Genomic DNA, 228916 nt, shown 5'->3' on the forward strand with positions numbered 1-228916 from the left:
ACGCCGTACTTGGCGTAGAAGCCGGCGATCTGCGCATCGGTCGGCAGCGGCTGCACCGGCAGCGTGTGGTCGACGTGGATGGCGTTGAACATCGCCTCGTGGGTCTTGGCGAGCACGCCCATCGCCTGCGCGGTGTAGTACGCCTTGGCGTACGGCATCCAGTAACCGCCGAACGGCGCGGCCAGCGGGACGAACTTCACGTCGGCCGGCTGCTTGGCCTTCCAGGCCTCGACCAGCGGTTCGAAGTGCGCGCAATGCGGGCAGGTGTAGCCGAACACTTCCACCACTTCGATCTTGCCGTTGGTGGGCTCATACGGCTGGCCGCCGGCGATCTCGATGTAGTCCGTGCCGGCGACCGGCGCCGGGCCCTGCGGCGCGGTTGCCGCGACCGGGGTTGCGGTTGCCGCTGCTGCCGGGGTCTCGGCCGGGGTGGACCCGTCCGGTGCGGTCGAGGCGGGCGCTGCCGGGGGTGCCGGCTCGGCCGGGGCCGCCGGAACCGTTTCGGCCGGTGCGGTGGCGGTCGCCGGTGCGGCGGTGTCGGCCGGGGCCGGTGCCTGCTTGGAGCAGGCGGACAGCGCAAGCAGGCCGGTCAGAACCAGGGCGAGGTGGGGCAGGCGCGAGGTCATGGATCGAGTTCTCCGCAGATGGCGATGGCTGGTAGCCGGTGTGGGCAATCGGCGCCCCTGCGCGCTGGGTTCGCGGCAAAGGCAGAAGGCTGAGGCAGAAGGCCGGAGTAGAAGGTTGATACTGCAAGAATACCGGCCGCCAGGGGTGGCCGGTATGACGCAACCGCAATTCAGCGAGCCGCGCTCTCGCGGGCGACCAGCTGGTCGGCGATGCGCAGCGTGTCGTCGAAGCTGCGGCCCTTCACGCGGTATTTGCCGTTGACCACCAGCATCGGCGTGCCTTCGACGCCGCTGCGCTTGATGAACTGGTCGGCACGCTCGACGCGCGCCTGCACCTGCGCGCTGTCGTAGGTGCTGGCGAAACGCTGCGGCTCGACGCCGTAGCGGGCGTAGAACGCGGCGATCTCGTCGACCGACGGGTCGTGCAGCGGCAACGTGCCGTCGGTATGCAGCGCCAGGAACATCGCGTCATGGCTCCTGTCGGCCACGCCCAGCTCCTGCGCGGCGTAGTAGGCCTTGGCGTAGGGCATCCAGAAGCCACCAAACGGCGCCGCCAGCGGCACGAAGTTGACCTGCTTGGCGTGGCTAGCCCGCCATTTGGCGACCAGCGGCTGGAAGTGCGCGCAATGCGGGCAGGTGTAGCCGAACACCTCGACCACCTCGACCTTGCCCTTGATCGGGGCGAACGGCTGGCCGCCTTCGATCACGTCGTAGTCCGTGCCCTCGACCAGGGCCGGCGCGGCTTCGGCCGCGATCGCGGTCGAGACCAGTGCCGCGGCGGGCAACAAGGCGACAAGGAGCAGGGATTGCAGGAAGGGACGACGACTCATCGATGGGTTCTCGTCAGGGCTGGCGAAAGGTGGGGGCCGGAAAACAAAACGCCGGTCGTGTGGCCACGACCGGCGCAAGCAGACAACAGGAGGAGATATTCGCTGTGACCGTGGTCACCGGCGAAAGTTCAGCCTTTATGAACCGGTGGCGGGAGCGGCCGGTTCCTGGGTCGGGGCCGGCGCCGGAGCGGGCGTCGCGGCCGGAGCCGGGGCTGCCGGTGCAGCGGCTGCCGGAGCCGACGCTGCCGGAGCAGGAGCCGACGCGGCCGGGGCATTGGCCGCGGCAACGTCGTCGTGGCTCGGGTGCAGGCCCTGCAGGTAGCTCGACACCGAGCCGATTTCCTCGTCGCTCAGCTGCTTGGCGATGGTCGCCATCACATTGAACAGGTGCGGATCGCGCTGGGTCGTGGTGCCCGTGCGGTATTCCTCGAGGCGGCGCTGGGTGTAGGCCGACTGCTGGCCGGCGATGTGCGGGTAGGCCGGGCCGGGGTTGCCGGCGCCGTCGGGGCCGTGGCAGGCCATGCACGCCGGGATGCCGCGGGCCTTGTCGCCGCTGCGGAACAGCTGCTGGCCGATTTCGAAGAACTTCTTGCCCGAGTTCGGACCGGTCGCGATGACCGTGTCGTCGGCGACGCCGGCGCCGGCCTTCTGGGTGGCGAAGTAGGCGCCGATGTCGCGCGCGTCCTGGCCACTGAGGGCGTCGGCGAACGGCTTCATCACCGCGGCCATGCCGGTATTGCGCTCGCCGCTCTTGAACAGGGCGATCTGGTGGGCGATGTAGCGCTCACTCTGACCGGCCAGGCGCGGGTACTGCGGATCGGTCGGGTTGCCGTCGAGGCCATGGCACGCGGCGCAGGTGCCGGCCTTGGTCGCGCCAGCCTTGGCGTCGCCCCAGACGACCTTTTCCGGCGCGGTGTTCAGCGCAGCGGCCTGGACCGGCGCGTTGTCCGGGACCGGGGTGACGGTGGTCTGGGCGTAGGCGACGGCAGCGGCCGCCATTGCGGCGAGGCCGATCATGCCGAGGACGCGGGCTTGGCTCATGTAGCTGGGCTCCGAAACACTTTAAGAGGCGGCCTGGATTGCGGACGCCGGAACCGCGGAATTATCGTCGCCGCTCACGGTTGGGTCAACGCGGATTCAGCGCATGAGCTGCCCGAGTCAGGCGTTTTGCGCAGTTTTCGACCCCGGGAGCGGGCCGCGGCCGCCGTTTCCGGCGGCTGGGGGCGCGGCCATGCGATCCTATGGCATGGCCAATCCCTTCGTCCGCGCCCGCTACCTGCTGGCGGCGCACAACCACAAGCAGCTGCCGCCCGAGGGCGGAACCGAGGTCGCCTTCGCCGGCCGCTCCAACGCCGGCAAGTCCAGCGCCCTGAACGCGATGTGCCAGCAGAACGCGATGGCGCGGGTCTCCAAGACCCCGGGCCGGACCCAGCAGCTGGTCTATTTCGACATCACCCCGCCCAGCGAGGAGCCGGTCCCCGGCAACTACCTGGTCGACCTGCCCGGCTATGGCTACGCCAAGGTGCCGCAGGACCTGCAGGCGCACTGGCAGGCCTTCATCCACCAGTACTTCCAGACCCGCGAGTCGCTCAAGGGGCTGGTGGTGGTGATGGACATCCGCCACCCGCTGCGCGAGTACGACCGGCAGATGCTGGGCTATGCGGTCAACCGCGGGCTGCCGGCGCATGCGTTGCTGACCAAGGCCGACAAGCTGGGGCGCGGGCAGCAGACACAGACACTGCATGCGGTGCGGCGCGATCTGTTCAGCGCCTTCGGCGACACGGTCAGCGTGCAGACGTTCTCGGGCGAGTCGAAGCAGGGCGTGGACGAGGCGCGCGCCGTCGTCGCCGGCTGGCTGGGCCTGTAGCAGCGAGGCAAGCAGGCAACGCCCATAAAAAAACCCCCACCGGATCGCGCCGGCAGGGGTTGGTTCTGCAGCCCGTGGAGGCGGATCAGAACTTGTATTGCGCGCCGACCAGGTAAGTGCGGCCCCACTCGATGTACTCGAGCGGACGGTCCTTGCTGCTGGCGTAGGTCTGGTAAGCCGAGTTGGTCAGGTTGCTGCCCTGCAGGTACAGGCTCAGGCCTTCCATCGAACCTTCGCCGAACGCATAGCTGATCTGCGCATCCAACTGGTCGTCGCCCACCACGTAACGCAGCGTGCGGTTGCCGTTGAAGTTGCCGATCTCGCCGACGAAGTCCGAACGCCAGCGCTCGCTGATGCGTGCCTCGAAACCGCCACGCTCGAAGTACGCCGTCAGGTTGTAGACCTCATCCGACAGACCCGGCAGCGGGATCTCGCCCGAACCCACGCTGCTCGCGCTGTCGGGATCGACGATCTTGATGTTGCTGTCGTTGAAGCTCGCGCTGGCGATGATGCCGAAGCCCTGAAGGGGCTCCCACAGCATGTCCAGCGGCAACGACGCACTCAGCTCCAGGCCCTGCAGCGTGCCACCCTGGCCGTTGTACGGCGCAGTGAAGTTGCCCGTGGTCTGGGCCGGCACGCCACCCGGCGGCGGTACGTAGTCGGCGACGAAGCTGCTGAAGTCGTAACCGTCCTGCGTCTGCTTGTAGATGTAGCTGCGCAGGTCCTTGTAGAAGTACGCCGCCGCCACGTAGGCCTTGGAGCCGAAGTACTTCTCGTACGACAGGTCGAGCGCATTGGCGCGCCACGGATCCAGACGCGGGTTGCCACCGCTGGCGCCGGGCTTGCCGGTCGAGGTGTCGACGCCGAACTCGAGCGACGCGCGCATGTCGTCGACGCGTGCACGTGCCACCTGGCGGGCCAGGGCGAAACGCAGCGTCTGGTCATGCGCGAACGAGAACGCCAGGTTCAGGCTCGGCAGCACGTCGGTGTAGGTCGTGCCGTCTTCGAACGGCTTGACGTTGCTGCCCGCCGGAGCGGTGCCGTCCCAGTAGTTCGCCTTCGACGACTGGTCGGTGTGCTGGATCTGCACGCCAACGTTGCCGCGGACACCCACCGAACCCCATTCGCTGTCGATGTCGGCCTGGACGTAGCCGGTCGAGATCTTCTCGTTGACCGTCCACGCCTTCGACACCAGGTACGACAGGTCGGAGACCGGATTGAAGCTCATGTAACGACCAACCGCGGCCGGGACATTCCACGACGGGATGTAGCCGACGCCGGCGAAGCCGAGGTTGACCAGGTCGTACTGCAGGTCCGACGCGATCGTCGTGTCGCCCTGCGCACCGAGGTTGATGTTGCCCTCGGGCTGGGTCTTCTGCTTCTCACGGTCGGCGTAGTTGAAGCCGATGTCGACGTTGGCCAGCCAGCCCCACGAGGCCGGACCCGGCAACGACACCACCACGCGCGCGCCCTTGAGCTCGTCATCGACGCTGGGCACCTTGCCGTAACCGGAACCGTAGATCGTGTTGGTCAGGTACAGCGAGTTCGGGTCGGAGTAGTCCAGGCCAGGCGCGAGCTGCGAGAAGCCGCTGTTGGAATAGCCCAGGTTGACCGTGTCCAGCTGCGGCGCCGGCAGGCGCTGGGTGTTGTTCTCCAAGCTGAGCTCGTCGCGGCTGGCCTTGGAGTAGCTGATGTCGGCGTTGACGCGGGCGTTGCCGACGGCGAAGTCGTTGTTCCAGCCAAACGCGTTGATCTCGTCTTCGCGCTTGTTGTACATGCCGCGCACCAGCGGATACACGCCGCTGGCGCTGCCGCCGACGAAGGTGTTGTTGCCGTTGATCTGCGCGCCGGTGATGTTCAGGCCCGGGCTGTAGCCGCCGTTGTAACCGCTGAGGTTGACCTCGAACTGGTTGGCGGTGTCGACCTGCTCGGCCTGCGTGTGGAACATGTCCAGCGTGCTGGTCCAGTCGTTCGACGGACGGTACTGCACGGTGGCCATGATGCCGTCGCGCTCGGCGTAGCCGGTGCGGCGCAGGGCCTTGATGCCGTCGGAGTAGTACGTGCCGCCGGCCACGCCCGGACGCCAGCCGTCCTGGACCGCCTGCCACGGCTCATACAGGCCGACCTGCTCTTCCTGGATCGGCGTCTCCAGATGCGAGTAGCCGATCGAGATGCCCAGGGTGTGGTCGAGGAACTGGCCGATGTAGCTGGCGTTGACGCGGTTGCCGTCGCCATCGCTGTCGGCGGCCGAACCCAGCGAGTTCTTCTGGTAGCGGGCGCCGAACACGGCCACCGGCTCGCTGAAGCTCAGCGGGCGCACGGTCTGCATGTCGATGGTGGCCGACAGGCCCTGGCCGACCAGCGATGCGTCGGGGGTCTTGTAGACGGTCACGCCGTTGAACAGCTCCGACGGGTACTGGTCGAATTCGACGCTGCGGTTGTCGCCGGTGCTCACCACTTCGCGGCCGTTGAGCAGCGTGGTGGCGAAGTCGGGCGACAAACCGCGCACGCTGATGACCTGGGCGCGGCCAGCGACACGCTGCGCAGCCAGGCCCGGCAGGCGGGCGATGGATTCTGCGATGCTGATGTCGGGCAGCTTGCCGATGTCTTCGGCCGAGACGGCTTCGACGATCGAGGTCGATTCCTTCTTGGTCGAGATGGAGCTTTCGATACCGGCGCGGATGCCGGTGACCACCACCGAGTCCAGCGTCGTCGCGTCCTGGGCCGGTGTACCCGGCTGGCCGGTTTCCTGCGCCTGGGCGCCTGCGGCGATCAGCATCGTCGCCGATGCCAGTGCCACGCTCAGCAGATTGCGCTTGAGTTGCATCTCCCCTCCCACTGCATGTTGTTTTTTATAGTCGGCTTGCGTACGTCGCGGCGGTTGCGCCGCCGATCGTCGAAGCCCGCGCGCCAGGATTGGCAATATGAAAGGCCGTTCCAGAACGTAGCGCGATGGTAGACGCAGGCATTGCTGCACAAATTCCATTGCATACGTATTCATCGCCACGGCGCGCACGCAGATGGGGGGTGCAATCGTTTTCCGGGCGCATGCAGGCGCGCCGCCGGCCAGTGGCGGGCGGGTTGAGGGCCAGGCTGCCGATGGCGCGTCCCGCTACGTCGCAGGCGTCGCCGATGCAGTCGCCGCTGGCGCGGGCATGAAGTCGCCACAGCGCGGCATCGCGCTGGCCTCGGGCGTGGCATACGCCCAATGCAGGAACACCGGCAGCATCCGCGCCCAGGAGGCCTGGTTGTGGCGGCCGTCGGAAAGCAGCAGGAAATCGATGTCGGCCTGCGGCCGGCATGGCGCATACGCCAGCGACACCGAATAGCCCAGGCCGCCGAGGCCGTGCAGTTCGCGCGTGCCCTCGTGGCCGCCGCGGATCAGCGTGAGGGCGTCGTCGAGTGCATCGAAGACGCCGTTGCGGTCGCGATCGTCGGTTTCCTCGGCGCTGCCGATGGCGATGAACATGCGCAGGCCGTCGCGTTTCGGGCCGCGTTCGACCTGCGCCTGCGCCAAGCGTTCGCCACCCTGCGCCGGCACCGCCGGCAGCCAGAACGATGGCGAGAACGCACCCACGCGCGCGAACAGTTCGGGGTACTGCCAGCCCATGTCGAACGCCTGCAGTGCCCCCAGCGACCAGCCGAGCATGGTCCGCGCGGACGCCTGCGGCTGCGTGCGGTAATGGCCATCGACATACGGCACCAGCGTTTGCGCCAGCCATTGCGCGTAGTCGTGCGCGCGCGTGCCGATCGGCCCGAAGCGCGAGGTGCCGGGCGCGCTGGCGCCGGCGGCGCGGTCGGACAGGCCGTAGGTGCCCATGCGGTCGTGGAGCATGTCGATAGCCACCACGATCACCGGCTCGATCGCGTGGTCGGCGTAGAGCCGCGCCAACGTCGACTCGAGCCCGACCGCCTGCATGTCCTGGCCGTCATTGATATAGAGCACCGGAAAGCGCCGGTCGCCGGCGTCGTCGTAGCCAGGCGGAAGGTAGACGGCGACCTTGACCTGTTCGGGCGCGAACGCGGGCGCCGGCAGCTCCAGGCGCACCGGTCCGGCATGCGCCGGCATGGCCAGCGAGACGATCAGCGAGACGATCAGCGCGACAGCAGCAACGGCGGTTCGCGCCAGCATCGACATCGATCAGCCGATGCGCGCGTAGAACACGCCGTGCGCCGGCAATTGCAGCACTTCGCCGTCGATGCGCCCGGCCAGCAACGGGTGGTCGTCGATGGCCTCAAGCGTTCCCAGCTGCCCCGGCAGCGTCCATTGCTGCGGTGATGGCGACAGGTTGAACACCACCAGCAGCGATTCGTCGCCGCCGCTGCGGGTGAACGCCAGCACCGGCTCGGGTGCATCGAGGAAGGCAATGGCGCCCGCGACCAGCGCCGGGTGCGCCTTGCGCCAGCGCATGAGATGACGCACGCCGTTGAGCACCGAGTCGGCCTGGGCGTCCTGCGCGGCAACGCTGCGCGCGCTGTGCGGAGCGGCGACCGGGAGCCATGGCTTGCCCTGGCTGAAGCCGGCATGCGCGCCGCCATTCCACGGCATCGGCGTGCGGCAGCCGTCGCGGCCCTTGAAGTTCGGCCAGAAGGCGATGCCGTAGGGATCCTGCAGCGATTCGAACGGAACGTCCGCCTCGGTCAAGCCCAGTTCCTCGCCCTGGTAGAGGCAGACCGAACCGCGCAGCGAGCACACCAGCGCCACCAGTTGCTTGGCCAGGGCATCGGGCGCGTCGTCGCCGCCCCAGCGCGTCACCGCGCGGCGCACGTCGTGGTTGGAGATCGCCCAGCAGGGCCAGCCGCGGGTCATCTTCGCTTCCAGGTCCTCGACCGTGGCGCGGATGTAGGCGGCGCTGAAATCGTCGGTGAGCAGCTCGAAGCTGTAGCCCATGTGCAGGCGTTGCTCGTTGACGTACTCGCCCATCGTCGCCAGCGAGTCCTCCGAGGAGATCTCGCCGAGCGTGGTCGCGCCGGGGTAGCGGTCGAGCAGCGCGCGCAGGTCCTCGAGGAAGTCGAGGTTCTGCGGCTGGGTGTTGTTGTAGTGGTGGTACTGGAACGCGTACGGGTTGTCCGGGCTGAAGCCGCGGCCCGTGCGCAGTTCCACGGGCTTGGGCGGGTTGTCGCGCAGCTGCTGGTCGTGGAAGCAGAAGTTGATCGCGTCCAGGCGCAGGCCATCGACGCCGCGGTCGAGCCAGAACTTCACGTTGTCCAGCGTCGCCTCGCGCACGGCCGGGTTGTGGAAATTCAGGTCCGGCTGCGACGACAGGAAGTTGTGCAGGAAGTACTGGCCGCGGCGCGGTTCCCAGCGCCAGGCGACGCCGCCGAACAGCGACAGCCAGTTGTTGGGCGGGGTGCCGTCGGGCTTGGCGTCGGCCCACACGTACCAGTCGGCGCGCGCGTTGTCGCGGCTCTCGCGGCTTTCCCGGAACCAGGCGTGCTCGTGAGAGGTGTGGCTGAGCACCTGGTCGATCATCACGCGGATGCCGAGCGAATGCGCCTTGGCCAGCAGCCGGTCGAAATCGTCGAGGGTGCCGAACAGCGGGTCGACGTCGCGGTAGTCGGCGATGTCGTAGCCGAAGTCGGCCATCGGCGACTTGAAGAACGGTGAGATCCAGATCGCGTCCACGCCGAGGCTGGCGACATAGTCCAGCCGCTCGATGATGCCGGGCAGGTCGCCGACGCCGTCGCCGTTGGTGTCGAGGAAGCTGCGCGGGTAGATCTGGTAGATCACCGCGCCGCGCCACCATGCTGCGTCCTGCTGCATCGCCATCTGCCTGTCCGTTGTGACTGCCGCCATCGTCATCCGCGCGCCGCTATGTGTCGTTGGGCGCGCCGGGGGCACGCTGTGGTGCGCACTATTCCACGCCCGGTAGCCGCCGGGATTGCCCGGTCGGCCTGCTTGGCGATGAATACGTATGCAGCACAGCGATGTGCATCCGCGCCGCGAACTACCATGGCCGCTGTTCGCACAGGGGCGATGCATGAGTGGAGCCGCAACGGCACGCGGTGCGGCCAGGGTTCTGGGCCGTGCTGCGGGCCTGCTCGCCATGGCCTGTTCGGCTGCGCTGGCGCAGCCGCCGGCTGCGCCGGTCGATGCTGCATGGCAACACGGATTGTCCTGGCATGGGCAGAACGTGGAGATGGTCGAGCGCGGCCAGGGATTCGTGTTGTCCGGCGCGACATTGCCGCGCACGATCGCCGCGCAGCCACTGCGCAGCCAGACCGCCAGCCCGTTGTTCGATGGCCTGTTCGCGCTGGCCCAGGCTGAGCTGGAACAGGCACAGGTCGAGTCGATCACCGATGGCGCCTTCGACAACGGCCAGCCGATCGCCTGCCCGTGCTTCGAGACCGGCGAGAAATGGCGCTACGTCTGGACCCGCGATGTCTCCTACGCGGCCGACCTGGCGCTGGCGCGGGTGTCGCCCGGGCGCACGCGTGCTTCGTTGCGCTTCAAGCTCTCCGGTGTGCGCGCTCCGGCCGTCGCCGATGGCTTCTTCGTCGCCCAGGACACCGGCTCCGGCGGCAGCTGGCCGATCAGCAGCGACCGCGTGGTCTGGTTCCTGGCGGCACGCCATCTCATCAATGGCGCCGATGCCGACGCCATACGCTTCGCTGACGAGACCTGGCGCGCGCTGACCGGCACGCTGGCGCAGGACCGCCAGTTCGTCTTCGACGCGTCCGTGGGCCTGTACCGTGGCGAGACCTCCTTCCTCGACTGGCGCGAACAGTCCTACCCGCGCTGGACCGCGGACGATGTCGGCTTCATCGCGCAATCGTTCGCGCTGTCGACCAACGTGCTGCAGTACCAGGCGCTGCGACTGGGCGAGCAGATGGCCAGGCAGCGCGGCGATGCGCGCGCGGCCACATACGCCACCCAGGCCCAGGCGCTCGCCGGGGCCATCGATCGCGCGTTCTGGCGCGAGGATCGCGGCCTGTACATGAGCTACATCGGCACCGCCGAGCATCGCGTGCCGTTCGAGGCCTATGACCTGCTCGGCCTGGCGCTGGTAATCGAAAGCGGCATCGCGCCGCCAGAACGCGCACGCCGCGCGCTGTCGCGTTACCCTGCGCTGGAGACCGGCAGCCCGGTCATCTGGCCGCAACAGCCCGACACCGCGATCTACCACAACCGCGCGATCTGGCCGTTCGTGAGCGCCTACGCGCTGCGCGCCGCGCGCACGGTGGGGCATGCGCCGCGCATCGCCCACGAGATCCGCTCGCTCATGCGCGGCGCCGCGCTGGCCGGTTCCAACATGGAGAACTACGAACTGGTCACGCAGGCCGTGCACGTCGACGACGGCGCGCTCAGCGGGCCGGTGGTCAATTCGCCGCGGCAGCTATGGTCGGTCGCGGCGTACCTGGACATGGTGATCGAAGGCGTGTTCGGGGTCGGCGAGGACGGCAGCGTCAAGCCGATGCTGCCGGTCGAACTGGTGCCGATGCTGTTCGGTGGACAGGACCGGATCTCGCTGCAGTTGCCCGGGCGGAAGGTGACCTTGCGGCGCCCGCACGCGATCGATGGCGACCTGCTGGTCGCGGGTGCATCGCATGCGGACGGCGCGGACACCGTGGTCGACCTCATCGCCACCCGCAGCGCACCGGCAACGCTGGCAACGGACGCGGCGGTCACGGCGCCGGCGTCGCCCGGGGCTCCCGAACTGCGCGAAGTCGGCAGGCAATGGCAGGTGGCGCTGGCCGCCGGCACCCGGCTGTACGTCGATGGCAAGCGCAGCGCCGATGCAGGCGCGGCGGCGACCACCGTCACCCTGGCCGCGCGACCCTTCCAGCAGTGCCTGAGCCTGGCCCGTGTCGGCGCGGACGGGCTGGAGTCGCTGCAAGGCCCGACCCGCTGCGTCGGGGCGGAGACGGAAGTCGCGGGCGACTGGCCGCGGCGCTGGACCGCGCCGGCCGATGGCCGCTTCTCGGTCCGCCTGGACTTCCTCAACAACCACGGCCCGATCAATACCGGTATTACCGCCGCGGTGAAGACGCTGGTGGTGGATTGCACCGGGCAGGCGCCGCAGACCGGCACGCTGGTCATGCCGCATGGCCAGGCACGGCAGCGCTCGAGCGCGGTGGTGTTCAGTGCGAAAGCCGGGGCGGCGTGCCGCTTCGAACTGCGCGATGGCTTCAACATGAGCTATCTGAGCCATTTCGCCCATTACACCGGGGGAACTGGCGGGGCAGGCGGTGCGTTGAACTCGGCCGAGGTGGGCGCTTTGCACCTGGTCCCACTTCCGGTCATCCCCGCCAAAGCGGGGACCCAGTGACTTCCGCGGCTGGCGAAGTCAAAGTCGAAGTCCCTGGGGTCTCGCTTCGCGGGAATGACGGGCTCCAATCACATCGGGATCGGGACGCAATGACCACCAAACCGCAGCTGTCGTTCTGGCAGATCTGGAACATGTGCTTCGGGTTCCTCGGCATCCAGTTCGGATTCGCCCTGCAGAACGCCAATGTCAGCCGCATCTTCCAGACCCTCGGCGCGAGCGTCGACGAAATTCCGGCGCTGTGGATCGCCGCGCCGCTGACCGGGCTGATCGTGCAGCCGATCGTCGGTTACCTCAGCGACCGCACCTGGACCGGGCTGGGGCGGCGCCGGCCGTACTTCCTCGTTGGCGCGGTGCTGGCCACGCTGGCGCTGTGCGCGATGCCGAACTCGCCGACGCTGTGGATCGCCGCCGGCCTGCTGTGGGTGCTCGACGCCTCGATCAACGTTTCGATGGAGCCCTTCCGCGCCTTCGTTGGCGACCAGCTGCCGACCTCGCAGCGCGCCAGCGGCTTCGCCATGCAGAGTTTTTTCATCGGCATCGGCTCGGTGATCGCCAGCCTGCTGCCGTGGTTCCTTGCCCAGGTCGGCGTCGGCAACACCGCAGGGCCCGGTGAGGTGCCCGACACCGTGCGCTACGCGTTCTACTTCGGCGGTGCGGTGCTGATGCTCTCGGTCGGCTGGACCATCCTGCGCACCCGCGAGTACCCGCCGGAGGTGCTGCGCGCGCACGACACGCTGCAGCGCGCGCCGCGGCGCACGCTCGACCACGCCCGCGCACGTCGCAATGGCCTGCTCTGGCTGGTGCTCGGTGCGGCCGGCGCCTACGTGGTGCTGCACTACGCGCTCGACCGCCAGCTGTATGTACTGGCCGGACTCGCTGCCGGCTACGGACTGGCGCTGCTGGTGGTGACGCTGATGCGGCGCGACAGCGCCTTCGCCCACATCATCGGCGACATGCACGACATGCCGGCGGAAATGCGCCGGCTCGCGGTCGTCCAGTTCTTCTCCTGGTTCGCGCTGTTCGGCATGTGGATCTACACCACCGGCGCGGTGACCGGCGTCCATTACGGCACCAGCGACACCGGCTCGGCGCTGTACAACGAAGGCGCCAACTGGGTCGGCGTGCTGTTCGCGGCCTACAACGGCTTCGCCGCACTGGCGGCGATCGTGATCCCGTGGATGGTGCGCCGCATCGGCCTGCGCATGAGCCATCTGATCAACGTATGGCTCGGTGGCCTGGGCCTGATCTCGTTCCTGTTCATCCGCGACCCGCACTGGCTGCTGCTGTCGATGGTCGGTGTCGGCTTCGCCTGGGCCTCGATCCTGTCGCTGCCGTACGCACTGCTGGCCGACAGCGTGCCGGCGGAGAAGATGGGCGTGTTCATGGGCATCTTCAACTTCTTCATCGTGATCCCGCAGCTGGTCGCGGCGAGCCTGCTCGGCTTCCTGCTCAAGACCTTTTTCGGCGGCCAGCCGATCCAGGCGCTGACCATAGGCGCGGTCAGCCTGTTCGTCGCCGGATTGTGCGTGCTGCGCGTGCAGGATCCCCGCACGGCCACGCTTGCCGCCAGCCATTGAGACGATTGCCCATGCCGAATCCGAAGTTCCGACCGCTTGCCGCCGTTCTGTTGGCCGCCCTCTCCGCGCAGGCCGCTGCGGCCGATGCGGCACCGGACTACTACGGCACGCTTGAACCGTTCGCCAGCGAGTCGGTGTACTTCGTCGTCACCGACCGCTTCGTCAATGGCGACACCGGCAACGACCACCGTGACCAGGGCGGGCCGGATCCGGCGACGCGCAGCTTCGACCGGCCGATCCCCGGCCCGGACGGCGAGAGCGACAACATCGGCTACCTCGGCGGCGACTTCAAAGGCGTGCTGGACAACGTCGGCTACATCCGCGACATGGGCTTCACCGCGGTATGGATCACGCCCATCGTCGACCAGCCCGATGCGGCGTTCACCGGCGGCAAGCCGGTCAGCTGGGGCAGCTTCTGGACCGACCAGGGCAAGACCGGCTACCACGGCTACTGGGGCGTCAACTTCTACAAGCTCGACGAACACCTGCCCAGCCCGGGCCTGGATTTCGCCGGCTTCACCCAGGCGATGCACGGCCAGAAGATGAAGGTGGTGCTCGACATCGTCGGCAACCACGCCTCGCCGGCGTTCTCGATGCCGAAGAGCCAGCCGGAGTTCGGCAAGGTCTACGATCGCGACGGCAAGCTGCTCGCCGATCACCAGAACCTGCCGCCTGACCAGCTCGATCCCGCGCACAACCCGCTGCACGCGTTCTTCCGCGCACCTGCGGAGATCGCCGAGCTGGCCAGCTTCAACGACGGCAACCCGGCCGTGCTCGACTACCTGTCCGGCGCCTACCTGCAGTGGCTGGGACAGGGCGCCGACGCGCTGCGCATCGACACCATCGGCTGGATGCCGCACACCTTCTGGAAACAGTTCGCCGATCGCATGCGCGCGCAGCGGCCGGGGCTTTTCATGTTCGGCGAGAACTTCGAGTACGACCCGGCCAAGATCGCACCGCACACCTGGGCGAAGAACGGCTCGATCAGCGTGCTCGATTTCCCGCTCAAGGAGCGCATGGCGCAGGTGTTCGGCCGCGGCGACAAACCGCACGGCTTCGAGAACCTGCAGCCGCGCCTGTACCTGCAAGGCGGCCCATACGCGAACCCGTACGAGCTGATGACGTTCTACGACAACCACGACATGCCGCGCCTGGACGCCAGCGACAACGGCTTCATCGATGCGCACAACTGGTTGTTCACCGCGCGAGGCATCCCGGTGGTCTATTACGGCTCGGAAGTGGGCTTCATGCGTGGCCGCGCCGAGCATGCCGGCAATCGCAACTATTTCGGCCAGGAGCGGGTCGACGCCGCGGTTGGCAACCCGATCCGCGAGAACCTCAAGCGCATCGCCAGGGTACGCGCCGCTTCACCGGCGTTGCAGCGTGGCGTGCAGCTGGACGTGCTGCTCCAGGGCGACCGCGCGGCGTTCTATCGCGTCTACCAGCACGAGGGCGTTGCGCAGATCGCGCTGGTGCTGCTCAACAAGGGCGATGCGCCGGCGCAGTTCGAAGTGAAGCGCTGGTTGCAGCCGGGGCAGTGGAAAGCGGCCATCGGCGGTGGCCAGGTCGGCGTTGCCGAAGGCAAGTCGCTCGCGGCAACGGTGCCGGCGCATGGGGTCGAGGTGTACCTGCTGGATGCGCCGGTGGTTCGCGCAGACCTGGCGCGCGCGCTGGATGCGGCAATGCGGACGAAGCGCCCGCAGTGAACCACCACCCGTACACCGCCACCCGTTCGCCGGCACCGTTCGCCGCCACCCGTTCGCCGGCACCCGTTCGCCGGCACCCGTTCACCGGCACCCGTTCGCCGGCACCCGTTCGCCCTGAGCGTAGGTGCGAAGCACCGAAGTCGAAGGGTGTAGGCCGCCGGCAAGCCCATCCTTCGACTTCGGCCTTCCAGGCCTACGCTCAGGACGAACGGGGCGATGAGTTCGTCGGACGAACGGGGCGATGAGTTCGTCGGAAGAACGGTGGCCCCAGTTCGAGCGGGCTACGCCCCGCTCGACTTGCGCACCACCAGCGACGCCGGCAGGGTGATGCTCTGCGTCGCCTCGCCGTGGACCTGGCGCATCAGCGTTTCCACCAGCAGTTCGCCGGCGCGCTTGGTGTCCTGGAACACGGTGGTCAGCGGCGGCGTGGCGAAGCGCGCCATCGGGATGTCGTCGAAACCGACCACGGCGACGTCCTCGGGCACGCGCAGGCCGGCATCGGCCAGCGCGCGCATGGCGCCGATGGCGATCAGGTCGCTGGCGGCGAACACCGCATCGAACGCGCCGCCGCGCTCGATCAGTTCGGCGGCGGCGTTGTAGCCGTCCTCTTCGGAGCTTTCCGCATCGACCTGGAGGATCGCCTCCATCGCCGCGCCGACTTCGCGCAGGGCGGCGTCGCAGCCGCGGAAGCGGTCGAAGAACTCGGGGCAATGACTGGACGCGCCGCCGAGGAAGGCGATGCGCCGCCGGCCCAGGCCGACCAGATGCTCACCCGCCAGGCGGCCACCGTTGAAGTTGTCGCAGCCGATCGACTGGCCCGGCTGGTCCGGCAGCACCGCGCCCCAGCGCACGAAGCGCGTGCCCTGCTCGACCAGCTTCTCGAGCTTGCCCTGGTAGGCCAGGTAATCGCCGTAGCCGAGCAGGATCAGGCCGTCGGCCTTCATGCTGTCCTCGTAGTCGGCGTGCCAGTCGTCCGACAGCTGCTGGAACGAGATCAGCAGGTCCTGGCCCTCGCGCGCGCAGGCGCGGGTGATCGAGCCGACCATCGACAGGAAGAACGGGTTGATGTGCGACTCGTCCGGGGTCGGGTCCTCGAACAGCAGCAGGGCCAGCGTGCCCGAGCGCTGCGTGCGCAGGCTGGAGGCGTGGCGGTCGACCTTGTAGTTGAGTTCGCGGACCGCATCCTCGACCCGGCGCCGGGTCTCGGCATTGACCAGCGGGCTGCCCCGCAACACCCGCGACACCGTTGCCTGCGAGACGCCGGCGCGGTGGGCGATGTCCAGCGAGGTGGTTTTGGTCTTCTTGCTGCGACCGATGAACTGCAATTGCGACATCCAGGCAGTGTAGGGAGCGTTGTCCCACAAGGCATGCCGCAGCGCAGCGGAACGGTGCGCCGGCCCCGGTTGCCGGGGCCCGCGCCCCGGCCCGGTATCACCTTCGGATCACCGTCGTCACGACAACCTCAAAACAGGACCTACAGCGTTTCAGGGCTGCCATTGTTCCAAACGCGCCCCCCGCTACACTGCCCGAGGCTTGCTATCAGCGGGTACGTCCCCAACATGCTGGTCAGGTTGGTGCCTCCTGGTCGCTCATTGCGACGCTGCATCGCCGTTCCGCGCTTTGGCCACATCGCGCGAGCAGGGCATCGGGCCCTGCAGATGGAGTTTCCCCCGCGAGGTGCACGTGTCCGGTCCCAGTCTTGTCAAGGAAGTAGCCATTGAGAGCCGGGCCGACCTGGTCGAGTTCCTCAGCTCCGGCGCGCGCCCGCGCGCGGACTGGAAGATCGGCACCGAGCACGAGAAGTTCGGTTTCCGCAACGACGACCTGCGCCCGCCCACCTTCGACGGCGATCGCGGCATCGAGGCGCTGCTCAAGGGCCTGACCCGATTCGGCTGGCAGCCGGTCGAGGAGCATCTGCTCGACCAGCCCGGCCGCGTCATCGCGCTCACCCGCGACCAGGCCTCGGTGTCGCTGGAGCCGGCCGGCCAGCTCGAGCTGTCCGGCGCGCCGCTGGAGAACCTGCACCAGACCTGCAGCGAGACCTCCAGCCACCTCAAGGAAGTGCGCGCGGTCGCCGAGCCGATGGGCCTGGGCTTCCTCGGCATGGGCTTCCAGCCCAAGTGGCGCCGCGACGAGATGCCGTGGATGCCCAAGGGCCGCTACAAGATCATGCGCGAGTACATGCCCAAGGTCGGCTCGCTCGGCCTGGACATGATGACGCGCACCTCCACGGTGCAGGTCAACCTCGACGTCGGCTCGGAAGCCGACATGGTGAAGAAGTTCCGCGTGTCGCTGGCGCTGCAGTCGATCGCGACCGCGCTGTTCGCCGACTCGCCGTTCACCGAGGGCAAGCCCAACGGCTACCTCAGCTACCGCTCGCACATCTGGACCGACACCGACGCCGGTCGCACCGGCCTGCTCGATTTCGTCTTCGAGGACGGCTTCGGCTACGAGCGCTACACCGATTACCTGCTCGACGTGCCCATGTACTTCGTCTACCGCGACGGTCAGTACATCGACGCGTCGGGCCAGTCGTTCCGCGATTTCCTCGACGGCAAGCTGCCGGCCTACCCGGGGCATCGACCGTTGCTGCGCGACTGGGCCGACCACAGCACCACCGCCTTCCCGGAGGTGCGCCTGAAGAAGTACCTGGAGATGCGCGGCGCCGACTCCGGTCCGTGGAACCGCATCTGCGCGCTGCCGGCGTTCTGGGTCGGCCTGCTCTATGACGATGTCGCGCTCGACGCCGCCTGGGACCTGGTCAAGGATTTCAGCCTGGACGAGCGCCACGCCCTGCGCGACGGCGTGCCGCGGCAGGCGCTGAAGCTGCCGTTCCGCGGCGGCACCGTGCTCGATCTGGCCCGCAAGGCGCTGGAGATTTCCGCCCACGGCCTGGCCCGCCGCGCGCGCCACAACCACAACGGCGCGGACGAGTCGATCTACCTGGCGCCGATGATGGAGTTCGCCGAGGCCGGCATCACCCCGGCCGAGCGCAAGCTCGAGCTGTTCCATGGCTCATGGGGCGGCAGCGTCGACCCGGTGTTCACCGAGTTTGCCTACTGATCAGAAGCGCGACGCCACCAGCTTCACGTCCGCCCACTCCCATGCCGCCGCCTGGCGCCGCTCGGTCTCGCTCGCGTCCTGCTTGAGCTTCTTCTGCGCCTGCGCCAGGCCGTAGAGCGACCAGCCGTTCTCGGGGAATTTCTTCAGGTCTTCCTGGTACACCGCCACCGCATCCTTGGCGCGGCCGGCATCGATCAGCGCCGCGCCCAGGTACGGACGCACCGGCAGCGGCCAGTCCGGCGGTTCGTTGTAGTTGAGCTTGTCCTCGGCGGCGACGGCTTCGCCCAGGGCGGCCAGGCCCGGCTTGCGCTCGCGCTGTGCCAGCGCGATCTCGCCGCGCAGCATCGGCTCGGCGACAGCGAGCACCTTGTCGGCGCTGTTCATGCCGAACAGCCCGACCTTCGCCAACCCGGGATCGGCGGCGATCGCCTGCAGCGCGCGAAGTTCCCTGCGCGCGGCGGCCGGCTTGTCGGTGCGAACCAGCGCCATGCCGCGGGCGAAATGCCAGACTCCGCGCGGGAACGGCAGGGCGGCCGGCGCTTCCTTCGTCGCCAGGATCGCCTCCCATTCGCCAAAGCGCACCTGCGCGAACAACGGCGTGACCAGGAACTGCTGCATGAAGCTCATCGCTTCCATCTGCTGCGGATCGACCCGCTGCGCCGTCTGTTCGGCCGCCTGCAAGGTCAGCGTGCGCGAACCCTGGAGGGCGGCCGACATCGCCGCGAAGTGCCAGTTGTGCGGGACGTAGCCGAGCGGATAGGCGCCGTTGCTGCCACGGCACACCGCAAGGAATTCCTTGTCGGCGGTGCTCGCGGCGAAGTTGCTCAGGGTGGCGTCGTGGTAACGGCCGACGCGGATGTAGATGTGCGCCGGCATGTGCACCAGGTGGCCGGAGCCCGGCGCCAGTGACGCGAGCTTGTCGGCATAGGGTTCGGCCCGGCTGGGATCGTTCGAAGCCTCGACCGCATGGATGTAGTAGTGCGCCGCGCCGATGTGGTTCGGGTTGCGCTTGAGCACCTTCTCCAGCATCGCCACCATCGTTCCTGTCTGCAGGCCTGGCTGGCCATCGGCGTTCCAGTACGCCCACGGTGAGAGGTCCATCAGCGATTCGGCATACAGCGTGGCGATGTCGTCGTCGTCGGGGAACTGCTTGGCCGCCTCGCCCATCGCCTTTGCGTAGGCTTCGTCCAGGGCCTTGCGGTCATCGGGCGCGGGCGAGGTGTAGCGCTGGGTCAGGGCCGCGATCAGTGCGCGGTCGGCGGGTCTGGCGCCCTTGGCGAGATCCTGGGCGCGGGTGGCGAGCAGCGTCGCGTCGGCCGCCAGTTCCGGCGGCATCGGCAGGTTGATGTTGGGACCAAGCACCAGCGCCTGGCCCCACACGCACATCGCGCACTTGGGGTCGAGGCGTTCGGCCTGCGCGAACGATCGGCCGGCGGCTTCGTGGTTGAAGCCGTAAGCCAGCCGCAGGCCCTGGTCGAAGTAGCGCTGCGCTTCGGGCACGCGGGTGCCGATGTCGCGGTGCAGTTCGCCGAACGTTTCGAACAACGGCGGCGCCGCCGCGGCCTTCTCGTCGCGGGTGGTCGGAACTTCGCAGGAGATCAGGGCGAAGCAGCTCAGCAACAGGACGAGCGGTCGAGTCATGGCGGTCGCGCGGGAAAGGGGCCAAAGGCATTGAACGTCATCCACCACCGGGGGAGGTCGCCGGGCCCGTGAACAGGCCGGGGGCGGCCACCTGCATCTGTTGCGGCTGAAACCGTCGCCGTTAATTGTTGCAGTGCGGTAGGCTCGGCGGATGACCATGAGCCGCGCCACCGTGTCCGCCTCCGAGTCCGCTGCGGAGCCCGCCGAAGAACCCCTGCGCGTCGTCGAGTTCGCGCCCAACGATGCCCTGCTGCGCGAGGACGTCAAGACCGTCGGCGCCCTGGTCGGCGAAATCCTCGCCGAGCAGCGCGGCCCGCAGTTTCTGGCCGAGGTCGAGCGGTTGCGTCGCGCCGCGATCCGCCGCCGCGAAAGCCAGGCGCCGGTAGCCGAACTGGCGCAGGCGCTGGCCGGCACCGAGCTCGAACACGCCGGCGACCTGGTCCGCGCCTTCGCCACCTACTTCCAGGCCGTCAACGTCGCCGAGCGCGTGCACCGCATCCGTCGCCGTCGCGACTACGAGCGCCGCGGCGCCAGCGCCCAGCCGGGCAGCCTGCGCGAGGTCCTGGCCTCGCTTGCCGCGCAGGGCGTGAGCCTGGACGAAGTGGTCGCGCTGCTGTCGCGCCTGCGCATCGAGCCGGTGTTCACCGCGCACCCGACCGAAGCGGTGCGGCGCGCGCTGCTGGAGAAGGAACGGCAGATCGTCACCTGCCTGATTGACGACATCGACCGCAGCCGCACGCCCTACGAACACCGCTCCGACCTGGAGCGCATGCGCCTGGCGCTGACAGCCGGCTGGCAGACCGCCGAAGCCTCGCCGGTGAAGCCGAGCGTGGCCGACGAATTCGAGCACGTCGGTTTCTACTTGTCGGAAGTGCTGTACCGCGTGCTGCCGGTGTTCTACGAAGTGTTCGAGGACGCACTGCGCGAGGCCTACGGCGAAGCGACGCCGGCACCGGACGTGATCGGCTTCGGCACCTGGGTCGGTGGCGACATGGATGGCAACCCGAACGTGGGCGCCGACACCATCGCCGCCAGCCTGGCCGGGCAGCGCAAGCTCGTGCTGGGCGCGTACCGCCAGGAAGTGGCCGCGCTCGGCGAGCTGCTGAGCCAGTCGCTGGGCCGCGTCAGCGTCGCCGACGAGGTGATGGCGCGCATCGAGGAATACCGCTACCTGCTGCCCAAGGCCGCTGCAGCCTTGCGTCCGCGCCATGCCGACATGCCTTATCGCAATCTGCTGGCGCTGATCGGCGCGCGCCTGCGCGCCACCGCCGAGGACCACGTCCACGGTTACCCGGACGCGGCTGCATTCCTCGCCGACATCGTGACGATCGAGCGCAGCCTGGCCGCGCACCAGGGCGAGCATGCCGGCGGCTTCGCCGTGCGCCGCCTGCGCCGCCGCGTGGAGTGCTTCGGTTTCCATCTGGCCAGCCTCGACCTGCGCCAGGACTCGGCCACGCATGACGCCGCGCTGGCCGAATTGCTCGGCGATTCGTCCTGGGAATCGCGCAGCCGCGAGCAGCGCGCGCAGCGCCTGCATGCACTGCTCGACGGCACTGCGCCGGCGCCGACGCTCGGCAATGGCCACGCGAGGTCGACACTGGATGTGTTCCGCGCGGTGGCGCGGCTGCGCCCGCGCTACGGCCCGCGCGCGTTTGGTCCGTACATCGTCAGCATGAGCCGCAGCGCCGCCGATGCGCTGGCGGTGCTGGCGCTGGCGCGGATCGCCGGCTGTGTCGATGGCGATGGCCGCGTGCCGCTCGATGTCGCGCCGCTGTTCGAAACCGTCGACGATCTCGATGCCGCCGCCGACACCCTGCGCGCGTTGTTTGCCGACCCGGTCTATCGCCGCCACCTGGCCGCGCGCGGCGATCGCCAGGTGGTGATGCTGGGCTACTCCGACAGCGCCAAGGACGGCGGCATGCTGGCCTCGCGCTGGGCGCTGCAGCGCACCCAGATCGCGTTGACCGCGCTGGCGCAGGAAAGTGGCGTGCGCATCGCCTTCTTCCATGGCCGCGGCGGTTCGATCAGCCGCGGTGGCGGCAAGACCGAGCGCGCGGTCATCGCCGCGCCGCGCGGCTCGGTCGACGGCTACCTGCGCCTGACCGAGCAGGGCGAAGTGATCCACCGCAAGTACGGCATCCGCGCGATCGCCCTGCGCAATCTCGAACAGGCCGCTGGCGCCGTGCTGCGCGCGACCCTGCGCCCGCGCCCGCCGGAACCACGCGAAGCGACCTGGCGCGCGATCACCAACGAGTTGTCGGCCAACGCACGCAGCCATTACCGCGCGCTGGTGCACGAGCATCCGGACTTCCCGGCCTACTTCCGCGCCGCAACGCCCATCGACGTGATCGAACGCCTGCGCATCGGCTCGCGGCCGGCCAAGCGCGCCGGCGACGGCGACGTGTCGTCGTTGCGGGCGATCCCGTGGGTGTTCGCGTGGTCGCAGAACCGCGCCGGCCTGACCGCCTGGTATGGCGTGGGCAGCGCGTTGACGCATGCGCTGGAGACACACGGCCGCGAGACGCTGGCGGAGATGGCGCGCGACTGGCCGTTCTTCGGCACCCTGATCGACGACCTGGAGATGATGCTGGCCAAGTCGGACCCTGCGATCTTCGAGCAGTACTCGCTGCTCGCCGGCGAATTGCACGAACGCTTCCACCCCGGCATCGCCGCCGAGTTCGAACGCACCCGCGCCGCGGTGCTGGCGATCAAGGGCAGCGACGAACTGCTCGCCGGCGACTATCGCCTGCGCCAGTCGATCCGCCTGCGCAACCCGTACGTGGACCCGATCAGCCTGCTGCAGGTCGACCTGCTGACCCGCTGGCGCGCCGCCGGCCGGCCGGACGACGAACTGCTGCAGGCGCTGGTGGCGACGGTCAACGGCATCTCGGCCGGCATCCAGAACACCGGGTGAGCGCCGGCAAGAGGCAATCGCCAGCCAGGGAAACACCAGCTTTACGCGCGAGGCCTAGAATCATCGGTTGCTCCCGCACCGGATCCGCCTCCCATGAAAAGCCGTGCCGCCGTCGCCTTCGCCCCGGGCCAGCCGTTGCAGATCGTCGAGATCGACGTCGCCCCGCCCAGGGCCGGCGAAGTGCTGGTGAAGATCACCCACACCGGTGTCTGCCACACCGATGCGTTCACCCTCAGCGGCGACGACCCGGAAGGCATCTTCCCAAGCGTGCTCGGCCACGAGGGCGGGGGCATCGTCGTCGAGGTCGGTGAAGGCGTCACCAGCGTCAAGCCTGGCGATCACGTCATCCCGCTGTACACGGCCGAATGCCGCAAGTGCAAGTTCTGCCTCTCAGGCAAGACCAACCTGTGCCAGGCCGTGCGCGCCACCCAGGGCAAGGGCCTGATGCCGGACGGCACCACGCGCTTCTCCTACAACGGCCAACCGATTTACCACTACATGGGCACCAGCACCTTCAGCGAGTACACGGTCGTGGCCGAAGTCTCGCTGGCCGTGGTCAACCCGCAGGCGCCGCTGGAGAAGGTCTGCCTGCTCGGCTGCGGCGTCACCACCGGCATTGGCGCCGTGCACAACACCGCCAAGGTCAAGGAAGGCGACAGCGTCGCCGTGTTCGGCCTGGGCGGCATCGGCCTGGCGGTGATCCAGGGCGCGAAGCAGGCCAGGGCCGGCCGCATCGTCGCGGTGGACACCAACCCCGGCAAGTTCGAGCTGGCGCGCAGCATGGGCGCGACCGACTGCATCAACCCGAAGGACCACGACAAGCCGATCCAGGACGTCATCGTCGAACTCACCGACGGCGGCGTCGACTTCAGCTTCGAATGCATCGGCAACGTCGATGTCATGCGCGCGGCGCTGGAGTGCTGCCACAAGGGTTGGGGCGAGAGCGTCATCATCGGCGTCGCCGGCGCTGGCCAGGAAATCCGCACGCGCCCGTTCCAGCTGGTCACCGGCCGCGTCTGGCGCGGCACCGCCTTCGGTGGCGTCAAGGGCCGCACGCAGCTGCCGGGCATGGTCGAGCAGGCGATGAAGGGCGAGATCGACCTCGATCCTTTCATCACCCACACCATGCCGCTGGAGCAGATCAACGAGGCCTTCGACCTGATGCACGAAGGCAAGTCGATCCGGACGGTGATCCACTTCTGAAGGAGCCACCAGGGGAACGCACACGCGTCGATGCGAACCTGCGGCGCAATGATCGGAGGTGAACGATGAACAGTGCAGTCTCCATCCATCCTGCCGTCGACCAGGGCGTGCGCCCGGGTGGCGCGGCCGACTTTGCCGGCGGCACGCTGCAATGCAGGTGCGCCGACAAACCCGTCAAGGTCCGTGTCGGCGCACAGACCGCGCACAACCATGTCTGATGGATGCGATGTCCGCGCACGCGGCGAAGAAATCCGGCGTGCTCAAGGCCTGAACCCGAAAGGAGAATGATGGAACGGATCGAACGGCATGCCTGCTTCGGCGGGCAGCAGGAAGTGTGGAAGCACTCATCGAACACGCTGGGCTGCGAGATGCGGTTTGGCGTCTACCTGCCGCCACAGGCCACGCAGCGCCGGTTGCCGGTGCTGTACTGGCTCAGTGGCCTGACCTGCAGCGAACAGAACTTCATCACCAAGGCCGGCGCGCAGCGGTACGCGGCCGAGCATGGGGTGATCCTGGTCGCACCCGACACCAGCCCGCGCGGCCCCGGCATCGCCGACGCCGACGGTTATGACCTCGGCCAGGGCGCCGGCTTCTATGTCGACGCGACGCAGGCTCCGTGGGCCTCGCACTACCGGATGCACGCGTACGTCAGCAACGAACTCCCGGCGTTGGTGGAGGCGAATTTCCGCGCCAGCGATGCGCGCGCGATCAGCGGCCATTCGATGGGCGGTCACGGTGCGATCGTGACCGCGTTGCGCAATCCGGGGCGCTACCGCAGCGTTTCGGCCTTCTCGCCGATCGTCGCGCCGAGCCAGGTGCCGTGGGGCCAGAAGGCATTCTCGGCGTACCTGGGCGACGACCGCGAGGCATGGAAGGCCTGGGATGCAAGCGAACTGGTGGCGACCGCGGTCGAGCGCCTGCCGCTGCTGATCGACCAGGGCGAAGCCGACGAGTTCCTGGTGACGCAACTGCGGCCCCTGCTGCTGCAGGACGCGTGCGAAGCAGTGGGGCATCCGCTGGAAATGCGCCTGCGCCCGGGCTACGACCACAGCTACTACTACATCGCCACGTTCATCGGCGAGCACATCGCCCATCACGCGCGCGCGCTGGGCGGCTAGCGCGTCGCAGTCATCAACAAGCCGGCGCATGGGTAGCGTGGGTAGCGATGGTGGGTTCCAAGCCCGCTGTGACTTCGTCAGGCCAGCAGGAAATCCGCATACGCGAAGCGCTCATCGCGCAGCACCTTTTCGCCGGGCTGCAGCGCGACGGGCCGGCGCAGCATCGGACCGGCGTGCACCAGCGTGTGGAACTCGCCGTTCTCGCCGCACGGATCGCACGATGGCGGCAGCGCGGCGAGCAGGGCGTGGTCGAATGCACGCCCGCTGAACTCGCCCGCCAGCTGCTGCGTGTCGACGCAGCACAGCCGCGCCTGCAGGCCGGCGTCGATCATCTCGCGCGCCAGCGCCGTGGGATCGGCGCCAAAAAGCGGCGTGTCGATGCGCCAGCCAAGGCGCGCGCAGGAGGCTTCGCGCCAGGCGCGGACGTCGGCCAGGTAGAGGTCGCCGAAGGCGATGCAGTCCAGGTCCGGCCAGCGCTCGCGCGCTTGCTCCAGCGCCAGCGCGAAGGCGGCCTCGTAGCTGTCGTTGTCGCATTGCGGCGGGATCACCGCTTCGATCAGCGGCAGTCCCACCGACTCGGCCTGCGCATGCAGGATGTCGCGACGGATGCCGTGCATGGCGACGCGTTCGTAGCCGCTGGTGACGGTGGTCAGCAGCGCAACCACGTCGACATCGTCGCGCTGGCGCAGGGTATGCAGCGTCCAGGCCGCGTCCTTGCCGCCGCTCCACGACAGCAACCGCTGGCTCATGCCGAGGTCACGTCCCGCAGCTCCCAGCCACCGCCGGCGAGCAGGCGCAGGCGGTGTTTGAGCACCGTGCCGGAAATGGTCGAGGTAACGACCAGGTCGATGTGCAGGTCATCCTGCTCGCCATGCACGGAGGCGGACGGGTCGGTCGCGCCAAGCGACGGATCGACCGCATCGGGATCTTCCTGGCGCGCCTTCCAGCGTTCGAACAGCGCGTTGTCGCGCAATGCGGCCTGCAGTTGCTCGGCGAAACCCTCGGCACTTACCGCGCTGAAGGAAAACGCGGCATCGTTGCCGCGCGCGCGGGTCGCATCGGGAAGGCGGATGTAGAAACGGGTAGCCATGCACGATTCCGGTGTGGGGTCGCCACTACATTACTCCGCCACCGTGACGGCGATGATTAGCCGTGGAACTTCTGCCCCTCGGCGGCGAAGCCGACCACCACCGCGCCCTTGCCCACGTTGACCATGCCGGTCAGGCTCATCACCGATTCGAACAGCTCGATGTTGTTGCTCTCGCAGGCGTTGCGCAGGCGCTCGTATCCGGGCAGCTTGCGCATCTCGTCCAGCTCTCCGCCGTAGCTCAGGCACATCGTCGGGGTCAGCAGCTCGCCGGCGTCGACGCGTTGCGCGGCGTGATCGAACAGCTTCTCCACCGCCGGCTCGAAACCCTTGATCTTGGCCACCGGCGCAGTCTCGCCGCGGTTGCAGTGCAGTACCGGCTTGATGTCGAGCGCACTGCCGAGCGCGGCGCTGATGAAGCTGACGCTGCGGTCGCCCTTGCTGCGTGCGCGGTTGCGCAGGTAGTACAGGTCAGGCGGCACCATGTAGCCCTGGGTATGCAGGGCAAGGTGCTCCAGGCGCGCGCGGATCTTCGGCGCACCTTCACCGGCTTCGCGCAGGCGCACCGCCTCGACCGCGCCGATGCCCTGGGCGGCGAACAGGTTCTGGCTGTCGACCACGCGCAGCGCGAACGGCGTGTTGTTGCCGGCGGCCGCGCGCGCGGCCTTGTAGTCGCTGAGGATCGCGAAGCTGGCCTGCTGGGCGTTGTCGAAGATCGGGCTGCGCGTCTTGGTGATCGTCATGCAGAAGACGTAGTCGTAATCGATCACCAGGCGGCTCAGGAACAGGTCCTGGATCTGCTGCACCGTGTACGGCGTGGTCTGTGCTTCGTGGCCGCGCTCGGCGACGTGGGCATGCAGGAACTCGAGTGTCGCCTGTTCGTTGCGTCGGTCGGCGAGCACGGCCTCACCGATGCGCACGGTGATCGGCAGCACGTCTACGTTGTGTTGTTCCAGATACCCCAAAGGCAGATCGCAGGCCGAATCGACCACGAGTCCAATGCGCATGTTCCCCCTCCGACTAGCAGCGCTGACGTCAAATTGTGACGGGCAGCATACCTGCTTCGGCGATTTCGTCTCGCTGCGGGTGCAGCAAAGACTTGCGCGGGGAAATGTGAACGGGCAGGGCGTGTCTTGGTGGCCATGCCGGCCTTTCAGCGCCGGCGCTGCAGCCCCACCGGCAATTGCGACACCCGCCGCATCTCGGCGTCGTCCAGCACCGCCGGTTCGCGCAGTGCGGCCAGGGCGAACTCGTGGGCATCGTTGCCCCAGAACAACTCGCCGTGCACGGCCAGGGTCGGCACACCGTAGACGCCGGCGGCGATCGCCGCGTCGGTGTTGGCGCGCAGCGCGGCCTTGGTCGGCGCCTCATCCAGCGCTTCGGCGGGGACGTTGAGCACGGCCATCAGCGGCACCAGGGCCTCGAGGTTGTCGGCGGCGCGGCCCTGCGCCCACAGCCAGTCGTAGATCGAATCGACCGCTTCGGGCCGGTTGCCCGCGGCGATGCTCAGGCGCAGCGTCGGCAGCGGGTTGAACGGATGCGTCGGCGGAAACCGCAGCGGCACGCCCTGCTGGCGCGCCAGCCACAGCACGTGGCGGTAAGTGAATTCACGCTTGCCCGGGATCTCGGCCGGACCCTTCTGGCCGCAGGCATCGAGCACCGCGGCGAACACGATCGGCACCAGCTGCACCGGCGTGCCCGCTATTTCGAACTCGCGCAGCAGCGGCTTGAGCTTCTGCCACTGCAGGTACGAGAACGGCGAGATGAAGTCGAAGTACCAGACCAGCGGAGCCTTATCCATGGCGGGAGTTCTCTCAGTGCCAGGCGCCGAGTATCAGCCCGTATAGGCTGAACTGCGCGATGTGGTAGCCGGCGTCGATCATCCACATCTTCGCGCTGCGCTGGGCGAAGGCGTAGTTGATGCCGAAGCTCATTGCGACGAAGAACAGGCCGACCACGAAGCCGGCGCCGAAGCCGGAGCCGGCGTTGGCGTCCGGGCCGAGGAAGATGGCGAACATCAGCGAAGCCAGCAGGCTGCAGCCGAAGGCGGTGGCGAAGGTCAGCTTGGGGTGCAGCGGGGCGCTGTCGGGGTCGATGCCGGCCTCGCGGCACCAGGCGCGCTTGAACAGCGGGCCGTACCAGATCCCGCCCAGGACGAACGCCGAGACGGCGGCGGCAACCACCGCGAGCAAGTTGAAATCGATGTGCGGCAGGGTCATGGACAGGGCTTCGCGATTACGGACAGGGCCAGCATAAACCGTCCTCCCGCCCGCGGCAGCCCGCTCGCCGGCGAGCGGGGTGCCGGATCCCCGGCAAAAAACCGCCGCGGCGGATGGGCGATCAGCGCCCGTCCGCCTGCGGGTACGCCCGCGGCATCCCGCCGTTCTGCGCCGGCGTGGCCGGACGCAGGTAGCGGTCGCGCAAATCGGTCTGGCGGCTGCGCATCTCGATCGCGCGGCCGTCCATCCAGACCTGCAGCGCCACCGTGCTCACTTCGAGCGGATCGCCGCTCCACAGCACCAGGTCGGCGCGCTTGCCCGGCGCGATGCTGCCCATGCGGTCGGCGACGCCGAACGCTTCGGCAGGCACCTGCGTCAACCCGGCCAGGCCGTCGTCCCAGGCCAGGCCGTTGGCCACTGCATTGCCGGCCAGCTGGCGGATCTTGCGCGCGTTGTGCGAACCGTCGTCGGACTGCGAGAAGCCAACCTTGACGCCGGCCGCGCGCAACCGCGCGGCGTTCTCCATCGTCGCGCCGATCTGGTCGAAGTCGTAGGGCAGGTTGCCGAGCGGGTTGACGAACACCGGCACCTTGGCCGCTGCCAGCTGCGGCGCCATGCGCCAGGCTTCGGCGCCACCGGCGATGGCGATGCGTACGTCGTGGCGGGCGGCCCAGCGCAGCAGCTGGCGGATGTCGGCGGCGCGATCCACCGCGACCACGACACGACCGCCGCCACCGATGTAGCGGGCCAGCGTCGCGCGACCGGCCGGGGTCAGCAGCGCGGCATTGGAGTCGGCCGGGATGCGCCCGCGCACTTCGTCGATCAGCTGGTCGAGGATCATCCACTGCGCCGCGCGCGAATTGCCGCTCAGGCCGATGGCGTCACCGCCGATGCGCACGAACAGTTCGCGCGGACCGACCGGGTCGGCGCTGCCGTCCAGGCGGATCACGCCGCCCTGGCCGGCGACGATCGAACCGCCACTGCCGGTGCCGGCGCCGAGCAGCGTCCAGCCGATGCCTTCGATCCGCGTCACCGGCACCAGCACCGAGTCGGGGTTGTAGGCCAGAGTCACGTCGAACTCGGGCCGCACCGTCATCTGCCTGGTTTCGGCGCCGAGGGTCAGGGTCTCGTCGTTGGTGGCCTTTTCGCCAGACACCTCTTCCAGCCCGATCTCGGTGATGCCGCCGAACAGCGTCGGCGTCAGCGGCCGTCCCTGCGCATCGATGACCTGCGCGCCCGCTGGCGCGGCCAGGCCATTTCCGACCGCGCGGATGGTGCCGCCGCTGACCAGTACGTCGGCGTTGTGCAGCGTGCCCTGCGCGGTGGCGGTGTGGACGGTTGCGTTGCGGATCAGCAGCTCCTGGGCGGAGGCGTTGAGCGATGCGACACCCAGGCCGATCGTCAGCAACGTTTTCCCCGTGATCCCCGCAAGGTAATGGCCCCTCACAGCGCACCTCCCTGCGCCGCGGCGCCCTGTCCAAGCATGAAATCCGACACCGGCTGGCGCTTGCGGTCGTTGCGGTCGAACACGCGCGCACCGTCGATGTAGACCTGCTCGGCATGCGCATACACGCTGAAAGGATTGCCGTTCCAGACGACCACGTCGGCCATCTTGCCCGGCTCCAGCGTGCCGGTCCGTTCGGAGATGCCCAGCGCCTTGGCCGGGTTCTGCGTCAGCCAGCGGATCGCCCGCTCGGGCGCGATGTCGATGCCGGCGAGCTTTGCATGCGCCATCGCTTTGGCCGCTTCCTGGTTGAGTCGCTGGATGCCTTCGTCGGAATCGGAATGGACGATGGCGCAGCTGTTGGCCGGGCGGTCGACGATGGCCAGGTTTTCCTGGATGCCGTCGAAGGCTTCCATCTTGAAGCCCCACCAGTCGGCCCACAGCGCACCGCAGACGCCTTCGGCCGCGAGGCGGTCGGCAAGCTTGTACGCTTCCACGCCGTGGTGGAACGCGGCGACCTTGAAGCCGAATTCCTTGGCCAGGTCGAGCATGATCGCCATCTCGTCGGCGCGGTAGCAGTGGATGTGCACGCGGATGTCGCCGTTGATGGCGCCGGCCAGCGTGTCCAGCTTGAGGTCGCGCTTGCCGCCGGTGTCCTTCTCGCTGTCGGCGTCTCCGCCGTTGCTCGATTGCCACCAGTGCTTCTTCTTCGCCGCCTCGTCGTTCTTCCTGCCGCCGCCGTTCTTGCGGAGGTATTCGCTGGCGTCGATGAAGGCGGCGCGGTAACCGGCGACATTGCCCATGCGCGTGGCCGGCCCGCTCTTCTGGCCGTAGACGCGCTTGGGATTCTCGCCGCAGGCCATCTTCAGGCCCCAGGGCGCGCCCGGGAACTTCATGGCCTGGTAGGTGGTGGCGGGCACGTTCTTCAGCGTCACGCCGCGGCCGCCCACCAGGTTGGCCGAGCCCGGCAGTACCTGCAGCGAAGTGATGCCGCCGGCCAGGGCGGTGTTGAACCCCGGATCCTGCGGCCAGATCGAATGTTCGGCCCAGACATTGGCGGTGACCGCGCCGGTCATTTCATTGCCATCGGCGTGGGCGCTGACGCCGGGGGTGGGATACACGCCCAGGTGCGAATGCACGTCGATGATGCCCGGGGTGACCCACTTGCCGGTGCCATCGACACGGGTCGCGTCGGCCGGCGCCTGCAGCGCGCTGCCGATCGCCACCACCTTGCCGTCCTGCAACAGGACGTCGGCATCGTCGAGGCGCTGTCCGGTACCGGTGAGGACAGTGGCGCGCTCGATCAGGACCGGACCCGCGGCGATCGCGTGGTAGGTGCTGGGGTAGGGGTCGTCGACGAAGCGGGATTTCGAGGTTTTCGGTGCGTCAGGCGCGTCAGGCGAGGCCGCCTGGGCGACGCCTACGGTAAGCACCGCGACGAGCGCGGCGACCAGTGGTCGGAACATGATTTTCCCCGGAGGTGGCACGGACAACGAATCCGCACCCTAGCCGCGGTGGCCGGCGTGTGCAAACCCGACGAAGGTCATGGCGGGGCGTGAGAGAATGCCGATCCAGGCAACCCCGCCCTGGTAGGCGTCAGCAGGCTGGCGACCGGGCGTTGGAGCTTGTCATTCGTGCCAGCACGCTGGCTCCGGCAAGAGACAACGCGAGGAAGACGCAAGTGAAAGACAAGGAACAGATCGTAGACAACTGGTTGCCGCGCTACACCGGCGTGCCTCTGGACCAGTTCGGCGAACACATCCTGCTGACCAACTTCGGTGGCTACCTGCACACGTTCGCGCGCCTGACTGGCGCCGAGGTGATCGGGATGGACCGGCCGATGCCAAGCGCCACCGCCGACGGCATCACCATGATCAACTTCGGCATGGGCAGTCCGAACGCGGCGACGATGATGGATCTGCTCAGCGCGATCATGCCCAAGGCGGTGTTGTTCCTGGGCAAGTGCGGTGGTCTGAAGAAGAAGAACCAGCTCGGCGACCTGGTGCTGCCGATCGCGGCGATCCGCGGTGAGGGCACCAGTGACGACTATCTGCCGGCGCAGGTGCCGGCGCTGCCGGCCTTCGCGCTGCAGCGTGCGGTTTCGACGATGATCCGCGACCTGGGCCACGATTACTGGACCGGCACGGTCTACACGACCAATCGCCGGGTCTGGGAACACGACGATGCGTTCAAGGAGCGTCTGCGCGCGATGCGCTGCATGGCCATCGACATGGAGACGGCCACGATCTTCGCCGCCGGTTTCGCCAACCGCATTCCCTGCGGCGCGCTGTTGCTGGTCTCGGACCAGCCGATGATCCCGGAAGGCGTAAAGACCGAGGCGTCCGATGCGCGCGTCAGTTCGGACTATGTCGACAACCACATCAACGTCGGCATCGAGGCGCTTCGCCTGATCCGCCGCAACGGCAAGTCTGTTCGCCATCTGCGCTTCGACGAGTAACGCCTGGGGGGATCAATCCCCGGCCCGTCGAACGACGCTCCAGTAATTCATTGCCCGGTCTTCGGTGGCCGTGTCCTCGCAGCCCGAGTCCCATCCTTGCAGCCACGCCACGCAGACAGGGCGAGAGCGCCAACACGCGAGGTCAATAAAACTGCCGCAGCTTCGTGAAGGAGGGGGTGGGGTGTAGTTCGTGAACGATTAACGCAGCGAAGCGGAGGTTCACGAAGTGCACCCCACCTCCTCCCCCACCGACCACGCACCAGTCCCGCAAAAAAAAAGGCCGGCAAAAAGCCGGCCCCTTCCGCAACAGCGAACCGCAGCGCCATCAATCGCAGTCCATTTCCCATTCGTAGGTCTGCGTTTCCTCGTTGAACACCGGCTGCGCCGTGCACGCGCTCGGCGCTGCTGTTGACTGCGATGGCGGCGCCAGCAGCGGTTCGGTTGCCGGCGCCGGCGCCGAGCCGTTGAGGTTCTGCGGGCAGATCCGGTTGAACGGCGGAATCGTACCGGCGGGGTAGCAGAACATCCGCGGCGGATTGCAGATCAGCGTGCACTGGATGCTCTGCGCGAACCCTGCGTGCGGAGAGAGCAGGCCTGCAAGCAACAGGGCTGCGACAACAGACTGCTTCATGGTGGATCCCTCTGGAGATGGGTGTCGGGGGTGAAAAATGGCGGGGGCAGGGTGACGGACGCCTGAGCGGCCGCTCCTCTCGTTCAGTCTTGTGGAGGCGCGGTGAAGGGCGCGTGGTGGGGAACCGGCACGTCAGTCTTGCCGCACGCCATCGCAGACCCTGCGACGCCTCCCGGGCACACTATCCACCGTGACGGGGAGAGGCAGGAGAGGGGAGGGATATGGAGAAGTTCATGTATCTGCTGGTCGGCGCGGCGCTGACCTGGGTGTTCTATTTCGTCCAGCGCCGGGTGGAGCGACGCGGCGCGGTCGAAGCCATCGAACGCAACCAGAAGCTGCTCGAACTCAAGCAGGGCCTCGACAGTACCAACACCAACCTCGACGACCTGCGCCAGTTCGAACAACGCCTGATCGGCAAAGCCGAAACGGCCGCGCGCATCGCCGACAACTATTTCACCAAGGCCGAGGAAGTGGCCCGTCAGAGTGACGACGTCGCCGTGACCCAGGCCGACATGAACGAACAGGCCGCCGCGGAATTCCGCCGCGCCGAAGCGCGGCTGGCCACGGTCGTAGCGCACCTGCGCCGCCAGCTCGACGGCGAATCGCTGGCGGTCTTCGACGAAGCCCACCGCAGCTGGCTGGCTTTCCGCGAACGCTATGCGCGGTTCGTCTCGCAGTCGTACTCGCGCGGTTCGATCCGGCCGCTGATCCATGCGGTGACGCTCGAGAGCGTCACCGACCTGTGGATCAACGAGCTGGAGACGCAGCTGGCAGACGAGTCGGTGTGAGCCCGCGACAATGCAACAGCGCCACACCGTCACACCGAAACACGCCACACCGTTCGCCCTGAGCGTAGCGCAGCGAAGTCGAAGGGTCCGATGCGCCCAGACCCTTCGACTCCGGCGCGTTGCGCCTACGCTCAGGGCGAACGGTGATCCCGGCGTTCGCCGGGATGACGATCAAGGTTGATACCCATCCCTCCGGATCGAGTCCCCCATGCACATCACGCCCCACGACATCCTCAATTTCTGGCAGGAGTCCGGCTACGAGCGCTGGTTCAACCGCGACGAGGCCTTCGACGCACGTTGCCGCGAGGACTGGTTGCCGGCGCACCATCGCGCAGCCCGCCGTGAACTCGAAGACTGGATGGACGCCGCCGATGGCGCGCTGGCGCTGGCCATCCTGCTCGACCAGATTCCGCGCAACGTGTTCCGCGGCAGCGGCCATGCCTATGCAACCGATCCGCTGGCGCGGCACTACGCCGCACGCGCAATCGAGCACGGCTTCGACCAGCAGGTCGATCCGGCGCTGCGTGTCTTCTTCTACATGCCGTTCGAGCACTCCGAGGCGCTCGCCGACCAGGAGCGGTCGGTCGCGTTGGCCGGTTCGATTGGCGGCGAGGCCGGCCAGAACTACCTCGACTACGCGCGCCGCCATCGCGATGTGATCGCGCGCTTCGGCCGGTTCCCGCATCGCAACCGCGAACTGGGGCGGACCATTACGCCGGAAGAACAGGCCTACCTCGACGCCGGCGGCGGCTTCGGCTGAGGCGACGCACAGGAGCCAGCATCCTGGCTCCTGGAAACGCGTCTGGCGATCAGTACTTGGCGACGCTCGCGTCGATGTCGGCCCAGGCGTCAATGCCGCCGACGATGTTGTAGACCTCGCGGAAGCCCAGGCCGCGGAAGTGTTCGGCCGCCTGCTGGCTGCGACCGCCGTGATGGCACAGGAAGGCCAGCGCGGTGTCCTTGGGCAGGCCTTCGAGCGCATCGAGGCCGTTGTCGAACGTGTCGAACGCGACCGCCACGCTGGCCAGCTGGCGTTCCGGCGCCGGACGCACATCGACCAGGCGCAGGCTGCCGGCGGCAACGCGCGCGGCGACATCGACCGGGCCGATCGACTGCACCGCCGGCGGCGCATGCGGGTTGTGCACCACCAGGCCGCGGCCACGCGCGTCGTCGACCCAGTCGATGGTGATGCCGTCGGCGCGACGCGCCTGCAGCCAGTCGGTCTGCACGCGCACGCCGTCAACTTCGACCGCGACCGCATTGGCGTCCACCGGCGCCAGCTGCAGGCGGGCGTTGTGGCGTGCATCGATGTCGAGCTGCACCGCGTAGCCGTCGCCGGCATTGGCGATGGCGCCGCGCAGCATCTCGACCGCGGCCGGCGTGATGGTCAGTTGCGGCGGGCTGCGGTCCGGCACTGGCAGGCCTAGCACGCCGTGCAGCTCGCCGCTGCCGGCCAGCTGCTCGACGATGTCGCTGCCGCCGACCAGTTCGCCGTCGATGTACAGCTGCGGGATCGTCGGCCAGTTGCCGTACTGCTTGATGCCCTCGCGGATCTCCGCGTCCGACAGCACGTCGACGTGGGCATAGCCCTGTGGCAGCAGGGCATTGAGCACGCCGACCGCCTTGGCCGAGAAACCGCACTGCGGCGCCTCCGGCGCGCCCTTCATGAACAGGACGACGCGGTTGGACTGCAGGAGGGTTTCGATGCGCGCGCGCAGGGCGGGGTCGAGGGACATGGCAGGGTCTGGCTGGATGGGGATGTGGTGCATGTGGGGGCGAAGTGGCGCGTAGGCAAGCGCCTGCTCTCCCTCGGCGCTTACCATGCAGGCATGCCGCCATCCTTCCATCGCCCGCCCCGCCATCCCCACGCCTGGGCCTGGCTGTTCGCCGCTTCGCAGCTGGCGGTGCTGCTGTTGTGGTGGCGCTGGGGCTGGCAGGTCGGCCTGGCGGCGTTGCTGGTGACCCACTTGACCCTGGTCTGGGCGACGTTGCGGCCGCAGTCGCGCCTGCTCAGCCCGGTGCTGACGCGGTTGCCGACGGCCGAGCCGGTGGTCTGGCTGACCATCGACGACGGCCCCTCCGACGACACCCGGGCGATGCTCGACCTGCTCGATGCCCGCAATGCCCGGGCGACCTTCTTCCTGGTGGGCGATCGTGCGCAGGCGCGCCCGGAGCTGGTCGGCGAGATCGCGCGCCGCGGCCACGGCATCGGCCAGCACAGCCATACCCATCCGCAGGCGCGCTTCTGGGCGCTGCCGCCCATGGCGATGCGGGCGCAGATCGACGACGCCCAGGCCGCGCTGACCAGCCTGGCGGGCGAACCGCCGCGCTGGTTCCGTGCCGTGGTCGGCATGGCCAATCCATTTGTCGCCGCCGCGCTCAGGCGCCATGGGCTGGCGCGGGTGGCGTGGTCAGCGCGTGGCTACGACGCCGTGCTTAAGGAGCCGGCCGGCGTGGTCGCGCGGATCGAACGCGACCTCACACCCGGCGCAATCGTGCTGCTGCACGAAGGTGCGCGCCATGGCCGCAATGTCGAGACATTGGCGGCGGTGCTCGACCGGCTCGATCAGCGCGGATACCGCACCGTGCTGCCCGAGCAGCTGGAGCCGGCGCGGTAGCCCGATCAACTCGCGAGGATCAGCGCGCCACGATCAGCGCGCCACGATCAGCCAGTTGTTGAACGGCGTGCGGCCGCGCAGCGAGGTGAAGGTGGCCTGCAAGCCGGCGTCACGCAGGCGCGCACGCACGGCATCGGCATCGGGGTAGATCAGCGGCGCGGCATTCATCCAGCCGACGACCTTGGCGAAGATGTCGACGAAGCGGGTGACGTGGGCGCGGTTGCTGCCGTCGGCCAGGCCAGTGCGGATCACCAGCCGGGCGCCCGGCGTGAGCATCGCGATCGCATCGTCGATCGCGCGCATCTGCGCCGTCTGCGGGATGAACTGCAGGACATCGAGGATGGTGACGCTGCCGCGGTGCGCGGGCGCACCCAGCGCGAGGTCGGCGGTCTCGAACTGGACATCGCCCAGGTCGCAGCGCGCGGCCGCCTTGCGGGCGCGCAGGATCTTGCCGACGTCGTTGTCGTAGCCGCGATAGGGCATCGGCTGGCCATCGGCGCGCAGTGCATGCGCCAGCAGGCCCAGGCCGCAGCCCAGGTCGAGCAGCGGCGCCTGGCTGCCGCGCAAGGCCTCGCACACGCCCGGATACAGCGGGTCGGTGCGGAACTTGCTCCACGCGTAGTAGTAGTCGCGTCGGCCGTACCAGTGTTCGCGCGGCAGGAAAGCCGAGGCCAGCGCGCGCGCCTGCTTGCCCGGCAAGGGTGCGGTTGCCGCCGCCGCGACGCCGGAATCGCCCGCGCTCATCGCGACAGCAGCTCGCGTGCCACCGGCAACGCCAGCGTGGTCCATTGCGTGTACATCGCCGCCGACGGATGCAGGCCGTCGTCGGCGAGCATGATCGTTTCGCCACCGCGTTCGCGCGACACCGGCGTGATGTCGACGAAAGCCACGCCGTGCGCTTCGCACACCACCTGGGCGGCGGCGTTGTAGGCGTCCAGTTCGGCCGAGATGGTGGCCGGCGTGGCCCTTGTGGTCTTCACGAACGGGGTCGCACCCCAGTCCGGGATCGACAGCACCAGCACGCGATCGGCGCGGCCGCGGGCGAAGGCAATGGAACGCCGGAGCAACGTCTCGAACTCGCTGCGGTACTCGACCGCGCTGCGGCCGCGGTACTGGTTGTTGACGCCGATCAGCAGGCTGACGAAATCCCATTCGCCCAGGGGCTCGGCGCCGTCGATGCCCCAGGTCAGCTCGTCGGTGGTCCAGCCGGTGGTGGCGATGATGCGCGGGTCGGCCAGGGCGATGCCGCCCTCGCGCAATGCGTGCGCGAGCTGGCGCGGCCAGCGTCCGTCCTCGGCCACGCCCTCGCCGATGGTGTAGCTGTCACCCAGCGCGAGATAGGACACAGCGGTGGCGGGGACGCTGGTCACTGGCTTCAGGCCACGGCCGCCTGGGCCTGGCCGGCCTGGCTGTCGGCGTAGCGATCGAGCAGGGACTCGACGCGGCGGAACACTTCGCGCAGCTCTTCCGGCTGCGGCAGCAGGGTCACGCGGAAATGGTTGCGGTACGGCACGTTGAAGCTCGAACCCGGCACCACCAGCACGTCCTCGGTCTCGAGCAGCTCGAGCGCGAAACGGTGGTCGTCGAAGCCCTGTGCCGCCGCGCCGGTCACGGCCGGGAACGCGTACAGCGCGCCCGCCGGTTCGACCAGCTGCAGGTGGCGGCTGGCGGCGACGCTTTCGATCACCGCACGGCGCGCCTCGAACAGGCGCCCACCCGGCGCGCACAGCGGCGCGATGGTGTCTTCGCCATGCAGCGCCGCCTCGATCGCGAACTGGCCCGGCACGTTCGCGCACAGGCGCAGCGCACCGAGCAGGTCCATGGCGTGGTGAAGGTTGCCGCTGGCCACCGGATCGCCGGACAGGACCGCCCAGCCCACGCGCCAGCCGCAGGCGCGGTGGACCTTGCTCAGGCCGCCGAACGACAGGCACGGCAGGTCGCCGGCGATCGGTGCGATCGGGGTGAACTGGTTGCCGTCGTAGAGGATGGAGTCGTAGATCTCGTCGCACATCAGCAGCAGCTTGTGGCGCGCGGCAATGGCGACGATCTTCTCGATCAGCTCGCGCGGATACGCGGCGCCGGTCGGGTTGTTGGGGTTGATCAGCACGATCGCGCGCGTGCGGCTGGAGACCAGCGAGGCGATCTCGTCCGGGTCCGGCAGGAAGCCGTTCTCCGGCAGGCAGCGGTAATAGACCGGGCGGCCGTCATTGAGGATGGTCGCCGCCGACCACAGCGGGTAGTCGGGCGAAGGCAGCAGCACTTCGTCGCCCGGGTTCAGCAGCGCCCGCAGCGACAGGTCGATCAGCTCGCTGACGCCATTGCCGACGAACACCCGCTCCGGGCTCGCGTTCGGCGTGCCGCGCAGCTTGTGGAAGCTGGCGATGGCTTCGCGCGCGGCCGGCAGGCCCTGCTGGTGGGTGTAGGGGTCGGTGTCGCTGATGTGGTCGGCGATCGCGCGCTGCAGATGCTCGGGCGCGCGGAAGCCGAACGCGCCCGGGTTGCCGATGTTCAACTTGATCAGCTTGCGTCCCTGGCCCTCCAGCTCACGCGCTCGCCGGGCCAGTTCACCGCGGATCTCGTAGCGGACTTCGGACAGGCGTTCGCGGGTCTTCACGGGGGACTGGGACATTGCTGCGGATAAATTGAGGGTCGGAGAGCCAGACTAGCCGAAACTGGCGCGAACGGCAGCGTAAAGGGCGCGCAAAGGGGGCATTCGCGCGCAATTGCGCACGTGTGAGCGGTAGCCCGACAGAGGTTTGCCGAAGGCCGGGACGGGCCGGGTTCGACACGGCCCACCGCGCCGGACGCTGGTTGGCAGTTAGAATCCGGGCATGCCCTCAGCCATCGACCTGTCTTGATCCCCGGATTCGACGCCCTGCAGGCCATCGGTTGGCCGCTCAAGGCCAGTACGCCGTTTCCGGTCGGGGTCTCGCCGCTGGACCCGCCGCCCGACCAGGTCTGGCTCGACCTCATGGCCGAGCACCCCAATGCACGACCGGCCCGGGTGAGCGAGCAGCACCGCAGCGGCTACATCGTCTCCGATGGCCCGGACCACGCCTTCCCGGTCGAATCCCTGCCCGAATGGCAGCGCCCGCCCGGCTACCGCAAGGGCACGGTCACCATCGACCAGCGCCCCGGCGTCGGCGACTGGCTGCTGGTCGAAGGCCGCAAGGCGGTCGCGCTGCTGCCGCGTCGCAGCGCCATCAAGCGCGGCGCCGCCGGCGAGCATTACCAGCAGCAGCTGATCGCGGCCAATGTCGACACCGTGTTCGTCGTCTGCGGCCTGGATGCCGACTTCAACCCGCGCCGCATCGAGCGCTATCTGCTGCTCGTGCGCGGCGGCGGTGTCGAACCCGTGGTCGTGCTGACCAAGGCCGACCAGGCCGAGGCTGCCGACGCCGAGGTGTTGCCCGGGGCCATGGCGGCGCTGGTCGAGCTGGCCGCGCAGGGCGTGGCGGTTCGCGCGGTCAATGCCCGCGACGCCGAAAGCGTGGCCGCGCTGAATCCGTGGTTGCAGCCTGGCAGAACCGCGGTGCTGGTGGGCAGCTCCGGCGCCGGCAAGTCGACCCTGACCAACACCCTGCTCGGCATCGAACGGATGAAGACCGGCGAAGTGCGCGAGAGCGATTCGCGCGGCCGCCACACCACCACCCATCGCGCGCTGATCCCGCTGCCGGCCGGCGCCTGCCTGATCGATACCCCCGGCATGCGCGAACTCAAACCGACCGGCGAGGAGGACGTCGCCGAGAACTTCAGCGATGTCGAGGCGCTGGCCGAGCAATGCCGCTTCCGCGACTGCAAGCACGCGCGCGAACCCGGTTGCGCGGTGCGCGCCGCGATCGAGGCCGGCAAGCTCGACCCGCAACGCTTCGCCAACTACCTCAAGCTCAGCGACGAAGTCGCCGGCGCCGCCAACCGGTTGGCCACCCGGCGTGCGCAGAAGGCCGACGAGAAAGTGGCGGTCAAGTCGCTCAACAAGCGGCTCGACGACAAGTATGGGAAGCACTGAAAACTACAGGCACCACTCCACGGCCCTCCCGTTCGCCGCGCGAAAGGGAGGGGGAAGCGTCATTGCATGACTGACCTCGCGCCCGACATTGCCCATCACGCCGCGCTCGATGCGCGCATGGTCGCGGCGGCGAAGGATGTCAGGCTGCTGGCCCTGGTCAGCTGGCCGGCCGGCCACGAGGCGGCATTCCTGGCCGATTACGCGCGCGGCGTGGTGAAGCTGCCGCAGATCCAGTATCCGAGCCTCGACTTCAGCGCGACCCGCGCCGAGATGGAAGCGATCGCCAGCGCCGCCGATCCGGACCATCCGCTCGGCCAGTACCTGATGGAATCGGCGCGCAGCTGGTCGCAGGCGGCGGAACTGTGCGAGTCGTTGGGCACGCCGGCGGTCTGCGAGCATTCGATCCGGTTGTTCGGCCGCCCCGACGAAGCCCTGCCCGGCGACGGCCCGACCACGCGTGAAGCCGCGCAGCATTTCATCTCGATCGCCGACGAGCTCGACCGCGAACTGATGTCGCCGGCCGAGCACGTCACCATCTCCGCCACCGCGCTGCAATTGCAGCTGCAGCGCGAACTCGACGACTACTTCGACGGCCGCATCATCACCGTCGAACTCGACCCGGACCTGATCGCCAAGGCCGCCGCCGGCGCCACCCGCATCCGCCTGCGCCACGGCGCCGCCTTCAGCGACTACGACCGCCACCAGCTGCTGCAGCACGAAGCGTTCGTGCATTCGCTGACCGCGCTCAACGGCCGCGAGCAACCGGTGCTGCCAAGCCTGGCGCTGTCGTCGCCACGCGTCACCGCGACCCAGGAAGGCCTGGCGACGTTTGCCGAGCAGATCACCGGCAGCATCGACATCGGCCGGATGAAGCGCATCAGCCTGCGCATCGAAGCGGTGGCGATGGCGCTGGCCGGCGCCGACTTCATCGAAGTGTTCCGCTACTTCCTCGGTGCCGGGCAGTCGCCGGAGGACAGCTTCGCCTCGGCCCAGCGCGTGTTCCGCGGCGTGCCGACCAGCGGCGGCCACGCCTTCACCAAGGACACCGTGTACCTGCGCGGACTGGTCGGGGTGCACACCTTCTTCCGCTGGGCGTTGCGCGACGGCAAGCTGCAGCTGTGCCGCTGGCTGTTCGCCGGAAAGATGACGCTGGCCGACGTGCAACGGTTCGAACCGCTGTTTGCCAGTGGCGTGATCAAGCCGGCGCGGTGGTTGCCGCAGTGGGTGGCGCGCGCCAACGGCCTGGCCGGGATGCTGGCGTTCTCGCTGTTCGCCAATCGCATCCGGCTCGACAAGATCGTCGTGGATGGGCGCGCGCCGGATCTCTGACGGCCTCAGCGCTTCCGCCAGGCCCGCCAAAGCGGCAACGCCAGCATCGCCGCGACCAGGCCCCACGTCGCCATTGTGATCGGGCTCGACCACAGGATCGCCAGTTCGCCGTCGGAGATCGACAGCGCCCGCCGCAGGTTCTGCTCCATCAGCCCGCCCAGGATGAACCCCAGCAGCAGCGGCGACAGCGGGAAGTCGAGCTTGCGCAGGACGTAACCCAGCACGCCGATGGCGACCATCAGCACCAGGTCGAACGTGGTCGCGTGCACTGCATACACGCCGATCGCGGTGATGATCGCGATGGCCGGCACCAGCGCCCAGTTCGGCACCGCCAGGATCCGGGTGAACACGCGCACCATCGGCACGTTGAGGATGAGCAGCATCACGTTGGCGACGAACAGCGAGGCGATCAGGCCCCACACCACCTGCGGCTGTTCCTGGAACAGCAGCGGGCCCGGCGTGATGTTGTAGAGGCTCAGCGCGCCGATCATCACCGCGGTGGTGCCCGAGCCGGGCACGCCGAGCGTCAGCATCGGCACCATTGCGCCACAGGCGGCGCCGCCGATTGCCGTTTCCGGCGCGGCCAGTCCACGCAGGTCGCCCTGGCCGAACGTGCCGCTGTCGCCGGCCAGGCGCTTCTCGGACATGTACGCCACCGCGCTGGCCAGGGTCGCGCCGGCGCCGGGCAAGACGCCCATGAAGAAACCGAGCACGCCACAGCGCAGGTTGACCCCGAACACCGCCGCCGCCTCGCGCGCGCTGAACAGCATGCGCCCGGTGGCTTCGACCATGCGGTGGCCGCCGTGCGTCTTCTCCAGCATCAGCAGGATCTCGCTGACCGAGAACAGCCCCAGCACCAGCACCACGAACTGGATGCCGTCGGCGACGTGCAGGCTGTCGAACGTGAATCGGTAGACGCCGCTGTTGGCGTCGATGCCGACGCTGGACAGGAACAGGCCCAGCAGCGCCGCCAGCAAGGTCTTCAGCGGTCGCTCGTTGGCCAGGCCGCTGAGGGCGACGATCGCCAGCACCATCAGCACGAAATACTCGGCCGGCCCGAACGCGATCGCCCACCGTGCCAGCAATGGCGCGAACAACACCATGCCGCAGGTGGCGATGAAGGCGCCGATGAACGAGCTCCACGCCGACAGCGACAACGCCACGCCGGCCATGCCCTTGCGCGCCATCGGATAGCCATCGAGCGTGGTCATCACCGTAGAGGCTTCGCCGGGGATGTTGAGCAGGATCGAGGAAATGCGCCCACCGTACTCGCAGCCCAGATAGACCGCGGCGAGCAGGATCAGTGCTGACTCCGGCGGCATGCCCAGCGCGTAGGCAACGGGGATCAGCAGGGCGACACCGTTGATCGGGCCGATACCGGGCAGCAGCCCGACCACGGTGCCGATCAGCGTGCCGAGCAGGGCGGTGACCAGGTTGTACGGGCTCAGCGCGACGCCGAACCCCTGGCCGAGGTAGGTGAGTGTTTCCATGGGGGGCTCGTCAGAAAGGAAAGCGCTCGAGCACGCCGAGGGGCAGCGGCACTTCAAGCAGGCGGTCGAACAGCAGGTAAAGGCCAATGCTGAGCAACGAACAGGTGAACACGCTGGCGCGCGGACGGCCGCCGTAGAGCAGGGCGATGGCGCTACCGGCGAATGCGCTGGAGACAACGAACCCCAAGGGTTCGAACACGGCGGCGTAGCCCAGCAGCAGGGCGATGCACGCACCGGCCTTGCACAACAACGCGCCGTCCATCGGCGCCTCGTCGGCGCCGTGCGCCAGCCGTGGCGGCCTGGCGATCAGCCAGGCCAGGCCCACCACCATCAGGCCCAGGCACAGCAACGGATAGGCGCGTGGTCCGACCGGCTCATACGAGAACTCGGCGTGGTAGCCCCAGCCGATCAGGGCGAGGGCGATGCAGGCCAGCAGCCAGGCAGCGGCGAACAACCGCTGCAACAGCGCGGCGTGACGAATGATCATGGCGAAGTAATCCCGGTGCGGCGTCAGCGCTTGGCCAGGCCGAACTCGTGCGCGAGCTGGCGGTAGCGCGCGACTTCCTTCTTCACGTAGGCGTCCAGCTGCGGCCCGGTCAGCGCCAGCGGGAACAGCTCACGCTGCTCGCGCAGTCGTGCGAAGTCCTTCGAGGCCAGCAGCTTGTCGAACGCCGCCTTCCAGTACGCGTATTCCTGGTCGCTGACCTTCGGGCCGACGTAGAAGCCGCGCGCCACCTGCCAGACGACGTCATAGCCCTGTTCCTTCGCCGTCGGGATCGAGGCCATCCCGGGACGCGTCAGGCGCTTGTCCGACAGCACCGCCAGGATGCGCATCTTGCCGGCCTTCACCTGCGGCATGGAGTCGGAGATGTCGGTGCTGCCGACCTGGATGTGGCCGCCCAGCAGCGCGGTGGTGATCTCGCCGCCACCTTCCAGCGCCACGTAGCGCAGCTGTTTCGGGCTGATGCCGGCGGCCTTGGCCAGCATCGCCGTCTGCATCCAGTCCTGGCTGCCGACGGTGCCGCCGGAACCGATCACTACCTTGCCGGGTTCCTTCTTCAGTGCCGCCATCAGGTCGCCCAGGGTCTTGTACGGCGAGTCGCTGCGCACGGCGATGGCGCCGTAGCTGGTGCCGACTGCCGCCAGCCAGCGCACGGCGTTCTCGTCGTAGCGGCCGAACTTGCCCTGGGCGATGTTGAGCAGCGAACCGCTGGAGAACGCGGTGATCACATTGCCGTCGGCCGGCCGCTGCGCGACGACGGTGTTGTAGGCAACCGCGCCGACGCCGCCGGGCATGTAGGTCACGCGCATCGGCCGCGACAACGCCTTGGCTTCGACCAGCCCGCTCTGCGCCAGCTTGCAGGTCAGGTCGAAGCCGCCGCCGGGCGAGGCCGGTGCGATGCATTCCGGACGCGACGGCTCGGCCGCGGCACGGCCGGCGAACAGCAGCGACAGCGCGGCGACGGCCGGGAGAAACGAACGCAACAGGGACATGCAGGAACCTCGTTGTTTGACTGCGATGACGGCCAGCGGCGCGTATCGGCAGGGGAGGGAAGTGGAAGCGTCAGAAGTCGTACTGGAAGCGGCCGGTGACGGCGCGTGTGCGGTCCAGCGTTCGTGCGCGCAGATGGTCGTAGTTGCGGCTGCTGGTCCAGTCGAGCAGGAAGCGCAGGTTCGAGCGCAGGTGCCAGTTCACCGCGGCCGTGGTCGCATCGATCGACAGGTCGCTGAAGTCGCGCACGCCATGCAGGTTCTGGCGGCCGCGGATCGTGTCGTAGCGCAGCGCCAGCTGCCAGGCGCCGCTGCCGTGCCGCGGCTTGACCCGGCCGAAGCGGCCGCCGCCGTTGTCGTAGGGCAGCGACTCGCCGGTGATGAACCAGCCCACCGCGCCGTACGCCGAATCGACGCGGGCACCCTGCACGCCATCGTCGAAGCGGGCATCGCCGATCTCCGACTGGAAGTGCACCGGGCCGCGCACCGCAGCGAACTCGAGCGAGGTCTTGTCGACGTCGGTATCGAGGCCGCGGTTGAAGTTGACCAGCGTCAGCCGGCTCTCGTCGGAGAGGTGCCCGGCCGGCCGCGGCCGGACACGCAATGCCGATGCGCCGTCGCGGCCGGGGTGGTCGTAATACTCGCGAGCGGCCGACAGACCGAGATGAACCACGCGCCCTTCGTCGTGCATGGGCGCCCAGGTGCCGCGGCTGCCGATTGCGTGGCCCTTGGTCTGCCATGCGTCGATGCTTTCGAGGCTGTAGACGTTGCCGGCGATGGTGTGGTTGTCACTCGCGGTGAGCCAGCCGGCGCCGAGCCGGAACGAAGGCGCCAGCGCCTGCGCGAACAGCGAGCGCTCCAGGAACACGCCGTAGTTGGAGCTGATGCGGTCGTCGAGGGTGAAGTACTGCTTGAACTGGCCCACGGTCAGCTTGCCGGCGCTGAACTTCCGGCTGAGGTACACGTCCCACGCTTCGACGGCCTCGAAACTGAAGTCGTCCTGCAGGTCGGCGAAATTGCCCTCGACCTTGTAGTCCAGGCCGAACAGCTTGCCGGCCACGTCCAGCGTCAGCCGTCGCACCTCGGTGCCGTCGGCGTTGGGCGTGCCGCGCTGGTCATTGTCGAATGCGGCGAAATCCCAGTGAAGTCGACCGCCGAGCTCGCCGGTGATGTTGCCCTCATCTGCATTGGCAACGGGTGCGGCCAAAGCCAGCAACAGCAGCGTGGAGAGACTGCCCCGGAACGGGCGACGGCGATCCTTGCGCATGGGGCGTGTTTCTCCTGGTCGGCTGCAATTCCGCACTCCGGAATCGTTGGCGTCGCTCAGGCTAGGCATGCGAACCTGTCGTTGACCTGTCATCGCGATCGCCGCACCGGTGACGCACGGACATGCAGGGGCGCGTGCAGGGAAGCCACACCGATGCGAATTCTCCTGGTCGATGACAACGCCGACCTCGCCAACATGATCGTCGGCAGATTGCGTCGCGAAGGCCATGCACTGGACTGGCAGAGCGACGGCCTATCGGCCGCGCGCGTGCTGCGCTACCAGCGCTTCGACCTGGTCGTGCTCGATGTCGGGCTGCCGCGCCTGAGCGGCCTGGAGTTGCTGGGCCGATTGCGCGAACGCGGCGACGGCACGCCTGTGCTGGTGCTCACCGCCAGCGCGGCCATCGAGGCGCGCGTCAACGCCCTGGACCTGGGCGCCGACGATTTCCTCTGCAAGCCGTTCGACCTGCGCGAGTTCGACGCACGTTGTCGCGCGCTGTTGCGGCGCAGCCGTGGCCGAGCATCGGAAGTGCTGCGCATCGGCGGGCTGGACATCGACAATGCCGCGCGGCGGGTCACGATCGACGGCCAGGACATCAAGCTGCCCAACCGCGAGTACCGGCTGCTGGAGATCCTGCTTGGCCGGGTTGGCCGCGTGGTCAGCAAGGGCGAGATCGGCAACGGGCTGTTCGGCTTCGACGACGAGGCCGGGCCGAATGCGATCGAGCTCTATGTTGGACGCCTGCGTCGCAAGCTGGCGGCGGCGCCGCTGCGCATCGTCACCGTGCGCGGCGTGGGCTACCGCGCCGAGCCTGGCGGCTGAGTGTTGCGGCCGGGGTCCGCGACCCGGCTCAGCGGACTGGCGCCAGCGCGCCGTCCCTGCCGATCACGAAATCGGCCGGCGCACCGCGCGCCACCAGCACCACGCGGTCGCCGATCGGCACGCCGTCATAGCTCGGAATCTCGTGACTGAGGCGCAGGTATATCCAGTGCTGGCCCGGGTCCGTTGCACGGATGCGCACGGGGGCATTGCCGGACGCCGCCACCGCGCGTGCCAGCGACGGCGAGAACACTGACTGCAATTCGCCGATCTGGTGCATGCGGCGCATCACGTTGACCCCGTGCCAGGCGCTCAGCAGCGCCGCCAGCACCAGCACGACGTGGCCACCGCGGCCGACCCTTGACCAGGCCGCGGCGCCAAGGCCGGCGACCGCCGCCGCGTATCCGTAGCCGTACTGGTTGGCCGACTCGGCCAGGATCAGCACCGGCCCCAGCGCCGCCGCGCCGAGCAGCACGAAGGCCAGCAGCCAGCGTGCGCCGGCGCGCCAGAACGTCCAGGCCAGCGCCAGCCAGACGATGGCGGCCAGCCAAAGCCGGGCGTCGCCGGCAGCCTTCGGCAGCAGCCCCGTGATACCCAACCGGGTCGCGATCGGCGGGAACAGCTGATACTCGAGCCATCGCACGGGGATGAAGTCCAGGCTCCAGCCGTAGTTGGCCGCTTCGCGCGGCGCGAACAGGATCACGCCCAGGCGCAGCGCCAGGTACACCGCGACCGGCACCAGTCCGCCGATGGCGGCATACAGCCAGCTGCGCGGACGTCCCAGCAGCAGCCAGGCGACCGTGGCCAGCGCCGGGATGACGATGACCGACTCCTTCGATAGCAGACCAATCGCGGTGAGCAGGGCCGCTCCGGCCGCGGTGACCAGCGGTGCGCGCAGTCGCTGCGCCAGCAGGCCGGTGGCGAGCGCGCAGCCGACCCAGATCAGGTCGGCGATCGTGCCGACCCAACCGTGGGCCTGGACCGCGAACGGTGTCAGCGCGAACACCAGCGCGCCGGCAAACGCCGCCATCGGCGCAACCCCGAACCGGCGCAGCAGCACGGCCAGCATCACGCAGTTGAGGCCGCCCCAGGCCACCAGCAGGCCATGGAACAGATAGGGCTGGTCGAACAGGTGCTGCGACAGCAACAGCCACAGGCTGAAGGTCAGTGGCCGGTACTGGAAGGTGTCGAGGCCGGACCACAGGTGGCCGCGGTCGAGCAGGCGGGCGTCGTGGCCTGCGAATGCAGCCCACTGCAGCTCGTCATGGCTGAAGTAGCCCGGGTTGAGGATCAACGGCGCCTGCACCAGCAGCACCGCTGCCAGGACCGCAAGCCACAGCCGCCATTGCGGCCCATTGCCGGTGCTGATGGTGGTCATGGCGCCCCCCCGTAGGCCCGCATTGTGCGTAACGGCCGGCAACCGCGCCATACCGTGCCGTCCTCGGCCCCCGCCGTAAGCGGATAGAATCGACAGCCCGCCCGTGGTTCCCATCTGATGTCCGACAACTGCCCCGCCAACGACCTCAAGCAAGCCGCGCTCGACTACCACCGCCTGAGCCCGCCCGGCAAGATCAAGGTCAGTGCGACCAAGCCGATGGTGACCCAGCGCGACCTGGCCCTGGCGTACTCGCCGGGCGTGGCGTTCGCCTGCGAGGCAATCGTCGAAGACCCCAACACCGCCAGCGAGCTCACGGCCCGTGGCAACCTGGTCGCCGTCATCAGCAACGGCACCGCCGTGCTCGGCCTGGGCGACATCGGCCCGCTGGCGGGCAAGCCGGTGATGGAAGGCAAGGGCGTGCTGTTCCAGAAGTTCGCCGGTATCGACGTGTTCGACATCGAGATCGACGAACGCGATCCGGACAAGCTGGTCGACATCATCGCCAGCCTGGAGCCGACCTTCGGCGGCATCAACCTCGAAGACATCAAGGCCCCGGAGTGCTTCATCGTCGAGCGCAAGCTGCGCGAGCGGATGAAGATCCCGGTCTTCCACGACGACCAGCACGGCACCGCGATCATCGTCGGCGCCGCGGTGATCAATGCACTGGAAGTGGTCGGCAAGGACATCGGCAGCATCAGGATCGCCACCACCGGCGCCGGCGCCGCCGGCATCGCCTGCCTCGACATGCTGGTCGCACTGGGCGTCAAGAAGGAAAACATCACCGCCTTCGACCGCGAGGGCGTGATCTACACCGGCCGCGACCACCTCGACCCGGACAAGGCCCGCTACGCGCGCGACACCGCGCAGCGCACCCTGGCCGAAATCGTCGAAGGCGCTGACATCTTCCTGGGCCTGTCCGCCGGCGGCATCCTCAAGCCGGAGATGGTCGCCACGATGGCGCCCAAGCCGATCATCCTGGCGCTGGCCAATCCCTACCCGGAGATCCTGCCGGAGGACGCCAAGAAGGTCCGCCCGGACTGCATCATCGCTACCGGCCGTTCGGACTACCCGAACCAGGTCAACAACGCGCTGTGCTTCCCCTACATCTTCCGTGGCGCGCTCGATGTCGGCGCGACCGGCATCAATGAGGCGATGAAGCTCGCCTGCGTGCGCGCGATCGCCAAGCTGGCGCGGATGGAATCGTCGGACCTGGGCAGCGCCTACGGCGGCGAAGTGCCGACCTTCGGCGCCGAGTACCTGATCCCGCGCCCGTTCGACCCGCGCCTGCTGGTGGTGCTGGCCCCGGCCGTTGCCAGGGCGGCGATGGAATCGGGCATCGCCAATCGTCCGATCGAGGACATGCGCGCCTACGAGGAAAAGCTCGGCACCTTCATCTACCGCACCGGCCTGGTGATGAAGCCGGTCTACGACCGCGCCCGCAGCGACCGCAAGCGCGTGGTCTATGCCGAAGGCGAGGAAGAGACCGTGCTGCGCGCCGTGCAGACGGTGATCGACGACGGCCTGGCGTACCCGATCCTGATCGGCCGCCCGGACGTGATCGACACGCGCATCCAGCGCCTGGGCCTGCGCATGCGCGCCGGTGTCGATTTCGAACTGACCAACATCAACGACGACCCGCGCTTCAACGACTACTGGCAGACCTACCACGCCCTGACCGAGCGCCGCGGCGTGACCCCGGCGGCGGCGAAGAACCTGCTGCGCTCACGCCCGACCCTGATCGCGGCGCTGATGGTCGAACGCGGCGAAGCCGACGCGATGATCTGCGGCCTGGTCGGACGTTTCCACAAGAAGCTGGGCTACATGCGCAGCATCTTCGACTTCGATCCGGGCGTGACCGGCACGGCGGCGATGACCGGCGTGATCAACGACCTGGGCGTGTGGTTCTTCCTCGACACGCACGTGCAGTGCGACCCGACCGCCGAGCAGATCGCCGAAGCGACCTTGCAGGCGAGCTTCCGCCTGAAGCTGTTCGGCATCGAGCCGAAGGTGGCGCTGCTGTCGCACTCCAACTTCGGCAGCCACGACAACGCCTCGGCGGCGAAGATGCGCAAGGTCTACCAGCTGATCAAGGACCGCGTGCCGAAGCTGGAGATGGACGGCGAGATGCAGGCCGACACCGCATGGGACGAGGAGCTGCGCCACCGCATCTTCCCGAACACGCGCCTGAAGGGCCGCGCCAACCTGTTCGTGATGCCCAACCTCGACGCCGCCAACATCACCTACAACATGGTGCGGGTGATGACCGAGGGCGTGGCGATCGGCCCGATCCTGATGGGCCTGGACAAGCCGGCGCACATCCTGACGCCGGCGTCGACGCCGCGGCGGGTGGTCAACATGACGGCGATTGCGGCGGTGGATGCGCAGATTCGCGCGTCGCTGGGGCAGGGCGGTTAAGAGCCGCCCTTCCTCCCCAGGAAACCGTCATTCCCGCGAAGGCGGGAATCCAGGGACGCCAGCCTTGAGGTGCGAAGCAACGTCCATGGATCCCCGCCTTCGCGGGGATGACGTTGACCCATGACGGATGCCTAGACTGACTCGTCCTCATCCTCATCCCCCCGCAACACCTTCCTCTGCATCGCATCCAGATACGCATCGGCTTCCGCCGCCGACGAGAAGATCTCGTTGAGCGGCACCGCCTTCACCACGTCGAACACCTTCTGGATCTGCGGCTGCGGGTTGAGCACCAGCACCTTGCCGGCATGCCCGGCCAGCGCCTTGCGCGCGCGGAAGATCGAACGGATGCCGGCCGAGCTGATGTACACCAGCTCGCTCAGGTCGAGCAGCAGCGACTGCGTTGCCGCGAGCAGCGGTTCTAGCTGGCGGTCGAGTTCGGCGTAGCTGTCGGTGTCGAGACGACCGCCCAGGGCGACGCGCTGTGAGCCATTGCTGGGAGGATCGATGTGGATCTGCAGTTCCATGAGCGGCCTCGTCGGGGGACTAGCGGGTACGTAGCACCACATGCAACACGTTGTACGGTTCCTCGCGGACGTAGCGCACGCTGTGCGCCAGCTCGCGCACCAGGTGAACGCCGAGTCCGCCGATCGGTCGATCGATGATGTCGGCCTCCAGGTCCGGCGGTTCCTGGTCGAGCGGATCGAACGGCCGGCCGTTGTCGCGGAACTCGACGTGCAGGCCGTCGTCGTCGCGGGCGATGTCCACCGCGATGCGTCGTTGCACCGTCTCGTCCTCGCCATGCTCGATCGCGTTGCAGACCACCTCCTCGGCGATCAGGCGCATGTCGTCGCGCAGTTCCTTGTGGATGCCGTGCTCCAGCAGGGCCTGCTCGATCGAATCGAGCAGCAGGCCCAGCTGGGTGCGTTCGCACGGGATCTGCAGGCGCAGTCGCATCAGGCATTCCCCCCTGTCGGTGAATGGTGCGTACCGAAGCTTAGCGCCAGCACGGTGATGTCGTCGGACTGCTCGGCCCCGGCAGCGAAGCCATGCGCCGCCGCGACGAGGGCCTCGCACAGACCACCCGCATCGGCGCCGGTGGGCAGCGCCGCCAGCAGGCGTTCGCTGCCGAACGCATGCTGCCCGCCGTCGAGCGCCTCGCTGATGCCGTCGGTGTAGGCCACCAGCGCATCGCCCGGTTGCAGCGTGCCGCGCCAGAGCGGGTAGTGGTCGGCGATGTCGACCCCCAGCGGCGGGCCGGTCTGGACCTGGAGGTACTCGCGGCGCCCGTCGGCGTGCAGCAGCACCGGCGCCTCGTGGCCGGCACTGGCCAGCACCATCTCGCCGTTGCCCACATCGACGGCGCCGCACAGCACGGTGGCGAACATGCAGGTGTCGTTGCCCTCGACCAGGCGCGCGGCGGCCACGCGCAGGGCCTTGTCCGGCGTGCCACCCAGGCCGGTGGCGACTTCCAGCACCGTCATCGCCCGCGCCATGAACAACGCCGCCGGCACGCCCTTGTCGGAAACATCGCCGATCACGAACCACAGCACGCGTTCGTCGCGCACGAAGAATGTGTAGAAGTCGCCGCCGACCGCCTTGGCGGGCTGCAGCAGTGCATGTGCCTGCAGGCGGTGGCCGTGGGCGTGCAACGTCGGCGCGGCCGGCAACATCGCCAGCTGGATGTCGCGCGCGATCGACAGCTCGCTCTCGAGCTTCTGCCGGCTGCGCGCCAGGCGTTCGATCTCCGCCAGCTGCGACTTGATCGAGCTGCGTGCGCGATCGAAGGCGCGCGCAAGCAGGCCGACTTCGTCGCGACGGGTGGTATGTGGCAGCGGCCAGTCGAACTCGCCGGCGGCGAAGTGGCCGGCAGACGAGGCCAGCGCCAACAGCGGCTGCGTGACCGGTCGTGCGATCAGCCACAGCACCGCCACCAGCACCAGCACGGCGAGCAGTCCGCCGGCGATCACCGCACGCGTGGTTCGATGCAGTTGCTCCTGTGCGTACTGCTCCGATACCGACACCGCAACCGTCCAGGCACTGCCGGGCACCGGTTCCACCAGGCCGATGCGGCGGATGCGGGTAACCGGGTCGAGGTAGGTGACGTCGGCGCTGCGGCGTTCGCGCACGGCATCCAGGAGCGGCTGCAGCACGTGGCCGTCCAGCTGGCGCGCGCGATCATCCAGGCGCACTTTCAATTCCAGCTCCGGCGACGGATGCACCACGTACAGATGCTCGGGGCTCAGCACGATCCGCAGCACCGGCGAGTCGATCGACTGCTGGCCGATCAACGTGCGCAGGCGGTTCACCGGCACGTCGAGGCTGACCATGCCGACCGGCGTCGACGCCAGGTCATCCGGATCGCGGCGGATCGGCCGGTTGTAGGTGACGAACATCTGCCCGCCGGTGGCGGCATTGCGGTAAGGCTCCGACCACCAGCCCTTGCCTTCGCCGACGGTGCGCTTCCACCACGGCTGGTCGTGGTAGTCGTAGCCGCGCGAACGCATCGGCTGGGTATAGAAGCCCTTGCCGTCGCGACGCACGTACCAGCTGTAGGCGGCATCGCCGCGGTCGAGCGCGGCCGGTTCCAGGATCAGCATCGCCCCTTCGATGTCGTCGTCGCCGGCGACAGTGGCGCGAAGCAGGGCATCGAGCGTGTGCGGGTCGCGGCCGACACCGCGCACGCCTTCGCTCAGCGTGGCCGCACCAACTTCGACCGACTCGAGCGTTGCGTGCAGGCCGAGCGCGGTCTGTTCGGCGAGGGTGCGGATCTCGCGTTCGCTCTGCGCGGTGAGCAACTGCGCCGACCGCGCCTGCACGATGAGCGTGGCCGCCAGCAGCACCGCCACGCAGCCCAGGCAGATCCACAGCACCAGGCGCGTACGCAGGCTCCGGTACCAGGGCACCGCGCGGCCGGACGCAGGCAACTCGGCGATGAGCTGGGTCATGTCTGCACCGGTAGGCCCCTTCGGCGCAGCATAGCCGCGGCCCGTGATGCCGGCGCTAAGACGGTCAGCCGCCGTCGCCCCAGCCAAACCCAACGGTCAACCCACGCCCCGCCCCCGGCTCGAAGTACCGCGCATTGCCCTCGTTGACGATCACCGACCCGGCGAACTCGCGGTCGAGCAGATTGTCCACGCGGACAAACCCGCGCCACCCCGACGCCGCCGCCTGCCACTGCAACCGCAGCGCGAACTGCGCATAGCCCGGGGCGTGGTCGCTGTTGCGGTCGTCGGTGGCAACGCGGTCACTGGCGCGGGCCTCCAGCGCGGCCACGATCCGTCCGCTCGCATCGTTCCACGCCAGCTCGGCGTAGCCGTCGGCGCGCGGAATGCCCGGGATGCGATTGCCGGCCTCAACCACCTGCAGCTGCTCGACGCCGCCACTGGTCACCAGATAGCTATATGGCTTGGTGAAGCGCGCCCGCAGCCAGTTGGCGGTCAGCGCATACGACCAGCGCGGATGCAGCCGCGCCTGGATGCCGGCTTCCACGCCTTCGCGCCGGGTCAGTCCGGCGTTGGCGAAGCTGGCGCGACCGCCGCGGTTGTCGGCCGGAACGATCTCGTCCTCGCCATCGATGCGGTAGGCGGAGAGGCTGGCGTCACCCGAGCCGAAGCGCCATCGCGCACCGACGTCGCCGCTGTCGAAGTGCGCCGGTTGCAGGCCGAAGTTGAAGCCGGCGCCGCCATCGGGTCGGTACGCCAACTCGGTCACCGTTGGCGTCTCGAAGCCGCGGCCGACGCTGGCGAACACCTCGCCGTGGGCGAACGCGCGCGCCACGCCCAGCGACGTCGCAGTCTGGCTGTAATCGAGGCTGCCGCTGTCGTCGCCATTGCCCGGCGCGATGTAATGGTCGTCGGACGAGAAGTGCACGCGCGCATGCCGCACCGCGCCCAGCACCGTCCAGTGCTCGGCCGGCCGCACGTCGCCGAGCACGTAGGCCTCGTTGCTGCGGATGCGGTTGTCCTCGTCGCGACGGATGCGGCCACGCACGCCAAGCTGCGTGCCGATGAAGTTCTCGTAGCCGCGACGCTGCTCATGCAGCCAACCTGCCTCGGCGCCCACGGTCAGCGCACCGTGCGCACCCTCCCAGCGGTGCCCGGCTTCGACGCCGGACGACTGCCGGCCCAGGTCGACCACACCGCCGGCGCTGGTCGGCGCGCGCTGCGCCGCGATCGGGATCGCGAGGAACTGCACAACGTCGCGCGCCACGCCATAACCGCTGATCCAGTACTCGCGCCCGTCGGCATACGCGTCCTGCCAACGCGCGCCGGCCTGGGCGTTGTCGATGCGCTTGCGCGTGTCGAACAGTTCCGCGACCGGGTCGGTCCCATGCGGATCGCGCTGCCACTGCGCCCGGGTGAGGCCGAGCGGATCGTCGGTGTACGGCTGATGCAGCCCGCCGGCGACCAGGCGCAGGCGCTGGCCTTCCGCCGGCACCCACTGCGCCACCGCATCGAACTGCGCGCGTTCGGCCGCGCTGTGCGGTCGATCGCCGTCGGTCGTGAAGTAGCTGCCAAGCGCGTGCCAGCGCCAGGCATCATCGTCGCTTGCACCCTGGATGCCGGTGGCCATCCGGCCGCTGCTGTTGGAGCCGGCCCAGGTATCGATGTCGATACCGCGCCCGCCATCGAGCGCAGTCTCGCCGACGATCGCGCCGCCGGCGGCGTTGCCGTACTGCAGCGCCAGCGGCCCACGCAACACCTGGATGCGATCGAGCGCGCTCAACGGAAAGCTCGCCGCCTGGCCCTGGCCATCGAGCGCCGACGAGGGGATGCCATCGACGATCAGCTTGATCCCGCGGATGCCAAAGGTGGACCGCGCACCGAAGCCGCGCGACTGCACCTGCAGGTCCTGCGCGTAGTTCTGCCGATCGAGCACGGTGATGCCCGGCGCCCGCACCAGCGCCTCCGACAGCGAGACCTGGCGCTGGCCGGCGCGCAGGGTGTCGCCATCGATGACGGTGACCGAGCCGGGGAAGCCGGAGAGCGCCTGGCGCGCGCCGAGAACCTCGACGGTGTCGAGGGTGGTGGCGGACTGGGGCGACTGCTGCGCCCATGCGGGGGACAGGGACAGGGCCAGGGACAGGGCGAGAGACAGTGCCGCCGCCGGCCGCACGCCACAGCGTGACAAGGCGCATACAGGTGCCCCGATACCGTGTGCCGAGCTGCCGTCCCAGGGGAATCGCATCATGAAAGCCGCGGTCCGAATTTTGCTGATCCTGACCATTGTCGCCGTCCCGGCCTGGCTCTGGGCGCAGTCGAGCCCACAGCCGACGCCGGCGCCTGTGCCGGCCCCCGCCGCACCCCCGGTGGCCGTCGCCGCCCCGCCGCCGCCGAACGACCCGATGCCGATGGACCTCGACGGCGACGGCGTGGTCACCGCCATGGAGCACGCGGCCGGCGCCCGCTCCCTGTTCGAGCACATGGACGCCAACCACGACGAGCGCGTGACCCGGGAAGAGATGCTGAATTTCCAGCGCGAGGTCCTGGGCGTGCCGATCGCGCCGCCGCGCAGGTAGTCCTGCCCGCCGGCCCCCGGATTTGCCATCCGGCCCCGTAGGGCCGGGCGACTTTCAATCCCCCTTTCGTCGCAACGCTCCGGCCCATGCCTGCAGGGTTGGCCACCGGTGTCGCCCTGTTAGAATCCGGACTCTAAACCCCCGCCCCACACGAGGCGCGGCCAATAGGGGCCGCGATACGCATGACGTCTCTCCACGCTGCCATCACCGACATCCTCCAGAACGACCCGGACCCGACCGAGACCCGCGAGTGGATCGAGTCTGTCCAGGCCGTCATCGAGCGCGAAGGCGCCGAGCGCGCCCACCAGCTGCTCGAAGGCATGGTCGAAGTCACCCGTCGCGCCGGCGCGCACCTGCCGTTCTCGCCGACCACCGAATACATCAACACCATCCCCGCGCACCTGGAGGCCAAGAGCCCCGGTGACCACGCGATGGAATGGCGCATCCGTTCGATCATCCGCTGGAACGCGCTGGCGATGGTCGTGCGCGCGAACCGCAAGCCGGGCGACCTGGGCGGCCACATCGCCAGCTTCGCCTCCGCTGCCACGCTGTATGACGTTGGCTTCAACCATTTCTGGCGCGCACCCAGCGCCGACCACCCGGGCGACGTGATCGGCGTCCAGGGCCACAGCTCGCCGGGCATCTACGCCCGTTCGTTCCTCGAAGGCCGCATCAGCGAATCGCAGCTCGACCACTTCCGCATGGAAGTCGACGGCCGCGGCATCAGCTCGTACCCGCATCCGTGGCTGATGCCGGACTACTGGCAGGTGCCGACCGTGTCGATGGGCCTGGGCCCGCTGGCCGCCATCTACCAGGCGCGCAACTGGAAGTACCTGGAAGGCCGCGGCCTGATGCCGAAGTCCGACCGCAAGGTCTGGGCGTTCCTCGGCGACGGCGAGACGGACGAACCCGAATCGCTCGGCGCCATCTCGGTGGCCGGCCGCGAAGGCCTCGACAACCTGGTCTTCGTCATCAACTGCAACCTGCAGCGCCTCGACGGCCCGGTGCGCGGCAACGGCAAGATCATCCAGGAGCTGGAAGGCCAGTTCCGCGGCGCCGGCTGGAACGTCATCAAGACCGTGTGGGGCAGCTACTGGGATCCGCTCCTGGCGCGCGACACCACCGGCAAGCTACGTCAGCTGATGATGGAAACCGTCGACGGCGAATACCAGAACTGCAAGGCGTTCGGCGGCAAGTACACGCGCGACAACTTCTTCAACAAGTACCCCGAGACCGCCCAGCTCGTCGCCAACCTCAGCGACGACGACATCTGGCGCCTCAACCGCGGTGGCCACGATCCGCACAAGGTGTACGCGGCGTACCACGAAGCGGTGAACACCAAGGGCATGCCCACCGTCATCCTGGCCAAGACGGTCAAGGGCTACGGCATGGGCGCGGCCGGCGAGTCGCTCAACCCGACCCACCAGACCAAGAAGCTCGATGACGACGCGGTGCGCGTGTTCCGCGACCGCTTCAACATCCCGGTGACCGACGCACAGCTGGCCGACGGCAAGGTGCCGTTCTTCCACCCGGGCGAGAACTCGCCGGAAGTGGAATACATGATGGAGCGCCGCAAGTCGCTCGGCGGCTTCCTGCCGCAGCGCCGGCAGAAGTCGACGCAGTCGCTGGAAGCACCGAAGCTCGAAGGTTTCGACCGCCTACTCAAGAGCACCGGCGAGCGCGAGATCAGCACCACGATGGCGTTCGTGCAGGCGCTCAACATCATCCTGCGCGACAAGCAGGTCGGCCCGCGCGTGGTGCCCATCGTCGCCGACGAAGCACGCACCTTCGGCATGGAAGGCCTGTTCCGCCAGATCGGCATCTACGCCCCGCACGGCCAGAAGTACAAGCCGGTCGACCGCGACCAGCTGATGTACTACCGCGAAGACGCGGCCGGCCAGGTGCTGGAAGAAGGCATCACCGAAGCCGGCGCGTTTGCCAGCTGGATGGCCGCGGCCACCAGCTACAGCACCAACGACCTGCCGATGCTGCCGTTCTACATCTACTACTCGATGTTCGGCTTCCAGCGCATCGGCGACGCCGCCTGGCAGGCGGCCGACATGCGCGCGCGTGGCTTCCTGCTCGGCGCCACCGCCGGCCGCACCACGCTCAACGGCGAAGGCCTGCAGCACGAAGACGGCCACAGCCACCTGCTTGCCGGCGCGATCCCGAACTGCCGCGCGTACGACCCGACCTTCGGCTTCGAAGTGGCGGTGATCGTCCAGCACGGCATGCAGCGCATGCTGACCGAGCAGCAGGACGAGTACTACTACATCACCCTGATGAACGAGAACTACGGCCATCCGGACATGCCGGAAGGCGCGGCCGACGGCATCATCAAGGGCATGTACCTGCTGACGGATGCAGGCAAGCCGAAGAAGGGCGAGCTGCGTGTGCAGCTGATGGGCTCAGGCACGATCCTGCGTGAAGCGATTGCCGCGGCGGAGCTGCTGGACAAGGACTTTGGCGTGACTGCAGACATCTGGTCGTGCCCGAGCTTCAACGAGCTGCGTCGCGATGGGTTTGATGCGGAGCGTTGGAATCGTCTGAATCCGGAAGCGAAGACGCCGCGCAAGCCGTATGTGACCGAGTTGCTGGAAGGACGCCAGGGTCCGGCGATTGTCGCGACTGACTATGTGCGTGCGTATGCCGATCACATTCGTGCGTTCGTGCCGATGCACTACACGGTGCTGGGCACGGATGGCTTCGGCCGCAGCGATACGCGTGCGAACCTGCGTCGCCACTTCGAGGTTGACCGGTATTACATCGCGCATGCCGCGATTGCAGCGCTGGCGGCGGAAGGGAAGATGACGGCTAAGGATGTGGCGAGGGCCATCAAGACTTATAAGATTGATGGGGAGAAGCCGAATCCGGTTGGGGTTTGAGTTTTCCCTCACGGCTGACCGGAGTGCCAAGGGCCTGCAGAGATGCGGGCCCTACTTCATTTGGCAGTCTCCTTCGGCCTGACCAGAGCTTTGGGGGGGCGAAAGAGACTAATCCCGGAGATGCCAGCGCAGATTCCCACTCTTTGCTAGCGCCGCTCTCCCGGGCTGCTAACATTCGCCGACCGACCTACGGACGAGCCAAATGAGCGCTCCGCCATTCATCACTCGTGTAGCTCTGCGCAACTATCGGAGCATTGGACAGTGCGATGTTGCTCTGGGGCCATTGACCTATCTAGTTGGCGCCAACGGTGCCGGTAAGAGCAACTTTATCGATGCGCTTCACTTGGTAACAGATGCACTAACCACTTCGCTGGACCAAGCACTCAATCTACGGGGCGGACTAGGCGAGGTTCGGCGGCGTTCTGCGGGTCACCCCACTCACTTCAGTATTCGATTGGACTTCAACATAGAAGGCCAAGCAGGTCATTACGCATTCAACGTCGGTGCCCTAAAGAATAGAGGTTTTGAAGTTCAGACAGAGGAGCTAAGCCTCGGCGGCCAGGGCAAGGGCCCCTTCTATCGGGTTGAGAGAGGCGAAGTAAAGGCTAGTAGCGAGGGGACTGCGCCTTCGCTAACAAACGACCGCTTAGCGCTCGTGGCGATGTCCGGCCTAAGCTCCTTTAGGCCCGTGTTTGACGCGATTACCGCAATGGGCTTCTATAACTTGAACCCAAAATTGATGCGCGACCTGCAGAAGCCACAAGAAGGTCGCCTTCTCAAGCCGGTAGGCGAGAACATTGCCAGCGTCATTGGCCATCTCGAGCGCGTCAATCCTGAGGCGGTGAGTGCGATCGAAGAGTATCTGCGCACGGTTGTGCCAACGGTGCACGAAATTGGTCGCCTTCAGATCGGTCCAATGGAAACTCTGCAATTTAGGCAGGACGTGCCGGGCGTGAAGGACCCATGGCGCTTTACCGCACAGAACATGTCGGACGGAACATTGCGTGCCCTTGGTGTGTTGACGGCACTCTTCCAAAGTAATCGCGACTTCGCGCCAACATTGATTGGCATCGAGGAGCCTGAAACCGCACTTCACCCAGGGGCAAGCGCAGCACTTCGCGAAGCCTTGCAGCGCGCGTCGACTCAGACACAAGTGATCGTGACGAGCCACAGTCCGGATCTGCTGGATGACTCCTCTGTCAAAGATACACAGATCCTTGCAGTAATCTCTGAGGCCGGGGAAACGAAGCTCGGGCCCGTGGACGGTGCCTCACGCGATGCCATCCGAAATGGTCTGTTCTCCGCGGGCGAGCTACTGAAACTTGGCCAACTCCAGCCGGATGAGGATTCACTCATTCATCAATCGCGCCAGATCAGGCTATTTGACGGGGTCCTGTCTTGACTCGTGTGTCTTGTATCGTCGAGGGACATGGCGAAGTTTTGGCGCTACCAATCTTGCTGCGACGCATCTCGGTCTGGCGAAACGAAGACTCCTATGTCGATATCCCTCAGCCGATCAGGGTCAGTCGTGACCGTTTCTTGAATCGTCGAGACGAGTTTGAACGCCATCTGCGGCTGGCGGGCAGCAAGTGTGGTGTGGACGGGTGGGTGCTCGTACTACTGGATGCTGACGATGCATGCCCGGCCATGCTCGGTCCAGAGATACTTGCACGCGCACGTGTCGTGCTTCCTCACCACGCGGTCTCGGTAGTCCTGGTGAACCGAGAATTCGAAGCCTGGTACATAGGGGCGGCGCAGTCCTTGAACGGAACGCGAGGGCTATTTGTCGGCGCGGGCGACTTGACGCTCGACCCTGAAGTTCCTAGGGATGCGAAAGGCTGGCTAAGCAGCCGAATGAGTGGGCGTAGCTACGGAGAAACAACTGATCAGCCGGCTTTCGCAGCAAAAATGGACCTTCAGCAGGCCCTAGACCGTTGCAGGTCCTTTCAAAAACTGTGCAAGGAATGGGATCAACAAAACGGTATCGTCCGGGCGAAGTGAAGGAAGAAGATACCTGATCGAAAACCGGATCAGCGTGGTGATCCGAAATGGCTTGGTGCGTGCTATTTGTCCAGTTGGTGGCGAACCTGGCCGTGTACAGAACGTCTGTTAGGGTAGTGTCCAGGGGCGGAAAGCCCTTGAAATATCGGCATCTCAGTCGCTACCGGCCTTCGCATTCTCTCAACATCGACAACGCTGCGCGGACATTGTTGTCCGCCACCGCATCGCGCTTGACCACATCCGTCGGGTAGAAATTGTAGGCCCAGCTATTGGTCACCGAGCAGCCACCTCGCTCCGCTGTCGAGTACGACTCGATCGACGTCGCAAACGTCTTCCCATCCTTGTAGAGCCAGTCGCTGGCGTCCCCATAGCTCGGATACCCCGACATCCCGCACCCATCGAGGTTGCCCGTAATCGGGAAGTCGTCCTGCAGGTCCTTGTAGCCGGTGGCAGTCGCCATGCCCTTGGTCAGGCCGTCGAAGATGGCCACATGACCGGGGTCCACGCCGGTGTTCGGCGCGACAGGCGTGTGCGAGATTGGGTGCATGACCACGCCGGTGTAGCTGTGCCAGGAAAGCCCGCAAATCAGGCCATCGACTTCGGTCTTGCGCTTGGTGGCGAACTGGCTGTGCGCCAGCCCGCGCACGGCTTGCGTCTCGACCTCCGAGAACGGTTGCTCGCCGGGGTAAGTATCCCAATCGATCATCAGGTTGCCGGTGGCGGGGTCGACGCCGGTGTTCTGGACGCCCGGCAGCGCGGCGCGCTGTGCCGGTGGGAAGCCGGTCACATGTTCGAAGGCATAGTTGCGATTGAGGTCGGTGCCGCAGCGCTGCTGTCCCTTTGTCCCGCGCGTGTTCTTGCGCCAGTCGACCTGATTACCGATCGCAAGCTCGTAGCCGTTCGGGTTGACCACGGGGATCACCCAGACTTCGCGCTGTTCGAGGATGCCCTTGATATCCCCGCCGCTCGAATAGCCATCAGTCAGCGTATGCAACAGGCGCATGGTGTTCGCGCCGGAGATCAGCTCGCGAGCATGGTGCAGGCCGAAAAAGGCGACCTCCGGTTCCTTCTCGTTGTCGCCGGGGCGCGCCGAGACCTTGACCGCATAGATCCTGCGGCCCGGCTGCGGCTTGCGGCCATTGCAGCTCTCCACGGTGCTCTGGCTCCAAACGTACAGCCGCACCAGGTCCGGCTTGGGGCTGCCGTCGTACGCCTGGGCAAGGGCGAACAGATCCTGCTCGATCTGCGCATAGGTTGGGTAGATGCCCGGTGAGTTGTGCGGGTTGTAGAGCGCGCGCTGCATCAGCGCGGCAGACGGACGCAAACCGGAAGCGGGTAGCGACGCGGTGATCGTCGGGTAGGGCAGTTCGCCGCTCAGCGTGGGCGGAAAGACCTGGCTCTTGCGGATTTGCTCCAGTGCATCGCCCATCGCCGGGCTGTAGGTCACGCCCATCATGTCCCCCAGCGCACCCTTCAGCGGTGGACCGTTGGGTGGCTGGTCGTTCGAGTACGCCATGAAGTCGCTGATGCCGTCACCGTTGCTGTCGACCTTGTCCGGCGATGAACCGAGCTTCCTCTCCAGTGCGTCGGTCAGGCCGTCGAAGTCGGTGTCTGGGTTGGCGACTTTCGGATCGAAGCCGAAGTACACGTTGAGCGCTTCGTCGAAATCGCTCCAACCATCGCCGTCGGTGTCGGGCGCGTCGGCGCGGGTCTTCAACTCGGCCTCGCGTGCATCGGTGAGGCCGTCGCGATCGCGATCGGCGTCCACGCGCACCAGGTCGAATCCGAACTCCGCGGTTCGGTCCTCGAAGCCGTCGTCGAAGCCGTCGCCGTCGGTGTCGCGGTTGTCTGGCTTGCTGTGCAGTTCCAGTTCGCGATCGTCGGTGACGCCGTCGCCATCTCGATCTGCGCCTGGTGTGAACGCGCGGCTGTCGTCCGTTGCGATCAGTCCCCACGCTCCAGCCTGTGCCTTCGGGATCCGTTTGCAGCCCATTGGCGCTACTGCGAAAGCAAGCAGCAGGCATGCAAACGTGCAAGAGCGAATCATCGATAGTTGCGGACGCGGATTCCCGGATGCGCTCATGGGGTGCCCTCCTGTGGCTGGTCAGCTACAGGGGCAACGGGCGCCGATCTACTGGGCGGCCAGGTCATCCTCTTCACACGACCGGCGGGTGTGAAGTACCCCGAGACACAGCGGATCTTGGCCGGGCCGCAACCAAGTCGGCGTTAGAACGGGAGCTAGGACGGGCAACCTCAGCATTGGCACGAGCTTTCAGCCCGCTATTCGGGAATCCCGATGGCCTTCGTGGTTGGAAATGCATACTCGCGGCGGGACATATTTGTGGAGCTCGGGCTCCCGCCGGATCTCAAGGGAGGCCCATGGTTCACCGGCTACCTCGAGCACCAAGGGGAGTACTTCATCTTCTGTGGTGTTCAAGCGACTGGCCGAACTGGACACGACTACAACAACCGCTTCATTGGTGATGATCTGCTCTGGCACGGAAGGACAAATTCGACGATCTACCAGCCGTCGATAGTTGCCATGGTCCAGCCGGGGGCGATTGTCCGAGTGTTCTATCGGCACGACGACCGTGAGCGATTCTCCTATGCCGGGCAGGCAAAGGCAGTCCAAACGTTCGATGAAAGTCCAGTTGGCGTGCTTTGGTCATTCGCAGATGACCCCGTGCCACACGTTGAGTTCCTGCCGGAAGAAGTGGCGCCCAGCGAAGCCGTGACGGAGGGGGCGAGGAAGACAATCACAGTGAACATCTACGAGCGCGACCCAACTGCCAGGAAGCGCTGTCTAGATCGGTGGGGTTGCGCTTGCACCGTATGTGGATTCCAGTTCGCACAGAAGTACGGAAACCTCGTCAGGGGTTCATCCACGTTCACCACCTCAAGCCGCTCGGCGAAATTGGGGCCGCTTACGAACTCGACCCTGAGGTTGATCTCCGGCCGGTTTGCCCAAACTGCCACGCAATGCTGCACCGACGTCGTCCGGCGCTATCGATCGAGGATTTGAAGTCGCTTTTGACCGAAGCGAAGTAGGTCACTTCCTCGCCCCCAAGGCGCCTGGTCAGGAAGGGGAACTCACCTCTCCGGGGTGCTAAGGCCGTTGCTTGCACTCATTGGAACCGAGACGACTACCGTGGACATGGAACAGACCGCGGAGCTCATTTCGGCCGTTGCCTCCCTGGCCTGGCCAGTCCTGATCGCAGTGCTGGTGTACAGCCTGTTCGAGCCGATCAAGGGGCTGGTTGAATCGGCCAGGTCGAGGGGATTCACGGTCCGCGTTGCCGGCAACGAACTGACCATGAAAGAGGTGTCCGAGCAGCAGCGGGCGATCCTCAGCGACCTGCAGGCGAAGACCGCCGAGCTGCAGAAGCAGATGGGCGCCGGTGCCATGGCGATGGACGTTCCCGCGGTGCAGGCGGACCGTCCCAACCCACGCATCCTGTGGGTGGACGATCAACCCAGGAACAACAGCTTCCTGATCGCAACCCTCGAGGACGCAGGCGCCAAGGTCGACACCGCGCTCAGCACCGACGAGGCACTGCAGCGCGTCGGCAAGGCCTCCTACGACGCGATCATCTCGGACATGAGCCGCCCCGAGGGCGAGCGGGCGGGAATCGAACTCGCGCGCAAATTGAAAGCGATGGGAGTGTCATCGCCGCTCTACATCCTTTCTGGCAAATGGGTCGCCGTCGCCTTGCGTCAGGAGGCGCTGCAGGCGGGCGTATCGGATATCACCGATTCGGCCACGACCCTCCTGAGCCTATTGCCGCTGACGACCAGCGGCTGAACCAAGCCCGGGCAGGCGCCTGCAGGGGGCGACGGACGCGCTGTCAAGGTCGTCCCGTCCGCGGGATGTTCATTCCCTGATTCCCCGCCTTATCTCCGCTCGTGGTGTCTCCAACTCGTTGGGGAGCGTTGGCCGTGTGCCTCCGCCTTTCTCCCACTCCCCGGAAATCCAACATGAGCAAGCTTGCAGGCAAGGTCGCCGTCGTCACCGGCGCGTCAAAGGGCATCGGCGCCGCCATCGCCACCGCACTGGCCGCCGAAGGCGCGTCGGTCGTCGTCAATTACGCGTCCAGCCAGGAGGCCGCCGATGCGGTCGTGGCGAAGATCACCGCCGCTGGCGGCAAGGCCGTCGCTGTGCGCGGCGACGTATCCAGCAAGACCGATGCCGAGGCCATCATCGATGCGGCCGTCGCCAAATTCGGCCGGCTCGACATCCTGGTCAACAACTCGGGCGTCTACAACTTCGCGCCGCTCGAAGACATCACCGAAGCCGACTTCCACCGCCACTTCAACATCAACGTCCTCGGCCTGCTGCTGGCCACGCAAGCTGCTGCGAAGCACCTGGGTGAGGGCGGCAGCGTCATCAACATCGGTTCGCTCGTGACGCGCATCGCGCCTGCGGGCAGCGCGGTCTACACCGGCACCAAGGGCGCGGTGGATGCGATCACCGGTGTGCTGTCGCAGGAACTGGGCCCGCGCAAGATTCGCGTCAACTCGATCAACCCGGGCATGATCGAAACCGAGGGCTCGATTGCAGCGGGCTTCATCGGCTCGGACTTCAACAACCATGCCGTCGCCCAGACCCCGCTGGGTCGAATCGGCCTGCCGAACGACATCGCCTCGATCGCGGTGTTCCTGGCTTCGGACGACTCCGGCTGGCTCAATGGTGAGTTGCTGAACGCGGCCGGCGGCATGCGCTGACCGTTCGGCGGGGAGGAGGCACCGCGCCTCCGCCCCGTCTGATGGCGGGCGCCGGGTCATGCGATCATCGCCCGGCTGACGCGAAGCCTGGGGAGGCCCGCGCGGCTGCAGGGGCCATTGCGCCCCGGGGGGATCTCTTGAGAGCACGCAACGCCGTCGCGTGGATCGCGGTCGCCATTGCCCTTCCGCTGGCCGGGAGCTGCCTTGCCGCGGACCCGATACTGCAGCAGTCGCCCGTGCCGTCTCCGACGGCGCTGCTTCCGCCGCCCCCACCCGCTTCCGATTCAACGCAGTCCTTGCGACTGCCTTCGTACGTCCCGCCGTTCAAGCTGACGAACCAACCGCCGACCTTTCCGGAAGAAGCCCTGTGCCGGCAGCTGACGGGTCAGACCAAGCTCGTGCTCACGATCTCGCCGACAGGATCGGTAGTGGACGCAGTCGTCGAGAAATCCAGCGGGCATCCGTCCCTCGATAGCGCCGCGCACGACGCGGGCATGGACTGGAAGTTCAGGCCGGCATTCGCGTACGGCGTGCCGGTGGGATCGCGGACGCGCGTCCCGGTCGACTTCATCGCCCCAGCCGAATGGCCGCACTGCAGCCAGGGCGTACGCGTCCTGTCGACCTACACGGTGCTTGGGGCAGAAGGCACCGACACGGGCGCGGCCATGCTCACGCCGATGTTCGCGCCGAGCGACAAGGTGAGTGCGGTCGTCGAATACGTGGTGACTTCCCCCGACGCAGTCGGCGAGTCATTGAGCGTCCGCTGGATCTACCTGGACGATGCAGGTCATCCGGTGGTCCGCCACGAGCAGACGTCGCCGTTGCAGGAAGGCGGCCGCAAGCGTTTCGTCCTTGCCTGCGCGCTGCCCGCCGGCTGGAAGCCGGGCCGCTACCAGATTGAAGTGCGCCTCAAGGACGACATCCTGGGGCAAGGGGAGTTTGCCGTCCGCTGACGGTGCCGGGGCCTAGCGTGCCAGTATCAGTCAGTTGACCCTGAGGTTTGGCGTCGGTCGCCGGTAACCTTTCCGTTCAAGGAATAGAGAGGTTCTATTAGCCATTCGTAGAGCTTACGGCGCTCGCTCAGAATGTCAGCTTCCACGACCATGCCGGGCCTTAGTGGCTCCGGTTTGCCATAGGCAGTGACGGTCTGTGCTTCCAGTTCAACGACAACCCGGTAATGCGGTTCGAGGACGTTGCCGTTGGACGCCAGCGCCGCAGAGTGTCCAGGGTTGACCGGGCTCCGCGAGACCCGAATTACCTTGCCTACGTGGTGCCCGAACTTCTGATAGGGGTATGCGTCGTAACGAAGTAGCACGCTATCCCCCGATTCTACGAAGCCTATCGCCCTGCTTGGTACCAGCAACTGAGCCTCCAACGTCGAGCCTTTGGGAAGCACGCTAAGCAAGGGCTGGCCGGCCTGTACTGCCTGGCCGGCATCGATCAGCAGGCTGGCGATCAGACCGGGGACCGGTGCCTGAACCAGCAATTCCCCACTGGTTTCGTGCTGCACTCGTTCTTGGCCAATCGCGGCCCGATCACGCTGGGCAATCGCTACGTTCGCAGCCCGCTGTGCGGGCAACTCCCGGAGGGCCTGTTGCAACTGAGCGATGCCGCGACGCAGCGTCGTTGCCTGCCGCTCCAGGCCCTGTTGCTGAGTCACAAGTTCCAGCATTGACTGCTCCTGCTGGTCGACCTGAACCGCGCTGACGAACCGCTCTGCGGCAATCTGACGGTATCGTTCGACGGTAGACCTTCCCAACTGGACTTGCTCACGCCGGGTAGCGATGGCCAACTCAACTTGGCGCAGCTCAAGTTTCGCGACTTCGAGTTGACGCCGTGTTCCGCTGATCTGAGCGTCTACTTGTGCAACCTGTGACCGACCAAAGGTTGCCACGCTGGAATCCCGTACCTCCAGCCCTCGCAGAACTGCTGCAATGGCGTCTTTGCCATCCGTCGTGGCGCGCGGAACATTGATCTGAGCCAGGGAAGCGCCTGCTTGAACGGAGTCACCTTCCTCTGAGAATAGGCGGACAACGACGCCACCAGTCGGGGCCACAACTGTCGATAGGCCAAGGCTGGGGACCAGTTGCCCCGTCACGCGTGAACGGCGGCTGTAAGAACCGAGAAGCAGAAATGCCACGACCGTGGCAGCGGCCAGAATGGCAAAACCGACTAGCAGCCTCAATTGCAGTGGTTGGGCTAATGACACGTCACCTTGATGTCGCCTCTGCGTGGCTTCCAACACCTCACGCCGGAACAGCTCGCGGCTCACGCGATCTCAGCCTTACTCAGTTCCAGCGCAACTTGTGGACGAACTTCCTGCGTGATTCGACCGCCATGCAGTACAAGCACGCGATCAACACTGGCAATTGTCTCCGGGCGATGGGCAACAATGATGCGTGTCACCTTCATTGCACGCACTGCACCGTTAACCATTTGCTCTCGCTCTATATCCAGGTGACTAGTAGCCTCATCAAGGAAAAGAAAACGAGGGTTTCTGTAAAGTGCACGTGCAAGGACTACCCGCTGCTTCTGCCCTCCAGAAAGCGCCGCGCCCATGTCACCAATTAAAGTCCGATAAGCCATCGGCATGGCGACAATATCGTCGTGGATCGCTGCTAAACGGGCGGCGTCCTCGACGCGAGCCGGATCGTATCCGTCATCTCCCAAAGCGATGTTGTCAGCGATGCTTCCCGCGAACAATTGGTCGTCCTGCATAACAGCGCCGACCGCCTTGCGAAAATTTCGGTACCCAAGCCGATCTAGCTCTACCCCGCCAAGAGAGATCGTTCCATGGGTCGGCTTAAGCAGGCCTAGAAGTAGCTTGATCAACGTGGTCTTGCCACTCCCGGACGCGCCTACAATGGCGACGGACTCACCGTCGCCGACTGTAAAACTGCAGTCCTCAAGAACCCACGGTTCACGACCAGCGTAGCGAAAGCTAAGCCCACGCACATCCAGCCGTGCGTTCGTAAGAGGCCTGGATGGACAGGTGTCTTCCACCTCTTGCTCCGGTTCCGCGAGCACGATGTCAGCAAGCCGCTCTCCATGGAGCCGTAGCATCTGAAGCTCCACCAGCTTGTCGATCAATCCACTCATTCGGCTGGCGAACTGATCCTTGTAAGTCAAGTACGCCACTAGCATTCCAACCGAGAACACACTCTTCAGGGCCAAGGTGGCGCCAATCCAGATAACGGCGATCCGTTCCATGCCGAAGATCAGCTGGCTGGCAATCCCGAATCCCAAGTTGATCTTCGCGAGCGACACATCCTTGTTGACTGCATCGTTCATGAGGTTGAGGTAGGTGGAGCAGCGATTGCCTTCGCATCCTGCGACTTTGACGGATTGGACGCCGCGGATGGACTCAAAGAGATATGTCTCCAGTTTCGCGGACCTGACCAGCTGTTGATCGGTGCCTTCGCGAAGTGGGCGGTAGGCCAACCAGCGCAGCCCCAGATACATCGCGACCGCTAGTGCGGTCACCATCGCGAGCTTCCAGCTATACAGGAGCATCAGCCCCATGGTGAAGGCCGCCATCAACCCGTCGATGACTGCCTCCACGAAGCTAGTCGTGAGCGTTTGTTGAACCGCTCGCACAGATCCGATCCTGGAAACGATGTCACCTAGGTGTCGCTTCTCGAAGAAGTCGATAGGTAGCTTCAACAGGTGGGTGAATACGTTGGCCATCCATTGCATACCGATTCGCGCTGAGATGTGCACAACGGCTACGCCGCGCAACAAGCTGATCGATACCTGGAGCAGCATTGCCACGCCGAATGCGACTCCGAGCACCGCAAGTAGATCCCGGTCAGCCGAGACGAGCACTTGGTCAACAACAAACTGCATCAAGAATGGTCCTACGAGCAGGAACACCTGAAGCGAGACGGTTAGAGCTAATATCACGGCGATCGAAGTCCACAGCCCCCTGGTCTCGCCGGTTAGCTGGCGAACAGAAATCGTCGGCACTGACGTCTTTTGCTCAAACGCACTACTGGGAGAAAGTTCCATGGCGATGCCCGTGAAGTGCGAAGAGAGCTCCGCAATCCGAAGTGTGCGTTTGCCATTTGCGGGGTCGTGGATGGTGGCCACGGTTCCATGAACCCGCGAGAGCACAACGAAGTGATTAAGATCCCAGTGCAGAATGCATGGCGTCACCAGCCGCGATAAGTCTGCAAGGTCCAAGCGCAGTGGCCTGGCCTGAAGATCGAGTTGCTCGGAGGTGTCTATTAACCCTGCAAGATTGGAGCCTTTCAAGGATGTCGGGAATCTCGTGCGAAGTTCACGCAAGCTGAATCTCTTTCCATAATGGGAGGAGATCATCGCCAGGCAGGCAAGCCCGCATTCCGACGCTTCTGATTGCAAGATTGAGTCCATCAGTTTGAGCGAACCAAGTTTGGCCGCCGCGATCCGATGCGCACTAGCGGGGCGGCGTCGCACCGGCGCTTTGATTGGAGCGGATGAGTCCCGAGCCGAGGCTCATGCCGCTTCGTAGAAGGAGCCAGCTGGGGCTGGCTCCGCACCTCGACGCGAATAGCTCCGATGAGAGGAATGGGGCTACGGGCCCGGAACCTTGATTCGACTAGTCGTGTCTCTTCATGAGGGTTGCAACACCGACGGTCGCTAGGACAATGCCAGCCGCCAGTCTGACTGCGTAGTCACTCCCTTGACGAATCGCGTTAAACGCGATGGCGACGTTCAAGGCGGCCGCGAGTAAGAACACGGTCGCGCAGACCGCCCACATGCTCTTCGTCATATTCGTCACCACGGTACCCGCGCGCTCAAACTTCTTGCGTTGCGCCATAGTTCATCGATCTAGGGCCACAGTCACGCCACCATCCTGACCAACCTAGTGCGGAGCCAGCAAGGGCGCCGATGCCGACACCAAAGCTGCTGATCGTGACTGCGATCGCGGCACCCGTGACGACATAGTTCGGGCCCGCTTCGGCGATGCACTGCCCACTCATTGCTCCGCCGACACGAGTAGCTTCTTCAACAGTTAGTTCGCGCATGAACTGTCTCCCGTTGATTGGTAATGGCGCCATGTGACGCCTACTATTTGCTGGCGGCTTCGGTCATACGTAGCGAATGGCATGGGTCGAGTGGTGAGTTCTCGCGGTTGAGCGAGTCGACGCCAGCCAGCTGAAAAGAACATATCGCGTGCAAGCGGTTACATGAGAATCGTCTGAGATTCTATAGAGCGCGACGCGGACTCGCCCGGTTCCAAGCGATCGGACGCACTACGCAGTTTGCGTATCCAATCAATAGGACATCCAGCTGCGTCGCCGGTTTAGCACGCAAGCTCCGCCGCCAGCGCCCGCAGCAACGCCGCCCCGTCTCCCCGCCACGCGCTGCCATGCATGCAGGCCAAGGTGTGCGGATTCGCCTGCGCCAGCTTCTCCAGGATCGCGCCGCTGTGGTTCGAGTGCGCGTAGTAGTCCATCTGGTGACGGAACGCTTCGCTGGGGCCGAGCACGTCAGTCTCGGTCAACGACAGATGGCCGCCGCCGGGCTGCGTGAACAGGTCGCCGCAGAACATCGTCGATGTGTGCTCCTCCATCAGGTATCCGCATTCCCAGCCGTGCGGCAGGTGCGGTGCGTCGAACCAGCGCACGCGATGGCGGCCCAGCGAAATGACCTCGCCATCGGCGAGCGCACGCGGCGGCCGGTCGGCGAGGTCGGCCATCGATACCATCGCCGCAATCGTCCCGCACAAAGGCGCGGCCTGCGGCGCGACCGCCAGCCATTGATTCATGGATCCGCACTCGTCGGCCTCGACATGCGAGAACGCGACGTGGCGCAGCCGTTCCAGCGGCATCACGCTGGCCACGGCCTCCGAGACCACCGGGAACAACCCGCGCAACCCGGTGTGGAACAGCAGCGGCTCCTCATCCACGACCAGGTACTGGTTGAACGAGAACGGCGTGTTGCCCGGCAGCGACACCGGCGTGTTGATCCGGTAGATGTGCTCGGCGATCTCGTGGACGTTGGTGCCGGTCTGGGTGTTGGTGACGGTCATGGCGGTTCCCGAGCGGCCGCGGTGGGGATTCGGGCCGACATCCCGGGTCAACGTAGTGGCCGCGGCGAGGGGGTCAGGCTCAAGGCAGATGTGGGCGGCCACGCTTGCCGGCGCCCGCCGTAGCCTGTCAGGCTTCCGGCCTGCCTTCCATCACGGAGACGATCATGAAGGTGATGTGCTGGACGACGACCTCCATCCTCCTGCTCGCGTTCGCGACGCCCGCCGCCGCCGGCATGCCGCAACAGACGCCGGACACCTACGCCCGGGCCGGCGAGCTCGTCAGCATCGCCCCCGGCCGCGCAATCAACCTGCGCTGCAGCGGCAAGGGGCCGCAGACGGTGGTGCTGGAAGCCGGCGGCAATGCCGACTCGAGCACGTGGTTCCGCGTGCAGTCGCTGTTGTCGGGCATCGTGCGCGTGTGTTCCTACGACCGCGCGGGCTACGGCTTCAGCGACCCGGGCCCGATGCCGCGCAGCCTGCAGGCCGATGTCGACGACCTGCATGCATTGCTGGAAGCCGCGAAGCTGAAAGGGCCCGTGGTGCTGGTCGGGCATTCGCTCGGAAGCAACATCGTGCGCCGCTATGCGCAGCAGTATCCGTCGACGGTAGCGGGGCTGGTGCTGGTCGATCCGCCAGAGCAGGGCGCCGACGCAGCGCTGCCGGCGCAATGGCGGCAGGACGACGAAGACGGGCGCAAGCAGCGCAACGCGTTCCTCGATGCCTGTGCGCAAGCGGCGGCCGGCGGGACGCTCGCCGCGGCAGACGGGCCGTTGAAGGCCTGCCTGCGCGAGCCGCCCGCGTGGCAGAGCCCCGCAGTCGCCGCCGCGACGCGCGCCTACAAGCTCAAGCCTGGCTACTGGTCAACGCTGCGCTCGGAACTGGACGAGAACGTCTCCATCTTTGCCGCGCCGGTTCCGCCCGATGCCAGCTTCGGCGCGATGCCCGTGGTCGTGCTGTCCGCCGACAACGACTTCGCGGAAGCGCCAGCGGATGCGCGCGACGTCCTGGTGGCCGCACGCAACCAGACCAATGAGCGCCTCGTAGCCGCCTCCACCCGCGGTCGCCGCGTCGCCGTGCCAGGCGCCTCGCACGATATCCAGCTGGATCAGCCGCAGGCCGTGGTGGATGCGGTGACGAGCGTGATTCCGGTTCGACCATGACGCGCGATCCATGAACGTCTGGAGCATCGTCTTCCTCATCGGCGCCGCGCAGGCCGCGCTGTTGGCGCTGGCGTTGTGGCGGCGGCCAGTCAACGCGCCGGCCAACCGCGTGCTGGCCGTCTGGATCGCGGTGATCGGCTTCGACCTGGCGGTCAAGGCACTCTACTTCCGCGACTCCTCGATCGACCTGATCAAGCTGTTCCGCTTCGTCGGGATGTTTCCGTTCCTCTACGGCAGCGCGTTCTACCTGTACGTCCGCACGTTGACCCGAGGCCGCGCGCCGGGACTGCGCGATGGCGTGCACCTGGTCGGCTTCATCGCCGCGCTGGTGGTCAACGCGCCGTGGTTCATGATGGACCGCACGCAGACGCAGGCCTTTCTTGCGGACCTGGCCGCAGGCGGTTACTGGCCGGGGACACCGTGGCTGGACATCTTCCTGTTCTCCTACAGCCTCTCGTACGTGGTCGCCGGACTGGTCCGTGTGCGTCGTTACCGGCGCGAACTGCTGCAACGCCGTTCCGATGCCGATCGCATGTCGTTGCACTGGATCGATGCGATGGCGCTGTCGCAGATCGTGATCTGGTGCATCGCGGTGGCGCAGTGGCAGTTCCGCATTCCGTGGATCGACTACCCGCTGATCTACGGCGCGGTGGTGGCGTGGGTGTTCGTGGTCGGCTATCTCAGCCTGAGCCAGGTGGCGGTCGCGGCGCAGCCGCCCCAGGTCGAAGACAACGCACCGGCAGAGGCGACGCCCGCTGCCGATGACCCTCGCTTCGCCGCGGTCGAGGCACGGTTGACCGGGCTGATGGAGCGCGAACGCCTGTACAGCGAACCGGCGCTCACGATCGGCCAGTTGGCCAAGCGGAGCGGCTATCCCGAGTACCTGGTGTCGGCGGTGATCAACCGCCGCTTCGCCGGCAACTTCTGGGACTACATCAACCGGCAGCGCATCGAAGCCGCGCGCGCCTGCCTGGCCGACGGCGGCGACACCCGCACCATTCTCGACATCGCTTACGCCTGCGGGTTCACCTCCAAGTCGACCTTCAACGCCGCCTTCAAGCGGCAACTTGCGGTGACGCCGAGCGCCTACCGGCAAGCGCGGTCGCAGGCGTCATCCATGGCCGACACCGGCGCGTGACAGCGATCCGTCCGGCGCCAGCCGGGCCCGGATCGCCGGCCAGTGCAGCCACAGCTCGCACAGCGCCAGGTTGATCGTCCAGCAGCTCCACGCCGCGAATATGTAGACCGGCACGAACGGCAGGTGCAACACGGCCTGGCCGATCACCAGCGTGAGGCGCAGGGTGATGGCCGAGGCGGTGAGGGCGATGCTGCGCGCCATCCAGCGCCGGTGCAGGGCGATGTCGCCGGCAATCGCATGGCGAATGCCGATGCCGGTGATCGTCAGCCAGGTGACGGCGAGCAGGGCAAATCCAATGCCGGCCGCGGCCCCTCCGGTGGCGTGCGTGGACAGCGACAGGCCGCCCAGGCCGCCGATCAGTACCCCGCCGGTATAAAGGCCGCCGCTGAGCCGGTGCAGGCGCGGCACCCGCCGCCGGATCGCGGCGCTCATCTGCACCGGCGCCAGCAACAGCGCCAGCCCGGCGCCGACGAAGTGCGCCGGCACGTCGAAGCCGGAGAGGGCGAACTTGATCGCCATGCTGTCGGCCGGCCCGTGCGGGCGGTAGACATAGGTGAATGCATACGCCGCCACCGCCACGCAGAGCAGGGTGAAGACCAGCGCCGACGTCCAGCGCAGCGCCGGGGATCCGAAACGTTGCCAACCGCGATTCATTGCCTGCCTCCTGGGTGGGGAGGGGTCAGGCTGGGCCCGCGGTCGGGTCCGGTCGTCCGGATCGGGGGAGTCGTACGTGCAACGCAACACAAGCTGCAACGCTGTGGCCCGCCGGCACGGCCCCGTCACATGGTGCGATGCACCATAATGCCGGCATGCCTGCCAACCCTCCTCCCGCTGCGCCCGCCGTGGCGACTGCTCCGGTGCCCTCGTCGCCCACGCTGTCCCCGCGCCAGGTCACCCTGATCCTGTTCGCCCTGGCCATGGGCGGCTTCGCCATCGGCACCAGCGAGTTCGTGGTGATGGGCCTGATCAACGAGATCGCCCGCAGCATGGGCGTGACCGAGCCCCAGGTCGGCCACGTGATCAGCGCCTACGCCCTGGGCGTGGTGATTGGCGCGCCGCTGCTGGCGATCCTCGGGGCGAAGCTGGCGCGACGCACCCTGCTGCTGGCGCTGATGGGCTTCTACGCAATCGGCAACCTCGCCAGCGCCATGGCGCCGGACTACCACACGCTGATGCTGGCCCGTTTCGTCGCCGGCCTCCCGCACGGCGCCTACTTCGGCATCGCCGCGCTGGTCGCCGCACGCATCAGCCGCCCGGAACAACGTGGCGCCGCGGTTGGCCGGGTGATGCTGGGCCTGTCGATCGCACTGCTGGTCGGCAACCCGCTGGCGACCTGGCTGGGCCAGGCCTTCGGCTGGCGCTGGGCGTTCGCGCTGGTGTCGGTGATCGCGCTGGCGACGGTGGCGATGACCATGCGCGTGCTGCCGCGCGGCATGAATGCACCGCGCCCCGACGCGCTGCGCGAACTGCGCGACTTCAACCGCAAGCCGGTGTGGCTGGCGCTGGGCATTGGCGCAATTGGCTTCGCCGGCATGTTCTGCGTCTTCAGCTACCTGGCGCCGACCCTGGTCAACGTGACCGGTGTTTCCGAGAGCTTCATCCCGTTCGGGCTGGTCGCGTTCGGCATCGGCGGCATCCTCGGCACGCTGGGCGGCGGCTGGCTGTTCGACCGCCTGCAGTTCCGCGCCGTGCCGGCGATCCTGGTGTGGTCGGTGGTGGTGCTGCTGTTGTTCCCGCTGGCCGCGCGCTCGGTGTGGACGGTGCTGCCGGTGGTGGTCGCCGTCGGCACGATGGGCGCGCTGGCGACGGTGCTGCAGGCGCACTTGATGGATGTCGCTGCCGAGGCGCAGACGCTGGCCGCGGCCTCCAACCACTCGGCCTTCAACATGGCCAATGCATTGGGCCCGTGGCTCGGCGGCATGGCCATCACCGCCGGCTACGGTTGGACATCGACGGGCGTGGTCGGCGCGATCACGGCCGTGGGTGGCCTGCTGATCTACGCATGGGCGCGGCATGATGCGGCGCAGGGCGCAGTCGCTCTGGCAGCGACCGAGGCGGAATAGCGACCGTCATCCCGGCGAACGCCGGGACCCATCCTGATCTCAGTGCACCTGCGCACTCACCTCGCGCAGATACCCATACCACTCCTGCTGCACCCGCTCGATCGGTCCGACGGCCGTCGCGATCCCGCTATCCTTCACCGATGGCCACTTACATCGCACTGCTTCGCGCCGTGAACGTCGGCGGCACCGGCAAGCTGCCCATGGAAACGCTGCGCGCGATGTGCGGCGCGGCCGGGTTCAAGAACGTGCGCACCTACATCGCCAGCGGCAACGTCGTGTTCGATACCGCAGGCACCGCCGCCAAGGCGAAGGCGGCGCTGGAGTCCGCGCTGGAGCGCCATGCCGGCAAACCGGTGGGCGTGGTGATCCGCACGGGTGCGGAGATGGCGCAGGTGCTGGCGGACAATCCGTTTCCGGAGGCCGCACCGAACCGCGCCGTGGCGATCTTCCTCGATGCCGCACCACCGGCCGATACCCTGGCCGCGGTGCGTCATCGAACCGAAGAAGAGCTTGCCCTGGGCACGCGCGAGATCTATGTGCACTACGGCGAGGGCATGGCCAGTTCGAAGCTGGTGATCCCGGCAGCCAAAGCCGGCACCGCGCGCAATCTCAATACCGTGGCGAAGCTTGCGGCGATGGCCGCCGGTTGATGCCGTGGCTGCCCGGCGGCTGGCTCAGCCGGCGCCGGGTCGAACGTGGAATCCCAATGCGCCGGCGACGGCGCGCAGTGCCTCGTCGTCGCGCTGCAGGGTCATGAAGCCGGCATGCGTGTCATGCCCGGTCTCCCAGGTCCACAGCGTGTAGTGATGCTCGCGCAGGCGGTCGTAGGCCGTGCCGATCAGCGAGGGCACTTCGGCATCGGACAGGAAGTCCTCGTCGGTCGGGTCTTCCACGCCCCAGTCGATGTGCAGGTTGAAACGCGATGCGAGTTCGTTGAGCACTTCGATCAACCCGGCCGGGTCGGTGTCCTCGACGTGGAAGCCGGACTTCCAGTCGATCACGTCGCGGATCAGTTCAACCGGTTCCTCGCCCTCGTCGAGTGCGTCGCGGCAGGCCTGGAACTGCTGCATGGCCGCGTCTTCATCGCCGGGATTGATCAGCAGCAGGAGCTGCCAGGCCACCGCTTCCAGCGCCGCTTCCTCGTCGATGTCGGCGTCCGCGGTGAATGAACGGGCGAAGTTGTCGTCGGGGTCGTATTCGGTGTGGGTGTTCATGCGCGGTCTCCGCCCAGTGGCAGGGCCACAGGATACGGCGATCATCCGGCCGGCGCTGCCTTTATTCGCGACCGTGCCTCACGTCGAGTTGCGCGGCAACGGACTATCTTCAGCATCTACAGCGGCACGATGCTTGCCGCTGCGCAGCATCCGGCGCGAGGAGGACACATGGCTTCGATCCGCAGGGAAATACGGGTGACGGTACCGCCAGCGCAGGCCTGGGACGCGCTGCGCGATGTCGGCCGCATTCATGAGCGCCTCGTGCGCGGCTTCGTCACCGATTGCAGCCTCGACGGCGACGTCCGCACGATCACCTTCGCAAATGGCATGTCGGCGCGCGAACGCATCATCGATGTCGACGATGGCGAGCGCCGGGTGGTCTGGTCGGTGCAGGGCGATCCGTTCGCCCACCACAACGCGTCGGTGCAGGCGTTCGAGTCCGGCGACGGCGGCACACGCCTGGTCTGGATAGCCGACCTGCTGCCCGATGCCCTCGAAGCGCCCATTGCCGGGATGATCGAGCAGGGCCTGGAGGCGATGAAGCAGACGCTCGAAGGCACTGGCTGACCAGGACACGCTGACGAAGCACCGGCCGACAGCCGGCCCCCCTTGAACCTTATATGATAGGCATCATATAAGGTTCCATGCGCTACGACCCAGACCACAAACTCCAGACCCGACAGCGCGTGCTGCGGGTCGCCGCCCATGCCATCCGCAGCGACGGCCCGACCCGTGTCGGCGTCGCCGGCGTCATGCGCGAGGCCGGACTTACCCATGGCGGCTTCTACGCCCACTTCCAGTCGAAGGACGACCTGGTCGCGGCCGCCATCACCCAGATGTTCGCCGACTCGCTGGCGCACTGGCGCAACGCCCAACAGCACGCGGGCGATGGAGGCGACGAGGCCGGGATGGTGGCCTATCTGCGCCAGTACCTGTCTGCGGCGCATCGCGATGCCCCCGGCCTGGGCTGCCCGATCGCAGCGCTGGCGTCGGAGGTGCCGCGGCTCGACGAGGCCGCGCGCGATGCATTCGCCGCGGGTTCGCAACAGCTCACGCAGGTGCTGGCGGATGCACTGGAACGGCTTGGACACGATGACGCAGCGGCGCTGGCCGTGTCGGTGCTCTCCGAGCTCGTCGGCACGCTGGCCATGGCCCGTTGCGAACCCGATCGCGCCCGCTCCGAGGCCGTGCTCGCAGGGTCGCGCCGGCAACTGGGCCGCCGCCTCCACCTGGAGATCGATGCATGAGCCTGGTCGATGAGATGGCCGCGGGCCTCGATGGCCTGTCGCTCAAGGTCGCGTATCACAAGCTCGGGCGTACTGCGCGCGGAGGGCCAGGTCGTTTCGATCGGCCGCCGCGCCGCCTTCGCCGAAGCGCGCCTGACCGGCGCCGACGGCAGGCTCTACGCCACGGCCACGTCGACGCTGCTGGTGTTCGATCGCCCAACCGCTCCCACACTTCTCCCCCACGAGTTGCACATGTCCTCTTCCCACGACCCCATCGTCATCGTCTCCGCCGTGCGCACGCCGCTGGGACGTTTCCTCGGCGACCTCTCGCCGCTGACCGCGCCGCAGCTGGGCGCCCATGCCATCACCGCGGCGCTGGCGCGCGCCGGCCTCGCGCCCGAACGCATCGACGAAGTCCTGATGGGTTGCGTATTGCCGGCGGGCCAGGGCCAGGCGCCGGCGCGCCAGGCATCGCGCGCGGCCGGACTGCCCGATGCCGTCGGCGCAACCACCATCAACAAGGTCTGCGGCTCCGGCATGAAGGCGACCATGATCGCCCACGACCTGCTGCTCGCCGGTTCGGCCGACCTGGTCGTCGCCGGCGGCATGGAGTCGATGTCAAACGCGCCGTACCTGCTGTCGAAAGCACGCAGCGGCTATCGCGTTGGCCACGACCGCATCTTCGACCACATGATGCTCGACGGCCTGGAAGACGCCTATGAACCCGGCCGCGCGATGGGCGAGTTCGGCGAGGCCGCCGTCGCCAGGTACGGCTTCAGCCGCGCCGACCAGGACGCGTACGCGGTACAGACACTGACCCGCGCCCGCGAGGCCATCGCGAGCGGTGCCTTCGCCGACGAGATCGTCGCCGTGCCGGTGCCGGTGAAGGGCGGCGAACGTCTCGTCGACACCGACGAGCACCCGTTGAAGGTATCGCCGGAAAAGATCCCGACACTGAAGCCCGCTTTCGCCAGCGACGGCACGATCACCGCGGCCAGCGCTTCGGCCAATGCCGACGGCGCCGCCGCGCTGGTGCTAACGCGCCGCTCGCTGGCCGAACGCGAAGGGCTGCCGATCCTGGCCGAGATCCGCGCCCACGCCACCCACAGCCAGGCGCCGGCCTGGTACACCACCGCGCCGATTCCGGCGATCGAAAAGCTGCTGGGCAAGGTGGGCTGGAGCGTGGACGACGTTGACCTGTTCGAGATCAACGAAGCCTTCGCGGTGGTGGCGATGGCCGCCGCGCAGGACCTGGGCATCGCCCGCGACCGCCTCAACGTCAACGGCGGCGCGTGCGCACTCGGCCACCCGATCGGCGCCACTGGCGCGCGCCTGATCGTGACCCTGCTGCATGCGATGCAGCGCCGCGGCCTCACCCGTGGCGTGGCGGCGCTGTGCATCGGCGGCGGCGAAGCCACGGCCATCGCCATCGAACGCACGCCCTGAATCTCATACCCCCGTAACGCTCCCCCACAGAGGTGCAAGATGGACATCAAGAACGCCGTGGTACTCGTCACCGGCAGCAACCGCGGCCTCGGTCGCGCGCTGGTCGAAGCGCTCAAGCAGGCCGGCGCGGCGAAGGTCTACGCGGCCGCGCGCAATCCGGCTTCGATCAACTACGAAGGCGTCACTCCCGTCGCGCTGGACGTCACCTCGCCCGACAGCATCGCCGCGGCCGCCAAGGCCTGCCCCGACGTCAATGTGGTGATCAACAACGCCGGCATCGCCCGCGGCGGCGTGTTGCTGTCCGCCACCGGCGAGCAGACCGCGCGCGAAGAAATGGACACCAACTTCTTCGGCCCCTGGCGGGTCACCCAGGCGTTCGCCCCGACGCTGGCGCGCAACGGTGGCGGTGCGCTGGTGAATGTCCTGTCGGTGCTGAGCTGGATCAGCCTGCCGGGCACCGCAACCTACTGCGTCTCCAAGGCCGCGGCGTGGTCGCTTACCAATGGACTGCGCAATGAGCTTCGCGGCCAGGGCACCCAAGTGGTTGGCGTCCACCTCGGCCTGATGGACACCGACATGACTGCCGGCTTCGACGCGCCGAAGATCGCGCCCAAGGATGTCGCCGAGCAGATCGTGCGCGCGCTGCAGGACGGCAGCGACGAAGTCCTCGCCGATGACACCAGCCGCCAGGTCAAGGGCAGCCTCTCTTCGCCGCAGGCGGCGTACCTGTCGGCCGGCAGCGAGTAACGTCTGCAGACAGCGGCAATGCAGGGGCCCGCGCGGCCCCTGCAACGCATTCGGTCGTCGCCGTATCTCCAGACCTCGTGGCGCAACCGCGCTCCCCCACGAGGTCGACGATGCTCTCCCTGCTATTCGCCGCCGCGCTTGCGGCCACGCCCGCTGCACAACCCCCGGCGCAGCCCAGCCAGTGTCCGGCCGGCGCCTACCGTTTCGCCGATGGCAGCACGATAGACGTAGGCGCCGAGAAGGACGGGCTGCGCTGGCGCCGCATCGATGGCGCCACGGGGCTGCTCACGCAGGACGACAAGGGCAACTGGACCAGCACCCTGGGCTGGACCGGGCGACCGGACGGCAAGCGCATCGGATTCTCCGATTGCGCGCATGGCCGCATCGACTTCGACGGCAAGCCCGGCAAGCGCATCGCGCTGGTCGTGCGCGATACCACGTTCGAGGGCGAGGGCGGAATCAAGCTGGCGGGGCGCCTGCTGATGCCGGAAGGCAATGCCACCGCGCCGATCGTGGTGCTGGTGCACGGCGCCGAGAGCACGTCGGCCCGCATCGAGGACGACATGCAGCGCCAGCTGCCGGCCGAGGGCGTGGCCGCCTTCGTCTATGACAAGCGTGGCACCGGTGGCTCGCAGGGCAAGTACACGCAGGACTTCAGCGTGCTCGCCAACGATGCCGTCGCCGCCGTGCGCGAAGCACGACGCCTGGCCGGCACGCGCGCCGGGCGCGTGGGTTTTCGTGGCGGCAGCCAGGGCGGCTGGGTGGCCCCGCTGGCGGCCACGCGTACGCCGGTCGACTTCGTCATGGTCGGCTACGGCTTGGCGGTGTCGGTGCTCGATGAGGATCGCGAAGCGGTGATCCTGCAGTTGGGCCTGAAGGGCTACGACCAGTCGGTCATCGACCAGGCGTTGCAGATTTCCGACGCGGCTGCGGTGGTGATCAGCAGCGGCTTCAGCCAGGGCATCGATGCCTTCGATGCGGTCCGCATCAAGTACCGCGACCAGCCCTGGTACAAGGACGTCTACGGCAACTTCACCCACGTGATGCTGCCGTACTACGGCGAGGAACTGCGCCAGAAGGGCCAGGCCTACATCTTCGGCACGCCCTGGCACTACGACCCGCGGCCGGTGCTGGGCGAACTGAAGACGCCGCAGCTGTGGATGCTGGCCGAGGCCGACATCGATGCGCCGATGGCGGAAACCCTGCGCCGGCTGCAGGCGATCGCCGCGCAGGGATCGCCGATCACCACGGCCGTGTTCCCCGGCGCCGAGCACGGGATGACGCTGTTCGAGTCCGGCGCCGATGGCGAGCGGCTGTCGACGCGCTACCCCGAGGGATACATGCGCATGACGCTGGACTTCGCCCGCGGCGGCCTGCACGGCACGTATGGCGATGCAGTGGTGCAGGCGCCGCCCGGCAACTGAGCGCGACCGTGCAGGAGCCGGCAATCCGGCTCCCGCACGTCGCAGTCATCACGGCAGCGGCGTGCCCTGGTCGGCGACCGCCAGCCAGCGATGGCCGTCATGGCTGTAGGTGACGCCGGTCAGCGCATGCTGGCGGAAGCCGATGCGCGGGATCTCGTACACGGTTTCGTACAGGATGTAGGCCGCGTTGCAGCCATCGACCACGCGGTACTTCTCGGTCCAGGTCCACACCGCCTCGCGGTTGGCGAAATGGCTGGCCAGCGCGGTCATGATCGCGTCGACGCCGTAGCGCACCGCGCCGCTGCCGAACACGGTGACGGCGCGTTCGTCGTGCACGGCGCGGAAGGTTTCCTCGTCGTAGTCGCGGAACGACTCCATGTCCGTGCGCTGGGCGACCTCGAACTGGCGCTCGCAGCCGCGCGCGCGACCGCGGTCATGGCCGTCGTCGTGGCCGTCGTCGTGGCCATGGCCGCCGCCGGCGAGGGCGATCGGGGCCAATGACAGGGCGGCCAGGGCCAGGGTGGTGGCGGCCAGGGGACGCAGAACGCTCCGGCGCGGGGCGGGGCGGCTTTGGGCTGGGCGGTGGTGGGTGTTCATCGTCGACCTCTCCATGGGTTGGGGGGAAGCGCGGTCGACGATAGGTGCGCGAGCGGCTCCATTCGAGGTCCAATATCGACCCACCCAGCGGGGCCAATATGCCGAACCTGGCACCTCGCCCTCAACCGTTCTGGAGTCCCGACTCGGCTGCGGACGCCATACTCTGGGCCAGGGCATCTGCCACAGGAGCGCACGCATGACGATTCTCGTGACCGGTAGCGCCGGCCACCTCGGCGAGGCGCTGATGCGCAAACTGCGCGCAGCGGGCCGCCCGGCCGTCGGCATCGACATCAAGCCGTCGCCGTTCACCGACCACGTCGGTTCGATCAACGATCGCGACTTCGTCCGTCGCCGCATGCGGCACGTGCAGGCGGTGATCCACACCGCGACCCTGCACAAGCCGCACGTGGCCACGCACCCGGCGCAGGATTTCGTCGACACCAACATCAGCGGCACGCTGGTGCTGCTGGAAGAGGCGGTGGCCGCCGGCGTGGCGTCGTTCGTATTCACCAGCACCACCAGTACCTTCGGCGCGGCGCTTACGCCGGGGCCGGGCCTGCCCGCGGCATGGATCACCGAGGACGTGGCGCCGATTCCGAAGAACATCTACGGCGTGACCAAGCTGTCGGCCGAACACCTGTGCCAGCTGTTTTTCCGCAAGCGCAGGCTGCCGGTGGTGGTTCTGCGAACCTCGCGCTTCTTCCCCGAGCCGGACGACAGCATCGACATGCGCAGCGGCTATGTCACCGCCAATGCGCAGGCGAACGAGCTGCTGTACCGGCGTCTGGACATCGAGGATGCGGTCGATGCGCACCTGCTCGCGGTCGAGCGCGCGCCACAGATCGGCTTTGGCCGCTACATCCTTTCGGCAACGACGCCATTCACCCAGGACGATCTGGCGGAACTGCGCCGTGATGCACCCGGGGTGGTGCAGCGGCTGTTTCCGGAGGCCGCGGCGTTGTACTCGGCGCGCGGCTGGCGGATGTTCCCGCAGCTCGATCGCGTCTACGTCAATTCGCTGGCGCGTTCGGAGCTGGGATGGGCGCCGCGTTATGACTTCCGTGGCGTGCTCGATGCGATGGGCAGCGGCGGCGAGTTCCGCAGCGCCCTGGCCGAAGCGGTCGGCAGCAAGGGCTACCACGACACGGTGTTCGAAGACGGCCCGTATCCGGTGAGCGGCTGAAACATCCGACCCCTCTCCCGTGCGGGAGAGGGGTCGATGGCATTACAGCGGCTTGTTACCGCAGGCGCTCGATATTGAAGGCGCCGATATCGACGCCAAGGTTGATGCCCTCGCCGCCGCCGGCCAGCGCCAGCGACACCGGGCCCTTGGTCAGCACCTGCGCTTCGCCCGATTTCACCACGCCGGCATTGGCGCTGGCCTGCACGTAGCGTCCGAGGACATCGTTGATGGTGTGGACGTCGGTGAAACGGCCCTTGCCGTTGTCGATCTGCCATTTACCCGCGGTCAGGCCTACCGCCTTGGCGCTGACATGCACCGGTATCGACTGGCCATTGCTGCAGGTCACGGTGCCGTTGCCCGAGGTCTGCTTGTAGATGAAAGACCAGCCGTCGAGTTTGTAGGCGAGCTTGCAGTCGATGTCCGCGGCGCGGACGGGTGACGACAACATGGCCATGGCCATCGCACAGGCGACGCCCAGGACTGCTACTGGCTTGATGCTCATGCACAACCTCCATGGGGACGATGCCCGCTGTGTGTGTCCACAGCGAGTGTCCACTTCCGGCCTGAACGGGGAAGAACCCGGGCTGGAATGCTTCAGCGCGCGGTCGAGGAGGTGCGACTGGCGTGAACGTCACCCGAGACGAGCCCCTCTCCCGATTGCGGGAGAGGGGTCGGGGTGAGGGTATTGCCTACTTCCGGTTGATCGACACCGCAGCGGCCTCGGTGAAGGCGATGCGCAGCATGTCGCCGACCTTGAGGTCCTTCAGGCGCGCCTGGTGCTCGGGCTTCTTGACGTCGAGGGTGACCACGTTTCCGCGCGGGCCCTTGACGGTGATCGTGTTGTGGACCGTATCGATCGCCTGGATCGGGGCCAGCACGGTCACCACCTGCGACTCGCCGTAATGCGGCTTGTCGCCGGTCTTGGCGACGTCCTTGTCTTCCTTGATGTAGGCGCCAGGTTCGGCGCTGCCGGCCGGCTGGATATCGACGGTGATCGCGTTGACGTAGTCGATCTGGACGGTGTCGCCCACGTGCACCTGGTCGAAGTTGCGCACCGTCTGATCGGCATGCACTTCGACCTGTTCGCCGGCCTGGTTCTCGATGGTGATCAGCCGCGACGGCGTGTCGATGTTCACGATCTTGCCGGTGGCCTGCACGTTCATTGCGACCGTCTCCCGTGGGCCGGTGTCGGCGGGAGTGTTGGTCGAGCAGGCCGTGGCCAACGCTACGGTCAAGGCCAGGGGAAGGACGCGCGACAGGGAGGATGTCTTCACTACGGTCTCCATTGATTGCTTGGTAGGTGCGATCCGCAGCCCGCACGAAGGCCTGCGACCGGGAATGCAGCAGGTGTGCCCCGATTCAGTCTGCGCAAAGGTAAGTGAAGGCCGGGTATGCCCCTTTGCCCGGAGGGGCCGGGTGTCGGTGCCCGGGACGGAAAACAAGAAGCCCCGCCGGGGCGGGGCTTCTTGCGTTCGACGCGGCGTGGCAGAGACGTGCCGCGCGGCGTGACGTCAGTGATGCAGCAGCACGTCGGCGATGATGCCGGTGGCGACCGCGATCAGGATGTACTTGCCGTCGTCGCTGCGCACCCAGCGGTGGCCGCGCGGCGGCTCGTGCAGGTGGTAGCGGGTGTAGTCGTCGACGTAGACGCGACGCTCGACGTAGACCACGCCGCGGCGGTAGTCCTGCTTGTGGTGCCCGCGGTGGTTGCCGCGGTCGTGGTCGTGATGGTGGTCGTGGTGATCGTCGTCGCGATCGTCATGGTGGTGACGGTCGTCGCCATGGCGACCCTTGCCGTGGGCGGTGGCCGCCACTGGCGCAAGGAATACGAAACCAATCATCAGGACGGACAGCAGGCGCTTCATGGATTTCCCCTGTGGATTGCAGATGCGCTGCGATCCTACGTCGGCGGCGGATTCGGCAAGTCCCGCCCTTCACGATCCATGACGGCCGTCGCCTTTCGCCGGCCAATCCCTTCATTCGCCCTTTAGGTAAGCGATTCCAGTGGCCCCATGCGGCGGACCTGGGTCATTGAAGAAAAGCCGGGGCGGCGCGCGGGGCCCAGTCCGCGCGCCGCTCCGCTGTCTCCCTGACGAGGAGGCGGCCAGTGTCGGCGCGGGCCGTCGCACCGGACGAGACACCCCGCCAGCACCGACTTCCGGCCCGCGCCGGGCACGACCGACCTGACCTACACTCGGGCCGGGGAATCCGCATCGCCGCGACATCGTCGCCACTTCATCGAACTGCATCGAAAAGGGGAAACAAATGAAGCTGCAACTCGCCATGGCCGTCACCGGCCTGACGCTCGCACTGTCCGCGGCACTGAGCGGACACGCCCAGGAACCTGCGAAGCCTGCCGTCGCCGTCGCGCAACCCGTCGTCCTCAAGGCTGCCCATCTGTTCGATGGCCGCAGCGGACGCATGACGTCGCCGGGCCTGGTCGTCGTGCAGGGCGAGCGCATCGTCGCCATCGGCGCGTCGTCGCCGTTGCCGGCCAATGCCCGCGTGATCGACCTGGGCGAGGCGACGCTGCTGCCCGGCTTCATCGACGCCCATACCCATATCGCCTCCGACCACGATGACAACTGGGCGCAGGGTTTCTACGACAACATGCTGCGCTTCCCGGTCGAGCAGTCGTTCCATGCCGCGCGCAACGCCAAGGTGACGCTGGACGCCGGTTTCACCACGGTGCGCGAGGTCGGTGCGCCGGACTTCGTCGACGTCGCCCTGCGCAACGCCATCAACGGCGGCCTGGTCGAGGGCCCGCGCATGCTGGTCGCCGGCCATGCCATCGGTTCCACCGGCGGCCATTGCGATTCGTCGCCGTTTCCGCCGGAACGGGTCAAGCCCGCCGGGCCGCTCGAGGGCGTGTGCAACGGCGCCGAGCAGTGCCGCCTGGCCACCCGCGAGCAGATGAAGTTCGGCGCCGACGTGATCAAGATCTGCGCCTCCGGCGGCGTACTGTCGGAAGCCGATCCGGTCGACGTGCCGCAGCTCACCCCGGCCGAGCTGGAAGCGATCATCACCGAAGCACACACCTGGGGCCGCAAGGTCGCAGCGCACAGCCACGGCGACCTGGCGGCGAAGCTGGCGGTCGAGGCCGGCGTCGACTCGATCGAACACGGCAGCTTCCTCACCACCCCGACCCTGCAGCTGATGAAGCAGAAGGGAACCTACCTGGTGCCCACGCGCATGACCCAGGTCTGGGTGCTCGACAAGGCCGACACCTACCCGCCGAAGATCGGCGCGAAGGCGCGCGCGGCCGGTGCGGCGCACCAGAAGATGTTCAAGGAAGCGCTCCGGGTCGGCGTGCTGATTGCGCTTGGCACCGATGCGGCGGTCTATCCGCACGGCCTCAATGCGCGCGAGTTCGGCGACATGGTCGACCTGGGCATGAGCCCGGCCGCCTCGCTGATGACCAGCAGCCAGGGCTCGGCGAAGCTGCTCGGCGTGGATGCGGAAACCGGAACGCTGGAAGTGGGCAAGCTCGCCGACGTCGTTGCCGTGCCTGGCAACGTGCTCGAGAACATCCGCGCGACCGAGCGGCCGTCGCTGGTGATGAAGCAGGGCAAGGTCATTCGCGGCGGGGAGTGAGCGCTTCCCCCTCCTGGCACCGCTGGCGCCCGTCCCTCCCCCGCAAAGGGGGAGGGATGCCGGACTCAGGCGCCTACGCGTACGCGCACAGCTTCCATGTCGCGCACCGGTCGCACTTCGATCGAGCCGACGCGGATCCACGGGAACGAATGCGCGATCTCCAGCGCCTCCTCGATATCCCGGGCTTCGATCAGGTTGAACCCGGCGAACACTTCCTTGGCCTCGGCGAACGGGCCATCGAAGATCGTCGTGCTGCCGTTGCGTGCGCGCAGCGACTTGGCGGTCACCGGTGCTTCCAGCTGCTGTGCGTCGAGCAGTACGCCGTTGGCGCGCAGTTCGTCGGCCTTGTGCAGGCAGCCGCGCATCATCCGGTCGAACTCGCCCTCGGGCAGTTCGTCCATCAGCTTGGGGTCGGTGTACACCATGAGCATGAACTTCACTGGGGCCTCCTGGCAGTGGGGATCAACATCGGGACCCTCATTGTGGCCGATCAGGCGCCGCACTCATGTGCCAAAGGCGATAGACGCGTGGCGATAGACGCGCGATTCGCCCGCTGACGGGATGATTTCTCCCCCGATCAGTGACTTATCGCTGCCGCAATGTCTGCCTACTCTGTCCCTACCCCCGACGGAGCCGTACCCCCATGACGACGACCGCCAGAACTTCCCTCCTTTCCCGCTTCCTGTCCGCGATCCTGTCGCGCCTGTCCCGCCTCACGCGCGCGCTGGCATCACCCTCGGTCCGCAGCTTCGGAGCGATGGGCTGAGGGCCTGAATACGGACGAACACACCAGAGGCGGCCCTTCGGCCGCCGACGTTCCCGGTTACGATGCGGCGCTGACATCCGTGCAAAAGGATTCACGCGTGCCGCCGGTCATCGATGTCCGCAACCTCACCAAGACCTACGGTTCAGGGTTCCAGGCGCTCAAGGGCATCGACCTGCAGATCCGGCGTGGCGAGATATTCGCCCTGCTTGGCCCCAATGGCGCCGGCAAGACCACGCTGATCAGCATCATCTGCGGCATCGTCAACGCCAGCACCGGCACGGTCCTGGCCGACGGTCACGACATTGTCCGCGAGTACCGCGCCGCGCGCAGCAAGATCGGCCTGGTGCCGCAGGAACTGTCGACCGATGCCTTCGAAAGCGTCTGGGCGACGGTCAAGTTCAGTCGCGGCCTGTTCGGCAAGGCACCCGACCCGGCGTATCTGGAGCGCGTGCTGCGCGACCTGTCGCTGTGGGACAAGAAGGACAGCAAGATCATGGCGCTGTCGGGCGGCATGAAGCGGCGCGTGCTGATCGCCAAGGCGCTGGCGCACGAGCCGCAGATCCTGTTCCTCGATGAACCCACCGCCGGCGTCGACGTCGAGCTGCGCCACGACATGTGGCAGATGGTGCGGCGCCTGCGCGAGAACGGCACCACCATCATCCTCACCACGCACTACATCGAAGAGGCCGAGGACATGGCCGACCGCATCGGCGTGATCAACCACGGCGAGCTGATCCTGGTCGAGGACAAGGCGACGCTGATGCGCAAGCTGGGCAAGAAGCAGCTGACGCTGCAGTTGCAGTCGCACCTGGAGTCGATCCCGCACGGCCTCTCGGAGTATCCGCTGGAGCTGTCCGAGGACGGCGCCACGCTGGTCTACACCTTCGACGTGCAGGCGCAGGAAACCGGCATCGCCGCCTTGCTGCGGCGCCTGCATGAGCACGGCATCGACTTCCGCGACCTGCATTCGAGCGAGAGCTCGCTGGAGGACATCTTCGTGACCCTGGTGCGCCAGGGCAGGGAGGCGCGCGCATGAACCTGCACGCCGTCCGCGCCATCTACCGTTTCGAGATGGCCCGCACCTTCCGCACGCTGATGGAGAGCATCGTCTCGCCGGTGCTGTCGACCTCGCTGTATTTCGTGGTGTTCGGCGCGGCCATCGGCGCGCGCATGGGCGAGGTCGACGGGGTCAGCTACGGCGCCTTCATCATCCCGGGCCTGATCATGCTGTCGCTGCTGAGCGAGAGCATCTCCAATGCCTCCTTCGGCATCTACATGCCCAAGTGGGCCGGCACCATCTACGAGCTGCTGTCGGCGCCGGTGTCGTCGTTCGAGATCGTGCTGGGCTATGTCGGCGCGGCCGCGACCAAGTCGCTGATGCTGGGCACGCTGATCCTGGTGACCGCGCGCTTCTTCGTGCCGTACGAGATTGCCCACCCGTTCTGGATGGTGTGCTTCCTGCTGCTGACCGCGGTGACCTTCAGCCTGTTCGGCTTCATCATCGGCCTGTGGGCCGACAGCTTCCAGCGGCTGCAGATCGTGCCGCTGATGATCATCACCCCGCTGACGTTCCTGGGCGGCGCGTTCTATTCGATCAACATGCTGCCGCCGGTGTGGCAGAAGATCGCGCTGTTCAACCCGGTCGTGTACCTGATCAGCGGCTTCCGCTGGAGCTTCTACGACATCTCCGACGTCAACGTCGTGGTCAGTGCGGGCGCGATCCTGGGCTTCCTGACGCTATGCCTGGCGATCGTGTGGTGGATCTTCCGCACAGGCTGGAAGCTCAAGAACTGAGCCTCACAGCCTCATGCCTCAGCCTCAGGTTTCGGGCGAACCGATCTCGCGCTGCAGCCAGCGGTCGATCATGCTCTTCTCGAAACGCAGGTAGTCGTTCGCCTGCACCGGGCTGGCGCCCATCATGAAACCGCTGTCGCTGAGCTTGCGTTCGCCCTCTGCCAGCACCTGGCCATCGGCGCCGGTGCGGCGGAAGGTCAGCGTCATCCGCGGCGGATAGATGTCGCGGATGATGCGCGTGTCATCGAGGTCGGGACCGTGCCAGCCCTCGTACATGCCGGCGCGGCGGATGTCGACGATGTCGACGTCCAGGCGCTCGCCCGGCGGCAGGCGCTTCTCGGCGCTCTCGCGCAGGTGCTCGGCGAGCTGTTCGACCCAGTTGCCGCGCTTGGCCTCGTAGCGGTTGCCGCTGTAGCGGATGTCGCTGAAGGTGGACGGGTCTTCCCAGCGCACGTTGACCGGGCCCTGCACGGGCAGGGCGCGGGGCGCGTTGGGATCGGTGACGTTGCGCGTGCGCGCATCGGCCGCGCCGAACACCGCCAAAGACGCGGCAATCAGGGCCGAAGCGATAAAGACGGGCCGCAGGTTCATGGCGGGCTCCGGTAGCCGTACCGGCTGGTACACCACGATTGTCTGCCTGCATCCGTGCGGCCGCCATGGGCGGGGCGACGGTCGTACAGCGGCGGTTGGCCTGGTGTGTCGGCGTCAGGTCAGGAACCAGGCCTCGATCGTGCCCTTCATCTTCACCGTCATCGGGTTGCCGCGACGATCCAGCGCCTTGCCGATCGGCAGCCGCACCCAGCCTTCGCTGATGCAGTACTCCTCGACATTGGTGCGCTCCACGCCGTTGACGCGGATGCCGATGCCACGCTCGAGCAGGGCTTCGTTGTAGTGGGGGCTGCGCGGGTCGTTGGAGAGGCGGTCGGGCGGGGCGGTGTCGGTCATGGTGTCGTGGTCCGTTCTGGCTGCTGCCGCGCGGCACGGGCCGCGCGGGGCCACAAGGATACTTGGTTGCGCCCGGCGCCCTGCCGTCAGCGTGGAGCGGGTTACTTCAGGACGTACCCGGCCAGGCGCCAGGTTCCGTCTTCGTCCTGGCGGAACGAGATCAGCTCGTGGCCGGCGCGGTTGCCCGCGAACAGGGTGTCGAATTCGACATTGGCGTAGGTGCCGGCCGGAAGCTGCTCGGTGCCGGGCGTCGAGTGGCGGCTGACCACGGTCCAGCGTCGGGCCATCGTCGCCCCCAGCGGCTTGCGCTGGGCGGTGACGGAGTCGGTGAACTTCTTGCGGTCGACGCTGCGCTTGGCCACGGCCGAGGCGCCGTCCCAGACCTCGGCGGCGCGGCCGGAGTCGATCAGCTGCGCCGCCTGCAGGCCGGCGGTGGCCAGGCTGTTGGGGTCGATGTCGCGCGCCGGCGCCGCCTTCTGGGCAAGGGCCGGGGCGAACGCGGCCGTCAGGGCCAGGCACAGCAGGGCGGTGGGCATCCTCGGGGCATTCATCGGCGCGGGCTCCAGGCGGGGCGTGCAGGGGTGGCCTGAGTATGCGCAGGCCATGCCGAGGCGCTGTGAAGCGGGGCGGACGCGCGTCAGGGGTGCTCGCCGCGGCCCTGCAGCTTGGCCACGTGGATGACCGCGCGGACCTTTTCGCGGTCGGTATGGCGGGAAATCGCGACCGCGCCGAGTGCGATGGCGCGCTCGCGCAGTTCGGCCGGGACGTCGTAGTGGGCGCCGGAGGTCTTGTCCTGGAAGGCCCGGCGCGGGATCTCGAGCCGGGCGGCCATGGCGTGCAGCTCGTCCAGAGTGTCGGCCATCAGATGGGCCCAGCGCCGGCCGCGCCAGAGATGAACAGCGTCGTCGACGTAGACCGTCATGGCAGGGGCTCAAGGGTCATCGGGGGGCCTCCGGAGGGGTGATCTGGCCGGTCTGTGAACACAATTGCATCTCCGGCATTGCTTTGCGACGCAATAGCGTCTAACGTTTGCCGCGCTGAGTTAGCCAAGGGTCACCGTGAATGTGGCCCGATGTAGATCAAGATTCACTCCATCGTTGCACCTCGTTTTCTCCTTGCAACCAGCCTCACGTCGCGAAAGCGGCAAATTCACCATGTTCCAAGGAGTTAACAAAATGTCGAACCGTGAAACCGGTACCGTCAAGTGGTTCAACGATGCCAAGGGCTTCGGCTTCATCAGCCGCGAGAATGGCGAGGACGTTTTCGTCCATTTCCGTTCGATCCAGGGCTCGGGCTTCAAGTCCCTGCAGGAAGGCCAGAAGGTCACCTTCACCGTCGTCCAGGGCCAGAAGGGCCTGCAGGCCGACGCAGTGCAGGCGGTCTGAAGACTGACATCGTCGCGGCGCTCACGCGCTGACGAGAGAAAAACCCGGCCTCGGCCGGGTTTTTTTTTGCCCTGCATCTTCTTCGGGTGTGTCGGGCTGCGGCAACGCCGTCCGCGGGGTCGGGGATTCAAATGCCCGGTCGTCGTCTCAAAGCCGTCATTCCCGCGAAGGCGGGAACCCAGGGACGTTGCACGCGATCAGGGCAGGTGACGCGGGACCCTGGCCTTGAGCAGGCGGATCAGGTCGGGGTCCATGAACTCGTAGTCGTCGGGGATCTCGAGGCAGATCACGCGCTTGTTCGCCAGGTGCCGTCGGAATTGCGTGGCGAGCTTGCTGCGATGAGCGCGCTCCATCACGAAGATGAGGTCGGCCCACTCCACGAGTTCGGGCGTGAGCGGGTTGTCCGCGCCGATGTTGAGCCCGGCCGACGCGCTCTCGATACCGGGCCAGTCAGCGAAGACCTGTTCCGCGGTCGGGCTGCGCAGCCGGTTCTGGCTGCACAGGAACAGGACCTTGCAGGTGCTCAACCCTTCGCCACCCGCACCATCTTGGCCATCAGATGATCGATCGCCGAGCCGACCGAGGTGCAGCGGCCCATGTGCACCGGCGAGGTCTGGATGATCGAGCTGCGCCTGGCGGTCAGCCAGTGGAAGCGCGCGCGCTGTGGCAACTGGCCAATCGGACCGCTGCCGGGACCGCCGGCGCAGATCACTTCAATGGCGGCGAGGTGCCGGCGCACGGTTTCAAGATCGACCAGCGGGTCGACCGCGAGCAGCCGCGCCTCGTCCAGCTCGATCCGCGCCTCCAGGAACTTCGCGCCGGCACACGACACGATGATGCCGACGTTGACGAACTCCTCGCGCTCAACGCGCGGGACCACGCGGATGACCGAGTAGTCGTAGGTATCGGGGCGTTGCGGGTCAGGCGCGTGCATTGACGGCCTCCTCGACGAAGCGCTGGCGCTGCGCCAGCCGCTGCATGAAATGCTCGACGTAGGCGGCGCGATGTTCAGCCGGATCGGCGGGCGTGTCGGCGCCGGCCAGCCAGGCATCGGGCACCATCGCCATGATCGACGCGAAGCCCTCGCGCGTCAGCTTCGGCGCAAGTCGCGCATCGGCGCCGGCGATGTCGTCGGCGCGGGCCAGCAACACGTGTTCGCGGATCATCGGGAAGGCGCTGCCGGCGTGGCTCGGCGAACCGTCCCAGCCGTGATGGAAGTACAGCGCGGCACCGTGGTCGATCAGCCACGGCTTGCGATGCCAGACCAGCAGGTTCGGGTTGCGGAAGCTGCGGTCGACATTGCTGACGAAGGCGTCGAACCAGACCACGTCGGAGGCGAACGCGCCATCGACCTGCTCGGCGACCGGATCGAAGTTGACCGAGCCGGGCAGGTAGTCGAGGGCGAGGTTGAGGCCGGCGCTGGCGCGGATCAGCTCCTGGATCTCGGGGTCGGGTTCGGTGCGCGCCAGTTCCGGGTCGAGATCGACGAACACCAGCTCCGGAATCGGCAGGTCCAGTGAGCGGGCGATCTCGCCTGCCACCAGTTCGGCGACCAGCGCCTTGGGGCCTTGCCCGGCGCCGCGGAACTTCAGCACGTACAGGCCGTCGTCGTCGCCTTCGATCACCGCAGGCAGCGAGCCGCCCTCGCGCAGCGGCGTGACATAGCGGGCGGCATGGATGGATCGCAGGGGCATGGAGCACAGCCGATGAAAAGCTGCGACAGGTTACCCGCAACCCGCTGCAATGGCGCGGCGGGTCAACAGCCGCGCATCACCAGGTGTCTTCGAGCATACGCGGCTGGCACGCCAGCCAACCGCCGACCAGCAGCACCGCCAGGCACACGCCGAGGAAGGCGAACGGCCAGCCCCAGCCGTGGGTCATTTCATGCAGCAGTCCGAACAGCAGCGGCCCCAGGCAACTGAGGCTGTAGCCAACGCCCTGCATGAAGCCCGACAGCTTCGCCGAGCCCACCTGCGAACGCGTGCGCAGATTGATCAGCGTCAACGACAGCGGGAACGTGCTCGGCCCCAGGCCAAGCAGGGCGACCCACAGGAACGGTGCCGCCATCGGCGCCAGCAGCAGGCCGGCGAATGCGGTGACATACGCGACCGCGCAGGCCACCACGATGGGATAAGGATTGGCCACGCGCACCGCCACCGCCGGCAGCACCAGCGCGCTGATCAGCCCGAGCGTGGAGAACAGCGCGACCATGCTGCCGCCCAGCGCCGGACTGCCGCCGGCCTCGACCAGCAGCTTGGGCAACCAGGTGAACATCGAGTAGGTGATCAGCGAGGTCATGCCGAACATCAGCGCCAGTCCCCACGCCACCGGCGAGCGCGAGACGCGACCGGTGACGACAGGGGCGGCCAGTTCCGGCGCCGCATCGCCTGCGGTCACTGCGCAGTCGTGCGCGTAGGCCAGCGCATGGGCCTGGCGCGAACGGCCAAAACGCTCCATCCACAGCACCGCGATCCACGGCAGCGCCGCCGCCGCCGCGATCAGCGACCAGCCACCCAGCGACGCGCGCCAGCCCACGCTCTGCGCGAGCGGTACCGCCAGCAGCGCCGGCAGGATCGTGCCCAGCTGCAGCACGGTGATGTAGAAGGTGCTGACCGTGCCAACGCGATCGGCGAAGTAGCGCTTCACCAGTGGCGGCAGCACCACGTTGCCCATGCCCATGCCCGACAGCGCCACGGCCGAGGTCAGCAGCAGCATCCAGGTGTCGCCGACGAAGGCGCGCGCGAACAGGCCCAGCGTCGCCAGCACCATCGCCAGCAGCGCGGTGCGTTCCAGGCCAAGGCGATGGGCGATGCCGGGCGTGGCGACGCCGAACACGGCGAACGCGGCGGTCGGCACCATGCCCAGCACGCCGGTCATGGTCGAACCGAAACCGAGCGTCTCGCCAAGGCTGTCGAGCAGCGGCGTCAGCGAGGTCACCGCGGTGCGCAGGTTGAAGGCCGACAGCACGATGCCGGCAAGCACCAGCGTGCGGTCGCGCAAGAACGGGCGCGCGATCGGCAATGCAGTGGGGGTAGCAGTCACGGGCGGCACCTGTTCGAGCCTGCAACGACAGGCGGGGGGATGGCTGGCACGTCCTCGGGCAGCGGTTCCGTGCAGCGACGGAAGGCGAAGACAGTGCGGCAGGAAAGTCTGCGCGCTGCCTGCGGGTGAAACCAGCCGCGATCCGGCAACGCTGGGTTCCATGGTACTGGCGAGCGCCGATCGAGGCGAAGGCATTGGCGCATGACGACACATCCAGCAACGTCGCGAGCACGCCCGCTCCGGCGGCCGCGGGCCGGCCTCACCCGCCGGGGCGCAGCACCTGGGCCGCCCCGGCGCCCGGGCCGTTGGTCATGGTGGCCCTTGGCGCCCGGGCTGCCTAAGATCGGCGGACTCCATCTGGTAGAGCGTCCATGAAGTTTCCTGCCGTTTCCCTGCTGGCGCTGTCGATCGCGCTGGCGGTCAACCCTGCGTCGGCGGCCAAGCCGTCCGCACCGACCTTCGATCCCAAGCGCCTGTCCAACGACGTGAAGGTGCTGTCTTCCGACGAGTTCCAAGGCCGTGGCCCGGCCACCGAAGGCGAGGTCAAGACCGTCGACTACGTGGTTGCCCAGATGAAGGCCGCCGGCCTCAAGCCCGGTGGCGACCTCAAGGACGGCCAGCGTGAATGGACCCAGGCCGTGCCGCTGGCCCGCGCCGAGATCACCGGTGCGCCGCAGTTGTCGGTGGAGGTCGCCGGCAAGTCGCAGGCGCTGACGCAGGGCGACCAGATCGCAGTGCGCGCCGCGCAGGACGGCTCGAGCGCGGTCGACATCGCCAATGCGCCGCTGGTGTTCGTCGGCTACGGCGTCAAGGCGCCGGAGCGCAACTGGGACGACTTCAAGGGCGTCGACCTGAAGGGCAAGATCGCCGTGGTCCTGATCAACGATCCGGACTTCGAGAGCGGCCAGGGCGACTTCGGCGGCAAGGCCATGACCTACTACGGCCGCTGGACCTACAAGTACGAAGAAGCCGCGCGCCAGGGCGCACTCGGCCTGCTGATCGTCCACGAAACCGCGCCGGCCTCGTACGGCTGGGCGACGGTGAAGAACTCCAACACCAACACCATGTTCGATGTGGTCCGGGACCAGCCGGCGTCGGTGCACCCGACCATGGAAGGCTGGATCCAGCGCGACTTCGCCGCCGCATTGTTCAAGAGCGCCGGCCAGGACTTCGACGCGCTGAAGAAGCAGGCCGCCACGCGCGAGTTCAAGCCGGTCGTGCTCAAGGGCGCGACGCTGTCGGCCAAGTACGACGTCAAGCGCGAAGTGATCACCTCGCACAACATCGCCGGCCGCATCGACGGCACCAAGCGTCCGGACGAGACCGTGATCTACAGCGGCCATTGGGACCACCTCGGCGTCGGCCAGCCCGATGCCAAGGGCGACACCATCTACAACGGCGCGGTCGACAACGCCACCGGCATCGCCGCGCTGCTCGAACTCGCCCGCGGCTTCGCCAAGGCGCCGGCGCCGGACCGTTCGGTTGTGTTCCTGGCCGTGACCGCCGAAGAGAAGGGCCTGCTCGGTTCGGAGTACTACGCCTCCAAGCCGCTGTACCCGCTGGGCAAGACCGTGGCCGTGATCAACATGGACGCGCTCGACCCGCACGGCCTGGCGCGCAACTTCACCACCTCCGGCAGCGCCAAGCAGGAGTTGCTGGACCAACTGGTCACCACCGCCAAGCAGTGGAACCTGGACTACGTCACCGATCCCAAGCCGGAAGCCGGCCACTTCTTCCGCTCCGATCACTTCCCGTTCGCCAAGCGCGGCGTGCCGGCGATCTCGTTCGGTTCGGGCAACGACCTGGTCGACGGTGGCCTGGAAGCGGGCAAGAAGATGGAAGACGAGTACGTCGCCGACCGCTACCACCAGCCGGCCGACCAGTGGGAAGCCAGCTGGACCTTCGCCGGCATGGCCCGCGACCTGCAGTTGCTGTACACGGTTGGCCACGACCTGGCCGATTCCGACCGCTGGCCGAACTGGGATGCCGCCTCGGAATTCCGCGCGGCACGCGACGCGACGGCGGGCGACCGCAAGTAACGCCTGGCTCCCTCACCCGCAACGCGGAAGAGGGCCAGCGTGACGGCAAGGGCGAAGCGAAAGCTTCGCCCTTTGCCTTTCAGGGGCCCGCTCGGCTTCCAGGATCAGCCCAGCTTGCGCGCCGCCGCGTACGACAGCAGGTTGCCCAGGCCGGTCATGCCCAGCAGCACGGCAACCACACCGGGGGTGATCTCGGTCCAGCCGAAGGCTTCGATCAGGGCGAAGCCCACGCCCAGCGCGACAAACAGGATGCCCCAGCGCAGCGAGGTGTGGCGGCGCTGCAGCGCCTCGGCCTGGACCAGCGTGCGGATCAACTCTTCCGAGCCGTTGCCGGCGATGAGTTTGGCGCGGGTGCGCGCATCCACCACGATCTTGATGGCGTAGGTGATGCAGATGAACAGGGTGATCGGGATCAGCAGCTCGAAGTTCATGGCGGCTCTCTTGGTCTGGTGGTGTCTGGTGGTCGGGAAATGTTTCGGGTTCAGGCCATCAGATACGGCCAGGCCGGGGCCGGTTGCAGCCGGTCACGCCGATCCGCCGGGACCGGTCGTTTGCAACCATCCGGGCCCCGGGCGTATCCACATACCCATGACGGGTGGATTTCAGTGACTGAAGACGACCGCAAGCTGGTCGAGGACGTGCTGGGCAATGTGCCCGGCGCGTTCGAACGCCTTGTGCGCGAGTACCAGGGCCTGTGCTGGCACATCATCCAGCGCATGGTTCGCCAGCCCGAGGACACCCGCGAGCTGTGCCAGGAGGCGTTCCTGCGCGTCCACCAGTGCCTGCACCAGTACCGCGGCGAGAGCGCACTGAAGTCCTGGATCGGCCAGGTCGCCTATTCGGTGGCCAAGCGCCACCTCGAGAAGCGCCGCATCGCCATTGCCGACAGCGGCGATGACGACGACGGCCTGTCGCTGCTGGACCAGGTCAGCGACGGCTTCGATCTGGAGGGCGCCTGTGCCGACGCCGAGATCGCCGCCGGCCTGCACGAGGAAATCGAGGCGCTGCCGCCCTTGCAGCGCACCCTGCTGACGCTGTATCACCTGGATGAAGTGCCCATCGTCGAGATCGCCCGGATCACCGGGCTCGCCGAGGGCACGATCAAGAGCCATCTGTTCCGGACCCGGGCACGCCTGCGCGAACGCCTGCAAACCCGGATGGGAGCTATCGCATGAACACCCCCGACGACCGCGCGCCTGACCACCGCAACCCCCTCGGCAGCCGTCGCCTGCCTGCCGACGCCCAGCGCATGGAGCGCGAATGGCAGGCGCAGGAACGCGCCCTGGACCAGGAGCGCCGAGGGGTGCCGCTAGACGCCGCCGACCCGCGCGTCGGCGAGTACCGCCTGATCGCCCGCGCCCTGCGCGCCCCGGCCATGGAGCCGGTGCCGCACGACCTGGCCGCGCAGATCGTGCGCCGGGTCGAAGCCGCACAGTCCCTGGGCGAGCGGGTTGAAGGCTGGCTGCTGAGGATCCTGGTCGCGGTGCTGGCGCTGGTCGCCCTGGGCGCGATGGCCATCTGGGGGTCGGACTGGGCCTCGGCCTTTGTCGGCCTGTGGCCGCAGCCATCGCCGCAATCGGCGGCCTGGGGCGGGCTGCTGCTGGCCTGCCTGGCCGCGTCGCTGCTGGCGCAGTGGGGCGGGCGCTGGCTGGGTCAGCAGGAGCATGGTCACCCTGCCTGATGGGCATTGCGGCCGGCAGGCCGCCGACCTAGTGTGACCGCTCACCCTGGCGGTTGGCGTTGGCTCTCCCAGCCCGACCACCGCCCGGGCATGCGAGGCCTGCCATGAACCGTTTCCTCGTCAGGGCCGCGCTCGCGGTTGCCGTCTGCGCCGCGCTCGCGTCATGCCAGAAGCAGGCCGATCAGGCCGCCAGCGCGCCCGCGGCCGCGCCTGCCAGCAGTGCCCCCGCACCCGCCCCGATCCCCAGGCCTTCGGCCACCGAACTCGAGCAGTTGGCCGAGCGCCTGGTCACCCAGTCGGCTGCGGTCAAGGACGGCGAGATCGTCCTCGTCAGCGGCCGCAGCCAGGACGCCGAACTGGTCGAGAACATCGCGGTGCAGGTGCGCAAGCAGGGCGCCTTCCCGCTGGTGACCTACAGCAGCGATCGCATGTCGCGGCGCTTGTTCTTCGATGTCCCCGACAAATTCGACGCGCAGCAGGACAAGCTGGCGATGAAGATCGCCGACATCGCCGATGTCGTGATCGGACTCAACAACGGCACCAACGAAAACCTGTTCGAAGGCGCCGACCCCAAGCGAATGGCGGCACGCGCCAAGGCCGACGAGGCCGTGAACCAGGCCTTCCTCGACAAAGGCGTGCGCATCGTCGAGGTGGGCAACAACCTGTACCCGACGCCATGGCGCGCCGAACGCTACGGCCTGACCGAAGCGCAGCTGGCGGATGTGTTCTGGAAAGGCCTCAACATCGATTACCCGCAGTTGCAGAAGCGCGGCGAGCAGATCAAGGCGACGCTCGAGGCCGGCAACGAACTGCACGTCACCAACCCCAATGGCACCGACCTCACGCTACAGGTGAAAGGTCGCCGGATACTGGTCAGCGACGGCATCATCTCGGCCGAAGACGAAAAGGCCGGTGGCCCCTCACTGGCGGCCTACCTGCCCGCCGGCGAGGTCTACATGACACCGGTACCGGGCAGCGCTCAGGGCAAGGTCGTGCACACGCGCAGCTACTTCCGCGGAAAACCCATCGACAACCTCACCCTGACCGTCGACGGCGGCAAGATCACCGGCATGACCGGCGATGGTCCGGGCTATCCCGACTTCAAGGCCGAATACGACGCCGTCGCCGATGCGCGCAAGGACCAGTTCGCCTTCATCGACTTCGGCATCAACCCGAACGTCGCCTTGCCGGCCAACAGCACCGTGGGCACGTGGGTGCCAGCGGGTGCGGTCACTGTCGGCACGGGCAGCAACTCCTGGGCCGGCGGCGACAACTCGGTGCCGTACGGCATCGTCGCATTCCTGCCGGGCAGCACCGTCACCCTCGATGGCAAGCCCATAGTAGAGAAGGGCGTGCTGAAGCTCTGACGGCACCGCCAAAAGAAAATCCCTCTCCCTGGTGGGAGAGGGACGGCCGCGAACGCGGCCAGCGAGAGGGGAAGCCCCTCACCCCTTGATGCACACCACCTGCCGCAACGTGTGCACCACTTCCACCAGCGCGCCCTGCGCCGCCATCACCGCCTCGATGTCCTTGTAGGCGGCCGGCGACTCGTCGATCACGCCCGCGTCCTTGCGGCACTCCACGTGCGCAGTTGCCTCGCGGTGCTCTTTCAGGGTGATCCGCGCACGCGCGGCGGTACGGCTCATCACGCGGCCGGCGCCATGGCTGCAGCTGTGGAAACTGTCGGCATTGCCCTTGCCGCGGACGATGAAGCTGCGTGCGCCCATGCTGCCGGGAATGATCCCCAGTTCGCCTTCGCGCGCGCTGACCGCACCCTTTCGCGTGACCAGCAACGACTCGCCATGGTGCTGCTCGCGCTGCACGTAGTTGTGGTGGCAATTGACCGCCTGCGCATCGAGCTGGAACTTCGGCAGGCGATGGCGCATCTCGCGCAGCACCTGCGCCATCATCGCCTCGCGGTTGGCGCGGGCATAATCCTGCGCCCACGACACGGCCTCGACGTAGTCGTCGAACAACGGCTCGCCCTCGAGGAAGAACGCCAGGTCGCGGTCGGGCAGGTCGAAGCCGAGCACGCGCTTCTCCAGCTCGCGGCGTGCCAGCTCGATGAAGTACGTGCCGACCAGGTTGCCGGTGCCGCGCGATCCCGAGTGCAGCATCACCCATACGCGGTCGGCCTCGTCGAGGCAGATCTCGATGAAGTGGTTGCCGCCGCCCAGTGTGCCGGTCTGGCGCTCGACCTTGTCGGGACGGACCTTCGGATGACGCTCGCGGATCCGCTCCAGCCGCGCCATCAGGTGCGACTGCGCCAGCTTCGTTTCGATGCTGTCGGGGAGACGGCGATGCTCGCCACCGGGGCCGTTGCCGACCGGCACGCCGCGCTCGATCGAGCTGCGCAGCTGCGCCAGGTCATCGGGCAGGTCCTCGGCGCGCAGCGTGGTGCGCACCGCGGCCATGCCGCAGCCGATGTCGACGCCGACCGCGGCCGGGATGATCGCGCCGCGCGTGGGCACGACCGAGCCGACGGTGGCGCCGATGCCGAGGTGGACGTCGGGCATCACCGCGACCCACGGGCCCACGAAGGGCAGGGTGGCGATGTTGCGCAGCTGCTGGCGGGCCTGGTCCTCGACCGGCACGCCGCGCACCCAGCCCTTGATCGGCGTGGCCGAACCGGGTGCGTGCAGCAGTTCGTAATCGTGTTGCATGTTCATGGTTCCTTCCTGTGTCTTTCCGTGTTTCGTGAAATCCACGCGGCCGGTTCCTTCCGCCCGCATGGAGCTTACTGCTTGATGCTCACCAACTGCTTCAGCACGCCATCTAGGCCACCGAACACCGTCAGCTTGTCGACCTTCTCGGTCACCTTCTCCAGCGCCTCCAGCTCCTTCAGGCGCATCAGCACCGGGCTCTCCTCGATCAGGCGCGCGGTGTTGAGCAGGGAACGCGTGGCGTTCGCCTCCTCGCGACGGCGGATCACGTTGGCCTGGGCCGACATCGAAGCCTGCACGACCGAGTTGAGGATGTCCTTCATCTCGCCCGGCAGGATCACGTCCTTGACGCCGACGCCGAGCACCTCGACACCGAGCTCGCCCACCTGGCCGCGCACGTAGCCGAAGATGTCGGCGTCGAGCGAGGCCTTGTCGCCGAGCAGTTCATCCAGCGTCTTGGCGGAGATCGCCTTGCGCAGGCCGTACTGCAGCTCGCGGTACACGTAGTCGCCGTACTTGGCGACCCTGGTGCGCGCGGCCACCGGGTCGGTAACGCGGATACTGGCGGCAAGGTTCACGCGCAGGCTGACCTTGTCGCGGGTCAACAGCTCCTGTCCGGAAACCTCCACCGACTGCACGCGCAGCTCGATGGTCTCGACGCCGACGTTCTTCTGGAAGTTCCAGAAGGCGTACGCGCCGGCAGCCAGTGTGCGCTGCAGGCGGCCGTCGACGAAGACCAGGCCGGCCGACGCTTCCGGCACGACCAGCGAGACCGCGACGCGCTCGAGCGAGCCGAGCTGACGCAGGCGCCTGGCGACGGCGGCATCGACCTGCAGGCTCTCGTCGACCGACACCGCCTGAACCTCGATCGCGATGAGGCCCTTCCAGTACAGCTTGCGGCTGCCCGGCGCGAGAACATCCTCGAGCTTGCCGTTCTTCAGCACGAGGCCGACCTCGTTCATGCCGAGGTTGGCCAGGACGAAGTGCGCGGACAGGTTGTCGGCCAGCGCCGCAACCAGCACGTCGGTGTCGTTGCCTGCGTAATCGCTGCGGGCAATGTTGTGCACGTTGACCTCGACCCGTGCGAACGGGTCGAACCAGCGGTACACGCCCGGCGCAAGCACGCCTTCAAACTGACGGTTGCGATACACCAGGCCGCGCTCGCCGTCACCGATCACGACCCTCTTGGTCCAGAACATGGGTGTTCTGGCGAAACAGCGCATGGGGCGTTTCCTGTTTGGGCTTGCGCCCGATGTAAACGACGTAACAGGTCGTTGTTTGGAGCGGGACTCGAACCCGCGACAATCAGCATCCGAAGCTGACGCTCTACCCATCTGAGCTATCCAGTGGTGGACGAACCGGAATCGAACCGGTCACCAACGGCTCCCGCCGCTGCTCTTCCCTCTGAGCTACCGTCCGCTCGTGAAGCAACGCCTCATGGGGTCGGGCATACGCCACGGCACAGCCGCGCGCACCGGACGGGTGCAGCCTTCAAGCCGCGAACCCGTACCGCTGGACATCCATTCGATCGTTGCTTCGCATTGGTGCCTGTCGCCAGGCACCAATTCATTGGCAATGCATCCCCCACCGCCCGTGCCGAAGCATCCCGGCACAGCGCTACGCGCCTCAGCAGTGTTCCCTTCCTCGGACCAGCATGTCCGGATGCTTCGGGACGCGATGCACCGCGCTATCCGTGTCTCCTTCGCTTTTGCGAACGACAAAAACAAAACGCCCCCGGGTCGTGGAACCCGAGGGCGTTCGCTTGCCTCGGGAGATCGGGGTCGCCGATCTCCCATGTGTCAGGAGATCAGTCGATGTGGCCAGCTTCGTCGCGATATCGCGGCGCCGGCGCGAGCGCGCCCAGACCGTGGCCGGATGGCCGCAGTGCGTGATGGCTGGCGATGACGAAATTGGATTTCATGACGAGATGATGTTCGAAAGAACGCTCGCAGGGAGCGAAGGCCGCGCACGTTACGCTTGCGAATGAATCAAAGCAATACCGTTCATCGGGAAAGACGAACGGCATGCATCGCGGCATGTATCGCGTTGCCAGCCAGAACTACTTCAGCAACGGACCCAGTGCCGTCCACACGTGATCGCGCAGCTTCGGTTGCGCGCTCGCGATTGGATGCAGGTTGTCGGCCTGGAAGGCATTGCGGTCCAGTGCGATCGGCTCGAGCAGGAACGGCAGCAGCGACACGCCGTACTGCCTGGCCAGCGAACTGAAGTTGTCGGCGAACCCCTGCGTGTACTCACGACCAAAGTTGGGCGGCATGCGCATGCCGATCAGCAACACCTTCGCGCCTGCATCCTTCGATGCGCGGATCATGCGTTCAAGGTTCGCGCGCGACTGCGCCAGCGGCAGTCCGCGCAGGCCGTCGTTGGCGCCCAGTTCGATCACCACCACGGCCGGCTTGCTGCGCCTGATCTCGCCGGCAATGCGGGACGCACCGCCCGCGGTGGTCTCGCCGCTGATGCTGGCATTGACGACGCGCCAACCCGGGCGATCCCTGGCGATGCGGTCGGCGGTCAGCGCCACCCAGCCCTGCGATGCGGCCAGGCCGTAGCCGGCCGAGAGTGAGTCGCCCATTACCAGTACCGTGCGCGCGGGCGCTGCGGCGGGCGTGGCCCTTGCCGCCGACTGTGCCAATGCTGGCGTGGCGAGGGCGAGCGACAGCGCCATCGAGGCGACCCATCCGATGGCACATTGAATGCGCCGGCGCGATGCCGCATATCCTTCCTTCATGGCGGGCGATGACTTGGTGAACATGGTGAACATCGAGATTCGGGCTCCGGATTCCACTACCAGCATAGAGACGATCATGGCCGATTCACGTGAACTGCGCGCCACGGCTTCGGCCACGCTTCAGGTCGAAGGACTGGGCAAGCGGGTGATGCTGCCCTCGGGCGAGCTGGTCATCCTCGACGACGTCGGCTTCGATATCGCCCGCGGCGACACGGTTGCGATAGTCGGTGCGTCCGGCTCGGGCAAGAGCACCCTGCTGTCGCTGCTCGCCGGTCTCGACACTCCCAGCAGCGGCCGCGTCACGCTCGACGGTGAGGTGCTGTCGACGCTGGACGAGGATGGCCGTGCGCGCGTGCGCGGCGAGAAGGTCGGCTTCGTCTTCCAGAACTTCCAACTGTTGCCGTCGTTGACCGCCATCGAGAACGTCATGCTGCCGCTGGAGCTGCGCGGCGATCGCGAAGTGGAGTCGGCTGCGCGCACCATCCTGGAAAAGGTCGGCCTGGCGCAGCGCCTGGGGCACTATCCGCGCCAACTCTCCGGTGGCGAGCAGCAGCGCGTCGCGCTGGCCCGCGCCTTCGTCACCCGCCCGGCGCTGCTGTTCGCCGACGAACCCACCGGCAACCTCGACACCCACACGGGCCAGGCAATCATCGAGCTGCTGTTCGAACTCAACGCCGACGCCGGCACGACCCTGGTGCTGGTCACCCACGATGAGCACCTGGCCTCGCGCTGCAGCCGCATGTTGCGCCTCGACAGCGGCCGGCTGGTGGCGTCATGAGGATGATTGGCCTGGCCTGGCGGCAACTGCGTCGCGATCTCGCCGCCGGTGACGTCCGCATCCTGATCGCGGCACTGGTGCTGGCGGTGCTGGCGGTGACCGCAGTGGGTTTCGTCACCGACCGCGCCGAGCGCGCGCTGGCGATCGAAGCCAACCGCCTGCTCGGTGGCGACGCGGTGGTGCGCGCCGATACGCCGATTGCCGGCGTCGTCCTCGACGCGGCCAACGATCCGCAACTGCAGCGTACGCAGACGCAGGAACTGCAGACCATGATCCGCGTCGGCGAGCGCCTGCAACTCGGCGATCTGCGTGGCCTGGGCGAGGGCTTTCCCCTGCGCGGAACCTTCCGCATCGCCGATGCCAGCGGCGTCGAGCGCGATGCCGGCGCCGTGCCGGCGAAGGGCACGGTCTGGATGAGCCGCGCCGGCGCCGACACACTCGGCGCGCGCCTGGGCGACGAGATCACCCTCGGCGATGCGCGCTTCCGCCTGGCCGCGCTGGTGATGCAGGAGCCCGACGCGGCGCTGGATTACTTCAACGTCGCGCCCAAGGTCTTCCTCAACCTCGGCGACGTGGCTTCGACCGGGCTGGTGCAGGAAGGCAGCCGCATCCGCTATCGCCTCGTCATCGCCGGCCCCGCGGCCGCGGTCGAACGTTTCGTCGCACGCGTACGTCCGGCGCTCGGCCGCGGCCAGCGACTGGAGACGATTGCCGATGCGCGGCCGGAGATCCGTTCCGCGCTCGATCGCGCCGGCCGCTTCCTCGGCCTGGCCGCGCTGGTGTCGGTGGTGCTGGCGGCAGTGGCCGTGGCGATGGCGGCGCGCCGGCACAGCGAACGCCATCTGTCCGGAACCGCAGTCATGCGCTGCCTCGGCGCCAGCCAGCGCACGCTGGTCACGATCCAGGTCGGCGAGCTGGTGATGCTTGGCCTGATCGCCAGCACGATAGGCGTCGTGCTCGCATTCGGGCTGCAATGGTTGATCGGCGGCTGGCTCGAGCAGGCGCTGAAACTGTCGATACCGCCGGCCGGCCTGTTGCCGGCATTGCAGGGCTATGGCGTCGGCCTGGTCGTGCTGCTGGCCTTCGGCGCGCCGCCGGTGCTGGCGCTGCGACGCGTGCCGGCGTTGCGCGTGCTGCGTCGCGACCTCGATCCGACCGAGCCCAGCGCATGGCTGGTGACGATTGCCGGTTTCGCCGGTCTCGCCGCGCTGCTGTGGTGGAAGGCCGGTTCGGCCACGCTGGGTCTGTCGATGCTGGTCGGCATCGCGGCGACGCTGGTCGTGCTGGCGCTGCTGGCGTGGCTGCTGATCCTGGTGGTCCGGCGTGTGCGCTCGCGCCTGCGCGGCAGCCTGCGCTACGGCCTGGCCAACGTCAGCCGCCGGGCAGGCGCCAGCATCGCCCAGGTGTCTGCGCTGGGCCTGGGCCTGATGGCGTTGCTGCTGCTGACATTCGTGCGCACCGACCTGCTCGATCGCTGGCAGGTGGCGTTGTCGGCCGACGCGCCGAACCGCTTCATCATCAACGTCCAGGATGACCAGGTCGCCGACGTGCGCGCTTTCATCGCCAAGCAGGGCGTTGCAGCGCCGACGCTCTACCCGATGATCCGCGGCCGCCTCGTCTCGCATAACGGCAAGGCCGTCACCGGCGCCGACTACGAGGCGCAGGGCGAACGCGCGCAGCGCCTGGCCGAGCGCGAGTTCAACCTGTCGGTCGGCGACCAGCTGCGCGATGACAACCGCATCACCACCGGAACCTTCTGGGGCAAGCGCAAGCCGGCGCAGCCGGAGGTGTCGGTCGAGGAGGACTTCGCCGAGCGCCTGGGCTGGAAGATCGGCGACCGCATCGCTTTCGACATCGCCGGGCAGCCGTTCACCGCGAAGATCACCAGCCTGCGCAGCGTCGACTGGGAAAGCTTCCGCCCGAATTTCTTCGTCGTCGCATCGCCCGGCTCGCTCGACGGGTTCCCGGCCAGCCACATCACCGCGGTCAGCGTGCCGCCGGCGCGCACGCGCTTCACCGCCGACCTGGTCGAACGCTTCCCGAACCTGTCGGTAATCGACATCGATGCAGTGCTCAAGCAGGTTCGCAGTACCGCCGACCAGGTCTCGACCGTGGTGGAGGTGGTGTTCGTGTTTTCGCTGGTGGCGGGCCTGCTGGTGTTGATGGCGGCCGTCAGCGCCAGCCAGGACGAGCGCCTGCTGGAAGGCGGGGTGATGCGCGCGATCGGCGCCAGCCGCCGTCAGTTGCGGCTGGCGCAGGCGTCGGAATTCGCGGCGATCGGCCTGCTGTCGGGCCTGACAGCGGCGATCGCCGCATCGGTGCTGGCCGGCGTGATCGCCACCCGCGTGTTCGACCTGCCGTGGAAGACCGACTGGCGCCTGGCCGCCGCCGGCGCCGCCATTGGCGTGCTGGCGGCGCTGCTGGCCGGCATGTTCGCAACCCGGCGCGTGCTGGATGCACCGCCATCGGTGACGCTGCGGGAGTTGCAGGATTGAAACGGCGCAGCGTTACTGGGGCATGCCGCTCTACTGGAACACGATCTGCGGCTTTGCGCTGAACCGGCGCGGGTAGCCGCGCTCGGTGGCGACGCGGTCGACTTCGTCGGTGGGCAGGTCGGGGGCGCCGTATACCGCGTAGGCGATTTCGCCGTCACGCATGCCGATCTGGTGCAGCCGATAGCGTGATTGCCCCGCACCGGTGTTCTCCGGGTAATGCAGGGGCGGCTCGCTGCCGTCCAGGTCGAGCTCGCTGTTGTCGACCATTCCGCCTACGAAAAGCGCGCGCATCGCCATTCTCCTTGCCTGAATCTGCCTCCATGGTGCCGGGCAAGGCGTTGAATCGGCATGAAGCTTCGGTGCAGCGGCCGTACCGGCCCCGTGGCCGCGTAGAATTGTGCGATGACTACGGCAAAATTCCCCGCAACAACGCTCACGAACGGTGCACGGCATGCGCGCTGAAGACGACGCGGCCCTGCAAGCCCTGCTGCTTCCTTTCGTCGATGGCGTGCTGACGTGGCCGGAGAACGGCGGCGTACTGTTCCTGCGTGCGCGCGATGGCTGGCCACTGCACCAGCGCGAGCTGCCCGGCCTGGTCTGCGAGCAGAGCTTCAAGCCCGAGGCCGAGGCGCTCAAGCACTCCGGGCTGACCCTGGTCGATGCCAGCGAGGACAGCCGCCACGCGCTGGTGCTGGTGCTGCCGCCGCGCCAGCGCGACGAGGCCCGGGCGCTGTTCGCACGCGCCCTGACGCGATGCGCTCCGGGCGGTCGCGTCGTGGCCTGCCTGTCCAACAATGAAGGCTCCAAGGCGGGTGAAGCCGACCTGGCCCGCATTGCCGGCCCGGTCGGCAACCTGTCCAAGCACAAGTGCCGCGTGTTCTGGACCGCGCCGTTGGACGGCCCGGCCGATCCCGGACTGGCCGCGCAGTGGCTGCAGGCGGACGCGCCGCGCGCGATCGCCGAAGGCCGCTTCCTGAGCCGTCCCGGCCTGTTCGCGTGGGACCGCATCGATCCGGCCTCGCGCCTGCTGGTCGAGCAATTGCCGGCGACGCTGGCCGGGCGCGCTGCCGATCTCGGCGCCGGCTACGGCTACATCGCCAGCGAGCTGCTGGCGCGTTGCCCGGGCATCACAGCGGTCGACCTGTACGAGGCCGAGGGACGGGCGCTCGAGCTGGCGCGCAGCAACCTCGCGCCGTTGGCCTCGCGTGCCCAGCTCGGCTTTCATTGGCATGACGTCACGCGTGGTCTCGAAGGCCAGCAGTACGACGTGATCGTCAGCAATCCGCCGTTCCACGCGCAGGGCCGGGCAGACCGCCCTGACATCGGCCGTGCCTTCATCTCCGCCGCTGCACAGGCGATGCGCCCGGGCGGCCAGCTGTGGCTCGTGGCCAATCGCCACCTGCCTTACGAAGAGATGCTCGCGGTGCACTTCGGCGACGTGCGCACGGTGGCGCAGCGCGACGGCTTCAAGGTCATTGCCGCTGTCGCCACGCCGCGCGCGGCCGCCGTCGCGCCCGCTGGCGCTATCGACAGGCGAAGGAACAAGGGCAAGGCCAGGAACAGGGACTGGAAATGAAGCTGGTCAAGCTGATCGCAAACCTTGGCTATGGCAGTCGCAAGGATGTCGCGACGATGTTCCGCGAAGGCCGCATCACCGATGCGGCCGGCGAAGTGCTCTACGCAGACGACAAGGTCGGCCACGATGCCATCCGCATCGACGGCGAGCCGCTGGATCCTCCGGGCGGCCTGACCCTGATGCTGCACAAGCCGATCGGGTACACCTGTTCGACCAAGGATCCCGGTCGCGTCATCTACGACCTGCTGCCGCCGCGCTTTCGTTTGCGCTCGCCGATCCTGTCGAGCGTCGGCCGGCTCGATCGCGACACCTCCGGCATGCTTCTGATGACCGACGACGGCGCGTTGCTGCACCGGATCGTTTCGCCGAAGGCAAAGCTCGCCAAGGTCTACGAGACCACGCTGGCGCAGGACCTGCGCGGCGACGAAGGCGCGCTGTTCGCCAGCGGCACGCTGGTGCTCGAATCGGAGGACACGCCACTGGCGCCTGCGCAATTGCACGTCAACGACCCGCGCCACGCCGCGCTGACGCTGACCGAAGGCCGTTACCACCAGGTTCGCCGCATGTTCGCCGCGATCGGCAACCACGTTGATGCGCTGCACCGCAGCCGCATCGGTGGGCTTGGGCTCGACGCGCTGCCGGCCGGGCAGTGGCGCCTGCTCGACGCCGATGACATCACCCGCCTGTTCGGGGCTGGTGCATGAGCCTGCTGGCGCCGGTGCAGTTCACCCCGGTCGCGGTCCTGTTCGACATGGACGGGCTGATGATCGAGAGCGAGCGCGCGCTGCTGCAGTGCTGGCGCGAGACCGCCGACGAACTGGGGCTGGCGTTCGAGGATTCGTTATGGCTGTCGTTCGTCGGCCTGTCCGACCGCGCCTGCCATGAGCTGCTGCGCCAATACGTGGACGAGGCGCAGCTGCAGGCGCTGCTGCAGGGATGCAAGGCGCGCTACGACGCCCACGTCGAGGCCGGGTTGCCGTTGAAGCCGGGCCTGATCGAATTGCTGCAGCTGCTCGCGCAGCGCGGCGTGCCACGCGCCGTGGTGACCTCGACCCGGCGCGAGCGCGCGATGCAGAAGCTGGAACTGTGCGGGCTGCTGCCGCACTTCGTCACGGTCGTAACCGGCAGCGACGTGGTTCATTCAAAGCCGGCGCCGGACATCTACCTGCTGGCGGCGCAGCGCCTGGGCGTGACGCCGGAGCATTGCGTGGTGCTGGAAGATTCGGTGCCGGGCGTGCGCGCCGCGCTGGCCGCGGGCATGACCCCGATCCAGGTGCCGGACCTGGTGATGCCCGATGCGGCAGCCAGGGCGCTGGGGCATCGCGTGGTCGACTCGCTGGTGCAGGCCAGGGCGCTGATCGAGCCGGTGTTGCCTTGGCAAGGCAACGTCCATGGTTCCCCGCCTGCGCGGGGTTGACGAGCGGGCCTTACGTCTCCAGCAACCGCCGCCAGCCTTCGATCCCCAGCCTCTCCAGCGTCGCGATGTTCCGCTCGACGATCACATCCGGGTCCGGAAACGCCGCCACCGCGCGCTCGACGCTGGCCTCGCGCAGCAGGTGCAGCATCGGGTAGGGCGAGCGATTGCTGCAGTTGCCGACGTCGTCGATCGCGGTACCGGCAAACTGGTAGTCGGGGTGGAAGCTCGCGATCTGGATGTCGCCTTCCAGCCCCAGCGCCGCCACCACCGCGTCGGCCTGGTCGAGGAAATCGTTGTAGTCGAGGAATTCGCCGAGCACCTGCGGATGGATCAACAGGGTCGTGTCCGTCTGCTCGGGGTCGGTCGCGGCGAGCAGGGCCAGCTCGGCGGCGAGCTCTTCGCGCAGCGCATCCGTGCTGGTCGCCGCGCTCAGGACGAAGCGCACCTGCTGCTTGACATACACCGCCTTGGCGAACGGGCACAGGTTCAGCCCGATCACCGCGCGCTCCAGCCAGCGCCGGGTCGCGGCGATGGGGTCTTCGCCGCTCATCGTGGCTCAGTCGCGGAAATTGTCGAACTGCAGCGGACGCTCGTACTCGGCGCCCTTGAGCAGCGCAATGGCCGCCTGCAGGTCGTCGCGCTTCTTGCCGATCACGCGCAGCTTGTCGCCGTTGATCTGGCTGTCGACCTTGAGCTTGGCGTCCTTGAGCGAGGCCTGGATCTTCTTCGCCAGTTCGCGCTCGATGCCCTGCTTGACGGTGATCTTCTGGCGCGCGCCGGCCAGGTTGGTCTCGACGTCGCCGAACTCCAGGCAACGCGCATCGATGCCGCGGGCAATCAGCCGTGCACGCAGGATGTCGTTCATCTGCTTGAGCTGGAATTCGCTCGGCGCCGACTGGCTGATGACCTGGTCGTCGAGCTCGAACTTCGCTTCGACGCCCTTGAAGTCGAAGCGCGTGCCGAGCTCGCGATTTGCCTGGTCGACGGCGTTGGTCAGCTCGTGGCTGTCGACTTCGGAAATGACGTCAAAGGAAGGCATGGCCGGCGCGGCTCCATTGGGCGAATTCGGGCGCGAATTCGGGGGCGCAAAGGGTAGCGCAGGCAACGACGGAGTGCAGCCACGGTACGCTGCGTTCCGCCGCATGGCCCCTCGCCTGCGCCCAGCGCGACACCCGTCGAGGCTAGACTGGCTGCCTCCCGATGCCTCCACCCCCCTCAATCCGCCTGGAAGCGCCATGCTGAAGACGCCCGCCTACGCCGTGCAGGACGCCCGTTCGCCGCTCGCCCCCTTCACCATCGACCGCCGCGAGCCGGGCCCGGAGGAGGTGCTGATCGACATCCTCTACTGCGGCGTGTGCCATTCCGACATCCACCAGGCGCGCGACGAGTGGGGCGGTTCGAACTTCCCGATGGTGCCCGGCCACGAGATCGTCGGTCGGGTGGCCAAAGCCGGTGCCGGGGTCAGCAGGTTCAAGGTCGGCGACAACGTCGGTGTCGGCGTCTTTGTCGACTCCTGCCGCAGCTGCGCGAACTGCAGGTCCGGCGAGGAGCAATTCTGCGAGTTCGGCATGAGCGGCACCTACAACAGCTTCGAGCGCAATCCGGACGACCACCGCTTCGACAGGTCGCGGCCGACCCATGGCGGCTATTCCACGCGGATCACCGTCGACCAGGCCTACGTGCTGCGCATCCCCGAGGCCATCCCGCTCGACCGCGCCGCGCCGCTGCTGTGCGCCGGCATCACCACCTGGTCGCCGCTGAAGCACTTCGGCGTGAAGGCCGGCGACAAGGTTGCCGTGGTCGGCCTGGGCGGGCTGGGGCACATGGGCGTCAAGCTGGCGGTCGCACTCGGAGCGGACGTGACCGTGCTGAGCACCTCGGAATCCAAGCGCGCTGATGCACTGGCGCTGGGCGCCAGGGGATTTGCCGCGACGCGCGACGGCACCGCCTTCAAGGAACTCGCGCAGCAGTTCGACTACATCCTCGACACCGTCTCGGCCGAACACGACTACAACGCCTACCTCGACCTGCTCAAGCTCGACGGCACGATGGTGCTGCTCGGCATTCCCGAGGCTCCGCAGGCGGTATCGGCCGGCACGCTGATCCGTCGGCGCAGGCGCCTGGCCGGATCGATGATCGGCGGCATCGCCGAGACCCAGGCGATGCTGGATTTCTGTGCCGAGCATGGCGTCGCCTCCGACATCGAACTGATCGGCATCGAGCAGGTCAACGAAGCCTACGAGCGGATGTTGAAGGCGGACGTGCGCTACCGCTTCGTGATCGATGTCGGCCGCTGGGCCTCACAGGCCGGTTGACCGTGCCCACCGGCCACAACCCCCGCCAGATCCGCGCGATGCTGACCATGCTGGTCGCGGTGGCGCTGTTCGCGATGATGGACGCCGGGCTCAAGCAGCTGTCGGCGCACTATCCGCCGCTCCAGGTCGCGGCGCTGCGTGGAGCGGCCTCGTTGCCGCTGGTGCTGGTGTGGGCACTGGCCACCGTCGGCGTGCGGCCGCTGCTGAAGGTGCGCTGGTCGTTGCACCTGCTGCGTGGCGTGCTCGGCGTGGCGATGATGGCAGCCTTCGTCTATGCGGTCAGCCGCATGCCGCTGTCGACCACGTACTCGATTTTCTTCGTGGCGCCGCTGCTGATCACCGCGATGTCGGTGCCGTTCCTCGGCGAGAAGGTCGGGCCGAGGCGCTGGACGGCCATCGCGGTCGGACTGATCGGCGTGCTGGTGCTGCTGCGCCCCACCGGCGAGGGCCTGGTCAGCCTGGCCGCGCTGGCGGTGCTGGTGGCCGCGGTGATGTATTCGATCAGCGCGATCACGGTGCGCATCCTGGCCCGCACCGACAGCACCCAGTCGATGATGGTCTGGCTGATGGTGATGATCGCCGTAGGCGGCGGCGCGCTGGCCTGGCCGCAGTGGGTGCCGATCCGCAGCGAACACCTTTGGCTGATCGGCGGGGTCGGTGTGGCCGGCGCGCTGGGGCAGTACGCAATCACCGAGGCGTTCCGCATGGGCGAAGCGTCGCTGATCGCGCCGCTGGAATACACCGCACTGATCTGGGGCGTGCTGCTGGACCTGAGCCTGTGGGGCGTGCTGCCCGATGCGATCACATGGCTGGGCGCGGGGATCATCATCGCCAGCGGCCTGTACCTGCTGCGACGTGAGCGCGTGCACGCGGAAGCCGAACATCCGTGAGGCGCGGCAATGCCCGAGGTGCGTCCGTGGGGGAGGTCGTTGGCGCGGCCAGGCGAGCCGCGCCTTCGATCCGGTCAGGGTGTGCGCGCCGCGATCTCGCGGTCGACTAGTTTTCGGTGCTGGCGTTCAGCGCTGCCGACAGCGCCGTATTGCCGCCGACGAGGTCGGCCCAGCGGACTTCATGGCCATTGCGCCGACCTTTCTCCACCAGCTTGAGGCCATCGGCATCGATGGTCAGGGTGTAGGGACGGTCTTCGATCTGGATCTCGCGACGCAGCGGTTTATCGAGCTTGGTCGTCATGCGTAACTCCTGCCTTTAGGAAACACCCGCGACCCTAACTGCGGGCGGTGATCGCAGCGTGAACGCCGCAGGGCCGCGTAGAGGCGCCCAGCCCGCGCGTCATCGGCGCGTGAAGGACAACGGGCCCGGTGGGCCCGTTGTCCTGCGACCGGAGAGGATCGCGATCAGAGCACCTGGATCAGATCAGATCAGAACCGGGCGCCGACACCGACGCCGAGCACGACCGGATTCAGCTCGGCCTTGCCGACCTTCGCGCCATCGACCCGCACGTCCGGCTGGCCGGTGGTGTCGTGCATGTAGCGCACGTCGGCGCGCGCGAACCAGGTCGGGGTGATGTTGACGTCGACGCCGGCGGTGGCGATGGCGCCCTTGGCGGTTTCCACGCCGATGCGCTGGCCGGCCAGTGCGCCCGACGGTTCGGCCTTCTCGCCGTCGACGTTGGCTTCGAAGTAGCCCAGGCCGACGAACGGACGGATCAGGTTGGCCGAGCTGCCGAAATGGTACTGGCCGCTCAGCGCATACGGCTGGCTGTCGATGCTGGCGATCTTGCCGTTGGGCGTGCTGACGCGATTGCCGAACTTGTCGGCGGCGCCCCAGGCTTCGACAGCGATGTTGTCGGTGACGTACCAGCTCGCGCTCAGGGTCGCGGCGCCATCACCGTCGACGTTGGTGCGGGCGCCGGCGATCTGCGGGTTGCTGGTCGGCTCGGCCAGCGCGTAACCGCCAACCACCGCGAAGCGCTTGCCGCCGGTGTCGGTGCCCGCGTCCTGCGCGAATGCGGCCGGGGCGATGGCCAGGGTGGCCACGACGGCCAGGGTCAAATGACGAAAATGCATCATGGAGAAATCTCCTCGTTATTGAAAACGATCTTGTTGACGCCTTGGGGGAGGCTGCCTCGGAAAAGGCGCGACCACCCTAGCCATCGATCCATGAACCGTGGTTGCCCCTGCGACCGCGGCGGCCGGAACTTTTTCGCGATCGTCGTGTTCACTGACGTGCGCGCGTAAACATGTCGGCGATGAACTCGCGATGACGGCGCAGTCCCCCGCAGCCGCAAAACCAGGACATGCGACAGGGGACATCGCCGCGCGAAAACGGCAAGATGGGCGCAAACATCCACAGGGGTCAGGTCATGCGCAGCTTGTCTTTGCCCAGCGTGCTCATCGCACTTGCATTGCCGGTTGCATGTGCACAGGCCGCTGAAGTCGACGTGGATGTCTCATGCAACATGGACAGTGACTACGACCTGAGCATCGACGAGCGCAGCGTCATCCTGACCCGCGCCGACGGCGTGCCCAAGGCGATCGTGATGCGCCAGGGCAAGCTGTTCGTCGACGACCGCTGGGTCGCGCTCGGCAGCGCCGACACGCAACGCATCGCCGATTTCGAGAAGGGCGCGCGGGCGGCGATGCCGGAAGCGCAGGCGATCGGGCGCGAAGCGGCCGACATCGCCTTCGCCGTGCTGGGCGAAGTCGCCGCCGGATTCAGCAGCGACCCGAAGGCGGCGCAGGCCAATGTCGCCCAGGCGCGGGCGAAGATCGACACGCGCCTGGCGCGGTCGGTGACGGCGACACGCTTCAATGGCCGCGACCTGGGCGAAGGCATCGGCGATGCGGTCGCAGAGGTCATCCCGAGCATGATCGGCGACATCGTCAGCGGCGCCCTCGGCGCGGCCTTCAGCGGCGATGCCAGCCGCCTCAAGCGGCTGGAGAACCTGGACGCCCAGATCGAGGCGCGGGTCGAACCACGCGCCAAGGTGCTCGAGCAGCGCGCCGACAGCCTGTGCCGGCGCATGGTCGAGCTCGACCGGATCGACGACTCGCTGGAATACCGGGCGCCCAACGGGCAGCCGCTCAACATGCTGGAGGCACGCCGGGACAAACCGGCCGACAAGGAAGATGCCAACCCGTCCCAGGACGCCGCGGCGGAGGCGGCTCGGGCGTCGGCGCAGGGCTGACAAACCGGCGTCACCGGTCGATACCGTGACGTATGTCGCCCGCGGTTGGCGCAGTCGCCGGCAACCCGCACAATAGGGTTTTCGCGTACCGCGGGACCCCCACATCATGGCTGAGCTCAAAGAAGCACGCGTTCCCGACATCGGGGACTACGAAGGCGTGCCGGTGATCGAATTGCTGGTCGCAGTCGGCGACACGGTCAAGCTGGACCAGGGCCTGGTCACGCTCGAATCCGACAAGGCGACCCTGGAAGTGCCGGCGCCGTTCGCCGGCGTCGTGCGCGAGATCAAGGTCAAGATCGGCGACGAGCTCTCCGAGGGCAGCGTCGTGGCGATGATCGAGCCGGCCGAGGCGGGCGCCGCAGCGGCCGCGCCGGCCAAGGCTGCCGAAGCGCCCAAGGCCGCCGAACCGCAAAAGGCCGCCGAGCCGCAAAAGGCCGCCGAGCCGCCGCGCGCCGAACCGGCCGCGCCGTCGCAGCAGGTCAAGGCCGCCGAGACCGGGACCCGGGTCGAACCGGTGGTCGTGGCGGCGCAGGCCGACCGCATCGCCCAGGCGTCGATCGATGCCCAGCGTCCCGGCACCGATCCGGAGGCCATGCCGCCGACGTCGCCGCCGGTGACCTTCGGTGCCGACGAACTGATGCCCGACAAGGTGCCGTACGCCAGCCCCGCCGTGCGCCTGTACGCACGCGAGCTCGGCGTGGACCTGTTCCAGATCGGCGGCAGCGAGCGCGGCGGCCGCATCAGCAAGGACGACGTGTCGAAGTTCGTGAAGGGCGTGATGCAGGGCGGAGCGGCACCGGCAGCCGCCGGCGCACCGGTTGCGCTGGGCGGCGGCCTCAACCTGCTGCCATGGCCGAAGATCGACTTCAGCAAGTTCGGCGAGACCGAGACCAAGCCGCTGTCGCGCATCCAGAAGCTGTCGGGTGCGAACCTGGCGCGTAACTGGGCGATGATCCCGCACGTCACCCAGCACGACGATGCCGACATCACCGACCTGGAAGAGCTGCGCGTGGCGCTCAACAAGGAGAACGAGAAGGCCGGCATCAAGCTGACCATGCTCGCCTTCCTGATGAAGGCGTCGGTGTCGGCGATGCAGAAGTACCCGGCGTTCAACGCCTCGCTCGATGCGACCGCCGAGAACCTGGTGCTGAAGAAGTACTTCCACATCGGCTTCGCCGCCGACACGCCCAACGGCCTGGTCGTCCCGGTCGTGCGCGACGTCGACAAGAAGGGCGTGATCCAGATCGCCCAGGAAACCTCGGAGCTGGCCAAGAAGGCCCGCGACGGCAAGCTCGGCCCGGCCGACATGAGCGGCGGTTGTTTCTCGATCAGCTCGCTCGGCGGCATCGGCGGCACCAAGTTCACGCCGATCGTCAACGCGCCGGAAGTGGCGATCCTCGGTGTCTCCAAGTCGGCGATCCGGCCGGTGTGGGACGGCAAGCAGTTCGCGCCGCGCCTGATCCTGCCGCTGTCGCTGAGCTACGACCACCGCGTCATCGACGGCGCCCTGGCCGCGCGCTTCACCGCGCACCTGGCGCAGTTGCTGGCCGACATGCGGCGCGTACTGCTGTGAGCCTGCGCGCGCTGTGCCTCGCGGCGAGCCTGCTGGCCGTGCAGGCCGCAGCAACCGCCCGCGCCGACGACGAGGTCTGCAACCTCGACCTCGGCCGCGGCTGGCCGCCGGCGACCGAGAACTACGGTTCGGCGGTTGAAGGCCTGTTCGCAGCAGGCGCCAAGCCGACGCTGAGCATGACCCGCCTGCCGGCGCGCAGCGTCGAGAGCGCCGTGCAGTTGTTTGCCGGCGACGGCGATGGCGACTGGACCCTGCGTTTCAGCCAGGCCGACGAACGCGTCGAAGTGTGGAGCGGCGGCAAGCGCGAACTGCGCGTGGGCCAGCAACCCGACGTGCAGCAGGTGCCGATGCCGGCCGCGCTGGCGCGACGCATGGTCGCCGACTGGCAGCGCGCGCTCAGCACGCAGGTGCCGCAGGACCGCGGCGCGCAGTTCCATGAGGGTGAAGTGCTGTTGTTCGTGGTCGACGACCTGCGCATCAGCGGCCTGCAGCCCGCCTGCGGTCCGACGAGCCAGCTCATGGACCAGGTCGGCCTGCTGATCGAGGCCACCGACGACAGCGACGAGAAGCGCATCAAGCGCTGGCGCAAGCTCGAAGAGAAGCTTGACGAACTGGAACAATCGCTCACCGGCGCCACCGGTTGAGCGCAGGAGACATTCATGGCGACCATTGAAGTCAAAGTGCCGGACATCGGCGATTACGACGGCGTTCCGGTGATCGAGCTGCTGGTCGCGGTCGGCGACACGGTCAAGAAGGACCAGGGCCTGGTCACGCTGGAATCGGACAAGGCAACGATGGAAGTGCCGTCGTCCGCCGACGGTGTGGTCAAGGAACTGAAGGTCAAGGTGGGCGACAAGGTCGCCGAGGGCGCGGTGATCGCGATCCTCGAGGGCGCTGGCGCCGAAGCAGAGAAAGCACCTCTCCCGCCTGCCGGAGAGGTTGCCGCGCCGCGCGCGGCGGGTGAGGGCAAGGCGGCCAGTGCGTCCGCCACGCCCGCACCTTCACCCTCTCCCGCGAGCGGGAGCCAGGCACCGCAAGCGGCGAGCGCAACGGGCCGCAAGGCCGACATCGAATGCCGCATCGTCGTGCTCGGCTCCGGCCCCGGCGGCTACACGGCGGCATTCCGTGCTGCCGATCTCGGCCTCGACACGGTGCTGGTCGAGCGTTACGCATCGCTTGGCGGCGTCTGCCTCAATGTCGGCTGCATCCCGTCCAAGGCGCTGCTGCATGCCGCCGCGCTGATCGAGGAAGCCGCGCATTCGGCCGACATCGGCATCGACTTCGGCAAGCCGAAGATCGACATCGACAAGCTGCGCGACTTCAAGCAGAACAAAGTCGTCACCCAGTTCACCAAGGGCCTGGCCGGCATGGCCAAGCAGCGCAAGGTGCGCACGGTGCAGGGTGTGGGCAGGTTTGTTTCGCCCAACGAGCTTGAGATTGCCGGCGACGACGGCAAGACCCAGCTGCTGCGCTTCGAGCAGTGCATCATCGCCGCCGGTTCGCAGGCGGTGAAGCTGCCCAACTTCCCGTGGGACGACCCGCGCGTGATGGACTCCACCGACGCGCTCGACCTGGTCGACGTGCCGAAGAAGTTGCTGGTCGTCGGCGGCGGCATCATTGGCCTGGAAATGGCCACGGTGTACAAGGCGCTCGGCAGCGAAGTGACGGTGGTCGAGTTCATGGAGCAGCTGATGCCGGGCACCGACAAGGACCTGGTAAAGCCGCTCGCCGATCGCCTCAAGAAGCAGGGCGTGGCCATCCACCTCAAGGCCAAGGCGACCACGGTGGAAGCCTCCAAGCAGGGCATCACCGTGTCCTTCGAAGGCGACGCCGCACCGGCGGCAATGACGTTCGATCGCGTCCTCGTGGCCGTCGGCCGCTCGCCCAACGGCGGCAAGATCGATGCCGACAAGGCCGGCGTGCAGGTGACCGATCGCGGATTCATCCCGGTCGACCGGCAGATGCGCACCAACGTCCCGCACATCTTCGCCATCGGCGATCTCGTCGGCCAGCCGATGCTGGCGCACAAGGCCACGCACGAAGGCAAGCTCGCAGCCGAAGTCGCCGCGGGCGAGAAGCGCGAGTGGGTGGCGCGGGTGGTTCCGTCGGTGGCCTACACCGATCCGGAAATCGCCTGGGTCGGCGTGACTGAAACCGAAGCCAGGGCCAAGGGCCTGGAGATCGGCATCGGCAAGTTCCCGTGGGCCGCTTCGGCGCGCGCGGTGGGCATCGGCCGCGGCGAAGGGTTCACCAAGCTGATCTTCGACGAGAAGACCCACCGCATCATCGGCGGCGGCATCGTCGGCGTGCATGCGGGCGATCTGATCACCGAAGTGGCGCTGGCGATCGAGATGGGCGCCGAAGCATCCGACATCGGCCACACGATCCATCCGCACCCGACCTTGAGCGAGTCGGTCGGCATGGCGGCGGAAGTGTACGAAGGCACGATCACCGACCTGTACATCCCGAAGAAGAAGTAGCCCGTCATCCCCGCGAAGGCGGGGAGACTGGCCCGTCATCCCCGCGTGCGCCGGGATGACGGTGCCCGCTGCGCCGTCAGAACGTCAGCGACACGCCCGCAATCGGCCCCTTGAAGCGCTGGTCCAGTCCGAGCGAGCCATCGCGGCCACCGCGCGTGGCGTCGAGCTTGAACCAGTCGTAGCCGGCGAACACGCCGAACACCGGCGTGAAGCGGTACTCCACCACCGCGTTGGCGCGGGTGATGCTGCCGTCGTAGTTGTCGAAGTTGCCCCAGTCGGCATCCAGGTACTGGCCCTGGAGATTGATCAGCCAGTGCTCCGAAGGCGTGACGGTAAAGCGTGCACCGACCACCGGCGCATAGCCGTCCTCGCTGGAGCTGTCGCGAAACCGGTCCGGGCCCGCTTCCGCGAGCAGCGTCCCTTCGAGCTTGGCCCATTCGGCGCCGATCTGCAGGCCCAGCTCGAACGTGTCGGTGTCGACCACGGCGTAGTCGTACATCAGGCTGGCCAGGGTGAACTCGACCTCGGCGCGAGCGAAGCTGCCGGCAGGCAGTGTCACGTTGTCAAACGAGAGGTCGTTGTTGAGCGTGGCGGTCTTTTCCTTGTCGTACTGGAAGTAGTCGAAGACCAGCCGTTGGCGGTCGCTGAAACGGAACGTGCCATCCAGGCGCGGCACGATTTCATCGCTGCCGAAATCGAAGTCCTGGCTGTAGCGCAGGTCCTGGCCCATGAACTGCGTGCGCGCGCTCAGCTCGCTGGATGCGTCCGCGTCCATCGCGCCCAGGCGCAAAGTGAAACGATCGTTCTGCTGCGCATGCGCCGCATGGGTGTACATCGCTGCCGTCAGCGCGAGTGCAAGCAATGAAGGCAACGAAGGCGCGCGCAGCGAAGAAGTGGATCGTGGCATCAGTGATCTCCGGACAATCGAAGGAGTCATACCGATGCCGCACACGTCATACAGCGTGAGTGAAATCCATTACGTCGATCCGTAAAAAAGCGGTGCGCGTCACACTTGCATGCCGCACAAGGCGAAGCCCCGGTAGGGAGACCGGGGCTTCGGAGGGCCCACCGCAGCTTGCTTTGACGAGGAGTAGAGACTGGGCGGGCGATCCCTAGGTCGGACCGGCGGAATGGGGAAAGGTTCCGTCGCCCTTGTGCCGGCTTGGCCGGCTGGTTGCCTGACTGCGCGCTATCAGGCCGTCACTGCGGCGGCGTCGCCTTGCCGGTCCGCACTCCGGCGCTGTTCGATCCGCTTCCAGATCTTCTCGTGGAAGTGGAAGGCGACCGTGTTGCAGGCCGGTTCGACCAGGGCGAGCGCGCCGCCGACCCAGACGCTGCCCGTCATCAGGTAGCCAACCATGAATGCGACCGTGAAGTGGACCGCGGCGAAGCTGAGGGTCTTGGACATGACGTGCCTGCCAGATGAGAATGAGTCTCGATTCTGCACCCAGCAGGGGCGGAGTCAAATTCAATGTTGCAGTCAGTCCGATAGTGGCGGGCTATGGCGAGCCGGGGAGCCGCGCCAGGGTTACCTCGCAGGCGAATCTCCGCTCGTGCCGATGCCGCCACCCGGGCCGGGAGGGACGTCAGGCAACCCGTCTCCGCCAACCTGAACAGGCCGCCGCCCCCGGGCAAACGTGACTGGCGGCGGTTGCCGGGAACGCCGCCGACCTCTATACTTTTGCGGCTCTACCGGGCGCTTTGCGCCTGCCCCAGACCGACGAGTCCAGCGTGCACGATCCATTGTCCGCAGGTCGCCGGCTGGCGTCGCGCGCGACTGCCTGGCAGGCCGGCGCGGCAGCGCTGGTCGCGCTGGCCTTCCTCCCCTTCGGGGCGCCTTCGGCGCTGGCGGCGGCGGTCGGCGGTGGCGCGATCGTCGCGGGCAGTGTCGTAGCGGCCCTGATGGCCCTCGGAGGCGGTATCCAGCCGGCCGGGATGGCGGTGGGGCGGCTTCTGGCCGGGGTGATGTTGAAGTGGGTAGTGGTGTTTGCAGTTTTAACGCTCGGCCTCGCCGGGTTCAAGCTGCCGCCGTTGCCAATGCTGGTGGGAGTGCTTGCGGGAACGCTGGCATTCGTCCTGGCCAACCTTTTGAAACGATAGGTGTCTTTTCGTGAGTGAACAGACCGGTTCGGGCGGCCTGAACGAATACATCCAGCACCACCTCCAGCAGAACTCGGTCGAGTTCTTCGGCGGTGCGTTCCATATCGACACCTGGGCGGTGTCGCTGGTGCTGGGCCTGATCTTCATTACCTGGTTTGGTTACTTCGCGCGCAAGGCCACCTCGGGCGTGCCGGGCAAGGGCCAGGCCTTCGTCGAGCTGATCCTGGAGTTCATCGACGGCCAGGTGAAGGACAGCTTCCACGGCGACCGCCGCTCGCTGACCCCGCTGGCGCTGACCATCTTCATGTGGGTCGTGATGATGAACTGCATGGACCTGCTGCCGCTCGACGCGCCGTACACGGCGATCAAGCTGGCCGCCGGCGCCGATGTCGCGCACCACACCTATTTCCGTTGGGTCCCCACGGCGGACCTCAACACGACGCTGGCCATGTCGGTCGTCGTGTTCTTCCTGATCCTGTGGCACTCGGTCAAGGCCAAGGGCGGCTTCGGCTTCGGCAAGGAGCTGCTGACCGCGCCGTTCCACGCGCACGGCACCGGCACCAAGATCGCGCTGGCGCCGGCCAACCTCGGCCTCAACGTCATCGAGTACCTGGTCAAGCCGGTCAGCCTGGCAATGCGACTGTTCGGCAACATGTACGGCGGCGAGCTGGTGTTCATGCTCATCGCCGGCCTGCTCGGCGGCAGCCTGATCATGTTCGTGCCGGGCGTGCTGTTCAACGCTGCATGGGCGCTGTTCCACATCCTGATCGTGCTGCTGCAGGCCTTCATCTTCATGATCCTCACCGTCGTCTATATCGCCGGCGCGTACGAGAGTCACTGAGTCCGCTTTTGTTTTCGCTTCACCCTTCCGCGCTTTATCTATCCGTTAGTCCAACCAAAACGTTTCAGTAGGAGAAAACCATGGAATTCATCGCCAGTGTGCAGGGCCTGACCGCTATCGCGATCGGCATGATGGTCGGCCTCGGCGCTATCGGCGCTTGCCTCGGCATCGCGCTGATGGGCTCGAAGTTCCTTGAGTCGGCTGCCCGTCAGCCGGAGCTGGTGCCGATGCTGCAGGGCCGTATGTTCCTGCTGGCCGGCCTCATCGACGCGGCGTTCATCATCGCGCTGGCCGTCGGCCTGCTGTTCGCCTTCGGCAACCCGCTGCTGGGCGAAGTCAAGAATGCTGCTGCCGCCACCGCCGGCGCCGCGCATTAATCAGTTCGACGTTGTAGAAGCACCGGAGCCGTCCGCCATGCGGACGGCTCTCCCGGGCATCACCGCCCGCAGCGCCCTATCGGAGCTGTCATGAATCTCAACATGACCTTCTTCGGCCAGATGATCACTTTCGCGATCCTGATCTGGTTCACGATGAAGTTCATTTGGCCGCCCCTCAACAAGGCGATCGAAGAACGACAACACAAGATTGCCGAGGGTCTGGCCGCTGCAGAGCAGAGCCAGAAGAACCTCGCGCAGGCACAGCAGAGCGTCGACGCCGAGCTGCGCACCGCCCGTACCAAGGCCAACGAGATCATCGAGCAGGCGCATCAGCGCGCCAATCAGATCATCGACCAGGCCAAGAACGACGCGATCGCAGAAGCCACCCGCCAGAAGGCGGTTGCCGATGCCGAGATCGCAGCCAGCGCCAATCGCGCCCGTGAGGAGCTGCGCAAGCAGGTCTCCACGCTGGCAGTGACCGGTGCCGAGAAGCTGCTCAAGCGCGAAATCGATGCCAACGCCCACAAGGCGCTGCTCGACGAGCTGGCCGCAGAAATCTGAGCTGAGCGATGACCCAGGCACTGACCCTCGCCCGTCCGTACGCCCGTGCCGCCTTCGCGCTGTCGCGTGAAAGCGGCCGCACCGCCGCATGGTCGCAGGCGCTCGCGTTCGCCGCCCGTGTGGCTGCCGATCCGCAGGCGCAGGCGCTGCTCGGCCATCCGCTGATCAATCCGGTCGACGCTGTCGGCCTGTTGGCGATGGACGGTGCCGAGGACAGCTTCACCCGCTTCCTCGGCCTGCTCGCCGACAACCGCCGCCTCGCCCTGCTGCCGGAAATCACCGGCCTGTTCGAGGAGCTGCGCGCCGATGCCGAGCGCGTGGTCAAGGCCAAGGTCACTGCTGCCAGCGAACTGCCGGCTGCCGAACTCGATGCCATCAAGGCCGCGCTGGTCAAGCGCTTCGGCCGCGATGTCGAGATCGAGACGGCGGTCGATGCCTCGCTGATCGGCGGCGCCGTGATCGACGCCGGCGAAGTGGTCATCGACGGCTCGCTCAAGGGCAAGCTCGCGCGCCTGCAGTCCACGCTCGCGCAATAACCGAATTCATCTGCCGGCTTTCAATTTGTATTTCCGGGTAATACCGGATCAAGGGACCTAAACCCATGGCTACCACCCAGCTCAACCCGTCCGAAATCAGTGAACTGATCAAGACCCGCATCGAGAAGGTCAAGCTGACCGCCGAAGCGCGCAACGAAGGCACCGTCACCTCGGTCGCCGACGGCATCGTGCGCATCTACGGTCTGGCCGACGTGATGCAGGGCGAAATGATCGAGTTGCCGAACGAGACCTTCGCACTCGCGCTGAATCTGGAGCGCGACTCGGTCGGCGCCGTGGTCCTGGGCGACTACGAACACCTGCGCGAGGGCGACGTGGCCAAGACCACCGGCCGCATCCTCGAAGTGCCGGTCGGTCCGGAACTGCTCGGCCGCGTCGTCAACGCGCTGGGCGAGCCGATCGACGGCAAGGGCCCGATCACCGCTTCGCTGACCGCTCCGGTGGAGCGCGTTGCCCCGGGCGTGATCTGGCGCAAGTCGGTCGACCAGCCGGTGCAGACCGGTTACAAGACCGTCGACTCGATGATCCCGATCGGCCGTGGCCAGCGCGAGCTGATCATCGGCGACCGCCAGACCGGCAAGACCGCCCTGGCCATCGACGCGATCATCAACCAGAAGGGCACCGGCATTAAGTGCGTGTACGTGGCGATCGGCCAGAAGGCCTCGTCCGTCGCCAACGTCGTGCGCAAGCTGGAAGAGAACGGCGCCATGGCGCACACGATCGTCGTTGCGGCGACGGCTTCCGAGTCGGCCGCGATGCAGTACATCAGCGCCTACTCCGGCTGCACCATGGGCGAGTACTTCCTCGACCGCGGCGAAGACGCCCTGATCGTGTACGACGACCTGTCCAAGCAGGCCGTGGCCTACCGCCAGATCTCGCTGCTGCTCAAGCGTCCGCCGGGCCGCGAAGCCTACCCGGGCGACGTGTTCTACCTGCACAGCCGCCTGCTCGAGCGCGCAGCCCGCGTGTCCGAGGAGTACGTCGAGAAGTTCACCGAAGGCAAGGTCACCGGCAAGACCGGTTCGCTGACGGCGCTGCCGATCATCGAAACGCAGGCCGGCGACGTCTCGGCGTTCGTCCCGACCAACGTGATCTCGATCACCGACGGCCAGATCTTCCTCGAGACCGACCTGTTCAACGCCGGCATCCGCCCGGCCGTGAACGCCGGCATCTCGGTGTCGCGCGTCGGTGGCGCGGCCCAGACCAAGATCATCAAGAAGCTGTCGGGCGGCATCCGTATCGCCCTCGCCCAGTACCGTGAGCTGGCTGCGTTCGCGCAGTTCGCCTCCGACCTGGACGAAGCCACCCGCAAGCAGCTCGAGCACGGCCAGCGCGTCACCGAGCTGATGAAGCAGAAGCAGTACGCGCCGATGTCGATCGCGCTGCAGGCGCTGTCGATCTACGCCGTCAACGAGGGCTACCTCAACGACGTGCCGGTCAGCAAGCTGCTGGCGTTCGAAGCCGGCCTGCACGCCCACTTCGCCAACACCCAGGGCGAGCTGATCAGCAAGATCAACGCCTCGGGCGCCTGGAACGACGAGATCGAGGCGGCCTTCAAGCAGGGCATCGCCGAGTTCAAGCAGACCGGAACCTGGTAAGCGTGAACTGGTAAAGGGTTGCGACGGGCTCCGGCCCGTCTGCAGCAATGGCGGGCTCCGGCCCGCCCGATGACGAACCGAAAGCGAGCGATACATGGCAGGCGGCCGCGAAATCAAAACCAAGATCAAGAGCGTGCAGAACACCCGCAAGGTGACGCGCGCGCTCGAAATGGTCTCGGCATCCAAGATCCGCAAGGCGCAGGACCGGATGAAAGTCTCGCGCCCGTATGCGCGCGTGATGAAGCAGGTGATCGGTCACCTGGCCCAGGCCAATTCCGACTACCAGCATCCGTACCTGGTCGAGCGCCCGGACGTGAAGCGCGTCGGCTACATCATCGTGTCCTCCGACCGTGGCCTGGCCGGCGGCCTCAACAACAACCTGTTCCGCAAGCTGCTCGGCGAGTTCCGCAAGTGGCAGGAGCAGGGCGTCGAGATCGACGTGGTCACCATCGGCCAGAAGGCCTCGGTGTTCTTCCGTCGCATCAACGTCAACATGGTCGGTTCGGTCACCCACCTGGGCGACCACCCCAAGCTCGAGCAGCTGGTGGGCGTGATCAAGGTCATGCTCGACGGCTACAGCAGCGGCAACGTCGACCGCGTCTTCATCTGCTACAACGACTTCGTCAACACGATGACCCAGCGCGCGGCGTTCGACCAGCTGCTGCCGCTGCCGGAATCGGACACGAAGGTCGCGCACCACGACTGGGACTACATCTACGAGCCCGACGCGGCGACCGTGCTTGAGCACGTGCTGACCCGTTACGTCGAGTCGCTGGTGTACCAGGCGGTGCTGGAAAACGTCGCCTCCGAGCATGCCGCGCGCATGGTCGCGATGAAGGCTGCTTCGGACAACGCCACCAAGCTGATCGGCACGCTGAACCTGGTCTACAACAAGGCCCGCCAGGCTGCGATCACCCAGGAAATCTCGGAAATCGTCAGCGGTGCCGCCGCGGTCTGACCGCGCCGGCACAGCCATCACCAATCCCGCGGGCGCGATAGTCGCGACTGCACACCAGCTTTAAAGTTACGAGGAAACCACCATGAGTCAGGGCAAGATCGTTCAGATCATCGGCGCGGTCGTCGACGTCGAGTTCCCGCGCGAGTCCGTGCCGCGGGTGTACGACGCGCTGAAGGTCGACAACACCGAGATCACGCTCGAAGTGCAGCAGCAGCTTGGCGACGGCGTCGTGCGCACCATCGCGCTCGGCTCGACCGACGGCCTCAAGCGCAACCTGGTGGCCAACAACACCGGCAAGGGCATCTCGGTGCCGGTCGGCGCCGGCACCCTGGGCCGCATCATGGACGTGCTGGGTCGCCCGATCGACGAGGCTGGCGAAGTCGCCGCTTCGGCGCATTGGGAGATCCACCGTTCCGCTCCGTCGTACGAGGACCAGTCCTCGGGTAACGACCTGCTCGAAACCGGCATCAAGGTCATCGACCTGATGTGCCCGTTCGCAAAGGGCGGCAAGGTCGGCCTGTTCGGCGGCGCCGGCGTCGGCAAGACCGTCAACATGATGGAACTGATCAACAACATCGCAAAGGCGCACTCGGGTCTGTCCGTGTTCGCCGGCGTGGGTGAGCGTACCCGTGAGGGCAACGACTTCTACCACGAGATGAAGGACTCCAACGTCCTCGACAAGGTGGCGATGGTGTACGGCCAGATGAACGAGCCGCCGGGCAACCGCCTGCGCGTCGCGCTGACCGGCCTGACCATGGCCGAGTACTTCCGCGACGAGAAGGACGCCTCGGGCAAGGGCCGCGACGTGCTGTTGTTCGTCGACAACATCTACCGCTACACGCTGGCAGGTACCGAAGTGTCGGCACTGCTGGGCCGCATGCCGTCGGCCGTGGGCTACCAGCCGACGCTGGCCGAGGAAATGGGCGTCCTGCAGGAGCGCATCACCTCGACCAAGTCCGGTTCGATCACCTCGATCCAGGCCGTGTACGTGCCCGCGGACGACCTGACCGACCCGTCGCCGGCGACCACCTTCGCCCACCTCGACGCCACTGTCGTGCTGTCGCGAAACATCGCCTCGCTGGGCATCTACCCGGCCGTCGATCCGCTCGACTCGACCTCGCGCCAGCTCGATCCGAACGTGATCGGCCTGGAGCATTACGAAGTCGCGCGCAAGGTCCAGTCGACCCTGCAGAAGTACAAGGAACTGAAGGACATCATCGCGATCCTCGGCATGGACGAGCTGTCGGAAGAAGACAAGCAGGCCGTGTCGCGCGCGCGCAAGATCGAGCGCTTCTTCAGCCAGCCGTTCCACGTCGCCGAAGTCTTCACCGGTTCGCCGGGCAAGTACGTCGCGCTGAAGGACACGATCCGCGGCTTCAAGGGCATCGTCGAAGGCGAGTACGACCACCTGCCGGAGCAGGCGTTCTACATGGTCGGCAGCATCGAGGAAGCGGTCGAGAAGGCCAAGAAGATCGCAGGCTGACCGGAGATTCCCATGGCATCCACCATTCGTTGCGACATCGTCAGTGCCGAACAGGAAATCTTCCACGGCGAAGCCGAGCTGGTGGTCGCCACCGGTGAAATGGGCGAGCTGGGCATCGCGCCCAAGCATGCGCCGCTGATCACCCGCCTCAAGCCGGGCAAGGTCGTGGTGACCCTGCCGGGCGGCGAGCACCTGGACTTCGCCATCTCCGGCGGCATCCTCGAGGTGCAGCCGACCGTGGTGACGGTGCTGGCCGACACCGCCGTGCGCGCCCAGGACATCGACGAAGCCGCTGTCCGCGCCGCCAAGGAAGAAGCCGAGCGGATCCTGTCGAAGAAGGATCCGAAGATGAGCATGGAAGAAGCCCAGAACCAGTTGGCCATGAGCATCGCCCAGCTCAGCGCGCTCGAGCGCCTGCGCAAGAACATGAAGCACTGAGTGTCGAACGCCGGTCCGCGCTGCGGATCGCCAATCGCACCGAAGACGCCGGCCTCGTGCCGGCGTTTTTCGTTTGTGCAGGCGTGCCTGGCCTAGCGCCGGTAGACCCAGTAGCGCGACAGCGTGAACTGCACCGCCGCCAACCCCAGGTCGATGACAGGCTTGGCCAGCCACGCCCACTGCAGGCCGACGGCCTGTTCCACGTGCACAACGCCCCACGTGCTGAGGAACGTCGTCACCAGCCACATCGCAAGGAAGCGGGCGAACTGGCGCCGTCCTACCGCGGTGTCGGCGCTGGCGAAGGTGAAGCGCCCGTTGAGCCAGAAGCCGAGCAGGGCGCCCGCGACGCGACCGCAGATGTTGGCCGGCACCACGGCCAGCCCGAGCGCACTGAGCGCGACGAACATCGCCCAGTCCAGCAGCAACTGCACCAGGCCGATGACAACGTAGCTGCCGCCCTGGCGGACGAGGGTCGATTCCCGGAGAAATTTGCGCATGGCGCGATTCTAGACAATGTGGCGCCCGGCCCGAGGCCGGCGGTGTGCCGGCGTCTTCGCGCGGGCATGACTTGCCGCCCCGCCGCGATTGCTAAGATTGCCGCTCGCGCCCCGGCCGGCGCAGCAATCCAACGGGAAACCGCATGAGCCAGTTGCACGTCGTCATCCTCGCCGCCGGCGAGGGCAAGCGGATGAAGTCCACCACGGCCAAGGTGCTGCAGAAGATCGCAGGCCGTCCGATGCTGGCCCACGTCATCGAGACCGCCAGGGGGCTGGGTGCTGATGGTATCCATGTCGTCTACGGCCACGGCGGCGAGCAGGTGCGTGCCGCATTCGCCGACCAGACCGACCTGCACTGGACCGAACAGGAACAGCGCCTGGGCACCGGGCATGCGCTGCAGCAGGCCATGCCGGCCGTGCCGCAGGACGCCCGCGTGCTGGTGCTGTACGGCGATGTGCCGCTGATCGCGCGCGACACGCTGCAGCACCTGCTGGCGGCTCCGGGACGGATCGCGGTGCTGGTCGCCGACCTCGAAGACCCCAGCGGCTATGGCCGCATCGTTCGTGATCCGCAGGGTCGCGTTGGGCGCATCGTCGAGCACAAGGATGCCGACGACGAGCAACGGCAGATCCGCACCGTCAACACCGGCATCCTCGTCGCCGATGGCGCCGCACTGCGCAACTGGTTGCAGCACCTGGGCAACGACAACGCCCAGGGCGAGTACTACCTCACCGACGTGTTCGCCTCCGCCGCGTCCGAGTTCAACGCCGCCGAGATGGTGCACGTGCGCGACCCGATCGAGGTCGAGGGCGCCAACGACCCCTGGCAGCTGGCGCAGCTCGAGCGCGCGTTCCAGCGCCGCGCCGCGCGCGCGTTGTGCATACAAGGCGCACGGCTGACCGATCCGGCACGGTACGACCAGCGCGGCCAGGTGACCGTGGGCCACGATGTCGAGATCGACGTCGACGTGATCCTGGAAGGCCGCGTCGAGCTGGGTGACGGCGTGCGCATCGGCCCGTTCTGCCGCCTCAAGGACGTGCGCCTGGGCGCCGGCACCGAGATCCGCGCGCACTGCGATCTCGACGGCGTGGTGGTGGAAGGCGCGGCGCAGATTGGTCCGTACTCGCGCCTGCGGCCGGGCACCGTGCTCGCCGACGGCGTGCACATCGGCAACTTCGTCGAGACCAAGAACGCCCGCATCGGCGTGACCAGCAAGGCCAACCACCTGAGCTACATCGGCGATGCGGTGATCGGCAGCGGCGTCAACGTTGGCGCCGGCACGATCACCTGCAACTACGACGGCGTGAACAAGTCGACCACGATCATCGAGGACGGCGCTTTCATCGGTTCGAACTCGTCGCTGGTGGCACCGGTGACGATCGGCAAGGACGCGACCATCGCGGCCGGTTCGGTGATCACGAAGAATGCGCCGGACGGACAACTGAGCGTGGCGCGTGCGCGGCAGATGTCGGTCGAGGGCTGGGTGCGGCCGAAGAAGCAGCCGAAGCACTAAACGGCAGGGGACTCGCGTCGGCGAAGTTGGCGCTGTCCCCGAAATGGGCGGTTCGATCAGCGCGAGTGGCATTGCCACAGGGTGGCGCGGCGTCGGCCAGGCCCAAGCGAATCCGAATTGACGGAACGCGCTGACCGGTATTTCAGACCGTTCTTATAGTCCTGACACACAGCACGCTGGCACTGTTCGCGCTCGTGGTGGCACCGCGTCAAAAGGCGCCTTGCCGGAGTTCGGATTTGGGGGTCGGTCGTGACGCGTGTGACAAGGAAGCCGCTGCGTCGGCAGTATTTGCAGTGTCTGCTCTTCGGGCTGCTCGTGCCGGTGGCCGTGGTCCACGCGCAGGTTCCCCCGTCCCAGCAGGAATTGCTGCGGCAGCAGGAACGGGAGCGAGTGCTGCGCGAGGAGCACGAGCCCTCGCCAGACGTGCGTTCGCCGTCTCGTCCCGAGCGCAGCGCGTTCGAACCGCTGCCCAGTAGCGAGCACCCGTGCTTCCCGATCCACCAGATCGCACTGGTGGGTGAAGGGGCAAAAGTCTTCGCTTGGGCATTGCGCGCCGCTGATCCTGCACAGGACCCTTCCGTGGGCAGCTGCTTGGGCACGCAAGGCGTGGGCGTAGTGATCAAGCGCGTGCAGAACGCGATAATCTCGCGCGGCTTCGTGACGACACGCGTCCTGGCTGCGCCGCAGAACCTGGCCGACGGCGAACTGGAGTTGACGGTGGTGCCAGGGCGCATTCGTGCCGTCCGCTTTGCCAACGGCACCGACTCGCGCGCAACCTGGTGGAATGCAGTGCCGGCCGAGCCAGGCGACATGCTGAATCTGCGCGACATCGAGCAGGCGCTGGAAAACTTCAAGCGCATCCCGACGGTGGAAGCCGATATCCAGATCGTCCCGACCGACGGCGTCGATCCGCAGCCGGGCGAGAGCGATCTGGTGATCGCCTGGAAACAGCTGTCCCCGTTCCGCTTCGGCCTCACGCTGGACGACTCCGGCGGCAAAGCGACAGGCAAGCTACAGGGCGCAGCCACGCTGTCGCTCGACGACTGGTGGCTGCTCAACGACCTCTTCTACGTCAACGTCGGACACGACGTGGCAAACGGCGCGGGCAAGGGCACGCGAAGCTGGACGGCGCATTACGACGTGCCGGTCGGGTACTGGTTGCTCGGCGCCACCGCCAACAGTTACGACTACCGGCAGGACGTGGTCGGACCCTTTGAGACCTACACCTACGCCGGCAGCAGCGACAACGCCGAGCTGCGTGCGGCGAGAATGCTGTTCCGCAACGCCCGTATCAAGCTGGGTGCCTATGGCCTTGGCTGGGTGCGCGAGGCGAAGAACTTCGTTGACGACACCGAGATTGACGTGCAGCGCCGACGCATGGCGGGTTGGGCAGTGGGTCTCACCTACAAGCAGTTCATGGGCGCCTCGACGCTGGACGCGAGTGCCGGGTACAAGCAGGGAACGGGAGCCTTCGGCGCACTGCAATCGCCCGAAGAACGCTTCCATGCAATCGACCCGGGCTCGCCGCTGGAAGGCACCTCGCGTCCGCGGATCATCACCGCCGATGTCACGCTCAACGTTCCGTTCGAACTCGGCGCGCAGCGGCTGCGCTACACCGGTAGCTGGCGCGCGCAGTGGAATCGCACGCCCCTGGTGCCGCAGGACCGTTTCGCGATCGGCGGGCGCTACACCGTTCGCGGTTTCGACGGCGAACTGTCGCTGACGGGCGAGCGCGGCTGGGCCGTGCGCAACGACTTCGCCCTGTCGCTCGGCGGTGGCCAGGAACTGTACCTGGGGCTGGACTACGGCCACATCGGCGGCCCGGCCACGCAGTGGCAATTGGGTGACCACCTGGCCGGCAGCGTGATCGGTCTGCGCGGCCGCCTGGGCCGTGGCTACTGGGACGTGTTCGTCGGTGCGCCGATCGGCAAACCCGCTGGTTTCCAGACCACCGTCACCGCGCTCGGCTTCAGCCTGGGCTGGCAGTACTAAGGCGTCGAAGCAGCGTTGGCGCCACGTTAGCGCCGTGTGGTGCCGCGGACGCGAGCATCGAAGAACAAGCAGCAGGGAAGCAGCGCAATGAACCGCATCTACCGTCTCGTCTTCAATCACGCCCTGGGTCTGTGGCAGGTGGCCTCGGAGCTGGTGCAGTCGCCTCGTGGAGGGGCCACCCCTGGCCGTGGAGCGGTGGTGGGAACCGTTCCGAGGTTGCGCTTCGCGCTGTGGTGCGCGTTGGGTCTGGTGGGTCTGGCGGCAACGCTGGATGTGCCGTCGGTGCATGCGCAGGATGCCAGCAGGATTCGGGTCGACCGCGGCGCACCGGGCAACCAGCGCCCCAGCGTGGTGGAAGCGCCCAGCGGCGCGCCACTGATCAACATCACCACGCCCAGCGCGGCGGGCGTGTCGCGAAACACGTACTCGCAGTTCGATGTCGGCACGCGGGGTGCGATCCTCAACAACTCGCGAAGCGGGGCGCAGACACAGCTGGGCGGCCAAGTGCCGGGCAATCCGTGGCTGGCCACGGGCACGGCCAGGGTGATCCTCAACGAGGTCAACGGTCCGGCCAGCCGCCTGAACGGATATATCGAAGTGGCTGGCGATCGGGCAGCGGTGGTGATCGCCAACCCCGCCGGCATCCAGGTCAACGGCGGCGGCTTCATCAATGCGGACCGCGCGACGCTCACCACCGGCAAGCCGATCGTCACCGGTGGCGCGCTGGAAGGCTTTCGCGTGGAAGGCGGTGCGATCCGGTTGGACGGCGCCGGCCTGGATGCGTCGCGCCAGAACTACACCGACGTCATCGCGCGTTCGGTCGAAGCCAATGCGGGCCTGTGGGCCAACCAGCTACAGGTCACCACGGGTGCCAACACAGTCAGCGCCGACCACACACAGGTCCGCGCGATGGCGACTGGTGCCGCCGCGCCCAACTACGCGCTCGACGTCAGCGCGCTGGGCGGCATGTACGCCAACAAGATCCAGCTGCTCGGAACCGAGCACGGCCTGGGCGTGCGCAACGCCGGTACGATCGGCGCGCTGGCGGGTCAACTGACGATCTCGGCCGACGGTCATCTGCAGAACACTGGCAAGCTGCAGGCGCAGACCAATACGCGAGTCGACGCGACAGGCGGCGTGACCAACGCCGGGCTGATCAGCGCCGGACGCGAGGCGGCGATCCGCACCACGCTGGCGCTGGACAACAGCGGCGGAACGCTCAACGCACAGCGCATCCAGATCGACACGGCCGCGCTGAAGAACCGCGACGGTGCGATCGAGCAGACGGGCCTGCAGGGCCTGGATTTGAGCGCAACCAACGTGAGCAACCGCGATGGCGGCCGCATCGGACTGGTGGAGGCGTCAGGCGGTGGGAGCGGGGGTTCCAGCGGCGGCGAAGGCGGCGGCGACAGCACTGGCAGCACCGGCGGTTCAACCGGCGGCGGCCAGACCGGCGGCAGCGTGGTGCTGCCATTGCCCGAGCCCATGGCCATCGGCGCGCTGAACATCGCAGGTACGCTCGACAACGATGGTGGCCGCATCAACGCCGGCGGCGGCGTGCAGCTGACCACCGTTACGGGCATCGCCAACGACGGCGGTCACTTGGGCCTGCGTGAACTGAACATCACTCAGGGCGAGCTGAGCAACAACGGCGGCGAGCTGACGGTTACCGACGGCGCCCACGTGCATGCCCAGCGCATCGCCAACGACGGCGGCCGCTTCGAGGTCGGCGGCGCTCTGGACCTGCAGGCGGCGACCATCAGCAATCGCGCCGGTACGATCAGCCACAGCGGCACGGGCGATGCCCGTGTCCAGGTAGGGACGTTCGACAACAGCGACGGCAAGCTGATGACCAATGCCGCGCGTGTGGATGTATCTGGCGATGTGATCGTCAACGAGCGCGGCCGCATCGAACATGCCGGCAACGCCGGGTTCACCCTGACCGCGGGCACGTTGCGCGGCAGCCAGGGCGTCGTCATCACCAACGGCGCGGCCACGCTCAAGGCAGACACCGCCGACCACCGCGGCGGCACCCTCAGCGCGGCGCAGCTCCGCCTGGACGCCAACGACTTCGACAACCGCGGCGGCACCCTGGTCGCGACGGGCGCGGACGGCAACACGCTGGCCGCGACCGGCACGCTGGACAACGGCGACGGCGGCACCATCGCCAGCAATGGCAACCTGACGATCAGCGCCGGCACGCTCGGCAACGCCGGCGGTACGGTCCAGCAGGCCGGCACCGACAACACGCTGGCGATCAACGCCGCCACGCTCCAGGGCGCAGGCGGCACGCTAACCAGCAACGGTGCGCTGACGTTGACCGGCACGACGACGAACCTGCGCGATGGCAGCACCAGCGCGCGACGCATCGACATCGACACCGGGCGACTGGTTACCGCTGGCGGCAAGTTGACGGCCACTGGCGCGGCTGCGCTGTCGATCAGCGCCCGCGACGGCATGGACAACAGCGCGGGCTCGATCATCGCCGCCGGCGCCGATGCCTCCGGTATTCGCGTCGAGAACCGGCTCGACAACACCGCCGGCACGTTGGCCAGCGGCGGCGCATTGCGCGTACAGGCGGACACGCTGATCAACCGCGACACGCGTTCGGCCGAAGGCGAAACGGCATCGACCGGTATCCAAGCCGCCACGCTCGATGTGCAGGCCGCGCAGATCGACAACCACCACGGCCAGATCAGCGCCGCAGACACCGCGTCGGTGAAGGCCACCACGCTCGACAACACCAGCGGTTCGGTGACCGCCGCCAACACCTTGACGATCGATGCCACCACGATCGTCGGCAGCGACGGCACGCTTGGCAGCAACGGCGCGCTTGACCTTACCAGCCAGACCATCGACCTGCGAGGCGGCACGACGTTCGCCAAGTCCGTGCACATCGACACGGACACGCTGATCACCGCTGGCGGCACGCTCAGCGCCACCGGCACCGATACGTTGGGCATCGCCGCGCGCGATGTGCTGGACAACACCGCCGGCACGATCGCCAGCAACGGCGCGATCGCCCTGGATGTCGGCACGACGGACAGCGGCACCTGCAGCGACGGCAGAGTTCACGTCCGAGGCGACGGCTGCGGCGTGCTGAGCAACGCCAACGGTGTCATCAGCGCGGCCGGCAGTGATGCCTCGCGGATCACCGCAACCGGCCGCCTCGACAACACCGCAGGCCTGATGGCCGCGAGCGGTGCACTTGAACTCACCGCCGGGGCGCTGATCAACCGCGACACTCAGGCCGCGGAGAGCGACGACGGCCAAAGCGCACCGCCGGCCCCGGGCAAAGGCATCCAGGCACGGTCCCTTGCCGTCACGTCGCACATTGTCGACAACCGCAACGGCCAGATGAGCGCTACCGATACGGTGTCGCTGAAGGCCGCCACGCTGGACAACACCAATGGTTCGGTAACGGCCGCCGGCGCCGTGGCGATCGATGCAACCACGCTTTCCGGCAGCGGCGGCACGATCGGCAGCTACGGCACCCTCAGCCTGACCGGCCAGATCACTGATCTAAGCGGCGCGACCACGTTCGCCAGGACCGTGCGCATCGACACCGGCACGCTGGTCAATGCCGGCGGCAAACTCAGTGCCATGGGCACCGATGCCCTGCGCATCAACGCACGTGACCTGCTGGACAACACCCGCGGCACCCTCGCCGGCAACGGTGAGATCGATCTGACCGTCGGCACCACCAGCAGCGACGCCTGCGGCGATGCAACGGTGCACATGCAGGGCGACGGCTGCGGCATGTTGACCAATTCAGGCGGCGTCATCAGTGCGGCCGGCGCGGATGTTTCGCGGATCACCGCCACCGGTGGGCTCGACAACGGCGCCGGCCTGGTGGCCGCCAGCGGCGCGCTCGCGCTGAACACAGCCGCGCTCATCAATCGCGACACTCGAGCTACCGTCCTAACGGCGGCCGCTACCGGCGTGTGGGCCGAAGATCTCACCATCACTGCCCGGACCATCGACAACAACCGCGGCCAACTGGGTGCCAACGATGCGCTGTCGGTACGCGCCGGAACCGTCGACAACACCGACGGCGGCATCACTGCCGGCAATACACTCACCGTCAATGCCGATTCCATAGCCGGGCCTCGCGGCAGGTTGGGTACGAACGGTGCGCTCACGCTCATCGGCAACACGATCGATCTGCGCGCTGGCGCGACCACGGCCAGAACGATCACTGTGGACGCGCGCGAGCTCACCACCGCCGAGGGCACGCTGACGGCCAGCGGCACCGGCGCACTACGACTGAACGTGCGCGGCCGCATCGACAACCGCGCCGGCACCATCGCCACCAACGGCGCCCTGCGAGTCGACGCCGCCGCGCTGCACAACGTCGATGGCACAATCCGCGCGGCCGGCGCGGACGCCAACGACCTGCGCATCGCTGGCCGCTTCGACAACACCCGCGGCAAGCTGGCCACCGCTGGCGCCACCACCGTGACGATGGGCGATCTGCTCAACGCAGGCGGCCTGGTGCAGGCAGCCAGCGATGCCACGCTGGTGCTCGATGCCTCCGGCCACCTGGACAACAGCGCCGGCCGGGTGGTCGCCAATGGCGCCATAGACATGATGGCGCAGTCGCTCACCAATGCTGGCGGCACGGTGCAGACTCAGCAGGCCATCGCCGCCCGCGTGGACGGCACGTTGAACAACGACGGCGGACTCATCGTCGCCGGTGGCGACCTCACCGCCAGCGCCAGCACGCTGCTCAACCGCGACACCCGCGCGCCCAATGCGGCTGATCCCGGGACTGGCGCCCCGCCCACGCCGAACGGCCTGATGGGTCAGCGCGTGACGCTCAATGCAGACAGCATCGACAACGCCCGCGGCCAGGTCGTCGCCAACGATGCACTCACCCTGGCTGGCGCCACCCAAACCGGGACCACGCTGAACAACACCGGAGGTCTGCTCGACGGCGTCGGCACGACCATCATCTCGGCCACCGCGTTGGACAACACCGGTGGTCAGCTGGCGCAGCGTGGCGCGCAAGGCGCGCTCGCGCTGGATGTCACTGGCGTGCTCACCAACGCCAATGGCCTAATCGCCGCCGAAGGCACGGGCAATGTTCGTGCCGGCACCGTCGACAACCGCGCCGGCACCGTACTCGGCTCGCATGGGCTGACGCTCACCGGCAATGGCGACCTGCGCAACAACGGCGGAACCATTCGCGCCGGCCAAGGTGACGACGAAACGACCGGCGCCGATGAAACCGTCATCGGTGCACTCACCCTGCGCGCTGGTGGCGCCCTCGACAACAGCGACGGCCTGATCGACGCCACCGGCGTGGCCGGCCTGACCGCCACCCGCATCGACAACGCGCGCGGCCAAGTGCTGACCGGACAGGCCGCCAGCGACACGCTTGGCGTCAGCACCGTCGCGCTCAACAACCAGGCTGGCGTCATCGGCACGCGCGGCGGCGATCTGACGCTCCACGTCGCCGATGTCGACAACCGCGCCGACGGACGTCTTGTGGCTGGCCGCGACCTGACGTTCCGCGCCAACCGCGTCGACAACAGCGGCGGCACCGTGTTCGCTGGTGGCAACCTGGGATACGACAACGCCAGCGGCACGTTGGTGAATACCGGCGGTCGGTTCGGTGCAGGCGGCACCGCGTCCCTCACGTTGGCCAATGTCAGCACCACCGCAGGCGGTCGCATCCAGGCCGGCACCGTCCGCTTGAACACGCCCATGTTGGATGTCAGCGGCGGCGAAGTGGTCGGCAATACGGTGTACGCACAACTGGCCACACTCACCGGCGCCGGCCGCCTGTACGGCGCGCAGCTGCTGGACGCGGCCTTCAGCGGCGACTACACCTACGGCACCGGATCGACGCTTGCGAGCGATGTCCGGCTGGACCTGGCGGTGGCCGGCGCGTTCACCAACCTGGGCACGCTGCAGACCCCCGGCGGATTGGCGCTCAGTGCAACCAGTGTGACCAACCAAGGCATCATAAACGCCAGCAACGCCGACGGTGGCGGTTACGCCCACATCACCGCGGGCAGCATCGACAACCGCCGTGGCGCCAGCCTCGAAGGCGATGAGCTGAAGTTGAATGCCAGTGTCATCAGCAACACTGGAGACATCGTCGGCGACAACGTGTCTCTCACGGCCGACACGCTGACCAACGGCCAGGACCTGGGCAACACGCTGGCGGCAGTGAACTACGGCGAGGGCTACATCGGCGCGTCGCAGAGCCTCGACATTCGCGCCAATCGTCTGGCCAACCGCGATGGCGACATCTTCAGTGCAGGCGATCTGTCCATCGGCGGTCGCGACGCGGCACGTGCGGTGGAAGTGGCGAACATTTCCGGCCGTATCCAAGCCGAGGGCAACGCTTCGATTGCCGCCGACGCCATCGTCAACGACCGGCGCATGCTGGCGGCGGAGACTTACACGCTGTCAGCGGAAGAGGCGTCTGCGCTGGGCAGCCAGCGCCGGTTCGACGAAGCCTATGCGGGCCTAGGAGCGGCCGGCCAAGCCGAGCTGGACCGTTTGACCCGCATGAGCCCGAATGCGATGACGCCCGTCCAACGCACGCGTCTGGGCGAACTGCTTGGGCAGATTGGCTGGGCCCAGGTTGACCATGTCAGCGATGCGATCCTGGCCGCGCTCAACAGGGAAATCCAACGCATCGCGCGCGTCGAGTACGGTGCCCGCGATGCGTACATCGTCGACAACGCCGGCACGGCTGCGGACAACCCGGCCGCACGGATCCGCCAGACCGACACCTACCGGACCGGTCAACGGGTGATCGACGCCCAGACCAGCGCAGCCAGCCAAATCGTGAGCGGTGGCGCCCTGACTCTCGACGTCGGTGAGCGGTTGCGCAACTACGCGTCGCAGATCGCTGCGGGCGGCACCCTGACCATTGCCGGGCAGTCCCATGACCCGGCCACCCCCGACGCGCGCATCGAGAACCTCGCTATTGCCGGCACCTACACCGGCGAGCGCGAGACTGCCGCTTGGGTCCGCGACCCGACCGTGCCGATCAGATTCCTCAACGGCAATGGTTGGCACGACGATACTGCACACTTCATCGCCACCACGACCGAAGCGATGACCTTCGCCGGGCCCTCGCTCGCCGACGCCACGATCACGGCTGGTGGCGGCATCAGCATCGAGGCAGGCGATGTCAGCAACACGGCGGTGACCGCCAGCAGCGGGCCGGGCGCGTTCGCCGGTGGCAACCTCAACGGTGCGGGCAGCATGGCGCTGGGCGCGGCCAATGGCGCCCAGGCTGGCCGCGCCGATGCGGTGGACGTTGCCGCATCGGACCAGATCGACGGCAATGCGGGGCCCGGCTCCGCGCAAGGCGGCACTCTCGCCGGTGCCAACGGCCCGGGCGGTGCCGCCGGCGGCACGGTCACCGGCGGCGTGCGTCCTGCGACGCAGGCCCCGCAGTTCATCGGCACCGCCGAGCGCCCGCTGCCGGGCCTGGTCCCGGCCGACAACGGCATGTTCGACCTCAACGCCGACTCGAACGCAAAGTTCCTGATCACCACCGCGCCACGCTTCGCCCAAGGCGGCCCGTGGGACGGCTCGAACTACCTGCTCGCCGCACTGCGCACCGATCCGAACAACATCCACAAGCGCCTGGGCGACGGCTACTACGAGCAGCGCCTGATCAATGATCAGATCCTGCAGCTGACCGGCCGCCGCACATTGAACGGCGGCGGCGATGCCAACGCGCAGTACCGCGCATTGATGGACAACGCCGCCGCCACGGCCGGCCATCTGGGCCTGCAAATGGGCGCGCCGCTGACCACCGAGCAGATCGCCGCCCTGGACAGCGACATCGTCTGGCTGGTCGAGCAGGAAGTGAACAGCCAGACCGTGCTGGTGCCGGTGGTGTACCTGTCCAAGGCCACCGCCGAGCGGCTGGCCGCGCAGGGCGCGCTGATCGACGGCGACACGCTGGACATCAACGCGACCGGCACGGTGCGCAACGACGGCACGCTGGCGGCCAGCAAGGGCGCCTGGCTGAGCGCGGACAAGCTGATCAACGACGGCAGGATCGACGGCGGCGCGTACACCGGCATCGCCACGCGGGGCGACACGGTGAACCGTGGCCGCATCGAAGGCAATGCGGTGGCCATCGATGCTGGCGGCAGCGTGATCAACGCGGTGCGCTTTGACGGAATCAACGCCACCGCAGGCGTGATCCAGGCCGGCGCGGGCGGGCTGCAGATCGACGCCAAGCGTGATGTGATCAACCAGGGGCAGATCGCGAGCGCCGGTCACGGCGTGATCTCTGCCGGCCGCGACTTCGTGCAGAACGCGGCCACCACCAGCACGTCTGCCGTGACCGGCGTGCGCGCCGTTGCCGGCAGCCTGACCACCGGCGGCAGCGCCGTGGTCAGCGCCGGCCGCGACGTGGTGCTGGACCAGAGCGGGATCAAGGCCGGCCAACACGCCGTGATCGATGCCGGTCGCGATGCGAAGTTCACTTCCAGCACCGTGAAGGCCGGCGGTGCCATCGCCGTGACAGCAGGCCGCGACATCGTGGCCGATACGGTCACAGATACCGCTAGCCACACCGTCCGCGAGACGGTCAAGGAAGGCAAGAAGAAGACCACTACGACCACGACGACCACCGATGAGACGGTGCGTGGCAGCACGTTCCAGGCCAGCGGCAATATCGCGATGGTGGCCGAAACCGGCAGCATCGATCTCACAGCGGCCACGGTGCGCAGCGACGACGGTGCGGTAATGCTGCGTGTCGACAAGGGCGGTGTGAACCTGCGCGCCGGGCACGAGACCGACTCCGTCACCCAGGACGTGGCTTCCAAGAAGAAGAACACGCTGTCTAAGACCACGACCAGCAGCCACAGCGAAGTCAGAGACACCTATGCGGTCGGAACAACGATCAGCGGCAAGACCGTGAGTGTCGCAGGCGATAGCATCCTGGTGAGCGGAAGCAACGTCGCTTCAGACCATGGCACTACGCTGGTGGCCAGGAACAACGTCACCATAGAGAATGACTACGACACACACGAAGAGAGCCATTCCAACAGCAGGACAAAGAGCGGCGTATTCGGCAATGGTGGCGCAAGTGTTACCGCGGGCAAGCAGAAGCAGACGTTCGAGTCCCAGGAGACCAGCACGTACGCGGTTGGCTCCACGGTAGGCAGCCTGAAAGGAAACACCACGGTGATCGCCAACGACGGCGGCGTCCACGTGCAGGGCTCGACCGTCGCCTCGCCGGAGGGGAGCGTCACCCTGCTCGGAAAGTCGGTGAACGTCGAAGAGGCCTACAACACCACCACCTATCGGGAAAAGACCGGATTCAAGCAGAGCGGAGTGACATTGAGCGCGTCCGCGCCGGTGGTGGATGCCGCCTTGGCGGCGGGTAGCTCGGCGCGGACGGTGGGGCAGAGCAAAGATGATCGCGTCAACGCCATGGCAGCCGCGAACACTGCCTACGATGCCTATCAGGCCGGATCCGCGGTGGCCGGTGCGATGCAGAGCGGCGGACAATCGGCCAGCATCTCGCTGACCTACGGTCAGCAGAAGTCCGAGACCGAGCTGAATGCCACGAGTCGTGAGGCAGTCGGCAGCGCGATCAAGGGCAAGAACGTCGCCATCGTCGCTACCGGAGCGGGCGACGCCTCGACCATCCGCCTCTCCGGGTCGGACGCTTACGGCCAGGACAGCACAACGTTGTACGCGGACGGCAATATCGATGTACTGGCCGCCCAGAGCACCCACGAGCAGACCAGCAGTAACAGCTCCAGCGGTTGGAACGTGGGTGTCGCAGCATCGTACGGTTCCGGCGGCGGGGCTATCGGTGTCACCGCAGGCGGCAATGCGGGCAAGGGCAACAGCGATGGCAAGACCGTCACCCATACCAATTCGCATGTTGGCAGTGGCGGCACCACGAATGTGACCAGCGGCGGTACGTTGACAGTGAAGGGAGGCCAGATCGGCGGCGAACAGGTCGCGGTGGATGTGAAGAATCTGACCATCGAAAGCCTGCAGGACACCCAGACCTACGACAGCAAGCAACAAAATGCCGAGGCTCAGGTCACGGCAGGCTATGGCGTATCGGTGAGCGGAAGCTACAACCAGTCCAAGATCAACAGCAACTACGCCAGCGTCAACCAGCAGAGCGGCATCATCGCCGGGGACGGAGGCTACAGCATCAAGGTCGAGGACCGGACCAACCTGAAGGGCGGCATTGTCACGAGCACGGCTGCGGCCGAAGCGGCAGGGAGAAACCTCCTCAGGACCGGCACGCTGACCATCAGCGACATTGAGAACCATGCTGACTACGAGGGGTCTTCGTTCGGAATCAGCGGCCGGGCCAGCGTCAACGGTCAGGGCGAGAAGGGCGAGCACCAGCTGGCGCAAGGCTCGTCGGATGGCAAAGCCGGCGGAACGGCGGTCAACAAATCGGTGGGATTCGGCCGCGACGACGACCACCAAAAGAGTACGACCCACAGCGGGATCAATACCGGAAACATCTTGATCACGGATGCGGCCGGCCAAGCTGCCACCGGAAAATCCATCGATCACATCAAGGATGCGGTGGCAACGGCTACGACTTTGGATACTTTGGCGGCGAAGAGCAGTGCCTTGGTTAACAAGTTCGATGCGGCGAAAGTGCAGAGCGAGTTGGATTTACAGACGCAGGTCACGCAGTCGTTCGATCAGAACCGCCAAGACGCAAAGGCGGAGATCTACGCCCACGCCGATGCCAAACGGGACGAGGCGCGAGAGATTCGCATGGCCAATGGCGGACGCGACACTGACGAATCCACACAACTCGACCAGGAAGCAGGAAGCCTGCAAGACAAGGCCAAGTGGTTGGACATCGTCGCCATGGCCGCCTACGCGGGGCCTGACGTGAGCAATCTGGTGGTGGGCGAAACCATTACCCAGGCCGATCTGGCCCGCCGTGCTGCGACTGCGCCATCAAAGTTGGTGGTGCAAAGGTGCGATGCGGGCGGACAGAACTGTGTCGCGCGAGAAGTGGATCTCAAGGATGTCGAAATTGTGGACGGAAGGATCTATGTCTTCAACAACGGCATCTTCAACGAAGAAGACAAGGCGCTGGCCAACGGCGCGAAGCAGAACAGCGACCCGGCGAATGATCAGGGCGTGTACCACATCCTGAACCCAAGAACTGGCAGTCCGGTGGCCGAGATGCTGTATGCCGGTTATGACAAGCTCAATGACTTGATGGGAAGCGCCTTGCCGCTGACGAGTGCCGAGGCGATGAATCAGAAGATATGGGGAGTTGCCGGGAGTAAGGGTGGCATCGTGGAAGCCACCAACCACAGTCGCGGCGGTATGACATACAACAATGCGATGGCTGACTACGAGCGCCTTGGTAAACAGAATGTACCTATCGGCAACACCTATTTCTTCGGCGCGGCCGCCAATGCGCAGGAAGCGGCGGACACCGCTCATGTCATCAGCGGAGGTCGATCAGATATCTATCAGGCAACCCATCCAACGGATCTCGTGGGCAAGCTACCTTGGTGGATATTGGGTGGAAATCCGCCAACGGGTGAGAACAATGACGGAAGCTTCCCGTCCTCGCATAGTTCCTATACCCGAAGTGTTCCTCCGGCGGGAACGTTCATAGGTGGAGTGAATATGCGCGAGCTAACCGACAGGACCTGGGGGCCGGGCAATTACAGCGCTCCGGTCGAAGTGCCGCCCTCAGAAAAGGCCAAGGACAAGCTGCAGAATCTGGCAGGTGACAAATGAAGATTCATTTGAAGGCAATTCTGGTTGCGGTAACCGTGGTCGTCGTGCTGGCGGGGTGCGCCACCGGGGAATACACCGCCTCTAGCCCGATGGTGCATGTGGGGCCCTCCAAAGGATGGAGGAAGTCAGGGGTCGACGGGAAGGATGCTTACTTGGCCTGGCAGCAGTGCATTCAGGATGCTCAGAAGCAGCCCGAATATCAGGCGCTCAAGCGTGATGCTGACGCCGTGCAAATAAGGCGTTACATGTCGAAAGCAGAGATGGAGCGTATGTCTGCAGACAATGCGTTCATAGGGAAGTACAGCGACGACTGCATGAAGCGCCAAGACTTCACTTATGGCAAGTACACGTCACTGGATCAGTCGTATGTTCCGCCGCGCCCACCAGAACAGGGATGGCAAAAGCCAGGGGTGAGCTATCAGGATGCATTGTCCGCAAAGAGCAAATGTCTCGATCAGGAATACAACCAAGCCTATCTGAACAAGTGCATGGCGGCGCAAGGATTTGTCTACGGCGTGCTGAAGGGTGAGCAATGAGCAGGAACTTATGTTAGGTGGCACACTTGAACACATCTCGGCGCAGGCTGACGGTGCTGTTCGCCTCACTGCTTTGCATCGCTGGCCTGTTCACGCATGCGAGCGTGTTCGCCGCTTCCGCTACGACGTCCTCTGAGAGAGCCAGATTGGCACTGGAAGCATATGCGGGAAAGGACGCGATCTATATCGACATTCCTGAGGCGGGGAATCCAGTGGCCAACTGGATGCTGGGCGCCGTAGTGGGAAAGGCGGCATGGATGGATCAGCTGAAGGCAGCCATGGCTTTGGGGGCGGCAGCACCGACCAACTTGGTTGTGGGCGGCGAGAACGAAGGCGTGACGCGCAAAGCGGTCCAGTCGGCAATCAGGTCCTTTCGCGGAAGGCAGTTGCCGCAGCTGAGTTTGGCAGTGGTCGGCACTCCTTCGAAGGCCGAAGAACTGCGTGAGCAGGCAGAGTCGCTGGGCATCACGTCTATCGTGGTTCAGTCGCCAGCTCCGTAATTCGTCAGGTCAGTGCTGATACAACGCTTCGTTGATAAAAGGGGTGGTAATCCCCCCGTCAATTAGCTGACGTCAGAAGTGGAGTTTTCTCGTACTCTGAACCGAGGAGGGCCACCGCCGAGCGGCTGGCCGCGCAGGGCGCGCTGATCGACGGCGACACGCTGGACATCAACTCCACCGGCACCGTGCGCAACGACGGCACGCTGTCGGTCAGCAAGGACGCCTGCTGAGCGCGGACACGCTGATCAACGACGGCAAGATCAACGGCGGCACGTTCACCGGCATCACGACCCGTGGCGACACAGTTAACCGCGGGCGCATCGAAGTCAACGCGGTGGCCATCGACCGCCGGCGGCAGCGCCGTGGTCACCGCCGGGCGCGACGCAGTGTTGGACCAGGGCACGATCACCGCCGGTCAGCATGCCGTGATCGACGCCGGTCGCGATGCGAAGTTCACCGCCGGCAAGGTCGAGGCGGGCGGCAGCATCGCCGTGACGGCGTGTCTTAATCAAAGAAGCACGCAGCGCAGGCGTCAGGCGCTAGCGGCCTGGCCATCCCGAGTTGGACAGGCCGCCGTCAATGCCAACTTCCCATCCGCATTGGTGTGGTCACGCCCGCGCCGAGCTGCTCACGGCAGCGGAAGCGGTTTGGGTGGGCCAGCAACAACTTCGGCCGCCGTCCGCAAGACTATTCACTCAGCCTGTCAAATGAATTTGCGCGAACTACTGACAGACTGGCTACGATCGTCAGGGACGTCTCAGATGGATAGCGGGAAAGCAGGAGACATCGTTGCGGCAATGATTGAGCGCGCCCCACACGGGGAGTCGATTGCCGATCGCAATCGTCGCCGTGAACTGCAGGCGCGCGAGTCAAAGTTGTTGGGCTACATTGGTGGCGTATACGCCTATAGCGGATTCGTAACCATCGTCATGGCGGTGTCCGCTGTCTCGGCGGGGCTCTACGCCGAAGCAATTACCTTCGCGGTCACCCTGGGTGTCATCGCAAGCGTGGGCATTCACATGTGGCGACGGAAGCAGCTTCCGCTATGGATTCTGCTGATGCCCTGTGTTGGCTATGTCGGAGCGTGCCTGTCGGAAAGCCGCGTGAACATCGCACTGTTGCTGAACCTCCCAGTTCCGATCGCGTCCATTCTCGTGTCGAGGGTCTGGAAGCGGCTCTATCCTGTGACGGTTGCGTCGGCTGACAGCATGCGTGCCGCTAATTCCGACCAGGTGATTGGATCTGGAGATGGAAAGTAGTTCGGATCTCTCCCAGATGGAATTTCGCCCAAGGTCTGGGGCAAACTATTCCGGCGTGTCCACAACCTTGCGGCATGGCAATCCAAATGCCCCTGAGGGGCGGAGCCGTCAATGAATGAAGACGTGTACAAGAACTATCTAACAGACCTTGGGCGGCTCGTCGCGGATTTGGCAGTAGGCGCGAAGCAACAATCTACGCAGGTCAATAGTGATTTTGCTGTGGGCTATCTGGCGGGATTCCATAGAATCGTTTCATTGATGCAGCAGCAGGCAGAATCCTTTTGCATCCCGCTAGAAGCAATAGGGCTTGCCAAAATAGACGCAGACGAGGATCTGGTGTGATTCTGCAAATCTCGCTGGGCCATTCAAGCCCGGAGTCGAACGGTACACCAGACCGATCAGGGAGCTCTTTATGTACGCATGGACACGGGCTGTCGCTGTACTCTGCCTTCTCACCTCATACGCCAATGCCAAGCCTCCCGCTGCTCAGGCAAGCACAGGCGATAGCCGCATCCGGGTATTCGGCCAGAACGGCGCAAATGCCGATTTGCATCCCGCAAGCGCCTGCCTGAAACGGGACGGACGCGTGCGCGTGTCAGGCACGCTGGGCAGCGCATTCGGGTCCCTGATCGGGACGGTGTCCAATGTATCACTGGGTATTCCGGAGACGGTGAACACCCGTAATCTCTCCCAGATGAATGGCATTGCTTCGAAGGCCTACTTTCGCGAGTACGCGATTCCTTCCGGTGTGGCGACGAGTCTGCGCCTGGGCTTCCAGGACGTGTCGAACTTCTACACGGCCGGTGGAGTGACCTATACCCAGGTGAGTCCTTCATGCAGTGGATCGATCTCGTTCACTCCGCAGTCCGGTCAGGACTATGAGGTCGGTTTTTCCTGGCAGGGAAGGACATGTCAGCTGTCTGTCAATCACGTGATTGACGAAGGCGGGGAGGTTCGCCTAGAGCCTGTGACGGTCGTTCCGGCACCAAAGTGCTGACGCGCCGATTGCGCAGGGTGCGCCCTCACGCCAACTCTCCCGAACGCGGTGGAGGAAATTATGTAGTTCGACCTCCCGCCGGCGGGGAAGCGATTCGACTGACGGAAGCGCAGCTCCTCGTTATGTTCGTGTGTATACGCGAGACGTTTGCAGCACTGGATAGGAAGTCATTCGATGCAAGTATCGGGGCGTCGGCTGATGATGTTGCCGGAATATCGAAGCACCTTCTCGCGCTGATGGAAGCTGAAGGAATTGAGCAATAGGCTTACCTACGGACGTCCTGACCTGTCGGTGGCGAGCGACCGCGGCACCTGCTTAGCGTCGATGCGCTTATCGACGAGGGTGCGATCAGCAGTGGCGACCACGTGGAAATCGCCACGCGCATGGACGCCACCAGCCGCGGCGTGAGGACGACGATATGACCAAAGACTACTATCGGGAGGCGCGGGCTATTGCACGAATGATGCATTCTGAAGGGCATTTTGATTGGGCCAATCGCTTAGAAGCTTCAATCGAGGAGGGTGCAACAGTAACTGAAATTCTAATGATGCTGCGGTGGAACCTTAGCGAGTTTTGGGCTCTTGGGTTGGGCTCATCAGAACTCAATGGGCTGACGCACGATCTAGACTGCGCGATCGATGCGGCACTTCAATGACGAGGTAAGAAGCGCTGCGGCAGCATCGCCGTCACCTCCCGCGACGACCAGCGATCGCGGCAACATGATCCGGAGCATCGGAAATGTCAGCTAATTTTCACCAAAGCTGACGTGTGTGTGATCGGCAGACAGATCGAAGGCGACACGATCGGTTTGGCCGCTACGGGGGATATCCAACTCAAGAGCCGGGCCGAGAGACACCGCAGTGAAAGCCGCAATAAGAACGGCAGCGTCGAGGTTGGCTTCAGAGTCGGTTGGACACAGCTCCTCTTCGCAGGGGTTGCGCAAAATCAGACAAATCGGATTGGCTTCTCTCCGCGCAGTGGTGACATGCCGCTGTCTCCGGAAGGACCGACTATCTTGGCTATGTCCCATGCGGATGATGTCGGCGCCGAAGTGCGAGGTGCTGATCGCGCTAGTTCGCCGCATGCGAAACAGGACCTCGCATTCAGCAGCTACTCCGCCGGCAGGGTCAGACTCACCGTCAGGCCGCCACCCTCACGGTTTGCCAGCGCGATGCGGCCGCCATGCGCTTCCGCAATCTCGCGTGCCAGCGCCAGCCCCAACCCGCTGCCAGTGCGCTTGGTCGAATAGAACGGCACCAGCGCATTGGCCAGCACGGTTTCCGACATGCCCGGGCCGCGGTCGCCGACCTCCATGCGCACCATCCGGCCAATCTGGCGCACGGCCAGGCTGACCTGGTCCGGTGAAGATCCCGATTCGTGCGCATTCTTGAGCACGTTGATCAGCGCCTGTTCGATCTGCGCGGCATCGAAACGGACGTCGTCCTCGGGCGGCGTTCCGTCCAGATGGAACGCGTAGTGCTGCTGCAGGCGCATGAGGAACGGCGTCCACTTGACTGTCTCAAGTTCCGGCACCGGCAGCTTGGCGACGCTGGAATAGGCACGCAGGAAGCCGTGCAGATGGCGCGCGCGCTCCTCGATGGTGTCGAAGATGCGGTCGAGCTTGCTGTAATCGTGGCGGCGCAGGAGTTCTGCGCCGGAGTGCGCAAGCGACGTGATCGGGGCCAGCGAGTTGTTGAGCTCGTGGCTGATCACCCGGATGACCTTCTTCCACGTCGCGACTTCCTGGCGATTGAGTTCGGCCGTCAGGCGCTTGAAGAGGTAGAGGATGTGGACGCGGCCATTGAGGTGGAACTCGCGACGGGCGAGGTGGTAGGTCTCTTCCTGGCTGGCGTATTCGAAGGTGAAGAGGCGGTCGCGGCCCTCGCCCAGCGCCTCGCGCAACGGCGCCGGCGTACGCTCCACCAGCTGGGCGAAGCGCAGGCCTTCGATCTTGCGCCCGTCGTTGAACAGCTGCCGCGAAGCAAGGTTGCCGTAGACGATCGCGCCGCCGGGCTCGGTGAGGACCAGCGCGGTCGGCGTGTTCTGGACCACGGTATCGAGCAGCAGTTCGCGCTGGAACAGCGATTGCCGCTCCTGGCGCAACACATTCCCGAGTTCGTTGTGGGCTTCGACCAGGTCGTCGAGCTCGTCGTTGGACTGCCGCGCCAGGCTGAAGCTGAAATCGCCATCACGGAAGCTGGCGACCGAGCCGGAGAGGGCGCGGAACAGGCTCAGTTGCCGCGCCAGGTAACGATGCGCCAGCCAGGGCGCCAGGACCGCACACAGCAGCGCGGCAAGGCAGGCGGCGAGCAGCAGATTGTCCAGCAGGTGATCGAACAGCGCAGCGGCGCCGATGGCTATCAGCGCAAACAGGAACAGCAGCAAGGCGAGCTTGCCGGTCAACGAGAAACGGTGCGAAACCGGGCGCATGGCGTCAGCGCGGAATGCCCAGCTTGTCCAGGCGCCGGTAAAGCGCCTGGCGGCTGAGTCCCAATTCGGCGGCGGCCTGGCTCAGCACGCCGCCAGCGCGCCGCATCGCCGCCTCGATCGCCTCGCGGCCGATCTCGTCGTCACCGTGTAGCCGGGGCATCTGAGCCGTTTCTGGCAGGCCAAGTTCGTCCGGTTCGATGCGTTCGGACTGCCCCAGCAGCAATGCGCGCTGGATGGCGTTCTTCATCTCGCGCACGTTGCCCGGCCAGGCGTGGCGCAGCAGCGCCGACCGCGCCGCCTCGCCGAGCTGGCGACGGCCCTCGAGGAAATGCTCGGCCAGCGGGAGGATGTCACCGCGCCGTTCCGACAGTGGCGGCACGCGCAGTTCGATCACGTTGAGCCGGTAGTACAGGTCTTCGCGGAAGGTGCCGGCGCGGATCATCGCCGGCAGGTCGGCGTTGGTGGCGGCGATCACGCGCACGTCCACCTGGCGCTCGCGGTTGGAGCCGAGTCGCTGGAAACGCCCGGTTTCCAGTACACGCAGCAGCTTCATCTGCCCGGCAGGCGGCAGGTTGCCGATCTCGTCGAGCAGCAGCGTGCCACCGTCGGCGGCTTCGAACTTGCCCTCGCGCGATTTGTTGGCGCCGGTGTAGGCGCCCGCGTCGGCACCGAACAGCTCGGCTTCGATCAGCTCCGAGGGCAGCGCGCCGCAGTTGAGCGTCACGAACGGACCAGTGCGCACCGACGAGTTGGCCTGGATGATCTCGGCAATGCGCTCCTTGCCTGCGCCATTGGGACCGCTGATCAGCACGGGCACGTTGGCGCGGGCGACGTTGCAGGCCAGGCTGATCAGGCGCTCGCTGGCCGGATCGTCGAAGATCACGCCGCGCAGGTCGTAGTCGCGTTCGAGTTCCTTGCGGCGGCGGCGCTCGTCGGCGCGACGTTCGGCCAGGGCGCGATTGGCTTCGCCGAGTTCGAGCAGGTTGGTCACCGCGGTCATCAGCTTGTGGTCGTCCCACGGCTTGCCGAGGTAGTCGGCAGCGCCGGCCTTGACCAGCGACACGGCCGACTCGAGCCGCGTCCACGCGGTCAGCAGGATGATCGGCAGGTCTGGGAATCGGTCGCGGATGGTGCGAAACAACGCGATGCCTTCTTCGCCCGAGGTGGTGTCGGCGGTGAAGTTCATGTCCTGTATGACGAGGTCGATGCTCTCGTTCTCGAGCATCTGCACGCCTTCCTCCGGCGACTCGGCGCTCAGCACGCGCAGGTCGGCCAGCGAGAAGAGCACGTCGAGGGCGACGTGCACGGCGTGGTTGTCGTCGATGACCAGGATCGTGCGCATCGGCCTAGCCTAGCAGTGGGCCACGGGGCCGGAAATGTGTCTGACGGCGCGTGCCGGACGGCGGGCGCCGTCCGGCACGTCGTATAGCGGGTCTAAACCGTGCGGGTGGCGACCGCCGGTGACACGCGGGTGGCGCGCGTGGCCGGCCCGAACACGGCCAACTGGCCCAGCAGCAGCACCGTCAGCGCGCCCATCGGCGCGTAGTACCAGGCCAGGCGCGGCAGCTCGTAGTGCTTCATCAGCCACATGTTGAAGCCGTACGTCAGCACCAGCCCGACCGCGACGCCGATGCCGACCACGATCAGGTTCTCGATCATGAAGTAGCGGCGGATGTCGAACCGGCGAGCGCCCAGGGCGCGGCGCGTGCCGATCTGCTTGATCCGGCGCGTGACCCAGAAGCTGACCATGCCGACGATGCCCAGGCCGGTGACGGCCAGCAGCGAGAAGATCACGGTGGTCAGCACCATGGTCATCGCGCGGTCCTGGCGGTAGCTGTCGCCGCGCACTTCCTCGATCGAACGCAGGCCGCGGACGATGCGGCCGCTGTTGATCTCGCCGAGCTTGCGTTCGGCTTCCTTCATGATCTCGTCGCGGCGACCGGGTTCGGCGCGGATGAGGTATCGCGAGCTGTTGGCATCGAACTCACCGAGGCTGTACTGCGGCACCAGGGTCGCGTTCTCGACCTTGTCCCAGCCGACCCACGGCGCCTGCAGGCGCTCGACCACGCCGACCACCGTCACCGGCCCGTTCTTGCCGGGCAGGCTGCTGTAGAGCGTCTTGCCGACCGCGCCACCGGGGAACAGCTTGTCGGCCAGCGCCTGGGTGATGATCACCGAGTGCAGCGTGCCCTTGTCGTCCTTGGTGCGCGGGCTGACATCGCCGGCATTGAAGTCGCGACCGGCGACGAGCTTGACGCCGAGGGTGTCGAGGCCGTGCTCGTCGACCATGTAGACGGCCGAGCTTTCACGGATCCGCTTGTCCTGCGGCACGGCTTCGGACTGGTCCGACAGGCCCTCGCTCCAGCCACCCTGCGACAGCGGCACCGAGTTGATGGTGGTCGCATTGATCACGCCGGGGATCGAGCGCAGTGCGACGAGGTCCTGGCGCAGGCTGCCTTCCAGGTCGAAGTCCGGCGCAAAGCCGAGGCTGTTGACGGTGAACAGCCCCGCTTCCTGCATGCCGCTGGGGCGGTTCACCTTCTCGATGCGCTGCAGGATGATGAAGACGCTGTTGCACACGATCGCCAGGGTGATGGCGACCTGCAGCACGATCAGCAGCAGGCCGGTCTTGTTGCGCATCAGCGCGTTGAGTACTGGACGGAATTCCATCGACTGGCTCCCTTACTGCGTCTTCAATTGCGTGGCGGGCTGCACCTGGCAGGCGCGCCACGTCGGGTACAGGCCGGCGATCAGGCTGGCGACCAGCGCGATCAGCAGCGACAGCCCCACCATGGTCCAGTCCAGCTGCGCCAGCTTCTCGATCGAGGTGCCGGCGTAGAGCTTGCGCAGGGCGAGCAGGCCCAGGCCGGTGAAGGCCAGGCCGATCACGCCGCCGGCAAGGCCGACCAGGCCCGACTCGGTCAGGTACTGGGCGAACACCGCCGGCTTGCTGGCGCCGACGGCGCGGCGCAGGCCAATCTCGGGCGCCTTGCCCATGAACTTGGCCAGCAGCAGGCCCACCGTGTTGATCAGGCACACGGCGAAGAAGGCGAACGCCAGCCACACCTGCGTGCGCGCATCGCGGCTGACCACGCGCTCGGCGACCAGCCACTCCGACACGCTGCGCAGCTTGTTGTTCGTCGGGCGCGGGAAGCGGCCGTTCTTCTTCTGCTCGGTGACGTAGTTGTTGAGGAAGCTCAGGTAGCGCTGCGCGTCGGCGTCGTCCTTGACCTGCACCCACAGGTCGATCCAGATGCACTCCGAACCCAGCAGGCCCTGGTAACCCGGATCGGAACGGTCTTCATAGCAGCTGTTGTTGGAACCGCTGACCAGCTGCTTCTCGATGCCGATGCTCATCGGCACGAAGATCGCCTGCGGGTCGTTGAAGGCGCCGGCGGCGATGTGGTAGACCAGCGGCGTCGGGTGCCATTTGTCGAGCACGCCGACCACGGTGTAGTCCTCGCCACTGAGGCGCAGCTTGCGGCCGACGCTGTTCTCGCCGCCGAAGACCTTCTCGTTGGTCTCCTGGTCGATGACGGCCACGCGCGCGGCGTTGTCGTCCTCGGCCTGGCTCCAGCCGCCGCCGAACTTGAACGGCGGCTCGAAGATCGGGAAGAATCCGTGGGTGGTGAACAGCGCCTCGACCATGTACGGCTTGATCTCGCGCTGCGGCGGTTCCAGCGACAGCACGTTGGGGAAGAAGCCGGCTTCCTGCTCGGCCTTGTGCGCGGCGACCAGGTTGCGCACGTCCTGATAGGTCATCAGGTCCGGCGGCTCGGCCGGGTTGTCCTCGTCCCATGGCTCGTTGGCGTCCCAGTTGTCGACCTGCACGCGACGGACCTGTTCGTCCTTATGCGACAGCGGGTTGGCCGACATCATGTGCAGCACGGTCATCGAGGTCATCGACATGCCGATGCCAAGCGCGATCGCGGCGACCATCAGCGCGGTCAGGATGCGATTGCGCCTGAGCGAGATGATGGCCAATCGGAGGTAGTAGCCCATCATGGCGTGATCCTCAGTTGGCCGGCACGGTGGCGGCGGCTGCGGCGGGCATGACATCGCTGCCCAGGCGCGGTGCATCGTCGAGGTCGGTGACCTGGCCGTCGATGATGTGGACGTTGCGCTGCGCGCGCGCGGCCAGTTCCGGGTCGTGGGTGACCATGACTATGGTCGTGCCCTGCGCGTGGATCTCCTCGAGCAGCTCCATCACCCCGCGCGCCATCAGCGAGTCGAGGTTGCCGGTCGGTTCGTCGGCGAGCAGCAGGCGCGGCGAGCCGGCCAGGGCGCGGGCGATGGCGACGCGCTGCTGCTGGCCGCCGGAGAGTTCGGACGGGTAGTGCTTCATGCGCGACATCAGGCCGACGCGGCCAAGCGCGTGCTCGATGCGCTGCTTGCGCTCGGCCGCGTTCATGCCGCGGTAGCGCAGCGGCACGTCGACGTTGTCGAACAGGTTCAGGTCGGGGATCAGGTTGAAGCCCTGGAAGATGAAACCGATCTTCTCGTTACGCAGGCGCGAGCGGGCGTTGTCGTCCAGCCCCTTCACCGATACGCCATCGAGCAGGTAGTCACCGTCGCTGAAATCCTCCAGCAGGCCGGCAATGTTGAGGAAGGTGGTCTTGCCCGAGCCCGACGGGCCGGTGACGGCGACGAACTCGCCCTCGCGCACGTGGATGTCGAAGCCGCGCAAGGCGTGCGTCTCGATCATGTGGGTGCGGTAGACCTTGCTCAGGTTGCTCATCTTCAGCATGTCGTTACTCCAGTGCTCGTATCAGTTGTTGACCAGCACCTGATCGGCGCCGTTGAAGGGGGTGATGTCGGAAATGACGACCTGCTCGCCCGGCTGCAGGCCGGAGAGGATTTCCACGTCGGACAGGCTGCTGGAACCCACCGTGATCGGCCGCTTGACCGCGGTGTCGCCGTCCATGACGTAAGCGATGCGGCCGCCGCCGGTGTCGAGGAACGGGCCGCGCTGCACCATCAGCACATTGGGCTTCTCCTCGATGAGCACGCGGGTGCTGACGCGCTGGTTCTGGCGCAGGCCGGACGGACGGCCTTCGGCGGCCTTGTCGTCGGCGAAGCGCACGCGCGCCATGACCTGGCCGTTGACCACTTCCGGCGAGACCGAGCGCAGCTTGCCGGCGTACTTGTGGCCGCCGTAGCTGATCTCGGCAGCCATGCCCAGGCGCAGGTCGTCGGCGAAGCTTTCCGGCACCGGCAGTTCGACTTCCAGTTCGCGCAGGTCGACCACGACCAGCAGCGCCTGGTTGATCGGCACCACCGTGCGGTCGGTGACGGCGACGGTGCCGACCACGCCCTCGACGGGCGAGCGGATGTTGAGTTCATCGACCTGGCGCTGCAGCTCGCCGACGACGGCCTGCTGGCGCTGCGCGAGCAGGTGCTTGTTGCGGGTATCGAGACCGACGCCCTGGTCCTGCAGCTCATAGTCGCGTTTGGCGTGCAGCAGGCCGATGTCGGCCTTCTTGACCGCGTCCTGCGCGCGCGCCACTTCGACCTGCGACACCGCGCCGCCCTCGAATCCGCGCTGGCCGCGTTCGAGGTCGCGCATCGCCGCGGTGCGGTCGATCTCGGCCTGGTCGAGCAGCTTGCGTGCGGTCGAACGGGCGAGCTGGGCATCGAGCGCGGCACGGCTGGCTTCGGCCTCCAGGCTGGCCAGGGTCGACTGTTCCTGGACCAGGCGGCTGCGAAGCTCCGGGCTGTCGATCTCGGCCAGGGTCTGGCCCTGCTTGATGACGTCGCCGGCCTGGACCCGCAGCTTCACGGTGCCGGCTGCCGGGGCGTACAGGGTTGGGCTGACTGCGGCAACCATGCGGCCCTGCACCGCGACGTCGCGGACCAGGGTGCCGCGGCGGACCTCGGCCAGGCGCAGGCGCTCGCCGCTGACCGACTGGCCCGAGCCGAGCCAGCGCCCGACCGTGGGTACGGCCAGGGCCAGCACCAGCACGGCGGCGATGCCGCCGCCGATCAGCAGCTGCTTGCGCCGCGGGTTGGCCGGGGCGGGGGCGATAACACGGTCTTGTGCAGAGGTGTCGCGGATCATGCGGTGTTGGATGCGCTGGAATGGGAATGCGCTTAAACAACGCAGGAACCGTGCCACCCGGCCGATCCAGTGGAATCAGTGACTTGGGGGCAGCGCCGGGTGTCCGCAGTGTCCGCGCGGACACTGCCGTGTCCGCCGTACAGCGGCGGTACCGCGGCCGCGGCTAAACTAGCGGCACAACGAGGGAGTACGACCGAATGTGTGGAATTGTTGGTGCGATCGCCGATCGCGACGTGGTACCGGTCCTGATCGAAGGCCTCAAGCGCCTTGAGTACCGCGGCTACGACTCGGCGGGCATCGCCGTGTTCGACGGACAGGACATGCGCCGCGTGCGCCGCACCGGACGGGTCTCGGAGATGGAAGCGGCCGCGCACGCGGAGGATTTCCATGCCGGCCTGGGCATCGGCCACACCCGCTGGGCGACTCATGGCGGCGTCACCGAGGCCAACGCCCACCCGCACATCAGCTTCGGCGAGCTGGCGGTGGTCCACAACGGCATCATCGAGAACCACGAAGAGCAGCGCGAGCGCCTGCGTGGCCTGGGCTACTCCTTCGAATCGCAGACCGACACCGAGGTCATCGCCCACCTGATCCACTACTACCAGTCGCAGGGCCGCGACCTGCTGGCGGCGGTGCGCTTCGCCGTGCGCGAGCTGACTGGCGCCTACGCCATCGCCGTGGTCAGCAAGCACGAGCCGGGCCGCATGATCGCCGCGCGCATGGGCTGCCCGCTGCTGGTCGGCCTGGGCGACGGCGAGAACTTCATCGCCAGCGACGTTTCGGCGATCGTCCAATCCACGCGTCGCGTGATTTTCCTGGAAGAGGGCGACACCGCCGAAGTGCGCCGCGAAGGCGTCAGCGTGTTCGACATCCAGGGCGAGCCGGTCGAGCGCGAAGTGCATGTCTCCGACGTGTCGCTGGCGTCGCTGGAGCTGGGCCCGTACCGCCACTTCATGCAGAAGGAGATCCACGAGCAGCCGCGCGCGATCGCCGACACCATTGAGGCGGTGATGGACGGCAACGCATTTTCGCCGGCGCTGTTCGGCGCCAACGCCGCCGACGTGCTCGGCGCGATCGAGGGCGTGCAGATCCTCGCCTGCGGCACCAGCTACTACGCCGGCCTGACCGCACGCTACTGGATCGAGGCGATCGCCGGCATCCCGTGCTCGGTCGAGATCGCCAGCGAGTACCGCTACCGCAAGGCGGTGGCCAACCCGAAGCACCTGATCGTCACCATTTCGCAGTCGGGCGAAACGCTCGACACGATGGAGGCGCTGAAGTACGCCAAGTCGCTCGGCCACGACAAGTCGCTGTCGATCTGCAACGTGCCCGAGAGCGCGATCCCGCGTGCGAGCAAACTGGTGTACTACACCCGCGCCGGCGCTGAGATCGGCGTGGCCTCGACCAAGGCCTTCACCACGCAGCTGGTGGCGTTGTTCACCCTGGCTGCGACCCTGGCGAAGCTGCAGGGGCGGTTGTCGGTGGAGAAGGAAGCCGAATACCTGGAAGCGCTGCGTCACCTGCCGGGCAGCGTGCAGCACGCACTCAACCTGGAACCGCAGATCGTCAGCTGGGCCGAGCGCTTTGCGCCGCGCCAGCACGCGTTGTTCCTCGGTCGCGGCGTGCACTACCCGATCGCAATGGAAGGCGCGCTCAAGCTCAAGGAAATCTCCTACATCCACGCCGAGGCCTACCCGGCCGGCGAGCTCAAGCACGGGCCGCTGGCGCTGGTCGACGCGACCATGCCGGTGGTGGTGATCGCGCCCAACGACAGCCTGCTGGAGAAGGTGAAGTCGAACATGCAGGAAGTGCGCGCGCGCGGCGGCGAGCTGTTCGTGTTCACCGACGAGGACAGCCAGTTCGGCCCGTCCGACGGTGTGCACGTGATCCGCGCGCCGCGCCACGTCGGCGTGCTGTCGCCGGTGGTGCACGCGATTCCGGTGCAGCTGCTGGCGTATCACGCGGCTTTGGCGCGCGGCACCGATGTCGACAAGCCGCGCAACCTGGCCAAGTCGGTGACGGTGGAATAAGCCGTCACTGATGGGGGCTGGCCCGCTGCCGACCTGCAGCGGGCGATCACCGTCCACTCACGCGCTTCCTTCGAGGATGGCCCGGCCTGCTCAGGCCCGCCGAATGAGCGTGGCACTCATGTCCTTCAATAGTGCTAGTGCCTCGACGGTAGAGGTGGTGACGGGTCACCTCCGGGTCCGTGTCGGGGCTGGGAGCCAGACGTGGCAAACAGTGGAAAACCGAACGTTCTGTTCATCATGGGCGACGACATTGGCTGGTTCAATGTCAGCGCCTACAACCACGGCATCATGGGTTATCGCACGCCGAACATCGATCGCATCGCCAAGGAAGGAGCGATGTTCACCGACTGGTACGCGCAGCAAAGTTGCACCGCGGGACGTGCAGCATTCCTCACCGGGCAATCGCCAATCCGTACAGGACTGACCAAGGTCGGCCTGCCCGGATCCGACATCGGCCTGGAAGCCGCCGATCCGTGCATCGCACAGGTGATGAAATCGCTCGGGTACGCAACCGGGCAGTTCGGCAAGAACCACCTAGGCGACCTCAACCGCTTCTTGCCGACCGTGCACGGTTTCGATGAGTTCTTCGGAAATCTCTATCACCTCAACGCCGAGGAAGAGCCGGAGAACGTCGACTATCCGAAGGACCCGAAGTTCAGGGAGAAGTTCGGACCTCGTGGCGTGCTGCACTGCTGGGCGACCGACAAGGAAGACACCACTGACGACCCGCACTGGGGCAAAGTCGGCAAGCAGAAGATCGAGAACACGGGGCCGCTGACCAAGAAGCGGATGGAAACCGTCGATGAGGAGTTCCTTGGCGCGGCCAAGGATTTCATCACCAAGCAGAACAAGGCCGGCGGCCCGTGGTTCTGCTACTTCAACACCACGCGGATGCACGTGAACACGCATCTGAAGCCCGAGTCGCAGGGCAAGACCGGGCTGGGCATCTATCCCGACGGCATGGTCGAGCACGACGGCCACGTCGGCGAACTGCTGAAGCTGCTCGATGACCTGGGCGTTGCCGACAACACCATCGTGGTCTACACCACCGACAACGGCGCCGAGGTCATGAGTTGGCCCGACGGTGGCTGCACTCCCTTCCGCGGCGAGAAGGCCACCAACTGGGAAGGCGGCTTCCGGGTGCCGTGCGTGATCCGCTGGCCGGGTCAGATCAAGCCGGGCACGGTGGTGAACGACCTATGCGCGCACGAAGACTTTCTTCCGACTTTCGCCGCCGCCGCAGGTGAGACAGGCATTGCCGACAAACTGCTCAAGGGTCACAAGCTCGGCGACACGACGTTCAAGGTCCATCTGGACGGAAAGAACCTTGTCCCGTTCCTCAAGGGTGATGAGAAGGAAAGTCCGCGCGAAGGCTTCCTCTACTGGAGCGATGATGGCGATCTGATGGCCATCCGCGTCAAGCATTGGAAGGTTGCCTTCAAGGAACAGGATCACGTAGGTCTGGACGTCTGGAAGAAGGACTTCACCAACCTGCGCGCGCCGACCATCTACAACCTGCGCGCCGATCCATTCGAAGTGGGAACCCAGGGTATCGGCTACAACATCTGGATGATGGAGCGCATGTTCCTGATCGTTCCTGCGCAGGCGATCGCGGCCAAATGGCTGGAGAGCTTCAAGGAGTTTCCTCCGCGTCAAAAGCCCGCCAGCTTCAGCCTCAGCGAGGTGATGGAGAAGATGGAAACGGCGAGGCCGAACCAGAACTGACGGTTGAATGGGACTTCCCGGCACGTGCCGGGAAGTTCGATCGACGCCGGTGCCCGAAGGCCAGCCACTACCAGTTGGCGCGCAGGCCCAGCTTGCCCTCCCACGAATGGCGGTCGTCGTCGAAGCCCTGGGCGTAGCCGGCGTTGCCGAAGAAGAAGACGTTGCGGTCGATTTCGCGGGTCAGGCCCAGTTCCACCTCCCACCAGCTGCCGCCCATGTCGGCGTGGAAGGGAACGAATCCGGCCTGCGAGGAGAATCGCGTGACCGGGTCGCCACGGAACTCGTGCCACACGCTGAGCCGGCCCCATCCGGTACTGAACAAGGGTGCGCTCGCATCTTCGTGCGCCCAGTCGTGGGACAAGCGTGCACTGAGCCGTCCGACCAGCGAATCGATGTCGTCGAACTGCACGTCGGCCGCCAGGTCGGACGAGTCGCCCAGGTCGATCCACTGATAGATGAGCTGTGCCTGCGGTTCCAGCACCCAGTCGTGCTTGTTGCGGAACGGGTATCCGCCCTCGATCGAAGCGGCCAGGCCCAGGCCGTCGGTGCGCATGCGGTTGAATCCTCGCTCGGGCTGCGGGTTGGCCGACGCCTCGTACCACGTCGCCTGAAGCACGGAATCGACATACCACTGCTTGCGGCCATAGCGCGTCCAGTAGCCGCCGAGGGTGTAACCGTCCACGCGCTCGTCGCCCGCGCGCCGGCCAGTGAAGTGATCGACTTCGGTCTCCGCGTAACCGACCGCACCGTAAAGACCGGCGTGGTCGCGGTGCTCGTCGGGCTCCTCATGGCGATACAGGTCGTAGCCGATCTGCACGGCGCCAGCGACGAAGTCGTAGCTGGGACCTCGCCCGAGGACGCCGTTGACGGAGCCGTCGCGATCGCCGTTGACATACATCAATCGACCCCACATGCCATCGGTCGTGCTTCGGTGCTCGTCGAGGTCGCTGCGACCCCATAGCAGTTCCTGTTCACCAACCCGCTCGTGGAGCGTGTCCAGGAGCGCGCGGCCATAGTTGAGCGCCGTCGGGGCCAGTGCGGCGTACAGCGACACCTCCGCACGGATGTTTGGAATGGGCAGGACGTGAGGCACGGGCGGCGCTGGCGGCGTCGGCGGCGGCGTCGGCTCCGGAGGCGGGTTCGGCGGTGGCTCTGGCGGCGGAGGCGGTGGCGGCGGAGGCGGCGGAGGCGGCGGCCCTGGCGGACACGGCGGTGACGGCGCATTCGGCGCGGCGCAGTCGATGGTGGACCGCAGGAACCAGTCGTCAGGTCCACTGGCATCGCGGCTGCTGCGTTGCAGTGTGTACTCGTACGGGCCGGCAACCACGGGGCCGGTCAGCGCGAATGCCGAGGGCGCGGTCGTGGCGCCATTGATCGCATCGACTACCAGGATTCCGTTGGCCACGGTCAGCGCACCGCCGCCGCCCGCGTGCTTGATCTGCAGGTGGCTGGCACCGGTGGCGGCGCCACCGTCGACCACGAGCAGATCCGAAGGCGAGCTGTCGTCGCCGAGGAACGTGTTGAGGGCGATGGTGCCATCGCCACTGTAGTTCACCACCGTCAACGTCTTGAACGCGCCGCCCGCGGGCGCGGAAAAGTCTATCAGGCTCGGGTCGTTGACCAGGTTGGTGATATTGGAACTGCCGGTCATGTTCCAGGTCGAGTCGACCAGGTCGAGGTTGGACACGCTGCCGGCGGCAGTGAAGGCCGATCCGGTGACGGTCGAGCGGGTCAGGGTCAAGTTCGCCAGGCCAGGTGTCACGACAAACGATTGCAGCGGTGGCGCCGGTGCGGTCGCCAACGGCGGCACGCCGTCTTCATCCGGCAGGTCTTCCGGGCCGATCGGGACCGGTTCCGACACCACAGGCGGCGAAAAATCGTTGATCGTTCCAACGCGCAACCATTCGCCCGAACCGCCAGCAATCGAGTCGGTCAATGCGATGACGCCGTTGCCGGCAACACCAATCGTCGCGCCACTGCTGTTGCTGATCGTGCTGCGGGTGAAGTCGGCCGTCGACACTGCAGCCGGCTCACCGAGCACATACAGCCCGAGCGCGCTGTCACCCACGGCAGTCACGCTCGCATCGACGCCGACGATGCGGCCGCCGATCTGGGCAACCGCGCCATGGGCCGACGTGCCGGCGGTCCGTACCGTGGTCTGATTCATCGTCACCGACGTGGGCGCATCCCGGGACAGCGCGCCATAGGCATTGAGCTGCTCAGTGCTAACGGTGCTGCGGTTGGCCACCACGTTGGCTTCGCCACGGCCGGTCGGGGGACTGCCATAGTTGGCCAGCACGGCGCGCAGGCCATCGGCGCCCACGCCATGCGTGGTGACCGAACCGTCGTTGAGGGTGACAGTCGCGGCGGGACCAGGCAGATCGTTGCGCGCCTGTGCGGCGGCACCGTGCGCGTTGACGCCGCTGGTGTCGATCGTCGCCCTGTCGGCGGTGAGGCTGGCGAGGAACTGGCTGCCGTCCTGCTCGGTGACGGCAAACGCGCCAATCGAACGGTCGCCCAGGGTCGTGATGCGGACATCGCTGAGCTGGGACGTGCCGCCATCGTCAGCCCATGCACCCATCGCGGTGAAGCCGCTGGTGTTGGCGACAGTGCCTTGCGCAACCAGCAATCCGCCCGGGTTGCGCGCACCCAGCGCATGTGGGAAGGCCGCCTGCGCGACCGAATCGCCGCTGGTGTTGATCGTGCCCCGTATCAGGCGGACCGTGCTGCCAAGGTCGGCCAGCACGCCCATGGCGTTGTTGTCGCCGCTGGTGAGGATCGTCAGGTCCGTACCGGTGATGGTGGCGTTGCCAGCGACCAGTGCAGCGGAGTACGCCCCGGAGGTGGTGATCGCCGTGCCGGAGATCTGGATGTCCGCGCCATTGGCAGCACGAACGCCATAACTGGTCTGTGGCGTGGTGCTGACCCGGCTGCCGCTCATCACGAGTGTCGAGCCGGCGCCATCCACCTGGACCGCTGGCGCCCATGGGCCGGCTCCGTTGGGGACCACCTGGACGCTGCTGTTGCTGATCTGTGCCGAGGCCCCGCTCTTGATGTTCACGCCCATCGAACGCGCGCCGGCGACGCTGATCGCGGTATCGGACACGGTCGCCGACGACCCTGCGCCTTCGACCTGCAGGCCATCGGCAAACGGTGAACCGGTGGCGATCAGTGAGCTGCCGCTTCCATTGATGCTGAAGGCGCCGCCCGACAATACCCGGACGACCGATGCAGAATTCAGCGCGTTGCCGGCGCCGCTGGTGCTGAGCTGGCTGCCAACCAGTGACAACGTTGCTCCCAGTTCGACGCGGGCCGCATTGGCCAGTGCGCCGGTCGTGGAAGCGGCGACCCCGGTGCCCTCGATGTTGCTTCCTGCGCCAGTGGAGACCAGTGCATGGCTGCCCACGGTTGACTGGTTGACGCCGGAGGTGGAGACCTGCGCAAGACTCGTCAGTCGAACTCGCCCTCCGCCTTGCGCCAGGACACCAAAACTGCCGGCGGACTGCGTGCTGATCGAGCCTGCCGCGATGTCGACGAAGCTGCCGCTGCCGATGGCCTGCACCGCATGGTTGCTGTTGCCGTTGGGGCGGGCGACCGTAACGGTGGTGTTGCCCAGAGTAACGGTGGCGCCGCTTTCGGCACTGACGCCGTGCATGTTGACGGACGCGCCGGAGACCGGGGACATGGTGATCGCCGATCCCGTGGCGAAGATGCTGCTGCCGGCGCCAACTGCGCGCACTCCGATCTGGCCGCTCGCCGCCGCACCGATGGAGGTCGTGGCAAGCGAGCTGCCATTGAACTGGATGAGTCCGCCGGTCTGCGCAAATGCACCGACGGAACTTGCCGCTCCCAGACGCACTGAAACGCCGTCGGCAGTGATCACGCCGCCGGAGCCCGCTGCACTCAAGCCTGCCGCGGCGGCGGTTGATACCGTGACCGTGGTTCCCGACGCAACCACGCATGCAGTGCCGTTCACCTGGATCGGCGTCGGGCATGCCACCTGCGCGTAAACAGGTGACATCAACGCAGAGGCTATCCAGAGCGACAACGGGAGCCGGCGCAGTCTTGCGCGACTTCGTGAGATGTTCGGCATGGCCACACCTGTCCTTTGCGGCGCAAAGCGTCGCGAAGCGACCAGGGGCACGGACCACCGCGCGTGACGACTTCGCGACGTAGCCGCTTCAAGTACCACGGGAGCCGTGAACGGCAGGTCGACAGCGACGTGTATCAACGCCAGGCCGACCCGCGCTCAGTGCATCACACCTGCACGCAATGGCTTCGTGCGATCACGCTTGCCACAATCCCCGCGCTTCCTCGGCGATCACATCTGGGAACTCTTCGGGCCAGAAGGTCTTGGCGCCGGCCAGGCGACGCACTCCGCGCGAGTTCCCGAACGCGCGGGCCAGCCTGTCGGGACTCTCGGGCGAAAAGATGGTGTCTGCCGTGCCCCACACGATGCGTACCGGGGCCTTGCAGCTTTTCAATGCCGGGCCTATTCCTGCCAGCGGATTGGGCTCGAACGCGACCAGCGTCGCATCGACCAGGGCCCGTTGCTCGGCCGATCTGATCAGCGGCGAGAAGTAGTAGTCGATCGACTCGTCGGTGAGGATGGCCGGATCGGCATAGACCGCGCCGCCGAACGTACGACGTGCAGAGGTCTTGTCGGCCAGCCAGCCGGGGAAGACATCGGTGGATCGCCCCTGATGCGCCAGTGCCAGAAGCGGCTTGAGTGCCGGCGGCGGGCTGTCGAGTTCCTCGTCGCCGTTGGTCAACAGCATGCTGCGGACGCGTTGCGGATAGCGCGCGACGAACAGTTGCGCGATGGCGACGCCGCTGTCGTTGGCGACCACGTCCACGCTGTCGACGCCGAGTTTGTCCAGCAGCGCCGCCAGCATCGCCGCCTGCGCCGCCGGCGCCACGCTCTGGCCTGGAGCGACGCGCGTGTACCCCAGTCCCAGCAGGTCAGGAGCAATGCAACGGCGAACCGACGCGAGGCGATCGAATGCACCGCGCCACTGGAATCCATTGATCGGATGAGCGTGCAGGAACAGTGCCGCCGGGCCGCGTCCGAGCTGGGCATAGGCGATCTCGCCGAAACTCGTGCGGGCCGAGCGCCGCAGGGCGCGGAAGCGCGCCACGTCCAAATGGTGTGCCAGAGCTACGCCGCCGGCGCCGTGGCCAGCGGCCAGCAGCGGCGCGTATACGCCGGCAATACCGGCTCCAACCGTGGCCGCAGCCAGGCCCATGAAATTCCTGCGGTTCATACCATCACTCCCGAAATCGATGTCAGGAGTGCAGGGTGGCGCGCCAGGTGCTGGCGCGCGCGCACGATCAGCCGGGCGCGCGCACGAACGGATGATTCGCTTCCGCGATCAATGCCTGGCGAGGAACGGGATGATCAGGTCGATGGCCTGCTGTGGTTGTTCTTCCATGATCCAGTGGCCCGAATCCTGGATCACGGCGCCTTCGACGTTCGAGGCGACGTACTCCACTTCGGTTTTCATCAAAGCGCCGTAGGAGTGGTCGCCGCCGATGGCGAGGACCGGAATCGCGATCTTCCCCGACTTGGCGAACGTCGACTTGTTCTCTTCGGCGTCGCGGGAGAAGGCCTCGAACTGCCCGCCAAGCGCATTGTGGATGGCGCCGGGTCGCGCATAGAGTTCGGCGTAGTGCGCGCGGGTTTCCTCATCGATGCCGGCAGGGTTCGCGCCAAGATCGTTGTAGAACCGGTCCAGCAGGATGCGCTCGCGGCCCGCCACCAGGCGCTCCACATCGGGCCCGCGGAAATTGAAGTGCCACACCTTCGGGTTGGTCAGCTGGGTCTGCCAGGTTCCCATGCCGGGGAGCGGTGCATCCATCACGACCCAGGCCGTCACCCGGTCCGGGTAGTGCGTGGCGAGCGCATAGCCGACCATGTTGCCGATGTCGTGGGTGACCAGCTGCACCTTCTTGACCTTCAACTTGTCGAGAATGCCAACCAGGTCGCGCGCCTGTGCCGCTTTCTCGTAGCCGTCTTCGGGGTGCGACGACAGGCCCATGCCACGCAGATCGGGCACGATCACAAGATGGTCCTTGGCGAGCCGGGTCGCCAGCGGTTCCCACATGTCGCCGGTGTCGCCGAAGCCGTGCAGAAGAACCACGGCCGGTCCCTTCCCGCCCACGCGGACAAACTGCGTGCCGCCGGCCACCGCCATCTGGCTGTCGTGGAAGCTGTCGGGGAAAGGCTGCACCCCGGCTGCGGCCTCAGTCATCGGCAATGCGCAAAGCATCAGCGGCACGAGCACGGCGCGGGCCATGGACTTCAAGCAGGACATATCAGCTTCCTTGATGCGGGCCAGCAGCGGGTCGGCACGGTCCATGAAGGGACCGGGCAAGCTGCATCCCTTGAACGCAACGCGGGGCTGGGTGCGGCCAGCGCCAGGCATGGCATCGCGCGACGGCCGTCGCGAATATGGGCCCAGCGACTGGCAGTATTCTCGGCAACTGTCAGCCACCTTCGGAGAAGGCCATGCAACGTGTCACCGGTATTGGCGGCGTCTTTTTCAAATCAGCAGATCCCAAGGCCCTGGGCGCCTGGTACCGCGACCACCTTGGCCTGGACGTATCCGACTGGGGTGGCGCGGTGTTCCAGTGGGGCGGGGCGGACAGCGCACCCGGCATGACCATCTGGAGCCCCTTCGCCCAGGACACGGGCTACATGGAGCCGGGCACTGCGTCGTTCATGATCAATTTCCGCGTTGCCGATCTCGACAGTCTGCTCGCGGCGCTGCGTGCCGAAGGTTGCAACGTCCTCGACAAGACCGAAAGCTCCGAGCAGGGAAAGTTTGGCTGGGTGATCGATCCGGAAGGGAACAAGGTCGAACTCTGGCAGCCGCCTGCCGGGCAGTAGACTGGACTGCGCAAACAATCCGGATCACGGCGAGGCAAGGAGAGAGAACCCATGGCTGACGATCTTGCTGCGGCTAACGTCAATCGGTCTTATCAGCTCGCGGCGTCGAGCATCGCGATCTTCACGTTCCTGCTGTTCTTCCTGTATCCCAGGTTCACAAGCGGCCAGGTCAACGCCATCGCATTCCAGGCCACGCTGGTCGCAATGGGTGTGGCGACGTTCGCTTTCGCCTTCTCCTCGTTCTTCTATTACGGCGCCGCGCTTTCCGGGCGGATCGACGATGTCGAGCGTGCCCGGTATTCGCGACGGGCCGACCGCCTGTGGCTGACCGGTTGCGTGCTCCTGTTTCTCGCGCCGAGCATGATCCTCTTCACGGTCGGGCTGCTGGTTGTGGCGTCTGCCTGGTTCGCGCTGTGGCTGGTGTACCTGATTTTCGTCGCGCGCTACTTTCCCCGCATCCAGACCTAGAACAAGCGTTGAGCCTGGCAATTTCCGTGCCGGTTGCTTCGCGCGGGCGTGGAAGGGCCGGGCATTGATTCACTTTGCTCAACAGCGAATTTCCGTTGGCCGATCTACCGGCTCGGCCGAGCCGCGCTTAACGTCGCCATGCCACGTGCGAGCCGCAACGCGCGGATGGCGTGTCGACCGGAACGGCTACAAGGAGCGCAGACATGAGCCCTGCAGATTCCTCTTCCAGAAGGCCGCCATCGCAGCTGCCTGAGGCCGACGGTGACTTCTACCAGTTCGCCAAGACGCTGTCTGACGACGACAACGCCATTCGCCTGAAGGTGCGGACCTTCATGGAGGAACAGGTCCAGCCGATCATCTCCGGATTCTGGGAGCGCGACGAGTTCCCCTTCGAGCTGCTGCCCGGCTTCAAGGCACTGGCAATCGCCGGGCTGCCCTATCGCGGCTATGGCTGCGCCGGCCGCAGCACCACGCTGCTGGGTTTTGTGATGATGGAAATGGCACGCGTGGACGCATCGATGTCGACGTTCTTCGGCGTGCATACCGGGCTGGCCATGGGCTCGATCTACCTGTGCGGATCGGAGGAACAAAAGCAGCGTTGGCTGCCTTCGATGGCAGCGATGGAGCAGATCGGCTCGTTCGCGCTGACCGAGCCCGATGTCGGCTCCGGAACTGCCGGGGGGCTGACCACCACGGCCAAGCGCGAAGGCGACACCTGGATCCTCAACGGCCAGAAGAAGTGGATCGGCAACGCCACCTGGGGCGACCTGACGATTGTCTGGGCGCGCGACGTCGATGACGGCCAGGTCAAGGGTTTCATCGTCCAGAACAAGTCCGCCGGTTTCCACGTGGAAAAGATCCTCCACAAGATGGCGCTGCGGGTGGTGCAGAACGGCCTGATCACGCTCACGGACTGCCGCGTCAGCGAATCCGACCGGCTGCAGAACGCCAACACCTTCAAGGACACGGCGCGCGTGCTGGCAATGACCCGGGCCGGCGTGGCCTGGGAGTCGGTGGGCTGCGCCAGGGGCGCCTACGAGCATGCCCTGCGGTATGCGCAGCGACGAATGCAGTTCGGCAGGCCCATCGCAGGATTCCAGCTGGTGCAGGACCTGCTGTTCCGCATGCTGTGCAACATCACCTCGAGCCAGGCCGTCTGCGTGCGCCTTTCGCAGATGCAGGACCAGGGGCTGATGCGCGACGAGCACGCGTCCCTCGCCAAGGGTGTCTGCACGGTGCGCATGCGCGAGACCGTGGGCCTGGCAAGGGAACTGCTGGGAGCGAACGGCATCCTGCTCGACCAGCAGGTGGGACGGTTCGTGGCCGATGCCGAGGCGCTGTACTCCTACGAGGGCACGCGCGAGATGAACGCGCTCATCGTGGGCAGGGCGATCACCGGCTTCAGTGCATTCGTGTAGATCCGCGTCGCGACTCCGTCGCGGTTTCTGAACGGGCTTGAGGGCGATCGCGGCCGCAGCCCTGTCCGGTCCAGCGCGATCAGGTCGTTGGCTCCTCACGCACAGGACGAGCGGGAGAAGGCAGATGAGCGTGATCGTCATCGATCCGGGCCATGGCGGCACACAGGTGATCGGCGGTTCCAGTCCGAACAACGCCACCGGGCCGCAAGGCACCAAGGAAAAGAACCTGACCCTCGATGTCGCGCGGCGGATCGTGCCGCTGCTCACGGCAAAGGGTCATACGGCGGTGCTGACACGCGACAGCGACGTCAACCTGGGCCTCACTGCGCGCGCCCACGTCGCGCGCGACCGCAAGGCCGCGGCGTTCATCGCGATCCACTTCAACGGCTTCAACGGCCGCGCGCAGGGAACGGAGACCTTCGTCCACGCGCGTTCGGGCGCGGCGTCGACGGCGCTGGCCAAGCAGGTCCAGCAGTTCCTGCTGGCGGTGACCCAGCACGCCGACCGCGGCCTCAAGCGGGCGCAGTTCGGCGCGCTGTCGCCGGCCTCGCACCACGCCACTACCGCGGCGTGCCTGGTCGAGGTGAGCTTCATGGATGTCGCGCAGGAGGAGCAGCGGCTGCTGCAGGAGCCGTACCGGCAGGGCATCGCCGAGGCGCTGGCCGCGGCGGCGCAGGCTTTCGTGGAGTCGGCTTCGTTTGGCCTGGAGACGTCGGCGGACGAGGCTGAATTCCCCGAGCCGGAGGACGGATTCGAGCTGATCGTGCGCTGACGGCGACGGACGGTGTCCGTAAAGCCCGGTCCCCGGCGTTGCCAATGTTGGGGGGGCGCTTCTGGCGGAGGTCCAGATCATGTCCTACAGCGAGCTAGAACTGCGGATCCAGTGGCTCGACCCAGGCAAGTACTTCGTAGGCGGACGCTACATCGACCCGGAACAGGACCGGGAAACCGACCTGATCGATCCGGTCCGGATCGACATCGACCTGGCAACGCTCCAGGGCCATGCCCTGGACGGAGACGCCTACGGCGCCGCATTGACCGACATGGTCTTCGGCGGCCCCGGCAACCGCATCTTCGATGCCTTCGTGCAGGCGCGCACCGCTGCGGCGGCACGTGATGGCCTGCGCATCCGCCTGCATGTCCAGGCCAACGCACCTGAGCTGCACGCCGTGCGCTGGGAGTTGCTGCGCGAGCCGGGCAAGGCGACCTCGCTGCTGTCGAACCAGAACGTGTGGTTCTCGCGCTTCCTGAGCACCGACGACTTCCGCCTGCGGCCGCTGCAGGATCCCAACACGGTGCGGGTGCTGGTGGTGGTGGCCAATCCGTCCGACCTGGCGACGCGCTGGCAGCAACCGGCGATCGATGCCGATGAAGAATTCCGCCAGGCCGAGGAAGCAATCGCCTCACAGTACGGACGCAGCCCGCGCGAGATCGTGGTGCGACGCCTGGCCGGCCGCGCGTCGGTCTACAGCATTGTCTCCGACCTGCGCGACAACTACTCCGACGTGCTGTATCTGGCCTGCCACGGCACCATCACCCAGGAGGGCGAGCCGCGGCTGCTGCTGGAAGGCGACACTGGCCTGGGCGAGATGGTCCGCGGCGAAGAGCTGGTGCAGCGTTTCGCCGCCACCGAGGACCGCCCGCGGCTGGTGATCCTGGCGTCATGCAAGAGCGCCGGTGGCGGCGGCGCCCAGGGACTGGCGGCACTGGCGCCGCGACTGGCGCAGGCGGGCGTCCCCAACGTGCTGGCGATGCAGGGCGATGTCACCGTGGCCTCGGTCAATCGCTTCATGCCGCGCTTCTTCCGCGAGCTGGCCAGCGACGGGCAGATCGACCGCGCCGTCGCAGCCGCACGCTTCGACATCCTCGACCAGCCCGACTGGTGGATGCCGACGCTCTACACCCACTCCAAGAGCGGTGTCCTGTGGCCGCCGCGCAGCGTCGACATCGACGGGTTCGACCAGTGGGAAGCGGTCGTTTCCAACATCCGCAACAAGCGCTGCGTGCCGGTGCTGGGCCCGGGACTGGTCGAACCGGTGATCGGTTCGACCCGCGAGATCGCCCGCGCATGGGCCGAACGCTACGAGTTCCCGCTGGCGCCGCGCGACCGCGACGACCTGGCGCAGGTGGCCCAGCATCTGGCGTACCGCAACAGCCCGGGGTTTGTCGTCGATGCGATCCGCTCGTACGTCGTGCGCTACCTGCGGCGCAAGTTCCGCGACCAGCTCACCGACGAACTGATGCGCGAGCGCGTGCAGGAAGGCCTGGTCGACCGCATGGTGTCGCACATCGGCAAGGGCCTGCGTGCAGAAAATCCGGCCGAGGTGCACACGCTGCTGGCGCGCATGCCGGTGCCGATCTACGTCAACGCCAACCGCGACAACCTGCTCCACGACGCGCTCATCGAACAGGGCCGCAAGCCGCACATCCAGCTGTGCACCTGGCGCAGCAGCGGCGACCTCGGCATTGCCCACGGACCCGCTGTCGAGGACGGGTATGTCCCCAGTGTCGATGAGCCGCTGATCTTCCACGTCTTCGGCAACTACCAGTACCCCGAAAGCCTGGTGATCACCGAGGACGACTACTTCGAGTTCCTGATGGAGGTCACGCGCAACGAGACGCTGCGCGAGAACGGCATTCCGCATGCCGTCACCGCCGCGATCTCGACTTCGGGCTGGCTGCTGCTCGGCTTCCAGGCCGAGGACTGGGACTTCCGGGTCGTGCTGGGCAGCGTGTTGCGCCAGCCCGGCCGCGAGATCTCCCGGCGCCGGACCAGCGTCGCCATCCAGATGAATCCCGCCGGCGAGCGCATCGTTCCGGCGCGCATGTACAAGTACCTGCGCAAGTACTTCGAAGAACAGTCGCATGTGAACCTGTTCTGGAGTTCGCCGGAAGAATTCATGGTCGAACTGATGGAGCACTACGAGCGGGCAGTGAAGGCGGACGAAGAGGTGCCGGCGTGAACAATGCCGCAGGGAACGGTGCTGCCGGTGCTGCGGGCGTCAAGGCCGTGCCCGTTGCCGTGCCGGCAACGGCATCGCCTCCAGCCCTGCCGTCGAATCCCTTTGTCGGTCCGGTGCCGCTGGACGTCGGCCAGACCCTGCATGGCCGGCGCCGCGAGACCGAGGAACTGTCGGACCTGCTGGTCAGCAAGCGCATCGCGCTGCTGTTCTCCCCGTCTGGCGCGGGCAAGACGTCGCTGATCCGCGCAGGCCTGATTCCGAAGCTGGAGGACGCCTATGACATGGAGGCGCTGCCGATCGTCCGGCTCGGCCATCGCGACGCGGAGTGCGACAACAATCCGTCGATCAACCGCTACCGGCTGGCCACGTTGTACGCGCTGGAGAAGCTGCGCGGCGAGGACGATCGACGCCAGGCGCGCGACCTGTGCGGTTACACGCTCAAGCAGTACTTCGAGGAGTGCGTGTCCGCCGCGCTCGGCCGCGATGCCGAAGGCGAACCGCACTATCCGCTGCTGATCCTCGACCAGTTCGAGGAGCTGTTCGTCGCCGACCCGCTCGATGTCGACCGCAAGCGCGAGTACCTGGAAGAACTCGGCAACCTGCTGCGGGGGGCGACGCCAGGCCGTTGGGGTGGTGAAGCGGGCGCGCAGATCTGGGCCCTGTTCGCCATACGCGAGGATCGCCTGGCCGAGCTCCAGCCCTACCTGGACCTGATCCCGACCGCGCTGTCGTTCCGCTACCGGCTCGATGCACTCGGCGTGGACGCCGCGCGCGAGGCCATCGGCGAGACCGCCGGTCCGCAGTGGATGGCCCAGGACGTGCCGCCGCGCCTGGTCGAGGACCTGTGCCAGGTGTCGGTGCGTGGCGCCGACGGCAGGGACACGCTGCAGCCGGGACGCTTTGTCGAGCCGGTGCAGCTGCAGGTGGTGTGCCGGCGCCTGTGGACGAAGGTCGTGCTGCGTGAAGGACGCAGGATCGAGGTCGGTGACGTCACCGCGCGCGGCCTCAGCGAGGTCGACAGCGCGCTTCGCGAATTCTTCGATGACGAGATTGCCGCGGCGGCCGAGGAGTCCGGAGTTTCCGAGCGCACGCTGCGCGAGTGGATCGGGACCAGCCTGATATCCGAATCGGGCGTGCGCACCCAGGCCTTGCGCGACAGGACCCAGCTGGGACAGGTCGACGAAGCCGTCACCCGCCTGGTCGACGCCCACCTGCTGCGCTCGGACTCGCGCGCCGGGCGCGACTGGATCGAGCTCCCACACGATCGCCTGGTGGCGCCGGTGCTCGCCTCCAACAAGGCGTGGGAGCAGGCACACCTGCAGCCGTTTCAGGTTCGTTCCAGGCTTTGGCACGAAGCCAGCGGGGAATACGCGCGTCACCTGCTGCTGCCCGCTGAAGAGCTGGCGGCCGCCAACAGATGGGCGGCCGACCATCGCGGCGACATGAACGAAGACGAGGACGAGTTTTTGCGTACCAGCGCAGAGGAAGTTGCGCGGTCCAACCGCGCGCGCAGGGATCGCAATCTGTTGCGCGGGGTGATCGGTGCCAGCGCGGTGGCGATCATCGCCGTGGTCAGTGCATGGGGGCTGGTCGAACGGAAACAGAAGGCGCAGGCGGTGAAACGCTCGGCCCTGTACCAGACGGTCGCTTCGACCCGCGACATGACCGCACCCGGGGAGGCGCTCAACATGCTCTTGCCGCTGAGGGAACAGGCCGATGAGCTGGACAAGGAGGGCAACCTCAAGCGTGCCGTCGACAACGCCATCGCGATGCAGCTGACACGTGCACAGGCGGCGGTGATCCGCGAGCTGGCGCCGCGCGACCACATCGTCTGGTCTGTTGCATTCAGCCCCGATGGCGACCGCGTGCTTGCCGGATCCTGGGACGGACACATCTCGGTCCAGAACATCGCGGTGCCGGGGTCGGATGTGTACGTCACACCGGATCTGCGCACGCAGACCTACGCCGTGGCGGTTCACGGGGACCTGATCGCGTCGTCGCACTGGGACGGCCGCGTGCTGCTTTGGCGAATGGACAAGGGAAAGCTGCGGCAGGTCGCGGTGCTCGTGCCGGTCCCCAATCGCGGGCGCCTGACAACGGCCGCCTTCAGCGACGACGGCCGCTGGCTGGCCGCTTCGGGTTGGGGCAAGAGGGTGGAAGTCTGGGACCTGGTCAACCCCGCGGCACCGATCCACGTCGCTTCGTTCGGAAAAGGTGGCGCTCCGGTCCAGAGCATCGCATTCCTGCCGCGCGGCGCTGCGCAGCAGCAAAGGCTCGCGTCCACCGACTACGACGGAAACGTCCGTCTGTGGTCAGTGGGCGGCGACCAGGCTGAACCACAGCAGCCGCAGCAGGAGTTCAGCATCAAGGACCACCTTGGAAGAGAGGTGGGCATTTCCGCGTCTGCCGCCGATCCGTCGGGACGCTACTTCATCGCCGGCGATACCGAAGGATCGCTGCACGTGTGGGACCTTGCGTCAGCGGACCGTACACGCAATGGAATCCGACTGGATCGGGCGTCGCATGGAGGCAGCGAGAGTCCGAGCGACCGGGCCGTCAAGGGCCTGGCCTTTGCATCCGGTTCGAACGATTTTGTCAGCGTGGGGGTGGATGGCTACCTCGTGCGATGGCGGTTGCCGGCCGATGCCTCGGACCTGGCGGACTTGAACCGGCGCGCCTGGGCGCAGCGATTCAAGATCGGAGAGCGTCTGTTCAGCGTGGCCTACCGGCCGAAATCGCGCGCGCAGGTCGTGGTCGGCGGGACGCGGCAGATCCTGCTGCTCGACCTCGACAAGGGACGCGGCCCGGCGTTGTCGCATCAGTTCCCTGCTTCGCTCCAGAAGTCCTGGTCGGAGCTGTCGATGAACGTCGACGGCACCCGCATTGCCGCGCGTTCAACCGATGGAATCATCCAGCTGTGGCAGCGCGAGGGCAGCCGGGTCAAACCCATGCCGCAATGGACCCTGCAGGCGGCGGATGCGGGGAAGTTCGTACTCTCGGCCGATGGCCAGCGTCTGGTCACGGTCGGTTGTCATGGCATTCCGACCGAATGGGTGCTGCCGCCTGGAAAGGCTCCGCAGAATGCGGGCCCGCCGTCGGCGGTCCGGCAGACCCACTGCGACAACGACACCACAACGCCAGCCGTGAGCCCGGACGGAGACTTTCTGGCGACGTCCAGCAAGAACATCCTTCGCGTCTGGGCGCGCCGGGAGGGAGCGTCGGGGCCGTGGGTCGAAGTGGCGTCGACTTCGCTTCGGCAACGCGTGGGCGACAGCTCGATCGCCCCGGACGCGGACAGGATCTCGGCCATCGCATTCGACCCTCACTCGCGGCGACTGGCCGTCGGCTCGGCCTACGGCACGGTGCGCCTGTGGAACATCGCACGCGGCTCGTTCCCGAAGCCCTACTTGCCTGTGGCCTACAGCGACGTCGGGCAGCGCGTGTCCGAGCTGGCATTCCGTGGCGACGGAACCCTGTTGACCGGCGCCGATGACGGCCTGATCACCATGTGTTCGGTGCCGGGACTGGAGAAGCGGGAGATCTACCGGCGACACGAGCGTTCCATCACGGGGGTGGCGGCGGCAGGAACGGGCGACGGTGTACTGGTGACATCGGACGCCGACGGCAACCTGTTGCAATGGATCAAGCGCAACAAGCGTGTTTCGCCATTTGAGCTGGCAGCGCGTGGACGCGCTCCACTCAAGGCGATCGCCCTCAGTGGCGATGGGGCGTTCCTGGTGACCGCCGGTGACGACCTGCTCGCGTGGGACCTGGATCGCAGCCGCATGATCGCAACCGCCCGGCAGTACGCCAGGCGCAGTGTCGGCGACCCGACCGCGGACGGCGATGAGGACACCGGGCCATGAGCACCGAGCCCACCGGTTTCAACGGCATCGATGCCACCACGGGCGAGTACCTGCAGACGCCATCCGTCGAACAGATCTCGCGCGCGGCGCGTGGCGAGCCGGCGGAACCGGTCGTCGAGCGCGATGTGCTCGTCGCCAAGCAGCATGCGATGGCGCCCACGTTTGGCGTTCCCTTCGGCGTCGACCCTGCCGACCTGGCGCAGACCGGCTGGGGCATCGTCCCTGCCCACGATGCGCTGCCCGAAGTATTGGATGCTCTCAAGCCGTTGTGCGACCTGCGCAATGCGCAGGCAGGCGCGCGCTACAAGGCATTCACCGGACCGGCGGCCTACCGTCCGGATGACCGCGCCCGCACCTGGCTGGCGCGCCAGGGCGCGGCGCTCGGCCTGCCGCAGATCGACAAGGTGCCTTATTACCTGCTGATCGTGGGCGGCCCCGAATCGATTCCGTTCCGCTTCCAGTACGAACTCGGGATCAACTATGCGGTGGGCCGGCTGCATTTCGACTCGATCGACGGCTACCGCAACTACGCCGCCAGTGTCATCGCCAGCGAGCAGCGCAGCCCACAGCCTGGACCGAGACGGGCGAGCTTCTTCGCGGTCAACAACGACGATGACCGCGCGACGAAACTGAGCAGCCAGATGCTGGTCGCGCCGCTGGCCGACAAGCTCGCGACCCGGCAACCGCAATGGCAGCTGGAGCGCATCCTCGCCGCCGAGGCCACCAAGGCGCGGCTCGGCGCATGCCTGCAGTCGGCCCCTTCTATCGTGTTCACTGCCAGCCATGGCATGGGCTTCCCGCTGGGCGATGCAAGACAGCAGCGGCACCAGGGCGCGCTGCTGTGCCAGGACTGGCCCGGGCCGATCCGTCACCGCGGCGCGATCCCGGAGGCGTTCTACTTCTCCGGCGACGACGTCAGCGACAGCGCCGACCTGTCGGGCACGATCGCATTCCACTTCGCCTGCTATGGCGCCGGCACGCCGCAGCGCGACGACTACGCGCCGGCCGGCACCGTCCCGGCGACGATTGCCAGCGCCCCCTTCCTTGCGCATCTGCCGCAGCGACTTGCCGGCAAACCCGATGGCGGCGCGCTGGCGGTGATCGGGCACGTCGAGCGCGCCTGGACCTACTCGTTCTCCTGGCCGGGCGTCGGCGCGCAGACCAGCACCTTCGAGGAGTGCCTGCATGCGCTGATGTCGGGCGTGCGCGTAGGCGCGGCCATGGACGCGTTCGCGATGAAGCACGCCGACCTTGCGGTAACGCTCAACGGCGAGCTCGACGCCATCAAGTACGGCGCCGCCGTCGACGACTACACCCTGGCCGGTCTGTGGACCGCCCACCACGATGCGCGCAGCTACGTCGTCATCGGCGATCCCGCTGTCCGCCTTTCCGTTTGATGGAGCTTCGCCATGCCGATCGAGACCCTTGCAGCCACCGGAACCCGCTACTACCTCGTCGCGCTCGACGAGAAGGGCAGGGAGCGCAGCGACGACAGCGATGGCCGCATGCGCGACCGGATCCTGGAAGCGATCCGGGCCGAGCGCCCCACCGACATCTTCGTCTTCATCCACGGCTGGAAGGGCGACATGCCCGCGGCCAGGCAGCAGTACGCTTCGTGGATGGCGACCTTGATGGCGCAGTCCGGCGACATCGCCCGCGCCGGCCCGGACTTCGTCCCGTTGCTGATCGGTCTGCACTGGCCGAGCCTGCCGTTCGGTGAGGAGTCGCTGGCAGCCGCAGCCGGCGAGTCATTCGGTATCGGTGGCGATGCGATCGAGGCCGAGGTCGAGGCGGCCGCCATGCAGATAGCCGACACGCCTGCCGCGCGCGCGGCGCTGCGAACCATATTCGAAGCAGCGCAGGGCGAGTTCACGCCCGCCTCGCTCCCGGCGGAGGTCGCCGAGGCCTATCGCGTGCTCGACGGCGAGGCCGCACTGGGCGCGCAGGGCGTGGAAGGTGATCCGGGCTCGGATCGCGAGCCGTTCGACCCCGCCGCCGCCTACGCGCGCGCGCTGGAGGGGGCGGACAGCTTCGGCGGTGGTGGCGCGCGCAAGGCGCTGCTGTCGCCGCTGGTGCAGTTGTCGTTCTGGAAAATGAAGGAGCGCGCCAGGCGCATCGGCGAGAGCGGCGGCTTCGAACTGCTGTCGGCGCTGATGGCGGCCACCAGCGACCGCAACGTGCGCTTCCACCTGATGGGGCACAGCTTCGGCTCCATCGCCGCATCCGCGTCCGCGTGCGGGCCGGCCAATGCGAAGCTGCCGCGCCGCGTGCAGTCGGTGGTGCTGGTGCAGGGCGCGTTGTCGCTGTGGTCTTGCTGCGACAGCCTGCCCGATTCACCGCGCAAGGCCGGTTACTTCCGTCGCCTTGCCGCGGGCGACGTGGTGGCCGGCCCGATCGTCACCACGCGCTCGGAGCACGACATGGCCGTTGGTTCGCTGTATCCGGTCGCGGCCGGCGTCGCGCGCCAGGTCGATTTCGCGCCGGGAGCCTTCCCGAAGTACGGCGGCGTCGGCACCTTCGGCCTGCGTGGCGGTGGCCTGGAGATCGTCGACCTCGACGTGCAGGACGCGAGCTTCGCCTATGGCTTCAAGCCCGGGCACATCTACAACGTCAACTGCAATCGCGTCATCCGCGAAGGCGGCCCGCCGTCTGGCGCGCACAGCGACATCGCCAGGCCGGAAGTGGGTCACCTGGTCTGGTCGGCAGCGTTGAGCTGACCGGCACAAATGCAGACAGGGCCGCGAAGGCCCTGCCTGCATATGCCGGGCGAACGTCAGCTGCGGAAGAACGCCAGCAGGTCGGGGTTGATCACATCGGCGTGGGTCGTGCACATGCCGTGCGGATAGCCCTTGTAGATCTTGAGCGTGGCATTTCGCAGCAGTTTCGAAGAGAGCAGCGCCGAGTCGGCGATCGGCACGATCTGGTCGTCGTCGCCGTGCATGACCAGCGTGGGTACTTCTATACGCTTGAGATCGTCGGTGAAGTCTGTTTCCGAGAACGCGGCGATGCAGTCGTACTGCGCCTTGGCGCCACCCATCATGGCCTGGCGCCACCAGTTCGCCCGCACCGGTTCCGCAAGGGGCGTGCCGGGACGGTTGTAACCGTAGAACGGCACCGGGAAATCCCAATAGAAGCCGGCACGGTTGGCGGCAAGGCCCTTGCGGATGCCGTCGAACACCTCGCGCGGCAAGCCGCCCGGGTTGGCTGCCGTCTTCAGCATCTGCGGCGGCACCGCGCCGATGAGCGCCAGCTTGGCCACGCGACCTGCGCCGTGGCGGGCGACATAGTGAGCAGCCTCGCCGCCACCGGTGGAATGGCCGACGTGAATGGCATCGCGCAGGTCCAGGTGGGCAGCCAGCTCCGCGAAATCGGCGGCATAGGTGTCCATGTCGTTCCCGGTCGCCGTCTGGCTCGAGCGGCCGTGACCACGCCGGTCGTGGGCGATGACGCGATAGCCCTGGTCGAGGAAGTACAGCATCTGCGTGTCCCAGTCGTCGCTGGACAGCGGCCAGCCGTGATGGAAGACGATCGGCTGACCTTTACCCCAGTCCTTATAATAGATCTCGGTGCCGTCTTTGGTGGTGATCGATTGCATGTCGTGGTTCCTCGTGGGGGACGTGGTGCGCTTGGGGGGCTTGGCACGCATGCACCATAGAAATCAAACCGCGCCGGCGGTAGCCCCGCGCCAGTGCCCACGCTGTTGATTCCGGCGCACCAATGCCTGGCATGGCGTTGAACGCGATACACGCGGATTGATGCTTCACGGGCAACAGCGTGGGCCCGCTGCGGGCGCTACCGGTCGCGATTCGGGGGATCTAGCATCAATCGACCGCGCACAACCGGTGCGCCGGATCGACTGTTCAACTGGCGGAGCGCTGCCATGACATCCAGCAACACCACTGTCGGTTCATCACGCCTCCTGGCCGGTGTGACCGTGCCGGACACCGAGCTGGTCGCCGCGGCCATCGGGTTCGCCCGCGAGCACAGCGATGAGTACCTCTTCAACCACGTCATGCGCTCGTGGTTGTTCGCGACCCTGATCGCACAGAAGAAGGGCGAGCCCTTCGACGCCGAAGTGCTGGCGGTGTCCGCGCTGTTGCACGACATCGGTCTGACCCGGGCCGTCGACGGTCCGCTGCGGTTCGAAGTGGAAGGCGCCAATGCGGCGCGCACGTTCGCCCGTGGCCAGGGCGTGGACGAACGGCGGACCCAACTGATCTGGGACAGCATCGCGCTCAACTCCACGCCCTCGATCTGCCTGCACAAGGAGGCGGAAGCGGCCCTGTGCGTGATGGGCGTGGCGCTGGACTGGGGTGGATGGGGTTACGACAGCCTGGGCGCGGAGGAAATCGCGCGCATCGTCGCGGCGTACCCGCGTCTGCAGATGAAGCAGCGCTTCACCCAGGCTGTCTGCGGCATCTGCGAGCGCCACCCGGACACGACGTACGACAACTTCGCCCGCGATTTCGGTGAACGCTACGTGCCCGGTTACCGGGCGCCGTCCATGGTCGACGCGCTGCTGGCCGCGCCGTTCGAGGAGTAGCCGGTCAGTCGATGTCCGAAGACTGGTTCGCGGCGATGCGGCGCAACTTCTCCGGGTTGCGCTGCACGAAGACCTGCGTGATGCGCTCGCCATCGGTGTCGTAGGACTGCGCCGACTCCAGCTTCCCGTCGAAGTAACGCAGCACGCCCATGCGGCCGTTGATCTGCGTGAGCCGGATTTCCATCTTCTCGTTCCTGCGCAGGGTCCCTGCAAACAACAGCTGCGCGATGCGCTGCCCCCCGACCATCGGCTTGGGGAAGCTGGTGACGATACCGCCGCCGTCGCCGACCAGGGTCGCCGACTCGGCCATCATGTCCTTCATGGCGTGGAAGTCGGCATTGTTCCAGGCTTCGGCAAAGCGGCGCATCAGGCGCTGGTGCGCATCGGCGGAGACGACGTAGCGTGGCCGCTCCTCACGCAGCTGGCTCTTGGCGCGATGCACGATCTGCCGGCACGCCGCTTCGCTCTTGTCGAGCGTGGCGGCGATCTCGCCATAGTCGGCGTCGAACACCTCGCGCAGCAGGAACGCGGCGCGCGCCTCGGGAGCGAGCCGCTCCAGCACGGTCAGGAAGGCGATGGACAGGTCGCTCGAGGCTTCCTGCAATTGTTCGGGCGTGGTCGGCCCTTCCGTGAGCACCGGCTCGGGCAGCCAGATGCCGACATAGTGTTCGCGGTCGCTGCGCGCCTTGCGCAGCCGGTCGATGGCGCGTCGGGTGGTGGTGGTGACCAGCCAGGCCTCGGGGTCGGCGACGTCGGCGGACGCGTTGTGCCAGCCCAGCCATACATCCTGGACCACGTCTTCGGCCTCGGCCACTGAGCCGAGCATGCGATAGGCCACGCCCAGCAGGCGCGGCTGCAGGCGGGTGAAGATATCGGTGGCGCCTTCCATAAGACACAGGTCGTGGCAGAAGGCCGGATTGTGACGCAGACGGCATCAAACGGGAGCAACGGCCGTCGGCTGCCAGGGTACTCGGGCAGTGCCTGGGTCATGGCCGGGGGTAACGTCGGGGGGAGGAACCTCGTTACCGTGCTGGCCATGGACCCCGACACTGCCCGAGAACAACAGGGCAGCCAGGACCGGGACGATCACGCTCCGGGACGATCACGCGCCGGGACGATCACGCGCCGGGACGATCAGGCGCCGGGACGATCAGGCGCCCGGGATCACGGCGGGCTTGCCGGCGTCCTTGAGCAGGAACACGACGAACTTCGCCGGCTTGTCATTGCTGGCATTGCGGCTGACGGTGTGGATGTCGCCGGGTGCTTCGCTCCAGCTCTGGCCGGCGGTCAGGGTGACCTCCTTGCCTCCCTTCACCGCCATCACCACCGAGCCTTCGATCACGTAGACGAACGCGTAGGCGTCGTGGTGATGCAGCGGCGAGGAACCACCGGGCGGGTAGTCGACGGTGAGGACGAGGCCTTCCTTGCCCGGGTATTCGGGCAGCGCCTTGGTCAGGACCGGCTTCACGACCGGGCCCGGCGCCGGATGAGCCGGATGCTGGGCGAGGGCGCTGCCGGACAACAGCAGCGCGGCCAGGGCGAGGGAATGATGAACGCGCATGGGATGTCTCCTGTGTGGCGTGAGGAAGCGGTGCCTCAGGTCAGCTGTGCCTTGTCGAGCCCGAAGGCCTTGTCGGCGCTGCCCGGCTCGGTGCGGAACCCGACATTGACGCGGTTCCAGGCGTTGATCGCCATGACGTCGTAGGTGAGGTCGACGATTTCCTTTTCCGAAAACTGAGTGCGCACGCGCTCATAGACCTCATCCGGCACGCCCTGGGGCGACAGTTGCGTCAGTGCTTCAGTCCACGCCAGCGCGGCGCGCTCGCGCGGGATGAACAGCGTCGATTCGCGCCAGGAGGCGACGTGGTGCAGGCGCAGCGGACGCTCACCGTGGATGGTCGCTTCCTTGACGTGCATGTCCAGGCAAAACGTGCAGCCGTTGATCTGCGAGGCGCGGATGTTGACCAGGTCGCGGATCGGCTGCTCGATCGAGGACTTGTGGGTGAGCATGCTGAATTCCACGAACTTCTTGAACAGTTCCGGGGATTGCTTCTGGTAATCGAGGCGTTGGCTCATGGCAGGCGTTCCTGGCGTGAATGGGGGAGGGCGGGCCGGCACGACGCCGTCCGGCTGGACGCAAATCTAGGCACGGTGCCGTCGCGACGGTAGATCGCCCCGCGGACGCGCAGTGGTGAGCGCGACGCACCAATGGCGTGTCACAACCCGGGTTGCTGGCGCGACCTTGTTACATGACGAACCCATGGAAGCCCGGCCCCATGCCATCGAAGGCAGACCGCGTCTGGTCCGAGTTCATCTGCGCATTGGACAGACTTGAACCGGACATCCGCGCGGCGTTCCTGCTGCACGAGGTGTTCGAGGCCAGCTACGAGGAGATCGCCAGACTGATCGGGGAACCGGCCGAAACCTGCCGGGCCCACGTCGAGTACGCCCGCGAACATGCCGTCTTCCGCAAGTCGCCACTGAGAGACAAAACCAAGGTGCCCCCGCGATGAACACCAATCCGCACGTCGAATCCCAGGCCCAGACCGATCGCCAGGATCGGCTGTCGTCGAGTTTCTCTGCCAGCTACGCCGGCGTGGTGGCCTTCATCACGGTCGCCACCGAAGGCAGCTTCGCCCGCGCCGCCGACAGGCTCGGCGTCGGACGGTCGGCCGTCAGCCGCAGCGTGCAGAAACTCGAAGGGCAACTGGGCGCGCGCCTGTTCTCGCGGACGACGCGTTCGACCACGCTGACCGCGGAGGGCGAGTTGTTCTTCGAGAACTGCCGTCCCGGTGTGGAGCGCATCGTGCAGGCGCTGGACGAGATGCGCGACCTGCGTGACGGGCCGCCGCGCGGGCAACTGCGTATCAGCGCCACGCACGGCTTCGGGCGCAAGGTCATCGCGCCGATGATGAAGGAGTTCCACCTGCGCTATCCGGGCATTGCCATCGAACTGATGCTCGACGAGCGCGCCCCGGACCTGGCCGTCGACCGGATCGATGTCGCCTTCCGCGAGGGCCGCCTGGACGACAGCCAGGTCATCGCCAAGCAGCTCGTGCCGATGCAGATGCTGGTCTGCGCCTCGCCCGACCATGTGCGCCGGCACGGCCTGCCGACATCGGTCGAGGAGATCCAGACCCATGCCTGCATCAACCGGCGGCTGGCCAATGGCCGCCTGCGCAGCTGGGACTTCAAGGTCGATGGTCGCCCGGTCTCGATGACGCCGCAGGCAGACATCGTGCTCAACGACGACGACCTGATACGCCTGGCCGCCCTCAACGGCGAAGGGTTGGCACAGATGCCCGCATTCGAGGTCTGCGACGAGATCCGCAGGGGCACCCTGGTCAGTTGCCTTGCGCAATACACGCCGGACGACCGCGGCCACTATCTTTGCTACCTGAGCCGCCGGCAACTGCCCAAGCGCATCCGCGTCTTCATCGACTTCATCACCTCTCAGGTGCGGGCGCTCGACCTGGACTGCGCCAGCACGATGACGCGCACCGCGGTCATTCCCGAGAACGATGCGGCGACCAACGCCGACGCGCATCGCAACGATGAAGCCGCGGCCGCCGCCTGACGCCACCGCGATTGGTGCGCACCAGGAAACATCGTGCATCCGGCGCGAGGGCTACTGCGCACCCGACCACACTCCTAGCATCGCACTGCAATGCGAACGTGCGACACACGCGCAGACAGCAACACCCGTGAATGTCGGCATCGACAAGGAAAGCCCGTAGCCATGAGCCAGCTCAAGCCACCGCCGATAGGCCTCCTCGACAAGTACTACGGCGAGACGGCCGAGACGATCTACACAGGTCGCGTCCGGGTCACGGGCGGCGAAGCGGCGCACGGTCGCGCATCGGGGGTCGTCAGGTCCGACGACGGCACGCTCAACGTCAACCTGCGACTGCCCGCCGAACTGGGTGGAGAAGGCGGTGGCAGCAATCCGGAGCAATTGCTCGCTGCCGGCTACGGTGCCTGCTTCCACGGCGTACTGACGCTGCTGGCGATCCGGGCGGGCGTGCCAATGCACGATGCCACCGTCGACACTGCCGTGACGTTCGCGCGCGACCCGGTTGACGGTCTGTTCCTGCTCTCGGCCGAAATCCGCGTCGCCCTGCCAGGTGTGGAGCGCGCGCTGGCCGCCGAGCTGGTCCGCGACGCCGAACGCATCTGCCCCTACGCCAAGATGTTCAGGGACGGCATCGATCACGTGGTGGCGCTTGCATCGGAATCGTCATCGCCATCGCCGCCGCCACCGTCTGGCGACCCGGCCTGACCGCGCAGTGCGGCAGGAGATCATGCCATGACGCTGAAAGTCGTCCGCGTATATCCGAAGAACCGGCTGCTGGCCTGGATCGAGGACCGCCTGCCGGTCACCTCGTTCCTGGCCGCGCACACCAGCCGCTACTACGCGCCGAAGAACCTCAACATCTGGTACCTGTTCGGTGCGCTGGCCGGGCTGACGCTGGTCAACCAGCTGGTCACCGGCATCTTCCTGGCGATGCATTTCAAGCCATCGTCGCAGGAGGCCTTCGCCTCGGTCGAGTACATCATGCGCGATGTGGAGTGGGGCTGGCTGATCCGCTACATGCACTCCACTGGCGCGTCGCTGTTCTTCGTGGTCGTCTACCTGCACATGTTCCGCTCGCTGCTGTACGGCTCCTTCAAGCGCCCGCGCGAGCTGGTGTGGATCCTGGGCATGATGATCTACCTGGTGCTGATGGCCGAAGCCTTCATGGGCTACGTACTGCCGTGGGGCCAGATGTCGTTCTGGGGCGCCAAGGTGATCATCTCGCTGTTCGGGGCGATCCCGGTAGTCGGCGAGAGCCTGCGACACTGGGTCATGGGCGACTACGTGCCCGCCGACGCGACCCTCAACCGCTTCTTCTCGCTGCACGTGGTCGCGCTGCCGATCATCCTGCTGCTGCTGGTCACCGTGCATATCCTGGCGCTGCACGAGGTCAGCTCCAACAATCCCGACGGCATCGAGATCCACGACAACGAAGGACCCGACGGTCTGCCGCTGGACGGCATCCCGTTCCATCCCTACTACTCGGTCGAAGACGTGCTGAGCGCTGTGGTATTCGTGCTGGTGGCCGCGTTCCTGATCTTCTTCGTCCCGACCGTGGGCGGGCTGTTCCTGGAACACGACAACTTCACCGAAGCCAACCCGCTGGTCACGCCGGAGCACATCAAGCCGGTGTGGTACTTCACCCCGTACTACGCGATGTTGCGCGTGATCCCGCACAAGCTCAGTGGCGTCATCGTGATGGCGCTGGCCATCGGCGTGCTGTTCCTGTTGCCGTGGCTGGACCGCGGCAAGGTCCGCTCGATCCGTTATCGCGGGCTCGGCTACAAGATCGCGCTCGCGGTGTTCACGGTGTCGTTCGTCCTGCTCGGCGCGGTCGGCATCGGCGCGATGGCGCAGCTGCTGCCGCAGATCGTGGGCGAAGGCGTCGACATCAATTTCATCGAGAACTGGATCGGGCGCGTGCTGCTGGTTGGTTACTTCGGCTTCTTCGCCTTCACCTGGGTGTACACCCGCTTCGGCTTCGAGCGCACGCGTCCGCTGCCGGAGCGGCTGACCTGACCAGGCCCCACCCCCCACGGAGACAGACATGAAGATCGTAGTCATAGGCGGCACCGGACTGATCGGTACCAGGGTTTGCAACAATCTGCGCGGTCTCGGCCATGAAGCCGTGCCCGCATCGCCCAACACCGGCGTCAACACGCTCACCGGCGAAGGGCTCAAAGAGGTGCTGCAGGGCGCGGACGTCGTGGTCGATGTGTCCAACTCGCCATCGTTCGAGGAGAAGGCGGTGCTGGAGTTCTTCGAGACGTCCGGGCGCAACCTGCTCGCCGCCGAGGCCGCGGCCGGAGTGAAGCACCATGTCGCGCTGTCGGTCGTGGGCACCGACCGCAAGCCGGGCAACGCCTACTTCCGGGCGAAGCTCGCCCAGGAGAAGCTCATCCTCGAATCGGGCATGCCGTACTCGATCCTGCGCGCAACGCAGTTCTTCGAGTTCCTCAACGCCATCGCCCATTCCGGCGCCAAGGGCGAAGCCACCCACATCTCCACGGCCGCGTTCCAGCCGATCGCGGCCACCGACGTGGCAGCGGCTTTGACCAACGTGGCCGTCGCCGAACCGAAGAACCAGATCGTCGAGGTGGCCGGTCCGGATCGCCGGCCGATGGTGGCCTTCGTGCAGGAGTACCTGGCGTTCAACAAGGAAACGCGCGACGTGGTGGCTGACGCCAGTGCCGAATACTTCGGTGCACCGATCAACGATGAGTCGCTGACGCCCGGCGCCAATCCAATCATCGGCGCAATCAACTTCGAGACCTGGCTCAAGACGACTCCGCCGCCGCCGGCAGCATGAGCCTGCCGCGCAGACTGCCTGGACGGCGCTGTCCAGGCTCCTGCGGCGGGTCGTGGTCTATGCGGGCGAATCCATCGCCCCCATCGCCCCCATCGCCACGGCCAGCGCCGGCGCTTCGACCGCCACGGCCGCGTTGGGCTGATCGATCGCGCTCTGCTGCCTGAGTTCGCGAGTCGACGGGATGCCGAACACCGTCGCGTAGCGGTGCTCCCAGTCGGCGCGCCGGTAGTCGATCGGCTCGTGCGCCCAGCGCGTCCACGGCCAGTCGCCCTTGGTCGGATCGGCGGTGTGTATCTCCTCCAGGTAACGCGTCACCGGCTTGAGCCCGAGCGATTGGGTGACGCGCGCCTTGAGATCCAGGTCGAGCCCGTCGAGCACCAGGTAGCCGCCGGGGACGACCAGTTCCACCACGTTCCTCAGGCATGCCTCGGCCATCGCGTCGTCCATCGGGCCGAGCACGTTGCACGCCATCACCACGTCCTGCGGCCCCATCGTTGCGGCGAGTGCGGGGTCAGTCGCATCGGCGACGTTCCAGGTCACGCCTTCACGGATCCAGTCCTTGATCCGGAAGTCGCCCTCGGGCGTGACATCCATGATGTCGCCCAGCGCGCTGGGCACGGTGGTGAAGACCTTCGAACCCTTGAGTTCCAGAGTGCCGCCAAGCGACGAGGGAGTCCCCAGCCGGTAGACGCCCGTGCGGGCCACTTCGATCACATTCGCCGAAGCGTCGATCCCGCGCGCGACGACCTGCAGCCACGGGTGGTGCCGGCGCAACAGCCACAGCGTGGAGTAGAGCTCGGCGCCGACGCTGCATCCGATCGATGCGATCCGCAACGGCGCTCCACGCGGATGCGCGGAGACGACTTCGTTGAGCAGGCGCAGCTGCGGGATGTTGCGCAGGAACCAGGTGTAGTGCGTCTGGTTGCGGTCCGTGTCGCGAACGTAATGGTCGTAGAAGAATGCCCCGATCCTGCGGGCCTCCCGGGTCTGGCGCAGCGATGGCGGGAGGCGTCGCCAGGCATAGCGGACGAACGGGACAAACGGTTTGAGTGCGAATTCCAACAGCCTGCTCATCTGGAGTCCCCTGGGCCCCCACGCCACGCAACCGCACCCGGCCGCAAAGGGTCGTGCGCCGTCGTGGACGTCGGTAGCCACGGTTCATGCGATTCGACCGCGAGCGCAGTGGCGTGCGATTCGTGCCGGCCGCCAGTACCTGGCCGGCTCGACCGAACGGAGCGCTGCCTTGCGGGTCAACGGAGGTCAGACCGTCCCGGGACGGCCTCCGGCCTCAGGCAATGGGTGGCCTGAAGGGCACCGCACGTTGCAGCCGGGAGACCGGCACGCAACTGGGAGTGGGTACTGGCGAGGTCCGCGTGTCAGCCAGTACAAATGGTGCTGCCGACGCATCGACCGATGCGCCGGCAAAGTGCTGGTGCATCAGCGTGTGAGCACCTTTGGCATGCGTGTGGTCGCCCAGCGGGGCGTTGTGATCCGGGTGCACGTGACCCTGGCCGGACGACGCCGCCAGGATGGAGCCATGCTCCATGGCGAGCAGATCGCAGCCCAGCCCCGTTGCCGGCCTCGACACCAGCCCGAGCACCAGCAGCGCCAGGAAACTGGCGCGCAGGGCATTGGAGAGCGTGCGGAGAGAGCGTGACACTGGCGTGGGTTTGCGAGCGGGGTCGCGACCGGGTTTGGGGGATGCACCGGTTTCAACGCCTTGGGGGGCGGCGATCGGCCACGCGGTGGTCCGGACGGTGAATGCATCGACTGTGCCGATCATGGCGGCATGCGCCAGTCCAATACCTGGCAGACAGCGCGCAGCCCGTCCGCCGGGACGCACCGGCATGCGCAGACGCAGTCCACACTTCGGCGTATCAGCACTGTGAGGCCCAGTCATATAGCCCGAACGTCACTTGACGGGCCGCGGCCCCCCTGAGCACAGTCGCGGGGGGCTTTGCCTTCGACTCTATGCCTGGCTCGGCAGCCTCTGCCGCGCGGGCCTTTCCGGGGAGTTACACAAGTGGATAGACGCTCATTCCTGTCGATGTCCGGCATTGGTGTTGCCGGGCTCATGCTGCCCTTCGGTCGGACCATCGCCGCCGAAGCGCTGGTGGAGACGATCGACGTGGCCAAGAAGAAGCAGCTGGCCGACGCTGCCATGGGCGCGGCGACCGCTGCCGGCGCCTCCTACTGCGACGTGCGCATTGGCCGCTATCTGCGCCAGTTCGTGATCACGCGCGAGGACAAGGTCCAGAACGTGGTCAACACCGAGTCCACCGGCATCGGCATCCGCGTGCTGGTCAACGGTGCATGGGGCTTTGCCGCCACCAACGACCTGGGCACCCAGGGCGTGGTCAAGGCCGCCCAGCAGGCCGCCGCGATCGCCCGCGCCAACGCCAAGCACCAGACCACCCCGGTGCAGCTGGCCAAGGCGCCCGGCGTTGGTGAAGTGTCGTGGAAGACGCCGATCCGCAAGAACTCGATGGAAGTGCCGCTCAAGGACAAGGTCGACCTGCTGCTCGGCGTCAACGCCGCGGCGATCAATGCCGGTGGCAGCTTCGTCAACTCGATGCTGTTCCTGGTCAACGAGCAGAAGTACTTTGCCTCGACCGACGGCAGCTACATCGATCAGGACGTGCACCGCATCTGGGCGCCGATGACGGTCACCGCCATCGACAAGACCACCGGCAAGTTCCGCACCCGCGACGGTCTGTCCTCGCCGATGGGCATGGGCTTCGAGTACCTCGATGGCGCTGCCGCCGGCAAGGTGGTCTCGCCCAATGGCGTGGTCAACTACGGCCTGTCCTACGACATGGTCGAAGACGCCATCGCCTCGGCCAAGCAGGCCAAGGCCAAGCTGACCGCGCCGTCGGTCAAGCCGGGCAAGTACGACCTGGTCCTGGACCCGTCGCACACCTGGCTGACCATCCACGAATCCATCGGCCACCCGCTCGAACTCGACCGCGTGCTCGGCTACGAAGCCAACTACGCCGGCACCAGCTTCGCGACGATGGACAAGCTCAAGGACAAGTTCAAGTACGGTTCCGACAACGTCACCGTCTTCGCCGACAAGACCCAGCTGGGCAGCCTCGGCGCGGTCGGTTATGACGACGAAGGCGTCAAGACCAAGAAGTGGAACCTGATCAAGGACGGCACCCTGGTCGACTACCAGACCATCCGCGACCAGGCCCACATCCTCGGCAAGACCGAGTCCGATGGCTGCTGCTACGCCGACTCGTGGTCGAGCGTGCAGTTCCAGCGCATGGCCAACGTCTCGCTGGCGCCGGGCAAGAACAAGCTCAGCGTCGCCGACATGATCAAGGACGTCGAGAACGGCATCTACATCATCGGCGACGGTTCGTTCTCGATCGACCAGCAGCGCTACAACGCCCAGTTCGGCGGCCAGCTGTTCTACGAGATCAAGAACGGCAAGATCACCCAGCAGATCGAGGACGTGGCCTACCAGATCCGCACGCCGGAGTTCTGGAACGCCTGCGTCGCCGTCTGCGACGACAGCGACTACCGCCTCGGCGGCTCCTTCTTCGACGGCAAGGGGCAGCCCGGCCAGGTGTCGGCGGTCTCGCACGGCTCGAGCACGGCGCGCTTCAACGGCATCAACGTCATCAACACCGCCCGCAACCTCGGCTGAGCCTGGAGAACATCAATGAGCATCTTCACCGAAGAACAGGCCAAGGCGATCCTCGACAAGGTCATCAAGCTGTCCAAGGCCGACCAGTGCACGGCGCAGCTTGAGGGTTCGATCGACGGCAACATCCGCTTCGCCCTGAACAACATCTCCACCAGTGGTGTCGTCGACAACACCGAGCTGGCCGTGGAAGTGGCGTTCGGCAACCGCGTCGGCACCGCCACCATCAACGAGTTCGACGACGCCGCGCTCGAGCGCGTGGTCCGTCGCGCCGAAGACCTGGCCCGCCTCGCCCCGGAAAACCCGGAGTTCATGCCGGCGATCGAGAAGCAGACCTACAAGGCCAGCCCGACCTTCAGCCCGGCCACCGCCGCGATCAACCCGGAGTACCGCGCCCAGGTCGCAGCCAACTCGATCGGCCCGTGCAAGGCCGAGAAGCTGATCGCCGCCGGTTTCCTCGAGGACGGCCAGAGCTTCGTCGCCTTCGCCAACTCCAAGGGCAACTTCGGCTACCAGCAGGCCACGCGTTTCGACTACACCTGCACCGTGCGCACCGAAGACGGCCGCGGTTCGGGCTGGGTCGGCCGCAACCTCAAGGACTCCGGCGAGTTCAAGGTCGACAGCGACATCCACACCGCCATGCGCAAGGCCACCGATTCGGCCGAAGCCAAGGCACTGGAGCCGGGCAAGTACACCGTGATCCTGGAACCGGCCGCGGCCGCGGGCCTGATCTCGTTCATGATGAACTTCTTCGATGCGCGCCAGGCCGATGAAGGCCGCAGCTTCCTGTCCAAGAAGGGCGGCGGCAACAAGCTCGGCGAGCAGGTCTACGACCCGCGCGTGAACATCACCGCCGACCCGTGGGACGAGCGCGCACCGGTCATGCCGTGGGACGGCGAAGGCCTGCCGCGCGAGAAGATGGCGATCGTCGAGAACGGCAAGGTCGTGGCGATGCAGTACTCGCGCTACTGGGCCAAGAAGCAGGGCAAGCGCGCCGTCGGCGAGCCGGGCAACCTGCTGGTCGCCGGTGGCGACAAGACCACCGCGCAGCTGGTCGCCAGCACCCAGAAGGGCATCCTGGTCACCCGCACCTGGTACATCCGCATGGTCGATCCGCAGACCGTGCTGCTGACCGGCCTGACCCGCGACGGCACGTTCTACATCGAGAACGGCCAGATCAAGCACCCGGTGAAGAACTTCCGCTTCAACGAGTCGCCGGTGATCATGCTCAACAACATCGAAGAACTCGGCAAGCCGGTGCGCGTGGCCGGCGACGAGTCCTCGTTCGTGATGATGATCCCGCCGATGAAGCTGCGCGATTTCACCTTCACCTCGCTGTCGGATGCGGTCTGACGGGGATAGCGTCACAGTAAGACGTCAACTTGTCATTCCCGCGAAGGCGGGAACCCAGCGACGTCGCTTTGCCGCAAGGGGCAAAGTCACTGGGTCCCCGCCTTCGCGGGGATGACGGTAGTTGGCGGGAATGACGATCAACAGCGAGTACCTGCAAATGCAACGCCGCGATTTCCTGAATTTCACCGGTCTGTCGCTCGCCGGAATGCTGCTGCCTTACGGCCGCAGCATCGCCGCCGAGGCACTGCTCGAGCCGGTTGATGGTGCGCGGCGCCGGCTTCTTGCCGACACCGCGCTGACGGCCGCCCGCGCTGCGGGCGCGCAGTACTGCGATGTCCGCATTGGCCGCTACCTGCGCCAGTCGGTGATCACCCGCGAGGCGCGGGTGGAGAACATCGTCAACGGCGAGTCCTCCGGCATCGGCGTGCGCGTGCTGGTCGACGGTGCATGGGGCTTTGCCGCCACCAACATCGCGACCACCGATTCGGTTGCCGCGGTCGCTCGCCGCGCCGCGGACATCGCCCGGGCCAATTCGCGCCACCAGGCCCATCGGGTCGAACTGGCGCCGACGCCCGGCGTGGGTGAGGTCAGCTGGGCGACGCCGATCGGCAAGAACGCGATGGCGGTGCCGATCAAGGAGAAGGTCGACCTGTTGCTGGGCGTCAATGCCGCGGCGATGAAGGCCGGCGCCGACTTCTTCAATTCGACGCTGTTCGTGATCAACGAACAGAAGTACTTTGCCTCCACCGACGGCAGCTACATCGACCAGGACGTGCACCGGATCTGGTTGCCGATCACCGCCACGGCGGTGGACAAGGCGAGCGGCAAGTTCCGTACGCGCAACGGTCTGTCGGCGCCGATGGGCATGGGTTACGAGTACCTCGACGCCGATCCGGCGGGCAAGTTCAAGCTGCCCGGTGGCATCACTGCCTACGGCCGCAGCTACGACGTCATGGAAGACGCCATCGCCAGCGCCCGCGACGCCCGCGCCAAGCTCAAGGCGCCGTCGGTCAAGCCGGGCAAGTACGACCTGGTGATCGACCCGTCCAATCTGTTCCTGACCATCCACGAGAGCGTCGGCCACCCGCTCGAACTCGACCGCGTGCTCGGCTACGAGGCCAACTACGCCGGCACCAGCTTCGCCACCCTCGACAAGCGCGACGCCGGTTATCGCTGGGGCAGCGACATCGTCGACTTCGTCGCCGACAAGACCCGTCCGGGCAGCCTGGGCGCGGTGGGCTACGACGATGAAGGCGTGAAGACGAAGCAATGGGACCTGGTGCGCGACGGCATCCTCGTCGACTACCAGGCCACCCGCGACGAGGCGCACATCCTCGGCCACAAGGAGTCGCACGGCTGCAGCTATGCCGATTCGTGGTCGAGCGTGCAGTTCCAGCGCATGGCCAATGTCTCGCTGCAGCCGGGCAGGAAGCCGCTGAGCGTGGCCGACATGGTCAAGGACGTCGAGAACGGACTCTATGTCCACGGCCGCGGCTCGTATTCGATCGACCAGCAGCGCTACAACGCCCAGTTCGGCGGGCAGCTGTTCTATGAGATCAAGCAGGGCAGGGTGACCGGGCTGGTCGAGGACGCCGCGTACCAGATCCGCACGCCGGAATTCTGGAACGCCTGCACCGCGATCTGCGACGAGCGCGACTTCCGCCTCGGCGGTTCGTTCTTCGACGGCAAGGGCCAGCCCAGCCAGGTATCGGCGGTGTCGCACGGGTCGAGCACGACCCGCTTCAACGGCGTCAACATCATCAATACCGCGCGTTCGATATGAACCGCGCGCAGTTCCTCCGCCTGATGCTGGCGGGCGCGGCGGGGGCGCTGTTGCCTCCGCTGGCGCGCGCCGCCAGCGTCGAGTACGACTTCTGGCTGACCCGCCTGAAGTACGACTCGGGGGACTGGGACGTCGACCAGCGCATGCCGGCCAACCTGGTCACCTCGCTGATCGACTACACCAACCTGCGCGTAGACCCGAAGGAGCATGTGCTGGCGTTGGCCGACCCGAAGATGCTGACCGCGCCGTTCTGCTACCTGGCCGGGCACAAGCTGGTCGAGTTCAACCCGGACGAGCGCCGCAACTTCGAGCGCTACGTGCGCAATGGCGGCTTTGTCTTCGTCGACGACTGCAACCACGACATCGACGGCCTGTTCGCGCGTTCGTTCGAGGCGCAGATGGCGACGATCTTCGGGCCCAGGGCGCTGCGCAAGCTGCCCAACACGCACGCGCTGTACCGCAGTTTCTTCGAGTTCAAGGACGGGCCGCCGGCCACGGGCTTCGAGCTCAACGGCTGGGGCGACGACCTGGTGCACGACTACCTGCAGGGCATCGAGATCGACGGCCGGCTCGGCGTCCTCTACAGCAACAAGGACTACGGTTGCGAGTGGGACTACGACTGGCGCAACAAGCGTTTCCTGGCCGAGGACAATACGAAGTTCGCGGTCAATATCGTGATGTATGCGTTGAACAGCTGACGGTCGACAGATAACAGGAACTGCAATGAACACTAGCCCCACCGAAGCCGACATCCAGGCCCAGCTCGAAAAGCTCGGCAACCTGCGCGCCGCCATTGCCCAGGCCATCGTCGGCCAGGAAGCGGTCGTCGAGCAGTTGCTGATCGGCCTGCTCGCCGGCGGCCACTGCCTGCTCGAAGGCGTGCCGGGGCTGGGCAAGACGCTGCTCGTGCGCTCGCTCGGCCAGGCGCTGGAGCTGCAGTTCCGCCGCGTGCAGTTCACCCCCGACCTGATGCCCAGCGACATCCTGGGTACCGAACTGCTGGAAGAAGACCATGGCACCGGCCATCGTCACTTCCGTTTCCAGCCGGGCCCGATCTTCACCAACCTGCTGCTCGCCGACGAGCTCAACCGCACGCCTCCCAAGACCCAGGCGGCATTGCTGGAAGCGATGCAGGAACGCACCGTCAGCTACGCCGGCGTGACCCATTCGCTGCCGGCGCCGTTCTTCGTGCTCGCCACGCAGAACCCGCTCGAGCAGGCCGGCACGTATCCATTGCCGGAGGCGCAGCTCGACCGCTTCCTGCTGCACATCCGCGTCGACTATCCGACCGAGACCGAAGAGCGCGACATCCTCGCCCAGACCACCGGCACCCGCCACTCCGAAGTGCCGCGCGTGATGCACGGCGAGGAAGTGCTGGCGCTGCAGGCGCGTGTGCGCGAAGTGCACCTGGGCGACGACCTGCTCGCCTGGATCACCCGCCTGGTTCGCGCCAGCCGTCCGAATGAATCGGCGCCGGCGGAAGTGAAGCAGTGGGTGAAGTGGGGCGCCGGCCCGCGTGCCGGTCAGTCGCTGGTGCTTGCGGCCAAGGCGCGCGCGCTGCTGCAAGGCCGCCTGTCGGCTACGCGCGAGGACATCGTCGCGCTCGCCGCGCCGGTCATGCGCCATCGCCTGCTGCTGTCGTTCGCCGCCGAGGCCGAGCAGAAGAGCGCCGACGACGTGATCGCCGCGCTGCTGCGCAGCGTGCCGTTCGCCGGCTGATCGCCTGACCTGAAGACCTGACACGCGTGGCCAGTCCTGGTTCGAGCTTCGTCGACTTCATCCCGCCGCAGGTACGCGCGCGGTTGAAGGACCTGCGCCTGACCTCGCGCCGCGCGGTCGGATTGCAGGGCATCGGCCTGCACCACAGCCGCAGCCGCGGCGCCGGGTTGGAGTTCGCCCAGTACCGCGCTTACGAACCCGGCGACGAACTGCGCCAGGTCGACTGGAAACTCTACGCACGTTCCGACCGCTTCTTCGTCCGCGAAGCCGAGCGCGAAAGCCCGCTCGCAGTCTGGCTGCTGGTCGACGCGACCGCATCGATGGCGCAGGAAGACGCGGCCCGCCCGGGCTGGTCGCGGCTGTCGGCAGCCAAAGGCCTGGCCGCGTGCGTGGCCGAGCTGGCCCTGCGCCAGGGCGACCGCTTCGGGCTGGCCGTGCTGCACGGCGATGGCGTGCGCGTGCTCGCCCCCGGCGGCGGGCTGCGCCAGCGCGACCGCTTCCTGCTGGAGCTGCAGCGCGTGCAGGCCGGTGGCAGCTGGCCTTCGCCCGAACGGCTGCGGCCGCTGTGGGAGCGCATTGGCGCCGGCGACCTCGTCGTGCTGCTCAGCGATGCCTTCGACGAAGGCGCCCTGGAAGTGGTGACGCGACTGGCCGCCGCGCGACGCGAAGTCGCGGCGATCCAGATCCTGACCGCCGAAGAGCGCGACTTCCCGTTCCGCGGAGGCCATCTCTTCCGCGATCCCGAAACCGGCGAGGAACTGCGTGGCGATGGCGTGGCGATGCGCGAGGAGTTCCTGCGCCGCTTCGAAGTCGCACGCCGCGAACTCGACGCGCGCCTGGATGCCAGCGGCATCCGCCATGCCCGATACTTCCTTGACCAGGCGCTGGACTTGCCGTTGCGGCGGCTGTTCGGTTCCCGCGACGCGGCGGAGTACGCATGAGCCTGGCATTGCTGTTGCCGGCCGGGCTGGCCGCGCTCGCGGCGCTGTTGCTGCCGCTGTTGATCCACCTGGCGCGACGCAGCGAGCAGCGTCCGATCCAGTTCGCCGCGCTGCGCTGGTTGCGGCAGAAACCCAAACCGCGCCATCGCATCCGCTTCGACGAGTGGCTGCTGCTGGCGCTGCGGCTGTTGTTGCTGGCTGCATTGGCATTGCTGCTGGCGCGGCCGGTACTGGTCGGTGGCGCCAGCCAGTCGCCGTGGATCGCCGTCGTGCCGGGCGTCGATCTGCGGCAGGCGCGGGCCGTGCCTGCCGCCGGGGATGCGAGACGCCATTGGCTCGCACCCGGGTTCCCGTCATTGGACCAGCCTGCGCCTGCGACCACCGCATCGGTCACCAGCCTGCTGCGCGAGCTCGATGCTGGCCTGCCCGCGGGTGTTGCCTTGACCGTGCTCGTTCCGCAGCAACTCGATGGCGTCGATGCGCGGTTGCCGGCACTGAGCCGTCGCGTTGACTGGCGCGTGCTGCCTGGGGCGATGACGCTTGCACCGACCCGTGCGGCCACCGTCGCGTTCTCGCTGGCCATTCGTTACGCACCGCAACGCGAAGCATCGATACGCTACCTGCGTGCCGCGCAAACAGCGTGGAAGGGCGACGGCAAGGCCGCATCCGACCTGGCATCGCTCGCGCAACCGCTGCCCGCAAACGCGAGACAACTGATCTGGCTCGCGCCGGGGCCGCTGCCCGCCGCGGTCGATGGCTGGGTGCGCCAGGGCGGCGCGGTGCTGCTCGATCACGAGAGCACGCTCCCGAAGCTCCCGGCCACGACCGTGCTGTGGCGCGATGCCAGCGGAACGGCGCTGGTAGAAGGCGTGGCTTACGGCAAGGGCAGGGTGATGCGCTTCACCCGCGCACTGACGCCACAGGCAATGCCGGCGCTGCTCGAGCCCGATTTCCCCCAGCGCCTGCGCGCGCTGTTCGACCCGCCGCAGATCGCGCCGACGCGCGTGCTGTCGGCATCGCACGCACCGCTGACCGGCGGGCCTACCTTCCCGCAGTCGCCGCGCGACCTGCAGCCGTGGCTGGTGCTGCTGATCGCGCTGCTGTTCCTGGCCGAGCGCTGGCTCGCCACCGGTGCTCGCCGGACGGTGGCGCCATGAGCACGACGACCATGGGCGCAACCGCCATCCTGCAACGCACGCTGCAGCAGGCCCGACGCCGCCGCGGACTGGACGCCGCACTGCGCTGCCTTCCGTGGGTGGTGATGGCCACCACGCTGGCATGGCGCCTGGGCGGAACCGCGATCGCGCTGCTTCTGCTCCTGGTCACGATGGCAGCCACGCTGGCGTTCGCGATACAGCGTGCCCGCGCGCTCGATACGCGCTGGCTGGTGCGCGAGCTCGATGCGCGGCGCACCGACATGGACGACAGCACCGACCTGCTGTTCGCGTCGACGGCGAAGCTGACCGGACTGGAGCACCTGCAACGGCGTCGACTGCAAGAACGCATCGAGTCTGGCCCGGCCCCCGACCTGCGCCCGCGCTGGTCGGCACGTGCGCACGCCATCGGCGCCGGCATCGCCGCGCTGGCAGTCGCCGCGATCCTGCTGTGGCCGGCGCGCCCGGGCGAAACCTTCGACACCGTGCTGGCCAGCGTCGGCGTCACGCCGGCCGCACCGACGCAGACGACCATCGTCGCGCAACGCATGCAGGTCATCCCACCCGGCTATACGCGTCAGCCGCCACGCGATGAACCGACGCTCGACGCCAAGGCGCCGCAGGGCACGCGGCTGCAATGGACACTGCGCTTCGCGCCGCAGCCCAAGGGTGCGGAGCTGGCGTTCCACGACGGCCGCCGCATCAAACTGGTGCGCGAAGGTGACGAGTGGCGTGCCAGCGACGTGCTGGCGCGCTCGGCGCTGTACCGCATCGTACTGCAGGCGGACGCGCCGCCGTTGCAGCCTTCGACCCTGCACCGCCTCGACGCGATCCCGGACCGCGCCCCGCAACTGCGCGTGCTCGAACCGGATCGCAGCCTGAGCCTGGTTACACCGGGGCAGCGCAGCTGGCCACTCGCCTTCGAGGGCAGCGACGACTACGGCCTTGCCTCCACCGCGACCCTGCGCATCACCCTGGCCCAGGGCAGCGGGGAAAACATCACCTTCCGCGAGCAGACCATCAACATCGGCGGCAGTGGCAGCGCCACGGTCAAGCGCTACGCGCACCGTCTCGATCTGGCCGCGCTCGGACTGGCCGCCGGCGATGACCTGATCGTGCAGCTCGCCGTCAACGACAACCGCGCGCCCGACCCGCAGAGTGCGCGCAGCGCCAGCCTGATCCTGCGCTGGCCGTCCGACCTGGGCACCGAGACGACCGGCCTGGAAGGCATGGTCAAGAAGGTGTTGCCGGCGTACTTCCGCAGCCAGCGCCAGATCATCATCGATGCCGAGGCCCTGCTGAAGGAAAAGCGCAAGCTCGAAGCCGAGCGCTACGTGAAGCGCAGCGACGAGATCGGCGTCGACCAGCGCATCCTGCGCCTGCGCTACGGCCAGTTCCTCGGTGAAGAGGCCGAAGGCGAACCCAAGCCGCCGCCGACCAGCGATGCCGACACAGCCAAGACCGGCGAACACAGTGAAACCGGGACCAAGCCCGAAACCGCGCCCGCGCCGCAGGACGACCACGGCCACGCCGAAGCAGGCGCTGCGGGCAAGTTCGGCGAGGAAGGGGCGGTGCTCGAGGAATACGGCCATACCCACGATCACGCCGAGGCGGCGACGTTGCTGGATCCGGACACGCGCAAGATCCTGAAATCCGCACTCGACGAGATGTGGCAATCGGAAGGGCATCTGCGCCAGGGCCATCCGGAACTTGCATTGCCCTACGCCTACCGCGCACTTCGCTTCATCAAGCAGGTGCAGCAGGCCACGCGCATCTACCTGGCGCGTGTCGGACCCGAGCTCCCGCCGATCGACGAAAGCCGGCGCATGGGCGGCGACCGCGCGGGCCTGGCGCGGCGCGATGACCCGCTGGTCGCGGTGGAGGTCGCCGACCCGACGCTTGCGGCGCTGTGGCACTCGCTTGACGCCTCGCAGGTGCCGGCGGCCACCATCGATTTCACCGCGCTTGAGCGCTGGTTGCGCGAACACGAATCGCGCCTGGCCGATCCGCTGGCCTTCGTTGCGGCAATCGAAGCCCTGCGCGCGGATCCGGATTGCACGACCTGCCGCGCCGACCTGCGCGCGCTGCTGTGGCCCCTGCTGCCGCGCCCGGCCAGTGCCGTGCCGCGTCGCGATGCCGGCGACGCCACGGGGCGCCGTTACCTGGATGCGCTGCGCCAGGAGGAAGCGAAGTGACCGCGCCCCTCTTCGACGTGCCGATGCTGGTGGCGGCGCTGCTGCTCGTCGCCGTCATCGTCGCCTCGGCACGTTTGCTGTACCGGCAATGGCGTGCCGAACCGGCGCAGCGCTCGCTCGGCTGGCGCATCGCCGCGCTGTTGCTGGCGCAGCCGGCATGCGCCGCGCTGCTGTACTTCGCACTGGTGCCGCCGTCGTTGCCCGGAGAAGCGGGCACGCTGGTCGTGGCCACTGCCGGCACGACGCCCGCGCAACTGGGTGCAGGTCGCGGTGGCGAAGCCTTCGTTGCGCTGCCCGAAGCGCCTGCGCTGAACGAGGTCGAGCGCGTGCCCGACCTCGCCACCGCCTTGCGTCGCCATCCAGGCACGCGGCGCGTGCGGGTGGCAGGCGCCGGCCTGGAGGCGCGCGACCGCGATGCAATGCGCGGCCTGGCAGTGGAATTCAGCCCGCTTCCGCTACCGCGCGGATTGATCGAACTGCAACCGCCGCGCCAGGTCGTGGCCGGCGCGGACTTCCTCGTCGGCGGTCGCGCCAATGATCTGCCTGGCGGCTTTGCCGAGCTGCTCGACCCGGGCCGCCGTCGCGTCGATCGCGTCGCGCTGCCTGGCGACGGTCGCTTCACGCTGACCGCGAGCCCGCGCGTCGCAGGTACGGCGGGCTTCGTCGTCCGGCTGCGCGACGCCAAGCAGGCCGTCGTCGAGGATGTCGAACTGCCGTTGCAGGCGATCGCTGCGACTCCGCCGCGCGTGTTGCTGCTGGCCGGTGCGCCGGGTCCGGAGATCAAGTACCTGCGGCGCTGGGCGCGCGACGCCGGCCTGGGCCTGCAGACGCAGACGGCGGTGGGCGGCGGCATGCTGCTGGGCGATGCGCCAATCGCGATCAACGCCGCCAACCTCGGTCGCTTCGACCTGGTCATCCTCGACGAGCGCGCCTGGTCTGCGCTCGGCGACGGCCAGCGTGCGGCGCTGACGGAGGCGATCAACAACGGCCTGGGCGCATTGCTGCGCGTGACCGCGGCGCTTTCGCCGTCCGAGCGCCGCCGCCTGCAAACGCTCGGATTCGCGGTTGCCGCCGGTGGCGATTCGGTCACCACGACGCTGGCGCAGGCCGCTCTGGACGAGGACGCCATCCGCGCGCGCCTGGGCCCCGGTACACGCGACGCACCGAGGCTGCACGATGCTGCCTTGCCCGACGTACCCACCCTCACCCGGCGCGATCTGCGCATCCAGTCCACCGATGCCGTGCCGATGTTGCGCGACGCCGGTGGCGCCTGGCTCGGTGCCTGGCGCGCACAGGGACGCGGACGCATCGCGTTGTGGACGCTGACCGACAGCTATCGCCTGGTGCTGGCCGGACGCGATGACCTGCACGGCGAAATCTGGAGCAACGCGCTCGCCGCGACAGGTCGCGCGCAGGCGCGAAACGATCTCGTGATCGAAGGCGAGACGCGCCAGCGACAACGTGTCGCCCTGTGCGGCGTCGCGGTCGGCGCCAGCGTGAGCGCGCCGGACGGAAGCAGGACCACCCTGCTGCGCGATCCGGCAACCGGCGCGCGCAACTGCGCCGCGTTCTGGCCGCGCCTTGCAGGCTGGCACCAGCTTCTATCCGGCGACCGGTCGCTCCCGTTCTTCGTGCGTGCGGAAACGGTCGCGGCAGGCCTGCACGCAGGCGCCATGCGCGATGCAACCGCGCGCCTGGCTGCCGATTCGGCGATCAGCGAAGCCACGTCTGCGTCGGTCCCGGGGCATCCCGGCGAACGCTGGCCCTGGTGGCTGGGCTGGCTGCTGGCGAGCGCTGCCACGTGGTGGCTGGAGCGCTCGCGCTACGGTCGCCGTGCCTGATCGCAGGCGCGGGTGTCGGCGTTGCCGGCGTTACCGGCGTTACCTGGACTTGCCGTCGTACTCGTGCACCGGAATGGCCGCGAGGTCGATGCCTTCCAGGCAACGCAGGTTGATCGCCGCCGTGGGATTGCCCTTGGCATCGTTGGCCTCGCCATAGGCGTGGATGCCGCACTCCGGGCAGAAGCGGTGCCTGATCACGTGCCGGTTGAACAGGTATGTGCTGGCCGCATCCTCGGGCGTGGTCAGTCGCATCTGGTCGCGCGGCACGAACCACAGCAGCGAACCCTTGCGACTGCACATGGAACAGTTGCACGACAGTCCACTGTCGATGGTGCCTTCCACTTCGAACGCGACGCGGCCGCAATGGCAGCTGCCCTGGTACTTCATGTCTGATACCTCCGTGTGCCTGGGTGTCACTTGTTCTCGCGGTGCCCGTAACTGAGTACCCGCGTGATCTGCCATTTGCCGTTGTTGTTGTTCCACACGATCAGGAAGTCGGCGATGCCCTCGCACTTGCCCGAGTCGAACTGGCAGAAGCGATGCGTGCCCTGTTCGATCGCGCCGAAATCCTTGATCGGATAGACCTGCAGCGTGCCCGGCACCAGTTCGCGACGGAAGTGGCCGCACACGTACTTCCCGGTGTTGGCGAGCATCTCCTGGCGCGACCAGGTGACGCCGCCGGTGTCGTGATAGAACTCGACGTCAGGGGCGAAATAGCCGGCGTGCTTGAGCAGTTGCCCCGGCTGGTCGCAGGTGTTGAAAGCCTCGAATGCAGCCGTGTCCAGCGCCAGGACGGTATCGAACAGGGGATCGGCTGCCGGCTTTGCGGCGCTGCCCGGGCCCGACGCGAACGAAGCCCCCGCAGCCGCCACGGCGAGAAGTGCGGCAAACAATCCGATCGACTTCTTCGTGCCAGGCAGGACTTCGGAAAAACCCATCGTGTTCACCATTGTGGGGAAGGGGCGCAGGTGGCCCGGAGCATAGCAAGCCCCATCCCCGCCAGCCCCCGCTACCGCCGGTTGCGCCCGCCGGGCACAGCAGCAACCCTGCAGGTAAGATCCGACATCAGCACAGCAAGGCCCGGCGACTCTCGATTGACCGCCGATGGGGCCCTGCGCGGGGGAACCACATGACGAACGCGAAAGACCATTCGACCCTGACCGCATGGGAGGAGGGCGTCGACGACGCCACCTACCGGCTGCTGGTGGAGTCGGTGCGCGACTACGCGATCTTCCTGCTCGACGAAGACGGCTACATCCGCAGCTGGAACAAGGGCGCCGAGCGCATCAAGGGATACAAGGCAGGCGATATCGTCGGCCGCCACTTCTCGGTGTTCTATCCCCAGGATCGCATCGACCAGGGCTGGCCCGACCACGAACTGGCCGAGGCGCGCAGCAAGGGCCGGTTCGAGGATGAAGGCTGGCGCCTTCGCAAGGACGGCTCGCAGTTCTGGGCGAACCTGGTCCTCACCCGCATCGACCACCCCAATGGCGAGCTGCGCGGCTTCGCCAAGATCACCCGTGACCTGACCGATCGCCGTCGCATTCACGCGCTGGAGGACGAGGGTCGCAGGCTGACCACGTTCCTTGCCATGCTCGGCCATGAGCTGCGCAATCCACTCGCACCGATCGCCAACGCGGTCGCGATCATGCAAAGCGAATCCATCGAGTCGGAGTCGCTGCGGTTCTGTCGCGACGTGATCGGCCGCCAGGTCGCGCACATGACGCGGCTGGTGGACGACCTGCTCGATGTCAGCCGTATCACCAGCGGCAAGATCAGCCTGGAACTGAGCGTGCTCGACCTGCGCGAGGTGCTGGGCAATGCGATGGAAACCATCGAGCCGGAGGCGCGGCAACGCGGCCACGTCCTTCGCATCCAGCTCGCCGATGAACCGGTCTGGGTCTGCGGCGATCGCGCCCGTCTGCTGCAGGTGTTCAGCAACCTGCTCAACAACGCGGTCAAGTTCACTCCCGCAGGCGGCGTCATCACGGCATCGATGCGCCATGACAACGCGCATGCCGAGGTCTCGGTCCGCGACAACGGCCCGGGCATCCCGGTCGATCGCCTGGAAGAGGTCTTCGGCCTGTTCGTGCAGGGGCAGGCGCATTCGGCGCAGGCGCCGGGCGGTCTCGGGCTGGGCCTGAGCCTGGTGCAGCAGCTCGTCGCGCTGCATGGGGGCGAAGTGAGCGCCTTCAGCACCGGCGAAGCCGGCAAGGGCGTCGAGTTCGTGGTCAGGCTGTCCACGGTTACCGAGCCGGCACAGAACGCGATGGTCGAGTCCAGGCGTGCGCCGGCGCAGCCGCGCCATATCCTGATCGTCGACGACAACCGCGACGCCGCCGATTCACTGCAGCGCCTGCTGCAGCAATGGGGTTACCGCAGCAGCATGGTGTTCGACGGGCGCAGCGCGATGGACGCGATTCACGTCACCCGTTTCGATGCGGTGATCCTCGACGTGGGACTGCCGGACATCGACGGCCTCGAGGTCGCGCGCCGCCTGCGCAGCGAACTGCAGGATCCGCCACCGTTCATTGCCCTGACCGGTTACGGACAGGACAGCGACCGGCAGGCAAGCAGGGAAGCGGGAATCGGTGTCCACCTGACCAAGCCGCTGCTGGAAGGCGAGATCGAACAGGCGCTGCATGGGCTGTTCGGTGCCGACGACTGAGGCGCGGTGGTTTCGCGTGTGCCGGTGTCACGGCAGCAACTGCGACCACGTCGCAGGCTTGGCCACCATCAGGTAGAACACCGCCAGCATCGCGGCGAAGGCGGGATATCCGAGCGGGGATCAGTACCGCCGGGGTGGTGAACCACCAGTCGGCACGCACCACCAGCCGCGCCACGACCGCCTGCGCCTGCACATTGCCGCTGCGGTTACCGAAGAACAGATAGAAGGCTGTGCCGAACCCCGTGCCGACGAGCACGACGCTCGAGAGGATGTGGATCCACTTCACCAGCAGGTAGGTTGTCATGCCAACTCCGGGACGACTGTCGCTGAACCCGTCGGCACGTTCTCATCGATCGTGTCGGTCTGCATGCCCCAGCGTGCGAACTCCGGCGCGAACTCCGCCAATTCCAGCAGGCCCGTTGCGGTGAATGCACCGGCCGGCATCGCCTCTCCCGCTGCCAGCAGGCGTGCCAGTCGGCGCGCCAGCAGGATTGCCGGCATGCACGGGATCTCCGGACCATGATCGTCGCCCGCGGCAATGTGCCAGGCCCTGCGGGTCGGCTGCCCGGAAGCGTCGCGGCCTTCTACGCGGACAACCATTCCACCCAGTGCCGTGCCAAGGAAATCGAACAGGCCGGCGATCCGGTTCAACGCCGCGGCCCAGCGCTGCGGCCGGGGCAGCAGGCCCATCGATCGCAGCGCAGCGAGCATGGCGAACACCCGCTGCGTGAACCCGACTTCCAGCGCCGCACGGAACATCACCCGGTCGCGCACCCCATAGCGCGTCGGAAACAGTTCCAGATCAGGGATGTCGCACAGTGCGCCGATGCGCCCACGCAGGCGCAGGAAATTCACGCGCTCGGGCTTCGCCCAGCCCGGCGCATCGACCCATTGCCCACCGCGCCAGACTCGAACCGGCTCGCCGCAGTAGCTCAATACCGCGGCCATCGTCGCGGTGCCGCGCGGCGCGGTCTGGGCCGGTGCGATGCAGATGTCCACCGCATCGACCGCGTTCCACCCCTCGCACAGATGCCCGACCACGGCTGAAGACAGCGCGGGCACGGTGCTGGCGCCGGTGATCCCGACCTTGCCAGATGCCAGGAACGCTTCGTGCAGCGCCGCAGGAAAATCGCAGACAAAGCGCCGGCCATCGGCGAGGTCGACGTAGTGTGCGCCCGCTTCGGCCGCAGCATGGGCCACCGCATAGGACTGCTGCTGGAACGGTCCGGCGGCGTGGATGACCAGGCCGACTTCGAGCTGCCTCAGCGTTCGGGCGAAGTCCGGCGCGTTGAAGTCGATGGCCACGGCAGTGGCCCTGCCTCCGATCGAATCAACCAGGCGCTGCGCCGACTCGCGATTGCGGCCGGCAACCATCAGCTCGATCGCGGAATCGCTTGCAAGCGCGCGGCAGATGCGCGCGCCGAAGTTTCCGTAACCGCCAAGTACCAGTGCTTTCATCGCGCTTGCCCGGTCACGTCCCTGTCCGTCGTCGAATCCCCGGCGGCACGCTATCAGGCCGCCCGGAGGCCGGCAAGGCAGGCAAAAAAACAGCCGGCGGCAACCCCCCGATTGCCGCCGGCTTCCCTCACCCCCACACCTCTTGTCGCACCTGCCCCTTAGAACTTCTGCCCGAACCGGATGCCCAGCGTGCGCGGCTGGTTGGTCACGGTGTAGATCTGGCCGTTCGGGTACTCCGGCACCACGCCCGATGCACCGCAGACGGTTTCCGCACAGCTTGCGAAACGGTAGATGTCGGCGCGTTCGTCGAAGACGTTGTTGAGGTACACGCTCAACGTCCAGTTGTTGCGGCTGATGCCGGCCGACATGTCGGCGACGGTGTAGGCATCAAGCTCGCCGAGGATCTCCCGCTCGACGATGCGCAGGTCCGACTTGCGACCGCCCACATGCACCAGCGAGCCCTGCACGAAGGCATCCATCGTGCCCAGCGTGAAGTTGTAGCGGGCGATGACGTTGCCCTTGAACTCCGGCGTCACCGGCAACTGGGTGCCGTCCGGCGCTTCCGGGTCGGCGCAGTCGGTGACCGGATTGCCGTCGCCGTCGGTGAAGCCGCAGTAGTTCTCGGTCAGCTTCGGATCGTAGAACGCCAGGCCGGCGCCGATCTGCAGGTTGTAGGTCGCGGCCCAGTTGATGTCCATTTCCAGGCCGTCGATGCTGGCCTGGTTGGCGTTCTTGATCTCGGTCAGACCGTTCGCGCCAAGGATGCTGAACTGGAAGTCCTCCCACTCCTGGTGGAACACCGAGCCGTTGAAGGTGAAGCGGTTGTCGGCCCAGCTGGTCTTCCAGCCCATCTCGTAGTTGGTCAGGTAGTCCGACAGGTACGGCGGCAGCGTGCCGCGGCGGTTGATGCCGCCCGGACGGTAGCCTTCGGACCAGGTGGCGTAGATCATCTTGCTCGGCGTGATCTGCCAGGTCAGGTTGGCCTTGCCCAGGTTGCCGCTTTCCTTGACCGTCTTGTCGAAGATCTGGCACGGCGCGCCGTTGAACGAGGGCCAGTTGGCCGAGTCGGGACCGAACTGCTCGATACAGATCGACTCGCCGTACGACGAACCCGACGACCAGCCGTCACTGAAGCCGAAGAAGCCCTTGAGGCTGTTCTCCGAGCGGAAGTGGCGGCCGCCGATCGTGCCGATCAGCACTTCGGGGATGAAGTCGTACGAGAACTCGCCGAATATCGCTTCGTCCTTGTCCTCGCGGTCCTGCTTGGTCAGCCAGATGGTGTTGGGCCAGCCGGTGATCGAGAACTGCGAGCCGAAGCCGTCGATCTTGTAGCGCTGCTCGATGTCGTGCTTCTGGTCCTGGTAGAACAGGCCGGCGGTGAAGCGGAAACGGTCCTCGGCCGGCGAGCTCAGGCGCAGCTCGTGGCTGTCCTTCTTGTAGCGGTCCTTGCCGACGATGTACTGCGACGGGTTGATGAAGTTGTCGTTGTCGTCGTACGCGCTGTAGGAGGCCAGCGTGTCGTACCAGAAGCCGTAGTCGTTGTAGTCGGAGTCGACGTCGACGTCGCGCTTGAGGTGGCCGTAGGCGTAGGTCAGGTCGAAGTTGCCGATCTTGCCCTCGACCGTAAGTGCGGCCTGCCACCAGCGGTCGTCCGACTTCTCCTTGTAGAAGTGGCTGATCGCCAGGTCGCCGACTTCGCGGTCGGTGAAGAAGGCGCCGTTGGACTTCTCGGTCTGGCCCATCACCATCGGCGTGATCGACCAGTTGTCGTTCAGGTCGACCTTCAACGCCATGCGCGCACCGGTGGAGTCGACGTCGTTGTAGTCGTCCTTGGCGCGGCCGGTGCAGACCAGCAGGTCGGTGCTGGTGCAGTCGCGGTTGGTCAGCACGCCGCCCCAGCTGGCACGGGTGTCGTCGCTGGGGTCGTCGGGCGTGCCGCCGTCGTCGACGCGGACCGGGAACTGGCGATCCTGCGGCTTGTTGTCGATGTAACCGGCGTCGTGCTGGTTCCAGCCGACCAGGCGGATCGCGGCAGCCTCGCCGACCGGGATGTTGACGAAGCCTTCCTCGATATGGCCGATGCCGCCATCACTGACGCTGTTGAGCTCGAGGTCGTAACCGGCGGAGAACCCGCTGGCGTCGGGCTTGTTGGTGATGATGCGCAACGCGCCGGCCTGGGCGCTGGCGCCGTACAGCGTGCCCTGCGGGCCCGACAGCGCCTCGACGCGGGCGACGTCGTAGATGTGCAGGTCGAGCGGGCCCTGGATGGTGGTGATCGGCTGCTCGTCGAGATACACGCCCACGCTCGGCAGCGAGCCGGAGTGGTTGCCGTCGCCGCCGCTGGCGACGCCGCGCATGTAGATCTGGGCGAAGCCGGGACCAAAGGTCTGGTAGCTGACGCTCGGCAGGTACTTAACGTAATCCTCGAAATCGGTGACGTTGAGTTCGTCGAGCTTCTGCTCGCCCAGCACCTCGATGCTGATCGGCACCTTCTGCAGGTTTTCCGAACGCTTCTGCGAGGTCACCGTGACCGTGTCGAGGACCAGTGCCTCGCGCTGGCCAGCCGGCGTGGGTTGGGTTGCGGGCGCTGGCGTCGTCGCGTCCTGGGCAAACGCCGGCGAGGCGAAGGCCAGGCAGATGGCTGCCGTCAGCGGGAAGCGCGCGTAGCGTGCGGGTCGAAGCGGCACGGGTGCAACGCGTGTACGTGATCTACTGCCGGACTTCTGCATCGTTCTTCTCTCCCCAGACGGACGAAATGGAGCGGTACCGGAACTGACAAACCAGGTCTGACTTACTTCATGGGTCCCCAGGCGCCTCGGGGTACGCATCGAGCACCGGGCCGAGCGCTGCCTTGAGCGGCTCGAGCCAGGGTTCGTAGTGGCGCCACTGATCCAGGCCTTCGCGGAAGATCGGCTTGCGCACCTGTTCGGAGCTGGCCGTTCGCACCGGGCGGTCGTTCTCGAAGAAGCGCAGGCACTGCGGCTCGAACGGCAGGCCGCAGGCGTCGAGCAGGCGGCGCACCTCGTGTTCGGTGTCGTCGACCATGCGCTCGTAGATGACGCGGTGGACGCGGCCCGGCAGTACCTCGTCGAAATGCGCCATCAGCGCGACGTAGTCGCGGTAGAAGCGGCCGATGTCGTCGAGGCTGTAGCTGAAGCCCTGGCCGCGGGCGAAATGCTGCTTGAAGTTGGAGAAGCAGCACGCCAGCGGGTGGCGGCGCGCGTCGATGATGCGCGCGTTGGGCAGCATCAGCTGGATCAGGCCGACGTGCATGAAGTTGTTGGGCATCTTGTCGATGAACAACTTCGCATCGGTGTGGCGGTGGATGCGGGTGCGATCGAGGTAGCGGCGGCCGAGGGCGCGCAGTTCGTCGTGATCGAGCGTGGCCAGCACGTCGTGGTACCGCCCCGGGCCGCTGGCATCGGGGCCGGCGCGCGAACGCAGCTCGCGGCTGATGGAGGTGACTTCCGACAGCTCCATCGTGCCTTCGACCAGGCTGTGGCTGGACAGGATCTGCTCCAGCAGCGTCGAACCCGAACGCGGCAGGCCGACGATGAAGATCGGATCGCGCGCTTCGTCGCCACTTCCCGCGCGGCGCTCGAAGAACTCGCGCGTGTAAAGCTGGCGGACGTGGTTGACCTTGGCCGTGGTGGCGCCGGCGTTGTAGTCGATCTGGGTGCGGCGAAGCGCATTGGCGCGCGCGTAATGGCCGAACGAGGACTCGTGGTCGGCGGCGTCCTCGAGCGCCTTGCCGAGCGCGAACTCCAGGTGCAGGCGGTTGTCGTCCGACAGCCGCGGCTGCGCCAGCTGCGCGCGCATCGTCTCGATGTCGTGCGCGGTGAAGCGCAGCGTCTTCAGATTGGCCAGGCTCCACCAGGCTTCGCCCAGCGACGGTTCCAGCGCGATGCAGCGACGGTAGGCCGCGATCGAATCGTCCTGGCGGCCGGCGGTCTTGAGCGCGTGGCCGTAGCTCATCCACGCCCGCGTCTGCCGCGGGTAGGCGCGCAGGATGCCTTCGTACAGGCCGATGGCCGTGGCGTAGTCGCCGATGCGGCACAGCACGGCGGCCTTGAGGTTGCGGTAACCCGGGTTGTCCGGGGCGTGCGCGAGCAGCATGTCGATCTGCACCAGCGCCTGCCCGGACTTGTTGCCGCGGTGCAGGACCAGCGCGTAATGCTGACGTGCGGCATGGAAGTCCGGCGCCAGTTCCAGGCAGCGCGCCAGCAGGTTCTCGGCGTCGCTGCTGCGGTCCAGGCGCGCGGCCAGCTCGGCGAACATGCGGATCGCGGCGACGTCGTTGGGCGACTTCTGCAGGTGCGCGCGCAGCAGCGCCTCGGCTTCGGGGATGCGGTTCTCGGCCAGGGCCGCGCCTGCGCGCAGCAGGGACGGGTCGCGGCTGGAATAGCGGATGTGCTGGCTGTAGGCGGCTTCGGCGGCGGTGTTGTCGCCGGTGGCCGAGAGGTGCTCGCCCAGTGCCAGCCAGGCGCTGGGCAGGTCCGGCTTGAGCGCGACCGCGCGCTGCAACGCTTGCAGCGCCTCGTCGCCGCGGCTGCTGCGGCCAAGCGCGATGCCCAGTTCGAGCTGGGTCCGCGCCGAGCCCGGCTGCGCCTGCGCCAGTGGTTCGAGCACCGCCAGCGCGCCGGCGTTGTCGCCGCAGGCCGAGCGCGACGCACCCAGCACCAGCAGCGCGGTCGGATGGTTGGGCAGTGCCCGCAGGATCTCCGCGGCCTGCGCCTCGGCCAGCGCCGGCTGCTCATCCAGCAACCGCACGGCATGGGCCAGGGCGATTTCGAGGGAGGCAGAGGGCTCGGGTGCGACGCTCATGCGGGGTCTCACGCGTAACAGGACGGCGGGGGCAGGCAAAGCGGTGGCGCGACCCGACTATGCCGAATGTGGCGCCAACAATCACCAATTTTTAACACCATGCGGTCTGGGCGGGGCTGCGGCGTATTCATCCGACACGCTCCATGGCCAGGGCCACGCCCTGGCCGACGCCGACACACATCGACACCAGGGCGCGGCGCCGATCCGCCGCGTCCAGCTCGTGCATCGCCGTCAGGACCAGCCGCGCGCCGCTGGCGCCGAGCGGGTGACCGAGCGCGATCGCGCCACCGTTGCGGTTCACCCGCGTGCTGTCGTCGGCCAGGCCGAGCGCGCGGGTCACCGCCAGCACCTGGGCGGCGAAGGCCTCGTTGATCTCGATCGTGCCGAAGTCGTCCAGGGCCAGTCCCAGTCGCGGCAACAGGCGGCCAATGGCCGGTACCGGGCCGACTCCCATCGTCCGCGGCGCCACGCCGGTACTGGCCATGCCGAGCGCGCGCGCGCGCGGCACCAGGCCATGGCGCGCGGCCGCGTCCTCGCTGGCGAGCAGCAGCGCGCAGGCGCCGTCATTGAGGCCGGAGGCGTTGCCGGCGGTGATGCTGGTGCCGGCGCCGAGGGTTGGTACCAGCGCTGCCAGTTTGTCGGGCGAGGTGTCGCCGCGCGGCTGCTCGTCGTTCTCGAGCTTTCCGGCCGGCATCAGTTCGCGCGCGAAGCGGCCGCTGGCCATCGCCTGCGCCGTGCGCTGCTGCGAGCGCAGCGCAAATGCATCCTGGTCGGCGCGTTCGATGCCGTGTTCGTCGGCCAGGTTCTGCGCAGTGCGCATCATCGGGTCGACGCCGAACTGCGCCTGGAACCTTGGATTGACGAAGCGCCAGCCCAGGGTGGTGTCCTGCAGTGCCTGTTCGCGATCGAACGCGGCGTCGGCCTTGCCCATCACGTACGGCGCGCGCGACATGCTTTCCACGCCGCCGGCGATCACCAGTTCCGCTTCGCCTGCGGCGATCGCGCGCGCGGCCTGGCCGACCGCCTCCAGGCCCGACGCGCAGAGCCGGTTGACGGTGACGCCCGGCACCGACAGCGGCAGACCGGCCAGCAGCAGGGCCATGCGCGCGACGTTGCGGTTGTCCTCGCCGGACTGGTTGGCGCAGCCGAGGATGACCTCGTCGATGGCCGCCGGATCGAGGCCGGCGTTGCGCTGCAGCAGCTGCGCGATCGGCAGGGCGGCCAGGTCGTCGGCCCGGACCATCGACAGGCCGCCGCGATAGCGGCCAAACGGCGTGCGCACGCCGTCGCAGAGATAGACGGGGCGCAGGCCGGTCATGTCAGACGCCGACACTCACGCAGACACCGCCTGCAGGCGGTTCGCCGGCACGCACCCTTCGATTGCCGCGGCGGTCTGCTCCAGTTGCGGCAGCACGTTCTCGATCGCGTGGCGGCCGGCGTCCGGGTGGTAGGGCATGGAGACGTTGATTGCCGTGGCGATCTTTCCCTGCGCGTTACGCAGCGGCACCGCGATCGAACACAGGCCCAGTTCGAGCTCCTGCTCGACGTAGGCATAGCCCTGCATGCGCACGTCCGACACGATCCGGCGCAGCCGGCGCAGGTCGGTCTGCGTATGCGGGGTGAGCTTGCTCGGCTTGCACTGCGTCAGCCACGCGTCGAGCTCGGCGTCGTCCAGGCCCGACAGCAGCACCCGTCCCATCGCCGCGCAGAACGCAGGCAGGCGCGCGCCGACGCCCAGGCTCACGCTCATCACCCGCTGGCCGGGCACGCGCAGCACGTAGACGATCGACTGCCCGTCGAGCACCGCCATCGAACTGCTCTGGCGGACCTTGCGCGCAAGGTCTTCCATCAGCGGCTGGGCGAGGTCGGTCAGATTGAGCGAGCCGAGGTAGCCAAAGCCCAGCTCGAGCACGCGCGGGCCGAGCATGAATTCACGACCGACGGCGCGCACGTAGCCCAGGTGCTGCAGGGTCAGGACCAGTCGCCGCGCTGCGGCGCGCGACAGGCCGGTGCGCGCGGCGATGTCGGCCAGGCCCAGGCGGTTGCGGTCGCGGCCGAAGGCGGACAGCACCGACAGCCCGCGCGCCAGCGACTGCACGTAGTCGCCGCCGTCCTCGAACTGGTCCGAGCCCTCTGCTTTTCTCGGCATGCGTTGCGTCCTTCTCTCCGGGCCGGCTTGTGGGTGTTCGTCGCGGTGCTGGTCTTGCTTGTCGTGGGTCGCGCCCGGTCCATGCGAGCTTGTCGCGGACCGGATTGACGACGAGATTAGTGCTTCCGTAGAGTGGTGCGCAATACGCACATCCGTGCGCATAGCGCACAGATCGGTTGCCGGGGAGGGCGCGCAGTCCATGGTGAAGGCGAGGGTGCAGTCGTTGGCCACAGCTGAGCGGGACTGCGTCCTGCACAGCTGGTCGGTGCAGGCCGACTGGGATGCGCCGACCGTCGTCGGCGGCCGCGGCGCGCGGCTGCACCTGGCCGATGGCCGCGAAATCCTCGACATGAGCAGCCTGGCCGAGTGCAGCAACCTCGGCCACCAGCATCCGCGCCTGATCGAAGCGATCCGCGCCCAGGCCGAGCGCCTGTGCTTCGTCACCAACGCATGGGGAGCGCAACCGCGTGCCGAACTGGCGCAGGCGCTGCTGGAGCGGTCGGGGTTCGAGGGCGGGCGGGTGTTCTTCACCCTGGGCGGTGCCGATGCCAACGAACATGCGGTGCGGATCGCACGCCAGGCTGCGCGCAAGCCCGGCGGCGCGATCATCGCCCGCGAGCGCTCGTACCACGGCGCCACGCAACTGGCGATGGCGATGTCCGGCGACACCCGCGCCAAGGCGCTCGGCATCGACCCACGCGCACTGGGCGTTCATCACGTGCCGCCGCCGTATGGCTACCGTTGCCCGTTCGGTGGCCGCGACGAGGCGCAATGCGGAGAACGCGCGGCCGCAGCAGTGGCCGACCGCATCGACGACCTTGGCGCCGGAAACGTCGCCGCGGTGATCATGGAGCCCGATGCCGGCACCAACGGCATCGTCGCCCCCGACAACTACTGGCCGGCGCTGCGCATGCACACGGCCGACCGTGGTGTCTGGCTCATCGCCGACGAGGTGATGAGCGCATTCGGCCGCTGCGGTGAGTGGTTCGCCTGGCAGCGCCATGGCGAGGCCGGCCGTCCCGACCTGATGACGCTGGCCAAGGGCCTGACCGGCGCGGCGCTGCCGCTGGGCGCGGTCGTGCTCAGCCGCGAGGTCGCGGCAACGCTGGAACATGAAGTCCTGTATTCCGGGCTTACCTATTGCGGCCATCCGCTGGCCTGCGCCGCCGGCGTGGCGGCCCTGCAGGCCTATGAAGACGAAGGTTTGATCGAGCGATCGCGCGCGCTGGGTGTGCGCCTGCTCGCGCGGTTGCAGCAGCTGCAGACCAGGCACCGGGTGATCGGCGACGTCCGCGGAGGTCACGGTCTGTACGCAATCGTCGAACTGGTTTCCGATCGCCAAAGTCGCGCCGCGCTGGCGCCCTGGCCGCAGACGCCACCGGCCCTGAAGGCGCTGGTCGACGAGGCGATGGCGGCGGGCGTGTCGTTCGCCACGCGCGGCAATCTCATCGTGCTGGCGCCGCCGCTGGTGGTCAGCGAGGACGAGCTGGCCGACGCGATCTCGCTGCTCGACCGCCTGCTCGCGCGGTTCTTCCCGTAAATGCCCGTCCCACGATTCCAACCGGCGATCGTCGCGATCGCAGCGAGGCCGCAATGAGCTTCCGCCTGACCTACGCCACCATGTTCAACCCGCCCGAGGCGATGCACGAGCGCTTCGAGGCCGCGATGGCCCGGGTCAGTGCGGACCTTGGTCGCCGCCACGAACTGTTCATCGATGGCGAGGACCGAGCGGCGGCAAGCCATGCGCAGCGGCGCAGTCCGATCGACAGCACGCTGTCGCTGGGCGAGTTCGCGCTTGCCGACGCGGCCGATGTCGACCGCGCGACGCGCGCGGCGCATGCCGCATTCCCGGCCTGGCGCGCATTGCCGGCCGCCGAACGCGCGCGCCGGCTGCGCAAGGTCGGCGACCTGATGGAGGAGCGCGTCTACGACATCGCCGCGGCGCTGACCCTGGAGGTCGGCAAGAACCGCATGGAGGCGCTGGGCGAAGCGCAGGAGACGGTCGACTTCTTCCACTACTACGCCGACGACTACGAGCAGAACGCCGGCTTCGACCGGCCGCTGCCGAACGACCCGCTCGAAGGCGTGGTCTCGCGCAACCGCAGCGTGATGCGGCCGCATGGCGTGTGGGTGGTGATCGCGCCGTTCAACTTCCCGTTCGCGCTGGCCGGTGGCCCGGTCGCGGCGGCGCTGGTGACCGGCAACACGGTGGTGGTGAAGGCAGCGAGCGACACGCCGTGGTCCGGGCGCCTGCTCGCCGACTGCATCCGCGACGCCGGATTGCCGCCCGGCGTCTTCAACTACGTATCGGGCTCCGGCCGCGAAGTCGGCGAGGCACTGGCGCAGCATCCGCTGACCGCGGGCATCACCTTCACCGGTTCGGTCGGCGTGGGCATGCAACTGCTGCGGCAGATGGCCGGCGGCGCCTGGCCGCGGCCGTGCATCGCTGAAATGGGCGGCAAGAATCCGTGCATCGTCACCGAGCACGCCGACCTCGAGCGCGCCGCCACCGGCATCGTCCGTTCGGCCTTCGGCATGGGCGGTCAGAAGTGTTCGGCGCTGTCGCGGCTGTACGTTCACGACCGCGTCGCCGATGAACTCATCGCGTTGCTGCGCGGCAAGATCGAGGCGATCCGGATTGGCGATGCCCGCCAGCGCGAGAACTGGCTCGGCCCGGTCATCAACGAAAGCGCCTACGACAACTACGCCCGCTACATGGAGCAGTTGCAGTCCAGTGGTGCAACCCTGGTCGCCGGCGGCCGCCAGCTCCGTGACGGCGAACTGGGGCGCGGCTACTACGTCGAACCGGTCCTGGCCGAAGCCGACCTCGCCCATCCGTTGTGGAAGCAGGAGATGTTCCTGCCCATCGTGATGCTGCACCGCTACCGCGACCGTGAGCACGCGATGCGACTGGCCAACGACACCGACATGGGCCTGACCGCCGGCTTCTACGGCGGTGCCGACGAAGTGCCGTGGTTCCAGGATCGCATCGAGGCCGGCGTCACCTACGCCAACCGCCCGCAGGGCGCGACCACCGGCGCCTGGCCGGGCTACCAGCCGTTCGGTGGCTGGAAGGGTTCGGGCTCGACCGGCAAGGCGATCGCATCGTTCTATTACCTGCAGCAGTACCTGCGCGAACAGTCGCGCACGGTCGTGGAGTGAGCCGCCGATGCGCCTGATGTCGCTGCGCGAAGCGCTCGCCGCCCACGTCGCCGATGGCGACTGCATCGCGCTGGAAGGCTTCACCCATCTCATTCCGTTTGCCGCAGGCCATGAACTCATCCGCCTGGGGCGGCGCAACCTGCACCTGGTGCGGATGACGCCCGATCTCATCTACGACCAGATGATCGGCATGGGCTGCGCGCGCCGCCTGACGTTCTCCTGGGGTGGCAATCCCGGCATCGGCTCGCTGCACCGGTTGCGCGATGCGGTCGAGCATGGCTGGCCGCAGCCGCTGGAACTCGACGAGCACAGCCATGCCGGCATGGCCGCGGCTTACTGCGCCGGCGCGGCGCGGCTGCCGTTCGGCGTGCTGCGCGGCTACCTCGACAACGACCTGGACAAAGCCAACCCGCGCATCGGCCGCATCGAATGCCCGTTCACCGGCGAGCGCCTGGCGGCCGTGCCGGCGATCAATCCCGACGTGACCATCCTGCACGCGCAATGCGCCGACCGCGAAGGCAACGTCGCCATCCAGGGCATCGTCGGCGCGCAGCGCGAAGCGGCGCTCGCGGCCGGTGCGGTGGTGGTGACGGTCGAGGAGATCGTCGATCAGCTGGCGCCTGCGATGAACGGCATCGTCCTGCCGCACTGGACCGTCGACGCGGTGGTGCATTGCCCGGGCGGCGCGTATCCGTCGTATGCCCACGGCCACTACACCCGCGACAACGCCTTCTACCAGCGTTGGGATGCCATAGCGCGCGACCGCGACACCTTCAATGACTGGATGCGCGAACACGTGCTGGAAACCGATGACCACGCCGGCTTCCTGGCCAGCCTGCAGGCGAAGGCGGCATGAGCGAAGCCACCCGCGATGAGTGGATGACCGTGGCGGCCGCACGCATGCTGTGGAACCGCTGCGTCTGCTTCGTCGGCATCGGACTGCCCAGCGCGGCCTGCAACCTGGCGCGGTTCACGCATGCGCCCGACATCGTGCTGATCTACGAGTCGGGCACCATCGGCACGCGTCCGGACGTGCTGCCATTGTCGATCGGCGATGGCGAACTGGCCGAGACTGCCTCGTTCGTGGTGCCGCTGCCGGAGGTGTTCAGCCACTACCTGCAGGCCGGCCGTGTCGACGTCGGCTTCCTCGGCGCGGCCCAGGTCGACCGCTACGGCAACCTCAACAGCACGGTGATCGGGCCGTATGACGCACCGACCACGCGTCTGCCCGGCGCCGGTGGCGCGCCGGAAATCGCCGCGCATGCGCGCCAGACCTTCGTGATGCTGAAGGCTTCGCCGCGCAGCCTGGTCGAGCAGCTCGATTTCCGAACCTCCGCCGGCTATCTCGACGGCCATGGCGCGCGTGCAAGGACCAGCGCAACCGGCGATGGCCCGCGCGCGGTGATCACCGACTTCGGCATCCTCACCCCGCACCCGCGCAGCGACGAATTGCGGCTGAGCGCGCTGTACGCCGGCGCCACCGTCGAGGAGGCGAGGGCGGCGGTGGCCTGGCCGCTGCTGCTGGCCGAGACCGTCGAGACCATCGCCGCGCCGAGCGAGTCGGAACTGGCGATCCTGCGCGCGCTGCATGCGCGCACCCGCGAGGCGCATGCGCGGCCGGTCGTGCTGCCGCAGGTGACCGCATGACCCGTCAACCCTTCCACGAGCCCGCCATGCGCAACGACCTCAGCGGTACTGATCACATCCGAACGGAACTGCCCGGCCCGAAGGCGCGCGCGATGATCGCACGCGACGCGGAGGTGATTTCGCCGTCGTACCCGCGCGACTATCCGTTCGTGATGTCGCACGGCCGCGGCAGCGAGGTCTGGGACGTCGACGGCAACCGCTTCCTCGACTTTGCCGCCGGCATCGCCGTGTGCAGCACCGGCCACGCCCATCCGCAGGTCGTGCAGGCGGTCAAGGACGCCGCCGACCAGTTCCTGCACATCTCCAGCGACTACTGGCATGAGCAGATGACCGGGCTGGGCGAGCGCCTGGCGAAGATCGCGCCGATGAAAGGCGGCGAGGCGATGAGCTTCCTGTGCCAGTCCGGCACCGAGTCGGTCGAGGCGGCGATCAAGCTGGCGCGCTATGTCACCGGGCGCCCGCGCTTCATCGGCTTCCTCGGCGGCTTCCACGGTCGCTCGATGGGCTCGCTGGCGTTCACCTCCAGCAAGTACACCCAGCAGAAGGGCTTCTTCGCGACGATGCCGGGCGTCACCCACGTGCCGTATCCCAATCCGTACCGGCCGTTGTTCGCCGGTACCGACCAGGGCGTGGCCGTGCTCGACTACATCCGCATGCTGTTCGAACGCAGCGTGCCGGCGGCGGAAGTGGCCGGCATCCTGGTCGAGCCGATCCAGGGCGAGGGCGGCTACGTCGTCCCGCCCGATGGCTTCCTGGCCGGGCTGCGCGAGCTGTGCGACGAGCACGGCATCCTGCTGATCTTCGACGAAGTGCAATCGGGCATCGGCCGCAGCGGACGCATGTTCGCAAGCGAGCACTGGGGCGTGAAGCCGGACATCATGACCCTGGCCAAGGGCCTGGGCTCGGGCCTGCCGGTGGGGGCGATGGTCGCTTCGAAGTCGCTGATGTCGCAGTGGAAGCGCGGCGCGCACGGCAACACCTACGGCGGCAATCCGCTGGCCTGCGCGGCAGCCAATGCGACCATCGACCTGGTCGCCGGCGGTTTCGCCGACAACGCTGCGCAGGCGGGCGCCTACTTCTCTTCCAAACTGCGCGAGCTGATGCGCGACTACGCCTGCATCGGCGAAGTCCGCGGCCGCGGCCTGATGATCGGCATGGAGCTGGTCGAGTCCGATCCGGCACGCACGCCGGCGCGCGCGCTGTGCGACGCGGTCATCACCCGCGCCTTCCACAACGGTCTGTTGCTGCTGTCGTGCGGCACCAGCACCGTGCGCTTCATGCCGCCGCTGAATGTCGAGCGCGCGCAGATCGACGAGGCGGTGGCGCTGTTGCGCACCAGCCTCGACGAGGCGCTGAACGGAACTCAGGGCTGAGCCGCATGCGATTCCGTCACCGGTCAATCGCCGCCGCATTGCTGTTGGCGGCGGTCGGCGTCGGCGTGGCCGCCGCAAGCGGGCGCGAGCCGGTGCTCAAGCAGGTCGACCTGCCGCACAGTTACTACTGGCGCGAACTCTATCTGCCGCAGCTGACCACCGGCCCGTCGTCGCTGGCGTTCCTGCCTGACGGCCAGTCGCTGGTGTACAGCATGGCCGGCTCGCTCTGGCGCCAGCGCATCGGCGACGGCGAGGCGGTCGAGCTGACCCACGCGCAGGGCGGCTACGACTTCCAGCCCGATGTCGCCCGCGACGGACGCAGCGTCGTGTTCACCCGCTACGACGGCAAGGGCATGGAGCTGTGGCGCCTGGACCTGGCGAGCGGCCGCGCGCAGGCGCTGACCAGCGGCGGTGCCGTCAATGTCGAGCCGCGCCTGTCGCCCGACGGCAAGCGCATTGCCTGGGTGTCCACGCAGGGCACGGGACACTTCAACCTGTTCGTCGCCGACATCGACGGCGACGGCCTGCACCACCCGAAGCCGCTGCTGGGCGAGCGCAAGAGCACGCTCGACCGTTACTACTACTCGGCGTTCGACCATGCGATCAATCCGTCGTGGTCGCCGGACGGCAGGCGCATCGTCTTCGTCGGCAATGCCGAGATCGCCTGGGGCAGCGGCGACCTGTGGTCGGTCGACAGCACGCACCCGAAGGCGCCAACGCGGATCCTGCGCGAGGAGACCAGCTGGAGCGCGCGGCCGGAACTCGCGCCCGATGGCAAGCGCCTGCTCTACGCCGGCTACCGCGGCCGCCAGACGCACCAGCTTTGGCTGACCACGCTCGACGGCGCGCCGCCGTTGCCGCTGACGTTCGGCGATGATGAGCGCCGCAACGCGCGCTGGTCGCCCGACGGCCGCCGCGTCGCCTACATCGGCCAGGATGCGGTGGGCAACACCGCGCTGTCGGTGATCGACGTGATCGGCGGCGCCAGCCAGGCGGTAGTCGCAAAGCAGCGACGCACGCTGGCACCGACGGCGCGGCTGCAGATCCGGATCCGCGATGGCCAGGGCCGCGAGGTACCGGCGCGCGTCAGCGTGCAGGGCAGCGATGCCCGTGCGCAGGGACCGGCGGATGCCTGGATGCACGCCGACGACGGCTTCGATCGTGCCGTGCAGGCGACCGAGAGCCACTACTTCCACTGCGCCTCGCCCTGCAGCCTCGACGTGCCTGCCGGCGCGACATCGGTGACGGTGCAGCACGGCTTCGCCCACCTGCCGTGGTCGCGGACGCTCGATCTGGCCGCAGGCAGCACCACGACCGTGCGAGCCGACCTGCAGCCGCAGCCGCTTCCGGCCGCGTTTGGCCACTGGCGTAGCGCCGACCTGCACGTGCACATGAACTACGGCGGCCACTACCGCAACACGCCCGGGCACCTGGCCTTGCAGGCGCGCGCCGAGGACCTCGACGTGGTCGAGAACCTGATCGTCAACAAGGAGGAGCGCATCCCCGACATCGCCCGCTTCGGCACGTCGGATGCGACCGGAGCGGTGCGGATCGCCAACGCGCAGGAATTCCACACCAGTTTCTGGGGCCACCTGGGCCTGCTCGACCTGCGCGATCACTACATCACGCCCGACTTCGCCGCCTACCGCCATACCGCGATGGCAAGCCCGTATCCGCACAATGGCGTTATCGCCGACCTGGCGCACGCGCAGCAGGGCGTGGTCGGCTACGTGCATCCGTTCGACACCGTGCCCGATCCTGCGCACGATGCGGTGCTCAGCCACCAGCTGCCGGCCGATGTCGCCAACGGCAAGGTCGACTACCTGGAAGTCGTCGGCTTCAGCGACCACAAGGCCACCGCCGCAGTCTGGTACCGGTTGTTGAACCTCGGTTACCGCCTGCCGGCCGGCGCCGGCACCGATGCGATGGCCAACTACGCTTCGCTGCGCGGCCCGGTCGGACTGAACCGGGTGTTCCTGGAACAGCGCGGCAGCGACGGCGGCGATGCCGCGCTGCTGCAATCGTTGAAGCGGGGTCACAGCTTCGTCAGCAATGGCCCGCTGCTCGGCCTGCTGTTGTCGGGTCGCAAGCCTGGCGATACCCTGGCGATGACCGCGCCCGGGCGCGCGGGCTACCGCGTCGCCTTGCGCTCGCCGGTGGCGGTCGACCACCTCGAACTCGTCCAGAACGGCCGCGTCGTCAAGCAGTTCGACCTCGGCGGCGACCGCCGCAGTTTCGATGGCGAAGGCGAGCTCGAGCTGGCGCAGGGCGGCTGGATCCTGCTGCGCGCCTGGAACGACGGCGCTGACGCGCAGTTGCTGGACCTGTACCCGTACGCGACCACCAACCCGGTCTGGCTCGAACTGCCGGGCGGAGCGCCGCCGGCGCGCGAGGATGCGGCCTACTTCACGGCCTGGCTCGGCCGCGTGATCGAGGCCGCAGACGCGCGCGACGACTTCAACGACGCCGAAGAAAAACGTGCGACGCTCGACTACCTGCGCGCGGCGCAGGCCATCTACCAGGGCAAGGCCGGGGGACACTGATCGATGCAGACGCCACGCCGATGGATAGCGCTGTGCCTGGCCGTGACCGCACTGGCGGCGCAGGCCGCGCCACCGGCGCAGCTGGCCCGCTTCAGCATCGCCGACTACAACCGCCTGGCCGACGTCGCCGAGCCCGATCTGTCGGCGGACGGCGCGGCCGTGGTCTACAGCGTGCTGGCCGTCAACAATGCGCAGGACATGACCCAGAGCGACCTGTGGCGTGTCGGCTACGACGGCAGCGGGCGCAAGCAGTTGACGAACACCGCGGAGAACAGCGAATCGCGGCCGCTGTGGTCGCCCGACGGCAAATCGATCGCCTACCTGTCCGATGCGCCCGCGCCGCGCAAGCCAACCACTGGCAAGGATGGCGCCGGCAGCAAGGACGAAGACGAGGAAGAGATCAGCCAGGTCTGGCTGATGCCTGCCAGCGGCGGCGTTGGCCGACGCGTGACGACATTCGCCAGCGGTGTCGACGACTACGTGTGGTCGCCCGATGGCAGGCATCTGGCCGTCATCGTGCGTGATCCGGAGCGCCCTGCCGGCACGCCGGCGCCGAAGAACCCGCCGCCGATCGTCACCACGCGCTACCAGTTCAAGGAAGACGGCACCGGCTATCTGGACGGCCATCGCACCCATCTGTACGTGGTCGACATCGCCACCGGTCGCGCCGAGCAGATCACGACCGGCGACCACGACGAACTGCTGCCGTCCTGGTCGCCCGACGGCAAGCTGATCGCATACGTCACCAAGCGCGGCGTCGACCCGGACCGGCACCTCAACTACGACATCTATGTGGTCGAGCCGCGCGCCGGCGCCAGGGAGCGCCAGCTCACCACCTTCACCGGCTCCGACCTCGACCCGTACTGGGAAACGCGCCCGTCGTGGAGTCCGGACAGCCGCCGCATCGCCTACCTGCAAAGCGGCGAGGACAAGTGGATCTACTACGCGCCGTGGCAGCTGGCGGTGATCGATGTCGCCACTGGCGCGTCCCGCATGGCCGCTCCGATCGACCGTTGCATGAGCAAGCCGCGCTGGGCGGCAGATGGCCGCCACGTCTATGCGCTGGTCGAGCGCAGCCGCGTCACCCGCGTCGAGAAGATCGACGTCGACAGCGGCGAGCTGAGCGAACTCAGCCACGGCAACCGCTTCGACTACGACCTTGCGGTGTCGGCCAACGACCGCGTCGTCGTGCTCGGTGGCGACGACACCCATCCCTACGGCCTCTCGGCGGTGGAACCGCAGGGCCTGCGCGAGTTGACCGATCACAACGCCTTCCTGCGCGAACGCACCCTCGCGCAGGCAGAACCCATCGCCTTCAAGGTCGACGGTGTCGAGATCGAAGGCATCCTGGTCAAGCCGGTGGGCTACCAGCAAGGCCAGCGCTACCCGACGATCCTGCGGATCCATGGTGGGCCGGTGTACCAGTTCAGCCATGAGTTCATGCCCGACTGGCAGGTGTATGCGGCCAACGGCTACGCCGTGGTCGCGATCAATCCGCGCGGCAGTTCCGGCCGCGGCTTCGACTTCGCCCGCACCATCTATGCCGACTGGGGCAACGTCGACGTCCGCGATGTCGTCGCCGGTGTCGAGCATGTCGTGGCCATGGGCGTGGCCGATCCCGAACGCCTGGGCGTGGGCGGCTGGAGCTACGGTGGCATCCTGACCAATGCGGTGATCGCCCGCGAAACCCGCTTCAAGGCCGCCATCAGCGGCGCCGGCGCGTCCAACATGTACGCGATGTACGGCCACGACCAGTACGTGCGCGAGTACGCGCTGGAGCTGGGCACGCCTTGGCAGAACCGCGAACAGTACGACCGCGCCAGTTATCCGTTCCTGCACGCCGACCGCATCACCACGCCGACGATGTTCCAGTGCGGCGAAGCCGACTTCAACGTGCCGTGCCTGGGCGCCGAGCAGATGTACCAGGCGCTGCGCTCCCGCAACGTGCCCACGCAGCTGGTGGTCTATCCGGGCGAGAACCACCAGCTCAGCGTGCCGAGCTACCTGACCGATCGCCTGACCCGCAACCTGGCGTGGTACGACCGTTACCTGAAGGACGCTCCATGATGCGCAAGCAGATCTTGCTGTTGTCGCTGGCGTTGTGCGCGGCCTGCGCCGCGGCACACGCGGCGGAACCCCGTGCCCGCGATCTCGGCATCCCGTTCGAGGGCACGCCGGGCGCGCTCAATGCGATCACCGATGTCGCCGGTGTCACGGTCGGCCAGGTGACGCTGATCGAGGACCTGGCCGACGGCCACAAGGTGCGTACCGGCGTCACTGCGATCCTGCCGCGCGGCAAGGCCAGCCTCGACACGCCGGTGTTCGGCGGCTGGTTCGCGCTCAACGGCAATGGCGAGATGACCGGCACGGCCTGGATCGACGAGTCCGGGATGCTCGAAGGCCCGGTGATGCTGACCAACACCCACAGCGTCGGCGTGGTTCGCGATGCCGTGATTGCCGAACGCGTCAAGGCTGGCGGCGCCGATGCCAGCGGCTACTGGTGGTCGCTGCCGGTGGTGGCCGAAACCTGGGATGGCCACCTCAACGACATCAACGGTTTCCACGTCAAGCCAGAACACGTCGCCCAGGCGCTGGCCGGCGCCCGCAATGGCCCGGTCGCCGAAGGCAATGTCGGCGGCGGCACCGGCATGATCTGCCACGAGTTCAAGTGCGGCGTCGGCACGGCCTCGCGCCGCGTCAGTGGCGACGGACTGGACTACACCGTCGGCGTGCTGGTGCAGGCCAACTACGGCGTGCGCGATCCGCTGCGCATCGCCGGCGTGCCGGTCGGGCAGTTCCTGCGCGACGATCGCGTCTACACCGACGCGGCAATCACCGGCGACACCGGCTCGATCGTGATCGTGATCGCCACCGACGCACCGCTCCTGCCGCACCAGCTCAGGCGAATAGCCAAACGCGCTGGCATGGGCCTGGCGCGGATGGGCAGCTATGCCGGCAACGGATCCGGTGACCTCTTCCTCGCCTTCTCGACCGCCAATGCCACTGGCGCCGGCGAAGGTGCGCTGCACGAAGCCAGGTATCTGGGCAACGACAACGTCGACGGCCTGTTCGAGGCGACGGTGCAGGCCACCGAAGAAGCCATCGTCAACGCCATGATCGCCGCACGCGACATGCGCGGCGAAGGCGGACGCTATGCCAACGCGATTCCGCACGGGCCGCTGCTGAAGCTGCTCAAGCGCTACGGCCGCCTGGGCCCGACGCAGGCGCCGAAGTGAACCCGATCTTCCATCCGACTGCCACTGGCCCGAATCGATGACAAAGCTTCCCCTGAAAGCGCTTGCCGCCGTCCTGACTGCCGTCCTGTCCGGGGCGGGCATGGCTGCGCCGCCTGCCCAGAGCGTCGCCGCCCAGGCCATCGTGGTCCGTGCCGGTCACCTGGTCGACGTCGACAACGGTCGCGTGCTCAGCGATCAGGCGATCCGCATCGAAGGCCAACGCATCACCCGCGTCGAGCCGTTCTCGGCTGCCGCCGTCGGCGACGCCCGTGTCCTCGACTGGTCGGCCTACACGGTGCTGCCGGGCCTGATCGACCTGCACACCCACCTGGTCGGCGACATCCAGTCCGACAACGTCGCCGCGCCGCTGATGAGCACCTCCGCGCGCGACGCCCTGATTGGCGTGCGCAACGCCCGCGATACCCTCCGCGCCGGCTTCACCACCGTGCGCGATGTCGGCACCTACCGCGCCTTCACCGACGTCGCCCTGCGCAACGCCATCAACGAGGGCATCGTCGAAGGCCCGCGCATGTTCGTGGCCGGCACCTACGTCACCGTCAGCGGCGGCGGCGGCGAAGTCACCGGACTGGCGCCGGACGTCCAGGTCCCCGCCGACATGCGCCGCGGCGTCGCCAATTCCGAGGCCGAGATCCGCCAGCGCGTGCGCGAACTGATCGCCGGCGGCGCCGACTTCATCAAGATCATCGCCACCGGTGCGGTGCTCGCCAGCGGCACCGAGCCGGGCGCACCGGAGTACAGCGAGGCCGAGATCCATGCCGCGGTCGAGGAGGCGGCGTTGCACGGCACCTTCGTGGTCGCCCACGCACACGGCGCCGAGGGCATCAAGCGCGCCGTCCGCGCCGGCGTGCGTTCGATCGAACACGGCTCCTACCTCGACGACGAGGGCATCGCGCTGATGAAGAAGCACGGTACCTGGCTGGTCGCCGACGTCTACAACGGCGACTACATCGAGGAGATCGGCCGCCGCGACGGCTGGCCCGAAGAGATCCTGCGCAAGAACACCGAAACCACCCAGACCCAGCGCGACGGTTTCCGCAAGGCGGTGAAGGCGGGCGTGCGCATCGGCTTCGGCACCGACAGCGGCGTCTACCCGCACGGCCAGAATGCGCGCCAGTTCGCCTACATGGTGCGAAACGGGCAGACGCCGATGCAGGCGATCAGTTCGGCCACCATCAGCGCCGCCACGTCGCTCGGGCGCGAGAAGGAGTTGGGCTCAGTCGCCGTGGGCAAGTCCGCCGACCTGATCGCGGTCGCCGGCGATCCGTTGACCGACGTCGAAGTGCTGCGCCAGGTCGAGGCCGTGGTCGCCCAGGGCCGGCTGATCTGTGCCGCACCGGAGCAACGCTGCACGCGATCCCATTGAAGTCCATGATGGGGATCGAATACATAGTGGTTTGAAAGCTGGCGACACAATTCGCAGGACGCGCACCGCAGTACCAACTGAACAGGGGTGGCAAGGCATGCAGGACCCGCGCGTCAACGAGGCTGGCAACACGCAACACTGCGACACACGGCCGGAGCGCAAGCTCGGCTTCTGGATGTGCACGGCACTGGTGGTCGGCAACACCATCGGCATCGGCATCTTCCTGTTGCCCGCGTCGCTGGCGCCGTATGGCTACAGCGCGATGCTGGGCTGGGTCATCACCGTGTTCGGCTGCCTGGCCATGGCACGCGTGTTCGCGCGGCTCGCGCGCGACATGCCTTCGGCCGACGGCCCCTACGGCTATATCCGCGGCACGCTCGGCGAGATCCCCGCGTTCGTGGCGATGTGGTCGTACTGGATCGCGACGTGGATCACCAATGCCGCCATCGCCATAGGCGTGGTCGGCTACCTCGACACCCTGTTCCCGGCGCTGCGCGAGGTGCCCGCTGCGGTGCAGGCGGTGTCGCTGTTGTGGTTGTTCGTGCTCATCAACCTGCTCGGCGTGCGCGCCGGCGGGCGCGTGCAGATCGTGACCACCGTGCTGAAGCTGTTGCCGATGCTGTCGGTGGCCGGGCTCGGCATCTGGCTGCTGCTGACGCACCCATCGAGCTACACCGAAAACCTGCCGACCGAACCGGTCAGCCTGGCGCCACTGATGGCGGCGTCGACTATTGCCCTGTTCGCGATGCTCGGTTTCGAATCGGCGGCGGTGCCGGCCGACCGCGTGCGCGACCCGGGCTGGACCATCCCGCGCGCGACCATGGTCGGCACGATGATCACGGCTGTGATCTACCTCGTCGTCTCGTCCGTGCCGCTGCTGCTGATCCCGGCGGCGGAGCTGGCGCAATCGAAGGCGCCGTTCTCTGATCTGCTCGATCGGCTGGTCGGCGGCGGCTACGGCCGCGCCCTGTCGCTGTTCGTGGTCATCAGCGGCCTGGGTGCGTTGAACGGCTGGGTGCTGCTGGTCGGCGAGCTGACCCGCACCATCGCCTGCAACGGCGGCCTGCCGGCGTCGTTCTCGCGAAGCAACCGCTTCGGCGCGCCGGCGCTGGCGCTGGTCGCGACCGGTGCCCTCGCCAGCGCGATGATCCTGATGAACTACAGCAAGTCGCTGGTGCAGGGCTTCACCTTCATCACCACGGTCGTCACCGCCGCCAACCTGCCGCTGTACCTGTGCTGCGCGCTGGCGCTGCTGGTGCTGTGGCGCCGCGGCCAGCGGCCGGCCAACAGCGACATGCTGGTGCTCGCGGTGCCGGGCCTGGGGTATGTGACGTTCGCCTTCATCGGCCTTGGCAGCGAACCGTTCGGCTGGGCTATCGTACTGGCGGCCGCCGGATTGCCGGTGTACGCATTGCTGCGTCTGCGCAATGGCCGGGTCAGCCCGCTGCTGCCGCCGGCCGCGAAACCCTAGCCGTCCGCAGCACCGTCCGCACCACCGCCTTCCGGACCACCCGCAACACATAGCGCCACGCACGCAGGACTCCCATGCTGGAACTCAAACGCACGCCCTTCCACGAGCGCACCTCGCGCCTGTGCCTGCCGCAGAACTGGCGGCGCTGGGCCGGGCACATCGTTGCCGGCTCGTACGACCTGCACCTGGACCGCGAGTACTGGGCGATCCGCGACGGCGTCGCCGCGATCGACGTCTCGCCGCTGATGAAATACATCATCACCGGCCCCGACGCCGCCCGCCTGCTGCACAAGCTGACCCCGCGCGACGTGCAGAAGATGGCGGTGGGGCAGGTGGGCTACACCGGCTGGTGCGACGAGGAGGGCAAGCTGCTCGACGACGGCACGATCTCGCGCCTGGCCGAAGACACCTTCCGCCTGACTTCGGCCGAGCCGTCGCTGCGCTGGCTGTCGATGAACGCCGTCGGCATGGACGTGACGATCACCGAGGTCACCGAACTGGTTGCGGCACTGAGCCTGCAGGGACCGAAATCACGCGCGGTGCTCAACCGCTGCTGCGCCAAGACGCTCGACAAGCTCAAGTACTTCAAGGTGATGGCGAACACGCTGGCCGGCAAGCCGGTCACCATTTCGCGCACCGGCTACACCGGCGACCTCGGCTACGAGATCTGGATCGACAAGGCCGACGCGCTGCACGTGTGGGACGCGCTGATGGAAGCCGGCGCCGATTACGGCATCGTCCCGTGCGGAATTCTCGCGATGGACATGGCGCGCGTGGAAGCCGGCTTGTTCATGATCGATGTCGATTACACCGCCGCCAACCACGCCTGGATCGAAGGGCAGAAGTCGACGCCGCTGGAGATGGGACTGGACTGGGCGGTGCAACTGGACAAGCCCGGCTACTTCGTCGGCCGCCGCGCGCTCGAGCGCGAGAAGCGCGAAGGCTCTGCGTGGAAGCTGGTCGGTTTCGAGGTCGACTGGGAAAAGATGGAGCCGCTGTTCGCCCGCGTCGGCCTGCCGCCGCAGATTCCCGCGATGGCGGTGCGCGACAGCCTGCCGATGATGCAGGGTGACAAGCAAGTGGGCTACGCCTCCACGAGCACCTGGTCGCCGGTGCTGAAGAAGTACATCGCGCTGGTGCACCTGCAGCGCCCGTACTACGAGCCGGGAACCGCATTGACCATGGAAGTCACCGTCGAGCACAAGCGCCTGCAGGCGCCGGGCAAGGTGGTGAAGCTGCCGTTCTACGAGCCGGAGTGGAAGAAGAAGTGATGACCAACCAGTACGACGCCGTCGTCATCGGCGCCGGCCACAACGGCCTGATCGCCGCCGCCTACCTGGCGCGCGCGGGCAAGAAGGTGGCCGTTCTCGAACGCCGCGAAGTCGTCGGCGGCGCCGCGGTGACTGCCGAACCGTTCCCCGGCTATCGCTTCAGCCAGTTCTCCTACGTCGTCAGCCTGCTGCGGCCGGAGATCATCCGCGACCTCGAGTTGCCCAGGCACGGCCTGAAGATCCTGCCGCTGCCGAGCACAGTCACGCCGATGGACAACGGCGACTACCTGGCTGCGTGGGACGATCACGATCTCACCCGCCAGGAGCTCTACCGCCATTCACCGCG

General features: G+C 67.2%; 197 protein-coding genes, 2 tRNA genes and 3 pseudogenes (2 of these 202 running past the window's edge). 114 read left to right on the forward strand and 88 right to left on the reverse strand.

All coding sequences use genetic code 11. The features are described from left to right. From AB4Y64_RS10405 to AB4Y64_RS10415, 3 genes are all read right to left on the reverse strand, one after another. On the reverse strand, positions 1-626 hold the 5' portion of the coding sequence (locus AB4Y64_RS10405; RefSeq protein WP_441816387.1) for a thiol:disulfide interchange protein DsbA/DsbL. Its footprint begins 229 nt before the window's first position; the window shows 626 of its 855 coding nt (coding positions 1-626); its start codon is at positions 624-626; its stop codon lies off the left edge, out of view. Between the two features lie 170 nt (positions 627-796). Beyond that, positions 797-1456, reverse strand: coding sequence for a thiol:disulfide interchange protein DsbA/DsbL (locus tag AB4Y64_RS10410; protein ID WP_441816388.1), 660 nt, complete (start codon positions 1454-1456; stop codon positions 797-799). A 135-nt stretch (positions 1457-1591) separates the two neighbouring features. Continuing rightward, positions 1592-2497: a c-type cytochrome gene (locus AB4Y64_RS10415; RefSeq protein ID WP_441816389.1), complete on the reverse strand. Its 906-nt coding sequence runs from the start codon at positions 2495-2497 to the stop codon at positions 1592-1594. A 205-nt stretch (positions 2498-2702) separates the two neighbouring features. Between AB4Y64_RS10415 and yihA the strand changes: the two genes are divergently transcribed. Further along, a complete protein-coding gene (gene yihA / locus AB4Y64_RS10420; protein WP_441816390.1) occupies positions 2703-3323 on the forward strand; it encodes a ribosome biogenesis GTP-binding protein YihA/YsxC in 621 nt (206 codons plus the stop codon). Positions 3324-3408: 85 nt separating this feature from the next. Here the strand turns inward: yihA and AB4Y64_RS10425 are convergent, their stop codons facing one another. The 3 genes from AB4Y64_RS10425 to AB4Y64_RS10435 form a co-directional block, all read right to left on the reverse strand. After that, positions 3409-6150, reverse strand: a complete 2742-nt coding sequence (locus AB4Y64_RS10425) for a TonB-dependent receptor (RefSeq protein ID WP_441816391.1) — start codon at positions 6148-6150, stop codon at positions 3409-3411. 285 nt (positions 6151-6435) lie between these two features. After that, entirely contained in the window at positions 6436-7455 is a 1020-nt protein-coding gene (locus tag AB4Y64_RS10430; RefSeq protein WP_441816392.1) for an alpha/beta hydrolase, read from the reverse strand. A gap of 9 nt (positions 7456-7464) precedes the next feature. Further along, a complete protein-coding gene (locus AB4Y64_RS10435; protein ID WP_441816671.1) occupies positions 7465-9087 on the reverse strand; it encodes an alpha-glucosidase family protein in 1623 nt (540 codons plus the stop codon). A gap of 217 nt (positions 9088-9304) precedes the next feature. Here AB4Y64_RS10435 and AB4Y64_RS10440 point away from each other — a divergent pair, with 217 nt between their 5' ends. The 3 genes from AB4Y64_RS10440 (at position 9305) to AB4Y64_RS10450 (ending at position 14876) form a co-directional block, all read left to right on the forward strand. Then, positions 9305-11593, forward strand: a complete 2289-nt coding sequence (locus AB4Y64_RS10440; RefSeq protein ID WP_441816393.1) for a Six-hairpin glycosidase-like protein — start codon at positions 9305-9307, stop codon at positions 11591-11593. A gap of 89 nt (positions 11594-11682) precedes the next feature. Beyond that, positions 11683-13170: an MFS transporter gene (locus AB4Y64_RS10445; protein ID WP_441816394.1), complete on the forward strand. Its 1488-nt coding sequence runs from the start codon at positions 11683-11685 to the stop codon at positions 13168-13170. Between the two features lie 11 nt (positions 13171-13181). After that, positions 13182-14876 (forward strand): alpha-amylase family glycosyl hydrolase, encoded by a 1695-nt coding sequence (locus tag AB4Y64_RS10450; protein WP_441816395.1) that lies wholly within the window; start codon positions 13182-13184, stop codon positions 14874-14876. 281 nt (positions 14877-15157) lie between these two features. Here the strand turns inward: AB4Y64_RS10450 and AB4Y64_RS10455 are convergent, their stop codons facing one another. Then, positions 15158-16210 (reverse strand): LacI family DNA-binding transcriptional regulator, encoded by a 1053-nt coding sequence (locus AB4Y64_RS10455; protein ID WP_441816396.1) that lies wholly within the window; start codon positions 16208-16210, stop codon positions 15158-15160. Positions 16211-16559: 349 nt separating this feature from the next. Here AB4Y64_RS10455 and AB4Y64_RS10460 point away from each other — a divergent pair, with 349 nt between their 5' ends. After that, positions 16560-17939 (forward strand): glutamate--cysteine ligase, encoded by a 1380-nt coding sequence (locus AB4Y64_RS10460; RefSeq protein ID WP_441816397.1) that lies wholly within the window; start codon positions 16560-16562, stop codon positions 17937-17939. On the opposite strand, the gene AB4Y64_RS10465 is transcribed toward AB4Y64_RS10460, so the two are convergent. Beyond that, positions 17940-19580: a hypothetical protein gene (locus AB4Y64_RS10465; RefSeq protein WP_441816398.1), complete on the reverse strand. Its 1641-nt coding sequence runs from the start codon at positions 19578-19580 to the stop codon at positions 17940-17942. 157 nt (positions 19581-19737) lie between these two features. Here AB4Y64_RS10465 and ppc point away from each other — a divergent pair, with 157 nt between their 5' ends. The 4 genes from ppc (at position 19738) to fghA (ending at position 24815) form a co-directional block, all read left to right on the forward strand. Continuing rightward, complete coding sequence (gene ppc, locus AB4Y64_RS10470; RefSeq protein ID WP_441816399.1) at positions 19738-22494, forward strand: phosphoenolpyruvate carboxylase; 2757 nt, start codon at positions 19738-19740, stop codon at positions 22492-22494. 93 nt (positions 22495-22587) lie between these two features. Continuing rightward, on the forward strand, positions 22588-23697 hold the full coding sequence (locus AB4Y64_RS10475; RefSeq protein WP_441816400.1) for an S-(hydroxymethyl)glutathione dehydrogenase/class III alcohol dehydrogenase: 1110 nt from the start codon (positions 22588-22590) through the stop codon (positions 23695-23697). A gap of 65 nt (positions 23698-23762) precedes the next feature. Next, positions 23763-23915, forward strand: coding sequence for a hypothetical protein (locus AB4Y64_RS10480; RefSeq protein ID WP_441816401.1), 153 nt, complete (start codon positions 23763-23765; stop codon positions 23913-23915). A gap of 69 nt (positions 23916-23984) precedes the next feature. After that, a complete protein-coding gene (gene fghA / locus AB4Y64_RS10485; protein ID WP_441816402.1) occupies positions 23985-24815 on the forward strand; it encodes an S-formylglutathione hydrolase in 831 nt (276 codons plus the stop codon). A gap of 77 nt (positions 24816-24892) precedes the next feature. On the opposite strand, the gene AB4Y64_RS10490 is transcribed toward fghA, so the two are convergent. The 7 genes from AB4Y64_RS10490 to AB4Y64_RS10520 all read right to left on the reverse strand — a co-directional run bounded on the left by AB4Y64_RS10490 (position 24893) and on the right by AB4Y64_RS10520 (position 31031). Continuing rightward, positions 24893-25564 carry an ATP-binding protein gene (locus AB4Y64_RS10490; protein WP_441816403.1) on the reverse strand — a complete coding sequence of 224 codons (672 nt, stop codon included), beginning with the start codon at positions 25562-25564 and terminating at the stop codon, positions 24893-24895. Beyond that, positions 25561-25905 carry a hypothetical protein gene (locus tag AB4Y64_RS10495; RefSeq protein WP_441816404.1) on the reverse strand — a complete coding sequence of 115 codons (345 nt, stop codon included), beginning with the start codon at positions 25903-25905 and terminating at the stop codon, positions 25561-25563. Before AB4Y64_RS10495 ends, AB4Y64_RS10490 begins: the two co-directional genes overlap by 4 nt. Positions 25906-25961: 56 nt before the next feature. Continuing rightward, positions 25962-26909 carry a DegV family protein gene (locus tag AB4Y64_RS10500; protein ID WP_441816405.1) on the reverse strand — a complete coding sequence of 316 codons (948 nt, stop codon included), beginning with the start codon at positions 26907-26909 and terminating at the stop codon, positions 25962-25964. 146 nt (positions 26910-27055) lie between these two features. Beyond that, complete coding sequence (locus tag AB4Y64_RS10505; protein ID WP_441816406.1) at positions 27056-27703, reverse strand: 2-hydroxychromene-2-carboxylate isomerase; 648 nt, start codon at positions 27701-27703, stop codon at positions 27056-27058. Between the two features lie 13 nt (positions 27704-27716). Then, positions 27717-28121, reverse strand: a complete 405-nt coding sequence (locus tag AB4Y64_RS10510; RefSeq protein WP_441816407.1) for a DUF1761 domain-containing protein — start codon at positions 28119-28121, stop codon at positions 27717-27719. 121 nt (positions 28122-28242) lie between these two features. After that, positions 28243-29529, reverse strand: a complete 1287-nt coding sequence (locus tag AB4Y64_RS10515; protein WP_441816408.1) for an amidohydrolase family protein — start codon at positions 29527-29529, stop codon at positions 28243-28245. Between the two features lie 35 nt (positions 29530-29564). Next, positions 29565-31031, reverse strand: coding sequence for an amidohydrolase (locus tag AB4Y64_RS10520; RefSeq protein ID WP_441816409.1), 1467 nt, complete (start codon positions 31029-31031; stop codon positions 29565-29567). A gap of 215 nt (positions 31032-31246) precedes the next feature. Here AB4Y64_RS10520 and AB4Y64_RS10525 point away from each other — a divergent pair, with 215 nt between their 5' ends. Then, positions 31247-32023: an AMP nucleosidase gene (locus AB4Y64_RS10525; RefSeq protein ID WP_441816410.1), complete on the forward strand. Its 777-nt coding sequence runs from the start codon at positions 31247-31249 to the stop codon at positions 32021-32023. 325 nt (positions 32024-32348) lie between these two features. On the opposite strand, the gene AB4Y64_RS10530 is transcribed toward AB4Y64_RS10525, so the two are convergent. After that, positions 32349-32654 carry a hypothetical protein gene (locus tag AB4Y64_RS10530; RefSeq protein ID WP_441816411.1) on the reverse strand — a complete coding sequence of 102 codons (306 nt, stop codon included), beginning with the start codon at positions 32652-32654 and terminating at the stop codon, positions 32349-32351. A 221-nt stretch (positions 32655-32875) separates the two neighbouring features. Between AB4Y64_RS10530 and AB4Y64_RS10535 the strand changes: the two genes are divergently transcribed. Then, positions 32876-33442, forward strand: coding sequence for a lysozyme inhibitor LprI family protein (locus AB4Y64_RS10535; RefSeq protein ID WP_441816412.1), 567 nt, complete (start codon positions 32876-32878; stop codon positions 33440-33442). Positions 33443-33650: 208 nt separating this feature from the next. Next, positions 33651-34202 carry a DUF924 family protein gene (locus tag AB4Y64_RS10540; protein WP_441816413.1) on the forward strand — a complete coding sequence of 184 codons (552 nt, stop codon included), beginning with the start codon at positions 33651-33653 and terminating at the stop codon, positions 34200-34202. 49 nt (positions 34203-34251) lie between these two features. Here the strand turns inward: AB4Y64_RS10540 and grxD are convergent, their stop codons facing one another. After that, entirely contained in the window at positions 34252-35178 is a 927-nt protein-coding gene (gene grxD, locus AB4Y64_RS10545) for a Grx4 family monothiol glutaredoxin (protein ID WP_441816414.1), read from the reverse strand. A gap of 93 nt (positions 35179-35271) precedes the next feature. On the opposite strand from grxD, the gene AB4Y64_RS10550 reads away from it, so the two are divergent. Beyond that, complete coding sequence (locus AB4Y64_RS10550; protein ID WP_441816415.1) at positions 35272-36060, forward strand: polysaccharide deacetylase family protein; 789 nt, start codon at positions 35272-35274, stop codon at positions 36058-36060. Between the two features lie 33 nt (positions 36061-36093). Here the strand turns inward: AB4Y64_RS10550 and AB4Y64_RS10555 are convergent, their stop codons facing one another. Genes AB4Y64_RS10555 through AB4Y64_RS10565 form a run of 3 tightly spaced genes read right to left on the reverse strand, consistent with a single transcriptional unit; the run spans position 36094 to position 38689 of the window. Next, the gene (locus tag AB4Y64_RS10555; protein WP_441816672.1) at positions 36094-36759 is read right to left on the reverse strand and encodes a methyltransferase domain-containing protein; all 666 of its coding nucleotides are present in this window, start codon (positions 36757-36759) and stop codon (positions 36094-36096) included. 41 nt (positions 36760-36800) lie between these two features. Then, complete coding sequence (locus AB4Y64_RS10560) at positions 36801-37430, reverse strand: SGNH/GDSL hydrolase family protein (protein WP_441816416.1); 630 nt, start codon at positions 37428-37430, stop codon at positions 36801-36803. A 5-nt stretch (positions 37431-37435) separates the two neighbouring features. After that, positions 37436-38689, reverse strand: a complete 1254-nt coding sequence (locus tag AB4Y64_RS10565; RefSeq protein ID WP_441816417.1) for an aminotransferase class I/II-fold pyridoxal phosphate-dependent enzyme — start codon at positions 38687-38689, stop codon at positions 37436-37438. A 225-nt stretch (positions 38690-38914) separates the two neighbouring features. Between AB4Y64_RS10565 and rsgA the strand changes: the two genes are divergently transcribed. Both rsgA and AB4Y64_RS10575 read left to right on the forward strand, forming a co-directional pair. After that, on the forward strand, positions 38915-40069 hold the full coding sequence (gene rsgA / locus AB4Y64_RS10570; protein WP_441816418.1) for a ribosome small subunit-dependent GTPase A: 1155 nt from the start codon (positions 38915-38917) through the stop codon (positions 40067-40069). Positions 40070-40135: 66 nt separating this feature from the next. Further along, positions 40136-41398, forward strand: a complete 1263-nt coding sequence (locus AB4Y64_RS10575) for a flavohemoglobin expression-modulating QEGLA motif protein (protein ID WP_441816419.1) — start codon at positions 40136-40138, stop codon at positions 41396-41398. 5 nt (positions 41399-41403) lie between these two features. Here the strand turns inward: AB4Y64_RS10575 and AB4Y64_RS10580 are convergent, their stop codons facing one another. The 4 genes from AB4Y64_RS10580 to AB4Y64_RS10595 all read right to left on the reverse strand — a co-directional run bounded on the left by AB4Y64_RS10580 (position 41404) and on the right by AB4Y64_RS10595 (position 45646). Next, entirely contained in the window at positions 41404-42888 is a 1485-nt protein-coding gene (locus AB4Y64_RS10580) for a tripartite tricarboxylate transporter permease (RefSeq protein ID WP_441816420.1), read from the reverse strand. Positions 42889-42898: 10 nt separating this feature from the next. Beyond that, a complete protein-coding gene (locus AB4Y64_RS10585; protein ID WP_441816421.1) occupies positions 42899-43375 on the reverse strand; it encodes a tripartite tricarboxylate transporter TctB family protein in 477 nt (158 codons plus the stop codon). Positions 43376-43398: 23 nt separating this feature from the next. Continuing rightward, the gene (locus AB4Y64_RS10590) at positions 43399-44382 is read right to left on the reverse strand and encodes a Bug family tripartite tricarboxylate transporter substrate binding protein (protein ID WP_441816422.1); all 984 of its coding nucleotides are present in this window, start codon (positions 44380-44382) and stop codon (positions 43399-43401) included. Positions 44383-44452: 70 nt separating this feature from the next. Further along, complete coding sequence (locus AB4Y64_RS10595; RefSeq protein WP_441816423.1) at positions 44453-45646, reverse strand: OprO/OprP family phosphate-selective porin; 1194 nt, start codon at positions 45644-45646, stop codon at positions 44453-44455. 153 nt (positions 45647-45799) lie between these two features. On the opposite strand from AB4Y64_RS10595, the gene AB4Y64_RS10600 reads away from it, so the two are divergent. Then, positions 45800-46468, forward strand: a complete 669-nt coding sequence (locus tag AB4Y64_RS10600) for a response regulator (protein ID WP_441816424.1) — start codon at positions 45800-45802, stop codon at positions 46466-46468. Between the two features lie 28 nt (positions 46469-46496). Here AB4Y64_RS10600 and AB4Y64_RS10605 read toward each other — a convergent pair whose 3' ends face one another. Beyond that, positions 46497-47843 (reverse strand): hypothetical protein, encoded by a 1347-nt coding sequence (locus AB4Y64_RS10605; protein ID WP_441816425.1) that lies wholly within the window; start codon positions 47841-47843, stop codon positions 46497-46499. 117 nt (positions 47844-47960) lie between these two features. Here AB4Y64_RS10605 and AB4Y64_RS10610 point away from each other — a divergent pair, with 117 nt between their 5' ends. Further along, positions 47961-50258, forward strand: a complete 2298-nt coding sequence (locus AB4Y64_RS10610) for an NADP-dependent malic enzyme (protein WP_441816426.1) — start codon at positions 47961-47963, stop codon at positions 50256-50258. Positions 50259-50389: 131 nt separating this feature from the next. Here the strand turns inward: AB4Y64_RS10610 and AB4Y64_RS10615 are convergent, their stop codons facing one another. From AB4Y64_RS10615 to AB4Y64_RS10630, 4 genes are all read right to left on the reverse strand, one after another. Further along, positions 50390-50782 carry an STAS domain-containing protein gene (locus AB4Y64_RS10615; RefSeq protein WP_441816427.1) on the reverse strand — a complete coding sequence of 131 codons (393 nt, stop codon included), beginning with the start codon at positions 50780-50782 and terminating at the stop codon, positions 50390-50392. Between the two features lie 19 nt (positions 50783-50801). Continuing rightward, positions 50802-51212 carry an ATP-binding protein gene (locus AB4Y64_RS10620; protein WP_441816428.1) on the reverse strand — a complete coding sequence of 137 codons (411 nt, stop codon included), beginning with the start codon at positions 51210-51212 and terminating at the stop codon, positions 50802-50804. Further along, positions 51212-53203 carry a SpoIIE family protein phosphatase gene (locus AB4Y64_RS10625; RefSeq protein WP_441816429.1) on the reverse strand — a complete coding sequence of 664 codons (1992 nt, stop codon included), beginning with the start codon at positions 53201-53203 and terminating at the stop codon, positions 51212-51214. Before AB4Y64_RS10625 ends, AB4Y64_RS10620 begins: the two co-directional genes overlap by 1 nt. A gap of 64 nt (positions 53204-53267) precedes the next feature. Then, positions 53268-55445, reverse strand: coding sequence for a TonB-dependent receptor family protein (locus AB4Y64_RS10630; RefSeq protein ID WP_441816430.1), 2178 nt, complete (start codon positions 55443-55445; stop codon positions 53268-53270). 1 nt (position 55446) lies between these two features. Between AB4Y64_RS10630 and AB4Y64_RS10635 the strand changes: the two genes are divergently transcribed. From AB4Y64_RS10635 to AB4Y64_RS10650, 4 genes are all read left to right on the forward strand, one after another. Then, positions 55447-55776 carry a hypothetical protein gene (locus AB4Y64_RS10635; RefSeq protein ID WP_441816431.1) on the forward strand — a complete coding sequence of 110 codons (330 nt, stop codon included), beginning with the start codon at positions 55447-55449 and terminating at the stop codon, positions 55774-55776. 182 nt (positions 55777-55958) lie between these two features. Continuing rightward, positions 55959-58661 carry a pyruvate dehydrogenase (acetyl-transferring), homodimeric type gene (gene aceE / locus AB4Y64_RS10640; RefSeq protein WP_441816432.1) on the forward strand — a complete coding sequence of 901 codons (2703 nt, stop codon included), beginning with the start codon at positions 55959-55961 and terminating at the stop codon, positions 58659-58661. 202 nt (positions 58662-58863) lie between these two features. Further along, complete coding sequence (locus AB4Y64_RS10645; protein ID WP_441816433.1) at positions 58864-60063, forward strand: AAA family ATPase; 1200 nt, start codon at positions 58864-58866, stop codon at positions 60061-60063. A gap of 5 nt (positions 60064-60068) precedes the next feature. Further along, positions 60069-60662, forward strand: coding sequence for a DUF4276 family protein (locus AB4Y64_RS10650; RefSeq protein ID WP_441816673.1), 594 nt, complete (start codon positions 60069-60071; stop codon positions 60660-60662). A 160-nt stretch (positions 60663-60822) separates the two neighbouring features. On the opposite strand, the gene AB4Y64_RS10655 is transcribed toward AB4Y64_RS10650, so the two are convergent. Further along, positions 60823-62655 carry a M14 family zinc carboxypeptidase gene (locus AB4Y64_RS10655; RefSeq protein WP_441816434.1) on the reverse strand — a complete coding sequence of 611 codons (1833 nt, stop codon included), beginning with the start codon at positions 62653-62655 and terminating at the stop codon, positions 60823-60825. 303 nt (positions 62656-62958) lie between these two features. On the opposite strand from AB4Y64_RS10655, the gene AB4Y64_RS10660 reads away from it, so the two are divergent. The 4 genes from AB4Y64_RS10660 (at position 62959) to AB4Y64_RS10675 (ending at position 66337) form a co-directional block, all read left to right on the forward strand. After that, a complete protein-coding gene (locus tag AB4Y64_RS10660; RefSeq protein ID WP_441816435.1) occupies positions 62959-63684 on the forward strand; it encodes a hypothetical protein in 726 nt (241 codons plus the stop codon). Positions 63685-63816: 132 nt separating this feature from the next. Beyond that, positions 63817-64464: a response regulator transcription factor gene (locus AB4Y64_RS10665; protein ID WP_441816436.1), complete on the forward strand. Its 648-nt coding sequence runs from the start codon at positions 63817-63819 to the stop codon at positions 64462-64464. A 173-nt stretch (positions 64465-64637) separates the two neighbouring features. Beyond that, complete coding sequence (locus AB4Y64_RS10670; protein WP_441816437.1) at positions 64638-65384, forward strand: glucose 1-dehydrogenase; 747 nt, start codon at positions 64638-64640, stop codon at positions 65382-65384. Positions 65385-65425: 41 nt separating this feature from the next. After that, positions 65426-66337, forward strand: coding sequence for an energy transducer TonB (locus AB4Y64_RS10675; RefSeq protein ID WP_441816438.1), 912 nt, complete (start codon positions 65426-65428; stop codon positions 66335-66337). Positions 66338-66363: 26 nt separating this feature from the next. Here the strand turns inward: AB4Y64_RS10675 and AB4Y64_RS10680 are convergent, their stop codons facing one another. From AB4Y64_RS10680 to AB4Y64_RS10695, 4 genes are all read right to left on the reverse strand, one after another. Further along, entirely contained in the window at positions 66364-67656 is a 1293-nt protein-coding gene (locus AB4Y64_RS10680; RefSeq protein ID WP_441816439.1) for an HlyD family secretion protein, read from the reverse strand. After that, a complete protein-coding gene (locus AB4Y64_RS10685; protein WP_441816440.1) occupies positions 67653-69758 on the reverse strand; it encodes a peptidase domain-containing ABC transporter in 2106 nt (701 codons plus the stop codon). Before AB4Y64_RS10685 ends, AB4Y64_RS10680 begins: the two co-directional genes overlap by 4 nt. A 404-nt stretch (positions 69759-70162) precedes the next feature. After that, positions 70163-70393, reverse strand: a complete 231-nt coding sequence (locus tag AB4Y64_RS10690; protein ID WP_441816441.1) for a hypothetical protein — start codon at positions 70391-70393, stop codon at positions 70163-70165. Positions 70394-70671: 278 nt separating this feature from the next. Then, complete coding sequence (locus AB4Y64_RS10695) at positions 70672-71400, reverse strand: hypothetical protein (RefSeq protein WP_441816442.1); 729 nt, start codon at positions 71398-71400, stop codon at positions 70672-70674. A gap of 104 nt (positions 71401-71504) precedes the next feature. On the opposite strand from AB4Y64_RS10695, the gene AB4Y64_RS10700 reads away from it, so the two are divergent. Together AB4Y64_RS10700 and AB4Y64_RS10705 are read left to right on the forward strand one after the other, a co-directional pair. Further along, positions 71505-72560: an alpha/beta fold hydrolase gene (locus tag AB4Y64_RS10700; RefSeq protein WP_441816443.1), complete on the forward strand. Its 1056-nt coding sequence runs from the start codon at positions 71505-71507 to the stop codon at positions 72558-72560. 10 nt (positions 72561-72570) lie between these two features. Then, positions 72571-73698 (forward strand): helix-turn-helix domain-containing protein, encoded by a 1128-nt coding sequence (locus AB4Y64_RS10705; protein ID WP_441816444.1) that lies wholly within the window; start codon positions 72571-72573, stop codon positions 73696-73698. Here AB4Y64_RS10705 and AB4Y64_RS10710 read toward each other — a convergent pair. Beyond that, positions 73672-74352 (reverse strand): DUF2306 domain-containing protein, encoded by a 681-nt coding sequence (locus AB4Y64_RS10710; protein ID WP_441816445.1) that lies wholly within the window; start codon positions 74350-74352, stop codon positions 73672-73674. The two genes, AB4Y64_RS10705 and AB4Y64_RS10710, sit on opposite strands and share 27 nt — an antisense overlap. Positions 74353-74507: 155 nt before the next feature. Between AB4Y64_RS10710 and AB4Y64_RS10715 the strand changes: the two genes are divergently transcribed. Together AB4Y64_RS10715 and AB4Y64_RS10720 are read left to right on the forward strand one after the other, a co-directional pair. Further along, positions 74508-75761, forward strand: coding sequence for an MFS transporter (locus AB4Y64_RS10715; protein ID WP_441816446.1), 1254 nt, complete (start codon positions 74508-74510; stop codon positions 75759-75761). A 140-nt stretch (positions 75762-75901) separates the two neighbouring features. Beyond that, positions 75902-76411 carry a DUF1697 domain-containing protein gene (locus AB4Y64_RS10720; RefSeq protein WP_441816447.1) on the forward strand — a complete coding sequence of 170 codons (510 nt, stop codon included), beginning with the start codon at positions 75902-75904 and terminating at the stop codon, positions 76409-76411. A 24-nt stretch (positions 76412-76435) separates the two neighbouring features. Here AB4Y64_RS10720 and AB4Y64_RS10725 read toward each other — a convergent pair whose 3' ends face one another. Beyond that, positions 76436-76975: a DUF6630 family protein gene (locus tag AB4Y64_RS10725; protein ID WP_441816448.1), complete on the reverse strand. Its 540-nt coding sequence runs from the start codon at positions 76973-76975 to the stop codon at positions 76436-76438. Between the two features lie 168 nt (positions 76976-77143). Between AB4Y64_RS10725 and AB4Y64_RS10730 the strand changes: the two genes are divergently transcribed. From AB4Y64_RS10730 to AB4Y64_RS10750, 5 genes are all read left to right on the forward strand, one after another. Then, a complete protein-coding gene (locus tag AB4Y64_RS10730) occupies positions 77144-77542 on the forward strand; it encodes an SRPBCC family protein (protein WP_441816449.1) in 399 nt (132 codons plus the stop codon). Between the two features lie 77 nt (positions 77543-77619). Further along, positions 77620-78222, forward strand: coding sequence for a TetR/AcrR family transcriptional regulator (locus tag AB4Y64_RS10735; RefSeq protein ID WP_441816450.1), 603 nt, complete (start codon positions 77620-77622; stop codon positions 78220-78222). A 231-nt stretch (positions 78223-78453) separates the two neighbouring features. Continuing rightward, the gene (locus tag AB4Y64_RS10740) at positions 78454-79647 is read left to right on the forward strand and encodes an acetyl-CoA C-acyltransferase (RefSeq protein WP_441816451.1); all 1194 of its coding nucleotides are present in this window, start codon (positions 78454-78456) and stop codon (positions 79645-79647) included. Between the two features lie 39 nt (positions 79648-79686). Beyond that, complete coding sequence (locus tag AB4Y64_RS10745) at positions 79687-80394, forward strand: SDR family oxidoreductase (RefSeq protein WP_441816452.1); 708 nt, start codon at positions 79687-79689, stop codon at positions 80392-80394. A 110-nt stretch (positions 80395-80504) separates the two neighbouring features. Further along, positions 80505-81818: an alpha/beta hydrolase family protein gene (locus AB4Y64_RS10750; protein WP_441816453.1), complete on the forward strand. Its 1314-nt coding sequence runs from the start codon at positions 80505-80507 to the stop codon at positions 81816-81818. A gap of 48 nt (positions 81819-81866) precedes the next feature. Here AB4Y64_RS10750 and AB4Y64_RS10755 read toward each other — a convergent pair whose 3' ends face one another. Beyond that, positions 81867-82415: a hypothetical protein gene (locus AB4Y64_RS10755; protein ID WP_441816454.1), complete on the reverse strand. Its 549-nt coding sequence runs from the start codon at positions 82413-82415 to the stop codon at positions 81867-81869. Between the two features lie 196 nt (positions 82416-82611). On the opposite strand from AB4Y64_RS10755, the gene AB4Y64_RS10760 reads away from it, so the two are divergent. Next, positions 82612-83598 (forward strand): NAD-dependent epimerase/dehydratase family protein, encoded by a 987-nt coding sequence (locus AB4Y64_RS10760; protein ID WP_441816455.1) that lies wholly within the window; start codon positions 82612-82614, stop codon positions 83596-83598. Positions 83599-83653: 55 nt separating this feature from the next. Here the strand turns inward: AB4Y64_RS10760 and AB4Y64_RS10765 are convergent, their stop codons facing one another. The 3 genes from AB4Y64_RS10765 to AB4Y64_RS10775 form a co-directional block, all read right to left on the reverse strand. Next, positions 83654-84100 (reverse strand): hypothetical protein, encoded by a 447-nt coding sequence (locus AB4Y64_RS10765; protein ID WP_441816456.1) that lies wholly within the window; start codon positions 84098-84100, stop codon positions 83654-83656. Between the two features lie 187 nt (positions 84101-84287). Then, on the reverse strand, positions 84288-84872 hold the full coding sequence (locus tag AB4Y64_RS10770; protein ID WP_441816457.1) for a hypothetical protein: 585 nt from the start codon (positions 84870-84872) through the stop codon (positions 84288-84290). A 237-nt stretch (positions 84873-85109) separates the two neighbouring features. Further along, positions 85110-85463 carry an RcnB family protein gene (locus AB4Y64_RS10775; protein WP_441816458.1) on the reverse strand — a complete coding sequence of 118 codons (354 nt, stop codon included), beginning with the start codon at positions 85461-85463 and terminating at the stop codon, positions 85110-85112. Positions 85464-85863: 400 nt separating this feature from the next. Between AB4Y64_RS10775 and AB4Y64_RS10780 the strand changes: the two genes are divergently transcribed. Next, positions 85864-87192, forward strand: coding sequence for an amidohydrolase family protein (locus AB4Y64_RS10780; RefSeq protein WP_441816459.1), 1329 nt, complete (start codon positions 85864-85866; stop codon positions 87190-87192). A gap of 65 nt (positions 87193-87257) precedes the next feature. Here the strand turns inward: AB4Y64_RS10780 and AB4Y64_RS10785 are convergent, their stop codons facing one another. Next, positions 87258-87623 (reverse strand): YciI family protein, encoded by a 366-nt coding sequence (locus tag AB4Y64_RS10785; RefSeq protein WP_441816674.1) that lies wholly within the window; start codon positions 87621-87623, stop codon positions 87258-87260. A gap of 212 nt (positions 87624-87835) precedes the next feature. Between AB4Y64_RS10785 and AB4Y64_RS10790 the strand changes: the two genes are divergently transcribed. The 3 genes from AB4Y64_RS10790 (at position 87836) to AB4Y64_RS10800 (ending at position 89752) form a co-directional block, all read left to right on the forward strand. Then, the gene (locus AB4Y64_RS10790; RefSeq protein WP_441816460.1) at positions 87836-87958 is read left to right on the forward strand and encodes a hypothetical protein; all 123 of its coding nucleotides are present in this window, start codon (positions 87836-87838) and stop codon (positions 87956-87958) included. Positions 87959-88055: 97 nt separating this feature from the next. Further along, positions 88056-88994: an ABC transporter ATP-binding protein gene (locus AB4Y64_RS10795; RefSeq protein ID WP_441816461.1), complete on the forward strand. Its 939-nt coding sequence runs from the start codon at positions 88056-88058 to the stop codon at positions 88992-88994. Next, positions 88991-89752, forward strand: coding sequence for an ABC transporter permease (locus tag AB4Y64_RS10800; protein WP_441816462.1), 762 nt, complete (start codon positions 88991-88993; stop codon positions 89750-89752). Before AB4Y64_RS10795 ends, AB4Y64_RS10800 begins: the two co-directional genes overlap by 4 nt. A gap of 24 nt (positions 89753-89776) precedes the next feature. Here the strand turns inward: AB4Y64_RS10800 and AB4Y64_RS10805 are convergent, their stop codons facing one another. The 4 genes from AB4Y64_RS10805 to AB4Y64_RS10820 all read right to left on the reverse strand — a co-directional run bounded on the left by AB4Y64_RS10805 (position 89777) and on the right by AB4Y64_RS10820 (position 91619). Next, a complete protein-coding gene (locus AB4Y64_RS10805; protein WP_441816463.1) occupies positions 89777-90343 on the reverse strand; it encodes a DUF3016 domain-containing protein in 567 nt (188 codons plus the stop codon). Between the two features lie 114 nt (positions 90344-90457). Then, positions 90458-90697 (reverse strand): DUF3297 family protein, encoded by a 240-nt coding sequence (locus AB4Y64_RS10810; protein WP_441816464.1) that lies wholly within the window; start codon positions 90695-90697, stop codon positions 90458-90460. Between the two features lie 101 nt (positions 90698-90798). Continuing rightward, positions 90799-91248, reverse strand: coding sequence for a DUF4019 domain-containing protein (locus AB4Y64_RS10815; RefSeq protein WP_441816465.1), 450 nt, complete (start codon positions 91246-91248; stop codon positions 90799-90801). 86 nt (positions 91249-91334) lie between these two features. Next, positions 91335-91619 (reverse strand): DUF4031 domain-containing protein, encoded by a 285-nt coding sequence (locus AB4Y64_RS10820; protein ID WP_441816466.1) that lies wholly within the window; start codon positions 91617-91619, stop codon positions 91335-91337. 253 nt (positions 91620-91872) lie between these two features. Here AB4Y64_RS10820 and AB4Y64_RS10825 point away from each other — a divergent pair, with 253 nt between their 5' ends. Further along, positions 91873-92082, forward strand: coding sequence for a cold-shock protein (locus tag AB4Y64_RS10825; RefSeq protein WP_158732419.1), 210 nt, complete (start codon positions 91873-91875; stop codon positions 92080-92082). A gap of 197 nt (positions 92083-92279) precedes the next feature. Here the strand turns inward: AB4Y64_RS10825 and AB4Y64_RS10830 are convergent, their stop codons facing one another. From AB4Y64_RS10830 to AB4Y64_RS10845, 4 genes are all read right to left on the reverse strand, one after another. Next, positions 92280-92609, reverse strand: coding sequence for a low molecular weight protein tyrosine phosphatase family protein (locus AB4Y64_RS10830; RefSeq protein ID WP_441816467.1), 330 nt, complete (start codon positions 92607-92609; stop codon positions 92280-92282). Further along, the gene (locus tag AB4Y64_RS10835; protein WP_441816468.1) at positions 92606-93016 is read right to left on the reverse strand and encodes a DUF3037 domain-containing protein; all 411 of its coding nucleotides are present in this window, start codon (positions 93014-93016) and stop codon (positions 92606-92608) included. The genes AB4Y64_RS10830 and AB4Y64_RS10835 overlap by 4 nt, the downstream gene beginning before the upstream one ends. After that, positions 93003-93770 carry a HipA family kinase gene (locus AB4Y64_RS10840; protein ID WP_441816675.1) on the reverse strand — a complete coding sequence of 256 codons (768 nt, stop codon included), beginning with the start codon at positions 93768-93770 and terminating at the stop codon, positions 93003-93005. Before AB4Y64_RS10840 ends, AB4Y64_RS10835 begins: the two co-directional genes overlap by 14 nt. 82 nt (positions 93771-93852) lie before the next feature. Further along, a complete protein-coding gene (locus tag AB4Y64_RS10845; protein WP_441816676.1) occupies positions 93853-95082 on the reverse strand; it encodes a CynX/NimT family MFS transporter in 1230 nt (409 codons plus the stop codon). A gap of 413 nt (positions 95083-95495) precedes the next feature. On the opposite strand from AB4Y64_RS10845, the gene AB4Y64_RS10850 reads away from it, so the two are divergent. Beyond that, entirely contained in the window at positions 95496-97163 is a 1668-nt protein-coding gene (locus tag AB4Y64_RS10850) for a M28 family metallopeptidase (protein WP_441816469.1), read from the forward strand. Between the two features lie 104 nt (positions 97164-97267). On the opposite strand, the gene AB4Y64_RS10855 is transcribed toward AB4Y64_RS10850, so the two are convergent. Then, positions 97268-97594: a hypothetical protein gene (locus AB4Y64_RS10855; RefSeq protein ID WP_441816470.1), complete on the reverse strand. Its 327-nt coding sequence runs from the start codon at positions 97592-97594 to the stop codon at positions 97268-97270. Between the two features lie 174 nt (positions 97595-97768). Here AB4Y64_RS10855 and AB4Y64_RS10860 point away from each other — a divergent pair, with 174 nt between their 5' ends. The 3 genes from AB4Y64_RS10860 (at position 97769) to AB4Y64_RS10870 (ending at position 100211) form a co-directional block, all read left to right on the forward strand. Then, positions 97769-98338, forward strand: a complete 570-nt coding sequence (locus AB4Y64_RS10860) for an RNA polymerase sigma factor (RefSeq protein WP_441816471.1) — start codon at positions 97769-97771, stop codon at positions 98336-98338. Then, complete coding sequence (locus AB4Y64_RS10865) at positions 98335-98844, forward strand: hypothetical protein (protein ID WP_441816472.1); 510 nt, start codon at positions 98335-98337, stop codon at positions 98842-98844. The genes AB4Y64_RS10860 and AB4Y64_RS10865 overlap by 4 nt, the downstream gene beginning before the upstream one ends. Positions 98845-98948: 104 nt before the next feature. After that, positions 98949-100211, forward strand: a complete 1263-nt coding sequence (locus tag AB4Y64_RS10870; RefSeq protein ID WP_441816473.1) for an aminopeptidase — start codon at positions 98949-98951, stop codon at positions 100209-100211. Positions 100212-100289: 78 nt separating this feature from the next. Here AB4Y64_RS10870 and AB4Y64_RS10875 read toward each other — a convergent pair whose 3' ends face one another. The 5 genes from AB4Y64_RS10875 to AB4Y64_RS10895 form a co-directional block, all read right to left on the reverse strand. Then, entirely contained in the window at positions 100290-101513 is a 1224-nt protein-coding gene (locus AB4Y64_RS10875) for an RtcB family protein (protein WP_441816474.1), read from the reverse strand. Between the two features lie 68 nt (positions 101514-101581). Then, on the reverse strand, positions 101582-102706 hold the full coding sequence (locus AB4Y64_RS10880) for a slipin family protein (protein ID WP_441816475.1): 1125 nt from the start codon (positions 102704-102706) through the stop codon (positions 101582-101584). 79 nt (positions 102707-102785) lie between these two features. Continuing rightward, positions 102786-102853: transfer RNA gene (locus tag AB4Y64_RS10885), tRNA-Pro, on the reverse strand. 1 nt (position 102854) lies between these two features. Then, positions 102855-102925: transfer RNA gene (locus AB4Y64_RS10890), tRNA-OTHER, on the reverse strand. 641 nt (positions 102926-103566) lie between these two features. Beyond that, positions 103567-104253, reverse strand: coding sequence for an arylesterase (locus AB4Y64_RS10895; RefSeq protein WP_441816677.1), 687 nt, complete (start codon positions 104251-104253; stop codon positions 103567-103569). A 76-nt stretch (positions 104254-104329) separates the two neighbouring features. Here AB4Y64_RS10895 and AB4Y64_RS10900 point away from each other — a divergent pair, with 76 nt between their 5' ends. Both AB4Y64_RS10900 and AB4Y64_RS10905 read left to right on the forward strand, forming a co-directional pair. Then, positions 104330-105031 carry an ABC transporter ATP-binding protein gene (locus AB4Y64_RS10900; protein ID WP_441816476.1) on the forward strand — a complete coding sequence of 234 codons (702 nt, stop codon included), beginning with the start codon at positions 104330-104332 and terminating at the stop codon, positions 105029-105031. Then, the gene (locus tag AB4Y64_RS10905) at positions 105028-107526 is read left to right on the forward strand and encodes an ABC transporter permease (RefSeq protein ID WP_441816477.1); all 2499 of its coding nucleotides are present in this window, start codon (positions 105028-105030) and stop codon (positions 107524-107526) included. The genes AB4Y64_RS10900 and AB4Y64_RS10905 overlap by 4 nt, the downstream gene beginning before the upstream one ends. Before the next feature lie 30 nt (positions 107527-107556). Here the strand turns inward: AB4Y64_RS10905 and AB4Y64_RS10910 are convergent, their stop codons facing one another. Continuing rightward, on the reverse strand, positions 107557-107817 hold the full coding sequence (locus tag AB4Y64_RS10910; protein WP_441816478.1) for a hypothetical protein: 261 nt from the start codon (positions 107815-107817) through the stop codon (positions 107557-107559). Between the two features lie 160 nt (positions 107818-107977). On the opposite strand from AB4Y64_RS10910, the gene AB4Y64_RS10915 reads away from it, so the two are divergent. From AB4Y64_RS10915 to AB4Y64_RS10925, 3 genes are read left to right on the forward strand one after another with little or no spacing between them, the layout of a single operon-like run. Next, complete coding sequence (locus tag AB4Y64_RS10915) at positions 107978-109102, forward strand: class I SAM-dependent methyltransferase (protein WP_441816479.1); 1125 nt, start codon at positions 107978-107980, stop codon at positions 109100-109102. Then, on the forward strand, positions 109099-109806 hold the full coding sequence (locus tag AB4Y64_RS10920) for a pseudouridine synthase (protein WP_441816480.1): 708 nt from the start codon (positions 109099-109101) through the stop codon (positions 109804-109806). Before AB4Y64_RS10915 ends, AB4Y64_RS10920 begins: the two co-directional genes overlap by 4 nt. Further along, entirely contained in the window at positions 109803-110519 is a 717-nt protein-coding gene (locus AB4Y64_RS10925) for an HAD family hydrolase (RefSeq protein ID WP_441816481.1), read from the forward strand. The genes AB4Y64_RS10920 and AB4Y64_RS10925 overlap by 4 nt, the downstream gene beginning before the upstream one ends. A 10-nt stretch (positions 110520-110529) precedes the next feature. On the opposite strand, the gene AB4Y64_RS10930 is transcribed toward AB4Y64_RS10925, so the two are convergent. Continuing rightward, complete coding sequence (locus AB4Y64_RS10930) at positions 110530-111069, reverse strand: DUF1415 domain-containing protein (RefSeq protein ID WP_441816482.1); 540 nt, start codon at positions 111067-111069, stop codon at positions 110530-110532. Positions 111070-111075: 6 nt separating this feature from the next. Beyond that, entirely contained in the window at positions 111076-111558 is a 483-nt protein-coding gene (locus AB4Y64_RS10935; RefSeq protein ID WP_441816483.1) for a YajQ family cyclic di-GMP-binding protein, read from the reverse strand. Between the two features lie 196 nt (positions 111559-111754). Here AB4Y64_RS10935 and AB4Y64_RS10940 point away from each other — a divergent pair, with 196 nt between their 5' ends. Both AB4Y64_RS10940 and AB4Y64_RS10945 read left to right on the forward strand, forming a co-directional pair. Further along, on the forward strand, positions 111755-112834 hold the full coding sequence (locus AB4Y64_RS10940) for an NAD(P)-dependent alcohol dehydrogenase (RefSeq protein WP_441816484.1): 1080 nt from the start codon (positions 111755-111757) through the stop codon (positions 112832-112834). Between the two features lie 2 nt (positions 112835-112836). Continuing rightward, entirely contained in the window at positions 112837-113724 is an 888-nt protein-coding gene (locus AB4Y64_RS10945; RefSeq protein ID WP_441816485.1) for a DMT family transporter, read from the forward strand. Between the two features lie 106 nt (positions 113725-113830). Here AB4Y64_RS10945 and AB4Y64_RS10950 read toward each other — a convergent pair whose 3' ends face one another. Together AB4Y64_RS10950 and AB4Y64_RS10955 are read right to left on the reverse strand one after the other, a co-directional pair. Then, the gene (locus tag AB4Y64_RS10950) at positions 113831-114025 is read right to left on the reverse strand and encodes a hypothetical protein (RefSeq protein WP_441816486.1); all 195 of its coding nucleotides are present in this window, start codon (positions 114023-114025) and stop codon (positions 113831-113833) included. Between the two features lie 188 nt (positions 114026-114213). Continuing rightward, a complete protein-coding gene (locus AB4Y64_RS10955) occupies positions 114214-114864 on the reverse strand; it encodes an OmpW/AlkL family protein (RefSeq protein ID WP_441816487.1) in 651 nt (216 codons plus the stop codon). Between the two features lie 293 nt (positions 114865-115157). Between AB4Y64_RS10955 and AB4Y64_RS10960 the strand changes: the two genes are divergently transcribed. The 4 genes from AB4Y64_RS10960 (at position 115158) to lpdA (ending at position 120035) form a co-directional block, all read left to right on the forward strand. Further along, positions 115158-115982: a DUF2884 family protein gene (locus tag AB4Y64_RS10960; RefSeq protein WP_441816488.1), complete on the forward strand. Its 825-nt coding sequence runs from the start codon at positions 115158-115160 to the stop codon at positions 115980-115982. A gap of 106 nt (positions 115983-116088) precedes the next feature. Further along, a complete protein-coding gene (locus AB4Y64_RS10965; RefSeq protein WP_441816489.1) occupies positions 116089-117555 on the forward strand; it encodes a dihydrolipoyllysine-residue acetyltransferase in 1467 nt (488 codons plus the stop codon). Then, on the forward strand, positions 117552-118199 hold the full coding sequence (locus tag AB4Y64_RS10970; RefSeq protein ID WP_441816490.1) for a hypothetical protein: 648 nt from the start codon (positions 117552-117554) through the stop codon (positions 118197-118199). Before AB4Y64_RS10965 ends, AB4Y64_RS10970 begins: the two co-directional genes overlap by 4 nt. Positions 118200-118214: 15 nt before the next feature. Then, the gene (gene lpdA, locus AB4Y64_RS10975) at positions 118215-120035 is read left to right on the forward strand and encodes a dihydrolipoyl dehydrogenase (protein ID WP_441816491.1); all 1821 of its coding nucleotides are present in this window, start codon (positions 118215-118217) and stop codon (positions 120033-120035) included. A gap of 76 nt (positions 120036-120111) precedes the next feature. Here the strand turns inward: lpdA and AB4Y64_RS10980 are convergent, their stop codons facing one another. Further along, the gene (locus AB4Y64_RS10980; protein WP_441816492.1) at positions 120112-120942 is read right to left on the reverse strand and encodes a hypothetical protein; all 831 of its coding nucleotides are present in this window, start codon (positions 120940-120942) and stop codon (positions 120112-120114) included. Between the two features lie 285 nt (positions 120943-121227). After that, on the reverse strand, positions 121228-121443 hold the full coding sequence (locus AB4Y64_RS10985; RefSeq protein WP_441816493.1) for a DUF2061 domain-containing protein: 216 nt from the start codon (positions 121441-121443) through the stop codon (positions 121228-121230). 323 nt (positions 121444-121766) lie between these two features. On the opposite strand from AB4Y64_RS10985, the gene AB4Y64_RS10990 reads away from it, so the two are divergent. The 9 genes from AB4Y64_RS10990 (at position 121767) to AB4Y64_RS11030 (ending at position 128945) form a co-directional block, all read left to right on the forward strand. Continuing rightward, positions 121767-122135 carry a hypothetical protein gene (locus AB4Y64_RS10990; RefSeq protein WP_233264781.1) on the forward strand — a complete coding sequence of 123 codons (369 nt, stop codon included), beginning with the start codon at positions 121767-121769 and terminating at the stop codon, positions 122133-122135. 10 nt (positions 122136-122145) lie between these two features. Next, positions 122146-122976, forward strand: coding sequence for a F0F1 ATP synthase subunit A (gene atpB, locus AB4Y64_RS10995; protein WP_441816494.1), 831 nt, complete (start codon positions 122146-122148; stop codon positions 122974-122976). A gap of 80 nt (positions 122977-123056) precedes the next feature. After that, on the forward strand, positions 123057-123353 hold the full coding sequence (gene atpE / locus AB4Y64_RS11000; RefSeq protein ID WP_158732391.1) for a F0F1 ATP synthase subunit C: 297 nt from the start codon (positions 123057-123059) through the stop codon (positions 123351-123353). A 90-nt stretch (positions 123354-123443) separates the two neighbouring features. Further along, positions 123444-123914: a F0F1 ATP synthase subunit B gene (locus AB4Y64_RS11005; RefSeq protein ID WP_241917513.1), complete on the forward strand. Its 471-nt coding sequence runs from the start codon at positions 123444-123446 to the stop codon at positions 123912-123914. Positions 123915-123922: 8 nt separating this feature from the next. Further along, a complete protein-coding gene (locus AB4Y64_RS11010) occupies positions 123923-124450 on the forward strand; it encodes a F0F1 ATP synthase subunit delta (RefSeq protein ID WP_441816495.1) in 528 nt (175 codons plus the stop codon). A 65-nt stretch (positions 124451-124515) separates the two neighbouring features. Continuing rightward, complete coding sequence (atpA, locus tag AB4Y64_RS11015; protein WP_441816496.1) at positions 124516-126066, forward strand: F0F1 ATP synthase subunit alpha; 1551 nt, start codon at positions 124516-124518, stop codon at positions 126064-126066. Between the two features lie 94 nt (positions 126067-126160). Next, on the forward strand, positions 126161-127024 hold the full coding sequence (gene atpG, locus AB4Y64_RS11020) for a F0F1 ATP synthase subunit gamma (RefSeq protein WP_441816497.1): 864 nt from the start codon (positions 126161-126163) through the stop codon (positions 127022-127024). Positions 127025-127106: 82 nt separating this feature from the next. Further along, positions 127107-128507 (forward strand): F0F1 ATP synthase subunit beta, encoded by a 1401-nt coding sequence (gene atpD / locus AB4Y64_RS11025; RefSeq protein ID WP_441816498.1) that lies wholly within the window; start codon positions 127107-127109, stop codon positions 128505-128507. 12 nt (positions 128508-128519) lie between these two features. Beyond that, positions 128520-128945: a F0F1 ATP synthase subunit epsilon gene (locus AB4Y64_RS11030; RefSeq protein ID WP_441816499.1), complete on the forward strand. Its 426-nt coding sequence runs from the start codon at positions 128520-128522 to the stop codon at positions 128943-128945. 92 nt (positions 128946-129037) lie between these two features. Here AB4Y64_RS11030 and AB4Y64_RS11035 read toward each other — a convergent pair whose 3' ends face one another. Continuing rightward, positions 129038-129442, reverse strand: coding sequence for a GtrA family protein (locus tag AB4Y64_RS11035; RefSeq protein ID WP_441816500.1), 405 nt, complete (start codon positions 129440-129442; stop codon positions 129038-129040). Between the two features lie 143 nt (positions 129443-129585). Between AB4Y64_RS11035 and glmU the strand changes: the two genes are divergently transcribed. The 3 genes and pseudogenes from glmU to AB4Y64_RS11050 form a co-directional block, all read left to right on the forward strand. Next, on the forward strand, positions 129586-130956 hold the full coding sequence (glmU, locus tag AB4Y64_RS11040; protein WP_441816501.1) for a bifunctional UDP-N-acetylglucosamine diphosphorylase/glucosamine-1-phosphate N-acetyltransferase GlmU: 1371 nt from the start codon (positions 129586-129588) through the stop codon (positions 130954-130956). Positions 130957-131244: 288 nt separating this feature from the next. Continuing rightward, complete coding sequence (locus AB4Y64_RS11045) at positions 131245-132948, forward strand: ShlB/FhaC/HecB family hemolysin secretion/activation protein (RefSeq protein ID WP_441816678.1); 1704 nt, start codon at positions 131245-131247, stop codon at positions 132946-132948. 87 nt (positions 132949-133035) lie between these two features. After that, positions 133036-133971, forward strand: a pseudogene (locus AB4Y64_RS11050) (two-partner secretion domain-containing protein); the annotation flags it as partial. Positions 133972-134021: 50 nt separating this feature from the next. Here the strand turns inward: AB4Y64_RS11050 and AB4Y64_RS11055 are convergent. After that, the gene (locus AB4Y64_RS11055) at positions 134022-134456 is read right to left on the reverse strand and encodes a hypothetical protein (RefSeq protein WP_441816690.1); all 435 of its coding nucleotides are present in this window, start codon (positions 134454-134456) and stop codon (positions 134022-134024) included. On the opposite strand from AB4Y64_RS11055, the gene AB4Y64_RS11060 reads away from it, so the two are divergent. From AB4Y64_RS11060 to AB4Y64_RS11070, 3 genes are read left to right on the forward strand one after another with little or no spacing between them, the layout of a single operon-like run. Next, a complete protein-coding gene (locus AB4Y64_RS11060) occupies positions 134434-144684 on the forward strand; it encodes a hemagglutinin repeat-containing protein (protein WP_441816679.1) in 10251 nt (3416 codons plus the stop codon). The genes AB4Y64_RS11055 and AB4Y64_RS11060 overlap by 23 nt on opposite strands. Continuing rightward, a complete protein-coding gene (locus AB4Y64_RS11065; RefSeq protein ID WP_441816502.1) occupies positions 144681-145220 on the forward strand; it encodes a hypothetical protein in 540 nt (179 codons plus the stop codon). Before AB4Y64_RS11060 ends, AB4Y64_RS11065 begins: the two co-directional genes overlap by 4 nt. 17 nt (positions 145221-145237) lie before the next feature. Continuing rightward, positions 145238-145720, forward strand: a complete 483-nt coding sequence (locus AB4Y64_RS11070; RefSeq protein ID WP_441816503.1) for a hypothetical protein — start codon at positions 145238-145240, stop codon at positions 145718-145720. Positions 145721-145778: 58 nt separating this feature from the next. Here the strand turns inward: AB4Y64_RS11070 and AB4Y64_RS11075 are convergent, their stop codons facing one another. Then, on the reverse strand, positions 145779-146090 hold the full coding sequence (locus AB4Y64_RS11075; RefSeq protein WP_441816504.1) for a hypothetical protein: 312 nt from the start codon (positions 146088-146090) through the stop codon (positions 145779-145781). On the opposite strand from AB4Y64_RS11075, the gene AB4Y64_RS11080 reads away from it, so the two are divergent. From AB4Y64_RS11080 to AB4Y64_RS11100, 5 genes and pseudogenes are all read left to right on the forward strand, one after another. Next, on the forward strand, positions 146083-146979 hold the full coding sequence (locus AB4Y64_RS11080) for a hypothetical protein (RefSeq protein ID WP_441816505.1): 897 nt from the start codon (positions 146083-146085) through the stop codon (positions 146977-146979). The two genes, AB4Y64_RS11075 and AB4Y64_RS11080, sit on opposite strands and share 8 nt — an antisense overlap. 111 nt (positions 146980-147090) lie before the next feature. Continuing rightward, the gene (locus tag AB4Y64_RS11085) at positions 147091-147321 is read left to right on the forward strand and encodes a hypothetical protein (RefSeq protein ID WP_441816506.1); all 231 of its coding nucleotides are present in this window, start codon (positions 147091-147093) and stop codon (positions 147319-147321) included. 70 nt (positions 147322-147391) lie between these two features. Further along, positions 147392-147976 carry a hypothetical protein gene (locus AB4Y64_RS11090; RefSeq protein ID WP_441816507.1) on the forward strand — a complete coding sequence of 195 codons (585 nt, stop codon included), beginning with the start codon at positions 147392-147394 and terminating at the stop codon, positions 147974-147976. A 418-nt stretch (positions 147977-148394) separates the two neighbouring features. Further along, on the forward strand, positions 148395-148631 hold the full coding sequence (locus AB4Y64_RS11095; protein WP_441816508.1) for a hypothetical protein: 237 nt from the start codon (positions 148395-148397) through the stop codon (positions 148629-148631). A gap of 93 nt (positions 148632-148724) precedes the next feature. Continuing rightward, positions 148725-148883: pseudogene (locus AB4Y64_RS11100) on the forward strand (hemagglutinin repeat-containing protein); the annotation flags it as partial. 203 nt (positions 148884-149086) lie between these two features. Here the strand turns inward: AB4Y64_RS11100 and AB4Y64_RS11105 are convergent. The 6 genes from AB4Y64_RS11105 to AB4Y64_RS11130 form a co-directional block, all read right to left on the reverse strand. Continuing rightward, positions 149087-150406 carry a sensor histidine kinase gene (locus AB4Y64_RS11105; protein ID WP_441816509.1) on the reverse strand — a complete coding sequence of 440 codons (1320 nt, stop codon included), beginning with the start codon at positions 150404-150406 and terminating at the stop codon, positions 149087-149089. A 4-nt stretch (positions 150407-150410) separates the two neighbouring features. Then, a complete protein-coding gene (locus AB4Y64_RS11110) occupies positions 150411-151748 on the reverse strand; it encodes a sigma-54-dependent transcriptional regulator (RefSeq protein WP_441816510.1) in 1338 nt (445 codons plus the stop codon). 92 nt (positions 151749-151840) lie between these two features. Further along, positions 151841-153076: an ABC transporter permease gene (locus AB4Y64_RS11115; RefSeq protein ID WP_441816511.1), complete on the reverse strand. Its 1236-nt coding sequence runs from the start codon at positions 153074-153076 to the stop codon at positions 151841-151843. A 12-nt stretch (positions 153077-153088) separates the two neighbouring features. Next, complete coding sequence (locus AB4Y64_RS11120; protein ID WP_441816512.1) at positions 153089-154408, reverse strand: ABC transporter permease; 1320 nt, start codon at positions 154406-154408, stop codon at positions 153089-153091. A gap of 13 nt (positions 154409-154421) precedes the next feature. Further along, the gene (locus AB4Y64_RS11125; RefSeq protein WP_441816513.1) at positions 154422-155153 is read right to left on the reverse strand and encodes an ABC transporter ATP-binding protein; all 732 of its coding nucleotides are present in this window, start codon (positions 155151-155153) and stop codon (positions 154422-154424) included. A gap of 21 nt (positions 155154-155174) precedes the next feature. Next, positions 155175-156464, reverse strand: a complete 1290-nt coding sequence (locus AB4Y64_RS11130) for an efflux RND transporter periplasmic adaptor subunit (RefSeq protein ID WP_441816514.1) — start codon at positions 156462-156464, stop codon at positions 155175-155177. A gap of 197 nt (positions 156465-156661) precedes the next feature. Here AB4Y64_RS11130 and glmS point away from each other — a divergent pair, with 197 nt between their 5' ends. Then, complete coding sequence (gene glmS / locus AB4Y64_RS11135) at positions 156662-158494, forward strand: glutamine--fructose-6-phosphate transaminase (isomerizing) (protein ID WP_441816515.1); 1833 nt, start codon at positions 156662-156664, stop codon at positions 158492-158494. Between the two features lie 237 nt (positions 158495-158731). Then, positions 158732-160219, forward strand: coding sequence for an arylsulfatase (locus tag AB4Y64_RS11140; protein ID WP_441816516.1), 1488 nt, complete (start codon positions 158732-158734; stop codon positions 160217-160219). Between the two features lie 67 nt (positions 160220-160286). Here AB4Y64_RS11140 and AB4Y64_RS11145 read toward each other — a convergent pair whose 3' ends face one another. Continuing rightward, a complete protein-coding gene (locus AB4Y64_RS11145) occupies positions 160287-163904 on the reverse strand; it encodes an autotransporter outer membrane beta-barrel domain-containing protein (protein ID WP_441816517.1) in 3618 nt (1205 codons plus the stop codon). Here AB4Y64_RS11145 and AB4Y64_RS11150 point away from each other — a divergent pair. Next, positions 163903-164229, forward strand: coding sequence for a hypothetical protein (locus tag AB4Y64_RS11150; protein ID WP_441816518.1), 327 nt, complete (start codon positions 163903-163905; stop codon positions 164227-164229). The genes AB4Y64_RS11145 and AB4Y64_RS11150 overlap by 2 nt on opposite strands. 276 nt (positions 164230-164505) lie before the next feature. Here the strand turns inward: AB4Y64_RS11150 and AB4Y64_RS11155 are convergent, their stop codons facing one another. Together AB4Y64_RS11155 and AB4Y64_RS11160 are read right to left on the reverse strand one after the other, a co-directional pair. Beyond that, entirely contained in the window at positions 164506-165483 is a 978-nt protein-coding gene (locus AB4Y64_RS11155; RefSeq protein WP_441816519.1) for an alpha/beta fold hydrolase, read from the reverse strand. A gap of 108 nt (positions 165484-165591) precedes the next feature. Then, a complete protein-coding gene (locus AB4Y64_RS11160; RefSeq protein WP_441816520.1) occupies positions 165592-166578 on the reverse strand; it encodes an alpha/beta fold hydrolase in 987 nt (328 codons plus the stop codon). Between the two features lie 149 nt (positions 166579-166727). On the opposite strand from AB4Y64_RS11160, the gene AB4Y64_RS11165 reads away from it, so the two are divergent. From AB4Y64_RS11165 to AB4Y64_RS11200, 8 genes are all read left to right on the forward strand, one after another. Then, a complete protein-coding gene (locus tag AB4Y64_RS11165) occupies positions 166728-167108 on the forward strand; it encodes a VOC family protein (RefSeq protein ID WP_441816521.1) in 381 nt (126 codons plus the stop codon). 51 nt (positions 167109-167159) lie between these two features. Beyond that, on the forward strand, positions 167160-167576 hold the full coding sequence (locus AB4Y64_RS11170) for a hypothetical protein (protein ID WP_441816522.1): 417 nt from the start codon (positions 167160-167162) through the stop codon (positions 167574-167576). A 203-nt stretch (positions 167577-167779) separates the two neighbouring features. Further along, positions 167780-168994, forward strand: coding sequence for an acyl-CoA dehydrogenase family protein (locus AB4Y64_RS11175; protein WP_441816523.1), 1215 nt, complete (start codon positions 167780-167782; stop codon positions 168992-168994). A 124-nt stretch (positions 168995-169118) separates the two neighbouring features. Beyond that, positions 169119-169766, forward strand: coding sequence for an N-acetylmuramoyl-L-alanine amidase (locus AB4Y64_RS11180; RefSeq protein WP_441816524.1), 648 nt, complete (start codon positions 169119-169121; stop codon positions 169764-169766). Between the two features lie 79 nt (positions 169767-169845). Further along, on the forward strand, positions 169846-171957 hold the full coding sequence (locus AB4Y64_RS11185) for a CHAT domain-containing protein (RefSeq protein WP_441816525.1): 2112 nt from the start codon (positions 169846-169848) through the stop codon (positions 171955-171957). Next, positions 171954-175823: a WD40 repeat domain-containing protein gene (locus tag AB4Y64_RS11190; protein WP_441816526.1), complete on the forward strand. Its 3870-nt coding sequence runs from the start codon at positions 171954-171956 to the stop codon at positions 175821-175823. Before AB4Y64_RS11185 ends, AB4Y64_RS11190 begins: the two co-directional genes overlap by 4 nt. Beyond that, positions 175820-177220, forward strand: a complete 1401-nt coding sequence (locus tag AB4Y64_RS11195) for a C25 family cysteine peptidase (protein WP_441816527.1) — start codon at positions 175820-175822, stop codon at positions 177218-177220. The genes AB4Y64_RS11190 and AB4Y64_RS11195 overlap by 4 nt, the downstream gene beginning before the upstream one ends. A 12-nt stretch (positions 177221-177232) precedes the next feature. Then, complete coding sequence (locus AB4Y64_RS11200; RefSeq protein ID WP_441816528.1) at positions 177233-178540, forward strand: hypothetical protein; 1308 nt, start codon at positions 177233-177235, stop codon at positions 178538-178540. A gap of 56 nt (positions 178541-178596) precedes the next feature. Here AB4Y64_RS11200 and AB4Y64_RS11205 read toward each other — a convergent pair whose 3' ends face one another. Continuing rightward, positions 178597-179418, reverse strand: a complete 822-nt coding sequence (locus tag AB4Y64_RS11205; protein ID WP_441816529.1) for an alpha/beta fold hydrolase — start codon at positions 179416-179418, stop codon at positions 178597-178599. Between the two features lie 285 nt (positions 179419-179703). Here AB4Y64_RS11205 and AB4Y64_RS11210 point away from each other — a divergent pair, with 285 nt between their 5' ends. Then, the gene (locus tag AB4Y64_RS11210) at positions 179704-180366 is read left to right on the forward strand and encodes an HD domain-containing protein (protein ID WP_441816530.1); all 663 of its coding nucleotides are present in this window, start codon (positions 179704-179706) and stop codon (positions 180364-180366) included. A gap of 4 nt (positions 180367-180370) precedes the next feature. Here the strand turns inward: AB4Y64_RS11210 and AB4Y64_RS11215 are convergent, their stop codons facing one another. From AB4Y64_RS11215 to AB4Y64_RS11225, 3 genes are all read right to left on the reverse strand, one after another. Then, positions 180371-181255 carry an RNA polymerase sigma-70 factor gene (locus tag AB4Y64_RS11215; RefSeq protein WP_441816531.1) on the reverse strand — a complete coding sequence of 295 codons (885 nt, stop codon included), beginning with the start codon at positions 181253-181255 and terminating at the stop codon, positions 180371-180373. Positions 181256-181516: 261 nt separating this feature from the next. Further along, positions 181517-181927, reverse strand: coding sequence for a cupin domain-containing protein (locus tag AB4Y64_RS11220; protein ID WP_441816532.1), 411 nt, complete (start codon positions 181925-181927; stop codon positions 181517-181519). A 35-nt stretch (positions 181928-181962) separates the two neighbouring features. Next, positions 181963-182442 (reverse strand): carboxymuconolactone decarboxylase family protein, encoded by a 480-nt coding sequence (locus tag AB4Y64_RS11225; protein WP_441816533.1) that lies wholly within the window; start codon positions 182440-182442, stop codon positions 181963-181965. A 200-nt stretch (positions 182443-182642) separates the two neighbouring features. On the opposite strand from AB4Y64_RS11225, the gene AB4Y64_RS11230 reads away from it, so the two are divergent. From AB4Y64_RS11230 to AB4Y64_RS11250, 5 genes are all read left to right on the forward strand, one after another. Then, positions 182643-182879 carry a sigma factor-like helix-turn-helix DNA-binding protein gene (locus tag AB4Y64_RS11230; RefSeq protein ID WP_441816534.1) on the forward strand — a complete coding sequence of 79 codons (237 nt, stop codon included), beginning with the start codon at positions 182643-182645 and terminating at the stop codon, positions 182877-182879. Continuing rightward, positions 182876-183943: a LysR substrate-binding domain-containing protein gene (locus AB4Y64_RS11235; protein WP_441816535.1), complete on the forward strand. Its 1068-nt coding sequence runs from the start codon at positions 182876-182878 to the stop codon at positions 183941-183943. The genes AB4Y64_RS11230 and AB4Y64_RS11235 overlap by 4 nt, the downstream gene beginning before the upstream one ends. A gap of 162 nt (positions 183944-184105) precedes the next feature. After that, positions 184106-184645 carry an Ohr family peroxiredoxin gene (locus AB4Y64_RS11240; protein WP_441816536.1) on the forward strand — a complete coding sequence of 180 codons (540 nt, stop codon included), beginning with the start codon at positions 184106-184108 and terminating at the stop codon, positions 184643-184645. Positions 184646-184678: 33 nt separating this feature from the next. Then, positions 184679-185959, forward strand: a complete 1281-nt coding sequence (locus AB4Y64_RS11245) for a cytochrome b (RefSeq protein WP_441816680.1) — start codon at positions 184679-184681, stop codon at positions 185957-185959. A gap of 28 nt (positions 185960-185987) precedes the next feature. Further along, positions 185988-186749 carry an SDR family oxidoreductase gene (locus tag AB4Y64_RS11250; protein ID WP_441816537.1) on the forward strand — a complete coding sequence of 254 codons (762 nt, stop codon included), beginning with the start codon at positions 185988-185990 and terminating at the stop codon, positions 186747-186749. A gap of 57 nt (positions 186750-186806) precedes the next feature. On the opposite strand, the gene AB4Y64_RS11255 is transcribed toward AB4Y64_RS11250, so the two are convergent. Then, positions 186807-187823, reverse strand: a complete 1017-nt coding sequence (locus tag AB4Y64_RS11255; RefSeq protein ID WP_441816538.1) for a CheR family methyltransferase — start codon at positions 187821-187823, stop codon at positions 186807-186809. 214 nt (positions 187824-188037) lie between these two features. Next, complete coding sequence (locus tag AB4Y64_RS11260; protein ID WP_441816539.1) at positions 188038-188532, reverse strand: hypothetical protein; 495 nt, start codon at positions 188530-188532, stop codon at positions 188038-188040. Between the two features lie 240 nt (positions 188533-188772). Here AB4Y64_RS11260 and AB4Y64_RS11265 point away from each other — a divergent pair, with 240 nt between their 5' ends. The 9 genes from AB4Y64_RS11265 to AB4Y64_RS11305 all read left to right on the forward strand — a co-directional run bounded on the left by AB4Y64_RS11265 (position 188773) and on the right by AB4Y64_RS11305 (position 201384). Then, positions 188773-190401 (forward strand): TldD/PmbA family protein, encoded by a 1629-nt coding sequence (locus AB4Y64_RS11265; RefSeq protein ID WP_441816540.1) that lies wholly within the window; start codon positions 188773-188775, stop codon positions 190399-190401. 15 nt (positions 190402-190416) lie between these two features. Next, positions 190417-191751: a TldD/PmbA family protein gene (locus AB4Y64_RS11270; RefSeq protein WP_441816541.1), complete on the forward strand. Its 1335-nt coding sequence runs from the start codon at positions 190417-190419 to the stop codon at positions 191749-191751. A gap of 157 nt (positions 191752-191908) precedes the next feature. After that, positions 191909-193534: a TldD/PmbA family protein gene (locus tag AB4Y64_RS11275; protein ID WP_441816681.1), complete on the forward strand. Its 1626-nt coding sequence runs from the start codon at positions 191909-191911 to the stop codon at positions 193532-193534. Continuing rightward, positions 193531-194232, forward strand: a complete 702-nt coding sequence (locus tag AB4Y64_RS11280; protein ID WP_441816542.1) for a DUF4159 domain-containing protein — start codon at positions 193531-193533, stop codon at positions 194230-194232. Before AB4Y64_RS11275 ends, AB4Y64_RS11280 begins: the two co-directional genes overlap by 4 nt. Positions 194233-194257: 25 nt before the next feature. After that, positions 194258-195253 (forward strand): AAA family ATPase, encoded by a 996-nt coding sequence (locus tag AB4Y64_RS11285; protein ID WP_441816543.1) that lies wholly within the window; start codon positions 194258-194260, stop codon positions 195251-195253. 26 nt (positions 195254-195279) lie between these two features. Next, positions 195280-196194, forward strand: a complete 915-nt coding sequence (locus AB4Y64_RS11290) for a DUF58 domain-containing protein (RefSeq protein ID WP_441816544.1) — start codon at positions 195280-195282, stop codon at positions 196192-196194. Beyond that, positions 196191-197351 (forward strand): BatA domain-containing protein, encoded by a 1161-nt coding sequence (locus AB4Y64_RS11295; protein WP_441816545.1) that lies wholly within the window; start codon positions 196191-196193, stop codon positions 197349-197351. Before AB4Y64_RS11290 ends, AB4Y64_RS11295 begins: the two co-directional genes overlap by 4 nt. Further along, positions 197348-199543, forward strand: coding sequence for a hypothetical protein (locus AB4Y64_RS11300; RefSeq protein ID WP_441816546.1), 2196 nt, complete (start codon positions 197348-197350; stop codon positions 199541-199543). Before AB4Y64_RS11295 ends, AB4Y64_RS11300 begins: the two co-directional genes overlap by 4 nt. Then, a complete protein-coding gene (locus tag AB4Y64_RS11305) occupies positions 199540-201384 on the forward strand; it encodes a carboxypeptidase regulatory-like domain-containing protein (protein ID WP_441816547.1) in 1845 nt (614 codons plus the stop codon). The genes AB4Y64_RS11300 and AB4Y64_RS11305 overlap by 4 nt, the downstream gene beginning before the upstream one ends. Positions 201385-201423: 39 nt before the next feature. Here AB4Y64_RS11305 and AB4Y64_RS11310 read toward each other — a convergent pair whose 3' ends face one another. Both AB4Y64_RS11310 and AB4Y64_RS11315 read right to left on the reverse strand, forming a co-directional pair. Then, on the reverse strand, positions 201424-201771 hold the full coding sequence (locus AB4Y64_RS11310) for a GFA family protein (RefSeq protein WP_441816548.1): 348 nt from the start codon (positions 201769-201771) through the stop codon (positions 201424-201426). Positions 201772-201797: 26 nt separating this feature from the next. Next, on the reverse strand, positions 201798-202322 hold the full coding sequence (locus AB4Y64_RS11315) for a nuclear transport factor 2 family protein (protein ID WP_441816549.1): 525 nt from the start codon (positions 202320-202322) through the stop codon (positions 201798-201800). A gap of 191 nt (positions 202323-202513) precedes the next feature. Between AB4Y64_RS11315 and AB4Y64_RS11320 the strand changes: the two genes are divergently transcribed. After that, the gene (locus tag AB4Y64_RS11320) at positions 202514-204052 is read left to right on the forward strand and encodes a hybrid sensor histidine kinase/response regulator (RefSeq protein ID WP_441816550.1); all 1539 of its coding nucleotides are present in this window, start codon (positions 202514-202516) and stop codon (positions 204050-204052) included. A 178-nt stretch (positions 204053-204230) separates the two neighbouring features. Here AB4Y64_RS11320 and AB4Y64_RS11325 read toward each other — a convergent pair. The 6 genes and pseudogenes from AB4Y64_RS11325 to AB4Y64_RS11350 form a co-directional block, all read right to left on the reverse strand. Beyond that, positions 204231-204356, reverse strand: a pseudogene (locus AB4Y64_RS11325) (DUF2269 family protein); the annotation flags it as partial. Next, positions 204353-205510, reverse strand: a complete 1158-nt coding sequence (locus tag AB4Y64_RS11330) for a saccharopine dehydrogenase NADP-binding domain-containing protein (protein ID WP_441816551.1) — start codon at positions 205508-205510, stop codon at positions 204353-204355. The gene AB4Y64_RS11330 and the pseudogene AB4Y64_RS11325, both read right to left, overlap by 4 nt. Before the next feature lie 158 nt (positions 205511-205668). Then, positions 205669-208239 (reverse strand): TonB-dependent receptor, encoded by a 2571-nt coding sequence (locus tag AB4Y64_RS11335; RefSeq protein WP_441816552.1) that lies wholly within the window; start codon positions 208237-208239, stop codon positions 205669-205671. 67 nt (positions 208240-208306) lie between these two features. Continuing rightward, on the reverse strand, positions 208307-210334 hold the full coding sequence (locus tag AB4Y64_RS11340) for a tetratricopeptide repeat-containing sulfotransferase family protein (protein WP_441816553.1): 2028 nt from the start codon (positions 210332-210334) through the stop codon (positions 208307-208309). Positions 210335-210461: 127 nt separating this feature from the next. Beyond that, positions 210462-211643, reverse strand: coding sequence for a 3-oxoadipyl-CoA thiolase (pcaF, locus tag AB4Y64_RS11345; protein ID WP_441816682.1), 1182 nt, complete (start codon positions 211641-211643; stop codon positions 210462-210464). A 24-nt stretch (positions 211644-211667) separates the two neighbouring features. Beyond that, positions 211668-212483 carry an IclR family transcriptional regulator domain-containing protein gene (locus AB4Y64_RS11350; protein WP_441816554.1) on the reverse strand — a complete coding sequence of 272 codons (816 nt, stop codon included), beginning with the start codon at positions 212481-212483 and terminating at the stop codon, positions 211668-211670. A gap of 223 nt (positions 212484-212706) precedes the next feature. On the opposite strand from AB4Y64_RS11350, the gene AB4Y64_RS11355 reads away from it, so the two are divergent. From AB4Y64_RS11355 to AB4Y64_RS11410, 12 genes are all read left to right on the forward strand, one after another. After that, complete coding sequence (locus AB4Y64_RS11355) at positions 212707-214023, forward strand: aminotransferase family protein (protein ID WP_441816555.1); 1317 nt, start codon at positions 212707-212709, stop codon at positions 214021-214023. A 53-nt stretch (positions 214024-214076) separates the two neighbouring features. Then, complete coding sequence (locus AB4Y64_RS11360) at positions 214077-215645, forward strand: aldehyde dehydrogenase family protein (protein ID WP_441816556.1); 1569 nt, start codon at positions 214077-214079, stop codon at positions 215643-215645. 7 nt (positions 215646-215652) lie between these two features. Then, complete coding sequence (locus AB4Y64_RS11365) at positions 215653-216501, forward strand: CoA transferase subunit A (RefSeq protein WP_441816557.1); 849 nt, start codon at positions 215653-215655, stop codon at positions 216499-216501. Then, on the forward strand, positions 216498-217292 hold the full coding sequence (locus AB4Y64_RS11370) for a CoA-transferase subunit beta (protein WP_441816558.1): 795 nt from the start codon (positions 216498-216500) through the stop codon (positions 217290-217292). The genes AB4Y64_RS11365 and AB4Y64_RS11370 overlap by 4 nt, the downstream gene beginning before the upstream one ends. Then, positions 217289-218665: an acetyl ornithine aminotransferase family protein gene (locus AB4Y64_RS11375; protein ID WP_441816559.1), complete on the forward strand. Its 1377-nt coding sequence runs from the start codon at positions 217289-217291 to the stop codon at positions 218663-218665. Before AB4Y64_RS11370 ends, AB4Y64_RS11375 begins: the two co-directional genes overlap by 4 nt. A 5-nt stretch (positions 218666-218670) precedes the next feature. After that, positions 218671-221208: a CehA/McbA family metallohydrolase gene (locus tag AB4Y64_RS11380; RefSeq protein WP_441816560.1), complete on the forward strand. Its 2538-nt coding sequence runs from the start codon at positions 218671-218673 to the stop codon at positions 221206-221208. A gap of 3 nt (positions 221209-221211) precedes the next feature. Next, complete coding sequence (locus AB4Y64_RS11385; RefSeq protein WP_441816561.1) at positions 221212-223275, forward strand: alpha/beta fold hydrolase; 2064 nt, start codon at positions 221212-221214, stop codon at positions 223273-223275. Beyond that, positions 223275-224444 carry a DmpA family aminopeptidase gene (locus AB4Y64_RS11390; RefSeq protein WP_441816562.1) on the forward strand — a complete coding sequence of 390 codons (1170 nt, stop codon included), beginning with the start codon at positions 223275-223277 and terminating at the stop codon, positions 224442-224444. The genes AB4Y64_RS11385 and AB4Y64_RS11390 overlap by 1 nt, the downstream gene beginning before the upstream one ends. A 100-nt stretch (positions 224445-224544) precedes the next feature. Next, the gene (locus AB4Y64_RS11395) at positions 224545-225828 is read left to right on the forward strand and encodes a Xaa-Pro dipeptidase (RefSeq protein WP_441816563.1); all 1284 of its coding nucleotides are present in this window, start codon (positions 224545-224547) and stop codon (positions 225826-225828) included. Positions 225829-225925: 97 nt separating this feature from the next. Further along, positions 225926-227299: an APC family permease gene (locus tag AB4Y64_RS11400; protein ID WP_441816564.1), complete on the forward strand. Its 1374-nt coding sequence runs from the start codon at positions 225926-225928 to the stop codon at positions 227297-227299. Between the two features lie 74 nt (positions 227300-227373). Then, positions 227374-228570 carry an aminomethyltransferase family protein gene (locus tag AB4Y64_RS11405; RefSeq protein ID WP_441816565.1) on the forward strand — a complete coding sequence of 399 codons (1197 nt, stop codon included), beginning with the start codon at positions 227374-227376 and terminating at the stop codon, positions 228568-228570. Then, positions 228570-228916: the 5' end (the start) of a phytoene desaturase family protein gene (locus tag AB4Y64_RS11410; protein ID WP_441816566.1), read on the forward strand. 1234 nt of this gene lie beyond the right edge of the window; the window shows 347 of its 1581 coding nt (coding positions 1-347); its start codon is at positions 228570-228572; the stop codon falls past the right edge of the window. The genes AB4Y64_RS11405 and AB4Y64_RS11410 overlap by 1 nt, the downstream gene beginning before the upstream one ends.

It is taken from the genome of Lysobacter sp. TAF61 (assembly GCF_052113485.1).
In the GTDB taxonomy this organism is placed as follows: Bacteria; Pseudomonadota; Gammaproteobacteria; order Xanthomonadales; family Xanthomonadaceae; genus Lysobacter_J.

Bases quoted from the DNA above. Each gene is read 5' to 3' on its own strand.
- AB4Y64_RS10635 (WP_441816431.1), top strand. From the start codon at position 55,447: ATGAAAGCCGCGGTCCGAATTTTGCTGATCCTGACCATTGTCGCCGTC.
- AB4Y64_RS11205 (WP_441816529.1), bottom strand. From the start codon at position 179,418: ATGCAATCGATCACCACCAAAGACGGCACCGAGATCTATTATAAGGAC.
- AB4Y64_RS10980 (WP_441816492.1), bottom strand. From the start codon at position 120,942: ATGCCACGATCCACTTCTTCGCTGCGCGCGCCTTCGTTGCCTTCATTG.
- AB4Y64_RS10850 (WP_441816469.1), top strand. From the start codon at position 95,496: ATGAAGTTTCCTGCCGTTTCCCTGCTGGCGCTGTCGATCGCGCTGGCG.
- AB4Y64_RS10490 (WP_441816403.1), bottom strand. From the start codon at position 25,564: ATGAGCCAGCGGTTGCTGTCGTGGAGCGGCGGCAAGGACGCGGCCTGG.
- glmS (WP_441816515.1), top strand. From the start codon at position 156,662: ATGTGTGGAATTGTTGGTGCGATCGCCGATCGCGACGTGGTACCGGTC.
- AB4Y64_RS10715 (WP_441816446.1), top strand. From the start codon at position 74,508: ATGCCTGCCAACCCTCCTCCCGCTGCGCCCGCCGTGGCGACTGCTCCG.
- AB4Y64_RS10690 (WP_441816441.1), bottom strand. From the start codon at position 70,393: ATGCGCGAACTAACTGTTGAAGAAGCTACTCGTGTCGGCGGAGCAATG.
- AB4Y64_RS10725 (WP_441816448.1), bottom strand. From the start codon at position 76,975: ATGAACACCCACACCGAATACGACCCCGACGACAACTTCGCCCGTTCA.
- AB4Y64_RS10955 (WP_441816487.1), bottom strand. From the start codon at position 114,864: ATGATGCATTTTCGTCATTTGACCCTGGCCGTCGTGGCCACCCTGGCC.
- AB4Y64_RS10630 (WP_441816430.1), bottom strand. From the start codon at position 55,445: ATGCGATTCCCCTGGGACGGCAGCTCGGCACACGGTATCGGGGCACCT.
- AB4Y64_RS10645 (WP_441816433.1), top strand. From the start codon at position 58,864: ATGAGCGCTCCGCCATTCATCACTCGTGTAGCTCTGCGCAACTATCGG.
- yihA (WP_441816390.1), top strand. From the start codon at position 2,703: ATGGCCAATCCCTTCGTCCGCGCCCGCTACCTGCTGGCGGCGCACAAC.
- AB4Y64_RS10745 (WP_441816452.1), top strand. From the start codon at position 79,687: ATGGACATCAAGAACGCCGTGGTACTCGTCACCGGCAGCAACCGCGGC.
- AB4Y64_RS10815 (WP_441816465.1), bottom strand. From the start codon at position 91,248: ATGAATGCCCCGAGGATGCCCACCGCCCTGCTGTGCCTGGCCCTGACG.
- AB4Y64_RS10720 (WP_441816447.1), top strand. From the start codon at position 75,902: ATGGCCACTTACATCGCACTGCTTCGCGCCGTGAACGTCGGCGGCACC.
- AB4Y64_RS10590 (WP_441816422.1), bottom strand. From the start codon at position 44,382: ATGTCCCTGTTGCGTTCGTTTCTCCCGGCCGTCGCCGCGCTGTCGCTG.
- AB4Y64_RS10595 (WP_441816423.1), bottom strand. From the start codon at position 45,646: ATGCGCAAGGATCGCCGTCGCCCGTTCCGGGGCAGTCTCTCCACGCTG.
- AB4Y64_RS10875 (WP_441816474.1), bottom strand. From the start codon at position 101,513: ATGAACATGCAACACGATTACGAACTGCTGCACGCACCCGGTTCGGCC.
- AB4Y64_RS10530 (WP_441816411.1), bottom strand. From the start codon at position 32,654: ATGAAGCAGTCTGTTGTCGCAGCCCTGTTGCTTGCAGGCCTGCTCTCT.
- AB4Y64_RS10615 (WP_441816427.1), bottom strand. From the start codon at position 50,782: ATGGAACTGCAGATCCACATCGATCCTCCCAGCAATGGCTCACAGCGC.
- AB4Y64_RS10675 (WP_441816438.1), top strand. From the start codon at position 65,426: ATGGCGGGCGCCGGGTCATGCGATCATCGCCCGGCTGACGCGAAGCCT.
- AB4Y64_RS10665 (WP_441816436.1), top strand. From the start codon at position 63,817: ATGGAACAGACCGCGGAGCTCATTTCGGCCGTTGCCTCCCTGGCCTGG.
- AB4Y64_RS11225 (WP_441816533.1), bottom strand. From the start codon at position 182,442: ATGAGCCAACGCCTCGATTACCAGAAGCAATCCCCGGAACTGTTCAAG.
- AB4Y64_RS11145 (WP_441816517.1), bottom strand. From the start codon at position 163,904: ATGTCCCCGGTCTCCGGCGCGTCCGTCAACATGCACGGCGTCAGTGCC.
- AB4Y64_RS11140 (WP_441816516.1), top strand. From the start codon at position 158,732: ATGGGCGACGACATTGGCTGGTTCAATGTCAGCGCCTACAACCACGGC.
- AB4Y64_RS10765 (WP_441816456.1), bottom strand. From the start codon at position 84,100: ATGAGCATCAAGCCAGTAGCAGTCCTGGGCGTCGCCTGTGCGATGGCC.
- AB4Y64_RS11110 (WP_441816510.1), bottom strand. From the start codon at position 151,748: ATGCGCACGATCCTGGTCATCGACGACAACCACGCCGTGCACGTCGCC.
- AB4Y64_RS11400 (WP_441816564.1), top strand. From the start codon at position 225,926: ATGCAGGACCCGCGCGTCAACGAGGCTGGCAACACGCAACACTGCGAC.
- AB4Y64_RS10575 (WP_441816419.1), top strand. From the start codon at position 40,136: ATGACTGACCTCGCGCCCGACATTGCCCATCACGCCGCGCTCGATGCG.
- AB4Y64_RS10505 (WP_441816406.1), bottom strand. From the start codon at position 27,703: ATGGATAAGGCTCCGCTGGTCTGGTACTTCGACTTCATCTCGCCGTTC.
- AB4Y64_RS10790 (WP_441816460.1), top strand. From the start codon at position 87,836: ATGACGACGACCGCCAGAACTTCCCTCCTTTCCCGCTTCCTGTCCGCG.
- AB4Y64_RS10705 (WP_441816444.1), top strand. From the start codon at position 72,571: ATGAACGTCTGGAGCATCGTCTTCCTCATCGGCGCCGCGCAGGCCGCG.
- AB4Y64_RS11370 (WP_441816558.1), top strand. From the start codon at position 216,498: ATGAGCGAAGCCACCCGCGATGAGTGGATGACCGTGGCGGCCGCACGC.
- AB4Y64_RS10445 (WP_441816394.1), top strand. From the start codon at position 11,683: ATGACCACCAAACCGCAGCTGTCGTTCTGGCAGATCTGGAACATGTGC.
- AB4Y64_RS10820 (WP_441816466.1), bottom strand. From the start codon at position 91,619: ATGACGGTCTACGTCGACGACGCTGTTCATCTCTGGCGCGGCCGGCGC.
- AB4Y64_RS10660 (WP_441816435.1), top strand. From the start codon at position 62,959: ATGGCCTTCGTGGTTGGAAATGCATACTCGCGGCGGGACATATTTGTG.
- AB4Y64_RS10985 (WP_441816493.1), bottom strand. From the start codon at position 121,443: ATGTCCAAGACCCTCAGCTTCGCCGCGGTCCACTTCACGGTCGCATTC.
- AB4Y64_RS11390 (WP_441816562.1), top strand. From the start codon at position 223,275: ATGCGCAAGCAGATCTTGCTGTTGTCGCTGGCGTTGTGCGCGGCCTGC.
- AB4Y64_RS11240 (WP_441816536.1), top strand. From the start codon at position 184,106: ATGAGCCAGCTCAAGCCACCGCCGATAGGCCTCCTCGACAAGTACTAC.
- ppc (WP_441816399.1), top strand. From the start codon at position 19,738: ATGAGCCGCGCCACCGTGTCCGCCTCCGAGTCCGCTGCGGAGCCCGCC.
- AB4Y64_RS11365 (WP_441816557.1), top strand. From the start codon at position 215,653: ATGCGCCTGATGTCGCTGCGCGAAGCGCTCGCCGCCCACGTCGCCGAT.
- AB4Y64_RS10500 (WP_441816405.1), bottom strand. From the start codon at position 26,909: ATGCGCATTGGACTCGTGGTCGATTCGGCCTGCGATCTGCCTTTGGGG.
- AB4Y64_RS11330 (WP_441816551.1), bottom strand. From the start codon at position 205,510: ATGAAAGCACTGGTACTTGGCGGTTACGGAAACTTCGGCGCGCGCATC.
- AB4Y64_RS10605 (WP_441816425.1), bottom strand. From the start codon at position 47,843: ATGACCACCATCAGCACCGGCAATGGGCCGCAATGGCGGCTGTGGCTT.
- AB4Y64_RS10495 (WP_441816404.1), bottom strand. From the start codon at position 25,905: ATGGCTACCCGTTTCTACATCCGCCTTCCCGATGCGACCCGCGCGCGC.
- AB4Y64_RS10855 (WP_441816470.1), bottom strand. From the start codon at position 97,594: ATGAACTTCGAGCTGCTGATCCCGATCACCCTGTTCATCTGCATCACC.
- AB4Y64_RS11195 (WP_441816527.1), top strand. From the start codon at position 175,820: ATGAGCACCGAGCCCACCGGTTTCAACGGCATCGATGCCACCACGGGC.
- AB4Y64_RS10540 (WP_441816413.1), top strand. From the start codon at position 33,651: ATGCACATCACGCCCCACGACATCCTCAATTTCTGGCAGGAGTCCGGC.
- AB4Y64_RS10780 (WP_441816459.1), top strand. From the start codon at position 85,864: ATGAAGCTGCAACTCGCCATGGCCGTCACCGGCCTGACGCTCGCACTG.
- AB4Y64_RS11385 (WP_441816561.1), top strand. From the start codon at position 221,212: ATGCAGACGCCACGCCGATGGATAGCGCTGTGCCTGGCCGTGACCGCA.
- AB4Y64_RS10835 (WP_441816468.1), bottom strand. From the start codon at position 93,016: ATGCACGCGCCTGACCCGCAACGCCCCGATACCTACGACTACTCGGTC.
- AB4Y64_RS11260 (WP_441816539.1), bottom strand. From the start codon at position 188,532: ATGATCGGCACAGTCGATGCATTCACCGTCCGGACCACCGCGTGGCCG.
- AB4Y64_RS10580 (WP_441816420.1), bottom strand. From the start codon at position 42,888: ATGGAAACACTCACCTACCTCGGCCAGGGGTTCGGCGTCGCGCTGAGC.
- AB4Y64_RS11085 (WP_441816506.1), top strand. From the start codon at position 147,091: ATGAATGAAGACGTGTACAAGAACTATCTAACAGACCTTGGGCGGCTC.
- AB4Y64_RS10735 (WP_441816450.1), top strand. From the start codon at position 77,620: ATGCGCTACGACCCAGACCACAAACTCCAGACCCGACAGCGCGTGCTG.
- aceE (WP_441816432.1), top strand. From the start codon at position 55,959: ATGACGTCTCTCCACGCTGCCATCACCGACATCCTCCAGAACGACCCG.
- AB4Y64_RS10935 (WP_441816483.1), bottom strand. From the start codon at position 111,558: ATGCCTTCCTTTGACGTCATTTCCGAAGTCGACAGCCACGAGCTGACC.
- AB4Y64_RS10455 (WP_441816396.1), bottom strand. From the start codon at position 16,210: ATGTCGCAATTGCAGTTCATCGGTCGCAGCAAGAAGACCAAAACCACC.
- AB4Y64_RS11350 (WP_441816554.1), bottom strand. From the start codon at position 212,483: ATGCCGAGAAAAGCAGAGGGCTCGGACCAGTTCGAGGACGGCGGCGAC.
- AB4Y64_RS11300 (WP_441816546.1), top strand. From the start codon at position 197,348: ATGAGCACGACGACCATGGGCGCAACCGCCATCCTGCAACGCACGCTG.
- AB4Y64_RS11035 (WP_441816500.1), bottom strand. From the start codon at position 129,442: ATGCGCAAATTTCTCCGGGAATCGACCCTCGTCCGCCAGGGCGGCAGC.
- AB4Y64_RS10915 (WP_441816479.1), top strand. From the start codon at position 107,978: ATGCGCGCTGAAGACGACGCGGCCCTGCAAGCCCTGCTGCTTCCTTTC.
- AB4Y64_RS10550 (WP_441816415.1), top strand. From the start codon at position 35,272: ATGCCGCCATCCTTCCATCGCCCGCCCCGCCATCCCCACGCCTGGGCC.
- AB4Y64_RS11030 (WP_441816499.1), top strand. From the start codon at position 128,520: ATGGCATCCACCATTCGTTGCGACATCGTCAGTGCCGAACAGGAAATC.
- glmU (WP_441816501.1), top strand. From the start codon at position 129,586: ATGAGCCAGTTGCACGTCGTCATCCTCGCCGCCGGCGAGGGCAAGCGG.
- AB4Y64_RS10600 (WP_441816424.1), top strand. From the start codon at position 45,800: ATGCGAATTCTCCTGGTCGATGACAACGCCGACCTCGCCAACATGATC.
- AB4Y64_RS11010 (WP_441816495.1), top strand. From the start codon at position 123,923: ATGACCCAGGCACTGACCCTCGCCCGTCCGTACGCCCGTGCCGCCTTC.
- fghA (WP_441816402.1), top strand. From the start codon at position 23,985: ATGGAACGGATCGAACGGCATGCCTGCTTCGGCGGGCAGCAGGAAGTG.
- AB4Y64_RS10450 (WP_441816395.1), top strand. From the start codon at position 13,182: ATGCCGAATCCGAAGTTCCGACCGCTTGCCGCCGTTCTGTTGGCCGCC.
- AB4Y64_RS11285 (WP_441816543.1), top strand. From the start codon at position 194,258: ATGAACACTAGCCCCACCGAAGCCGACATCCAGGCCCAGCTCGAAAAG.
- AB4Y64_RS10810 (WP_441816464.1), bottom strand. From the start codon at position 90,697: ATGACCGACACCGCCCCGCCCGACCGCCTCTCCAACGACCCGCGCAGC.
- AB4Y64_RS10900 (WP_441816476.1), top strand. From the start codon at position 104,330: ATGGCCGATTCACGTGAACTGCGCGCCACGGCTTCGGCCACGCTTCAG.
- AB4Y64_RS10920 (WP_441816480.1), top strand. From the start codon at position 109,099: ATGAAGCTGGTCAAGCTGATCGCAAACCTTGGCTATGGCAGTCGCAAG.
- AB4Y64_RS10940 (WP_441816484.1), top strand. From the start codon at position 111,755: ATGCTGAAGACGCCCGCCTACGCCGTGCAGGACGCCCGTTCGCCGCTC.
- AB4Y64_RS11175 (WP_441816523.1), top strand. From the start codon at position 167,780: ATGAGCCCTGCAGATTCCTCTTCCAGAAGGCCGCCATCGCAGCTGCCT.
- AB4Y64_RS11105 (WP_441816509.1), bottom strand. From the start codon at position 150,406: ATGCGCCCGGTTTCGCACCGTTTCTCGTTGACCGGCAAGCTCGCCTTG.
- AB4Y64_RS11200 (WP_441816528.1), top strand. From the start codon at position 177,233: ATGCCGATCGAGACCCTTGCAGCCACCGGAACCCGCTACTACCTCGTC.
- AB4Y64_RS11055 (WP_441816690.1), bottom strand. From the start codon at position 134,456: ATGTTCAGCGCGCCGATGGCCATGGGCTCGGGCAATGGCAGCACCACG.
- AB4Y64_RS10655 (WP_441816434.1), bottom strand. From the start codon at position 62,655: ATGGGCTGCAAACGGATCCCGAAGGCACAGGCTGGAGCGTGGGGACTG.
- AB4Y64_RS10685 (WP_441816440.1), bottom strand. From the start codon at position 69,758: ATGGACTCAATCTTGCAATCAGAAGCGTCGGAATGCGGGCTTGCCTGC.
- AB4Y64_RS11210 (WP_441816530.1), top strand. From the start codon at position 179,704: ATGACATCCAGCAACACCACTGTCGGTTCATCACGCCTCCTGGCCGGT.
- AB4Y64_RS11115 (WP_441816511.1), bottom strand. From the start codon at position 153,076: ATGGAATTCCGTCCAGTACTCAACGCGCTGATGCGCAACAAGACCGGC.
- AB4Y64_RS10475 (WP_441816400.1), top strand. From the start codon at position 22,588: ATGAAAAGCCGTGCCGCCGTCGCCTTCGCCCCGGGCCAGCCGTTGCAG.
- AB4Y64_RS11125 (WP_441816513.1), bottom strand. From the start codon at position 155,153: ATGCTGAAGATGAGCAACCTGAGCAAGGTCTACCGCACCCACATGATC.
- AB4Y64_RS11065 (WP_441816502.1), top strand. From the start codon at position 144,681: ATGAAGATTCATTTGAAGGCAATTCTGGTTGCGGTAACCGTGGTCGTC.
- AB4Y64_RS10520 (WP_441816409.1), bottom strand. From the start codon at position 31,031: ATGTTCCGACCACTGGTCGCCGCGCTCGTCGCGGTGCTTACCGTAGGC.
- AB4Y64_RS10625 (WP_441816429.1), bottom strand. From the start codon at position 53,203: ATGACCCAGCTCATCGCCGAGTTGCCTGCGTCCGGCCGCGCGGTGCCC.
- AB4Y64_RS11220 (WP_441816532.1), bottom strand. From the start codon at position 181,927: ATGCGCGTTCATCATTCCCTCGCCCTGGCCGCGCTGCTGTTGTCCGGC.
- AB4Y64_RS10880 (WP_441816475.1), bottom strand. From the start codon at position 102,706: ATGTTCTGGACCAAGAGGGTCGTGATCGGTGACGGCGAGCGCGGCCTG.
- AB4Y64_RS11060 (WP_441816679.1), top strand. From the start codon at position 134,434: ATGGCCATCGGCGCGCTGAACATCGCAGGTACGCTCGACAACGATGGT.
- AB4Y64_RS11250 (WP_441816537.1), top strand. From the start codon at position 185,988: ATGAAGATCGTAGTCATAGGCGGCACCGGACTGATCGGTACCAGGGTT.
- AB4Y64_RS10415 (WP_441816389.1), bottom strand. From the start codon at position 2,497: ATGAGCCAAGCCCGCGTCCTCGGCATGATCGGCCTCGCCGCAATGGCG.
- AB4Y64_RS10905 (WP_441816477.1), top strand. From the start codon at position 105,028: ATGAGGATGATTGGCCTGGCCTGGCGGCAACTGCGTCGCGATCTCGCC.
- AB4Y64_RS10925 (WP_441816481.1), top strand. From the start codon at position 109,803: ATGAGCCTGCTGGCGCCGGTGCAGTTCACCCCGGTCGCGGTCCTGTTC.
- AB4Y64_RS10910 (WP_441816478.1), bottom strand. From the start codon at position 107,817: ATGCGCGCGCTTTTCGTAGGCGGAATGGTCGACAACAGCGAGCTCGAC.
- AB4Y64_RS10950 (WP_441816486.1), bottom strand. From the start codon at position 114,025: ATGACGACCAAGCTCGATAAACCGCTGCGTCGCGAGATCCAGATCGAA.
- AB4Y64_RS11230 (WP_441816534.1), top strand. From the start codon at position 182,643: ATGCCATCGAAGGCAGACCGCGTCTGGTCCGAGTTCATCTGCGCATTG.
- AB4Y64_RS10800 (WP_441816462.1), top strand. From the start codon at position 88,991: ATGAACCTGCACGCCGTCCGCGCCATCTACCGTTTCGAGATGGCCCGC.
- atpA (WP_441816496.1), top strand. From the start codon at position 124,516: ATGGCTACCACCCAGCTCAACCCGTCCGAAATCAGTGAACTGATCAAG.
- AB4Y64_RS10755 (WP_441816454.1), bottom strand. From the start codon at position 82,415: ATGAACACCCACCACCGCCCAGCCCAAAGCCGCCCCGCCCCGCGCCGG.
- AB4Y64_RS10960 (WP_441816488.1), top strand. From the start codon at position 115,158: ATGCGCAGCTTGTCTTTGCCCAGCGTGCTCATCGCACTTGCATTGCCG.
- grxD (WP_441816414.1), bottom strand. From the start codon at position 35,178: ATGTCCCTCGACCCCGCCCTGCGCGCGCGCATCGAAACCCTCCTGCAG.
- AB4Y64_RS11170 (WP_441816522.1), top strand. From the start codon at position 167,160: ATGGCTGACGATCTTGCTGCGGCTAACGTCAATCGGTCTTATCAGCTC.
- AB4Y64_RS10410 (WP_441816388.1), bottom strand. From the start codon at position 1,456: ATGAGTCGTCGTCCCTTCCTGCAATCCCTGCTCCTTGTCGCCTTGTTG.
- AB4Y64_RS10865 (WP_441816472.1), top strand. From the start codon at position 98,335: ATGAACACCCCCGACGACCGCGCGCCTGACCACCGCAACCCCCTCGGC.
- AB4Y64_RS11360 (WP_441816556.1), top strand. From the start codon at position 214,077: ATGAGCTTCCGCCTGACCTACGCCACCATGTTCAACCCGCCCGAGGCG.
- AB4Y64_RS11095 (WP_441816508.1), top strand. From the start codon at position 148,395: ATGACCAAAGACTACTATCGGGAGGCGCGGGCTATTGCACGAATGATG.
- AB4Y64_RS11405 (WP_441816565.1), top strand. From the start codon at position 227,374: ATGCTGGAACTCAAACGCACGCCCTTCCACGAGCGCACCTCGCGCCTG.
- AB4Y64_RS10740 (WP_441816451.1), top strand. From the start codon at position 78,454: ATGTCCTCTTCCCACGACCCCATCGTCATCGTCTCCGCCGTGCGCACG.
- AB4Y64_RS10760 (WP_441816455.1), top strand. From the start codon at position 82,612: ATGACGATTCTCGTGACCGGTAGCGCCGGCCACCTCGGCGAGGCGCTG.
- AB4Y64_RS11185 (WP_441816525.1), top strand. From the start codon at position 169,846: ATGTCCTACAGCGAGCTAGAACTGCGGATCCAGTGGCTCGACCCAGGC.
- atpD (WP_441816498.1), top strand. From the start codon at position 127,107: ATGAGTCAGGGCAAGATCGTTCAGATCATCGGCGCGGTCGTCGACGTC.
- AB4Y64_RS11380 (WP_441816560.1), top strand. From the start codon at position 218,671: ATGCGATTCCGTCACCGGTCAATCGCCGCCGCATTGCTGTTGGCGGCG.
- AB4Y64_RS10565 (WP_441816417.1), bottom strand. From the start codon at position 38,689: ATGTCCCAGTCCCCCGTGAAGACCCGCGAACGCCTGTCCGAAGTCCGC.
- AB4Y64_RS10440 (WP_441816393.1), top strand. From the start codon at position 9,305: ATGAGTGGAGCCGCAACGGCACGCGGTGCGGCCAGGGTTCTGGGCCGT.
- AB4Y64_RS10930 (WP_441816482.1), bottom strand. From the start codon at position 111,069: ATGAGCGGCGAAGACCCCATCGCCGCGACCCGGCGCTGGCTGGAGCGC.
- atpG (WP_441816497.1), top strand. From the start codon at position 126,161: ATGGCAGGCGGCCGCGAAATCAAAACCAAGATCAAGAGCGTGCAGAAC.
- AB4Y64_RS11215 (WP_441816531.1), bottom strand. From the start codon at position 181,255: ATGGAAGGCGCCACCGATATCTTCACCCGCCTGCAGCCGCGCCTGCTG.
- AB4Y64_RS11130 (WP_441816514.1), bottom strand. From the start codon at position 156,464: ATGATCCGCGACACCTCTGCACAAGACCGTGTTATCGCCCCCGCCCCG.
- AB4Y64_RS11235 (WP_441816535.1), top strand. From the start codon at position 182,876: ATGAACACCAATCCGCACGTCGAATCCCAGGCCCAGACCGATCGCCAG.
- AB4Y64_RS11155 (WP_441816519.1), bottom strand. From the start codon at position 165,483: ATGAACCGCAGGAATTTCATGGGCCTGGCTGCGGCCACGGTTGGAGCC.
- AB4Y64_RS10535 (WP_441816412.1), top strand. From the start codon at position 32,876: ATGGAGAAGTTCATGTATCTGCTGGTCGGCGCGGCGCTGACCTGGGTG.
- AB4Y64_RS11320 (WP_441816550.1), top strand. From the start codon at position 202,514: ATGACGAACGCGAAAGACCATTCGACCCTGACCGCATGGGAGGAGGGC.
- AB4Y64_RS10775 (WP_441816458.1), bottom strand. From the start codon at position 85,463: ATGAAGCGCCTGCTGTCCGTCCTGATGATTGGTTTCGTATTCCTTGCG.
- atpE (WP_158732391.1), top strand. From the start codon at position 123,057: ATGGAATTCATCGCCAGTGTGCAGGGCCTGACCGCTATCGCGATCGGC.
- AB4Y64_RS10785 (WP_441816674.1), bottom strand. From the start codon at position 87,623: ATGCTCATGGTGTACACCGACCCCAAGCTGATGGACGAACTGCCCGAG.
- AB4Y64_RS11375 (WP_441816559.1), top strand. From the start codon at position 217,289: ATGACCCGTCAACCCTTCCACGAGCCCGCCATGCGCAACGACCTCAGC.
- AB4Y64_RS10750 (WP_441816453.1), top strand. From the start codon at position 80,505: ATGCTCTCCCTGCTATTCGCCGCCGCGCTTGCGGCCACGCCCGCTGCA.
- AB4Y64_RS10430 (WP_441816392.1), bottom strand. From the start codon at position 7,455: ATGCTGGCGCGAACCGCCGTTGCTGCTGTCGCGCTGATCGTCTCGCTG.
- AB4Y64_RS11005 (WP_241917513.1), top strand. From the start codon at position 123,444: ATGAATCTCAACATGACCTTCTTCGGCCAGATGATCACTTTCGCGATC.
- AB4Y64_RS10510 (WP_441816407.1), bottom strand. From the start codon at position 28,121: ATGACCCTGCCGCACATCGATTTCAACTTGCTCGCGGTGGTTGCCGCC.
- AB4Y64_RS10695 (WP_441816442.1), bottom strand. From the start codon at position 71,400: ATGACCGTCACCAACACCCAGACCGGCACCAACGTCCACGAGATCGCC.
- AB4Y64_RS11160 (WP_441816520.1), bottom strand. From the start codon at position 166,578: ATGGACCGTGCCGACCCGCTGCTGGCCCGCATCAAGGAAGCTGATATG.
- AB4Y64_RS10870 (WP_441816473.1), top strand. From the start codon at position 98,949: ATGAACCGTTTCCTCGTCAGGGCCGCGCTCGCGGTTGCCGTCTGCGCC.
- AB4Y64_RS11090 (WP_441816507.1), top strand. From the start codon at position 147,392: ATGTACGCATGGACACGGGCTGTCGCTGTACTCTGCCTTCTCACCTCA.
- AB4Y64_RS11150 (WP_441816518.1), top strand. From the start codon at position 163,903: ATGGTGATCGCCGATCCCGTGGCGAAGATGCTGCTGCCGGCGCCAACT.
- lpdA (WP_441816491.1), top strand. From the start codon at position 118,215: ATGGCGACCATTGAAGTCAAAGTGCCGGACATCGGCGATTACGACGGC.
- AB4Y64_RS11255 (WP_441816538.1), bottom strand. From the start codon at position 187,823: ATGAGCAGGCTGTTGGAATTCGCACTCAAACCGTTTGTCCCGTTCGTC.
- AB4Y64_RS11275 (WP_441816681.1), top strand. From the start codon at position 191,909: ATGCAACGCCGCGATTTCCTGAATTTCACCGGTCTGTCGCTCGCCGGA.
- AB4Y64_RS10425 (WP_441816391.1), bottom strand. From the start codon at position 6,150: ATGCAACTCAAGCGCAATCTGCTGAGCGTGGCACTGGCATCGGCGACG.
- AB4Y64_RS11335 (WP_441816552.1), bottom strand. From the start codon at position 208,239: ATGCAGAAGTCCGGCAGTAGATCACGTACACGCGTTGCACCCGTGCCG.
- AB4Y64_RS11270 (WP_441816541.1), top strand. From the start codon at position 190,417: ATGAGCATCTTCACCGAAGAACAGGCCAAGGCGATCCTCGACAAGGTC.
- AB4Y64_RS10435 (WP_441816671.1), bottom strand. From the start codon at position 9,087: ATGCAGCAGGACGCAGCATGGTGGCGCGGCGCGGTGATCTACCAGATC.
- AB4Y64_RS10670 (WP_441816437.1), top strand. From the start codon at position 64,638: ATGAGCAAGCTTGCAGGCAAGGTCGCCGTCGTCACCGGCGCGTCAAAG.
- AB4Y64_RS11315 (WP_441816549.1), bottom strand. From the start codon at position 202,322: ATGGGTTTTTCCGAAGTCCTGCCTGGCACGAAGAAGTCGATCGGATTG.
- AB4Y64_RS10620 (WP_441816428.1), bottom strand. From the start codon at position 51,212: ATGCGACTGCGCCTGCAGATCCCGTGCGAACGCACCCAGCTGGGCCTG.
- AB4Y64_RS11280 (WP_441816542.1), top strand. From the start codon at position 193,531: ATGAACCGCGCGCAGTTCCTCCGCCTGATGCTGGCGGGCGCGGCGGGG.
- AB4Y64_RS10480 (WP_441816401.1), top strand. From the start codon at position 23,763: ATGAACAGTGCAGTCTCCATCCATCCTGCCGTCGACCAGGGCGTGCGC.
- AB4Y64_RS10965 (WP_441816489.1), top strand. From the start codon at position 116,089: ATGGCTGAGCTCAAAGAAGCACGCGTTCCCGACATCGGGGACTACGAA.
- AB4Y64_RS10585 (WP_441816421.1), bottom strand. From the start codon at position 43,375: ATGATCATTCGTCACGCCGCGCTGTTGCAGCGGTTGTTCGCCGCTGCC.
- AB4Y64_RS10825 (WP_158732419.1), top strand. From the start codon at position 91,873: ATGTCGAACCGTGAAACCGGTACCGTCAAGTGGTTCAACGATGCCAAG.
- AB4Y64_RS10895 (WP_441816677.1), bottom strand. From the start codon at position 104,253: ATGAAGGAAGGATATGCGGCATCGCGCCGGCGCATTCAATGTGCCATC.
- AB4Y64_RS11310 (WP_441816548.1), bottom strand. From the start codon at position 201,771: ATGAAGTACCAGGGCAGCTGCCATTGCGGCCGCGTCGCGTTCGAAGTG.
- AB4Y64_RS11180 (WP_441816524.1), top strand. From the start codon at position 169,119: ATGAGCGTGATCGTCATCGATCCGGGCCATGGCGGCACACAGGTGATC.
- AB4Y64_RS10465 (WP_441816398.1), bottom strand. From the start codon at position 19,580: ATGACTCGACCGCTCGTCCTGTTGCTGAGCTGCTTCGCCCTGATCTCC.
- AB4Y64_RS10710 (WP_441816445.1), bottom strand. From the start codon at position 74,352: ATGAATCGCGGTTGGCAACGTTTCGGATCCCCGGCGCTGCGCTGGACG.
- AB4Y64_RS11340 (WP_441816553.1), bottom strand. From the start codon at position 210,334: ATGAGCGTCGCACCCGAGCCCTCTGCCTCCCTCGAAATCGCCCTGGCC.
- AB4Y64_RS10610 (WP_441816426.1), top strand. From the start codon at position 47,961: ATGTCCGACAACTGCCCCGCCAACGACCTCAAGCAAGCCGCGCTCGAC.
- AB4Y64_RS11165 (WP_441816521.1), top strand. From the start codon at position 166,728: ATGCAACGTGTCACCGGTATTGGCGGCGTCTTTTTCAAATCAGCAGAT.
- AB4Y64_RS10730 (WP_441816449.1), top strand. From the start codon at position 77,144: ATGGCTTCGATCCGCAGGGAAATACGGGTGACGGTACCGCCAGCGCAG.
- AB4Y64_RS10805 (WP_441816463.1), bottom strand. From the start codon at position 90,343: ATGAACCTGCGGCCCGTCTTTATCGCTTCGGCCCTGATTGCCGCGTCT.
- AB4Y64_RS11395 (WP_441816563.1), top strand. From the start codon at position 224,545: ATGGCTGCGCCGCCTGCCCAGAGCGTCGCCGCCCAGGCCATCGTGGTC.
- AB4Y64_RS11120 (WP_441816512.1), bottom strand. From the start codon at position 154,408: ATGGGCTACTACCTCCGATTGGCCATCATCTCGCTCAGGCGCAATCGC.
- AB4Y64_RS11295 (WP_441816545.1), top strand. From the start codon at position 196,191: ATGAGCCTGGCATTGCTGTTGCCGGCCGGGCTGGCCGCGCTCGCGGCG.